At 64.5% G+C, this 229818-nt stretch carries 207 protein-coding genes (1 of these 207 only partly in view); 75 read left to right on the plus strand and 132 right to left on the minus strand.

Annotation, left to right across the window (positions count from 1 at the left end):
* Window positions 1-95: 95 nt before the first annotated feature.
* The 4 genes from QY049_RS31605 to QY049_RS31620 all read right to left on the minus strand — a co-directional run bounded on the left by QY049_RS31605 (window position 96) and on the right by QY049_RS31620 (window position 4601).
* Entirely contained in the window at window positions 96-1307 is a 1212-nt protein-coding gene (locus tag QY049_RS31605; protein ID WP_194476885.1) for an ABC transporter substrate-binding protein, read from the minus strand.
* A gap of 116 nt (window positions 1308-1423) precedes the next feature.
* The gene (locus tag QY049_RS31610; RefSeq protein WP_301270386.1) at window positions 1424-1999 is read right to left on the minus strand and encodes an HdeD family acid-resistance protein; all 576 of its coding nucleotides are present in this window, start codon (window positions 1997-1999) and stop codon (window positions 1424-1426) included.
* Between the two features lie 102 nt (window positions 2000-2101).
* A complete protein-coding gene (locus QY049_RS31615) occupies window positions 2102-3625 on the minus strand; it encodes an FAD-dependent oxidoreductase (protein ID WP_258762486.1) in 1524 nt (507 codons plus the stop codon).
* Between the two features lie 79 nt (window positions 3626-3704).
* Window positions 3705-4601, minus strand: coding sequence for an alpha/beta fold hydrolase (locus QY049_RS31620; protein WP_258762487.1), 897 nt, complete (start codon window positions 4599-4601; stop codon window positions 3705-3707).
* Between the two features lie 104 nt (window positions 4602-4705).
* On the opposite strand from QY049_RS31620, the gene QY049_RS31625 reads away from it, so the two are divergent.
* The 5 genes from QY049_RS31625 (at window position 4706) to QY049_RS31645 (ending at window position 7339) form a co-directional block, all read left to right on the plus strand.
* Window positions 4706-5038 carry a hypothetical protein gene (locus tag QY049_RS31625; protein WP_258762488.1) on the plus strand — a complete coding sequence of 111 codons (333 nt, stop codon included), beginning with the start codon at window positions 4706-4708 and terminating at the stop codon, window positions 5036-5038.
* Window positions 5039-5288: 250 nt separating this feature from the next.
* Window positions 5289-5828, plus strand: a complete 540-nt coding sequence (locus QY049_RS31630) for a sigma-70 family RNA polymerase sigma factor (RefSeq protein ID WP_301270387.1) — start codon at window positions 5289-5291, stop codon at window positions 5826-5828.
* A 1-nt stretch (window position 5829) separates the two neighbouring features.
* Window positions 5830-6483 (plus strand): ChrR family anti-sigma-E factor, encoded by a 654-nt coding sequence (locus QY049_RS31635; protein WP_258762490.1) that lies wholly within the window; start codon window positions 5830-5832, stop codon window positions 6481-6483.
* A 68-nt stretch (window positions 6484-6551) separates the two neighbouring features.
* Complete coding sequence (locus tag QY049_RS31640; protein ID WP_258762491.1) at window positions 6552-7154, plus strand: sigma-70 family RNA polymerase sigma factor; 603 nt, start codon at window positions 6552-6554, stop codon at window positions 7152-7154.
* A gap of 8 nt (window positions 7155-7162) precedes the next feature.
* Entirely contained in the window at window positions 7163-7339 is a 177-nt protein-coding gene (locus QY049_RS31645) for a hypothetical protein (protein ID WP_258762492.1), read from the plus strand.
* Here the strand turns inward: QY049_RS31645 and QY049_RS31650 are convergent.
* From QY049_RS31650 to hpaR, 10 genes are all read right to left on the minus strand, one after another.
* Window positions 7332-7787 (minus strand): TspO/MBR family protein, encoded by a 456-nt coding sequence (locus QY049_RS31650; RefSeq protein ID WP_194476893.1) that lies wholly within the window; start codon window positions 7785-7787, stop codon window positions 7332-7334. The two genes, QY049_RS31645 and QY049_RS31650, sit on opposite strands and share 8 nt — an antisense overlap.
* A gap of 70 nt (window positions 7788-7857) precedes the next feature.
* Window positions 7858-8685, minus strand: a complete 828-nt coding sequence (locus QY049_RS31655; RefSeq protein WP_194476894.1) for an HD domain-containing protein — start codon at window positions 8683-8685, stop codon at window positions 7858-7860.
* A 279-nt stretch (window positions 8686-8964) separates the two neighbouring features.
* A complete protein-coding gene (locus tag QY049_RS31660) occupies window positions 8965-10599 on the minus strand; it encodes a tetratricopeptide repeat protein (protein WP_258762493.1) in 1635 nt (544 codons plus the stop codon).
* The gene (locus tag QY049_RS31665) at window positions 10596-11024 is read right to left on the minus strand and encodes a hypothetical protein (protein WP_258762494.1); all 429 of its coding nucleotides are present in this window, start codon (window positions 11022-11024) and stop codon (window positions 10596-10598) included. Before QY049_RS31665 ends, QY049_RS31660 begins: the two co-directional genes overlap by 4 nt.
* Before the next feature lie 160 nt (window positions 11025-11184).
* Complete coding sequence (locus tag QY049_RS31670; RefSeq protein ID WP_258762495.1) at window positions 11185-12063, minus strand: transglutaminase family protein; 879 nt, start codon at window positions 12061-12063, stop codon at window positions 11185-11187.
* On the minus strand, window positions 12060-14585 hold the full coding sequence (locus tag QY049_RS31675) for a circularly permuted type 2 ATP-grasp protein (RefSeq protein WP_258762496.1): 2526 nt from the start codon (window positions 14583-14585) through the stop codon (window positions 12060-12062). Before QY049_RS31675 ends, QY049_RS31670 begins: the two co-directional genes overlap by 4 nt.
* Before the next feature lie 27 nt (window positions 14586-14612).
* Window positions 14613-17882 carry a DUF2126 domain-containing protein gene (locus QY049_RS31680; protein WP_258762497.1) on the minus strand — a complete coding sequence of 1090 codons (3270 nt, stop codon included), beginning with the start codon at window positions 17880-17882 and terminating at the stop codon, window positions 14613-14615.
* A 105-nt stretch (window positions 17883-17987) separates the two neighbouring features.
* Window positions 17988-19511 (minus strand): UxaA family hydrolase, encoded by a 1524-nt coding sequence (locus tag QY049_RS31685; RefSeq protein WP_258762498.1) that lies wholly within the window; start codon window positions 19509-19511, stop codon window positions 17988-17990.
* A 93-nt stretch (window positions 19512-19604) separates the two neighbouring features.
* Window positions 19605-20381, minus strand: coding sequence for an HpcH/HpaI aldolase/citrate lyase family protein (locus tag QY049_RS31690; RefSeq protein ID WP_258762499.1), 777 nt, complete (start codon window positions 20379-20381; stop codon window positions 19605-19607).
* A 181-nt stretch (window positions 20382-20562) separates the two neighbouring features.
* Complete coding sequence (gene hpaR / locus QY049_RS31695; RefSeq protein WP_258762500.1) at window positions 20563-21081, minus strand: homoprotocatechuate degradation operon regulator HpaR; 519 nt, start codon at window positions 21079-21081, stop codon at window positions 20563-20565.
* A gap of 111 nt (window positions 21082-21192) precedes the next feature.
* Here hpaR and hpaH point away from each other — a divergent pair, with 111 nt between their 5' ends.
* From hpaH to QY049_RS31725, 6 genes are read left to right on the plus strand one after another with little or no spacing between them, the layout of a single operon-like run.
* Entirely contained in the window at window positions 21193-21999 is an 807-nt protein-coding gene (gene hpaH / locus QY049_RS31700) for a 2-oxo-hept-4-ene-1,7-dioate hydratase (RefSeq protein WP_194476903.1), read from the plus strand.
* A gap of 28 nt (window positions 22000-22027) precedes the next feature.
* Window positions 22028-22426 (plus strand): 5-carboxymethyl-2-hydroxymuconate Delta-isomerase, encoded by a 399-nt coding sequence (locus QY049_RS31705; RefSeq protein ID WP_194476904.1) that lies wholly within the window; start codon window positions 22028-22030, stop codon window positions 22424-22426.
* Window positions 22419-23957: a 5-carboxymethyl-2-hydroxymuconate semialdehyde dehydrogenase gene (hpaE, locus tag QY049_RS31710; RefSeq protein ID WP_258762501.1), complete on the plus strand. Its 1539-nt coding sequence runs from the start codon at window positions 22419-22421 to the stop codon at window positions 23955-23957. The genes QY049_RS31705 and hpaE overlap by 8 nt, the downstream gene beginning before the upstream one ends.
* Window positions 23958-23984: 27 nt before the next feature.
* Window positions 23985-24968, plus strand: coding sequence for a 3,4-dihydroxyphenylacetate 2,3-dioxygenase (gene hpaD / locus QY049_RS31715; RefSeq protein WP_258762502.1), 984 nt, complete (start codon window positions 23985-23987; stop codon window positions 24966-24968).
* 3 nt (window positions 24969-24971) lie between these two features.
* Window positions 24972-25841: a fumarylacetoacetate hydrolase family protein gene (locus QY049_RS31720; RefSeq protein WP_258762503.1), complete on the plus strand. Its 870-nt coding sequence runs from the start codon at window positions 24972-24974 to the stop codon at window positions 25839-25841.
* A gap of 26 nt (window positions 25842-25867) precedes the next feature.
* Window positions 25868-27493 (plus strand): thiamine pyrophosphate-dependent enzyme, encoded by a 1626-nt coding sequence (locus tag QY049_RS31725; protein ID WP_258762504.1) that lies wholly within the window; start codon window positions 25868-25870, stop codon window positions 27491-27493.
* A 112-nt stretch (window positions 27494-27605) separates the two neighbouring features.
* Here QY049_RS31725 and alkB read toward each other — a convergent pair whose 3' ends face one another.
* From alkB to QY049_RS31745, 4 genes are all read right to left on the minus strand, one after another.
* Window positions 27606-28259: a DNA oxidative demethylase AlkB gene (gene alkB, locus QY049_RS31730; protein ID WP_258762505.1), complete on the minus strand. Its 654-nt coding sequence runs from the start codon at window positions 28257-28259 to the stop codon at window positions 27606-27608.
* A gap of 9 nt (window positions 28260-28268) precedes the next feature.
* Complete coding sequence (locus tag QY049_RS31735; protein ID WP_258767010.1) at window positions 28269-29012, minus strand: 2OG-Fe(II) oxygenase; 744 nt, start codon at window positions 29010-29012, stop codon at window positions 28269-28271.
* Between the two features lie 187 nt (window positions 29013-29199).
* On the minus strand, window positions 29200-29886 hold the full coding sequence (locus QY049_RS31740; protein ID WP_258762506.1) for a DUF2848 domain-containing protein: 687 nt from the start codon (window positions 29884-29886) through the stop codon (window positions 29200-29202).
* Window positions 29879-31228: an amidase gene (locus tag QY049_RS31745; RefSeq protein ID WP_258762507.1), complete on the minus strand. Its 1350-nt coding sequence runs from the start codon at window positions 31226-31228 to the stop codon at window positions 29879-29881. Before QY049_RS31745 ends, QY049_RS31740 begins: the two co-directional genes overlap by 8 nt.
* 191 nt (window positions 31229-31419) lie before the next feature.
* On the opposite strand from QY049_RS31745, the gene QY049_RS31750 reads away from it, so the two are divergent.
* From QY049_RS31750 to QY049_RS31760, 3 genes are read left to right on the plus strand one after another with little or no spacing between them, the layout of a single operon-like run.
* Window positions 31420-31833 carry a Zn-ribbon domain-containing OB-fold protein gene (locus QY049_RS31750; protein ID WP_128917044.1) on the plus strand — a complete coding sequence of 138 codons (414 nt, stop codon included), beginning with the start codon at window positions 31420-31422 and terminating at the stop codon, window positions 31831-31833.
* Window positions 31834-31836: 3 nt separating this feature from the next.
* Window positions 31837-32976, plus strand: coding sequence for a thiolase (locus QY049_RS31755; RefSeq protein WP_258762508.1), 1140 nt, complete (start codon window positions 31837-31839; stop codon window positions 32974-32976).
* A gap of 5 nt (window positions 32977-32981) precedes the next feature.
* A complete protein-coding gene (locus tag QY049_RS31760; protein WP_194476914.1) occupies window positions 32982-33896 on the plus strand; it encodes an SDR family oxidoreductase in 915 nt (304 codons plus the stop codon).
* Between the two features lie 41 nt (window positions 33897-33937).
* Here QY049_RS31760 and ppc read toward each other — a convergent pair whose 3' ends face one another.
* The 7 genes from ppc to QY049_RS31795 all read right to left on the minus strand — a co-directional run bounded on the left by ppc (window position 33938) and on the right by QY049_RS31795 (window position 44122).
* Window positions 33938-36727, minus strand: a complete 2790-nt coding sequence (ppc, locus tag QY049_RS31765; RefSeq protein WP_258762509.1) for a phosphoenolpyruvate carboxylase — start codon at window positions 36725-36727, stop codon at window positions 33938-33940.
* Window positions 36728-37031: 304 nt separating this feature from the next.
* A complete protein-coding gene (gene arsA / locus QY049_RS31770) occupies window positions 37032-38786 on the minus strand; it encodes an arsenical pump-driving ATPase (RefSeq protein WP_258762510.1) in 1755 nt (584 codons plus the stop codon).
* A gap of 69 nt (window positions 38787-38855) precedes the next feature.
* The gene (locus tag QY049_RS31775; protein WP_258762511.1) at window positions 38856-40043 is read right to left on the minus strand and encodes an acetyl-CoA C-acyltransferase; all 1188 of its coding nucleotides are present in this window, start codon (window positions 40041-40043) and stop codon (window positions 38856-38858) included.
* Window positions 40044-40307: 264 nt separating this feature from the next.
* Complete coding sequence (locus tag QY049_RS31780) at window positions 40308-40712, minus strand: YccF domain-containing protein (RefSeq protein WP_194476918.1); 405 nt, start codon at window positions 40710-40712, stop codon at window positions 40308-40310.
* Window positions 40713-40799: 87 nt separating this feature from the next.
* Window positions 40800-41594 (minus strand): enoyl-CoA hydratase/isomerase family protein, encoded by a 795-nt coding sequence (locus tag QY049_RS31785; RefSeq protein WP_194476919.1) that lies wholly within the window; start codon window positions 41592-41594, stop codon window positions 40800-40802.
* A gap of 18 nt (window positions 41595-41612) precedes the next feature.
* The gene (locus QY049_RS31790) at window positions 41613-43157 is read right to left on the minus strand and encodes an acyl-CoA synthetase (protein WP_258762512.1); all 1545 of its coding nucleotides are present in this window, start codon (window positions 43155-43157) and stop codon (window positions 41613-41615) included.
* A 155-nt stretch (window positions 43158-43312) separates the two neighbouring features.
* On the minus strand, window positions 43313-44122 hold the full coding sequence (locus QY049_RS31795) for a crotonase/enoyl-CoA hydratase family protein (protein ID WP_194476921.1): 810 nt from the start codon (window positions 44120-44122) through the stop codon (window positions 43313-43315).
* A gap of 105 nt (window positions 44123-44227) precedes the next feature.
* Between QY049_RS31795 and QY049_RS31800 the strand changes: the two genes are divergently transcribed.
* On the plus strand, window positions 44228-45100 hold the full coding sequence (locus tag QY049_RS31800) for an SDR family oxidoreductase (protein ID WP_258762513.1): 873 nt from the start codon (window positions 44228-44230) through the stop codon (window positions 45098-45100).
* 138 nt (window positions 45101-45238) lie between these two features.
* A complete protein-coding gene (locus QY049_RS31805) occupies window positions 45239-46816 on the plus strand; it encodes a fatty acid--CoA ligase (RefSeq protein ID WP_258762514.1) in 1578 nt (525 codons plus the stop codon).
* 146 nt (window positions 46817-46962) lie between these two features.
* Here the strand turns inward: QY049_RS31805 and QY049_RS31810 are convergent, their stop codons facing one another.
* Window positions 46963-48237, minus strand: coding sequence for an acyl-CoA dehydrogenase family protein (locus tag QY049_RS31810; RefSeq protein ID WP_194476924.1), 1275 nt, complete (start codon window positions 48235-48237; stop codon window positions 46963-46965).
* 210 nt (window positions 48238-48447) lie between these two features.
* Here QY049_RS31810 and QY049_RS31815 point away from each other — a divergent pair, with 210 nt between their 5' ends.
* A complete protein-coding gene (locus QY049_RS31815) occupies window positions 48448-49227 on the plus strand; it encodes an enoyl-CoA hydratase-related protein (RefSeq protein WP_258762515.1) in 780 nt (259 codons plus the stop codon).
* 112 nt (window positions 49228-49339) lie between these two features.
* Here QY049_RS31815 and QY049_RS31820 read toward each other — a convergent pair whose 3' ends face one another.
* Genes QY049_RS31820 through QY049_RS31830 form a run of 3 tightly spaced genes read right to left on the minus strand, consistent with a single transcriptional unit; the run spans window position 49340 to window position 51491 of the window.
* Window positions 49340-49717 (minus strand): DUF6285 domain-containing protein, encoded by a 378-nt coding sequence (locus QY049_RS31820; protein WP_258762517.1) that lies wholly within the window; start codon window positions 49715-49717, stop codon window positions 49340-49342.
* Window positions 49718-49719: 2 nt separating this feature from the next.
* On the minus strand, window positions 49720-50706 hold the full coding sequence (locus tag QY049_RS31825) for a phosphotransferase family protein (RefSeq protein ID WP_258762518.1): 987 nt from the start codon (window positions 50704-50706) through the stop codon (window positions 49720-49722).
* Window positions 50703-51491: an enoyl-CoA hydratase/isomerase gene (locus QY049_RS31830; RefSeq protein WP_258762519.1), complete on the minus strand. Its 789-nt coding sequence runs from the start codon at window positions 51489-51491 to the stop codon at window positions 50703-50705. Before QY049_RS31830 ends, QY049_RS31825 begins: the two co-directional genes overlap by 4 nt.
* Window positions 51492-51671: 180 nt before the next feature.
* On the opposite strand from QY049_RS31830, the gene QY049_RS31835 reads away from it, so the two are divergent.
* The 4 genes from QY049_RS31835 (at window position 51672) to QY049_RS39150 (ending at window position 55250) form a co-directional block, all read left to right on the plus strand.
* Entirely contained in the window at window positions 51672-52451 is a 780-nt protein-coding gene (locus QY049_RS31835) for an SDR family NAD(P)-dependent oxidoreductase (protein WP_301270388.1), read from the plus strand.
* Window positions 52452-52558: 107 nt separating this feature from the next.
* Window positions 52559-52939, plus strand: coding sequence for a VOC family protein (locus QY049_RS31840; RefSeq protein ID WP_258762521.1), 381 nt, complete (start codon window positions 52559-52561; stop codon window positions 52937-52939).
* Window positions 52940-53149: 210 nt separating this feature from the next.
* Window positions 53150-54427: an acyl-CoA dehydrogenase family protein gene (locus QY049_RS31845; RefSeq protein ID WP_258762522.1), complete on the plus strand. Its 1278-nt coding sequence runs from the start codon at window positions 53150-53152 to the stop codon at window positions 54425-54427.
* 97 nt (window positions 54428-54524) lie between these two features.
* Window positions 54525-55250 (plus strand): N-acetyltransferase, encoded by a 726-nt coding sequence (locus QY049_RS39150; protein WP_309493925.1) that lies wholly within the window; start codon window positions 54525-54527, stop codon window positions 55248-55250.
* A gap of 48 nt (window positions 55251-55298) precedes the next feature.
* On the opposite strand, the gene yghU is transcribed toward QY049_RS39150, so the two are convergent.
* Window positions 55299-56171, minus strand: coding sequence for a glutathione-dependent disulfide-bond oxidoreductase (gene yghU / locus QY049_RS31860; RefSeq protein ID WP_258762523.1), 873 nt, complete (start codon window positions 56169-56171; stop codon window positions 55299-55301).
* Between the two features lie 91 nt (window positions 56172-56262).
* Window positions 56263-57945 (minus strand): NAD(P)/FAD-dependent oxidoreductase, encoded by a 1683-nt coding sequence (locus QY049_RS31865; RefSeq protein WP_301270389.1) that lies wholly within the window; start codon window positions 57943-57945, stop codon window positions 56263-56265.
* Window positions 57946-58157: 212 nt separating this feature from the next.
* On the opposite strand from QY049_RS31865, the gene QY049_RS31870 reads away from it, so the two are divergent.
* Entirely contained in the window at window positions 58158-59291 is a 1134-nt protein-coding gene (locus QY049_RS31870) for a nitronate monooxygenase (protein WP_258762524.1), read from the plus strand.
* A gap of 117 nt (window positions 59292-59408) precedes the next feature.
* Window positions 59409-60926 (plus strand): acetyl-CoA acetyltransferase, encoded by a 1518-nt coding sequence (locus QY049_RS31875; protein WP_258762525.1) that lies wholly within the window; start codon window positions 59409-59411, stop codon window positions 60924-60926.
* On the opposite strand, the gene QY049_RS31880 is transcribed toward QY049_RS31875, so the two are convergent.
* The 7 genes from QY049_RS31880 to ltnD form a co-directional block, all read right to left on the minus strand.
* Window positions 60923-62119 carry an efflux RND transporter periplasmic adaptor subunit gene (locus QY049_RS31880; protein WP_258762526.1) on the minus strand — a complete coding sequence of 399 codons (1197 nt, stop codon included), beginning with the start codon at window positions 62117-62119 and terminating at the stop codon, window positions 60923-60925. The genes QY049_RS31875 and QY049_RS31880 overlap by 4 nt on opposite strands.
* Entirely contained in the window at window positions 62106-65285 is a 3180-nt protein-coding gene (locus tag QY049_RS31885) for an efflux RND transporter permease subunit (RefSeq protein WP_258762527.1), read from the minus strand. The genes QY049_RS31880 and QY049_RS31885 overlap by 14 nt, the downstream gene beginning before the upstream one ends.
* A 242-nt stretch (window positions 65286-65527) precedes the next feature.
* Window positions 65528-67222, minus strand: a complete 1695-nt coding sequence (locus QY049_RS31890) for a methyl-accepting chemotaxis protein (protein ID WP_258762528.1) — start codon at window positions 67220-67222, stop codon at window positions 65528-65530.
* A 234-nt stretch (window positions 67223-67456) separates the two neighbouring features.
* A complete protein-coding gene (locus QY049_RS31895) occupies window positions 67457-69148 on the minus strand; it encodes a methyl-accepting chemotaxis protein (protein ID WP_258762529.1) in 1692 nt (563 codons plus the stop codon).
* 165 nt (window positions 69149-69313) lie between these two features.
* Window positions 69314-70591, minus strand: coding sequence for a 3-oxo-tetronate kinase (otnK, locus tag QY049_RS31900; RefSeq protein WP_258762530.1), 1278 nt, complete (start codon window positions 70589-70591; stop codon window positions 69314-69316).
* Window positions 70588-71370 carry a 2-oxo-tetronate isomerase gene (gene otnI / locus QY049_RS31905; protein ID WP_194476941.1) on the minus strand — a complete coding sequence of 261 codons (783 nt, stop codon included), beginning with the start codon at window positions 71368-71370 and terminating at the stop codon, window positions 70588-70590. The genes otnK and otnI overlap by 4 nt, the downstream gene beginning before the upstream one ends.
* Window positions 71371-71383: 13 nt before the next feature.
* Window positions 71384-72301: an L-threonate dehydrogenase gene (ltnD, locus tag QY049_RS31910; RefSeq protein ID WP_258762531.1), complete on the minus strand. Its 918-nt coding sequence runs from the start codon at window positions 72299-72301 to the stop codon at window positions 71384-71386.
* A 118-nt stretch (window positions 72302-72419) separates the two neighbouring features.
* Here ltnD and QY049_RS31915 point away from each other — a divergent pair, with 118 nt between their 5' ends.
* Window positions 72420-73106: an aldolase gene (locus tag QY049_RS31915; protein WP_258762532.1), complete on the plus strand. Its 687-nt coding sequence runs from the start codon at window positions 72420-72422 to the stop codon at window positions 73104-73106.
* Between the two features lie 184 nt (window positions 73107-73290).
* Here the strand turns inward: QY049_RS31915 and QY049_RS31920 are convergent, their stop codons facing one another.
* The 6 genes from QY049_RS31920 to QY049_RS31945 all read right to left on the minus strand — a co-directional run bounded on the left by QY049_RS31920 (window position 73291) and on the right by QY049_RS31945 (window position 78873).
* A complete protein-coding gene (locus QY049_RS31920; RefSeq protein WP_194476944.1) occupies window positions 73291-73995 on the minus strand; it encodes an ABC transporter ATP-binding protein in 705 nt (234 codons plus the stop codon).
* Window positions 73979-74710, minus strand: a complete 732-nt coding sequence (locus tag QY049_RS31925) for an ABC transporter ATP-binding protein (protein WP_258762533.1) — start codon at window positions 74708-74710, stop codon at window positions 73979-73981. Before QY049_RS31925 ends, QY049_RS31920 begins: the two co-directional genes overlap by 17 nt.
* Window positions 74707-75690 (minus strand): branched-chain amino acid ABC transporter permease, encoded by a 984-nt coding sequence (locus tag QY049_RS31930; protein ID WP_258762534.1) that lies wholly within the window; start codon window positions 75688-75690, stop codon window positions 74707-74709. Before QY049_RS31930 ends, QY049_RS31925 begins: the two co-directional genes overlap by 4 nt.
* A complete protein-coding gene (locus QY049_RS31935; protein WP_194482796.1) occupies window positions 75690-76568 on the minus strand; it encodes a branched-chain amino acid ABC transporter permease in 879 nt (292 codons plus the stop codon). The genes QY049_RS31930 and QY049_RS31935 overlap by 1 nt, the downstream gene beginning before the upstream one ends.
* 149 nt (window positions 76569-76717) lie before the next feature.
* Window positions 76718-77965, minus strand: a complete 1248-nt coding sequence (locus QY049_RS31940) for an ABC transporter substrate-binding protein (protein ID WP_194476947.1) — start codon at window positions 77963-77965, stop codon at window positions 76718-76720.
* 92 nt (window positions 77966-78057) lie between these two features.
* Window positions 78058-78873: a putative hydro-lyase gene (locus QY049_RS31945; protein WP_194476948.1), complete on the minus strand. Its 816-nt coding sequence runs from the start codon at window positions 78871-78873 to the stop codon at window positions 78058-78060.
* Between the two features lie 119 nt (window positions 78874-78992).
* Here QY049_RS31945 and QY049_RS31950 point away from each other — a divergent pair, with 119 nt between their 5' ends.
* Genes QY049_RS31950 through QY049_RS31965 form a run of 4 tightly spaced genes read left to right on the plus strand, consistent with a single transcriptional unit; the run spans window position 78993 to window position 83203 of the window.
* Window positions 78993-79910: a LysR family transcriptional regulator gene (locus QY049_RS31950; protein WP_194476949.1), complete on the plus strand. Its 918-nt coding sequence runs from the start codon at window positions 78993-78995 to the stop codon at window positions 79908-79910.
* Window positions 79911-79943: 33 nt separating this feature from the next.
* Complete coding sequence (locus QY049_RS31955; protein WP_258762535.1) at window positions 79944-81194, plus strand: Zn-dependent hydrolase; 1251 nt, start codon at window positions 79944-79946, stop codon at window positions 81192-81194.
* 12 nt (window positions 81195-81206) lie between these two features.
* Window positions 81207-82118, plus strand: coding sequence for an NAD(P)-dependent oxidoreductase (locus QY049_RS31960; protein ID WP_258762536.1), 912 nt, complete (start codon window positions 81207-81209; stop codon window positions 82116-82118).
* 11 nt (window positions 82119-82129) lie between these two features.
* On the plus strand, window positions 82130-83203 hold the full coding sequence (locus QY049_RS31965) for a malate/lactate/ureidoglycolate dehydrogenase (RefSeq protein ID WP_194476952.1): 1074 nt from the start codon (window positions 82130-82132) through the stop codon (window positions 83201-83203).
* Between the two features lie 57 nt (window positions 83204-83260).
* On the opposite strand, the gene QY049_RS31970 is transcribed toward QY049_RS31965, so the two are convergent.
* A complete protein-coding gene (locus tag QY049_RS31970; protein ID WP_194476953.1) occupies window positions 83261-84334 on the minus strand; it encodes a tartrate dehydrogenase in 1074 nt (357 codons plus the stop codon).
* A 156-nt stretch (window positions 84335-84490) separates the two neighbouring features.
* Between QY049_RS31970 and QY049_RS31975 the strand changes: the two genes are divergently transcribed.
* Complete coding sequence (locus QY049_RS31975; protein ID WP_258762537.1) at window positions 84491-85267, plus strand: SDR family oxidoreductase; 777 nt, start codon at window positions 84491-84493, stop codon at window positions 85265-85267.
* 46 nt (window positions 85268-85313) lie between these two features.
* Complete coding sequence (locus QY049_RS31980) at window positions 85314-86732, plus strand: amidase (protein ID WP_258762538.1); 1419 nt, start codon at window positions 85314-85316, stop codon at window positions 86730-86732.
* Window positions 86733-86775: 43 nt separating this feature from the next.
* Here QY049_RS31980 and QY049_RS31985 read toward each other — a convergent pair whose 3' ends face one another.
* Window positions 86776-87882 carry an amino acid ABC transporter permease gene (locus QY049_RS31985; protein WP_258762539.1) on the minus strand — a complete coding sequence of 369 codons (1107 nt, stop codon included), beginning with the start codon at window positions 87880-87882 and terminating at the stop codon, window positions 86776-86778.
* Window positions 87883-87884: 2 nt separating this feature from the next.
* On the minus strand, window positions 87885-89072 hold the full coding sequence (locus QY049_RS31990) for an amino acid ABC transporter permease (RefSeq protein WP_258762540.1): 1188 nt from the start codon (window positions 89070-89072) through the stop codon (window positions 87885-87887).
* A gap of 87 nt (window positions 89073-89159) precedes the next feature.
* On the opposite strand from QY049_RS31990, the gene QY049_RS31995 reads away from it, so the two are divergent.
* From QY049_RS31995 to QY049_RS32010, 4 genes are all read left to right on the plus strand, one after another.
* Window positions 89160-90032 carry a MurR/RpiR family transcriptional regulator gene (locus tag QY049_RS31995; RefSeq protein WP_258762541.1) on the plus strand — a complete coding sequence of 291 codons (873 nt, stop codon included), beginning with the start codon at window positions 89160-89162 and terminating at the stop codon, window positions 90030-90032.
* Between the two features lie 3 nt (window positions 90033-90035).
* On the plus strand, window positions 90036-91385 hold the full coding sequence (locus QY049_RS32000; RefSeq protein ID WP_258762542.1) for an aspartate aminotransferase family protein: 1350 nt from the start codon (window positions 90036-90038) through the stop codon (window positions 91383-91385).
* 12 nt (window positions 91386-91397) lie between these two features.
* Complete coding sequence (locus QY049_RS32005) at window positions 91398-92411, plus strand: amino acid ABC transporter substrate-binding protein (RefSeq protein WP_194476960.1); 1014 nt, start codon at window positions 91398-91400, stop codon at window positions 92409-92411.
* A gap of 126 nt (window positions 92412-92537) precedes the next feature.
* A complete protein-coding gene (locus QY049_RS32010) occupies window positions 92538-93176 on the plus strand; it encodes an aspartate/glutamate racemase family protein (protein ID WP_258762543.1) in 639 nt (212 codons plus the stop codon).
* Here the strand turns inward: QY049_RS32010 and QY049_RS32015 are convergent.
* A complete protein-coding gene (locus QY049_RS32015) occupies window positions 93173-93820 on the minus strand; it encodes a TetR/AcrR family transcriptional regulator (protein ID WP_258767012.1) in 648 nt (215 codons plus the stop codon). The genes QY049_RS32010 and QY049_RS32015 overlap by 4 nt on opposite strands.
* Window positions 93821-93975: 155 nt before the next feature.
* Between QY049_RS32015 and QY049_RS32020 the strand changes: the two genes are divergently transcribed.
* The 5 genes from QY049_RS32020 to QY049_RS32040 all read left to right on the plus strand — a co-directional run bounded on the left by QY049_RS32020 (window position 93976) and on the right by QY049_RS32040 (window position 98753).
* Complete coding sequence (locus QY049_RS32020) at window positions 93976-94185, plus strand: ferredoxin (RefSeq protein WP_194476963.1); 210 nt, start codon at window positions 93976-93978, stop codon at window positions 94183-94185.
* A 64-nt stretch (window positions 94186-94249) separates the two neighbouring features.
* Window positions 94250-95470 (plus strand): cytochrome P450, encoded by a 1221-nt coding sequence (locus QY049_RS32025; protein WP_258762544.1) that lies wholly within the window; start codon window positions 94250-94252, stop codon window positions 95468-95470.
* Between the two features lie 33 nt (window positions 95471-95503).
* Window positions 95504-96826, plus strand: coding sequence for an MFS transporter (locus QY049_RS32030; RefSeq protein ID WP_258762545.1), 1323 nt, complete (start codon window positions 95504-95506; stop codon window positions 96824-96826).
* A gap of 18 nt (window positions 96827-96844) precedes the next feature.
* Window positions 96845-97504 carry a sulfite oxidase-like oxidoreductase gene (locus tag QY049_RS32035; RefSeq protein WP_258762546.1) on the plus strand — a complete coding sequence of 220 codons (660 nt, stop codon included), beginning with the start codon at window positions 96845-96847 and terminating at the stop codon, window positions 97502-97504.
* Between the two features lie 25 nt (window positions 97505-97529).
* Entirely contained in the window at window positions 97530-98753 is a 1224-nt protein-coding gene (locus QY049_RS32040) for a bifunctional alpha/beta hydrolase/OsmC family protein (protein ID WP_258762547.1), read from the plus strand.
* On the opposite strand, the gene QY049_RS32045 is transcribed toward QY049_RS32040, so the two are convergent.
* Window positions 98750-100189, minus strand: coding sequence for a PLP-dependent aminotransferase family protein (locus QY049_RS32045; RefSeq protein ID WP_258767013.1), 1440 nt, complete (start codon window positions 100187-100189; stop codon window positions 98750-98752). The two genes, QY049_RS32040 and QY049_RS32045, sit on opposite strands and share 4 nt — an antisense overlap.
* A gap of 101 nt (window positions 100190-100290) precedes the next feature.
* Here QY049_RS32045 and QY049_RS32050 point away from each other — a divergent pair, with 101 nt between their 5' ends.
* Entirely contained in the window at window positions 100291-101208 is a 918-nt protein-coding gene (locus tag QY049_RS32050; protein ID WP_258762548.1) for a DMT family transporter, read from the plus strand.
* Here the strand turns inward: QY049_RS32050 and QY049_RS32055 are convergent.
* From QY049_RS32055 to QY049_RS32130, 16 genes are all read right to left on the minus strand, one after another.
* Entirely contained in the window at window positions 101187-102242 is a 1056-nt protein-coding gene (locus QY049_RS32055; RefSeq protein ID WP_258762549.1) for a YeeE/YedE family protein, read from the minus strand. The genes QY049_RS32050 and QY049_RS32055 overlap by 22 nt on opposite strands.
* A 2-nt stretch (window positions 102243-102244) precedes the next feature.
* Window positions 102245-103249: a zinc-binding alcohol dehydrogenase family protein gene (locus QY049_RS32060; RefSeq protein ID WP_258767014.1), complete on the minus strand. Its 1005-nt coding sequence runs from the start codon at window positions 103247-103249 to the stop codon at window positions 102245-102247.
* Window positions 103250-103349: 100 nt separating this feature from the next.
* On the minus strand, window positions 103350-104681 hold the full coding sequence (gene paaK, locus QY049_RS32065) for a phenylacetate--CoA ligase PaaK (protein WP_194476970.1): 1332 nt from the start codon (window positions 104679-104681) through the stop codon (window positions 103350-103352).
* A 32-nt stretch (window positions 104682-104713) separates the two neighbouring features.
* A complete protein-coding gene (gene paaI, locus QY049_RS32070) occupies window positions 104714-105163 on the minus strand; it encodes a hydroxyphenylacetyl-CoA thioesterase PaaI (protein ID WP_194476971.1) in 450 nt (149 codons plus the stop codon).
* A gap of 101 nt (window positions 105164-105264) precedes the next feature.
* Window positions 105265-106347 carry a 1,2-phenylacetyl-CoA epoxidase subunit PaaE gene (gene paaE, locus QY049_RS32075; protein WP_258762550.1) on the minus strand — a complete coding sequence of 361 codons (1083 nt, stop codon included), beginning with the start codon at window positions 106345-106347 and terminating at the stop codon, window positions 105265-105267.
* Between the two features lie 2 nt (window positions 106348-106349).
* Window positions 106350-106853: a 1,2-phenylacetyl-CoA epoxidase subunit PaaD gene (paaD, locus tag QY049_RS32080; protein WP_194476973.1), complete on the minus strand. Its 504-nt coding sequence runs from the start codon at window positions 106851-106853 to the stop codon at window positions 106350-106352.
* Entirely contained in the window at window positions 106847-107623 is a 777-nt protein-coding gene (paaC, locus tag QY049_RS32085; RefSeq protein WP_258762551.1) for a 1,2-phenylacetyl-CoA epoxidase subunit PaaC, read from the minus strand. The genes paaD and paaC overlap by 7 nt, the downstream gene beginning before the upstream one ends.
* The gene (gene paaB / locus QY049_RS32090; protein WP_194476975.1) at window positions 107623-107910 is read right to left on the minus strand and encodes a 1,2-phenylacetyl-CoA epoxidase subunit PaaB; all 288 of its coding nucleotides are present in this window, start codon (window positions 107908-107910) and stop codon (window positions 107623-107625) included. Before paaB ends, paaC begins: the two co-directional genes overlap by 1 nt.
* A gap of 11 nt (window positions 107911-107921) precedes the next feature.
* Window positions 107922-108914 (minus strand): 1,2-phenylacetyl-CoA epoxidase subunit PaaA, encoded by a 993-nt coding sequence (paaA, locus tag QY049_RS32095; protein ID WP_258762552.1) that lies wholly within the window; start codon window positions 108912-108914, stop codon window positions 107922-107924.
* A gap of 76 nt (window positions 108915-108990) precedes the next feature.
* On the minus strand, window positions 108991-109857 hold the full coding sequence (paaX, locus tag QY049_RS32100) for a phenylacetic acid degradation operon negative regulatory protein PaaX (RefSeq protein ID WP_258762553.1): 867 nt from the start codon (window positions 109855-109857) through the stop codon (window positions 108991-108993).
* Between the two features lie 212 nt (window positions 109858-110069).
* A complete protein-coding gene (locus QY049_RS32105; protein ID WP_194476978.1) occupies window positions 110070-110840 on the minus strand; it encodes a triacylglycerol lipase in 771 nt (256 codons plus the stop codon).
* Window positions 110841-111027: 187 nt separating this feature from the next.
* Window positions 111028-112314, minus strand: coding sequence for a DUF445 domain-containing protein (locus tag QY049_RS32110; protein WP_258762554.1), 1287 nt, complete (start codon window positions 112312-112314; stop codon window positions 111028-111030).
* A gap of 196 nt (window positions 112315-112510) precedes the next feature.
* On the minus strand, window positions 112511-112966 hold the full coding sequence (locus QY049_RS32115; protein WP_258762555.1) for a phasin: 456 nt from the start codon (window positions 112964-112966) through the stop codon (window positions 112511-112513).
* A 286-nt stretch (window positions 112967-113252) separates the two neighbouring features.
* Window positions 113253-113846, minus strand: coding sequence for a GNAT family N-acetyltransferase (locus QY049_RS32120; RefSeq protein WP_194476981.1), 594 nt, complete (start codon window positions 113844-113846; stop codon window positions 113253-113255).
* A complete protein-coding gene (locus tag QY049_RS32125) occupies window positions 113843-114925 on the minus strand; it encodes an alpha/beta fold hydrolase (RefSeq protein ID WP_258762556.1) in 1083 nt (360 codons plus the stop codon). Before QY049_RS32125 ends, QY049_RS32120 begins: the two co-directional genes overlap by 4 nt.
* Window positions 114922-115302: a hypothetical protein gene (locus QY049_RS32130; RefSeq protein ID WP_258762557.1), complete on the minus strand. Its 381-nt coding sequence runs from the start codon at window positions 115300-115302 to the stop codon at window positions 114922-114924. Before QY049_RS32130 ends, QY049_RS32125 begins: the two co-directional genes overlap by 4 nt.
* Window positions 115303-115473: 171 nt before the next feature.
* On the opposite strand from QY049_RS32130, the gene QY049_RS32135 reads away from it, so the two are divergent.
* Window positions 115474-116394, plus strand: coding sequence for an alpha/beta fold hydrolase (locus tag QY049_RS32135; RefSeq protein ID WP_258762558.1), 921 nt, complete (start codon window positions 115474-115476; stop codon window positions 116392-116394).
* Here QY049_RS32135 and QY049_RS32140 read toward each other — a convergent pair.
* Genes QY049_RS32140 through QY049_RS32165 form a run of 6 tightly spaced genes read right to left on the minus strand, consistent with a single transcriptional unit; the run spans window position 116391 to window position 124033 of the window.
* Window positions 116391-117065: a spermidine synthase gene (locus QY049_RS32140; RefSeq protein ID WP_258762559.1), complete on the minus strand. Its 675-nt coding sequence runs from the start codon at window positions 117063-117065 to the stop codon at window positions 116391-116393. The two genes, QY049_RS32135 and QY049_RS32140, sit on opposite strands and share 4 nt — an antisense overlap.
* A gap of 30 nt (window positions 117066-117095) precedes the next feature.
* Complete coding sequence (locus QY049_RS32145) at window positions 117096-120332, minus strand: bifunctional cytochrome P450/NADPH--P450 reductase (protein WP_301270390.1); 3237 nt, start codon at window positions 120330-120332, stop codon at window positions 117096-117098.
* Between the two features lie 30 nt (window positions 120333-120362).
* Window positions 120363-121358: an alpha/beta fold hydrolase gene (locus QY049_RS32150; protein ID WP_258762561.1), complete on the minus strand. Its 996-nt coding sequence runs from the start codon at window positions 121356-121358 to the stop codon at window positions 120363-120365.
* Between the two features lie 21 nt (window positions 121359-121379).
* Entirely contained in the window at window positions 121380-122930 is a 1551-nt protein-coding gene (locus tag QY049_RS32155) for a wax ester/triacylglycerol synthase family O-acyltransferase (RefSeq protein ID WP_258762562.1), read from the minus strand.
* Between the two features lie 45 nt (window positions 122931-122975).
* Window positions 122976-123776, minus strand: coding sequence for a triacylglycerol lipase (locus QY049_RS32160; protein WP_301270391.1), 801 nt, complete (start codon window positions 123774-123776; stop codon window positions 122976-122978).
* Window positions 123776-124033: a DUF6489 family protein gene (locus tag QY049_RS32165; protein WP_194476990.1), complete on the minus strand. Its 258-nt coding sequence runs from the start codon at window positions 124031-124033 to the stop codon at window positions 123776-123778. Before QY049_RS32165 ends, QY049_RS32160 begins: the two co-directional genes overlap by 1 nt.
* A gap of 373 nt (window positions 124034-124406) precedes the next feature.
* On the opposite strand from QY049_RS32165, the gene QY049_RS32170 reads away from it, so the two are divergent.
* The 12 genes from QY049_RS32170 to QY049_RS32225 all read left to right on the plus strand — a co-directional run bounded on the left by QY049_RS32170 (window position 124407) and on the right by QY049_RS32225 (window position 138112).
* Window positions 124407-126008, plus strand: a complete 1602-nt coding sequence (locus tag QY049_RS32170; RefSeq protein ID WP_258762564.1) for an ABC transporter substrate-binding protein — start codon at window positions 124407-124409, stop codon at window positions 126006-126008.
* Between the two features lie 101 nt (window positions 126009-126109).
* Window positions 126110-127090, plus strand: coding sequence for an ABC transporter permease (locus tag QY049_RS32175; protein ID WP_194476992.1), 981 nt, complete (start codon window positions 126110-126112; stop codon window positions 127088-127090).
* A gap of 1 nt (window position 127091) precedes the next feature.
* Window positions 127092-128054, plus strand: a complete 963-nt coding sequence (locus tag QY049_RS32180; protein ID WP_194476993.1) for an ABC transporter permease — start codon at window positions 127092-127094, stop codon at window positions 128052-128054.
* A gap of 13 nt (window positions 128055-128067) precedes the next feature.
* Entirely contained in the window at window positions 128068-129054 is a 987-nt protein-coding gene (locus tag QY049_RS32185; protein WP_194476994.1) for an ABC transporter ATP-binding protein, read from the plus strand.
* Complete coding sequence (locus QY049_RS32190; protein WP_194476995.1) at window positions 129051-130040, plus strand: ABC transporter ATP-binding protein; 990 nt, start codon at window positions 129051-129053, stop codon at window positions 130038-130040. The genes QY049_RS32185 and QY049_RS32190 overlap by 4 nt, the downstream gene beginning before the upstream one ends.
* A gap of 82 nt (window positions 130041-130122) precedes the next feature.
* Complete coding sequence (locus tag QY049_RS32195; protein ID WP_258762565.1) at window positions 130123-131928, plus strand: gamma-glutamyltransferase family protein; 1806 nt, start codon at window positions 130123-130125, stop codon at window positions 131926-131928.
* Between the two features lie 9 nt (window positions 131929-131937).
* Entirely contained in the window at window positions 131938-132648 is a 711-nt protein-coding gene (locus QY049_RS32200; RefSeq protein WP_301270392.1) for a DUF1028 domain-containing protein, read from the plus strand.
* Window positions 132645-133634: an ABC transporter ATP-binding protein gene (locus QY049_RS32205; protein WP_194476998.1), complete on the plus strand. Its 990-nt coding sequence runs from the start codon at window positions 132645-132647 to the stop codon at window positions 133632-133634. Before QY049_RS32200 ends, QY049_RS32205 begins: the two co-directional genes overlap by 4 nt.
* Window positions 133634-134740, plus strand: a complete 1107-nt coding sequence (locus QY049_RS32210) for an ABC transporter ATP-binding protein (protein ID WP_258762567.1) — start codon at window positions 133634-133636, stop codon at window positions 134738-134740. The genes QY049_RS32205 and QY049_RS32210 overlap by 1 nt, the downstream gene beginning before the upstream one ends.
* 22 nt (window positions 134741-134762) lie before the next feature.
* Window positions 134763-136271, plus strand: a complete 1509-nt coding sequence (locus QY049_RS32215; RefSeq protein ID WP_258762568.1) for an ABC transporter substrate-binding protein — start codon at window positions 134763-134765, stop codon at window positions 136269-136271.
* A 10-nt stretch (window positions 136272-136281) separates the two neighbouring features.
* On the plus strand, window positions 136282-137223 hold the full coding sequence (locus QY049_RS32220) for an ABC transporter permease (RefSeq protein WP_258762569.1): 942 nt from the start codon (window positions 136282-136284) through the stop codon (window positions 137221-137223).
* Between the two features lie 4 nt (window positions 137224-137227).
* The gene (locus QY049_RS32225; RefSeq protein WP_194477002.1) at window positions 137228-138112 is read left to right on the plus strand and encodes an ABC transporter permease; all 885 of its coding nucleotides are present in this window, start codon (window positions 137228-137230) and stop codon (window positions 138110-138112) included.
* Here QY049_RS32225 and QY049_RS32230 read toward each other — a convergent pair.
* The 10 genes from QY049_RS32230 to QY049_RS32275 form a co-directional block, all read right to left on the minus strand.
* Window positions 138109-138855: a hypothetical protein gene (locus tag QY049_RS32230; protein WP_258762570.1), complete on the minus strand. Its 747-nt coding sequence runs from the start codon at window positions 138853-138855 to the stop codon at window positions 138109-138111. The two genes, QY049_RS32225 and QY049_RS32230, sit on opposite strands and share 4 nt — an antisense overlap.
* 9 nt (window positions 138856-138864) lie before the next feature.
* The gene (locus tag QY049_RS32235) at window positions 138865-140115 is read right to left on the minus strand and encodes an adenylate/guanylate cyclase domain-containing protein (RefSeq protein ID WP_258762571.1); all 1251 of its coding nucleotides are present in this window, start codon (window positions 140113-140115) and stop codon (window positions 138865-138867) included.
* A complete protein-coding gene (locus QY049_RS32240) occupies window positions 140112-140501 on the minus strand; it encodes a response regulator (RefSeq protein ID WP_194477005.1) in 390 nt (129 codons plus the stop codon). Before QY049_RS32240 ends, QY049_RS32235 begins: the two co-directional genes overlap by 4 nt.
* Window positions 140498-143077 carry a cache domain-containing protein gene (locus tag QY049_RS32245; protein WP_301270393.1) on the minus strand — a complete coding sequence of 860 codons (2580 nt, stop codon included), beginning with the start codon at window positions 143075-143077 and terminating at the stop codon, window positions 140498-140500. Before QY049_RS32245 ends, QY049_RS32240 begins: the two co-directional genes overlap by 4 nt.
* A 54-nt stretch (window positions 143078-143131) precedes the next feature.
* On the minus strand, window positions 143132-144115 hold the full coding sequence (locus tag QY049_RS32250; RefSeq protein ID WP_258762574.1) for an ABC transporter substrate-binding protein: 984 nt from the start codon (window positions 144113-144115) through the stop codon (window positions 143132-143134).
* A 119-nt stretch (window positions 144116-144234) separates the two neighbouring features.
* Window positions 144235-147330 carry a MexW/MexI family multidrug efflux RND transporter permease subunit gene (locus tag QY049_RS32255; protein ID WP_258762575.1) on the minus strand — a complete coding sequence of 1032 codons (3096 nt, stop codon included), beginning with the start codon at window positions 147328-147330 and terminating at the stop codon, window positions 144235-144237.
* Between the two features lie 68 nt (window positions 147331-147398).
* Window positions 147399-148592 (minus strand): efflux RND transporter periplasmic adaptor subunit, encoded by a 1194-nt coding sequence (locus tag QY049_RS32260; RefSeq protein ID WP_194482799.1) that lies wholly within the window; start codon window positions 148590-148592, stop codon window positions 147399-147401.
* A 2-nt stretch (window positions 148593-148594) separates the two neighbouring features.
* Window positions 148595-149296 (minus strand): TetR/AcrR family transcriptional regulator, encoded by a 702-nt coding sequence (locus QY049_RS32265; RefSeq protein ID WP_258762576.1) that lies wholly within the window; start codon window positions 149294-149296, stop codon window positions 148595-148597.
* A 143-nt stretch (window positions 149297-149439) separates the two neighbouring features.
* Window positions 149440-150030, minus strand: a complete 591-nt coding sequence (locus QY049_RS32270; RefSeq protein ID WP_258762577.1) for a thiamine pyrophosphate-dependent enzyme — start codon at window positions 150028-150030, stop codon at window positions 149440-149442.
* Window positions 150027-150569: a phosphonopyruvate decarboxylase gene (locus QY049_RS32275; protein ID WP_258762578.1), complete on the minus strand. Its 543-nt coding sequence runs from the start codon at window positions 150567-150569 to the stop codon at window positions 150027-150029. Before QY049_RS32275 ends, QY049_RS32270 begins: the two co-directional genes overlap by 4 nt.
* Window positions 150570-150675: 106 nt before the next feature.
* Here QY049_RS32275 and QY049_RS32280 point away from each other — a divergent pair, with 106 nt between their 5' ends.
* Together QY049_RS32280 and QY049_RS32285 are read left to right on the plus strand one after the other, a co-directional pair.
* On the plus strand, window positions 150676-151896 hold the full coding sequence (locus tag QY049_RS32280) for a cytochrome P450 (protein ID WP_258762579.1): 1221 nt from the start codon (window positions 150676-150678) through the stop codon (window positions 151894-151896).
* Window positions 151897-151902: 6 nt separating this feature from the next.
* The gene (locus tag QY049_RS32285) at window positions 151903-152580 is read left to right on the plus strand and encodes a potassium channel family protein (RefSeq protein ID WP_258762580.1); all 678 of its coding nucleotides are present in this window, start codon (window positions 151903-151905) and stop codon (window positions 152578-152580) included.
* A gap of 118 nt (window positions 152581-152698) precedes the next feature.
* Here QY049_RS32285 and QY049_RS32290 read toward each other — a convergent pair whose 3' ends face one another.
* From QY049_RS32290 to QY049_RS32330, 9 genes are all read right to left on the minus strand, one after another.
* A complete protein-coding gene (locus QY049_RS32290) occupies window positions 152699-153562 on the minus strand; it encodes a sugar phosphate isomerase/epimerase (protein ID WP_258762581.1) in 864 nt (287 codons plus the stop codon).
* The gene (locus tag QY049_RS32295) at window positions 153562-154752 is read right to left on the minus strand and encodes a dihydrodipicolinate synthase family protein (protein WP_258762582.1); all 1191 of its coding nucleotides are present in this window, start codon (window positions 154750-154752) and stop codon (window positions 153562-153564) included. Before QY049_RS32295 ends, QY049_RS32290 begins: the two co-directional genes overlap by 1 nt.
* A 10-nt stretch (window positions 154753-154762) precedes the next feature.
* The gene (locus QY049_RS32300; RefSeq protein WP_258762583.1) at window positions 154763-155914 is read right to left on the minus strand and encodes a Gfo/Idh/MocA family protein; all 1152 of its coding nucleotides are present in this window, start codon (window positions 155912-155914) and stop codon (window positions 154763-154765) included.
* A complete protein-coding gene (locus QY049_RS32305) occupies window positions 155911-157308 on the minus strand; it encodes a hypothetical protein (protein WP_258762584.1) in 1398 nt (465 codons plus the stop codon). The genes QY049_RS32300 and QY049_RS32305 overlap by 4 nt, the downstream gene beginning before the upstream one ends.
* 129 nt (window positions 157309-157437) lie before the next feature.
* Entirely contained in the window at window positions 157438-158286 is an 849-nt protein-coding gene (locus tag QY049_RS32310) for an ABC transporter ATP-binding protein (RefSeq protein ID WP_194477018.1), read from the minus strand.
* Entirely contained in the window at window positions 158283-159275 is a 993-nt protein-coding gene (locus QY049_RS32315) for an ABC transporter substrate-binding protein (RefSeq protein WP_258762585.1), read from the minus strand. The genes QY049_RS32310 and QY049_RS32315 overlap by 4 nt, the downstream gene beginning before the upstream one ends.
* Window positions 159276-159326: 51 nt before the next feature.
* The gene (locus QY049_RS32320) at window positions 159327-160136 is read right to left on the minus strand and encodes an ABC transporter permease (RefSeq protein WP_258762586.1); all 810 of its coding nucleotides are present in this window, start codon (window positions 160134-160136) and stop codon (window positions 159327-159329) included.
* A gap of 324 nt (window positions 160137-160460) precedes the next feature.
* Window positions 160461-161117 (minus strand): TetR/AcrR family transcriptional regulator, encoded by a 657-nt coding sequence (locus QY049_RS32325; RefSeq protein WP_258767015.1) that lies wholly within the window; start codon window positions 161115-161117, stop codon window positions 160461-160463.
* Window positions 161118-161273: 156 nt separating this feature from the next.
* Window positions 161274-162122: a VOC family protein gene (locus tag QY049_RS32330; RefSeq protein WP_258762587.1), complete on the minus strand. Its 849-nt coding sequence runs from the start codon at window positions 162120-162122 to the stop codon at window positions 161274-161276.
* Window positions 162123-162329: 207 nt separating this feature from the next.
* Here QY049_RS32330 and QY049_RS32335 point away from each other — a divergent pair, with 207 nt between their 5' ends.
* Window positions 162330-163223: a sugar kinase gene (locus QY049_RS32335; protein WP_194477022.1), complete on the plus strand. Its 894-nt coding sequence runs from the start codon at window positions 162330-162332 to the stop codon at window positions 163221-163223.
* An 18-nt stretch (window positions 163224-163241) separates the two neighbouring features.
* Window positions 163242-164156 (plus strand): ribokinase, encoded by a 915-nt coding sequence (locus QY049_RS32340; protein WP_258762588.1) that lies wholly within the window; start codon window positions 163242-163244, stop codon window positions 164154-164156.
* Here the strand turns inward: QY049_RS32340 and QY049_RS32345 are convergent, their stop codons facing one another.
* Complete coding sequence (locus tag QY049_RS32345) at window positions 164157-165377, minus strand: NAD(P)/FAD-dependent oxidoreductase (RefSeq protein WP_258762589.1); 1221 nt, start codon at window positions 165375-165377, stop codon at window positions 164157-164159.
* 226 nt (window positions 165378-165603) lie between these two features.
* Here QY049_RS32345 and QY049_RS32350 point away from each other — a divergent pair, with 226 nt between their 5' ends.
* A complete protein-coding gene (locus tag QY049_RS32350; protein ID WP_258762590.1) occupies window positions 165604-166398 on the plus strand; it encodes an enoyl-CoA hydratase/isomerase family protein in 795 nt (264 codons plus the stop codon).
* A 3-nt stretch (window positions 166399-166401) separates the two neighbouring features.
* Here the strand turns inward: QY049_RS32350 and QY049_RS32355 are convergent, their stop codons facing one another.
* The 4 genes from QY049_RS32355 to QY049_RS32370 form a co-directional block, all read right to left on the minus strand.
* A complete protein-coding gene (locus QY049_RS32355) occupies window positions 166402-167742 on the minus strand; it encodes a TRAP transporter large permease (RefSeq protein WP_258762591.1) in 1341 nt (446 codons plus the stop codon).
* Window positions 167739-168305, minus strand: coding sequence for a TRAP transporter small permease (locus tag QY049_RS32360; RefSeq protein ID WP_194477027.1), 567 nt, complete (start codon window positions 168303-168305; stop codon window positions 167739-167741). Before QY049_RS32360 ends, QY049_RS32355 begins: the two co-directional genes overlap by 4 nt.
* A 147-nt stretch (window positions 168306-168452) precedes the next feature.
* Window positions 168453-169448 carry a TRAP transporter substrate-binding protein gene (locus tag QY049_RS32365; protein ID WP_301270394.1) on the minus strand — a complete coding sequence of 332 codons (996 nt, stop codon included), beginning with the start codon at window positions 169446-169448 and terminating at the stop codon, window positions 168453-168455.
* Between the two features lie 63 nt (window positions 169449-169511).
* Window positions 169512-171230, minus strand: coding sequence for an IlvD/Edd family dehydratase (locus QY049_RS32370; RefSeq protein ID WP_258762592.1), 1719 nt, complete (start codon window positions 171228-171230; stop codon window positions 169512-169514).
* Between the two features lie 175 nt (window positions 171231-171405).
* Here QY049_RS32370 and QY049_RS32375 point away from each other — a divergent pair, with 175 nt between their 5' ends.
* Window positions 171406-172086, plus strand: a complete 681-nt coding sequence (locus QY049_RS32375) for a GntR family transcriptional regulator (protein ID WP_258762593.1) — start codon at window positions 171406-171408, stop codon at window positions 172084-172086.
* Between the two features lie 161 nt (window positions 172087-172247).
* Window positions 172248-172931, plus strand: coding sequence for a nitroreductase (locus QY049_RS32380; RefSeq protein ID WP_258762594.1), 684 nt, complete (start codon window positions 172248-172250; stop codon window positions 172929-172931).
* Window positions 172932-172965: 34 nt separating this feature from the next.
* Here the strand turns inward: QY049_RS32380 and QY049_RS32385 are convergent, their stop codons facing one another.
* Window positions 172966-173379, minus strand: coding sequence for a hypothetical protein (locus tag QY049_RS32385; protein ID WP_258762595.1), 414 nt, complete (start codon window positions 173377-173379; stop codon window positions 172966-172968).
* A gap of 109 nt (window positions 173380-173488) precedes the next feature.
* Window positions 173489-174313: an NAD(P)-dependent oxidoreductase gene (locus QY049_RS32390; RefSeq protein ID WP_258762596.1), complete on the minus strand. Its 825-nt coding sequence runs from the start codon at window positions 174311-174313 to the stop codon at window positions 173489-173491.
* An 89-nt stretch (window positions 174314-174402) separates the two neighbouring features.
* Here QY049_RS32390 and QY049_RS32395 point away from each other — a divergent pair, with 89 nt between their 5' ends.
* Window positions 174403-175380 (plus strand): SMP-30/gluconolactonase/LRE family protein, encoded by a 978-nt coding sequence (locus QY049_RS32395; RefSeq protein ID WP_237863632.1) that lies wholly within the window; start codon window positions 174403-174405, stop codon window positions 175378-175380.
* A gap of 90 nt (window positions 175381-175470) precedes the next feature.
* On the opposite strand, the gene QY049_RS32400 is transcribed toward QY049_RS32395, so the two are convergent.
* Window positions 175471-176901 (minus strand): aldehyde dehydrogenase family protein, encoded by a 1431-nt coding sequence (locus QY049_RS32400; RefSeq protein WP_258762597.1) that lies wholly within the window; start codon window positions 176899-176901, stop codon window positions 175471-175473.
* 270 nt (window positions 176902-177171) lie between these two features.
* Entirely contained in the window at window positions 177172-179535 is a 2364-nt protein-coding gene (locus QY049_RS32405) for a transketolase (RefSeq protein ID WP_258762598.1), read from the minus strand.
* 137 nt (window positions 179536-179672) lie between these two features.
* Between QY049_RS32405 and QY049_RS32410 the strand changes: the two genes are divergently transcribed.
* Complete coding sequence (locus QY049_RS32410) at window positions 179673-180134, plus strand: Lrp/AsnC family transcriptional regulator (protein WP_258762599.1); 462 nt, start codon at window positions 179673-179675, stop codon at window positions 180132-180134.
* Window positions 180135-180138: 4 nt separating this feature from the next.
* On the opposite strand, the gene QY049_RS32415 is transcribed toward QY049_RS32410, so the two are convergent.
* The 9 genes from QY049_RS32415 to QY049_RS32455 form a co-directional block, all read right to left on the minus strand.
* On the minus strand, window positions 180139-181173 hold the full coding sequence (locus QY049_RS32415) for a zinc-binding dehydrogenase (RefSeq protein ID WP_301270395.1): 1035 nt from the start codon (window positions 181171-181173) through the stop codon (window positions 180139-180141).
* Between the two features lie 105 nt (window positions 181174-181278).
* Window positions 181279-182220 carry a DMT family transporter gene (locus tag QY049_RS32420; RefSeq protein ID WP_194477041.1) on the minus strand — a complete coding sequence of 314 codons (942 nt, stop codon included), beginning with the start codon at window positions 182218-182220 and terminating at the stop codon, window positions 181279-181281.
* Between the two features lie 188 nt (window positions 182221-182408).
* The gene (locus QY049_RS32425) at window positions 182409-183248 is read right to left on the minus strand and encodes an aldo/keto reductase (protein WP_258762601.1); all 840 of its coding nucleotides are present in this window, start codon (window positions 183246-183248) and stop codon (window positions 182409-182411) included.
* A gap of 46 nt (window positions 183249-183294) precedes the next feature.
* Window positions 183295-184197: an SMP-30/gluconolactonase/LRE family protein gene (locus QY049_RS32430; protein ID WP_258762602.1), complete on the minus strand. Its 903-nt coding sequence runs from the start codon at window positions 184195-184197 to the stop codon at window positions 183295-183297.
* A gap of 238 nt (window positions 184198-184435) precedes the next feature.
* Window positions 184436-187141, minus strand: coding sequence for a nitrate reductase (locus tag QY049_RS32435; RefSeq protein ID WP_258762603.1), 2706 nt, complete (start codon window positions 187139-187141; stop codon window positions 184436-184438).
* 15 nt (window positions 187142-187156) lie between these two features.
* Complete coding sequence (locus tag QY049_RS32440; protein ID WP_258762604.1) at window positions 187157-188374, minus strand: NAD(P)/FAD-dependent oxidoreductase; 1218 nt, start codon at window positions 188372-188374, stop codon at window positions 187157-187159.
* A gap of 10 nt (window positions 188375-188384) precedes the next feature.
* Window positions 188385-188813, minus strand: coding sequence for a globin family protein (locus QY049_RS32445; protein ID WP_258762605.1), 429 nt, complete (start codon window positions 188811-188813; stop codon window positions 188385-188387).
* Between the two features lie 122 nt (window positions 188814-188935).
* Window positions 188936-190318 carry an MFS transporter gene (locus tag QY049_RS32450; RefSeq protein WP_194477047.1) on the minus strand — a complete coding sequence of 461 codons (1383 nt, stop codon included), beginning with the start codon at window positions 190316-190318 and terminating at the stop codon, window positions 188936-188938.
* A gap of 190 nt (window positions 190319-190508) precedes the next feature.
* Window positions 190509-190721, minus strand: coding sequence for a hypothetical protein (locus QY049_RS32455; RefSeq protein ID WP_258762606.1), 213 nt, complete (start codon window positions 190719-190721; stop codon window positions 190509-190511).
* 283 nt (window positions 190722-191004) lie between these two features.
* Here QY049_RS32455 and QY049_RS32460 point away from each other — a divergent pair, with 283 nt between their 5' ends.
* Entirely contained in the window at window positions 191005-191844 is an 840-nt protein-coding gene (locus QY049_RS32460) for a formate/nitrite transporter family protein (RefSeq protein WP_194477049.1), read from the plus strand.
* Between the two features lie 69 nt (window positions 191845-191913).
* On the plus strand, window positions 191914-193647 hold the full coding sequence (locus QY049_RS32465; protein WP_258762607.1) for a bifunctional protein-serine/threonine kinase/phosphatase: 1734 nt from the start codon (window positions 191914-191916) through the stop codon (window positions 193645-193647).
* A gap of 19 nt (window positions 193648-193666) precedes the next feature.
* On the opposite strand, the gene QY049_RS32470 is transcribed toward QY049_RS32465, so the two are convergent.
* Window positions 193667-194584, minus strand: a complete 918-nt coding sequence (locus QY049_RS32470; protein WP_301270396.1) for an intradiol ring-cleavage dioxygenase — start codon at window positions 194582-194584, stop codon at window positions 193667-193669.
* Window positions 194585-194752: 168 nt separating this feature from the next.
* On the opposite strand from QY049_RS32470, the gene QY049_RS32475 reads away from it, so the two are divergent.
* Window positions 194753-196027 (plus strand): serine hydrolase, encoded by a 1275-nt coding sequence (locus tag QY049_RS32475; RefSeq protein WP_258762610.1) that lies wholly within the window; start codon window positions 194753-194755, stop codon window positions 196025-196027.
* A gap of 153 nt (window positions 196028-196180) precedes the next feature.
* Here the strand turns inward: QY049_RS32475 and QY049_RS32480 are convergent, their stop codons facing one another.
* Window positions 196181-196414, minus strand: a complete 234-nt coding sequence (locus QY049_RS32480; RefSeq protein WP_258762611.1) for a hypothetical protein — start codon at window positions 196412-196414, stop codon at window positions 196181-196183.
* 138 nt (window positions 196415-196552) lie between these two features.
* Here QY049_RS32480 and QY049_RS32485 point away from each other — a divergent pair, with 138 nt between their 5' ends.
* From QY049_RS32485 to QY049_RS32495, 3 genes are all read left to right on the plus strand, one after another.
* The gene (locus QY049_RS32485) at window positions 196553-196891 is read left to right on the plus strand and encodes a DUF1236 domain-containing protein (protein WP_258762612.1); all 339 of its coding nucleotides are present in this window, start codon (window positions 196553-196555) and stop codon (window positions 196889-196891) included.
* A gap of 353 nt (window positions 196892-197244) precedes the next feature.
* Window positions 197245-198702, plus strand: coding sequence for a sensor histidine kinase (locus QY049_RS32490; protein WP_258767016.1), 1458 nt, complete (start codon window positions 197245-197247; stop codon window positions 198700-198702).
* A gap of 16 nt (window positions 198703-198718) precedes the next feature.
* Window positions 198719-199894: a mandelate racemase/muconate lactonizing enzyme family protein gene (locus QY049_RS32495; protein ID WP_258762613.1), complete on the plus strand. Its 1176-nt coding sequence runs from the start codon at window positions 198719-198721 to the stop codon at window positions 199892-199894.
* On the opposite strand, the gene QY049_RS32500 is transcribed toward QY049_RS32495, so the two are convergent.
* Window positions 199845-200576: a cytochrome c biogenesis CcdA family protein gene (locus QY049_RS32500; protein ID WP_194477056.1), complete on the minus strand. Its 732-nt coding sequence runs from the start codon at window positions 200574-200576 to the stop codon at window positions 199845-199847. The two genes, QY049_RS32495 and QY049_RS32500, sit on opposite strands and share 50 nt — an antisense overlap.
* 208 nt (window positions 200577-200784) lie before the next feature.
* Window positions 200785-201051, minus strand: coding sequence for a hypothetical protein (locus QY049_RS32505; RefSeq protein WP_194477057.1), 267 nt, complete (start codon window positions 201049-201051; stop codon window positions 200785-200787).
* Window positions 201052-201522: 471 nt separating this feature from the next.
* Here QY049_RS32505 and QY049_RS32510 point away from each other — a divergent pair, with 471 nt between their 5' ends.
* From QY049_RS32510 to QY049_RS32530, 5 genes are all read left to right on the plus strand, one after another.
* Window positions 201523-202572, plus strand: a complete 1050-nt coding sequence (locus tag QY049_RS32510) for a LysR family transcriptional regulator (RefSeq protein ID WP_194477058.1) — start codon at window positions 201523-201525, stop codon at window positions 202570-202572.
* Window positions 202573-202601: 29 nt separating this feature from the next.
* Window positions 202602-202973 (plus strand): helix-turn-helix domain-containing protein, encoded by a 372-nt coding sequence (locus tag QY049_RS32515; RefSeq protein ID WP_020608151.1) that lies wholly within the window; start codon window positions 202602-202604, stop codon window positions 202971-202973.
* 405 nt (window positions 202974-203378) lie between these two features.
* Window positions 203379-204725, plus strand: coding sequence for a murein L,D-transpeptidase (locus tag QY049_RS32520; protein ID WP_258762614.1), 1347 nt, complete (start codon window positions 203379-203381; stop codon window positions 204723-204725).
* Window positions 204726-204846: 121 nt separating this feature from the next.
* On the plus strand, window positions 204847-205662 hold the full coding sequence (locus tag QY049_RS32525; protein WP_258762615.1) for an enoyl-CoA hydratase: 816 nt from the start codon (window positions 204847-204849) through the stop codon (window positions 205660-205662).
* A 231-nt stretch (window positions 205663-205893) separates the two neighbouring features.
* Window positions 205894-206181, plus strand: a complete 288-nt coding sequence (locus tag QY049_RS32530) for a hypothetical protein (RefSeq protein WP_194477061.1) — start codon at window positions 205894-205896, stop codon at window positions 206179-206181.
* A gap of 43 nt (window positions 206182-206224) precedes the next feature.
* Here QY049_RS32530 and QY049_RS32535 read toward each other — a convergent pair whose 3' ends face one another.
* The 8 genes from QY049_RS32535 to QY049_RS32570 form a co-directional block, all read right to left on the minus strand.
* Entirely contained in the window at window positions 206225-207304 is a 1080-nt protein-coding gene (locus tag QY049_RS32535; protein WP_258762616.1) for an isocitrate/isopropylmalate dehydrogenase family protein, read from the minus strand.
* A 126-nt stretch (window positions 207305-207430) separates the two neighbouring features.
* Entirely contained in the window at window positions 207431-208498 is a 1068-nt protein-coding gene (locus QY049_RS32540; protein ID WP_194477063.1) for an alcohol dehydrogenase, read from the minus strand.
* Between the two features lie 80 nt (window positions 208499-208578).
* A complete protein-coding gene (locus tag QY049_RS32545) occupies window positions 208579-209550 on the minus strand; it encodes an ABC transporter ATP-binding protein (protein ID WP_309493926.1) in 972 nt (323 codons plus the stop codon).
* Window positions 209547-210539, minus strand: coding sequence for an ABC transporter ATP-binding protein (locus QY049_RS32550; RefSeq protein ID WP_258762617.1), 993 nt, complete (start codon window positions 210537-210539; stop codon window positions 209547-209549). Before QY049_RS32550 ends, QY049_RS32545 begins: the two co-directional genes overlap by 4 nt.
* Window positions 210536-211408: an ABC transporter permease gene (locus QY049_RS32555; RefSeq protein ID WP_258762618.1), complete on the minus strand. Its 873-nt coding sequence runs from the start codon at window positions 211406-211408 to the stop codon at window positions 210536-210538. The genes QY049_RS32550 and QY049_RS32555 overlap by 4 nt, the downstream gene beginning before the upstream one ends.
* Window positions 211395-212345 carry an ABC transporter permease gene (locus tag QY049_RS32560; protein WP_194477067.1) on the minus strand — a complete coding sequence of 317 codons (951 nt, stop codon included), beginning with the start codon at window positions 212343-212345 and terminating at the stop codon, window positions 211395-211397. Before QY049_RS32560 ends, QY049_RS32555 begins: the two co-directional genes overlap by 14 nt.
* A 7-nt stretch (window positions 212346-212352) precedes the next feature.
* Window positions 212353-213897, minus strand: a complete 1545-nt coding sequence (locus QY049_RS32565) for an ABC transporter substrate-binding protein (protein WP_258762619.1) — start codon at window positions 213895-213897, stop codon at window positions 212353-212355.
* Between the two features lie 139 nt (window positions 213898-214036).
* Complete coding sequence (locus QY049_RS32570; protein ID WP_258762620.1) at window positions 214037-215221, minus strand: CaiB/BaiF CoA-transferase family protein; 1185 nt, start codon at window positions 215219-215221, stop codon at window positions 214037-214039.
* A gap of 183 nt (window positions 215222-215404) precedes the next feature.
* On the opposite strand from QY049_RS32570, the gene glgA reads away from it, so the two are divergent.
* Window positions 215405-216820 carry a glycogen synthase GlgA gene (gene glgA, locus QY049_RS32575; RefSeq protein ID WP_258762621.1) on the plus strand — a complete coding sequence of 472 codons (1416 nt, stop codon included), beginning with the start codon at window positions 215405-215407 and terminating at the stop codon, window positions 216818-216820.
* Window positions 216821-216982: 162 nt separating this feature from the next.
* Here the strand turns inward: glgA and QY049_RS32580 are convergent, their stop codons facing one another.
* From QY049_RS32580 to QY049_RS32635, 12 genes are all read right to left on the minus strand, one after another.
* Window positions 216983-217933, minus strand: coding sequence for an oxygenase MpaB family protein (locus QY049_RS32580; RefSeq protein WP_258762622.1), 951 nt, complete (start codon window positions 217931-217933; stop codon window positions 216983-216985).
* A 71-nt stretch (window positions 217934-218004) separates the two neighbouring features.
* On the minus strand, window positions 218005-219147 hold the full coding sequence (locus QY049_RS32585) for a patatin-like phospholipase family protein (protein ID WP_258762623.1): 1143 nt from the start codon (window positions 219145-219147) through the stop codon (window positions 218005-218007).
* A gap of 128 nt (window positions 219148-219275) precedes the next feature.
* Window positions 219276-219446 (minus strand): cbb3-type cytochrome oxidase assembly protein CcoS, encoded by a 171-nt coding sequence (gene ccoS, locus QY049_RS32590; RefSeq protein ID WP_258762624.1) that lies wholly within the window; start codon window positions 219444-219446, stop codon window positions 219276-219278.
* Window positions 219446-221635 (minus strand): cation-translocating P-type ATPase, encoded by a 2190-nt coding sequence (locus tag QY049_RS32595; RefSeq protein WP_258762626.1) that lies wholly within the window; start codon window positions 221633-221635, stop codon window positions 219446-219448. The genes ccoS and QY049_RS32595 overlap by 1 nt, the downstream gene beginning before the upstream one ends.
* A 9-nt stretch (window positions 221636-221644) precedes the next feature.
* Window positions 221645-222127 (minus strand): FixH family protein, encoded by a 483-nt coding sequence (locus QY049_RS32600; RefSeq protein WP_258762627.1) that lies wholly within the window; start codon window positions 222125-222127, stop codon window positions 221645-221647.
* A 15-nt stretch (window positions 222128-222142) separates the two neighbouring features.
* Complete coding sequence (gene ccoG, locus QY049_RS32605) at window positions 222143-223609, minus strand: cytochrome c oxidase accessory protein CcoG (RefSeq protein ID WP_258762628.1); 1467 nt, start codon at window positions 223607-223609, stop codon at window positions 222143-222145.
* Window positions 223610-223730: 121 nt separating this feature from the next.
* Complete coding sequence (ccoP, locus tag QY049_RS32610; protein ID WP_258762629.1) at window positions 223731-224603, minus strand: cytochrome-c oxidase, cbb3-type subunit III; 873 nt, start codon at window positions 224601-224603, stop codon at window positions 223731-223733.
* 6 nt (window positions 224604-224609) lie between these two features.
* A complete protein-coding gene (locus QY049_RS32615; protein WP_027528922.1) occupies window positions 224610-224774 on the minus strand; it encodes a CcoQ/FixQ family Cbb3-type cytochrome c oxidase assembly chaperone in 165 nt (54 codons plus the stop codon).
* A 14-nt stretch (window positions 224775-224788) separates the two neighbouring features.
* Window positions 224789-225523, minus strand: a complete 735-nt coding sequence (ccoO, locus tag QY049_RS32620) for a cytochrome-c oxidase, cbb3-type subunit II (protein WP_258762630.1) — start codon at window positions 225521-225523, stop codon at window positions 224789-224791.
* Window positions 225524-225533: 10 nt separating this feature from the next.
* The gene (gene ccoN, locus QY049_RS32625; RefSeq protein ID WP_258762631.1) at window positions 225534-227183 is read right to left on the minus strand and encodes a cytochrome-c oxidase, cbb3-type subunit I; all 1650 of its coding nucleotides are present in this window, start codon (window positions 227181-227183) and stop codon (window positions 225534-225536) included.
* Window positions 227184-227395: 212 nt separating this feature from the next.
* Window positions 227396-227821, minus strand: coding sequence for an HPP family protein (locus QY049_RS32630; protein WP_194477079.1), 426 nt, complete (start codon window positions 227819-227821; stop codon window positions 227396-227398).
* A 38-nt stretch (window positions 227822-227859) separates the two neighbouring features.
* Window positions 227860-228690: a universal stress protein gene (locus tag QY049_RS32635; protein WP_258762632.1), complete on the minus strand. Its 831-nt coding sequence runs from the start codon at window positions 228688-228690 to the stop codon at window positions 227860-227862.
* 199 nt (window positions 228691-228889) lie between these two features.
* Here QY049_RS32635 and fixL point away from each other — a divergent pair, with 199 nt between their 5' ends.
* On the plus strand, window positions 228890-229818 hold the 5' portion of the coding sequence (gene fixL, locus QY049_RS32640) for a sensor protein FixL (RefSeq protein WP_258762633.1). It continues 589 nt past the right edge of the window; 929 of the gene's 1518 nt are visible here — the first part of the coding sequence; the start codon lies at window positions 228890-228892; its stop codon lies off the right edge, out of view.

Genomic DNA, 229818 nt, shown 5'->3' on the forward strand with positions numbered 1-229818 from the left:
TGAACGAAACGAGAATTGTGTTACCCATGTCGTCGGTTTGATCTGTTACCTATGTCGCCGGTTGCTCAACCGTCTCTGTGGCCGCTCTTCGCCCCTCACGTCCCGCGCAGCAGCTCGCTCGCCACCACCCAGTCGTTGCCGTCGAACTGGAGCATGTAGCCGTCCTTGATCGGGCGGAAATCCTGCGGCGTGGTGTTGAGGGTGATGCCGGGCAGCAGCAGCGACAGCGGCACCTTCTTCAGGTTGGAAGCCTGCGCCATGATGTTCTCGCGCGTCAGATTGTCCTTGCACTGTTTCAGCACGACCACCAGCGCCTCGGCGACCGTATAGCCGTAGAGCGCGGCGACGTTGTTGACGTCGGCATTGGGCAGGCGGCGCTTCATGAAGTCGATATAGGCCGACATCGCCGGATCGTCCTTCGGCTCGGCCGTGAACGGCTTGAGCGAGCCGAGCGACAGCACGCCCTTGCCGGCATCGAGGCCGGCCGGCGCCATCACGGTCGCCTTGTTGGCGCAGCCGGAGGCGAGGAAGCGCGTCGGCTGCCAGCCGACCTCATGGGCCTTGCGGATCGCCTGCGCGCAGGCGCGCGGCGTCACCGAGTAGATCATGAAGACGTCGGCCTTGGTGTTGGCCAGCGTCAGCACCTGGGAATCGACGGTGGGATCGGCGACCTCGAAGCTCGAGGCCATCGCGATCGCCTTGTCCGCGTCGGCACCGAGAGCTTCCTTCACACCGCGGAGATATTCCTTGCCGGCGTCGTCGTTCTGATAGAGCACGGCGAAACGCGCGTTGGGATTCTTGGCGCGGGCATAGGCGACGTCGATCGCGGCCTCGCTGGTGTAGTTCGGCGCCCAGGGCAGCGCCATCGACCACGGCATGTTGGCCGGATCGTTCCACTTCGAGGCCGAGCTGATCAGGAACAGCTGCGGCACCTTGTTGCTGTTGAGATATTTTGCGATCGCCGAGCTCGGCGCGGTTCCCATGGTCGCGAAGATGAAGGCGACGCCGTCGCCCTCGACCAGCCGCCGCGCCGCTTCCATGGTCTTGGGCGGCGAGAAGGCGTCGTCGAGCGAGAGCAGATTGAGCTTGCGGCCGTTGACGCCGCCCTTCTCGTTGATCTCCTCGAAATAGGCCGAGAGCACCCGCCCGGTGATGCCGAGCGGCGAGGCCGGCCCGCTATAGGGCATGGTGTTGCCGATCTTGATCTCGGTGTCGGTGACGCCGGGACCGTAAGTTTTTTGTGCGGAAGCAGGCGCGGACAGACAGGCGGCAGCCAGCGCTGCGGCCAGGGCCAAAGCGGCTTTCATGGTTTCTCCCCGATGATGATCGTCCGCGCGAGGCGACCGCACGGCGTGCTGCCTTTTGCCAGCACGTCAGCTCAGCGGAGTTCCGCAAGATGGTCTTGCGTCGAGTTGCTGATGGATCAGCTGCGCCGCTTCAAGCTCAAGCCGAGACTGATCCAGCCGGCGCCGGCCATGACCAGGTCGATGCCGAGGAACGGGCCGAGAATATAGACACTGTTGACCGGCCAGCGCGCCACGATCAACAGGCCGAGCAGCAGCGTGATGGCGCCCGACAGCGCCACCCACACCCACGGGCTCTCGCGCTTCATGCTGAAGGCGAGAAACAGCCTGACGGCGCCGGACGCGATCAGCGATGCGCCCAGGAACAGCGTCAGCAGCACTGCCGCGAACAGGGGATTGTCGAAGGTCAGGAAGCCGGCGATGACATAGAGCACGCCCAGCAGCATCCAGATCAGGAACCTGCCCCAGCTCTTCATCTGGAACGCGCCGATGATCTCGGCCGCGCCGGCGACGATCATCATCGCGCCGACCACGAGCACGCTCGCCACCGTCGCCATCACCATGCTGCCGAGCGCGACGAAGCCGGCGATGAGGTAGACGACGCCGAGGGCAACGATCCAGCCCCATTTGGCATGCAGCGCTGCGATGCCGGAGCCGAGACCGAGATGGGGAGAGGTATCCGAAGCGGATGTCATGACGCACCTCCTGCATGTGATGCCCCGGAGCACGTCTCAGGATAGCACGGCGCCGGACCACAGCCAGCAGAGCAGCCCGGCGACCGCCGGCGTTGACGCAGATCAAGGGCGCGACCGCTCCATCTCGAGCTCGGCCTTGAGATTGTCGAGATCGCGATAAATCGAGGCAACCGCGCGGACGCGGCCGTCCTTGCGGTATTTCAGCAGGCAGTCCCTGTCCTTGATGCTGCCGTCGACCGTGATGTCGTCGAAGCTTTCGGCGTGGCCGACATAGTTGATCGGCACGTCGTAATGCTGGCTCCAGAAGAACGGCACGGCGTCGAAGCGCTCGCGCTTGCCGAGCATGTTGCGGGCCGCGGTCTGGCCCTGCCGCTCCGCGACCACCCAATGCTCGACGCGGATGGTCTGCCGCGCATGGGGGTCGGGCCAGCGCGCGATGTCGCCGGCCGCGAAGATTCCGGCGACGCTGGTCTCCAGGAATTCGCTGACGCTGACGCCGCGATCGGCCGCAAGCCCGGCGTGCTCGGCGAGCGCGAGGCGCGGCCTGACGCCGATGCCGACCACGACGAGGTCGGCGTCGATCACGGCTCCGCTCTTCAGCATCGCGCGCGTGCCTTCCAGCTTCTCGACGGTGCCCCCGAGATGGAAGTTGACGCCGTTCTCCTCGTGCAGCGCGCGAATGAAGTCGCCCATGTCAGGGCCGAGCACTTTCTGCAACGGCCGCTCTTCCGGCGCGACAACATGGACCTCGATCTTGCGCGCGCGCAAGGACGCCGCCACTTCCAGGCCGATGAAGCTGGCGCCGATCACCAGCGCACGCCTGGCGCCGGCCGCCGCCTTGATGATGGCGCGACTGTCGGCAACGGAGCGCAGGGTATGGACGTGCGGCTGGTCGGCGCCTGATATCTGGAGCTTGACCGGCTCCGCGCCGGTCGCGAGCAGCAGGCGGTCGAACGGCAGCTTGTCGCCGTTGCCGAGCGTCACGCTGCGCGTCTTCGGATCGACCGCCGCAACGTTCGTGTTCAGGCGGAGATCGATGCCGGCATCCCGATAGTAGTCCTCGCCGCGCAGCGGCAGCCAGTCTTCCGGCGCATTGCCGGCGAGATAGTCCTTGGAAAGATTGGGCCGGTCGACCGGCATCGCGCCATCATCGCTGAGCATGGTGATGGCACCGGCAAAGCCCTCGCGGCGCAACGTCTCGGCCGCCGCGAAGCCGGCCGCGCCGCCGCCGACGATGACGAACTTTTCGCCCGTCGGCGCGCTGCGATGAGCCATCGACGGCTTCGGTGCCTCGCGCTTGCGCGCAACGGTGATCCTGTCGCGATCGCGCGTGACGTCCCACACCGCCAGCGCGTTCAGGGCCGGCGGTCGCGTCGCTTCGCCCGTGCGCATGGCGAAGCAGGCGTGATGCCAGGGGCAGCGGATGGTGTCGCCGACCACGAGACCCTCTGCGAGCGGGCCATGGTAGTGGCTGCAAAGCGGCTCGATCGCAAAGATCTCGCTGCCGGCCAGCACCAGCAGGACGTCCTCCTCGCCGACATGACCGAGCAGCTTGCCGTCCTTGAACTCGGCGAGTGCGACGCCCTTGGTCAGGTCGGGTCCGCTCGGCTTCTTGTCCTCGGTCATGGTCGTCTCCCTCGCAGCTCAACGTGCAACTCAGGATCTGGACGGCGCCGGCGACGAAAAGTTCCTGTGATCGCGAAAATCAGGGCTTTGCGGCCGCCTTGCGCACGTCGAGCACCGCCTGCGCCCATTCGGCCGGCCGTTCCTGCGGGAGGTTGTGGCCGGCGCCGGTGAAGACACGCCGCTCGAAGAAGCCTTCGAACTTGCGCGCGTGATGGGCAGTGCCGGGGTTGACGCCGTCGCTGTCGCCGTCGATCGCGATCGTGGGGACGCGGACCGGCGGCTGCGCGGCCAGCTTGGCCTCGATCGCCGCATAGGCGGGATCGCCTTCGACCAGCGCGTAGCGGTGGCGATAGGAGTGGATCACGACATCGACGAAATCGGGGTTGTCGAACGACACCGCGCTTCGATCGAAGGTGACGTCGTCGAATCGCCATGTCGGCGACCACATGGCCCAGAGCTGGCGGGCAAAGCCGCGGCGGTTGCGCTCCAGCGCGCTGCGGCCGCGTTCGTTGTGAAAGAGATACTGATACCAGAGCGCGGCCTCCTCCGGCGGCGAAGCCGGCTCCATGGAGCGGGCGATGTTCTGGATGTTGTAGGAATTGCCGGAGACGAGAGCGACGACGCGCTCGGGGTGCAGCACCGAGACGACGCAGGCCGCGCGCCCGCCCCAATCATAGCCGCCGACGATTGCGCGATCGATCTCGAGCGCATCCATGAAGGCCAGCAGGTCGGCGCCCAGCGCCGCCTGCTCGCCGGAGCGCAACGTCGAAGCTGAACGAAACCGCGTCGGCCCGTAGCCGCGCAACCACGGCACCAGCACCCGCGCGCCCGCCTGCGCCAGGATCTGCGCGGCCTCGGCATAGGCGTTCACGTCATACGGAAAACCATGGCCCATGATGCAGGGCCAGCCGTCCGGCGCGCCGTAGTCGAGATAGGCGATGTCGAGGACATCAGTCGTGACGGATTTGTGTTGCATGCCGCGCACCTCGCTGCCGGCGCCAGCGTAAATCGAACGTCTCCGGCAATCCATCCCCTCGCGCGGCTCGTTTCGCATGAAGCGCAACCGATCGAGGGGCCAACATGGCATATGTCTCAATGACCGGGTTTCGCCCGAAGGGCATCGCGCGGCTGCCGATGTTCTGGTGGCGGACGGTCCGTTCTTTCATGCAGGCGCGGCGCGCGCCGGGAAATCTGTTGACGACGGGCAGGATCGTCGGCGGCGTCCATCACACGATGACGGCGTGGTCGGACCTCGCCAGCATGCGAGGATTCGTGGCGAGCGGCGCCCACCTGGCGGCCATGAAGAACTTTCGGAAGCTTGGAACCGGGACGGTCTTCGGCTATTCCTGCGACGAAATTCCGGACTGGGACACAGTCTATGCGCTATGGAAGCTGCATGGCCGCGAGGTTTGACCCGGCAGTCCGGCCGGCCATGCGGCTCAAAATACCGCCGCTTGTCGCGCCTGGGCTGGGCCCCTAAAACAAAGCGATCGTGGAGTGATCCGGATGGCCGCGCCCGTCGTTATGGTCAGGACATCTCGACAGAGGCTCCATGACGACCGGTCTTCGCGCTGTGAGCAGGCCCTTGTGGCGCAGCAAGCCTGCGGCGGCTCCCCGGCGGGATCGGCCTCGAAGATCTTCAGGCGAAAGGCCCAAGGCGACCGTGGAATGGGCTGACTTGATCGGACGCGTCGCGGCCCATGGCGATCGGGACGCGTTCAGGCTGTTGTTCGAGCATTTTGCTCCGCGCGTGAAGGGATTCCTGGTCAAGGCCGGGATGACCGCCGACGCCGCGGAGGAAATCGCGCAGGCCACGCTGCTGACGGTATGGCGGAAGGCGGCCCAGTTCGACCCGGCGTCCGCAGGTGCGGCGGCATGGATCTTCACCATCGCGCGCAATCTGCGGATCGATTCCGCAAGGCAGGCGGCGCGGCGAGCCAGGACTGCGGAGAGCGCACAACGGGACGAGACGCCCGAGGTCGCGGATTCGCCGGAGACCATGATGGCGCGGAGCGACGACGTCTCGCGCGTGGAGGCAGCGCTGCAGCGATTGTCCGAGGAGCAATCCACGGTGATCCGGATGTCGTTTATCGAGGAGCAGCCGCACGGCGAGATCGCCGAACGGCTCGGACTTCCGCTCGGAACGGTGAAGTCTCGCATCAGGCTTGCCATGGTGCGGCTGAGGGATCTCTTGGACGACTGACATGACCATCAACCATCACCCACCTGAAGATCTCCTGGCCGATTTTGCCGCCGGCCGGCTCGACGAGGCCGATCGCCTCGTCATCGGCGTCCATGCCGCACAATGCCCGCGCTGCCGGCGTTTCATCGCCGCGATCGAGCAGCTTGCGGGTGCCGCGCTGGAACGGACCGCGCCGGTCGCCATGGCAGACGACGCGTTCGCGACCATCATGGCTGCGATCGACGCGCCGGAGGCGGCGACCGCGCCGGCGCAGGCCGGGTCGCAACCGGTGCCGCTGCTCGACGACGACCTGCCGGAAATCCTGCTGCGTTGCCGGTTCGGCAAGAGCCGGCGCGTGGCGCCGGGCGTCAAGATGCAACCGATCGTCCTGCCCGGTGCGGACAAGTCGCGCGCGTTCCTGCTGTGGTCGGCACCCGGCACGCGCATGCTGGAACATTCGCACACCGGGACCGAGCTGACCCTGGTGCTCAAGGGCAGCTTCAGCCATCAGGGCGGCGATTTCAGGCCGGGCGATTTCGATTTCGGCGACGGCGAGGTCGATCATCAGCCGATCGTCGGCGGCGACATGCCGTGCCTGTGCCTTGTCGCCATGAGCGGGGATTTGCAGATGCACGGCTGGCTCGGCCGGTTGATCTCGCCTTTCGTGCGGCTCTGAGCGTCCTGATGTGATCCAGTCGCGACGCGCAGTCGTTCTCCTGGCAAGCAATGCTGGAGGACGAGGCAATGAGCTGCGGCAGACTGACGGCCCGGGACCCGATGATCGAACGTTTGAGCGATCTTCTCGCCCGGGTCGGGCACGGCGACCAGCGCGCCTTCGCCGAGCTTTTCGCTGCGACGCGCAGCAAGCTGCGCAAGACCGCGCGTCCGATCGCGCCGGTCAGCGCCGATCTCGATGACCTGCTCCAGGACGCCTATCTGAAGATCTGGAAGCACGCCGCCAGCTTCGACCCGGCCCGCTCCTCACCGATCACCTGGATGTGCGCGATCGTGCGCAACACCGCGATCGATGCTGTCAGGCTCAAGCAGATGCCGCTGGCGGATTTCGACGAAGCGCTGTCAGTCGCTGAAATCTCCGAGTCCGAGGACGCGTTCGACTACGATTTCGTTCGACCGATCGCGGCCCGCGCCATCCAGCGGCTTCCCGATCAACGGCGGCAATTGCTGTCGCGGGCCTATCTCGATGGCGAAAGCCGGTCGATGCTTGCGCAGCGCTTCGGCGTCCCGGTCGGCACGATCAAGACCTGGCTGCGAAGGACGGTTGTCTCGCTGCGCGAGGAATGCCTGGCATGTACCCCGGGCGTGGTGGCCCCGCAGCCTCATCGGTGAACCGGCGCATGGGCCGGTCCGGCGAGCCGGAGCAAGAGGCCGGGAACCGCAAGCGCTTCGCCGGCAACGGCGGAATGAAGAACCAATACATCAATCCAGACCGCAAGGATGCGGTCGAGATGCGTGCGATGAGCAGCAGGCAGGGAGGATCGCGGAAGCCGCGACTCGGCCGCCCGTTCAATTGAGCATGACGATGCTGGCATTGAGCAAGGTGGCGAATGCGACCCAGGCAAGATAGGGCACGAACAGCCATGCCGCCGTCCGGTCCGTCAGCCAGCATTCGACGATGAAGCCGATGATCGCCAGCAGCATCGCGACGATGATGCCGAGTGCGAGGCCGGTACGATGCCACGTGAAGAAGACCGGCGACCAGGCGAAGTTGAGCAGCATCTGCGCAGCCCAGAGCAGCATGGCTACGCCGTACGGAGACTGCCCCCAGGTTCGCGCGCCGGCGAGCGCGATCAGCAGGTAGACGACCGACCACACCGGCGCGAAAACCCAGTTCGGCGGGTTGAACGGCGGCTTGATCAGCCCGGCATACCAGGGGCCAGGCAGGTTCGTGCTTCCGATCGCGAAGCCGGCTCCGAGCACGATGAGAACGAAAATGACGTGGGTCGTGAAGGATGTCCGCATGCCGGCTTCGCCGCGATGAGAGGGGCCCCTCACCCCTCAACGCGGCATCGTCAGGTTTGGATCACATGGATTATTTTTGCGGTCCGGACAGCGAGATGTCGCGCTCGGCGCGGAAGACGTTGCTGTAGAGATTGGCAATCCACTGCCGGCCGATCTCGGTCTTGTTGAGATAGCTGATCTCGGTCTGGATGTGCGGTGCGACGCTGTTCCAGTAGAATTGCGGATAGCGGTTCACAATGTCGGCGGGCGAGTCGTAGCCGAGTTGGCGGTTCATGCCGACCTCCTCGAACTCGTAGTAAAGCGCATTGGCCTTGCGCAGATAGTTGGGATCGCCGAGCTGGCCGATGAAGTCGGCGGCGCGCAGGATCGAGGCCTCGTCGTCATATTCCTGGCCCTGGCGGGCCGGGAAGCGCGTTCCCTCGATGGCCCTCGCGACGCGCTCAGAGTCCACGCCGCGGATCGGCGGCAGCCGGCGCCGCACGAAAAGCTTCGACCGGTCAACGTGATACATCATCAGACTGGCATCGGATGCGCCGCGCGGCAGCGACACCTTGGTGCCGGCATCGTCAATCAGGAAGCCGTCTTCGTCGTCCTCCTCGAACAGGCCGCGGACATAGCCGATGTCGTGTGCGAGACAGGCGATGAGGACGTGGAGGTAGTCGTCCGCCGCAAGGTGGGTGTGAAGATTCCGGCCCATCAGGATCGCCTGGGCCGCCAGCGTCACCAGCATCGTATGCTCGATGTTGTGGTAGAGCGCATCGCTGTTGCCGATGCATTCCAGCGCCGTGCGCGTCGATCCTTCCAGCACCCGGGCATAGGACTCGTCGAACCGCCGACGCATGAACGAGCCCAGCATCTTCTCCAGGGTCTCAGCGGCCAGTCGCGGTAACGTCATCATGGATGCAGCCCCGTCTGTCGGTGGTGTCCCACGGTAACTCCCGACGCCTCATTCTCGTCCTTGACGCAGGCTCAGCATAGCTCAATCTGGGGCGACTGACCAAATCCCGAAACAAAAATACGTAAATGTGTAACCCTGCCGCCCCGCAGCATCACGGTTGCGGTCACGGTTCGGCGCACCTTGTGATCAGCCTCTACGAGAGCTTCGCCAGCCGGCCAGTGGGACGTACGTGTGAGCGGACCGGGCCAGGACGCCTGCACCGCGCTGCGGACGGTGGCGTCAATTCCCTCGCGCGAAGCGCGCGAGCATCCCGTCGAACGCGAGCTTGATCCGGTTTACATACGGGTCCTTGTAAGGAAATTCCGGATTCTGGTCGTGCACCAGCATGGAGGCGTTGACCTCGAACACGACGAGACGGCCGTCTGGATCGAGGGAGCAATCGATGCCGAAATAGTCGAGACCAATGCGATCGCGAATGACTCGCAACGCCTGGGAATGGGCTGCGCCGAACACCTCTCCGGGCGCGCGCAGGAAACGCTCCTCCTCGTCCTGCATCCAGGCGTGTTGCGCCATATCGGTCGCGTCGCGATGGAGCTTCCAGTCGGCTCCAATGGCGAGATGATAGGGCAGGATCTCCTCGCCGACGAACAAGAACCGGTATTTTCGGAAGAAGCCATCGGCGGAGCGATAGTCGATATAGTCGATCACATAGCGATCATGGCCTTCATGTGCCGCAAGGAAGGCAGTCAGCGCCGCGGCATCGTCGAGCTTCTCGAAGACGTCGCCGCCATGCATGCCGGCCTGGCGCGCCAGCACCGGAAAAGCAAGATCGAGGCCGTCAGGGAGCCCCTTGCCGGTCGCGATGCGGATCGTGCGCGGCACACGGCAGCCCGCGACGTCGGCGAGTGCCAGAGCCGTGGCGTCGCGCGTGGTGTTCCGGATCCTTGCGGGATCGTTGACGACGGGCTTGCCGAGGCTTCGTGCGATGGCCATGGCGAGCGGAAGCACGTCCGCGCCCTCATCCGCGTCGGAGACAAGGTTGACGACGACATCGGCCTCGTGCGCCAGCAGGGCGATATCCGGCCGGCTGCCCGGCAGCAGCGACAGGATGCTGGTCTGGTAGGCGCAATCCTTGAAGAGAAATTCGACCGGCGTGTTGCCGACGAAGGGCGCAAACAGCGCCAGCGCACGAAACACCGGCGGCGATTGGGTCGCGGGCCTGCGCAGGATCGGATGCACTCGTGCGGCATGGGCGTAGGCGGCCTGCGCCGCCTCGAGCTCGCCGCGCGCCTGGCGGATCGCACCGACCCAGTAGAAGTTCTCGGCCTGTTCGGGCGCGCGCATCACGGCCTGCTCGAACTGCGCGACCGCATCTTCCGTTTCGCCGAGCTCGAAGCAGACCTTGCCGAGCCGGCTGCGGAGCTCGGCGTCTTCGGGCGTCTCCTCGAGCAATTCCAGCAGCAGCGTCCGCGCGATCGCGAACTGCCGCGTCGCTACCAGCGCCTGCACCAAATTCGTGCGCGAGGGCCGATGGCCTGGATTGCGCCGGAGCGCCTCGAGGTAGAGCGAAATTGCGTCCTGCATCTTGCCGCTGCGCTGGTGAACGATGCCGAGATTGCACCAGCAGGCGGCGAGATGCGGCGCGATGCGCAAGGCCGCCCTGTAGTTCTCGCCTGCAGAGCCGATGTCGTCGCACAGCATGAAGGCATTGGCGAGGGCCGCGTGCAGATCGGCGACGCCGTCGACCGCAACACCGATCGACATCGTAGCCGCGAGCGCGAGCCCGGCCTGAAACACCGCAATCGCCGGCCTGATCTCGCCGCGCCGGTAGTGCTCGCGCCCTGTGCGCAGCATGTCGGCAATGCCTGGCGTGTCACCGGAAGGCTGCGCGAGGGCCATCGATGAGGACGTCATGTATTCTCCGGAGGTGACGCCGTGAAGGTGACACCGTGCAGCTGCGGCGGGTATTGCTGCGGCCGCTCCAGGACAGCGCACAGCGCGGCGTCAGCGACGGCTCGCGCGCGCTCGGCCATGGCGTGAACGGTCACGCCGAAGCTGTCCGCGCGGTCATAGAGTGCGAAATGGGCCGGCGCCCAGCCTGGATAGGCCGGCGGACCCGGATGAAAATTGGAGGCGCCGCGGCCGAAGCGCGCGAGCAGATCGGGCGGCACGATGACGCCGGAGGCGAAGGCGACCGGACGAGACGCGGGCTCGATGTTGCCAGGCTCTTCCATATCGACCACCGGCCAGATCACGAGATCCGGCCTGAAACTTCGCAAGATCCGCAACAAGGCCACCTGCTCGGCGGCCTCCGTCAGCAATGCAAGTCCCTCGACCATCGGTTCGGCTTCGGCAGCGTTGATAGCGAGCCACTGTGTCGCGGGGTAGCGTTAACAGCGTGTTAATGAACGGACGCCTGGCACATCCGGGAAACACGGTGAAACAAATCTCCCGCACATGGACGCATTCGCTCACACAAGGGGAGCGGTGAAACCACGGTCACTCCACCAGCAGCACGTCCACGGCGACGCCGAGCTTCTGCTTCGGCGAGCCGACAATGATGCCGTCGATGGGGGACACATCGGAGAAGTCGCGGCCGACCGCCAGCGTGATGTGGTCATTGGCGACCAGCAGATCGTTGGTCGGATCGAAATCGATCCAGCCGAGCTCCGCCCCGCACCACAGCGATACCCAGGCATGGGTCGCGTCGGCGCCTTGCAAGCGCGGTTGGCCCGGCGGCGGAATGGTGCGCAGGTAACCGCTGACATAGGCCGCCGGCAGGCCGAGCCCGCGAAGGCCGGCGATCATCACGTGGGCGAAGTCCTGGCAGACGCCGTGGCGGTTGTCGAAGACCTCGTTGAGCGGCGTCGAGATCACCGTGGCCTTGGGGTCGTAGCGAAACTCGGTACGGATGCGATGCATGAGATCGACCGCACCGGCGAGAATGCCCGCGCCGCGCGCGAAGCTTGCCGCCGCGTAGGCGCTCACGGGGCGCAGCACCGGCACGAGCGGGCTCGCAAAGACATAGCCGACCGGCGAGGACGGCCCGAGGCTGGTCGCTTCGAAGGCGACGTCGCGGATGCTCTCCCAGGACGGGCTGGCGGCATCGCGCGCCGGCGGCTTCCGCTCCACGGCGACGCGCGAGCGCGAGTCGATGCGCAAATTACGATGCGCGGCTTCGATCACGACGCTTTCGGTCAGCGTGCCGAAGAAGTCGCGGCGGACATGGCGCTCGGACGGGCGCGGACGGATCTCGACCTTGTGCGAAATCAATTCCTGGCCGTTGCCGTCCTTCGGCTCGAGCCGCAGCGTGCAGCGGGCGAAGCTGACCGGGCTTTCGTATTCGTAGGTCGTGACGTGCCTGATGTCGTAGATCACGCCAGCCCCGTCAGCTTTTCCGGCCGGCTCGCATTGGGGCCGTGCGGGAAGTAGTGCAGGCCGATCGCCTCGGCGAGATTGAGCAGGTCCTGCTCCAGCGCGAACAGCGACTTGACCTCGAGCTTCTCGGCTTCGGCAGTCGCCAGCATCGCCTGCACCGCCACCGCGAGCCGCTGCGGCTTCTCGATCAGGCCGTGCTCCTTCAGGCTCGGCAATGCCGCGATATGCTCGTTCAAGGTCGCCACCTGGAACGCGACCGAGCGCGGGTTGTAGCTGTCGAGCACCGCCAGGTCGCGCACCGGCGCCAGGATCGGCGCCAGCAGATAGCGCGAGCGATAGGTGATCTGGGAATCCACCAGCGTCAGCAGGATATCGAGATCCTCGTCGCCGGCATCGTCATACGCAAACTGTCGAGCGAAACGTGTCGTGTTGATGGCGCGCTCGGTGCGGCGACCGATATCGAGAAAGCGCCAGCCGGCGGCGCGGTTCATGTTCTCCTGCGCAAGGCCCGCGAAACTCGCAAGCTCCTGCAAGGTCAGCTCGGCCGCGCTCAGCACGCTGTCGTCGTCCTCGACCTCGTAGGAGAGGCGCTCGGCCATCTCGGTGATGACCTGCCAGGCGTCAGGCGACAGCCGCTCGCGCAACGAGGTGGCCGTGCGCAGGGCTGAGCGCACCAGCGACAGCGCCGAGCCGAAACGCGCCTCGCTCTGCAAAGCTTCGGCGACGATGCGCCCCGGCGCGGCGCGCGAGGTCTGCGAGATCGCACCCCAGGTCACCAGCAGACGCTGGATCCGCTCGGCAGATTGCAGCGAGGCCGCGGTGCCCTTGTTGGGTCCGCTCGGCGAGCCCAGCGCGCGCACCAGCCGCAGCGTCGCTTCGGCGCGTTCGAGGTAGCGGCCGAGCCAGAACAGATTGTCCGCGGCGCGGCTCGGCAGCACGCCGGCGATGCGACGGATGCGAACCTTGTCGGTCGCCGGCAACAGCGACGCGGTCGAGACCTTCTTCTCCGAGACCACCCAGACGTCGGCGGCACGGGCGCCGTCGCCCATCGACACCGCGCGCGCGTCCGGCTGCTCGGCGATGCGGCAGAAGCCGCCGGGCATGATGGCCCAGCCATCCGGCGTTGCCGCCGCAAACACGCGCAGCACGAAAGGACGGGGCGTGAGCTGGCCCTGCTCCCACACCGGCATGGTGGACAGACGCACCACCTCCTGGCCGACATAGTCCATGCCGCGCGCGCTGATGGCATCGATCAGGCGCTGACGGCCGGCCGCGTCCAGCTCACTCGCCAGCACCGGGCCATTGCTGTCGAAGCCGGGTACGCCGCGCTGGTACGCACCTTCGATCGCGACCTCGTCGAGCCGCGACAGCACCTCGTCACGCGCCGATTTCTGGCCGCACCACCAGGTCGCGATGTGCGGCATCTTCAGCTCTTCGCCGAGCAGGCGGCGGCTGAGCGCCGGCAGGAAGCCGAGCAGCGCCCTCGCCTCCAGCACGCCCGAGCCCGGCATGTTGGCGACGACGACGCCGTCCTTACGCAGCACATCGATCAGGCCGGGCACACCGAGATGCGAGGACGCATCGAGCTCGAGCGGATCGAGCGAGTTGGAATCGACACGCCGCAGCAGCACATCGAGCCGCTTCAATCCTGCGACGGTGCGGATATGGATGCGATTGTCGCTGACGGCGAGATCGTCGCCCTCGACCAGGAGGAAGCCGAGATAACGCGCCAAGGTCGCGTGCTCGAAATAGGTTTCGCTGAAGCTGCCGGGCGAGAGCACGCCGATGCGCGGTTCGTCGCGATCGGCGCGCGCGCGAAGACTGTCGCGAAACGCCTCGAAGAACGGCGCGACGCGCGGCACGTTCATCGACTTGTAGAGATCGGAGAAGGCGCGCGAGAGCACCAGGCGGTTCTCCAGCGCATAGCCCGCGCCCGACGGCGCCTGGGTGCGGTCGCCGAGCACCCACCAGCGGCCGTCGGGGCCGCGACCGACATCGGCGGCATAGAGCGAGAGATAGCGGCCGCCCGGCGGCGGCACGCCGCAGACCGGGCGGAGATATTCGGGGCTGCCGGCGATTGCGCCAGCGGGCAGCGCGCCTTCCGCGACCAGCCGCCCCTCGCCATAGATGTCGCGCAGCACGAGCTCCAAGAGCTCGGCGCGCTGGGTGATGCCGGCGGAGAGCTGCTTCCAGTCGGCTTCATCGATCAGCAGCGGCAGATGGCTGAGCATCCAGGGCCGGTCGGCGCTGTCGCCAGGTGCGCGGTAGGTGACGCCGGCCTCGCGGAGGTGGCGGTCAGCCATGCCGAAGCGGCGCTCGACCTCGTCAGGCGCGAGCGCCCCGAAGGCATCGAAGAAGCGGCTCCAGACCGCGCGCGGGGCGCCGTCGGGCCCCAGGAATTCGTCAGGGATGCCGGGCAGCCGGCGATAATCGCGGACCCATTGCGCGAGGCGGCGCTGGCCGTCCCGCTGTCCTTGCGCCTTACCTGCCGTCCTGTCCTCTTCGGCTGCGCCCTCGCCCATGCGCCTCTCCCTGCCCCACCCTCATACTCATTGCAGGAGCGGGGTCCGCAAGTCGAGGGTCAGCGGAAATTCATTTGTGCGTTCCTCGGGCGGCGGCTGCATCGGCCCCGGCGTATGGCCGTGGTCCTGGAAGCGCGCCAGCCGCCGCGCCTCGGCCTCGTAGGTGTTGACGGGCTTGGTGTCGTAGTTGCGCCCGCCGGGATGGGCGACATGGTAGACGCAGCCGCCCAGCGAGCGGCCGTTCCAGCTATCTATGAGGTCGAAGGTCAGCGGCGCGTGGACCGGAATGGTCGGGTGCAGGCCGGAGGCCGGCTGCCAGGCCTTGAAGCGGACGCCGGCCACGGCTTCGGCCGAGCGGCCGGTCGATGTCATCGGCAGGCGGCGGCCGTTGCAGGTGATGATATGGCGACCCTCGACGAAGCCCTCGGCCTTGACCTGGAGCCGCTCGACCGAGCTGTCGACATAGCGCACAGTGCCGCCGGCCGAGCCTTCTTCGCCCAGGACGTGCCAGGGCTCCAGCGCCTGCCGCAGCTCCATCGTCACGCCGCCATGATGGATGCGGCCAAAGGCGGGGAAGCGGAATTCGAGCTGGGCCAGATACCATTCCGGCTCGAACGGATAGCCTGAGCTTTTCAGCTCGGACAGCACGTCCTGGAAATCTTCCCAGATGAAATGCGGCAGCATGAAGCGATCATGCAGCGCAGTGCCCCAGCGCACGAACTTGCCGCTTTGCGGCTCGCGCCAGAACTTTGCGATCAGCGCGCGGATCAGCAGCTGCTGCGCCAGCGACATGCGCGGATCCGGCGGCATTTCGAGCGCGCGAAATTCGACGAGGCCGAGCCGGCCGGTGGGACCGTCAGGCGAATAGAGCTTGTCGATACAGATTTCCGAGCGATGGGTGTTGCCGGTGATGTCGACCAGCAGATGCCTGAAGAAGCGGTCCACCAGCCACAGTGGCGTCTGGTAGCCCGGCGGCGGCACGTGCGAGAGCGCGATCTCCAGCTCGTAGATGCTGTCATGGCGCGCTTCGTCGATGCGCGGCGCCTGGCTGGTCGGGCCGATGAACAGGCCCGAGAAGAAATAGGACAGCGAGGGATGCCGCTGCCAGTACAGCACGAGACTCTTCAAGAGATCAGGCCGGCGCAGGAACGGCGAATCCTGCGGGCTCGAGCCACCGATCACGACGTGATTGCCGCCGCCGGTGCCAGTGTGGCGGCCATCGAGCAGAAAACGATTGGCGCCGAGACGCACCTTGCCGGCGTCCTCGTAGAGACCCGAGGTGATCTCGACCGCATCGCGCCAGCTCTGCGCCGGCTGGATGTTCACCTCGATGACGCCGGGGTCGGGCGTGACCTTGATGACCTCGATGCGGGGATCGAACGGCGGCGCATAGCCCTCGACATGGACCTGGAGCTGCATCTCTTCGGCCGTGGCTTCGACCGCCGCAACCAGTTCGAGATAATCCTCGATGCGCTCGACCGGCGGCATGAACGCGCAGATCACGCCGTCGCGGACTTCGATCGACAGCGCAGTCCGGACGGGGATGGACGTGTTGAGATATTCAGGCGCGACGCGCGGCGGTGTTTTCGGCCGCGCCGGCGGCGTGAACACCGGCAGCTTGTCGCGCATCTCCATCGGATCCTGCTCGACGATGTAGGGATATTGATTTGGCGGCACATAGCCGAGCGAGCCGATCGGCAGGCGCAGGCCGAGCGGTGAATCGCCCGGCGACAGGAACAGATGGCCGCGCCGGAGCTGCCAGCGCTCGCTGCGCCAGCGCGGCGGCGCATTCCAGCGCTGCACCGGCAGCACGAAGCCGCGCGGCGCGCGGAGGCCCTGATTGAAGACCCGCGCCATCCGCGCGCGCGCCTCGGGATCGGACAATTGCGAGTTGGAGGGATCGACGTTGATCGGAAGCTCGGCTTCCTTCTGCAGCCAGTAGACGGTATCCTCATAGGCCGGGATGATGTAGCCGGGATCGAGCCCGAGCCGCGCCGCCGTGCCCTCCATGAAGTCTTCGGCGTCCTCGGTCTGGGCACGCCTGGGATTCTCGATTTTTGCGATGAGATCGGCGTTCTTCCAGATCGGCACGCCGTCCTTGCGCCAGTACAAGCCGAAGGCCCAGCGCGGCAGGCTCTCGCCCGGATACCATTTTCCCTGGCCGTAATGCAGCAGACCGCCCGGGGCAAAGCGCGTCCGCAGGCGGCGGATCAGATCATCGCCGAGCGCGCGCTTGGTCGGACCGACGGCTTCCGTATTCCACTCCGCGGCCTCGAGATCATCCACGGACACGAAGGTCGGCTCGCCGCCCATGGTGAGCCGCACGTCCTGGCTTAGGAGATCACCGTCGACCTGCTCGCCGAGATCGTTGAGCCGTCCCCAGGACTCGTCGGAGAACGGCTTTGTGATACGCGGCGCTTCGCGAATCCGCCGCACGCTCATGTCGAAGGCGAATTCGACCTCGGCAAAGCCGGCGCCGCCTGAGATTGGAGCTGCCGAGCGATAATGCGGCGTGGCCGCCACGGGGATGTGCCCCTCGCCCGCGAGCATTCCGGACGTCGCATCGAAACCGATCCAGCCGGCGCCGGGCAGATAGACCTCGGCCCAGGCGTGCAGATCGGTAAAGTCGTTCTCGACCTCGGGTGGTCCCTCGATCGGATCGATGTCGGGACGAATCTGGATCAAATAGCCGGAGACGAAGCGCGCGGCGAGGCCGAGATGGCGGAAGGTCTGGATCAGGAGCCACGCGGAGTCGCGGCACGATCCCGCGCAGGAGGCCAGCGTCTCCTCCGGCGTCTGCACGCCGGGCTCCATGCGGATGATGTAGCTAATCTTCTTCTGCAGCTCGCGATTGAGATCGACCAGATAGTTGACCGTGTTCGGCGCCTCGCGCGGGATCGAGGCCAGATATTTTGCGAATTCGCGATCGGGCTTGATGGTCTCGAGATACGGCGCCAGCTCGGTCTTGAGATCTTTCGGATACTCGAACGGAAAGCTGTCGGCATAGGGCTCGACGAAGAAGTCGAACGGATTGACCGTCGTCATCTGCGCAGTGAAGTCGACCTCGAATTTCAGCTCGGTCGTCTTCTCCGGGAAGACGTAGCGGGCGAGCCAGTTGCCCTGCGGGTCCTGCTGCCAGTTCACGAAGTGGTTGGCCGGCGTGACCTTGAGCGAATAGCTCAGGATCGGCGTTCGCGTGTGCGGCGCCGGCCGCAGGCGGATGGTCTGCGGTCCCAGATCGATCGGGCGGTCGTATTTGTAGTGCGTGACGTGATGCAGTGCGACGTAGATCGACACGGGGTGCGGTGCTCCAGCAGCTTTTTTGAGCAGAACACCTGACGTGAATGCGATCAAGCACTAACAACGGGCAGCCCGTGCCTACGGCACGGGCTGCACGGTCGATCACATCGTCGCGCCAAGCACCCAGGGCGCGAACTCGGCACCGCCGAAATCGAAGCTCTCGCTTTTGGTGGGCTGGCCGGAGGCGGTCTTCAGGATGAGATCGAAGATGCGCTGGCCGCACTCCTGGACACTCTCCTCACCCTCGAGGATGGTGCCGCAATTGACGTCCATGTCCTCTTCCATGCGCTTGTACATGGGCGTGTTGGTGGCGAGCTTGATCGAGGGCGCGGGCTTGCAGCCGAACACGCTGCCGCGTCCCGTGGTGAAGCAGACGAGGTTGGCGCCGCCGGCGACCTGGCCGGTGGCCGCGACCGGGTCGTAGCCGGGCGTGTCCATGAAGACGAAGCCCTTCTTGGTCACGGGCTCGGCGTAGCGCAAAACATCGACGAGATTGGTGGTGCCGGCCTTGGCCATCGCGCCGAGCGATTTTTCCAGAATGGTGGTGAGACCGCCGGCCTTGTTGCCGGGGCTCGGATTGGCATTCATCTCGGCGCCTTCGCGCGTCGTGTATTCGTCCCACCAGCGCATGAGATCGACGAGCTTCTCGCCGACCTCGCGGCTGACGGCGCGGCGCGTGAGGAGATGCTCGGCGCCGTAGGTCTCCGGCGTCTCCGACAGAATGACAGTGCCGCCGTGGCGCACGATGAGATCGCTGGCAGCACCAAGCGCCGGATTCGCCGACACGCCGGAATAGCCGTCGGAGCCGCCGCATTGCAGCGCGACGGTGAGCTCGCTCGCGGGCACGGACTCGCGCTTGACCTTGTTGGAGTCAGTGAGCGCCTCGCGCACGAAGGCGATGCCGGCTTCCACCGTCTTGCGGGTGCCGCCGACCTCCTGGATGTCCATCGCGCGCAGGCGACCGGCGAGCTTCTGCTCTTCCATGAGCCCGCCGATCTGGTTCACCTCGCAGCCGAGGCCGAGCACGATGACATGAGAGAAGTTGACGTGACGCGCATAGCCGCCGAGCGTGCGGCGAAGCAGCGCGAGCGGCTCGTTCTGCGTCATGCCGCAACCGGTCTTGTGGGTCAGCGCGACCACGCCGTCGACATTGGGAAATTCGGCCAGCGGATTGTCGCCGGTGAACGGGTTCTTCTTGAAGACGTCGGCGACGAGGCTTGCGACATGCGCGCTGCAATTCACCGAGGTGAGGATGCCGATATAGTTGCGCGTGGCGACGCGGCCGTCGGGGCGGCGAATGCCTTCGAACGTCGCCGGCAGGTCGAAATTCGGTGTCGGCTTGACGTCGGCGCAATAGGCGTAGTCCTTGGCAAAGTCACCCATGCCGATGTTCTGCACGTGCACGTGCTGGCCCGGCGCGATGGCCTGCGTCGCAAAGCCGATGATCTGGCCGTAGCGGATCACGGGCTCGCCCACCGCGAACGGCTTGATCGCAACCTTGTGGCCGGAGGGAATGCGCTCGACCGTCGTCACGCCGTCGGCCACCACCGTCCCCGGCGGCAGGCTCGCGCGCGCGATCAGCACGCCATCATCGGGATGCAGGCGGATGACGAGGCTGATGGTCATGAGTATCTCCAAAAGCGAATAGTGAGTAGCGAGTTCCGAATGGAAAAGGGGAGCAGCATCGTTCGCCACTCCCCATTCGCCATTCGCGAGTTCTTAAGCCTTGCCGCCGGAATCCTTGCGGGTCGCGTTGACCTGCATCTTGGCGTAGGTGGTCATCAGGCCGACCTCGTTCGAGAGCGTCACCAGCTTGAAGCCCATGTTGATGGCGCGCGCCGCACCTTCGGCGCCGCTGCAATGGATGCCCGGGTTGAGGCCGCGCTTGCCGCATTCCTTGATGATCTTGTCGTAGATCGCGAGGATCTCGGGTTCGGAGCGATCGAGCTTCGGCTCGAGGCCGTAGGAGAAGCCGAGATCGGACGGACCGATATAGACGCCGTCGATGCCCTCGACGTCGAGGATCGCTTCCATGTTCTCGACCGCGGTCCTGGTCTCCATCATCGGCAGCAGGATGGTGTCGACATTCGCGGTCTTCTGGTAGGAGCCGGCGGTGCCGTACATGCCGGCGCGGATCGGCCCGTTGGAACGGACGCCCTGCGGCGGATATTTGGAGTAGGAGACGAGGTTCCTGGCCTCCTGCGCCGTATTGACCATCGGGCAGATCACGCCATAGGCGCCGCCATCGAGCACCTTGCCGATGATGCCGGGTTCGTTCCAGGGCACGCGGACCATCGGGGTGACCGGGTGCTTGTCCATGGCCTGGAAGCACTGCACCATCGACAGATAGTCCTGCACGCCGTGCTGCATGTCGACGGTGACGCTGTCGAAGCCGCATTGCGCGATCATCTCAGCCGAGAAGCCGGACGGAATGGCCAGCCACGCGTTGACCACGGCCTTGCCCGACTTCCAGATTTCCTTGACCTTGTTCGCCACGTTGCCTTCCTTCTTTGTTGTTTAGACCGTGTTGTCTGGACCTTCGTCGCCATGACGAGCGCCGCGACAGCGCGCTTCTGGTTTCCAGTGCCGATTTGGACGGATCAGCTTGGGCGGCACTTTGAGCGAAAAAACGCAGCAATGTCCATGGCTCTCGCCGCATCCAAGCGCATATCTGGTTTCACTCTCCTGCACTTGCCTCGTCGCCGGCGCCGAGCGCCGCAAGGCACGTCTCCAACTCTCCGAGCATCTCCTGCAACTCGGCAAGCTTGCGCGCGCCGAAGCGCTGCGTGATCTCGGCATAGATCGCCTCCGAGGACGGCGCGACCAGGGCCATCAGCTTCACGCCCTCCCTGGAGATCGAGACCATGCTGCGGCGCTGATCCATCTTCGCGGTCTTGCGCTCGATCAGATTGCGCGCCTCGAGATCGCGCAGGATGCGCGACAGGCTTGGTCCGAGGAGAAACGCAGTGCGCGCGAGTTCCGTAACCTCTGCAGCTTCGATGGCGGCGAGCGCGCGCAGGATGCGCCATTGCTGCTCGGTCAGGCCGTGTTCGCGCAGATTGGGACGAAATTGCCGCATCACCGCCTCTCGCGCCCGCAAGAGCGACATCGGCAGCGAGCGCGAGAAGTCCCGCATCGGCACCTGCCGCGCGGCAGGCGGGCTTGCGCTGGTCGGATCAGCCGGTCTTTTCGCCATGATACCCTTTCAGACCGCTAGCCGTTTGCAGTGCAGCAAACCCGAATTGTGTTTGACGCATTCACTTAACATGTTAAGTATCTCCGGGCACCACGATTTGTAAGCTCTCAGATGCCGCTATCCAAAGACGATATCCAGGCTTGCGCGAGCCGTCTGCACCGGGCGGAGAAGACCCGCGTGCAGATCCGGCAATTGTCGCAGGATTTCCCCGACATCACCATCGCCCATGCCTATGCGATTCAGAAGGCGTGGGTCGACATCAAGATCGCCGAGGGGCGGATCGTCAAAGGCCACAAGATCGGCCTGACCTCGAAGGCGATGCAGAGCGCGCTCAACATCGACGAGCCCGACTCCGGGGTGCTGCTCGACGACATGTTCTTCGCCGACGGCGGGATCATTCCGACCGAGCGCTTCATCGCGACGCGCGTCGAGGCCGAGCTTGCCTTCGTCATGAACAAGCGCCTGTCGGGGCCGGACTGTACGATGTTCGACGTGCTCAACGCCACCGACTTCGTCGTGCCGGCGCTGGAGATTCTGGATACGCGCATCGAGCGCGTCGATCCCGAGACCAAGGCCACACGAAAGATCTACGACACCATCGCCGACAACGCGGCGAATGCCGGCATCGTGCTCGGCGGACGGCCGATCCGTCCGCTAGAGGCGGACCTGCGCTGGATCGGCGCGCTGTGCTTCAAGAACGGCCAACTGGAAGAGACCGGCCTTGCCGCCGGCGTGCTCAATCATCCGGCCACCGCCGTCGCGTGGCTTGCCAACAAGATCGCGCCGCTCGGGCTTGCGCTCGAGCCCGGCCAGGTGGTGCTCGCCGGCTCCTTCATCCGTCCGATCGAGACCCGCAAGGGCGACACAATTCAGGCCGATTATGGCGCCTACGGCTCGGTGAGCTGCTACTTCGCCTGACCCATAAAATACAGGGAGTGAAACCGCCATGCCGCATTTCACGATCGAATATTCGGCCAATCTCGATGGCCGCCTCGACATCGGCACTGTGTGCGAGGTGGTGCGGAAAGCGGCGGTCGAGACCGGCATCTTCCCGCTCGGCGGCATCCGCGTGCGCGCTATCAGGTGCGAGCACTACGCGATCGCCGATGCGCGCAACGATTACGGTTTCCTCGACATGGTGCTACGCATCGGCGAGGGCCGCGACCTTCCGACGCGCCAGAAGGCCGGTGAGCATGTCTTTCAGGCGCTCTCAAAACACCTCGATCCCGTCTTCGCTGGCAGCAAGTTCGCTTTGTCATTCGATATGCAGATCAACGACAAGGACACCAGCTGGAAGCGCAACAACATCCACGACGCATTGAAAGTGGTCGCCGCCCATGGATAAGCCCACACCCAAAACCGACGCCTTCCAGACCAACCGCGACCGCGTCGCGGCGCTGCTGAAGAAGCTGAACGTCGACGGCATCGGCCATATGATCGACGGCAAGATCGTGCCGTCGATCTCGGGCCAGACCTTCGAGACCAAGTCTCCCGTCGATGGGGCAACACTCGCAAGCGTCGCGCGCGGCAACGCCGAAGACATCGACGCGGCAGCGACAGCCGCTGCCCTCGCCTTCAAGTCCTGGCGCGACATGGGTCCGGCGATGCGGAAGAAGCTGCTGCATCGGGTGGCCGACGCGATCGAGGACAACGCCGAAGACATCGCCGTGCTCGAATGCATCGACACCGGCCAGGCCTATCGCTTCATGGCCAAGGCCGCGATCCGCGCCGCCGAGAACTTCCGCTTCTTCGCCGACAAATGCGCCGAGGCGCGCGACGGCCTCAATACGCCAAGCGACGAGCACTGGAACGTTTCCACCCGCGTGCCGATCGGCCCCGTCGGCGTGATCACGCCGTGGAACACGCCGTTCATGCTGTCGACCTGGAAGATCGCGCCGGCGCTGGCCGCGGGCTGCACCGTCGTGCACAAGCCGGCCGAGTGGTCGCCGGTGACGGCCGCCATTCTGGCGAAGCTCGTCAAGGAAGCCGGCGTGCCCGACGGCGTGCTCAACACTGTGCACGGTTTCGGCGAAGAGGCCGGCAAGGCGCTGACCGAGCATCCCGCCATCAAGGCGATCGGCTTCGTCGGCGAGAGCGCGACGGGCTCGGCCATCATGGTCCAGGGCGCGCCGACCCTGAAGCGCGTGCATTTCGAGCTCGGCGGCAAGAATCCCGTGATCGTGTTCGACGATGCCGATCTCGAACGCGCGCTCGATGCCGTCGTGTTCATGATCTACTCGCTCAACGGCGAGCGCTGCACCTCGTCGAGCCGCCTGTTGATCCAGCAGAGCATCGCCGAGAAGTTCGTCGAGAAGCTGACCGCGCGCGTGAAGGCGCTGAAGGTCGGTCACCCGCTCGATCCCGCCACCGAGATCGGGCCGCTGATTCACGAGCGGCATCTGGCGAAGGTATGCTCCTATTTCGACGTCGCGCGGCAGGACGGCGCGACCATCGCGGTCGGCGGCAAGGCCTATGACGGCCCGGGTGGCGGACATTACGTCGAGCCGACGCTGGTGACGGGCGCGAGCGGCAAGATGCGCGTTGCGCAGGAGGAGGTGTTCGGCCCCTTCCTCACTGTGCTGCCGTTCAAGGACGAGGCCGACGCGATCGAGATCGCCAACGACATCCGCTACGGCCTGACCGGCTATGTCTGGACCAACGACGTCGGCCGAGCCTTGCGGGTTGCCGACGCGTTGGAGGCCGGCATGATCTGGCTGAACTCCGAAAACGTCCGCCATCTGCCGACGCCGTTCGGCGGCATGAAGGCCTCGGGCATCGGCCGCGACGGCGGCGACTACTCGTTCGACTTCTACATGGAAACCAAGCACGTCTCGCTGGCGCGGGGCACGCACAAGATCCAGAAACTGGGACTCTGACGCTCGCCATTCCCTGGGGAAACGCCAATGCCGGTACCGCAACACACCTTCGAGCCGCCGTTCAACATCATCCGCTCCAGCCACGTCGTGCTCGACGTGACCGATCTGAAGTTGAGCCGCGAGTTCTACGAGACCACCGTCGGACTGCATGTCGAGGATGCCGACGACAATGTCGTGTACTTGCGCGCCGCCGAAGAGCACCAGCATCACTCGCTGGTGCTGCGCAAGGCGGCAATGCCGGCCTGTAACAGGCTCGGCTTCAAGGTCGGCAATGACGGCGATCTCGACAAGGCCGCAAAGTTTCTCTCCGAGAATGGCCTTGGCTATGCGTTTTCCCATCAGCCCTTCCAGGGCCGGACGCTGCAATTCACCGACCCCTTCGGCTTCCAGATCGAGCTCTACGCTTCGATGGAGCGGCGGCCGCATCTGCTCCGCCGCTATGATCTCTACCGGGGGTGCCACCCGCAGCGGCTCGACCATTTCAACGTCTTCGCGGCCGAGGTGCAGGACACCGTCGACTTCTATGCGCGGCTCGGCTTCCGCCTCACCGAGTACGCCGAAGAGGACGGGCCGAATGGACGCATCGCTGCGGCCTGGATGCATCGCAAGGGCAACGTCCATGATTTCGCGATCACCAACGGCAAGGGCCCTCGCCTGCATCATTTCGCCTACTGGACGCCGACGGCGATGAATATCATCCATCTCTGCGACGTCATGGCCTCGCAGGGCTTTGTGAAGAACATCGAGCGCGGCCCCGGACGCCACGGCATCTCGAACGCGTTCTTCCTCTATGTCCGCGACCCCGATGGACATCGCCTCGAGCTCTACACCAGCGATTATTTCACGGGCGACCACGACCATGAGCCGCTGCGCTGGTCGCTGCGCGATCCCCGCCGCCAGACGCTGTGGGGCGCGCCGGCGCCGCGCTCCTGGTTCGAGCAAGGCTCGCCCTTCACGGGCCAGGCCGTGCGCGAGCCGAAGTTCGTGGCCGACGTGCTGGTGGCGGATTAAGCCATGAAGCTCCCTCGCCTCGCCACCTATTCCCTCAAGGGTGAAACCCGTTACGGCGCCGTCCTCGAAGGCGGCATCGTCGATCTCTCTGCGCGCCATGCCAAGGACTACCCGACATTGCGCGAGGCGATCGCGGCCGGGAAGCTCGTAAGCCTTGCCGAAGAAGCCGCCGGCCGCACGCCGGTTCACGCGCTCGGCGAGATCACATGGTTGCCGCCGGTGCCCGCGCCGGAAAAGATCATCTGCATCGGCGTCAACTATCCCGACCGCAATGCCGAATACAAGGACGGCCAGGATGCTCCGAAATATCCGAGCATGTTCATGCGCTCGCCCCGCTCCTTCGTCGGCCACGACACGCCGCTGGTGCGCCCGCGCGCATCCGCGCAGCTCGATTATGAAGGCGAGATCGTGCTGGTGATCGGCAAGCCCGGCCGGCACATCAAGGAGAGCGCCGCACTCGATCACATCGCAGCGCTGACGCTCTGCAACGAGGGCTCCGTGCGCGACTGGCTGCGCCACGCCAAGTTCAACGTCACTCAGGGCAAGAACTTCGATTCCAGCGGCAGTCTCGGGCCATGGCTCGTGCCCTACACGAAGGAAGCGCAGATCGCCGACATCAGGCTTACGACGCATGTCAACGGTGAGCTCAGGCAGGACGACCGCACCAGCCGGCTGATGTTTCCGTTCCGCTACCTCATCAGCTATATCTCGACTTTCGCGACGCTCGTGCCCGGCGATGTCATCGTCACGGGCACGCCGACCGGCGCTGGGGCGCGGTTCGATCCGCCGCGCTATCTGAAACCCGGTGACGTCATCGAGGTCGCCGCCGAGGGCATCGGCACTTTGCGCAACGGCGTCGTCGACGAAGCCTGAACAACAACGCGAAATGGAATGATGCAATGACCACCCTCACCGGCGGCGAAGCGATCGTAAGCGGGCTCGTCGCCCATGGCGTCGACACGGTGTTCGGCCTGCCCGGCGCGCAGGTCTACGGCCTGTTCGACGCCTTCCACCAGGCCCAGCTCAAGGTGATCGGCGCGCGGCACGAGCAGGCCTGCGGCTACATGGCGTTCGGCTATGCGCGCGCGAGCGGCAGGCCGGGCGTGTTCAGCGTCGTGCCCGGCCCCGGCGTCCTCAATGCCAGCGCAGCGCTGCTCACCGCCTTCGGCTGCAACGAGCCGGTGCTGTGCGTCACCGGCCAGGTGCCGACGCAGTTTCTCGGCAAGGGCCGCGGCCATCTGCACGAGATGCCGGACCAGCTCGCAACGCTTCGCACCTATGTGAAGTGGGCGGACCGCGTCGAGCATCCCGGCAATGCACCGACCACCATCGCGCGCGCCTTCCAGGAGATGACCTCAGGTCGACGCGGTCCCGCCTCGGTGGAGATGCCCTGGGACATCTTTACGCAGCGCGCGGATACGGCCGCTGCGCAGGTGCTGGAGCCCCTGCCTGCACCGCAACCCGATCCAGACATGTTCAAGCAGGCCGCCGCGCTGATCAAGGCCAGCAAGACGCCGATGATCTTCGTCGGCAGCGGCGCGATCCACGCGCGCGAGGAGATCCTCGAGCTCGCCGAGATGATCGACGCGCCCGTGGTCGCCTTCCGCAGCGGCCGCGGCATCGTCTCCAATGCACACGAACTCGGCTTGACCATGGCCGCGGCCTACAAGCTGTGGGCCAAGACTGATCTGATGATCGGCATCGGCACGCGGCTGGAATTGCCGACCATGTCGCGCTGGCCGTATCGCCCCGACGGACTGAAGAGCATCCGCATCGACATCGATCCGGTCGAGATGAGGCGATTCATTTCTGACACGGCGATCGTCGCCGACGCCAAGGCAGCGACTGCCGATCTCGCTGCTGCTGTGAGCAAGACCGGCTACAGCAAGACCGCCGGCCGCCGCGCCGCGATCCGCGAAGCCACCACGACGGCACAGCAGGAGATCCAGCGCATCCAGCCGCAGATGGCGTATCTCAACATCCTGCGCGAGGTGCTGCCGGCGAACGCGATCGTCACCGACGAGCTGTCGCAGTTCGGCTTTGCGTCCTGGTACGGCTTTCCGATCTACGAGCCGCGCACCTTCATCACCTCGGGCTATCAGGGCACGCTCGGCTCCGGTTTCCCGACTGCGCTCGGTGCCAAGGTCGCCAATCCCGACAAGCCTGTCGTCGCGATCACCGGCGACGGCGGCTTCATGTTCGGCGTGCAGGAGCTGGCCACCGCCGTGCAGTTCAACATCGGCGTGGTGACGCTGGTGTTCAACAACAACGCCTACGGCAATGTCCGCCGTGACCAGCGCGAGCGCTTTGACGGCCGCGTGGTGGCCTCCGATCTGGTCAATCCTGATTTCGTCAAGCTCGCCGAATCCTTCGGCGTTGCCTCCGCGCGCGTCACCGCTCCGGATCAGTTCAAGGCGGCGATGGAAAAGGCGCTCGCGCATGGAGGGCCGTATCTGATCTCGGTCGAGGTGACCCGGGATTCGGAAGTGAGCCCGTGGGCCTTCATTCACCCGCCGAAGCCGTAGTTTTCGTCATTCCGGGGCGCGCAAGAGCGCGAACCCGGAATCTCGAGGTTCTCAGGTGCACAATTGCGCACCATCGTTCGATGCTTCGCATCGTCCCGGAACGACCGCTCCTTCACCGCGTCCTTCGAAACGTCAGATTGATCCGCTTTCGCCCCAGCAGGGCATGCTCGCCGTCGGCGAGCGGCGCGACGCCGTGATAGGCGAGCCTGTTAGTTCCGCCCCAGACCACGACGTCGCCGTGGACGAGCCGGAAGCGGCGCGGCTTGTCGCTGCGTGCGAGACCACCGAAGAGGAAGGTCGCGGGCAGGCCGAGCGAGACCGAGACGATCGGCGCGGAATAGTCCAGCTCGTCCTTGTCTTGATGCAGCGACAGTCGCGTGCCGGGCTCGTAGCGGTTGACCAGGCACGCATCGGGCGCGAAATCTTGGAAACCGCCCTGCTCCGCCGCGTGGCGCGCCAGATCGCGCAGCACCGGCGGCATCGCCGGCCATGGCGCACCGGTCTTGGGGTCGATCGGATCATAGCGATAGCCGGTGTGATCGGTGATCCAGCCGCGCTTGCCGCAGTTTGTCATGGCCACCGACATCAAATGACCGCCCGGCGTGGTCATGCGGCGAAACGGCGACCGCGCGACGATGGCGCGCACCGATGCGATCAGCTCGCTCTCGATCGGCCTGACGAATCCACGCAGCAGCACGGCGCCATCGGCGATCTCCTCGCGCGGCGGCTGCGCTTCAGCGACGCTGTCGAACAAATCAGCCATCAATCGCACTGCTCATTTGGCATCGTGAAAGATCACACCCAGCGTGTGGCGCTGGCCGGACCTGATCCGGCTGACGCCATGGCGCAGGTTAACGCGGTAAGTGCCGCGTGTCCCTTGCACCGGGCGGTGATGCACAGCGAAAGCGACGGCATCGCCCTGCATCAGCGGAACCACTTCGGCGCGGGACTGCATACGCGGGCGCTGCTCGGTCAGCACGAATTCACCGCCGGTGAAGTCGCGCCCAGGTTCGGACAGGAGGACCGCGACCTGGAGGGGGAACACGTGCTCGCCATAGAGATCCTGGTGCAGGCAGTTGAAGTCACCAACCTCATATTGCAGCAGCAGCGGCGTCGGTCGCGCCTGCCCTGCTTCCTGGCAGCGCTTGAGAAACGCCGCATGCCCTGCGGGATAGCGAATGTCGATCCCCATCGCCTCGTTCCAGCTGTTGGCGATGCCTTGCAGGTGCGCGTAGAGCGCCGGACGCAACTGCGCGATGATATCAGGCAGCGGATAGGAAAAGTATTTGTACTCGCCGCGGCCAAAACCGTGGCGGCCCATGACGATGCGGCTGCGGAAGTGCGCGTCATCCGGGTAGAGGGCTGCAATGGCCTGGCACTGGTCCGGCGTGAGCAGGCCCTTCAGGACCGCGCAGCCCTGGGCGTCCAGCTCGGCGGTGATTTGAGGCCAGTCGAGGCTATCGACGTGGGAGGCAAGGTCGGTGGCGGTTGAGGCTGATTTTCGTGCGGTCATTGTCATACCAATCACCTTCGCAAAGCTCGCCCATCCGCCGCCACCCGATTTCCGACGACTATCCCCCGTCATTGCGAGCGAAGCGAAGCAATCCAGAGATCCCTCCGCAAAACCAATCTGGTTTGCTTCGTCGCAAGAGTGCAAAACTGCTTCGCAGTTTGTCGCGGGCTCCTCGCAATGACGCGGAGAGAGATCAGCCCCGCACCGGCAGCATCACCACATCGTAGCCGTGCCTGATCGTCCGCTTCAGCACGGGATCCTCAAGCTCGAAATCGAAGCGTTCCGCCGGGCGGATGCCGCCCTTGGCCGCGAAGGTGCCGCCGAACATGGCGCAACCGTCGGGGAATTTTCCGCCTTCGAAACCGCGCGCGATCAAATCAGCGACCGGCAGCATCGCGTCCAGCGTGCCCTCCTGGTAGAGCACGCGCTCACCCTTGATCGTGGCGTAGGAGCGCAGGATCATCTTGTCCCAATGGCCGATGACGTCCTCGAGCTCCCACAGCGTGGAAGCGATCGGCTTGTCGCACATCTGCTTGGAAACCGTGACGCTGTAGGCCTCGACCTTGCGATCGGTGTGGTCGGAGCCGCAGCCGACGAAGATGCGGCCCTGCCAGCCGATCAGCACGAACTCGACCTCACCGGAGGAGTCTCCGCCGGTGCATTCGATGCTGTCTTCCTGTGTCAGCCGCCGCGCCGCGCCGCGATAGTAGATCGGTGTCGAGGCCGGCGGGGCGATGCCCATCTCCTGCAGCTCGGCGATGTGCTTGTCGCGCGCGACGGGATCGCGGCCGGTCCAGCCGGCGATCACCATGTGGTCGATCGCCAGTGTCAGCGGCGTGGTGGTGTCCTGGGCGTCGACGGTGAAAGTCAGGTCAAACACGAATCACGGCCTCCATGCCAGCAGCAAGCTCGAAGATACGGCGATCGGAGCCGCCCGCCCCTGCCAGCATCAGGCCGACGGGAATGTCGCCCTCGCGATGCGCCGGCAGCGAGATGGCGCAGCCGTCGATCATGTTGATCAGGGTGCAGTTGCGCAGCGCGCGCAGGTTCTGCGTGGTGAATGCCTTGTCGTCGGCGAGATCTGCGATCTTCGGCGGCGTGTTGGCGGTGGTCGGCAACACCAAGGCGTCATAGGGCGCGATATGCGCATTGACGCGGGCGATCAGCGAGCGGCGCTCGTTGAGGAGATCGATGTAATCGGCCGCGCTCTGCGCCTCGCCGCGCATGATGCGGACGGAGACGCGGGGGTCGTAGACATCTCCCTTTGAGCTGATGAGATAGCGATGCCAGGCGTAGCTCTCGGACGCGGCAAAGCCGCCCTTGGCGTTCATCGGACCGATGTCGTGGAATTCAGCCATCTCGATACGCTCGATGATGGCACCATGATCGGCGAGCGACTTCAGTGCGCGCTCGAAAGTCGCAGACACCTCTGCATCGAGGTCGTCGAGCGCGATCGTGGTCGGCACGGCGAGCCGCATGCCCTTCACGGGACGCGGCTTGAGTGCGGCGATCGGCTCGTTGGCGAGTACCGCATCGAGAATGGCACAACAGCTGACCGATCGCGCCAAGGGGCCGATACTGTCGAGCGAGAACGACAGCGGCACGGAGCCATCGAGCGGCACGCGGCGCTGCGTCGGCTTGTAGCCGACGATGCCATTGAACGCTGCGGGAATGCGGCAGGAACCGCCGGTGTCGGTGCCGAGCGCGCCATGCGCCATGCCGTCGAGCACGGAAACTGCAGCGCCCGAGGACGAGCCGCCGGGCACGTGGCCCTCGGCCCGGTTCCAAACCCCCTTCGGCGTGCCGTAGTGCGGATTGATGCCGATGCCGGAATAGGCGAACTCGGTCATGTTGGTGCGCCCGATCACGACAAAGCCTGCCTTGCGCAGCCGCGCCACCGCGGCCGCATCCTGCTCGGCCGGCGAGGAGTCGTCGAGCGCGCGCGAGCCGGCGCGCGTCACCTGGCCCTTGATGTCGAACAGATCCTTGATCGAGATCGGGATACCGGCATAGCGCGATGGCGCGGCCTTGGCCTTGCGCAAGGCGTCCATCGCGTCGGCCGCCACAAGCGCGGCGTCCTTGTCGACATGGATAAAGGCGCGCTGGCCCTCGCCCGCGGGATCGGCAATCCTGGCGATGCACGCCTCGACCAGCTTTCGGGAGGTGGTGCGACCGCTTTCGAGGTCCTCGGCGAGCTTCGCCAGTGTCGGAAAATCGGGCATGTCTGTCTCACGGAATATTGGCGCGCGCAATCTATAGCGCCGCCTCAGTTCGACACAAGCATTGTGCGCATGATGGCATGCATGTGCATTGCTGGACCGTTGACGCGTCATGGTTGATTGTCGCATCAAGATCGAAACAGGCGGGCGCTAAACCTGCCCCAAGGCAAATAAATCTGGGAGGACTTTCCGAGATGGCCGAACCGCAGCGCGCGCGACCGAAACCGACGCCGGAAACCCAGCATTTCTGGGACGGCACCAAAGCCGGCGAACTCCGCCTGCAGCGCTGCGACGCCTGCGCGCATGTCTACTTCCCGCCGCGCCCGTTCTGCCCGTCCTGCGCCTCGCGCAAGGTCTCGGTGTTCAAGGCGAGCGGCAAGGGTTTCCTCTACAGCTATGTGATCAACCACCGCCCCGCCGCGCCCGGCTTCACGCCGCCTTACGCGATCGCCGTGGTCGAGCTCGCCGAAGGGCCGCGGATGATGAGCAACATCATCGACTGTCCACAGACGCCGGAGGCGCTCGAGCTCGACATGAAGCTGGAGGTCGCGTTCCAGGCGCTCGACGACAAGATCACCCTCCCCGTCTTCCGTCCGGCGAAGGGGTAAGCCATGCGCAAGAACCAGGTTGCCGTCGTCGGCGCCGCCGAGACCACCGAGCTCGGCGTCATTCCCAACGCCTCGCAGCTCCAGCTTCACGCGGACGCGGCGCTCAATGCCATCGCGGACGCCGGGCTGAAGCTGTCCGACATCGACGGCTTTGCCACCGCGGTCGAGACGCCGCAGCAGGTCTGCCACTATCTCGGCATCAAGCCGACCTGGGTGGACGGCACCTCGGTCGGCGGTTGCTCGTTCATGCTGCATGTTCGCCATGCCGCGGCAGCGATCGAGGCCGGCCTGTGCAAGACCGTGCTGATCACCCATGCCGAAAGCGGCAAGTCGATGATCGGCAAGCAGCCGCGCTTCACCGCGGCGGACAGCCTCAACGGCCAGTTCGAGGCGCCCTACGGCGTCTACGGTCCGCCCAGCATGTTCCCGATCCCCGTGCTGCGCTTCATGAAGACCTACGGCATCACGCATGAGCAGCTCGCCTCGGTTGCCGTCGTGCAGCGCGAATGGGCCGCAAAGAATCCGCGTGCGATGATGAAGGACCCGATCACGGTTGCCGACGTGCTCAACTCGCGCATGATCGCCTATCCGTTTCGCCTGCTGCAGTGCTGCCTCGTCACCGACGGCGGCGGCGCGCTGATCCTGACCTCGGCCGACCGCGCCAAGGACTTTCCGCGCAAGCCCGTCTACATCATGGGCACCGGCGAGAGCGTGGAAACGCCGATGGTCAGCCAGATGGAGACGTTCAACTCCTCGCGCGCGTTCAAGACTGCGGGGCCGCTCGCCTTCAAGGAGGCCGGCATCGCGCACGGGGACGTCGACCATCTCATGATCTACGATGCCTTTGCGCATCTGCCGCTGTTCGGGCTCGGCGATCTCGGCTTCATGCCGTACGAGGAGACCGGCAAGTTCATCGCCGACGGCAACACGCGGCCCGGGGGAAAACTGCCGCTCAACACCAATGGCGGCGGCCTCTCCTACATGCATTCGGGCATGTACGGCATGTACGCGCTCCAGGAGAGCGTGCGCCAGATGCGCGGAATCGCACCGGCACAGGTACCGAATGCGAAGATTTCCGTGTGCCACGGCGTCGGCGGCATGTTCGCCGCATCGGGCACGATCGTGTTTACGAACGAGAGGTAATCCACATGAGCAAGTCACTGCAGGACAAGGTCATCATCGTCACCGGCGCAGGCCGCGGCATCGGGCGCGAGATCGCACTGCTTTGCGCCGCGGAAGGCGCCAAGGTCGTCGTCAACGACCCCGGAGGAGCGGCCGACGGCGCCGGCTCGAGCGCCACGCCTGCCGAGGAGGTCGTGGAGGAGATCAAGAAGCGTGGCGGCACGGCGGTTGCCAATTTCGAGTCGGTCGCCGAAGCGATTCCTGCCAGCAGGATCGTGAAGACCGCGACCGATCATTTCGGCCGCCTCGACGGCGTCGTCAACAATGCCGGCATTTTGCGCGACATGATCTTCCACAAGATGAGCGTGGAGGCGTTCGAGGCCGTCATCAAGGTGCATCTGATGGGCTCGTTCTATGTCAGCCACGCCGCCGCGCGCATTTTCCGCGAGCAGGAGAGCGGCTCCTTCGTGCACTTTACCTCGACCTCGGGCCTGATCGGCAATTTCGGCCAGGCCAACTACGCCGCCGCCAAGCTCGGCATCGTCGGCCTGTCGAAATCGATTGCGCTCGACATGGGCCGCTTCAACGTTCGCTCGAACTGCGTCTCGCCGTTCGCCTGGACCCGCATGATCGGCACCATCCCGACCGAGACCGAAGCCGAGAAGGCGCGCGTCGAGAAGATCAAGCAGATGGGCCCGGAGAAGATCGCGCCGATCTGCGCTTATCTGCTCTCCGATGCCGCCAAGGATGTCTCCGGCCAGATCTTCGGCGCTCGCATGAACGAGCTGTTCCTGTTCAGCCAGAACCGCCCGCTGCGCTCGGTCCATCGCAGCGAAGGCTGGACGCCGCAGTCGATCGCGGAACACGGCATGCCGGCGCTGAAGGGTTCGTTCTACAAGCTCGACCGCTCCGCCGACATCTTCCCTTGGGATCCGGTGTGACCTGACTTCACCTCTCCCCGCCTGCGGGCGAGGGAGAGGACCTACCCCGTATTCCGCAAGCCCGCCGAGATGCCGTTGATGGTGAGCTGAATCCCGCGCAGCACCTGCTCGTCGGGGTTCTGCGCGCGGTGCTCCCGCAAGAGCTCGACCTGCACATGGTTGAGCGGGTCGAGATAGGGGAAGCGGTGACGCACGGAGCGCTCCAGCAGCGGGTTGCCTTGCAGCAGGCGGTCCTGGCCCATGATGTCGAGCAGCGTCTCGATGCAGGAATGCCATTCGCGGCGGATGCGCCCAAAAATCTTCTCGCGCAGCGCCTCGTCTGGTACCAGTTCGGCATAGCGCGAGGCGATCGCGATCGAACTTTTCGCCAGCACCATGTCCATGTTCGACAGCAGCATGCGGAAGAACGGCCATTCCTTGTAAAGCTCTTTCAGGAACGGCATGCCCTGTTGCGGATGCGCCGCGATCCATTGCTCGACCGCGCTACCAAAGCCATACCAGCCCGGCAGCATCAGGCGGCATTGCGCCCAGGAGAACACCCAGGGGATCGCGCGCAAATCCTCGATGGCGCGGGTCTTCTTGCGCGAGGCCGGACGGCTGCCGATGTTCAGCGTCGCGATCTCGTTGATCACGGTCGAGGACCAGAAATAATCGACAAAGCCGTCGGTCTCGTAGACCAGGCCGCGATAGGCCTTGAAGGCGAGATTTGAAAGCTCGTCCATCGCGGTCAGGTATTCGCGGCGCGGCGCACTCTGGCTCGGCTGCAGCAGGCTCGCATCCAGCGTCGCAGCCGCCAGGATCTCGAGATTGTTGCGGCCGACTTCGGCGTTGGAATATTTCGACGAGATGATCTCGCCCTGCTCGGTGATGCGGATCTGGCCGTTCACGGCCCCGCCGGGCTGGGCGACGATGGCGTCATAGCTCGGTCCGCCACCGCGACCGACCGAGCCGCCGCGGCCGTGGAACAGGCGCAGGCGCACGTGATGGCGCTCGAACACCTCGACGAGGCAGATCTCGGCCTTGTAGAGCTCCCAGCCCGAAGTGACGAAGCCGCCGTCCTTGTTCGAGTCGGAATAGCCGAGCATGACCTCCTGGACGCTGCCGCGGCTGTCGACGAGGCGGCGGTAATCGTGCAACGACAGCATGCGGTCCATGATGCCGGATGAGGCCTGCAAATCCTCGATGGTCTCGAACAGCGGCACGATGTTGACGGCGCTCCGCCCGGAGGGATGGACGAGGCCGACCTCCTTCAGCAGTACCGCGACCTCGAGCATGTCCGACATTCCCTTGCACATCGAGATGATGCATTGGGGAATCGAATCCGAGCCGAACTTCGCGTGCGCTTCCGCCGCGGCATGGAAAACGTTGAGTTCGCCCATGGTCTCGTCGCTGTACTTGACGAAAGGCGACACCAGCGCGCGCGTCGAGCGCAGTTCGTTGGTCAGGAGCGAGATGCGCGCCTCCTCGCCGAGCGCGAGATAGGACATGCCGGGGTTGGCGGCATCCATCAGCTCGGCAATGGTGCGTTCGTGAACGGCAGAGTTCTGGCGGATGTCGAGCCGCGCCAGGTGGAAGCCGAAGCAATCGACGGCGCGGCGCAATAGCCGTAGCCGACCGCGCGCGATGACGCGGGCATTGTTGGAGATCAGCGAGCGGTGCAGCACGTCGAGATCGGCCTGCAGCTCCTTGACGCTCTCGTAAGGCGCCCCCTTGCCGACCGGCCGGCGGGTGATTTCGACCTCGAGCTTCTCGGCGGTCGCAGTCAGGCGGGCATAGATGCCGGAGACCGCGAGGCGATAGGGCTCGCCGCTCCGGTGCGGCGAGGTGTCGGGCGAGCGCTCCGCGAGGTTCCGCAACTCCTCGGACACGTCGGCGAGATGCGCCGCGATCGACAATTCCGAGCCGAGCACGTGCAGCTCGTTCAGGTAAAACTGCATCACCCGGCTGGACTGGAGCCGCAGCGTGCCGCGCATCACGTCGGCGGTGACGAAGGGATTGCCATCGCGGTCGCCGCCGATCCAGCTGCCCATGCGCAGGAACGAGGCGAGCTCGCTGGCGGCCTGCTCGCCGCCCTCCTCGAGCCGGTCCTCCAGCGCATTGACCAGCCGCGGCACCTCGCGCAGGAAGGTGTAATCGTAGAACGACAGGCCGTTGGCGACCTCGTCGAGCACGGTGAGCTTGGTGCGGCGGAGCAGATTGGTCTGCCACAGCGTCAGCACCTCGCGCCGAAGCTGCTCGTCACTGGCAGCGGCCTCGTCCGCAGTCAAAGCAACCCGTTCGCGGCGGTCGAGCAGCGCAGCGACCTCCATCTCGCGATCCATGGTGCTCTTGCGGCGGACTTCGGTCGGATGGGCGGTCAGCACCGGGCTGACGAGCGCGCTCTTGAAGAAGCTGCGCAGCGCGTCGGTGCCGATACCAGCGGCCTTGGCCTTGGCGAGCGTCTCCGCCAACACGCCGGAGCCGCCATTCTTTCCGGCACGCATCTGGCGGATGTTGTTCTGGTCCTCGGCAATGTTGGCGAGGTGGGAAAAATAGCTGAAGGCGCGGACGATCCGCACCGTCTCGGATGTCGGCATGCTGTCGAGGATCTGTTCGAGCTCGCGGCGGGCAAGGCGGTCCTCGTCGCGGTGGAACCGGATCGAGGTCTGGCGGATGCGCTCGACCAGGTCGAACAATTCAGCCCCCTCCTGGTCGCGCACGGTGTCGCCCAGGATGCGCCCGAGCAGGCGGATATCGTCGCGCAGCCGCGCGTCCGCCTCGAGCGCCTGGACGTCCTCGGGACGGTTCGGGCGAAGATCGGCAGAGTCGGATGGTATGGTCTGGAGGGACATGGCTCGCTCCCCTTGTAGAGCTCCCTATGGCTCCCCGGCCTGCCGAGTGTGCGATATTTTTCTGCCGCAGTGCAAGATGAAGTTGGCGGCGGCGCGGCAACGGCGCCGATCTTGGGGGATATTCTCGGACTCGCGACGCATTCGCCCGAAGTTTTGCTGTCCGTTTCGCCCTTTATCGAGAACTAAAGGGCACAGGTCGGCACCCACGGCCCGCGCGCGAAAGACGCATGCTGGTGACCTCTAGTCTAGCCGGGCTGTTCGAACTGGGTCCAACCAAGACGTAAGCCAGCGCGAAAGAGCAAGTTCATGAGAGCATCCGAAGCTCTTCCACACCGACCGGCGGCCTGGCTCTCCAGCCGATCAGAAAAGCGCGTTTTGCGAGACCGTTCTGAACGCGAGCTATTTGCGTCCGTTCTTTATCAAGCCGAAGCCGCAGCAGAGAATCGCGGACTCCGGAGACAGCAAAGCTCTTGTTGATGACCCAGCCGTACGGTTCGATGTTCGCCCGCCGCAAATCTTGCTGAAGGGAAGCCGCCTCGGAAACCGGAGTCGTTTCCGGTAAGGTCACCAGGATCACCTTGGTGTGAGCCGGATCTTGGAGCCTCATCAGCGGAGTGACGATTCGTCCAGCAGCCGTCGGTGCAAGTTGGCTCGTCATCTGGCGATGATAGGCGCCGGTCGCGTCCAGCAATAGGAGTGTGTGGCCCGTCGGCGCCGTATCGAGGACAACGAAGGCGCTCCTGGCCTCCGCAACGACGTGCGAGAAGGCGTGGAACACGGCGACCTCCTCGGTGCATGGGGAAGCGAGGTCTTCGAGCAGCAGAGCCTTACCTTGCTCGTCCAGGTCCCGGCCCCGGCTCGCGAGGATCTTCGCGACATACCGCTCCGTCTCGACCCGCGGGTCGATCCGGTCGACCGTCAAGCCGGGCATGGCGCCATCGACGACGAAAGCTACGTGAGCTGCAGGATCGGTCGTGCTGAGATGGACGGCATGCCCCCGCTTGGCCAATCCCACCGCGATGGCAGCCGCAATCGTCGTCTTTCCGACGCCTCCTTTGCCCATCACCATGATGAGACCGTGCTTGTCCCGCGCGATGTCATCGACCAACCGTTCCAGGCCCGGCAGGTCGACCGGTTCTGCGCTTGACTGGCCCGAAACTGCTGACGGCTGATTGGCGGGCGCCAGCACTGCCCTTAGAGCCGTGAGCCCCACGATGTCGAACCCAAGCAAAGGGATTTCGTCTCGCGGCAGTCTTGCGAGCGACGCGGGCATTGCGGCCAAGGCCTCGTCCTGATCCCGTTCAAGCGCAACCGCGACGGCGTCGGTGAGATCGGTCGCGTGGAACCGTCCGTTGACCACCAGGAGTTGGTTCGAGAGATTGAGCACATCAAGCTCGCCCGATGTCCTGGTCGCTTCACGGATAGCGCCGTGATCCGGGCGGGTGACGAGGATAATGGTCGTCCGCCTGGAATCGCCCAGGGCCCGGAGCGCCTTTTGAAAGCGGTCCTCCTGCATCTTCAAGCCGGAATGCGGCCCGAGGCAGGATGCTCCCCGATCATTGCCCTTGAGAAAGCCGGTCCAAGCCTTTGGCAGGCTCAGGAGCCTTAGCGTGTGGCCGGTCGGGGCCGTATCGAATACAATGTGGTCGAACCCACCCATATCGCCGTCCAGCAATCCGACGAACTCGTCGAAGGCGGCGATTTCCGTTGTGCAAGCGCCGGAGAGTTGCTCGCGCACGGTCAATCGCTCGCCGGCGGTAACGTCTGGTCCGAGTCGTTCAAGGACACGGGCGCGATAACTCTCGGCGGCAGCCTCCGGATCGATATTCATTGCCGAAAGTCTGGTGACGTTTGGCACCGGGGTCGGGCGGTCGGTCAGAGTAACCTCGAGCATTTCGTCGAGGTTCGACGCAGGATCGGTACTCACAAGAAGCACACGCAGTCCGCGGTCGGCCAGGCCCACGGCCGTGGCGCACGCAAGAGATGTCTTACCCACGCCGCCCTTTCCAGTAAAAAACAGAAACGAGGTCGGAGCGGTCAGCGCGCGAAAGTGAAGCATTAGCTGTCTCGGGATTGGCCAATATCGTCCGGCACGCCGCCGCGCGCCGAAGGGCTCGCGCGGACGGGCTCAAATCATCGATTCAAGCGCAAGGGCAATTCCCTGACCGCCGCCGATGCAAAGAGTGACGATGCCTTTCTCGACACCGTCGCGCTTCATCGAGTGCAGCAATCGAGTGGTAAGCACTGCTCCCGAGGCGCCGATCGGATGACCGTGCGCGATCGCGCCGCCTTCCACGTTGACGATACTCGAGTCGAGACCGAGGTCGTTCGCGACCGCAATTGCGATCGCAGCGAAGGCCTCGTTGATCTCGATCCGTTGGATGTCTGAGGTTTTCCAGCCGGCCCGTTCGAGGGCCTGGTTGACGGCCGGAACCGGTCCCAATCCGAACATACCTGGTTCGACTGCGCCGATTCCGTAGGCGACCAGGCGTGCCATGGGCGTCAGGCCCTTCTTGTCGGCCCACGCGCGCTCCGCCACGATCATTGCCGACGCGCCGGTATTGAGTCCGGGCGCGTTGCCCGCCGTGATCGTACCCTCCTTGCGGAAAGCCGGTTTGAGCTTTGCAAGGCTTTCGATGGTGGTGTCTGGACGGTTGTGCTCGTCCTTGTCGAATTTTGCCGGACCCTTCCGGGAGGCAATTTCGACCGCCGCGATTTCCGAGGCGAACTTGCCGGAAGCCTGCGCCTCGGAAAAGCGCTTTTGCGAGCGTTCGGCCCAGCGGTCCTGTTCGTCACGGGTGATCTGATGCGAGGCCGCGAGATCCTCAGTGTGCCAACCGGAATGCTGACCGGAGAAGGCGTCGTTTAGACCGTCCATCAGCATCGCATCAAAAATCTTCGCGTCACCCATGCGATAGCCCCACCGTCCGGAGCCCATGAGATACGGTGCACGGTCCATGTTCTCCATGCCGCCGGCGACCGCGCTGTCAATGAACCCGAGCATCACCTCCTGAGCGGCGCTCGCGATCGCCTGCGCACCCGAGCCACAGACGCGGTTGACCGTCAGGGCCGGAACAGCGACGGGGACGCCGGCATTGATGGCAGCTTGCCGGGCCGGATTCATCTTGTTGCCAGCTTGGATCACGTTGCCCATGACGACGCTGCCGACATCATCGGGCGACAATTTCGCACGTTCGATCGATGCGCGGATTGCCACGGTACCGAGATCGACCGCGGGCAGATCCTTCAGCGTTCCGCCATAAGTGCCGATAGCGGTGCGTACAGGTGAACAGATCACGACTTGCCTGTTGGCCATCGGTCATCTCCGTTTCTCTCAGTTCCATCGACTTCCATTCGGATGTCTTCAGAAACTTGGTAATGCTGACCGCACGGAATTTCTTGCGATGGATCAAGGGACGCCCCTTGTCAGGAAATGAAATAGGCACGCCGAGGGTGCGGCATATGCCGCTCAACCCGAGAAGCCTGCTCCACGGCAGCTATGCGCCACAAGCTGCCAACTGCGAACAAAACCCGTGACTTCTGCTCTGCCGTCGGAAGCCGAAATTTATGGGTCCGCGCCCTAAGCCGGCACGATCACCTTGCCGATCGGCCAGAGCGCGATGCCCGCGAGCTTCAGATGGGCCCATGCGAAGGGAATGCCGATGATGGTGATGGCGTAGATCACGGCCGTCAGGACATGGCCGAGCGCCAGCCACCAGCCGGCCAGCACGAGCCAGATGATGTTGCCGATCACCCCAAGGGCGCCCGTGCCAATATCGCCCATGCCGGTGACCTCGTCGCGGCTGACCGCGCGCGAGCCGAACGGCAGCAGCGTGTAAATGGCGATGTTGAACGCCGCCCGCGCCCAGGGCAGGCCGATGATGGTGATCGCCATGATGACGGATGCCACCAGCCAGCCGAATGCCATCCAGGCACCGCCGATGAGTATCCAGATGATGTTGAGCAGGATCGAAACGGGGGCCATGGGACTACCCTGTGTAAATGACCCCAGCTGTATAGGCCCGAAAGCTGTCGTTGCGAAGACAGCTCCTATGCGCGGATTTCAGGCAGCCTACCGTCCCTCGAACTTGGGTTCGCGCTTCTCCATGAAGGCCTTCATGCCTTCGGCCATGTCCTGTGTCTTGAACAGCGGCAGCAGCTGGAGATAGACGTGATGGACGTGGTCGTGGAAGTTTTCGTTCAGGCCCATCCGCATCATGCGCTTGGAGGCTTGCACGGCGAGCGGCGCGTTCGCGGCGATTTCGCGGGCGATGGCGGTGGCGCGGTTCATTAGTTCTGCATCGGGCACGACTTCATTGGCGAGGCCCCAGTCGAGACATTCGCGCGCGCTGAGCGTGCGGCCGGTAAAGATCAGCTCGGAGGCCTTGGCCCAGCCGAGCATGCGCGGCAGCAGCCAGGTGCCGCCGGATTCCGGCACGACGCCGCGCTTGACGAAGGCAGCCGCGAGCTTCGAGGACTCCGCCATGATCCGAATGTCGCAGCCGAGGGCTGTGTCCATGCCATAACCGGCCGCGCCGCCGTTGACGGCGCAGATGGTCGGCTTGTCCATGGCTTGCAAAACCGTCGGCGGCGTGTTGCGGAGGTTGATCGTGGTCGGCGAGGATGCGGCACTGAGACCGTTTCCGTCACGCTCCTTGCGCAGATCGAGACCGGCGCAGAACGCCCTGCCCTTGCCGGTGAGGATCACGACGCGGACGTTCTTGTCCTCATTGGCTTCGGTCAGCAGCCGCGCCAGATCGTTCAGCATCGGGCCAGAGATCGTGTTCATGCGCTCCGGCGCGTTCAGAGTGATGGTCGCGATGTGGTCGGTGACCTCGTAGAGGACTTCCTTCGCCGCGTCGGTCATGTGTCGCTCCTCGAATTGTCAGATTTTTCGACCGGCCTGCTCCCAATAGGGGTCGCGCAGCCGGCGCTTGAAGATTTTCCCGGAGTCTTCGCGCGGCAGTCCGGTGCGGATCTCGATATGCTTCGGCACCTTGTAATCGGCGAGTGAGGTCTTCAGCCTTGAGCGCACATCGGCGGCATCGAGCGTGACGCCCGGCTGCGGCTCGACCACGGCCATCAAGGCCTCGCCGAACTCGGCATCGGGGATGCCGAACACCGCGCAATCATGCACGCCCGGAACGGCGTGCAGCACGGATTCAATCTCGGCAGGATAGATGTTGACGCCGCCTGATATCACCATGTCGCGCTTGCGGTCGCAGATGAAGACGTAGCCGTCCTCGTCGATATAGCCGACGTCGCCCGACGTGATGAAGCCGTCCCGGTCGATCTCGGCGCGTTTCTCCGGCTTGTTGTGGTAAGTAAAGTCCGCCATCTCCGGCATGCGGGAATAGATCTCGCCGATCTCGCCGACGCCGAGCACGCGGCCGTCATCGCCGATGAAGCGCAGCTCGGCGCCGGGCGAGATCTTGCCGACCGTGCCGGGCTTTTTCAGCGCATCCTCCGAGGTCGCGAAGGTGACGGCGCTGGATTCTGTCGAGCCGTAGAATTCGTAGATCACCGGCCCCCACCATTCGATCATGGCACGCTTGACGTCGGCCGGACATGGCGCGGCAGCGTGGATGATGTGGCGCAGCGAGGACACGTCGTATTTCTTGCGGATCGCCTCCGGCAGCTTCATCAGGCGGATGAACATGGTCGGCACCATGAAGATGGTGTCGATCCTGTAGCGCTCGATCAGCTCGAGAAACTCTTCCGCCTCGAAGCGTGGCATCAGAACCAGCGCGCCGCCGAGCTTGCCCGCGCGGATGCCGAACGAATTCGGCGCGGAATGATAGAGTGGACCCGGCAGGATCGCACGGGCGCCGGGCTTGAGGCCATAGATCATCGCGCGCATGCGCTCGCCCGCTGCTTGCTGATCCGGCGTCGGCGCATTGCGACGCACGCCCTTGGGATGGCCTGTCGTGCCCGAGGTGTAGATCATGTTCATCGGCTGCGGCACGACCGGGCCGTCATAGGGCTGGAATTGGGCGAGCCAGGATTCGAAATCGATGGCGAAGTCGGGTGTCTTCAAATGATTCGGATCGATCTTGTAATTCTTCAGGATCTCCGGCGGCGTCGGCACGCTGAGCACGATGACACCAGCGGGAATGGCATCACGCAGGGCGTACAGCATGTCCGTATGCCCGATCAGCACGGACGTGCCGGTATCGTTGAGGATGTAGTTGATCTCCTCCGGCTTGAAGTGCCAGTTGATCGGGACGCCATAGGCGCCCAGCCGCATCGCAGCGTAGGCAGCCTCGAGGAAGGCGATGTCGTTGCGCATCAGCATGCAGACGCAATCGCCTCGCTTGACACCGATCCTGGCGAGGCCGGATGCGATGCGGTCGGCACGATTGGCAACCTCAGCATGGGAACGACGGCGATCGCCGGAGACGATGCCGAGGAATGGGGACGTTTCGTTCATTTTTGTTGTCCGATCTTTCGTCGGGTTGAACACCATGGCCACAATCTCACTCGTCATTCCGGGATTCGCCGAAGGCGCAGGCCTGGAATCCATACTCCCGATCGTGGTTATGGATTCCGGGCTCGATGCTTCGCATCGCCCCGGAATGACGGTGGCTAATCCGCATACTTCGCCGCGCGCTTCTCCAGATTGGAGCGCACGGCTTCGGTCTGGTTCGGACTACCGATCAGCTTCTGCTGCTCGACTGATTCAGCCAGCAGTGCCGGCCCCGGATCGACCGAGAGATTGTTGAGCAGTCGCTTCGCCGCGCGGATCGCATCGGGACTCTTGCCGGCGATCTCGCGTGCGACTTCGAGCGCGGCGGCGCGCGGATCGTCACAGATGCGCGTAGCGAGGCCATACGTCATCGCCTCCTGCGCGGAGAAGATGCGGCCGGTGTAGGTGAGGTCGCGCAGGATGTCGTCGCGCACCAGCGAGGCCAGGATCGGCGTGCCCGCCATGTCAGGCACGAGCCCCCATTTGATTTCCATGATCGACATGCGCGCATCTGAGCTGAGAAAGCGCATGTCGGCGCCGAGCGAGAGCTGGAAGCCGCCACCGAAGGCGACGCCGTGCACCGCCGCGATCACAGGAACCGGAAGCTGGCGCCATCCCCATACCGCCTGTTGCGGGAAGTTCGCCTGCCCGTGAGTCCGCTTGGTGAGATCGCGATTTTCGCCACCCGGAATTCCGTTGCCGCCCTTCTCCTTCATGGCGGCAAAACGCCCCATGTCGAGGCCGGCGCAGAAGGCGCGGCCTTCGCCCGACAGCACGACAACGCGCACGCCCTTTTCCTTCGAAAGCCGCTCGGTTGCCGCGACGAGGGCCTCGAACATGGCCTGATCGAGCGCATTCATCTTGTCCGCGCGCACCAGGCGCACGTCGGCGACGCCTTCCGAGATCGAGATCGAGACGCGCTCTTCCATGGATGAATTCTCCCCTGTTCTTGTTCGGTGCCGCTTTACAGAAAGCCGACGGCCGGATTTAGTCAATCGACCAATTAACTGACGATACGTACGGGAGAAACAGCCATGTTCAAGGAAAATCTTCTGGCTGGGCGGCGCATTCTCGTGACCGGCGGAGGCACCGGCCTCGGCAAGTCGATGGCGGCGCGCTTCCTCCAGCTCGGCGCCGAGGTGCACATCTGCGGCCGGCGCAAGATCGTCTGCGACGAAACCGCGACCGAGCTGATGGATCAGTATGGCGGCCGCGTCACCAGCCACGGCGTCGATATCCGCAATTCGCTCGCGGTCGAAGAAATGGTCGAGAACATTTTTCGCGATGCGCCGCTGACCGATCTCATCAACAACGCCGCCGGCAATTTCATCTCGCGCACGGAAGAGCTCTCGCCGCGCGGCTTCGATGCCGTCGCCAACATCGTCATGCACGGCACGTTCTACGTGACGCATGCGGTCGGCAAGCGCTGGATCGCGTTGAAGCAACCCGGCAACGTCGTGTCGATCACCGTGACCTGGGTACGCAACGGCTCGCCTTACGTGGTGCCGTCGGCGATGAGCAAGTCGGCGATTCACGCGATGACGATGTCGCTCGCCACCGAATGGGGCCGCTATGGCATCCGCCTCAACACGATCGCACCGGGCGAGATCCCGACCGAAGGCATGAGCAAGCGCATCAAGCCCGGTGACGAAGCCGGTGCGCGCACCAAGGCGATGAACCCGATGGGCCGCGTTGGCACCATGGAGGAGCTGCAGAACCTCGCGGTATTCCTCATCTCCGGCGGCTGCAACTGGATCACCGGCGAGACCATCGCCATGGACGGCGCACAGGCGCTCGCCATGGGCGGCAACTTCTACCAGCTCCGCGACTGGAGCGACGACGACTGGAAGACCGCGCGGGAGAGCATCATGGCGCAAAACGAGAAGGACCGGGCGAAGCGGGGGTAGTTGCGCTCTCCGCAGTCGTCCTGGCTTTCGCCAGGATGACAGTGTTGAAGTAGCGACGCTTCAAGCACATCCACCTTGTCTTCAATCGCGGATGACGCCACACTCCGCGGCATAAAAGCAGAGCGCCAAGGGAGAAACATGTCCACACAGCCATTGGCTGACCTCGCCGACATGGTGCGCGAGCGCGCGGCGAGCCGCGGCAACGCCATCGCATACGAGTTCGAGGGCCGCGTCACCAGCTTCGCCGAGTTCGATACCAGGACCAACAAGGTCGCCAACGCGTTGATCGCGATGGGCGTGAAGAAGGGCGATCGCATCGCCTATCTCGGCAAGAACAGTGATTTCTATTTCGAGCTGTTGATGGGCGCGATGAAGGCCGGCGTGGTGATGGCGCCGGTGAACTGGCGGCTCGCTGGACCCGAGGTCGCGTTCATCGTTGCCGATTGCAAGGCCCCGGTGCTGTTCGTCGGGCCGGAGTTCATCACCCAGGTGCGCCAGATCAAGCATCAGCTCCCGGGCGTGCGCACCATCATCACGACCGAAGGCGGCGCGCCGGAATGGCAGGATTTTGCCGCGTGGCGCGATGCACAGAGCGGCGACGATCCGAAGGTACCCATTGATACGAAAGACATCGCGATCCAGCTCTACACGTCGGGCACGACGGGCAAGCCGAAGGGCGCGATGCTGAGCCACGCGAACTTCCTCAACCTCGTTCAGACAGGCAATGCCGAGGACAAGCCGGAATGGAACCGTTGGTCGACCGACGACGTGTCGCTGGTCGCGATGCCGATCTTCCATATCGGCGGCTCCGGCTGGGGCGTGATGGGGCTCTATCACGGCGCCCGCGGCGTGATCGCGCGCGAATTCGATCCGACCAGGGTCCTCGATTTCTTCGAGCAGTCCGGCATCACGAAACTCTTCATGGTGCCGGCGGCGATGCAGTTCGTGGTGCGGCAGCCACGCGCGAAGACGGTCGACTTCTCGCGGCTGAAATACATGCTGTACGGCGCCTCCCCCATTCCAGCGGCCCTGCTGAAGGAATGCATCGAGGTCTTCAAATGCGGTTTCGTGCAGATGTACGGCATGACCGAGACGACCGGCACGATCGTCGCGCTGCCGCCGGAGGATCACGTCGAGGGCCTGGAGCGGATGCGCTCGGCCGGCAAGGCCCTGCCCGGCGTGGAGATCGCGATCCTCGATGCCGATGGCAAACCCTTGCCGCCGCGTCAGGTCGGCGAGATCGCGACGCGCTCGGGTTCGAACATGGCAGGCTACTGGAACCTGCCGGAAGCGACCGCTTCGACGCTGCGCGGCGACGGCTGGCTGCGCACGGGCGATGCCGGCTACATGGACGAGGACGGCTATCTCTACATCCACGATCGTATCAAGGACATGATCATCTCCGGCGGCGAGAACATCTACCCCGCCGAGGTCGAGAGCGCGCTGTGCGATCATCCTGATGTCGCAGAGGCCGCCGTAATCGGCGTGCCCGACGACAAATGGGGCGAGGCGGTGAAAGCCGTCGTGGTGATGAAGCCGGGCAAAGAGGCGACCGCCACCGACATCATCAACTTCACCCGCGAGCGCATCGCCGGGTTCAAGACGCCGAAGAGCGTGGAGTTTTTGCCCGCCCTGCCGAGGAACCCGTCAGGCAAGATCTTGCGGCGGCAGTTGCGTGAGCCGTATTGGGCGGGGAAGGATCGGCGGGTGAATTGAATTTCGCCGTCGTCCTGGACAAGCGAAGCGCAGATCCAGGACCCCATCACCACTGGATTGAGTTTGGCGAAGACCGGTGATTACCGGTACGCCTCAAACTCCTTCTTGGGGTAATGGGTCCTGGCTTTCGCCAGGACGACATTGGGTCAATGCTTCCCCGGCCCCATATACCCGAACAGGAATCCCGCCACTTTCCGCATCTGGATCTCCTCGCTGCCTTCGGTGATGCGATACCGACGGTGGTGGCGGTAGATGTGCTCGAACGGCTTGTGGCGTGAGTAGCCCATGCCACCATGGACCTGCATGGCGCGGTCGGCGGATTCGCAGCAGAGGCGATTTGCCCAGTAGTTGCACATGGAGACGCGGTCGGAGAGCGTGCGCTCGATCTGCTCCTCGTTAAGCTGGTCCATCTCCCACGCGGTCTTGCGGATCAACAGGCGCAGCATCTCGGCCTGCGTGGCAAGCTCGACCAGCGGGAACTGGATCGCCTGGTTCTCGGCGAGTGCCTTGCCGAACGGCTTTCGCTCACGCGCGTACTTCACGCTCTCGTTGATGCAGTAGACCGCAGCGCCGAGCGAGCTTGCAGCCTGGCGGATGCGGTTCTGGTGCACGAAGCATTGCGCCAGCGACAGGCCGCGGCCGACCTCGCCGAACTGCGCATCCTCGGGCACGAACACATCCGTAAAGCTCACGCGCGGATGATCGGTCGGCATGTTGAAGGTCCACATGTATTCTTCGACCTTCACGCCGTGGCTCTTGGCCGGCACCAGGAAGCAGGTGATGCCGCGGGCATCGCCGTCATTGCCGCTGGTGCGCGCGAACAGCGCGCAATGTGTGGCGACGTGCATGCCGGTCGTCCACATCTTCTCGCCGTTGATGATCCAGCCCTTGACGTTGTCTCTGACAGCAGGCACCGCGCGCGTCTCCATGTGCGTCGCGTCCGAACCGTGATGCGGCTCCGTCAAACCAAAAGTGATGCGGTACTTGCCCTTGATCGAGCCGTCGATCATCGCCTTCTGGTCGTCGCGTCCGTAGCGGTCGAGCATGGTGACCACGGGAAAGTTGCCGACGATCGAATGCTCGTTCTGGAGGTCGTTGTGCAGGCCGAGGCCCTTCGCGGCAAAGTGCTCGCGGATCACGGCCATCCAGAGGTTGGAGCCGTCCTTGCCGCCATATTGCTTCGGCACCGGAAAGCGCAGATGGCCGGCGGCGTCGGCGAGATCCTTCGCCTTGCGCAGAAGCTGCTCCCATTCATGCCGCGGCAAGCCGCCATTCTCGAAATCGGTGCGGGCCCATTCGCGGCGATGATCGAAGAAGCGGATGTTGTCGTCGGCCTCCTCCAGCGGCTTGATCTCGCGCTCGATGAAACGGTCGAGCTCTCCGAGATAGGCGACGAGATCGGCAGGCAATGAGAAATCCACAGGTTCTCTCCCGGATGATTCTTCGTTTTGCGTTAAGGCGCTAGGCGCTTTTTGCTTCGCACGATTAAGGTGAGAAGAGCGCGCGCAAGTCAAGCAAGCCGAGGCGTGTAGGAAGCGCAAGCCGCACCCGCGCAATTTGGTGCTGCTCGTGCACGGGCGCGCGGTAGTATGACGCCAATATTCCAAGGGAAGAAAATGCGGGAGTGCGCGATGGATCTGAAATTCTCAAAGGTGGAACGCAAGGGGCCGATCACGATCGTCACGCTGTCGCGGCCCGAGGTTTACAACGCGCTGCACATCGACGCGCATTTCGAGCTCAACAAAGTGTTTGACGATTTCGCGGCCGATCCCGAACAGTGGGTCGCCGTCGTCACTGGCGCCGGCGACAAGGCGTTCTGCGCCGGGAACGATCTGAAGTGGCAGGCGGCGGGCGGCAAGCGCGGCTGGGACAAGGGCGGCTTCGCCGGCCTCACCGCGCGCTTCGACTGCGACAAGCCGGTCATCGCTGCGGTCAACGGCGTCGCCATGGGCGGCGGTTTCGAGATTGCACTCGCCTGCGACCTCATCATCGCCTCGGAGAATGCGACCTTCGCCCTGCCCGAGCCGCGCGTCGGCCTCGCCGCGCTCGCTGGCGGCCTGCACCGCCTGCCGCGCCAGATCGGCCTCAAGCGCGCCATGGGCATGATCCTCACCGCACGCCACGTCAGCGCCAAGGAGGGCCATGAACTCGGCTTCGTCAACGAAGTGGTGCCGCAAGGCGAAGCGCTTGCGGGCGCGCTGCGCTGGGCCGAGATGATCACCAAGAACTCGCCGATGTCGATCCGGGCATCGAAGCAGACCATCCGGAAGGGCCTCGCCGTCTCGCTGGAGCAGGCGATCGAGGAGCAACGCGAATATCCCGCGGTGAAGGCGATGGTGGCCTCGCAGGACTACATCGAAGGCCCGAAGGCGTTCTCGGAGAAGCGACCACCGAAATGGGTGGGGAAGTAGCGGGTCTCTCCGTCCGCCATTACGAGCGAAGCGAAGCTATCCAGATTGCCTCTGTGGATGCAGTCTGGATTGCTTACAAGGGCTCCTCGCAATGACAGAGATAGAGCGCCACCTACCCGCCTCGCGACAACTCGCGCTTGTACGACGCATAATTCGGCTGATCAACGGCGAGCTTGTCCATCGTCGTCTGCCAGAGATGCTCGGCGAGGCCCGGCGTTGCCAAATCAACCTCGCCCTTGGCGATACGCTCGGCGAGCACGCGGTTTAGATCAGTCACCGACCCGTCCATACCAAGCAGCGCGCGCAGACGCTCGACTTCCCTCGCATCGCTCCCTTCCTCCTGCGTAAGCTGTCGCGTCACAAGATCGAGAATGTTGATGGCGACCCGCAGCTTGAAAGCCTGATGGCCGGAGATCAGCGGGATGATGTCGTTACGGAGGAAATCGGAAACCGCTTTGGTCAACTCGATCGGTATCGGTTCGTCCTGCATGCCTAACCTCCCCGCGGCGCAAGCAGCCGTAGCAGATCGATCTCGGTCTCCGAGGCACGGCGGCCGATCATGGCACGTTCCATGGAATGATCCGGCCCTTCTCGGAACCGCTGCATCATGCCGCCGCACATGATGCCCCAGCGCAGCGTACCCATCACTTCCCAGAATTTCACCCGAGCCGGATCGCATTTGCGGCCCGCAGCCTCGTAGCCTGCGAACAGTTCCTCGCGCGAGCCGAACCCACCGACGGGCTTGTCGATCTCGCCAAACCGCCATGAGTTGACGCAGACCCAGCCGAGATCTTCCATGGGATCGCCGAGATGGGCGAGCTCCCAGTCGAGAACGGCGCGGACGCCGTCCGAACCGATGATGAGATTGCCGTTGCGGAAGTCACCATGAACCAGTGTCGTCTCGGCCGACGGACCGGGATCGTGGTCGCGCAGCCAGCGCAGCGCCAGCTCGAACACGGGCTTCGGCCAATCGAGGCTGCGATAGTCGCGATCGAACTCGGAGATCTCCTGCGTCGCCGATCTGCTGCGCAGCGCGGGCAGTCTGTCCCGCGGCAACCTGTGCAGGCCCGCGAGCACGCCGCCAATCTGCCGCGCCAGCAGTGGGCGCGCTGCCGCGAACTCGTCGTCGCGAAGAATCTTGCGGGCGATGGTCTCGCCCTCGACCCGCTGCATGATGAAGCCGGTGCCGAGATCCTCATCCGGCGTCAGCACATGCATCACGCGCGGCGACGGCACGCCGGCCTCATAGGCGAGCTGCATCAGTTGCGCTTCCGCAGCGAGTCCCGCTGCGCGCGTTGGCGCGGCGCCGTAGCCCTTCGGCGAGCGGCGCAGGATCGCGCCGATCGGTCCATCGGGATGCACGATGTCGAAGCGCCAGGTCTCCTGACTGGCGCCGCCGGACAGCTTTGCAGCACCGGTGACGCCGGTCGCGCCGCGACACCAGCGCTGGACGCTGCGAAAAAGCTCGGCCTCGATCATTTGCCTTTGAACTGCGCGGGCCGCTTCTCCAGGAAGGCACCGACGCCCTCGCGGAAATCCTGCGTATCGCCGGCGCGCAGCTGGCACTGGAATTCGAGGTTGAGCTGCTCCTCGAAAGAGTTTTCCGGGCTGTCCCAATAGAGCTTGCGGATCAGCGACAGCGCGATCGTCGGGCCACTGGCGAGATCGCGCGCGAGCTTCATCGCTTCCTCCATCAGCGCGCCGTCGTCGTAGACGCGGTTGACGAGGCCCCATTCCAGCGCCTTCTCGGCCGGCAGGCGCTCACCCATCAACGACAATTCGACCGAGCGCGCCTTGCCGATCAGGCGCGGCAAGAGCCAGGTCGAACCGCAATCCGGCACGAGGCCGATGCGGCGGAAGGCCTGCAGGAAATAGGACGAGCGGGCGCACAGGATCATGTCGCCGAGCAGCGCGAAGCTCATGCCGGCGCCGGCGGCCGGGCCGTTGACCGCGGTGACGATCGGACAGTGCAGGTTGCGGATGCGGCGCAAGAACGGATGAAAACCGGTTTCGAGCGTCAGGCCGGCCTTGGTTTTCCTCGACTGGTTGTTGCGCCCCTGCAGATTCGCACCGGTGCAGAACGCGCGGCCGGCGCCGGTCAACACGACGCAGCGCACCTCGTCCCTTTTCTCTTCGATCGTATCGAGCGCATCGGAAAGGCCGCCCAGCATGTCCACGGAGACGGCGTTCATCACCTCCTGATGATCGAGCCGGAGAATCGCGACCGAACCATCGAATTCGAGCGTGACGTGTTCGAACTGCATCGTTTCCTCGTCAGTTGCCGCCTGCGTCAGTTTCGCAGACCGGAATTACTTCTTGCCAGGCCACATATTTGATTTTTGGCGCGGTCTTGTCCATGGTGGCGAAAGCATACCCCACCGTCATATCGCATGATCTTGCGCGCACAGGCTGACGCGCGTCGTGACAAAAACAGGAAACGCGCCATGAACCTTTTCGATCTCACCGGCCGCGTCGCCGTGATCACCGGCGGCAATGGCGGTATCGGGCTCGGCATTGCACAAGCACTCGCTGGCCAGGGCTGCAACGTCTCGATCTGGGGCCGCAATCCTGACAAGAACAAGGTTGCTGCCGCGAGCATGGCGGGTCTGTCAGGCAAGATCGATGCCCGCGTCTGCGACGTCACCGATCCGAATTCCGTCAATGCCGCGATGAAGGCGACGCTCGACATTTTCGGCCGGGTCGACGGCTGCTTCGCCAATGCCGGCATCGGCGGCGGTGGCCGCAGGTCCTTCATCGAGCGCACCGAAGAGGAATGGCGCACGATGTTCGCGACCAATCTCGACGGAGTGTTCCACGCGTTCCAGGCGGCGGCAAGGCACATGACCGACCGCGCCAATGCGGGCGACCCCTTCGGCCGGCTGGTCGCGACCTCGAGCCTCGCCTCGATCTTCGGCACCGCGCGAAACGAGCATTATGCGGCGACCAAGGCCGCGATCAACGCGCTGGTCCGCGCCCTCGGCGTCGAGCTCGCCCGCCATGGCGTCACCGCGAATGCGATCCTGCCCGGCTGGATCAAAAGCGACATGACCGCGGGCATCATGGCCAACGAAAAGTTCGTCGCCAACGTGATGCCGCGGATTCCGATGCGTCGCTTCGGCGAGGCATCTGATTTCGGCGGCATCGCCGTGTATCTGATGAGCAAGGCCTCGTCGTATCACACCGCGGATACGTTCGTGATCGACGGCGGCTATACGGCGTTCTGAGTCTCGTAGCCCGGATGGAGCGAAGCGCAATCCGGGATGACCAAAAGCAAGACCCGGATTTCGCCAAGCTCCATCCGGGCTAAAATCGTAGTGAGGGGAACGGGCAAATGTTTTCACACATCATGATCGGCACCAACGACCTCGACAAAGCCAAGGCGTTCTATGACACGCTGCTTGGCACGCTCGAGGTGCGACCCGCGCGGGTCGACGGGCATCGCATCTTCTACATCACCAAGACCGGCGTGTTCTCGGTGACCAAGCCGATCAACGGCGAGCCGGCGACCTGTGCGAACGGCGGCACCATCGGCTTTGCTGCCAACTCGCCGGAACAGGTCGACAAGTGGCACGCCGCCGGCGTTGCCGCCGGCGGAACGCCGATCGAAAATCCGCCCGGCATCCGCGAGGGCGCGGGGAACAAGCTGTATCTCGCCTATCTGCGCGATCTCGACGGCAACAAGATCTGCGCGATGCATCGGATACCGAGCTGATCAAGCCGCAGCCGCCACTGTCATGCCCCGGCTTGACCGGGGCATGACGGGGCGCCGCGAACCAGCAGCCCCATTCAAACAACATTTCAAACGCTCCCTGCGAAATTCCATCGCATGGCATGGCTCGCGCGAGAAAATACGCGCTCGCACTTTCGCGGCGCTGCGACTATTCTCCCGGCCAACACGATCTCAGCGCCCCCGGGAGGAACAATGACAAAGCACGCCTACATTCCCCGCACCACCAACTACACCCTCAACCCCGGCGACGAGCTCAACGACCTCAGAATGTCGGATCAGGTCCGGCCGCTCTACGACCACGTCAAGAAGTTCATCCGCGAGACGGTCGAGCCGATGTCGATCGAATTCGCCAAGGCCGGCGAAGGCAAGGAAGACCGCTGGAGCTTCACCCCGAAGCAGCTCGAAGTGCTCGAGGTCGCCAAGAACAGGGCGAAGAAGGAAGGCCTCTGGAACTTCTTCCTGCCCGATGACGAGACCGGCCAGGGCCTGAAGAATCTCGACTACGCTTACATCGCTTCCGAGCTCGGCAAGAGCCCGCTGGCCTCCGAGACCATGAACTGCTCGGCGCCCGACACCGGCAACATGGAGGTGCTGGAGCGCGTCGGTACCAAGGAGCAGAAGGAGAAGTGGCTGAAGCCGTTGATGAACGGCGAGATCCGCTCGGCCTATGTCATGACCGAGCCGAACGTCGCCTCCTCCGACGCCAAGAACATTTCGACCACCGCCAAGCTCGTCGGCGACGAATGGGTCATCAACGGCGAGAAGTACTACATCTCCGGCCTCGGCGATCCCCGCTGCAAGATCCTCATCGTGATGGTCAAGACCAATCCGGACGCGGCGCCGAGCAAGCAGCAGTCGCAGATCCTGGTGCCGCGCGACACGCCCGGCGTCGAGGTGCTCGGCCCCATGTATGTGTTCGGCCAGGACCACGCGCCGCGCGGCCATATGCACATGCGCTTCAACAATGTCCGCGTGCCGAAGGAGAACATGCTGCTCGGCGAAGGCCGCGGCTTCGAGATCTCGCAGCTTCGCCTCGGGCCAGGCCGCATCCATCACTGCATGCGCACCATCGGCAAGGCCGAGAAGGCGCTCGATCTGATGGTGCAGCGTGGCCTCACCCGCGAAGCCTTCGGCAAGAAGATCGCCCATCTCGGCGGCAACATGCAGATCATCGCGCAGGCCCGCTGCGAGATCGAGGCGATGCGGCTGATGGTGCTGAAGGCGGCGAAGGCCATGGACGTGCTCGGCAACAAGGAGGCCCGCGTCTGGGTCTCCATGGTCAAGGCCATGGTGCCCGAGCGCGCCTGCAAGATCATCGACCAGTCGATCCAGATGCACGGCGCCACCGGCATCTCGCACTGGACCCCGCTGGCCGAGATGTACCAGGACGTCCGTCACCTGCGCTTTGCCGATGGTCCGGACGAGGTGCACTGGATGGTGGTCGGCCGTCACGAACTGAGCATGGCGTGATCCCTCTCGAATGCTGCAGGGCGGGTTCGCGATAGCGTAACCCGCCTCCGGCGGCCGAAGGCACCATGGGAAAATAGCCGACGCAGGGAACGAGAAGATGCCGGAAGCCTTTCGCGACAATGAGGAGCGCAGCCGGTTCGAGCTCGAGGCCGACGGGCCCGTTGCCTTCGTCACCTACCGCAAAAGCGACGGCGCGATCACGCTGGTGCACACCGAGGTGCCGCCTGAGCTAGGCGGCCGCGGCGTCGGCTCCAGGCTCGGCCGCGCCACGCTGCAGGCGGTGCGTGCACAGGGACGCAGGCTCTCCGTCGAGTGCGACTTCATCCGTAATTTCATGAGCAAGAATCCCGGCTACGACGATCTTCTAGCCGAGAGCGAAGACGCGCATCCGCAGCCCGTGGCAAACTACCGTGCGGGCTGCTTCTGCGGCGCCGTCGAGGTCGAGGTCACGGGCAAGCCGGTCTTCGCCGGCTATTGCCACTGCGTCGATTGTCAGGCCTGGTCGGCCGCACCGATCAATGCCTTCAGCCTGTGGAAGTCGGACGGCGTGCGCGTCACCAAGGGCGAAGCGGAGCTTGGGACCTTCAACAAGACCGAGCACTCCTATCGCAAGTTCTGCAGGCGCTGCGGTGGTCATGTCATGACCGAGCATCCGCGCATGCGGCTGATCGACGTCTACGCCAATCTTTTGAAGGGCTACGAGCACCAGCCGACACTGCATGCGAACTACGCGAGCAAGATGGTGTCGGTGAGGGATGGCCTGCCGAAATATGCCGATCTGCCGGCGGAGCTTGGTGGATCCGGGGCGATGTTGCCGGATTGATCGTGCGCCGTCGCCCCGCTTGCGGGGCGAGGCGAAGGAAGAGACCTGCTACGTCGCGGGCGCGAGCTTGTCCTGCGTCTTGGTCTCGAAATCGCTGGCGTCGTGGCGCTCGTGGAGCTGGCTGGCGGGATCGCCGGAGACACGGTTGACCATGCGGCCGCGCTTGACGGCGGGGCGCTTGGCGATCTCATCGGTCCAGCGCTGCACGTTCTTGTAGTCCTGCACCGACAGGAAATCGCCGGCGCCGTAGACCAGCCCCTTGGCGAGCGCGCCGTACCAGGGCCACACGGCCATGTCGGCAATCGTGTACTCCTTGCCGGCGAGATATTCGTTGTCGGCAAGGCGCCGGTCGAGCACGTCGAGCTGGCGCTTGACCTCCATCGCGAAGCGATCGATGGCGTATTCGATCTTGAACGGCGCATAAGCGTAGAAATGGCCGAAGCCACCGCCGAGATAGGGCGCGCTGCCCATCTGCCAGAACAGCCAGGACATCGCCTCGGTGCGGGCCTTGATGTCCTTCGGCAGAAAGGCGCCGAATTTCTCGGCGAGATAGAACAGGATCGAGCCTGATTCGAAGATCCGGATCGGCTCGGGGCCGGAGCGGTCCATCAACGCCGGGATTTTCGAGTTCGGATTGATGTCGACAAAGCCGCTGCCGAACTGGTCGCCGTTACCGATCTTGATCAGCCAGGCGTCGTATTCGGCGCCCTTATGACCGAGCGCCAGAAGCTCCTCCAGCATCACGGTGACCTTCACGCCGTTCGGGGTCGCCAGCGAATAGAGCTGCAACGGATGCTTGCCGACCGGCAGTTCCTTGTCGTGGGTGGGGCCGGCGATCGGCCGGTTGATGCTGGCGAACTGTCCGCCATTCTCTTTGTTCCAGGTCCAGACTTTGGGCGGCACGTAGGGGGCGTCGGTCATGCGAAGGGCTCCGGCAGAAAGATGCGCCTGCATTAATTAGCCCGCGAACCGCCGATGACAAGCCCTTCCGGCCCTGCGTCCGGCGCGGGCCTCAGGCCCGCGTCATGCGTTCGCCCCAGCCCGTCACCGCCCCACGCGGCCGAGCCTCGGCCTCCATCACAAATCCCTCATATCCCTTCGCGGCGACGTCATCGCAGATCCGGCGATAGACGCCGACGCCGCCGATATAGGGCATGAAGATGCGCGGCTTGCCGGGGATGTTGGCGCCCATGTACCAGGAATTGGCCTGCGGATAGAGCGTGCCGTGCGCGACTTCGTTGACGTGGGCAACCCACCTCTCCTCGGCATCCCCTCTCGCTTCCATCGTGGCGAGACCTTGCTTGCGTATGTGGGCGAGGCAATCGGCAATCCAGTCGACATGCTGCTCGATCGACACGATCATGTTCGAGAGGACCGACGGGCTGCCGGGGCCGGTGATGACGAAGAGGTTCGGAAAGCCCGCGCTCATCAAGCCGAGATAGGTTTTCGGCCCCTCCGCCCATTTCTGGTTCAGCGTCTGCCCGCCCCGGCCGCTGATATCGATCTTGGCGACCGATCCGGTCATGGCGTCGAAGCCCGTCGCCATCACCAGCGCGTCGACCTCGTGGTCCCGACCCGCGACGCGCACGGCATTAGGCGTGATCTCCTCGATCGGATCGGTCTTGATGTCGACCAGCGTGACATTGGGCCGGTTGAAGGTCGCGAAATAATCAGTGTCGATGCAGATGCGCTTGGTGCCGATGGGATGGCTGTTCGGCTGGAGCAGCTTTGCGGTCTCGGGGTCCTTCACGATCTCGGCGATCTTGCCGCGGACGAAATCGGCAGCCGTATCGTTGGCGGCTCGATCGAGACCGAGATTGTTGTAGACGTACATGAAGGTCAGCCCGCCGCGCTCCCAGCGGGAGGCGTATTTGCTGTTCCTGGCTTCATCGCTGTCGTCCAGCGCACCCCGATCGGGTTGCTCCGCATAGATTCCGTTGCGCGCGACCTCGCGGGCGAACTTGCGTATCTCAGGATATTTCTTCCGGAACGTATCGCGCTCCTCGCCGGTCAGCAGGGCATTGCGGGCGGGAATCGAGAAATTCGCCGTACGCTGGAATACAGTGAGATGTTTGGCCTGCGCGGCAATGATCGGCGCCGACTGTATGCCAGATGATCCGGTGCCGATCAGGCCGACGCGCAAGCCGGCAAAATCGACGTCTTCGTGCGGCCAGTTGCCGGTGTGATAGACGGGGCCCTTGAAGTTTTCGAGGCCCTTGATGTCCGGCTTGCGCGCGTTCGAGAGACAGCCGGTGGCGAGGACGACGAATTGCGCCTGAAAGGTCTTGCCGTCAGACGTCGTCACCGCCCAGCGTTGCGCGCGTTCGTCGAACACGGCGCCTTCGACGCGCGTATCGAACTGGATGTCGCGGCGCAGATCAAAGCGGTCGGCGACGTGGTTGGCGTATTTCAGAATCTCTGCTTGCGGCGCGTAGTGCTCGCTCCAGTCCCATTCCTGCTGGAGCTCTTCCGAGAACGAGTAGGAATATTGCATGCTCTCGACGTCGCAGCGCGCGCCGGGATAGCGATTCCAGTACCAGGTGCCGCCGACGCCGCCGCCCTGCTCAAGGACCCGCGCCGAGAAGCCGAGCCCGCGCAAGCGATGCAGCATGTACATGCCGGCAAAACCGGCGCCGACGACGACCACGTCGTAGGCCTCGGTAGCTTGAGCCTGGCTCGCTTGCGCTGGCGACATCAGATGGCGCTCCCTGATCTGTTTTCTGTTGTTGTAAGCCAGCATTCTCTGGCGGCCACCAAAGCGCAAGAGGCATGTCTGCGCCCTAATTTTGCGCGACGGAATGGCTCGACACTCTGCATGACGCCTGCACGCAAGATACGCGCGGGAATCCGGCATGGCATCGCCAATGACGATGGGCTAGCTTCGTCGAAGGCCGCCGGGAGAACACCATGAAATCGCCGATCTGCGACATGCTGGGAATCGAGTTCCCGCTGCTCGCCTTCAGCCATTGCCGCGATGTGGTTGCCGCCGTGAGCCGTGCCGGCGGTTTCGGCGTGCTGGGTGCCACCGTGCATACGCCTGATACGCTCGAACGCGAGCTGAAATGGATCGACGATCACGTCGACGGCAAGCCCTATGGTATCGACGTGTTGATCCCGGAAAACATCTCGACATCAGGCGAGAAGGACGTCACCTGGAAGAGCCTGGAAGCGCGCGTGCCGCAGGAGCACCGTAGATACACCAGAGATCTCCTGAAGAAATACGATATCGAGCTGACCACGACCGAGGTGGCCGCCAATCAGCCGCAGCCTTTCGACGCCGAGACTGCGCTGGAACTGCTCAGAGTCTCCTTCAACCATCCGATCCGGCTGATCGCCAACGCACTGGGCGTGCCGCCCAGGGCGATGATCGAGATGGGCAAGAAACACAACGTGCCGGTCGCCGCGCTGGTCGGCGCCAAGGAGCACGCGCTCCGCCAGGTCGCAGCCGGTGTCGACATCCTCGTGGTGCAGGGCACCGAGGCCGGCGGCCATTGCGGCGAGGTTTCGACCATGGTTCTGGTGCCTGAAGTGATCAAGGCGATCAAGCCGATCCGCGACGTACCGGTGCTCGCGGCGGGCGGCATCATGACAGGACGGCAGATGGCGGCCTGCATGGCCATGGGCGCGGCCGGCGCCTGGACCGGCTCGGTGTGGCTGGCAACGGTCGAGTCCGAGACCAGCGAAATCTTCCGCGAGAAAATGATCGCCGCTTCGTCCCGCGACGCGGTTCGCTCGAAGGGCCGCACCGGCAAGCCGGCGCGACAGCTCCGCTCGGTCTGGACCGATGCCTGGGACCGCGCGCCGGACAGTCCGGGCGCCCTGCCGATGCCGCTGCAGAGCATCATCAGCCGCGACGCCTTCAACTCCATCGACCGCGCCGCAGCCGCCGGCAACGCCAGGGCGCGCGATCTCGTCAGCTACTTTGTCGGCCAGGGTGTCGGCTTGATCGACAGCGTGAAGTCCGCCGGCGCCGTGGTGCAGGAGTTCAAGGAAGAGTTCGCCGAAGCCGTCGAGCACATGAATGCGCTGGTCGCGGAGTAGCTCCCACACCGTCATTGCGAGCGAAGCAAAGCAATCCAGACGGTCTCCGTGGATGCAGATCTGGATTGCTTTGCTTCGCTCGCAATGACGAAACAACTTAGATCGTGAATCGAGATTATGACTGACAAGACCACTATCCCCGAAGACCGTATCCCCGTCATCGTCGGCATCGGCGAGGTCGTCGACCGCCCCAGGGAGATCACCGAAGGGCTCGAGCCGCTCGATCTGCTTGAAAAGGCCTTGCGGCGCGCCGAAGCGGACTCCGGCGCAACGCTGCTCGGCGAGGTGCAGTCGCTCGACGTCGTCAACTTCCTGAGCTGGCGCTACCGTGATCCGGAGCAGTTGCTCGCGCAGCGCCTCGGCGTCACGCCTGCGCATTGCCATTACGGTCCGGTCGGCGGCGAGAGCCCGATCCGTTACATCCACGAGGCGGCCAAGCGCATCGCGCGCGGCGAATGCACCGTGGCGGCGGTCTGCGGCGCGGAGGCGCAGTCGACCGCGACCAAGGCGGAGCGGGCGGGCACCAAGCTGCCGTGGACGCCGTTTGCGCATGATGTCGAGGAGCCCAAGCGTGGCGCGGCGTTTCAGAAGCCGCTCGCCGTGAAGCTCGGCGTGTTCCGGCCGGTCACGGTCTATCCGTTCTACGAGGCCGCCTCCTCCGCCCATTGGGGCCAGACGCCGCGCGAGGCGATGGCGGAATCGGGCACACTGTGGTCGCGCTATTCCGAAGCCGCCGCGCAAAATCCAAACGCCTGGCTGAAGCGGCGTTATGCGCCGGAGGAAATCACGACGCCGACGGCGGACAACCGGCTCATCGCCTGGCCCTACAACAAGCTGATGGTCGCCAACCCCAGCGTCAACATGGGCGGCGCGCTGCTGCTCACCAGCCTTGCCAAGGCGCGTGCCCTCGGGATCGCCGAGGACAAGCTGGTCTATCCGCTCGGCGGCGTGTCAGCCGAGGAGCCGCGCGATTATCTATTGCGCGACCAGTTTTTCGAAAGCCATCCCCAGAATGCGGTGCTGAAGGCGGTGATGAACCTTGCCGGCGGCAACGGCAAGAAGTTCGACGCGATCGAGCTCTATAGCTGCTTTCCCTGCGTACCCAAGATGGCGCGGCGGACGCTGGGCTTGGGCGCCGACGTGCAGCCCACCGTGACCGGCGGGCTCACCTTCTTCGGCGCACCCCTCAACACCTATATGACGCATGCAGCTTGCGCGATGGTGCGGCGGTTGCGCGGTGGCGACAAGCTCGGCCTGCTCTATGGACAGGGCGGATTCGTGACCAAGCATCATGCGCTGGTGGTTTCGAAGACAGCGCCGCGCGAGGCGCTGGCGCAGGAGACGAGCGTGCAAGGCGAGGCTGACCGCAACAAGCGTGCGGTTCCGGAGTTCGTCGATCAAGCCAGCGGCAAGGGTAAGGTGGAGAGCTTTACCGTGCTCTATGGCCGTGGCGGCGACGTCGAGCACGGCGTGGTGATGCTGCGCACTGCGGATGACCGGCGCACGCTGGCGCGGATTCCGGCGGATGATGGTCCGACGCTGGCACACCTCTTGAACATGGATCATACGCCGGTAGGCTCGCACGGCGAGATCACGATGGCCGCCGATAGCGTGCCGGAGTGGCGCGTAGCCTAGCTCTTCGGTGCCTGCTTCTCCGACGCCGTCGCCGGCTTGCCGCCGGCACCAACCACGCGCACCTGGTCGCCGTTGGACAGGCCGTCCGGCGGCGCGGTGATGACGCGGTCGTCGGGCGCAATTCCCGAAGCGAGCTCGATCTCCTTGCCGAGATCTCGGGCGATGGTCACGGTCTTGAACTGAACTTTGTCCTCAGCACCGACGGTCGCAACGCGCAGGCCGCTGCCGTTGAAGATCAGGGCGCTGGCGGGAATGCTGAGCGGCGCGGAATCGCGCTGGAGGCTCAGCTTTACGCTGGCATAGCCGCCGGGCATCAGTTCGCCCGAGGAATTGTCGAGACCGAGCTGCATGCGCGTGGTGCCCGAGGCGACGTCGACGGCCTGCGAGGATGCTTCCACCGTCGCCTGGAAGGTCCGGTTCGGATATTCCGGCAGCGAGATGGTGGCCTTGGCGCCGATCTTGATCGCCGGTACGTAGTTCTGGGGCACGTTGACGTAGACGCGCAGCTTGGTGATGTCGGAGACCACGAACATTGCCGGCCCCGAGCCCCCGCCGGCGTTGATCAGTGCACCGACATCGGTGTCACGCGAGGTCACCACACCATCGAACGGCACCGTGATCTTCTTGTAGCCGGCGAGCGCTTCGAGCCGCTCGACATTGGCCTGGCCGGATTTGACTGCCGCGTTCTTGTTGGAGAGATCGGCGGTACGCTCGTCGATCTCCTGCGCGGAGACGAAATTCGAGGCGACCAGCGTCTTGCGCCGGTTGAGCGTTGCTTCCGACAGTCTCGCGCTGGCCTGCTGGCTGGCAAGGTCGGCGCGGGCCTGCAACAGCTGCTGGTCGAGGTCGGGGGCCTCGATTTCGGCGATCACCTGGCCGGCCTTGACGCGGGCACCGATGTCCACGCTCCAGCTTTTCAGATAGCCTGAGACGCGCGCGAAAATCGGAGCGCGGTAATAGGCCTCGAGCCGGCCCGGCAGGTCGATCGTGGAACTGAGCGCCTTGGCGTTGGGGAGCGTCACCGCAACACTCGGAATGGCCTGATCGTCCGTCCACTCCTTCAGCTTGGAGCCCTGGTCCTCGCGAGCCCGGATGCCCGAGCCGACCACGAGGCCTGCCGCAATCAGCGCCACCACGCTGAAAATGCCCAGTTTCCGGTGCGACACCGGCGAGCGGGGTTCAGTGGGCGACATGCGGGGTCTCCAATGGGGCGGCGGCCTTGGCGCCTTGTTTCTTGTGTACCATACTGAACACCACGGGAACAAACATCAGCGTGGCGAAAGTCGCAAAGATCAGGCCGCCTATGACGGCGCGGCCTAGTGGCGCATTCTGCTCGCCACCCTCGCCGAGTCCCAGGGCCATCGGCGCCATGCCGATGATCATGGCGAGCGCGGTCATCAGCACCGGCCGGAACCGGACGAAGCCGGCTTCCAGCGCCGCGGCGATGGGGTCACCGAGTTCCTCGTAGCGCTCGCGGGCAAACGAAATCACGAGCACGCTGTTGGCGGTGGCGACGCCCATGCACATGATGGCGCCGGTCAGCGCCGGCACCGACAGCGTGGTCTGGGTCGTGAACAGCATCCAGACGATGCCCGCGAGCGCCGCGGGCAGCGCAGTGATGATGACGAACGGATCGGACCAGGACTGGAAGTTCACCACGATGAGGAAGTAGATCAGCACGACGGCCCCCAACAGGCCGAACAAGAGACCCGTGAAAGCGCTGTTCATGGTCTGCACCTGGCCGAGCAACACCACGGACGAGCCCTTCGGCACCTCCTTGGCGGTGTCGGCGATTGCCTGGCGGATATCGTTGGACACCGCGCCGAGATCGCGGCCAGACGTGGTCGCGAAAATCTGCACCATCGACTGGATGTCGTATTGCGACACCACCGCGCTCGATACCGAGCGCTTGATGTCGGCGATGCCGCCGAGAATCGGCGACTGCGAATTGCCGGCCGCGGTGATCGGCAGCGTCTGGAGCGCGCTGAGGGAATCGATCTGGTATTGGGGCGTCTGCATCACGATCGAATAGGACACGCCGTTCTCGGGGTTGAGATAGTAGGTCGGCGCGACCTGCGAGGAGCCGGCGAGATTGACCACCAGGCTGTTGGTGACGTCGCGCTCCGTCAGGCCGACATATTGCGCGCGGGTGCGATCGACGTCGATGTTGAAGGTCGGGTTGCTCGGCGATTGCTGGATGCGCGCATCGGCAACCCCGGGAATCCGGCGGACCCTGGCCAGCAGATTGTTGGCATACGCGAAGTTCGCGCTGAGATTGGCGCCGCGGATCTGCAGGTCGATCGGCGCCGGCGCGCCGAAGTTCAGGATCTGGCTGACGATGTCGGCCGGCAGAAACGCGAAGCTGACGCCCGGGAACAGCCGCGGCAACTGCTCGCGCAACACCTTCACGTGCTCCTCGGTCGGCTTGTGGCCCTCCCTGAGCTTGATCTGGATGTCGCCGTCCTGCGGGCCGATAACCCCGGTGTTGTTGTAGGTCATGTTGATGCCGGAGATCGGCATGCCGATGTTGTCGGTCATGGTCTCGATCTCGCCAGGGATCAGCTTGCGGACCGCCTTCTGCACGTCGGCGAGCTGGTTGGCGGTCTCCTCGACGCGGGTGCCGACCTGAGTGCGGACATGCATCAGGATGTTACCGGCATCGACCGCGGGGAAGAAGTTGCGACCCAGGAACGGCACCAGCGCAAAGGACGCGCCGACCACACAGAGGAAGCCAGCGACGAACACCAGGCGATGCGCCAGCGCGAGGCCCAGGAGATCGTGATAGCCGCCGCGAATGCGCTCGAACCTGACCTCGAAACCACGCTGGAACCAGACGAACGGATTACGCGATTTCGGCGGCTTCCCCTCGTGATGGACATGCGCTTGCAGCAGATAATTCGCCATGGTCGGCACCAGCGTGCGCGACAGGATGAACGACCAGATCATCGCGAACATCACGGCTTCCGCCATCGGCACGAACAGGAAGCGCGCGACGCCGGTGAGGAAGAACATCGGCACGAACACGATGCAGATGCAGAGCAGCGAGACGAAGGCCGGCGTCACGATCTGGTTGGCGCCGTCGAGGATCGACTGCTCGACCGGCTTGCCCTGCTCGAGATGGTAATTGATGTTCTCGATGGTCACCGTGGCGTCGTCGACGAGGATGCCTACCGCGAGCGCAAGACCGCCGAGCGTCATGATATTCAGCGTCTCGCCGATCGCCGACAGCATGACGATGGCACCAAGCACCGACAGCGGGATCGAGACCGCGATGATGATGGTCGAGCGCCAACTGCCGAGGAACAGCAGGATCATGACGCTGGTGAGCAGCGCGGCGATCACGCCTTCGAAGGCGACGCCCTCGATCGCACCGCGAACGAATACCGACTGGTCTCCGATGAACCCGATCTTCAGAGCATCCGGCAGCTGATCCTTTACGTCGATGACTTTCTGCTTGATGCCGGCGATGATATCGAGCGTCGAAGTCGCGCCCGCCTTCAGCACCATCATCAACACCGAGCGGTTGCCGTCGACATGGACGATGTTGGTCTGCGGCGGATTGCCGTCGCGCACGGTCGCGACGTCGCGCACATAGACCATCGCACCGTTGATGGTCCTGATGGGCAGATTGCCGAGCTCGTCGATCTTGAGTGGCGAGTTGTTCAGCTGGATGTTGTATTCGAAGGTGCCGATCTTCTGGGTGCCGACCGGCGTGATCAGGTTTTGCGCGGCGAGCGCATTGGCGACGTCCTGGCCCGACAGGCCCCGGGCTTGAAGCGCAGTCGGGTCGAGGTCGATCTGGACCTGGCGCAGCTTGCCGCCGAACGGATACGGGATCGCCGCGCCGGGCACGGTAACCAGCGGGGTGCGAAGCTGGTTGATGCCGATGTCGGCGAGATTCTGTTCGGTCAGCCCATCGCCCGACAGCGCCACCTGGATGATCGGTACGGTCGAGGCGGAGTAATTCAGGATCAGGGGCGGCGTCGCGCCCGGCGGCATCTGCTTGATCAGCGTCTGCGAAATCGCCGTCACCTGCGCATTGGCGGTGCGGATGTCGACATTGGGCTGGAAGAATATCTTGATGATGCCGAAGCCGTTGTAGGAATTGGCGGTGATGTGCTCGATGTCGTTGACGGTCGTCGTCAGCGCCCGCTGGAACGGCGTGGTGATGCGGCCGGACATCTGGTCCGGCGGCAGGCCGGTGTACTGCCAGACCACGCCGATCACGGGGATTCTGATGTCCGGAAAGATATCGGTCGGCGTCCGCAGCGCCGCCAACGGTCCGATGATCAGAAGCAGGAGCGCCAGCACGACAAACGTGTACGGCCGGCTCAGGGCAATACGGACCAGAGCAATCATTCGTCAGGTAATTCCAAAAGGGGGATAGGGAACACGCCCCCACGGTTCCTATCGCTCATTTACCCGAACACCGCCGAAATGGCCAACGACTGCGGCTCACGCGCGGTCACTTCCCTGCTATCGCACAGCGAAATCGCATTTCAGATATGCAGGCTCGGCGCGGAAAATGGCGGGGCTGGCCTTGAGCCACGTAAAAAGCGGCGCCCGGAGGCGCCGCTTTGAAACTGGCATCGTCTCCGGACTTACGCCGCGCGGACCGAGCCCAGGAACTTGCCGACCTCGAGCTTGAGCCGGCTCGAATCGCGCGACAGCATCTGCGCCGCCGACAGCACCTGGGACGACGCCGAGCCGGTCTCCGTGGCGCCGCGCTGGACGTCACCGACATTGGACGAGACCTGCTCGGTGCCCTGGGCTGCTTGCTGCACGTTGCGCGCGATTTCCTGGGTCGCTGCTCCCTGCTGCTCCACGGCCGCGGCTATCGCGGAAGATATCTCCGACAGGCGCGCGATGGTGCCGCTGATTTCGCCGATGGCAGCGACCGACTCATGAGTCGCTGCCTGGATGCCGCCGACCTGCTGGCCGATCTCGCCGGTGGCCTTGGCCGTCTGCTCGGCCAGCGCCTTCACTTCGGACGCGACCACTGCGAAGCCGCGGCCGGCCTCGCCGGCTCGCGCGGCCTCGATCGTCGCGTTTAACGCCAGCAAGTTGGTCTGGCCAGCGATGGCATTGATGAGTTCGACAACGTCGCCGATCCGTGATGCGGCCCGCGACAGTTCACTGACGCGGTCAGTGGTCGCCTGAGCCTGACTGACCGCTTCGCCGGCGATCCTGGAGGAGTCCTGTACTTGCCGGCTGATCTCACGCACGGAGGACGACATCTCCTCTGCGGCTGACGCCACTGAATGAACATTGGCAGATGCCTCTTCGGAGCCTGCAGCAACGGCGACTGACAATTCCTGCGCCCGGCCCGCGGTCGAGGACAGTGTCGATGCCGAAGCTTCGAGCTCAGTCGCCGCCGAGGACACAGTCTCGACGATCTCGCCGATCGCGGCCTCGAAGCCGTCGGCAAGCTTGGTCATCTCGACCTTGCGCTGCGCTTCTGCGCGGCGCTGCACCGCCTGCACCTCGTCGCGGCTGAAACGGATGATGGTCTGCACGGTCTGCAGGTTGCGCAGTGCCTCGCCGATCTCGTCGTCGCGCTCGATCAGGATACGGTTGTCGAGCTTGTCCTGCACGAGATTGAGCATGGTGTCGTTGAGATGCCGCATCGGCTCGCCGATCGCGCGCTTGGTTGCAAGGCCTACGAAGCCGCCGATCGCCGCGCCGACGACAGCCAGCAGCGACAGTATCACGCTCGCCGAGCCCGCGGAGGACATCGCGCCGCCGATGCCCAGCGCCAGCATGAAAAGCGTCTGGACCGACATCATCGTCGTCAGCCGGGCCCCCAGCGTCCGCGTGAAGACGTTGAAATGATCGAGCAGCGAACGACGGCGGATGATACCGGCGTCGATGCGATAGCCGTGCGGCTTCTTCTCGCGGATTGCGGCGTAGACCTCTTCGGCCAGCTTGCGCTGGTCGGCCGGGAGCCTGGTGCGGATCGAGGTGAAGCCCGTGACCTGGCCGTTCGCGCGGATCGGCGAGGCCGTCGCCAGCACCCAGTAGAAATCGCCGTTCTTGCGGCGGTTCTTCACCGCACCAAGCCATGGCTTGCCGGCCTTCAGCGTATCCCAGAGGTTCTGAAAGGCCTCCGGCGGCATATCTGGATGACGGACGATATTGTGCGGTTGCCCCATCAACTCGCCGGACGTGAAGCCCGCAGCGGCGATGAAGTCCTCGTTGAAGTAGGTGAGCTTGCCCTTGAGATCGGTCCGCGAGACGATCAACGTCTCATCGCTTACGGGGTATTCAGTCTCAGTGACAGGAAAATTCTTGCGCATCGCGGGCTCCCGGCCAATCTCCTCAGGCGTTCATTTTCGGCGAAGGCGTCTCGCGGGGGCGCCGTCCTCACAATCCTCGAAAGCCGAATTTAACCACCGATAAAACCAGCCCCCCGTATGATTACGGGTAGTTCCCCATGATGCTACCTATGCGCGCCATCATGCTACCGGCGGTAGAAAAAAGGGCGGCGCTTGCGGCGCCGCCCCTTCGTCGATCGCTGGTCTGCGCGAAACTCAGGCCGCGCGGACGTTTGTCAGGAACTTGCTGACTTCGGTCTTCAACCGGCTCGAGTCGTTGGACAGCATCTGGGCCGCCGAGAGCACCTGCGAGGAGGCCGTTCCGGTCTCGGTCGCGCCGCGCTGCACGTCGGTGATGTTGGAGGAGACCTGCTGGGTGCCCTGGGCCGCCTGCTGCACGTTGCGGGCGATTTCCTGGGTTGCAGCGCCCTGCTCTTCCACCGCGGCCGCGATGGCCGAGGATATTTCCGAGAGCCGCTCGATGGTCGAGGAGATTTCCTTGATCGCGCCGACCGAGTCGTTGGTAGCCGCCTGGATGCCGGAGATCTGCTGGCCGATCTCACCGGTCGCCTTGGCGGTCTGTTCGGCGAGCGCCTTCACCTCGGAGGCGACCACCGCGAAGCCGCGGCCGGCTTCACCGGCGCGCGCCGCCTCGATGGTTGCGTTCAGCGCCAAGAGGTTGGTCTGGCCGGCAATGGTGTTGATCAGCTCGACGACGTCGCCGATGCGGGAGGCCGCCTTCGACAGCTCGCTGACGCGCTCGGTGGTGGCACGGGCCTGGCCGACGGCGTCGCCCGCCATCCGCGCCGATTCTTGCACCTGACGGCTGATCTCGCCGACCGAGGAGGCCATCTCTTCGGTCGCGGATGCCACCGACTGCACGTTGGTGGAGGCTTCTTCCGAGGCCGCGGCGACCGTGGTTGCCATCCGCTGCGAGCGATCGGCGGTCGAGGTCAGCGTCGAGGCGGACGCCTCTAACTGGGTCGAGGCCGACGACACGGTCTGGACGATCTCGCCGATCATCGTCTCGAACTCGCGGGTGATGTTGTCGACGCGACGTCCGCGCTCGATCTTGGCCTCGGCGTCGGCCGCAGCGGTCTCGTCGGCCGCCTTCTTGGCGATCAGCGCCTCCTTGAAGATCTGAAGTACGTCCGCCATCGCACCGATCTCGGTCTTCTCGCCGCGGTGCGGGACATCAGCGGAGAGGTCGCCGCGACCCAACGCCTGCATTGGCTGGATGATCGAGTTGATGCCGGCGGACACGTCCTGAACCAGGTAGAAGCCGACGCCGATGCCGGCAATGACGGCAGCGCCGAGAATGATCGCGACCAGCATGAAGGCGTAATAGAAAGTGTCGGCGGCGTCCGCGGCAGCCTGATCACCGCCCTTGGTGTTGAGCTCGATGTCCCTGGTCAGGATCTCATCCGCAGCCAGACCGATCTTGTTCACCTTGGTCGTGTTCAGCTCCTGCGCCTCGTGCGGCACCTTGCCGGCTTCCTTGCGCGACAGCGTGAAGACGTCCTCGGTGCCCTTCTTGTAATCGTCCCAAAGCTTGGACCAATCACCGTACAGCTTCTGCTCCTCCGCAGAGGTGATCATCGTCTCGTACTTCTTGCGCGATTTGGCCAGCGCTTCGAGCACGGTCGCCGCGACCTTCTCGGTCGCAAGCTTGTCCTCGAGGCTTTCGGCCAGCATGTGCTGGCGGACGACGTTGCGGTAGGTGATGACGGCGGCGCGCAAATCGCCGATCACGCGCACGCTCGGCATCCAGTTCGTGGTGATGTCGACGGTGTTGGCGTTGATCGTCCGCATCTTCATGACGGCGAGCAGACCCATGCCCGCCATTGCGACCAGCAGGAACGACACGACACTGATGATCTTGGCGCGAATGGAAATCTTGGCGAACATAGAGGTCTCTTTGCGTTGGCGCGGCGGCGCGTCCTGGAATTACGGATCAACCAAAAGCAGCGGCGCCGGCACCAACAACAAAGCGACCTGGGCAGTTGTCAACTACGACTCCGTACGAGTACGGAACCTCAAAGAAGTGAATGAGGAACTAAAAATGCTCTGCGCTCAGCGCATGAGCCTCATCGCGTCCGAGAAGAATTCCGCGCCACCGAAATTTCCCGACTTCAACGCAAGCAGCATGTCGCCGCCTGCGTATCCCACAGTGCGCAAGACCGGAACGCCCGCAGCAATCTCTGCGCCCACCAAAAATCCGGGAATCTCCAGTCGATCAACGACAGCGCCAGAGGTCTCGCCACCTGCGACTATCAGGCGCTGCACGCCTGATTTCACGAGACTTTCAGCGATATCCGCCATTGTCTGCTCGATGGCATGGCCGGCTGCGTCACGGCCGTGACGCGCCTGGAGAGCCGCGACGTCAGCCGGAGTCGCGCTCGATGCAATCAGCACGGGACCATCTGCCAGTCGCGGTCTTGCCCAGTCGAGCGCACGCTGCGCCTCACCCGTCCCCGTAAGAATACGCTGGGTGTCGAGATGTAACACCGGCATGACGCGTTCGGCGTTGGCGATCTGCTGAAGAGTGGCCTGCGAGCAGCTTCCGGCAAGGCATGCGACCTGTCCGCCGACGGCGGCGCCCTGCTCGCTGCTTGCCGCGGCAGGCTTGACCCTGCCGGTCGACACCAGCGCTCGCGCCAGCCCAAGGCCAATGCCGGAGGCGCCGACCGACAATCGATGACCGGCCGCGACGAGGCCGATGGTCTCGAGGTCGCGGTCGAACACGGCGTCGATGATCGCGGCGCCGATGCCCTTACCGGATAGGTCAGCAAGCCGGGCCCGCACGGCGTCAGCCCCGCGCGCGAGGGTCGCAAGGTCGACGAGTCCGATCTGGGTGTTGCTCTGGCGCGCGAGTACACGCACCAGGTTGGAATCGTGCATCGGGTTGAGCGGATGGTCCTTCAGCGGGCTCTCGTTCAGCGGCACGGCGCCGACGAACAGATTGCCCTGGTAGACGGTGCGGCCGGTCTCCGGGAACGCCGGCGTCACCAGCACGATCGCCTCGCCGCAATCGGCGCGCAGCGCGTCCATTACCGGGCCGATGTTGCCGGCATCGGTGGAATCGAAGGTCGAGCAGATCTTGAACAGCACGTGGCTCGCGCCGCGGCCGCGCAGCCATTTCTCGGCCGCGCGTGAACGCGACACCGCGAGCCCGGCCTCGATCGAACGGCTCTTCAGCGACACCACGACGGCGTCGACGTCGGGCAACTTCAGATCGTCGGCCGGCACGCCGATCGTCTGCACGGTGCGCAAGCCTGCACGCGTCAGGGTGTTGGCGAGATCGGAGGCGCCGGTGTAGTCGTCGGCGATGCAGCCCAGCGCGAGGGTCACGACTTCACTCCCGCATAGGGCTTGAACCAGGCGAGGCCGTCGGTGGTCTTGCCGCGCGGATTGTATTCGCAGCCGACGAAGCCGGCATAGCCGAGCCGATCGAGCTCTTCGAACAGGAACGGATAGTTCAGCTCCTCGCCATCGGGCTCGTTGCGCGACGGAATGCTGGCGATCTGGATGTGACCGATGATCGGCATCATCTCGCGCAGCCGCATCGTGACGTCGCCGTGGATGATCTGGCAGTGATAGATGTCGAACTGGAGCTTCAGGTTCGGAAGCCGCAACTCCTGGATCAGATCGCGCGCAAAGCCGAAATCATTGAGGAAGTAGCCGGGCACGTTGCGCGCATTGATCGGCTCGAGCACGATGTCGATGCCGTGGGCTGCGAAGAATTCGGCGGCCCACGCCACCGATTTGTAGAACGCCTCGATCGCAACGCGCTCGCCGCGATTGGCGATGCCGGCCATCAGATGCAGCCGCTTGACACCGGTGGCCTTGGCGTAAGGCAGCGCCGTCTCGAGGCTCGCCTTGAGATCGTCGAACCGCGAGGGGAGCGCCGCAAAACCCTTCTCGCCGGCGTTCCAGTCGCCCGGCGGCAGGTTGAACAATGCCTGCGTCAGGCCGTTGCGCTTGAGCCGCTCGCCGACTGCTTCCACCGGGTGGTCGTAAGGGAAGAGAAATTCGACGGCGGTGAAGCCGGCCTGCGCGGCGGCGTCGAAGCGGTCGAGGAACGGTACCTCGGTGAACATCATCGAGAGGTTGGCGGCGAAACGGGGCATCGGAGATCCTCTTTTACTTGTCGCCGGGAAGTTTGACGCCGGTGACTTGCGCATACATCCGCGCCACCGAGGCATCGTCGTCGCGACCCATGCCGGCGGCCGACGTCATCAGGAACATCTGGAGCGCGGCAGCGGAGACCGGCACCGGGAATCTGGCGGTGCGCGCCATGTCCTGGATGATGCCGAGGTCCTTGACGAATATCTCGACCGCACTGCGCGGCGTGTAATCTCCGTCGAGCACGTGCGGCATGCGGTTCTCGAACATCCAGGAATTGCCGGCGGAGGCTGTGATCACCTCATAGACCTTGCGGATGTCGAGGCCCTGCTTGGCCGCGAACGCCATCGCTTCCGATGCGGCCGCAATGTGCACGCCGGCGAGTAGCTGGTTGATCATCTTGAACGCGGCGCCCTGACCCGCGGCATCGCCGAGCTCGTAGAGCTTTGCCGCCATGGCATCGAGCGCAGGCCGCGCCTTGGCGAAAGCAGCCGGGCTGCCGGAGGCGAGGATCGTCAGCTCGCCCTGCGCGGCGCGCTGGGCGCCGCCGGAGATCGGCGCGTCGAGATAATGCCGGCCGGTTGCCTCGAGCTGCTTTGCCAGACGCCGCGCCACGTCAGGGTCCATGGTGGCGGAGGAGATGAAGACGCCGTCCTTCGGCAGGGTCTCGGCGACGCCGTCCTTGCCGAACAGGATCGTCTCGGTCTGGGCGGCATTGACGACCACGCTGACGACGGTATCGGCGCCCTTGGCCGCCTCGGCCGGCGTTGTTGCGCCGGCGCCGCCGTCCTTGACGAAGCGCGCGACCGCGTCGGCTGAAACGTCGCAGCCGGTCACGGTATGGCCCGCCCGCTTCAACGAGGTCGCCATGCCATATCCCATCGAGCCAAGCCCGATGACGGCGATGCGCTGGTTTTGAGACGTGGAGGCGGACATGCAACTGAACCCTTCAACTTATTCTTGCGAACGTTTCCTGGACGGCCGGCCTTCGCGACGGCTCACGATCTCGAATAACACGGCTTGGCCGCGCTGCCAAAGCGTGAGACAAGCGGGCATGACGGCCAAGAGCACTGAAACCAGCAATGAAACAAGGCTGCGCGAGGATATCTGCCGCTTCGGACGGTCCTTGTTCGAGCGCGGGCTGACGCCGGGCTCTTCGGGCAATATCAGCGTCCGCCTGGACGGCGGCGGGTGGCTGGTGACGCCGACCAATGCTTCGCTCGGTTTCCTCGATCCCGCAAAGCTGTCGCGGCTGGACGAGCATGGCCACCTGGTTTCGGGCGATGCGCCGACCAAGGAAGTTCCGCTGCACACGGCGCTCTACGACACGCGCGGCAGTGCCCGCGCGATTGTGCACCTGCACTCGACGCATTCGGTCGCGCTCTCGATGCTCCCCGAGATCGATCCGCGCGCAGCGCTGCCGGCTATGACGGCCTATTATCTCATGAAATGCGGCGCCACCGCGCTCGTGCCCTATTTCCGCCCCGGCGATCCCGCGGTCGCCGATGCGATCAAGGGGCTGGCGGGGAAATATTCGTCCGTGCTGCTCGCCAATCACGGCCCGGTCGTTGCCGGCGACACGCTGGAAGCGGCCGTATTCGCGACGGAGGAGCTGGAGGAGACGGCGAAGCTGTATCTGCTGCTGCGCGGGATGAACCCGCGATATCTGTCGCCGGAGCAAGTCGCAGATTTGGTGAAAGTGTTCGGGGTGACGTTGCCGGAGCATGGGCACGAGCATTAGCATCATGCTGTCATAGGCGGACAAACGCCGCCTCACCCACCACTGTCATTCCCCCGTGAAAGCGGGGAATCGAGTACGCCGCGGCTTATCCGTATTTCTCTGACGTCTCGGCGTACCGGATCGCCCGATCAAGTCGGGCGATGACACCGAATATGTGGGGCGAGCTTACTCCCACACTTCACGCCTACAGTCCCAGATACGCCTTCCGCACGTCCGGATTGCCCCTGATCTCCGCCGCCGGGCCCTGCATCAGCACGCGGCCGGTCTGCAGGATGTAGGCGCGGTCGGCGATCTCCAGACACTCGGCCATGCGCTGCTCGACGATCAGCACCGTCATGCCGGAGTCTCGGATGAGCTTCACCGCCTGAAAAATCTCATCGACCAGCTTGGGCATGATGCCCTGCGAAGGCTCGTCCAGCATCAATAGCCGGGGACGCGTCATCAGCGCGCGGCCGATGGCGAGCATCTGCTGCTCGCCGCCGGACAGCGTCTCGGCGCGCTGCTCGAGGCGCTCGGAGAGGCGCGGAAACAGCTTGAAGACGAGATCGAGCGGCCCCTCGCGATCCGCCTGTCCTCGATAGAGATAGCTGCCGAGGCGGAGATTGTCACGCACGGACAGGCGCGGAAACAGGCGGCGGTTTTCCGGCACATAGGCGATGCCGGCCGCCGTGATGTGGTGCTGCGCCATGCCGTTGAGCCTCTTGCCGTCGAAAGTCACAGTGCCCGAGCGCGGACGCTCGGCACCTGCGATCGACTTCAGCAGCGTCGACTTGCCCGCGCCGTTGGCGCCGGCGACACATACTATCTCGCCCTTGGTGACCTCTATACTGATCGCGGAGATCGCGACCAGGCCCTGATAGGCGGTCGTGACTTCATGCACCGACAGCATGACGATCTCCCAGATATGCCTTGATTACCTTGGCATCGCGGACGACGTCCGCGGGCTTGCCTTCGACCAGCACCTTGCCGAGGTCGAGCACGATGGCGCGATCGACCAGCGGCATCACGATTTCCATGACATGCTCGACCATCAGCACGGTAATGCCGGCATCGCGCACCTTGCGCACCAGCGCAACGCCGGTCTGCGCCTCGGTCGGCGTGAGGCCGGTGAGGACTTCGTCGAGCAGAAGCAGCTTCGGTTCGGTCGCGAGCGCACGCGCGACTTCGAGGCGGCGTTTCTCGGCCGGCACGAGATCGCTTGCGAGCACGTCGGCGCGCGCAGCGAGGCCGGTGAACTCCAGCACCTCATACGCCTTGCGGCGTGCCACGCGCATCACGGTGTTGCGGACGAGAGCACCGACGATGACGTTGTCGATGACAGTCATGGTCTCGAAGCTCTTGACGACCTGGAAGGTGCGCCCGACACCGCGCTGGCAGCGCTCGGCGGCCGGCAGGTTGGTGACATCCTCACCGTCGAACCAGATCGAGCCTTGCGTCGGCGGCAACACGCCGGCGATCAGATTGAACAGCGTCGACTTGCCGGCGCCGTTCGGACCGATCAGGCCGACGATCTCGCCGCGGCCGACCGAGATCGAGACGTCGCTGTTGGCGACGAGACCGCCGAACCGCTGCCAGACGCCGCGGGTTTCAAGGAGCGCGGTCATCGCGTGGCTCCCTTCGCTTTGGAGCGGGAGAACAGGCTGACCAGGCCCTGCGGCAAGGCCAGCGAGATCAAGACGATCAGCGTGCCGTAGACGATGAGATCGACGCCGCGACCGGAGCCACCGATATAGGAGCGCGTCAGTTCCGTCATCGGGATGAGGATGGTCGCACCTAACACTGGCCCCCAGAGAGTCCCGATACCGCCTAGCACCGCCGGGAGCGCCATCAGCAGCGAGAACTGGAAGCCCATCACGCTTTCAGGATCGATATAGGCGAGGAACTGCGCATAGAAGGCACCGCCGACGGCAACGAGAAACGCAGAGACCGCTGCCGCCCCCATCTTGGAATTGAACACGACGACGCCCAGGCTCTCGGCGGCTTCCGGATTGTCCTTCACCGCGCGCCACCAAAAGCCCCATTTGGAATCCTCCAGCCACCAGGTGACGAACCAGGCGAGGCAGCACAGCGCCAGCGCGAAATAGAAATACGGGAGCTTGCTGCGCATGAACTGGAATTTCAGCCAGCTGTCGCCGCGGACGGGTATGGTGATCCCCATCGCGGCTCCCGCCCAATCCCAATTCTGGAACAGCAGCAAGCCGATCTCGGCGATGACGATGGTCGCGATCACGAAGTAATGGCCGCGCAGGCGGAAGAAGGGATAGCCGAGCCCCATCGCGATGAGTGCCGCGATCCCGCCGCCGGCGAGCATCCCGAACCAGGGCAATACGCCGAACTTCGTGAACAGAAGCTCGGTGGTGTAGGCACCGATGCCGAAATAGAGCGCGTGGCCCAGCGAGATCTGTCCGCAATAACCGGAGAGGATGTTCCAGCTCTGCGACAGCGCTGCATACATCAGGGTCAGGACCAGGATGTTCTGGATGTAGACGTTCTTGACGAACAGCGGCGCGAGGGCGGCAAGCACGGCCAGCACTGCGGCGACGATGAGATCGCGGCGACGCCGCGCGGCAAAATTCTTGTCCATCACATCGACCCGAACAGGCCACGCGGCCGAATGAAGACGACGAGCAAGTACACCGCATAAATGCCGACCGACTTCAGCGAGGGCGGCAGCATCAGGGCTGTGACCGCTTCAACCAGGCCGACGATGATGCCGCCGGCAAAGGCGCCGAACACGCTGCCGAACCCGCCGAGCGCCACCGTGACATAGGCAATCAGCGCAAAGGACGCACCAACGTCGGGGTAGATGTAGAAGAACACCGCCATGATCGCGCCGGCGAGACCGACGAGCGCGGCGCCAAGGCCCCAGCCGAACGCGAACACGCGGTTCTTGTCGATGCCGACCAGCGCGACCGCACCGGGATCTTCACGGGTGGCTTCGAGCGCACGGCCGAAATCGGTGCGGTGGATGAAGAAGTAGAGGCCGACGAAGGCGGCGATCGAGACCAGCGCACCGACCAGCTGTGGCTCCGGCAGGAAGATGCCTGCAATCGAGACGGTCTTGCCGCCGAGCCAGGACTGCGGAATGCTGCGATAGTCCGGCGTGAAGAACAGCTGGGCGAGGCCCCGCATGACGATGGCGAGGCCAAAGGTCGAGAAGATCTGCACCATGCCGGCGTTGGCCTTGGCCCTCATCGCGAAGCGCACAATCAGCAGATAGACGATCGCACCGAACACGAACAGCGCCGCCGCGACCAACGGCGCCGATAGCAAGGGGTCGATGGCGAAGAACGTGAACAGGAAGAAGGACGCGTACATCGCGATCATCAGGAATTCGCCATGGGCGAAGTTCGTGACGTCCATCAGGCCGAAGATCAGCGCGAGGCCGACGGCGATCAGTCCGTAGAGCAGGCCCATCAGCAGGCCGCTCGCGAGACTTTGGACAATTGTTTCGACTGTCAGCAACTTGTCCCCCAGAAAAAACCCTCGTCCCGAGGGGCGTCATCGAGCATGCATCGCAAAGGGAGAGCCCGCCCTCGTCTTTCCCGACGTGGCCCTCCGCCTTGATCCGCAGCATCAGGATCGGGAGCCCCGAGCTCCCGAACCCGTCCTCACTTCATCGGCCAGACAGCTTCGGCCACCGCCGCCTGCGCCGGGAAGATGGTGACGAACTTGCCGCCGATATATTGCAGCAGCACTGGATCGGCGTCGTTGTTCTGGCCCATTTCGTCGAACTTGACCCGCCTCCAGGGCATGATGGTCTGCTCGCCCGGAATGTCGGTTGCGGCCATCGCGTCGCGGATCTTCTCGCCGTCGGTCGACTTGGCGCGGTTGATGGCGTCCGCGATCACGATCATCGCCATGAACTGGCGCGAGGTGTTGTCGTTGAGGTCCTTGCCCGACTTCGCCTTGAACAGATCGTTGATCTTGCCGACCATCGGCCGCTTGGCGGCGAGATCGAGCGAGAAGCTGCCGCGGGTAATCGCGCCTTCGAGCTTGTCGCCGACGGCGTCGTAAAGCGCCTTTTCGGAGAAGCCGGCTGCCTGGGCCAGGATCGCGTTCGGCTTGTAGCCGAGCTCAGCCATGGTCTTGACCAGCAGGATGCCGTCCGTGGTGTAGCTCGAGGGCATCAGCACGTCCGCATTGGCGGCCTTGAGCTGCTGGACTTCGGCCGACAAGGACGGCGAGTTGGCGCGGTACTTGATGTCGGAGACGATCTTGTAGCCGCGCTCGGTCGCGAGCTTGGTCTGGGCGTTGGCGGAGTCGGTGCCGAAGATCGTATCTTCGTGGAACAGCGCCAGCGTATCGGCCTTGACGCCCTTCTTCTTCTTCATCGCGTCGAGGAAATCGAACATCGCGGTGGAAAACATCTCGTCATGCGGCGAAGCGCGGAAATAGTACTTCAGTCCGCGGCGGTGCAGGCTGGGCGAGGAATTGTCCGCCGACAGGAACGGGACCTGGTAACGCTCGCAGATCTGGCTGACCGTGACCGCGACCGCGCTCTGATAGGAGCCGAGCACGGCGCAGACCTTCTCCTGGGTGATCAGCCGCTCGGCTTCGGCGCGCCCCTTCTGCGGATCGCCCTGGTGGTCGGCGTACACCATGCGAATCTTGGCACCACCGAGACCGGGGAGGCCGACGCCCTTCGCCAGCGGAAGATCGAAGTCCTGATCATTGTTGATGATGTCGACCGCGGTCTCGAACGCGCGCTGCGCATCGACGCCGACCTGGGCGCCGGCACCCGACAGGGGATAGGTCGCACCGATCACGACCTCGGAAGTTTGGGCGCGTGCGGCTAGCGGCAGCAGCGCAGCGGCGGCGGTGGCTCCGAGTAGAACGTCGCGGCGAGTGATCGTCATTGGCAAAGTCCCCTGTTATTCGAATTTTGCGCGTATCGAATGAAACGATTGGCAAACTGCGTAAAGCCCGAAGAAGCAGCAAACGCTGCCTACTAAATCACGGCCATGTTCCTGTTCTTCAGATCCGTCACCAGCATCAGGCCAGGCGAATGCGTGATTGCGAACGGCACCTTGGCGGCGTTGATCACCGATTGCGGCGTCACGCCGCAGGCCCAGAACACCGGGATCTCGTCGTCGGCGACAGATACGGGATCACCATAGTCAGGCTTGGCGATGTCCTTGATGCCGATCAGATGGGGATGGCCCAGATGCACGGGCGCGCCGTGCACGGCCGGATAGCGCGAGGTGATCTGCACCGCGCGGATCGCGTCAGCCGGCTTGAACGGACGCATCGAGACGACCATCGGCCCCGCGAACGGACCTGACACGCCGCAAGCAATATTGGTGCGATACATCGGCACGCGCACATTCTCCTCGATGTGACGGATCGGCATGCCCTCGTCGAGCAGCGCCTCCTCGAACGAGAACGAGCAGCCGAGCACGAAGGTCACGAGATCGTCGCGCCAGTAGCCGGTGACGTCGGTCGGCTCGTCCACGACTTCGCCGTCGCGCCAGACACGGTAGCGCGGCACGTCCGTACGGATGTCGAGATCGGCGCCGAGCGCAGGGATGTGCGGGCTGCCGACGTCGGACATGCCGATGATCGGACACGGCTTTGGATTGAGCTGGCAGAATCGGTGGAAGGCGCCGGCATATTCGGCCGGCAGGATCGCCAGATTACCCTGGACGAAGCCGGGGGCGATCCCCGCGGTCGAGCCGACCTCACCACCGCGATAAGCGAGCCGCGCCTGGAGGCTCGGAAGCGTGTCGGGCGTTTCAGTTTGCTGCGCTGCCACCAAAACAGTCATGCGATCGACCTGCCTATAAACTCGACAAAGACAGCCAACACCAAGCGTGCTATAAAGTCTAATCTTCCTTTCTAATCGATATCGATAAATCTGATTTATCGTTTGGGAAAATCCTTCCAATGCTGGACTTCAGGTCGATCGAAACCTTCCTCTGGGTTGTGAAGCTCGGCAGCTTCCGGGGGGCTGCGGCACGGCTCAATACGACCCAGCCAGCGATCTCCCAGCGCATCGCCCAGCTCGAACGTGAGATGGGCGTGAAGCTCCTGAACCGCGATCATCGCGTGGCCTCGCCGACCCCGAGCGGGCGGCAGATGATGGTCTACGCCGAGAAGCTGATTGGCCTGCGGGCCCAGATGATGGCCGAGATCGGCGACCGCTCCGCAATGCGCGGCGTAATGCGGCTCGGCGTCGCCGAGACCATCGTGCACACCTGGCTCCCGCGGTTGGTGAAGAGCGTCAACGAGATCTATCCGAATCTGTCGCTGGAGATCGAGGTCGACATCACACCGAATCTCACCGCGCGCCTGCTCGCACAGGAGATCGAGCTTGCATTCGTGGTCGGACCGCTGTCGGCCTCGGGCGTGCACAACCGCAAGCTCGCCGACTATCCAATCGGCTTTCTCGCAAGTCCATCACTCGGGCTCGGTCATGGCCCGGTGACTTCAGCCGATATCGCGCGGTTTCCGATCATCACCTTCCCACGCAAGACCAGGCCCTACGAGGTTGTGCGCGAAGTGTTCGACCGGCCGGAGCTGCCGCCGATCCGCCTCCATGCGTCGGCTTCGCTCGCGACCGTCATCCACATGGCAATCGAAGGCCTCGGCATCGCCGTGATTCCCGACGCCATCGTCGAGAACGAGCTCGCCGACGGCCGGCTGCAATTGCTCGACACTGATCTGGCGATCGCACCGCTGACATTCACGGCGAGCTGGCTCGCCTCGCCCGACGTCGTCGCGGTGCAGCGCGTCGCCGAGCTTGCCTGCCAGATTGCGCAGTGCAGCCTCGCGGTTGACGCGCCCGTCCCGGCGCGTCATTGAAAAAGGCGCCGGACAACACGAGAGACTGAACGCATGAGCCGAGCCGCGACCAACCTGCAAATCGACTCCGCCCGCCTCTGGGGATCCATCCACGAGACCGCGAAATTCGGCGGGACAGCCAAAGGCGGTGTGCGGCGGCTGACGCTGAGCAGCGAAGACAAGCAGGTGCGCGACTGGTTCCGGAAAGCCTGTGAGGACGCCGGGCTCGAGGTTCACACCGATGCGCTCGGCTCGCAGTTCGGGCTGCGCAAGGGCCGCGACATGTCGAAGCTGCCCGTCGGCATCGGCTCGCATCTCGACACCCAGCCGACCGGCGGCAAGTATGACGGCATTCTGGGAACGCTCGGCGCGCTGGAAGTCATCCGCACGCTGAACGACGCCGGCATCGAGACCGAGGCGCCGATCTGCGTCGTCAACTGGACCAACGAGGAAGGCTCGCGTTTTGCGCCGGCCATGATGGCGTCCGCCGCCTACGTCGGCGATTTCACCACCGACGACATTCTCTCACGCAAGGACATCGACGGGACCACGGTCGGCCAGGCGCTCGACAGCATCGGCTATCGCGGCGACAAGCCGGTCGGCTTTCAGAAGCTCGGCTGCTTCGTCGAGCTGCACATCGAGCAGGGCCCGATCCTCGAAGCTGAAGGCAAAACCATCGGCGTGGTCGATTCCGGCCAGGGCGTGCTGTGGTACGACGGAAAGATTTCCGGTTTCGAGAGCCATGCGGGCTCGACGCCGATGCCGCTGCGGCGCGATGCGCTGGCGGCGCTCTCCGAGATCGTGCTGGCGATGGAGGCCATCGCGAAGAAACACGGGCCGAACGCGGTCGGCACCATCGGCGAGGCCGTGATCGCCAATCCCTCGCGCAACGTCATTCCCGGCGAGATCGCCTTCACCATGGATTGCCGCAGCGCCGATGGCGCCATCATGGATGCGCTGGATCGTGATTTGCGCGCCGCGATTAGCGAGATCGCGGCCCGTCGCAAGGTCGATGTGAAAATTGACCTCGTCTGGCGCAAGCCGCCAACGCATTTCGATCCCAAGCTGATCGCAGCCGTCGAGAATGCCGCGAAGACGCTCGGTTATTCCTCGCGTCGCATCACCTCCGGCGCCGGTCACGACGCCTGCAACCTCAACACGGTCATGCCCGCGGCGATGGTGTTCGTGCCCTGCAAGGACGGCATCAGCCATAACGAGCTGGAAGATGCGACGCAACCCGACTGCGCTGCAGGCACCAACGTGCTGATGCACACCGTGCTGGCGATCGCCGGCGTCGCTTCCTGATCGGAGACAGACATGCGTGGAGTATTCGTCGACGCCAACGAGGCGCTTGCCCTGATCATGGAGCGGCTGGAAAAGGCCGGCGATCCCAAGGTACGGATCCACAGGGATCCTGACATCAAGCCCGAGCAATATCCTGAAATCCTCGACGGCGCGGAGATCGCCATCGTCGACCACACGGCGCTTCCGACCGAAGTGGCGAAGAAGTGCGGAGGATTGAAGCACGTCGTGTTCCTCGGCACGGGCGCGCGGAGCTACATGAACCCGGAGGAACTCGCCGAACTCGGCATTTCCGTGCATCTGATCAAGGGCTATGGCGACACCGCAGTGGCAGAGTCGGCGATCGCGCTGATGTGGGCCTCGGCCCGCGTCATAGCGATGATGGACCGCGAGATGCGCGCCGGTAACTGGCTGCGCGAGGATGGCATGCAACTCACCGGCAAGACCCTCGGCCTGATCGGATTCGGCGGCATAGCCGCGGAGGTCGCGCGCATCGCGTCCGGCAGCGGCATGAAGGTGATCGCCTGGAACCGCTCGCCGAAGAGCCGTCCGGGCGTTGAATTCACCGATCTCGATACGCTGCTGGCGAAGAGCGATGTCGTATCGCTGCACCTGCTGCTCAACGACGAAACGCGCGGCATGATCACGCGCGAGAAGATCGGCCGGATGAAACCGGGCGTCGTCCTCATCAACACCGCGCGCGGCGCCATCGTCGACGAGCAGGCCATGATCGATGCGCTGAAGTCGGGCCATATCCGTCATGCCGGCCTCGACGTCTTCAACATCGAGCCGCTGCCGGCGGACCATCCGCTGACCAGGATTCCGAACGTGACGCTGTCGGCGCATTCCGCCTTCCGTACGCCGGAAGCCAGTGAAAACCTGATTGAGGCGGCATGGGTCCATTGCCGCCGGATCGTGAAAGGATAAGAGCAACAACAATGGCCGACTATCGCAACATCAAGGCAGAGCCGCTCACCAACGCCATCCGCGCCATCGTCAGGGCCGGCGGCTCCTCGGACCGAGAGGCAGAGCTCGTGTCCACCAATCTCGTCGAGGCCAATCTCAAAGGGCATGACTCCCACGGAGTCGGCATGATCCCGCGCTATGTCCAGAGCGTCATCAACGGCGGCCTCGCCGTGAACGCGCACGTCAAGACCGTGCTCGACACCGGCCCGCTTCTGACCCTCGACGGCCTCACCGGCTACGGCCAGGTGATTGGCCATGAAGCGATGGAGCTTGCGGCAGCGCGCGCCAAGCAAAACGGCGTTTGCCTCGTCGGTCTCTCCAACGCGCACCACATCGGCCGCATCGGCCACTGGGCCGAGCAGTGCATCGACCACGGGCTGGTCTCGATCCACTTCGTCAACGTGATCTCGCGCCCGATCGTGGCGCCCTGGGGCGGCAGCGATGCGCGTCACGGCACCAACCCGTTCTGCGTCGGCATTCCGCGCCGGGGCAAGGACCCCATCGTGCTCGACTTCGCCACCAGCAGGATCGCGCAGGGCAAGACCCGCGTCGCCCACAACAAAGGCGTCCAGCTCGAACCCGGCACCATCATCGACAACGAGGGCAAGCCGACCACCAACCCTCGCTACACCGTGATCCCGCCGCACGGCGCCATCCTGCCGTTCGGCGAGCACAAGGGTTCGGGGCTCGCCCTGGTATGCGAGATCCTCGGCGGCGCGCTGTCCGGCGGACAAGTGGTCAAGGGCCCGTCGGACGGCAAGTACAACGTCCTCAACGGCATGCTCTCGATCGTCATCGATCCAGGCAAGCTCGGCACCGGCGAAAACCTGGCGCGCGAAGTCGAAAGCTTCGTCGCCTGGCACACCGGCTCGCCGCCCGCTCCCGGCGTCGACAAGGTGAAGATCGCCGGCGAGCCCGAGCGCGAGACCAAGAAGAAACGTCTCGCCGAAGGCATTCCGGTCGATCCGACCACCTGGCAGGAAATTGTCGAGGCCGGGAAGAAGTTCGGGCTGGATCAGGCGACGATCGAGCAGATCGTCGGATAAGCCGTCATCACGTCGTCCCGGCGAAGACCGGGACGACGTCTTCTGTAGAAGATCGCCTTAGTCCACCATATCCGCGACGGCCTTGCCGCAAGCCGTCGTGTCGGCGTTGCCGCCGAGATCCTTGGTGCGCAGCGTGCGCTCGGCCAGCGTACGCTCGATCGCATCGACGATCGACTTGCCTGCGACCTTCTCGCCGAGATGATCGAGCATCATCGCGCCCGACCAGATCGCACCGATCGGGTTGGCTATGCCCTGCCCCGCGATGTCGGGTGCCGAACCATGCACGGGCTCGAACACCGAGGGGAAGTCGCCCTCAGGATTGATGTTGCCCGACGGCGCAATGCCGATCGTGCCGGTGCAGGCCGGACCGAGGTCGGACAGGATGTCACCGAACAGGTTGGAGCCGACGACGACGTCGAACCAGTCCGGATGCAGCACGAAGTTCGCGGTGAGAATGTCGATGTGGTACTTGTCCCACTTCACGCCCGGGAACTTCCTGGCCATCGCCTCCACGCGCTCGTCCCAATAAGGCATGGTGATGGAGATGCCGTTCGACTTTGTCGCCGACGTCAGATGCTTCTTCGGCCGCGACTGGGCGAGTTCGAAAGCGAACTTCAGGATGCGGTCGACACCGGTGCGGGTCATCACCGTCTGCTGGGTGACGAACTCGCGGTCGGTGTCCGGGAACATGCGGCCGCCGACGGAGGAATATTCGCCTTCGGTGTTCTCGCGCACCACCCAGAAATCGATATCGCCGGGCTTGCGATTGGCGAGCGGCGACGGCACGCCGGGCATCAGGCGCACCGGGCGCAAATTCACATATTGATCGAACTCGCGGCGGAATTTGATCAGCGAGCCCCACAGCGAGACGTGATCCGGAATTTTTGCCGGCCAGCCGACCGCGCCGAAATAGATCGCGTCGTGCTTGCCGATCTTCTCCTTCCAGTCGTCCGGCATCATCTGGCCGTGCTTCTCGTAATAGTCCCAGGACGAGAAGTCGAAATGATCGAAATGCAGGGACACGCCGTGCTTCTTCGCGGCGGCCTCCAGAACGCGCAGGCCTTCGGGCATCACTTCCTTGCCGATGCCGTCGCCGGGAATGACTGCGATCCGGTATTGTTTCTTGCTCATCGAGAACGTCCTTGGTTGGTCCGGCAGCCGCCGTCTTTTTGACCGCACTGCAATGGACCAAAGTCGGCGGCAGTGCAACGCTGCACTGCAATGTTGACCATGGCGCAGCCGGGCGCCTACTGATTTCATTCCGTTCCCATCCTGCGAGTACCTCTCATGGATCTGCATCTGCGTGGCAAGCGCGTCCTGATCACGGGCGCGTCCAAGGGCATTGGCGCCGCCGCCGCCGAGGCGTTTGCCGAGGAAGGCGCAAACCTCCTGCTCGCCGCCCGCAGCGGCGATCAGCTCAAGGCGCTGGCCGACCGCCTGCGCTCGGCACACCAGATCGATGCCGCGACGAGCATCGTCGACCTACGCAAGGCGGAGGACATCGCGCGGCTCGCGAAGGAAGCCGCCGACATCGACGTGCTCGTGAACAATGCCGGCGATATCCCCGGCGGCTCGATCGACAAGATCGACGAAGCGACCTGGCGCCACGCCTGGGAACTGAAGGTGTTCGGCTATATCAACCTCACGCGGCAGATCTATGCGCAGATGAAAGCCAAAGGCGGCGGCGTTATCGTCAACGACATCGGCGCGGCCGGCGAGAAATTCGACGCCAATTACATCTGCGGCAGCGCCGGCAATGCCGCACTGATGGCTTTCACCCGCGCGCTCGGCGGAAAAAGCCTCGCCGACAACATCCGCGTGGTCGGCATCAATCCCGGCCCCGTCGGCACCGATCGTCACGTCACGCTGCTGAAGACGCGGGCAAAGCACCAGTTCGGCGACGAGAGCCGCTACAAGGAATTCCAGAAAGGCCTGCCGCTCGGCCGCCCCGCGCATGCGCGCGAGATCGGCGACCTCATGGCATTCCTGGCGTCCGATCGCGCCGGCTATACGTCTGGCGTGATCTACACGGTGGATGGCGGTATCAGCGCCGGGTGGGCTTAGATTTTTTCTATCAGAGCGAACCAAGCCTAGCTTAGGAGTAAGATAGTTGTCTCAAGAGTTGATCCGCGAAACCGCCTGCACCGTCGTCGACAAGCTGCGCTCCGGCGACGTTTCTCCGCTTGAACTGCTCGATGTGGTGGAGAAGCGCGTCAGGGAGGTCGACGGCAAGGTCAACGCGCTGCCGACGCTGTGCTTCGATCGCGCGCGAACCCATGCAAAGGCCCTGATGCAGAAGCCTGCTGGTGCGCGCGGGCTGCTGGCGGGCTTGCCGCTGCCGATCAAGGATCTCACTGACGTCGCCGGCGTGCTGAACACGCAGGGCTCGCCAATTTTCAAAGACAACATTTCCGCGACGTCCGACCTCATGGTCGAGAACCTCGAAGCCAACGGCGCGGTCGTCTATGCAAAATCCAACACGCCGGAATTCGGCGCCGGCGCCAACACCTTCAACGAAGTCTTCGGCGCGACGCTCAATCCCTGGGATACGTCCAAATCGGCCGCGGGTTCATCGGGCGGTGCTGCGGTCGCGCTCGCAACGGGCATGGCATGGCTCGCTCAGGGGTCCGACATGGGTGGATCGCTGCGCAGCCCCGCGGCCTTCTGCGGCGTCGTCGGCATGCGGCCGAGCATCGGACGCGTCGCGCACACGCCCAAATCGGGCATCGACCGCAATCTCGGCGTCGTCGGCCCGATGGCCCGCAACGTCGAGGATCTCGCGCTGCTGCTCGATGCCATGAGCGGCGACTATGCCGACGATCCGCTGTCGTTGCCGGCGCCGACAACCTCGTTCCTTTCTGCTGCTCAATCGGGCAAGAAGCCGAAGCGAGTTGCCTATTCGCCCGATCTCGGCATCACGCCCGTCGATCCCGAGGTCAAGGCGATCACGCGCAAGGCCGCCGAACGTTTCGCCGAGGCCGGCGCCATCGTCGAGGACGCGCATCCCGACTGGCGCGAGGCGCATGAATGCTTCCACGTGCTGCGCGCCTTCGACTTTGCGATCACCAAGGCCAATCTTCTCCGCACCAAGCGCGACCTTCTCAAGCCGGAGGTGATCTGGAACATCGAGGAGGGTCTCAAGCTCACCGTCGAGCAGCTCGCGCGCGCCGAGGCGCAGCGCGTCGGCATGACCGCGCGCGCGATCGAGTTCTTCAAGACGTATGATCTGCTGCTGACGCCAACGACGATCGTACCGCCCTTCCCGATCGAGCACCGCTACGTCGCGGAATGCGCCGGCAAGAGATTCGAGAACTACGTCGAATGGCTCGGCATCGTCTACGCCATCACCCTCGCCTGCTGCCCGTCGCTGTCGTTGCCCTGCGGCTTCACGGCGTCGGGCCTGCCGGTCGGCGTGCAGGTCGTCGGCGCGCCCCGCGCGGATGCGCAGGTGATCGCCGGCGCGAAGGTGCTGGAGGATATTCTGGGCCTGCGCGGGCGGACGCCGATTGATCCCAAGGTGAAGAACTAAGGCTTCTGGTGTCCCGGACGCGGCGCGTCCGGGACTTGGGCCCTCACCTTCCGCCCGTCGCCTCCAGGCTCCGGCTGTAGCGCGACATGGCGAAGCAGAAGACGAAATAGATCGCGGCAACGAAGATATAGACCTCGACCGAAAATTGCTGCCACGCGGGATCGATGATCGCGGTCTTGGCCGTCGTCAGCAGGTCGAAGATACCGATGATCAGCACCAGGCTGGTGTCCTTGAAAAAGGCAATGAAGGTGTTGACCAGCGGCGGGATGACGTGGCGGATCGCCTGCGGCAAAACGACCAGCCGGTGCTTGCGCCAGTACGACAGCCCCAGCGCATCGGCGGCCTCATATTGGCCGCGCGGCACGGCCTGGAGGCCGCCGCGGATCACTTCGGCCAGATAAGCGCCCGCGAACAGGATGATCGCGATCTGCGCCCGCAGCAGCTTGTCGATGTTGAATCCGGCAGGCATGAACAGCGGAAACATCACGCTCGCCATGAACAGGAGGCTGACCAGCGGCACGCCGCGGATCAGTTCGACATAGAACACCGAGAGCGAGCGGATCGCCGGCAGCTTCGAGCGCCGGCCGAGGGCGACCAGAATTCCGAGCGGGAAACCGAACGCCAGTCCGAACGTCGCCAGGATCAGCGTCACCGGCAGGCCTCCCCAACGGTCTTGCGAGACGAAGGACAACCCGAACACGCCACCCCACATCAGCACGCTGATCAGCGCCAGCGCGCCGATCCAGAGGAAAGCAAGTTCGCGCCGCCATAGCGCACGGCGCGTGGAGAGGAAGAACAGCGCGATGAACAGCACGACCGACAGCGCCGGCCGCCACTGCTCGTCGAACGGATAGGTGCCGAACAGGATGAACCGGTACTTTTCGGGAATGATGGCCCAACAGGCGCCCAGGCCGCGCATTGCCTTGCAGGCGCTGGAATCGTTGGCCGGTGTGAGCCAGACCGCGTTGGCAATGCCCCACTGCACGAAACTGAATACGCCTTTCCCCAGCACCGCCAGCAGAACGACCGTGAGGATGCCGTTGGGAATCGACGAGAACAGATTGGTGCGCAACCAGCGCAGCACCGGGTTGCCGATTTGCGGGCGGCGGGCGGCACGCGGCAGGTCGGGCATGTCGGTGATCGCAGTCATGCTCAGCGCTCCGCCAGCGCGATGCGTGCATTGTACCAGTTCATGAAGAAGCTGATGCCAAGGCTGATTGTGAGGAAGACGGCCATGATCAGTGCGATCGCCTCGATCGCCTGCCCGGTCTGGTTCAGCGTGGTGTTGGCGATCGAGACCACGTCCTGGTAGCCGATCGCCACCGCGAGCGAGGAATTCTTGGTCAAGTTGAGATACTGACTCGTCATCGGCGGCACGATCACGCGCAGCGCCTGCGGAAGGATGATCTGGCGCAGCATGAAGCTGCGTCGCAGGCCGAGTGCACTGGCGGCATCCCACTGGCCGCGCGGCACCGACTGGATGCCGCTACGCACGATCTCGGCGATGAAGGCCGACGTATACGTGACGAGCGCGATCAGCAGCGCGAAATATTCCGGTGCGAGCGTCAGCCCGCCGACGAAATTGAAGCCGCGCAGCTCCGGCCATTCGATCTTCCAGGACACACCAAGCAGCAGCGATACCGCCGCCGGCAGCACGACAATGAGGCCGAGCGCAAAGGGCCAGGCCGGCCGTGGCTTGCCGTCACGCATCTGCTGCGCGAGCAGCCAGCGCTGAATGACAAAGAATGCAGCGCAGCCCAGCAGGGCCGCGCCGAGCACCCGGAGTTGCGGCGCCCCGATCGGGATCGCCGGCAGGATCAGACCGCGATTGGAGAGGAACACGCCCTCGACCGGCCGCCACGCGGCGCGGGCAGCAGGAAGAGCCTGCATCAATACGTACCAAAACAAGAGCTGGAGCAGCAACGGGATGTCGCGCAGGACTTCGACATAGACTGCCGCGAGTCGCGACAACAGCCAGTTCGCCGACAGCCGCGAGATTCCGATCAGCGTGCCCAGGATGGTCGCGAGCACGATGCCGATCACGGCGACGCGCAACGTGTTGGCGACACCGACGACGAAAGCCCAGAGGTAGCTGTCTCTCGGATTGTAGGCGAGCAGGCTGTCGGCGATCGGCATTCCGGCCTCTCGACCGAGAAAGGCAAAGCCGGTGGTGATGCGGCGGGCCGAGAGGTTGGTCACGGTGTTGGACCAGAGGAAGGCGACAACGGCGACGGCAACGCCGACCACCAGCACCTGCCAGAACACGCCCTTCAACTCGTTTGGTCCGAGCGCTCCGAAGAAGCTGCGGCGCGGCGGCGGCCTGGGATCATCTGACGTCACAGCACAAAAATCCTTCTCGAAAACAGCGATTTCCGGCGGCGCGCATCAACTGTTGCACCAAAATCTTATCTATGCAACAAATGTTTCATGGCCGAGCCCGCGAAATCCTCGCCGCTGAGCGAACTGCGCATTGCGTTGCCATCGCTCCCCCTGCGCCTGCAGGAGGTCGGTCGTTTTGTCGCGGCCAACGACTACGACGCCACCACCCGTTCGATGCGCGATCTCGCAGCGGAGGCCGGCGCCGATCCCGCCGCGTTCACGCGGCTTGCCAAGGCGATCGGCTATTCCGGCTGGGACGAATTGCGCGCCGCGCTCACGGAGGCACGGCGGCCGTCGCCGACGTCGCCCTTCTCCGGCCGCGCCAAGAGCCGACGCCACGGGCCGAATGCCGATGTCGCGCTCGTCACCGACAAGCTTGAAGCCGAAGCCGCGGGGCTGCCGCGCATTTCGGCCCACGCGATCGCCGATGCGGCCCGTGCGCTGCACGATGCAACGCGGATCTGGATCACCGGCTACCGCAGCTGTCGTAGCGTTGCGGAATTGCTCAATTACGAGCTCAGGCTTTTCCGGCCCGAACAGGTCCAGATCGTCGGCGCCTCCGGCCCCGACGATCTCGATCTCTGCGCGTTCCGCCCCGGTGAGGCCGTGATCGTGATCGGCTTCGTGCCCTACACCAACGCCAGTGTCCGCGTTGCACAGGCCGCTTATCACGCCGGCGCGACGCTGATCGCAATCGCGGACAGCGTGGCTGCGCCGATGGCCGAAGGCGCCGACCATGTCTTGCTGTTCGAAGCGGCCTCCTCGCCGGGCTTCTTCCCGAGCCTGACCGGCGCGCTTGCGATTGCGCAATCGCTGGCGGCAGTGACGTTCTCGCTCGGCGGCACGGCGGCAAAGAAGCGCCTTCAGGATACCGAAGCGCGGCTCGCTGCGGCCTCCACCTATGTCTCAGAGAAAGGTTGACCCATGAGCACCCGCACCAGCCGCGTGCTGCATCGCTCATTGCGCGAGACGCCGCCCAAGGCGATCGGCGGCGAGGGCGTCTATCTGTTTGCCGAGGACGGGCGGCGCGTGATCGACGCTTCGGGTGGCGCGGCGGTCTCCTGCCTCGGCCACCAGCATCCGCGCGTGATCGCAGCCATGGCGAAGCAGGCTTCGACCCTTGCCTATGCGCACACCGCCTTCTTCACCTCCGAGCCGGCCGAGGCACTCGCCGAGACGCTCGTCGGCCACGAGCCCGGCGGTCTCGCCTACGCTTATTTCGTCAGTGGCGGATCGGAAGCGATCGAAGCCAGCATCAAGCTGGCGCGACAGTATTTCATCGAGCGCGGCGAGCCGCAGCGGCAGCATTTCATCGCACGGCGGCAGAGCTACCATGGCAATACGCTCGGCGCGCTGGCCGCGGGCGGCAATGCCTGGCGCCGCGCCCCCTATGCGCCGCTGCTCTCGGCCGCCTTCAGCCATGTGACGCCGGCCTTTGCCTATCACGAGAAGCATGACGGCGAGACGGAGGCCCAGTTCGTTGCGCGCCTGGCCGCCGAGCTTGAAACGGAATTCCAGCGGCTCGGTCCCAACAGCGTTGCCGCGTTCCTCGCCGAACCCGTCGTCGGGGCCACTGCCGGCGCGGTGACGGCGCCAGACGGCTACTTCAAAGCGGTGCGCGAGATCTGCGATCGGCATGGCGCCCTGCTCATCCTCGATGAGGTCATGTGCGGCATGGGCCGCACCGGCACTACGCATGCCTGGCAGCAGGAAGGCGTCGCGCCCGATATCCAGGCGATCGCAAAGGGCCTCGGCGGCGGCTACCAGCCGATCGGCGCCATGCTCGCGAGCGGCAAGATCATCGACACCATCCGCTCCCGCTCCGGCGCGTTCCAGCACGGCCATACCTACCTCGCGCACCCCCTCGCTTGCGCCGCTGCGCTCGCGGTGCAGGACGTGATCCGGGAAGACAATCTGCTTGAACGAGTGAAGCAGCGTGGCAAGCAGCTCGAGCAGCGGCTGACCGAGCGTTTCGGCAATCACCGCCATGTCGGCGACATCAGGGGCCGCGGCCTGTTCTGGGCGATCGAGCTCGTCGCTGATCGCGCCAGCCGCACTTCGTTCGATCCGGCGCTCAAACTCAATCAGAAGATCAAGGCGGAGGCCTTTGCCAACGGGCTCGGCTGTTATCCCGGCGGTGGCACCGTGGACGGCGTCCGCGGCGACCACGTGCTGCTGGCGCCGCCCTACATCGCGTCCACCGACGAGATCGATCAGATCGTCGACAAGCTTGGCACGGCCGTCGACGATGTGTTGCGTAGTGTCAATCACTGAGGGGAGAGTAGCATGATGAGGAAAGTGGTTATCGCGGCGAGCATGCTCGCCGCATCGGCGGTGGTCGCCCAGGCGGCGACGCTCGACACGGTCAAAAGCCGCGGCACCTTGGTGTGCGGCGTCAGCGCCGGTTTTGCCGGCTTCTCGGCGCCGGACTCGCAAGGCAACTACAAGGGTCTCGACGTCGATTATTGCCGCGCGCTTGCGGCCGGTGTGCTTGGCGACCCCAACAAGGTGCGCTACGTCGCGCTGACCGCGCAGAACCGCTTCACGGCGCTGCAGTCCGGCGAGATCGACGTACTCTACCGCAACTCGACCGAGACTTATTTGCGCGGCGTCACGCTCGGCCTCCGCCAGGGTCCGATCAACTTCTACGACGGCCAGGGCTTCGTCGTGAAAAAGGACCTCGGCGTGAAGGAGCTGAAGGACCTCAAGGGCGCCACCGTTTGCGTCGCGCAGGGCACCACCCATGAGGTCACGCTCGGCGATTACGGCCGCGCCAACGGCATCGACTGGAAGCCGCTGGTGTTCGACCGCGTCGACACCATGTACCAGACCTTCTTCGGCGGTCGCTGCGATGCCATGACCCAGGACGCTTCCGCGCTCGCGGGTGCGGTCACGACGGCCGCGCCGAACCCGGCCGACTACGTCGTGCTGCCGCAGACCATCAGCAAGGAGCCGCTCGGCCCCTTCACCCGCAACGGCGACGAGGTCTGGAGCGACATCATCACCTGGCTGCATTACGGCCTGATCGAGGCCGAGGAACTCGGCGTGACGCAGGCCAATGTCGAAGAGATGACGAAGTCGCAGACGCCGGCGATCCAGCGCCTGCTCGGCGCCTCCGGCGACCTCGGCTCGCGCCTCGGACTCGACAACAAATGGCTGGTCACGGCACTCAAGGCCACCGGCAATTACGGCGAGATCTATGAGCGCAATGTCGGCAAGGCGAGCCCGCTCAAGCTCGAGCGCGGCCTCAATGGCCTCTGGACCAAGGGCGGCTTGATGTACGCGGTACCGTTCAAGTAAACGGTGCCTCACCTCTCCCGCTTGCGATCCCGCAAGCGGGAGAGGGAGACGACTGCCGATGCCGCGGCGTCGTGCACACAATATGCGATTGCCCTGCCGCAAGGCGGCGAGGGAGAAGAGACACCCATGCGCATCGCACTGATCCACGCCCTCAAGCACTCCATTACCCCGATCGAGGCGGCGTTCGCCAAGGCGTGGCCGGAAGCGCGGCTGATGAATTTGCTCGACGACAGCCTGTCGGCGGATCTCGCACGCGACGGCAAGCTCAACGAAGCCATGACCGATCGCTTCCTCGCGCTCGGCGACTACGCGGTTGCGACCGGGGCGAACGCCATCCTGTTCACCTGCTCGGCCTTCGGCCCCTGCATCGAAGCCGTTGCGCGGGCACATGCGCCGATGCCGGTCCTGAAGCCGAACGAGGCGATGATCGAACGCGCCGTGACCATGGGTAAGCGCATCGGCCTGCTGTCGACCTTCCCGCCAACGCTGGTGTCGATGCCGCCGGAGTTTCCGGCCTCGGCCCAGGTCGTGCCGAAACTGGCCGAGGGAGCGCTGGCGGCACTCGACCGCGGCGATCGCGCCACGCATGACCGGTTGATCGTCGAGGCATCGAAGGGCCTGCGCGACTGCGACGTCGTTGCCCTGGCGCAATTCAGCATCGCTTCAACCGCACCGCTGGTCGCGGAAGCGACCGGCCGTCCGGTCGTGACGACGCCGGACAGCGCGGTCGAGAAGCTGATGCGGCTGCTGAAAGCGAAGGCCTAAGCGCCGGCCTTTTTCTGACGCTGCGCTTCCTTGATCGCGACCGCGAGCGCGGCCTTGGTTTCGTTGACAAAGTCCTCCACCAGTTCCTCGCGCGTGGCATGCGCAGCCTCGCCGGTGAACAGGCCCTGCTCGGCCAGCATCACGACCCCATGCAGCGCCGCCCAGATCTTGAGGGCCTGCCGCTCGCGCAGATAGCCGACCGCCGGCGCTTCCAGCGCTTCGATCACGAGCTCGAACGTCTCCCGCGTCGCCTCATGTAGTTCGCTATCTTTTGCCGCGCAGGAAACGGTGCGTGATGCAAACATCAGGCGATAGATGCCGTTGCGCCGCAGGCCGAAATCGAGCGTCGCCTGCGCCAGTCGCGACAATTTTGATTGCCTCGATGGCTTCGCCATCGCCTCGCGCAACATCGCGCTGAACTGCCGGAACGCCTCAGCCGTGACCGCGGCAAGCAACGCCTCACGATCGGCGAAATGGCGGTACGGCGCCGGCTGCGAGACCCCGAGTTGCTTTGCCAGCGCCTTGATGCTGATCGCCTCGGCTCCCCCTTGTTCCGCCTCGCGCAACGCGGCCTTGATCAAGGCGTCGCGGAGATCGCCATGGTGGTAGGTGTTTCCGGGCTTCCGAGCGAGTTGTGAACGCATGTTACGGCGAAGCCTATAAGTTTGCGCTTGACAGGGGAAGCCTGCCGCGAATGTAATAGCATATAACTTAGAACAAGCGGCAAATGCCGCGGACAAGATCGACATGAGGAACGCGCCGCCCTTCGGGCCACGCGCATACGACCGAGGGAGCCGCAATGGCAGAACGACTGAAAGTTCACGTCGATCCCGACAAATGTCAGGGCCACGCGCGCTGCAAGGCGCTGGCGCCGGAGCTGTTCGAGCTCGACGAATACGGCAACGCCCACGCGGCCGGCGACGGCACGGTTCCGCCGGGCCTCGAAGACAAGGCCTGGCTTGCCAAATCCAACTGCCCTGAAATCGCGATCGATGTGATCGAGGAGTAGCGCGGCCCCTGCCCGCGCACCTTGCCTGCCTTCAGCGAACACGAGCCCCAAGGGATTTCTAGAGATGTCCGACGTCAGCCAGCCTGCCGCCCATCCGCCCGTGACCGACTGGGTCAACGATTTCGACCACACGGACCCGCAATGGACTGATGACCCCTTCCCGATCTGGGAGGAGCTACGCGCCGCGAGCCCGGTCGTGCATACCGAGCGCTTCCTCGGCTGCTACATGCCGACGACCTATGAAGCGGTGCGCGAAATCGCCAACGACACCGAGCATTTTTCGTCGCGCCGCATCATCGTTCGCGACGTCCGCCCCGAGATCGCCAGGAACGCGGCCCCGCCGATCACGTCCGATCCGCCCGTGCACAAGCCGGCCAAGCAATTGCTGCTGCCGCCGTTCACGCCGGACGCGATGAAGAAGCTCGAGCCGCGCATGCGTGCGATCTGCAACGAGCTGATCGACGGCTTCATCGCCGACGGCAAGGTCGACGCAGCCGCGCGCTACAGCAAATATATCCCGGTTCAAGCCGTCGCGCACATGCTCGGCATTCCCGAGAGCGACAGCGATCTCTTCATCAACTGGATCCACATGATCCTGGAGCTCGGTATCAAGGACGAGAGCAAGCTGCTCCAGGCCGTGCAGGAGATGAGCGACTATTTCAGGGCGCATATCGAGGAGCGAAGATCGAAGCCGACTGACGACCTGATCTCCTATCTGATGAATGCCAAGGACAAGGAAGGTCAACCGCTGGAGGAATCCCACGTGCTGGGCTCGCTGCGGCTGCTCCTGATCGCCGGTATCGACACGACCTGGAGCGCGATCGGGTCCTCGCTCTGGCATCTTGCCAGGACGCCGGCCGACCGTGAACGTCTGATCGCCGAGCCATCACTGATCCCGACCGCCGTGGAGGAACTGCTGCGTGCCTATTCGCCGGTGACGATGGCGCGCGAGGTTGTCAAAGAGACCACGATCTCGGGCTGCCCGGTCAAGACGGGCAACATGGTGCTGCTGTCCTTCCCGGCAGCCAATCGCGACCCGAAGATGTTTCCGGACGCTGACAAAGTCGTGATCGACCGCCGGGAGAATCGCCACGCTGCCTTTGGCCTCGGCATCCACCGCTGTGTCGGCTCCAACCTTGCGCGGATGGAGATGCAGGTTGCGCTGGAGGAATGGCTGAAGCGAATTCCGGACTTCGTCCTCGATCCTGCCGGGACCGTGACCTGGTCGCAGGGTACGGTGAGAGGCCCCCGGCAGTTGCCAATTCTGTTTGGAAGGGCGATGTAACCTCCCAGGCAGCGGATTTCTGGGAGGCCGGACGTGACAGAGCAATCAATCCAACCGGCCTCCGACCATTTCGACATCGCCGACGCCGAGCGGCGGATCAAGGCAATCTTCATCGGCTCCGTCGGCAATCTCGTCGAGTGGTACGATTTCTACGCCTATACCGCGTTCGCGCTCTATTTCGCCCCGGCCTTCTTTCCCGGCAGCGATCCCGTGGTGCAGCAATTGAACGCCGCAGTGGTGTTCGCTGCGACCTTCCTGATGCGCCCGCTGGGCGGCTGGTTTTTCGGCTACCTGGCCGACCATTTCGGTCGCCGCATTTCGCTGACCCTGTCGGTCGTGTTCATGTGCTTCGGCTCGCTGATCATCGCGCTGACGCCGACCTATGCCACGATCGGATTCGCCGCGCCGGTGATCCTGGCGCTGGCCCGCGTCATCGAGGGCCTGAGTCTCGGCGGCGAATATGGCGCCAGCGCCACGTATCTAAGCGAGGTCGCCGATCCCAAACACCGCGGCTTTTATTCGAGCTTTCAATACGTCACGCTGATCGGCGGCCAGCTCACCGCGATCATCGTGCTGCTGCTCCTGCAAAAGGTGTTCCTCACGCCCGACCAGCTCAAGGCCTGGGGCTGGCGCATTCCGTTTGCGATCGGCGCGGCGCTCGCGATCTTCGCCGCTGTGATGCGGCGCGGCCTGCATGAGACCGAGGCGTTCGAGGAAGCCAAGAAGAAAGTTCAGCCGACCGGCTCACTGACCAACCTGCTGCGCTATCCGCGCGAGCTGTTGCTGGTCGTCGGCCTGACCGCCGGCGGCACCGCGGCGTTCTACACCTTCACCACCTACATGCAGACCTTCGTCAAGCTTTCGGTCGGGCTGACCGAGGATCAGACCACCTTCGTGATCTTCGGCACGCTGATCTTCGCGACCATCCTCCAGCCGATCTATGGCGCCATCTCCGACAAGATCGGGCGCAAACCGCTCTTGATCTTCTTCGGCGTCGCCGGCACGCTCGCCACCGTACCGCTGCTGATGACGTTGAAGGAGACCAAGTCGCCGTTCATGGCGTTCGTCCTGATCTGCTGCGCCTGGCTGTTCGTTGCCGGCTACACCTCTATCAACGCGGTGGTGAAAGCCGAGCTGTTCCCGACCAATGTCCGCGCGCTCGGCGTCGGCCTGCCCTACGCCATCACGGTCTCGATCTTCGGCGGCACCGCGCCGGCGATCGCGCTCTATTTCAAGACCATCGGGCACGAGCAGTGGTTCTACTACTATCTCGCCGGCGTCATCTTCCTGTCGCTGATCATCTATTCCACCATGCGCGATACCAAGCACACCTCCGCGATGCACCGTCACGAGTAGCCCATTCACGAGTAGCCCATGGCCGACGAGACGCCATCCGACAGCAAGCTGACGCGCACCAAGGAGAGATGGGCGCGTGAGGGCCGCTTTCTCACGGGCAAGGTGACGCGTCCGGAGGACCAGCGGCTGCCGCCGGGCCAGCATCTGACCCAGGACTGGCCGGTGCTCGATCTCGGTGTCGTGCCTCCGGTGTCGCGCGAGCGCTGGCGACTTGACGTCTATGGCGCCATCGAGAAACCGGTGTTCTGGACTTTTGCGGAGTTCATCGCGCAGAAGCAGGACCGGTTCACGTCCGACATCCACTGCGTGACGACCTGGTCGCGGTACGACAACGAGTGGGAAGGGCTTGCGACCCGCGAACTGCTCGCGGCCTGCCAGCCGCGCGAGGATGCGCGGTTCGTCGTGCTGCATTCCCATGATGGATACACCACCAATCTCGCGCTGGACGACTTCGCCGCCGAAGACGCCCTGCTCGCCCATAGCTGGTCGGGCCAGCCGCTGTCGGACGAGCATGGCGGCCCGGTGCGGCTGGTCGTGCCGCATCTGTATTTCTGGAAGAGCGCCAAATGGCTCCAGGCCATCGAATTCACGACCGAAGATGCGCCGGGTTTCTGGGAAGTCCGCGGCTACCATAACCGTGGCGATCCCTGGGCCGAACAGCGCTATTCAGGCGATTAGGGTCAAGCAAACACGGGGAAAGCTCATGCCGACGGAACGCTTTCAATTCACCGGGGAAGGCGACCATCAGCTCGCAGCCGCGCTGGAGCTGCCCGACGGCGAGCCCGCGGCCTACGCGCTGTTCGCGCATTGTTTTACTTGCGGCAAGGACACGCTGGCCGCGAAGCGCATCTCGGTTGCGCTCGCCGCCAAGGGCATCGCCGTGCTGCGCTTCGACTTCACCGGGCTCGGCTCCAGCGAAGGCGATTTCGCCAATTCGACGTTCTCCTCGAACGTCGCCGATCTCGTGCACGCAGCGGATCACCTGCGCGCGACCCGCAAGGCGCCGTCGATCCTGATCGGCCACAGCCTGGGCGGCGCGGCGATCCTGGCCGCCGCCGGCAAGATTCCCGAGGCCAAGGCTGTCGCGACCATCGCGGCGCCGTCCGACCCGGCCCATGTCACCGGTCTTTTCAAGGAACATATCGACGGCATCCGCGCTCAGGGTGCGGTCGAAGTCTCGCTCGCGGGCCGCCCGTTCCGGATCAAGCGCGAATTCCTCGATGATATCGTCGAGCACGAGTTGATGAAGGACGTGACCGGCCTGCACAAGGCGCTGCTGGTGATGCAGTCGCCGGTCGACGATACCGTCGGCATCGACAATGCGACCAAGATCTTCGTTGCAGCAAGGCACCCCAAGAGCTTCGTCTCGCTCGACCACGCCGATCACCTGCTGACCAAGCCGGCCGACGCGCTCTATGCGGCCGATGTGATCGCCGCCTGGGCAAGCCGCTACATCGACACGCCAGAGCCGGCGAAAACGATCGATCTAGCCGAGGAACCGCGCAGGGTCGTGGTGCAGGAGACCCGGAAGAGCAAGTTCAACCAGCTCGTCACCGTCGGGCCGCATCATCTGGTGGCGGACGAGCCGAAAGCTGCCGGCGGCGAGGATGCCGGCCCCGGTCCCTACGATTTCCTCCTCGCCGGTCTCGGCGCCTGCACCTCCATGACCATGCGCCTCTATGCCGACCGCAAGTCGCTGCCGCTCGACCGCGTCACCGTCACGCTGAAACACTCCAAGATCTACGCGAAGGACTGCGCGGAATGCGAGACGCGCGACGGCATGCTCGACCAGATCGAGCGCGACATCTCAATGGACGGCACGCTCGACACCGAACAGCGCAAGAAGCTGATGGAGATCGCCGACAAGTGTCCGGTGCACCGGACGCTGACCTCGGAGATCCGCATCGTGACCAAGGCTGTCGACTAGCCGCGCGAGAAGCACGACGCCATTGTCCGCACTGCAGCGCTGATCTCGCTCTCGCGCCAGGCCGCAAAGCCGAGCAGCAGGCCGTGATCGCGCGGCTTGCCGAGCGCCAGGCTCGACAAGGCGCGCGTTTCGACGCCTGCCTCGACCAGCCGCTTCACCGCCGCCTGATCGGCGTGACCTCGTTTGAGACGGGCGACCAGCTGGATGCCGCCCGAGGGCACTTCGACCGAGAGTACCTCGCCAAGACGACGCTCCAGTCCTTCGACGAGGTGATCGCGCCTGAGGTGATAGAGCCGGCGCATCCGGCGCAGATGCGCAAGGAAATGCCCTTCGGCGATGAACTCGGCGAGTGCTTCCTGGATGTGGCTCGACGCGATCAAGCCGATGTGCCGCTGCGCGATCTCGAATGTGCCGATCAGTGCCGGCGGCACGACGAGATAGCCGAGCCGGATATCCGACGTCATCGCCTTCGAGAAGGTGCCGACATAGAGCACACGACCGTGGACATCGAGGCCTTGCAGGGCAGGCACCGGTCGGCTGTCATAGTGGAACTCGCCGTCGTAATCGTCCTCCACGATCCAGGTCCTGCCTGACATGCTCCACCTGAGAAACTCGGTGCGGCGGGCGAGCGACATCAGCCGTCCGGTGGGATGCTGGTGCGACGGCGTCATGAAGATGAGCTTCGGCGCGGCCATTCCCGGCATCCGCTGCATGCCCTGCTGGTCCAGTCCCATGCCGGTCACGCGCGCGCCGGATGCACGGAAAGCCGCCGCGGCGCCGGGATAGCCGGGATCCTCGACCCGGACGTCGTCGCCGGGTGTCGTCAGGACAGCCGCGATCAGGGTCAGCGCGGCCTGCGCACTCGGCAGGATCATGATCTGGTCCGTCGTGGCGCGAACGCCTCTGCTTGTCGCCAGATAATGTGCCAGCGCCTCACGCAGGCGCGTGCGGTTGACCGGACCAGGCTCGCGCCTGGCGGCGCGCACGGCGCTGCGGCGCAAGCAGCGTGCCCAGATCTCGTTCGGAAACTCGCGCGCATCTCCATGTCCCGGACGCAACGGTTTCAGCAAGGCCTGATAAGACATCGGCCAATCCGTCCGCTTGAGCTTCGACGCCCAAGGCGAGAGCCGCGGCTTGGCAGACGGCGCGTTAGATGCGGCGGCACCCGACCCTTCGAAACGCTCACCGCCGTCGACCGTCACCACGGGACGACGTCCGTGCGACGCCGCGAGGTATCCTTCGGCGGCGAGTTGCTCGAATGCATAGGTGACGGTGTTGCGGGAGACGCCGAGATCGCTCGCAAGCTGGCGGCTCGACGGCAGCGTGCGGCCTTTGGCGAGCCGGCCAACCGCGATCAGGCTTCGGAGCTGGCTCGTCAGCTGCGCAACCAAGCCCTCATCGCCGGCCCGATCGAGGTCGATCAGCGCGGAGATCATGCTTTCTAAAACTGGCACTCCACTTCACTCCAATCTGGCACTTTTTAAGGTACCAGAGCGGATGCTATCCACGAGATCGGACTGCTTCAAGGTACTTTGCAATGAACACTTCCCTCTCGTCTCGCGCGGCCGTCGGCCTGTTCCTCATCGTCGTGCTGGCCTGGGGCGTGAACTGGTCGGTGACGAAGCAGCTCGTTCAGTTCCTGCCGCCGCTATGGGCGTCGGCGATCCGGAGCTGGATCGCGCTGGCTGGACTATTCGTGATCCTCGGACTGAGCAACAATCTGGTGATCCCGGAGCGACGTGACATTCCGGTCGTCCTCAGCGTCGCGCTGCTGCACATGACGATATTCTCCGTCCTGGTTGCAGCCGGTGTGCGCTTCCTGCCTGCGAGCAAGGCCATCGTGCTCGGATACACCACACCGCTCTGGGTCGCGATCGCCGCGCCCTTGCTCGGGAAGGATAAGCTCACCGCGCCAAAGCTCGCCGGCGCCCTGCTCGGCCTGGTCGGGCTTGCCGTGATCCTGAATCCAACGTCGATCGACTGGACCAACACGAACGCCCTGCTCGGCGCCGGCATGGTGATCCTGGCCGCGATCTCCTGGGCCGCGAACATCATCTATATCCGCGCGCATCGCTGGATCGCTTCGCCGCTCCAGCTCCTGATCTGGCAGGTGCTGGTGGCGACCCTGATTCTGACTGCCTCGGCGGCGGTTACCGACGGCCTGCCGCATGCGCAATGGTCGTGGAAGCTCGTCCTGCTGTTTCTGTATTCCGGCCTGATCGGGACGGCACTGGCCTATTGGGCGATGTCGATGGTCAACAGGAGCATCTCGGCGCTCACGACCTCGCTGGGCACCACCGGGACTCCGCTCGTCGGCATCGCCGCCGCCGCGGTCCTGCTGGGTGAGCCAATTGACAGAAGCCTTGTCATCGCGGCGGCGCTCATCGTGACCGGCATCGGCCTTGCGACTCTGGGCGACCGGCTGCTGCGCCGTCAGGCCACCGCGAGCGGCTGAACCCGCAACGCGCCGCACAGGCCCGCCGTCGTGCCGAGCAGGATGCCGGCGACCGCAACGAACGAACCAAGCGCGAGCGTCGACAGGCCAGTCAGCCCCTGCCCGATCGAGCAGCCGAACGCCATCACGCCGCCGATGCCCATCAGCGCCGCGCCGCCGGCCGAGCGCAGCATATGGCGTGGCGAGGAATAGCCTTCGAGGTGGAATCGGCCCGTGACGAGCGCAGTGATCAAGCTGCCGGCGAAAACTCCACCAACGGTCGCGACGCCGAAGTTCAGCGTCAGGCCGGTCGAGAGCATCGCGTATTGCAGGCTATCGGCGATCGGCGCGATGAAGGTGAGCGAGGTCACCGGGACTGGATTGAAATCGTCGGCGCCGAGATAGCCGGTGACATACCAGCCACCTGCGACGAGAAGGCCGACGACGACGCCCGCCGCGATCTGGCCCGGCGAGCGGCGAAACGGCGAGTGCGCGAAGGCGAACAGGAGCAGTGCAACGACGATTGCGGCGGCGGCAAGCGCGCGCGAAACTGCGTCGGCGACACCGAGCGTCGTCAGCATCAACGGCAGCGAGCTCGCATTGACAGTCGTCTGCGACGCCTGAACCAGCGCAATGCGCGCCGGTGCAATCAGGCCCTTCAGCGTCATCTGCGCGGCAATGGCGAGCACGATCACGACGACGAAAGAGCGCAGATTGCCGCGCCCAAGCAGCACCAGCGCGCGTGAGCCGCAGCCGTTCGACAACACCATGCCGTAACCGAACAGCAGGCCGCCGAAGAACAGGGTCGGCACCGAGAAGGTCGGTTGCAGGTAGATCGACTTGCCGAGATCGACCATGCCCTTGCCGGCGAGGAGCTGGCTCGCGGCGATCGCGACCGCAATAGCCAGCGCATAGGACCGCACCAGCCGGCCGTCCCCCTCCGCCAGCCACCCGCGCATGCTGCTCATCAGGCAGAAGCCGCTGAGCAGGCCGACGGAGCCGTAAACCAGGCCGATGATGAGGCCGACGAGGATGACGAGTTGGGTGGATTCCATGGTTACGGCCGCAGGATCACACGGTCGCGCGACGAGCCCGCAACGGCGAGATACGCCTCCTTCGCACGCTCCAGCGGATAGACCGCATTCGCCTTGATCGGGAACGGCTTGAGATGACCACTCGCAAAGCCCGGACCGAGATCGCACAGCACCGCGCCTGTGGCCGCCGACGACAGGCCGAGCGTGTCGATACCGACATAGGTGTGCTGTCCACGATAGAATTCCAGAATGTTGAACTGCACGATACGATCGATCGCCGCGATCAGGATCTGGCGGCCGCGCAGCGCGAGCGATTTGTGCGCAGCTTGAAAGTAGGGATCGCCGACCGTGTTGAAGACGATGTCAGCGCCCTTGCCGCCAGTCAGCTCGCGCACGCGCGCGGCGACGTCGGTCGTGGACGCGTCGATGACTTCGATCGGTGCGTTGCTGTGGCCTTCATAGGCTTCCGCCTTGCGCACAACACCGATGACGCGCGCGCCCTGCCAGGTCGCGATCTGCACCGCAGCCTGGCCGACCTTGCCGTTGACGCCGAGCACCAGCACCGTCTCGCCTTGCTTTGGAAGGCCGGCACGGCGAAACCCTTCCATCGCGGTCACGAAGGGCACGCCGATTCCGGCGGCCTCCTCCCACGACACCGTCGTTGGCTTCTCCACCACGGCGTCGACTTCGACCACGAGATGGCTTGCGTGCGTGCCGTCGCGGCGGATGCCGAGATCGCCGGAGGAGCCGAACACTTCGCGGCCGACCGTGCCGGCCGGTCCGTCGATCACCACGCCGGCGTAGTCGCGGCCCGGCGTGCGCGGGAACACGGCATAGGGCATCAGCCCCGTCGCAGCCTTGACGTCGGACGGGTTGACGGCAGCAGCCTTGACCTCGATCAGGAGGTCGTTCGGGCCGCGCGCGAGCACATGACGCTCGACGCTGGGCGCAACCACAGCGGCGTTGTCCGCCTTGGCATTGAGGCGGACGCAACGCGCCTCGACGGTTTTGGTATCGGCTGGCGACATCAGAAAGACCCGCGATTTCTCGCGGGCCTTGTCGCCTTTGGGGGCAGCCAAGTCAATCCGTCAAGTCAATCCGTCAAGTCAGTCCTTGGTCAGTCCTTGATCAATCCTTGGGCCGCTTGTCGTAGAGCCGCTTGGCCTTGCCGAGCGAGCGTTCCAGCGTGGCCGGCGCGACGACTTGCACCCGCGAGCTGACGCCGATGGTGTTCTTGATATGGGTCGAGATCCGGTCGGCATGGTCGACCAGCCCCCTGCCGTCCCAGCTTTCAGGCCGTGCCTCGGCGATGATGGTCAGTTCGTCCATCCGGCCCTCGCGGGTCAGCTCCAGGATGAAGTGGCCGCCGCACCAATCGGTCGCAAGCAGCACCTCCTCGATCTGGGTCGGGAACAGGTTGACGCCGCGCAGGATGATCATGTCGTCCGATCGCCCCGTCACTTTCTCCATGCGACGCATGCCCGGCCGCGCCGTGCCCGGCAGCAGCCGGGTCAGGTCGCGGGTGCGATAGCGGATCACCGGGAAGGCTTCCTTGGTGAGCGAGGTGAACACCAACTCGCCCTTCTCGCCATCGGGCAGCACGGCGCCGGTCTGCGGGTCGATCACCTCAGGATAGAAATGGTCTTCCCAGATATGCAGCCCGTCCTTGGTCTCGATGCACTCCTGCGCGACGCCAGGGCCGATCACCTCGGAGAGGCCATAGATGTCGGTCGCATCCATGTCGAAGGCGTCCTCGATCTCGCTGCGCATCGCATTGGTCCAGGGCTCGGCGCCGAAGATGCCGACCTTGAGCGAGCACTGGCGCGGATCGAGCTTCTGGCGCTTGAACTCGTCGAGGATCGCCAGCATGTAGCTCGGCGTCACCGTGATGATGTCGGGCCGGAAGTCGTTGATGAGCTGCACCTGCCGCTCGGTCATGCCGCCTGAAATCGGCACCACCGTGCAGCCGAGCTTTTCGGCACCGTAGTGCACGCCAAGTCCGCCGGTGAAGAGGCCATAACCATAGGCGTTATGAATGATCATGCCGGTGCGCCCACCGGCAGCGCGGATCGAGCGGGCCATGACGTCCGACCAGGTGTCGATATCGGCTTGCGTATAGCCGACAACGATCGGCTTGCCCGTCGTGCCGGAGGAGGCATGCACGCGCACCAGTTTCTCGCGGGGTACGGCGAACATGTTGAAGGGATAGTTGTCGCGAAGATCCGTCTTCACCGTGAACGGAAATTTTGCGAGATCGGAGAGTTCGCGAAAGTCGGATGGATGCACGCCGGCCTCGTCGAAGGCCTTGCGATAATGCGCGACGTTGTCGTAGGCGTGCTTCAGCGACCAGGCCAGCCGCTGCTTCTGCAGCGCCATGATCTCGTCGCGTGACGCGCGCTCATGCGCATCCAGCTCGGCGCTATAGGCGTGGCCGCCTGCCTTCAGCTTCGTCGAAGCCATACTCGTTTCCCCACATCGATGTGTTCTTGTATTTATTGATCTTGCGTCGGCAGCCACGTGCCGGGAATGACACGCGAATGCCCACGGAATTCGGCAATGACGGTGTCGCCGGCGGTAACCCGCACGTCATAAATGCCGGAGCGTCCGCCACGAGTGACTTCTCGCGCCTTCGCGACGAGGCGGTCACCGAGCTTGCCCGGCTTGATGAACGTGATCTGGCCTTGCGCCGCCACAACGCGATCGTTGTGCGAGTTGCAGGCAAAAGCGAAGGCGGAATCGGCGAGCGTGAAGATGAAACCGCCATGGGCGATGCGCTGGCCGTTGACCATGTCCGGCCGCACCGTCATCGCCAGCGTCGCAAAGCCCGGACCGGCCTCAATGATCTCCATGCCGAGCCCCTTGGAGGCATCGTCCTCCGCCCACATGGCGTCGGCGCAGGCGCGGGCAACATCCTCAGGCGACAGGGCGGCTTTGACGTTCACGCGCTTCTCCCGGCGAAATGCTTTTTCATGATGTTCTGCTGGTTGGCCTGAGCTGTCAAACAATGCGACGCATTTGCATCATCGGGGTCTGATCCGCCGGATCAGACATGGTCGTAATCGACCACGACCCGCTCCGACGACGGCTTGGCCTGACAGGTCAGAACGAACCCGGCTTTCAGCTCCCAGGGTTCCAGCGAATAATTGAGGTCCATCGGCGCCTCGCCCTCGACCAGCTTGGCGCGGCAGGTCGAGCACATGCCCCCCTTGCAGGCGAAGGGCAGGTCGACGCCGGCGCGCAACGCGGCATCGAGGATGGCTTCATCCTCGGCGACCGGCACATCGCGGCGCTTGCCGTCGATGATCAGCGACGCGATCGCCTTCGGCGGCGCGTCGGGCGCAACGACCTTCTTCGGCCGCGGCTTGCCGCCGAACTCGGAGACGAAGCGCTCGACATGAATGCGATCATCGGCGATGCCGATGTCACGGCAGGTCGCCTCGATCTCCTCGCTCATGCCCGACGGACCGCAGATGAAGACATGATCGACACTTTCGGCCGGCACCAGCGAGCGCAACAACACCCTCACCTTGTCGCCGTCGAGCCGGCCATGCAGGATCGGGATGTCCTGCTCCTCGCCGGAGATGACGTGGAAGATCGAGAGGCGATCGATGAAGCGGTCCTTCAGCTCCTCGAGCGCCTCCAGGAACATGATGTTGTCGGTCGCCCGGTTGCCATAGAACAGGAAGAAGCGACTGTCCGGCTCGCGCGCGAGGATGCCTTTTACGATCGACAGGATCGGCGTGATGCCGGAGCCTGCGGCAAAGCCGACATGGATGCGCCCAGATTCAGCCGGCTCAATCACGCCAAAGCGTCCGGTCGGCGTCATCACGTCGAGCTCGTCGCCACGCTTCAACTCGTCGGCGGCCCAGCTCGAGAACGCGCCGCCATCGACCTTCTTCACGGCAATGCGGATCTCGCCGTCGTCGGGGCCGGAGCAGATCGAATAGGAGCGACGCACCTCTTCGCCATCGAGCATGGCGCGGAGCGTGAGATATTGGCCAGGGCTGAAGGCATAGTCGTCCGCGAGCTCGCGCGGGATGGCAAAGGTCATCGAAACGGCGTCGGACGCCTCGCGGCGGAGATCGTTGACGGCCAGGCGATGGAAGCGCGGTGCGGCTGCTGACATGGTCAATGACACTTGAAATAATCGAAGGGTTCGCGGCAGGTCTTGCAGCGCCACAGCGCCTTGCAGGAGGTCGAGCCGAATTCAGACAAGAGCTCGGTCTTGTCGGAGCCGCATTGCGGGCACGCGACGGCCTGCTCGCCGAACAGCGCGCGGCGTGAGTGAGAGGCTTGCGGCGGTGCGATGCCGTAGGCCGTCAGCTTCCGGCGCCCCTCCTCGCTCATCCAGTCGGTGGTCCAGGCCGGCGACAGCACCGTTCGCACCTTCGGGCGATGGAAGCCGGCGCGTTCCAGCGCGATCTCGATTTCGAGTGCGATCATGTTCATCGCCGGGCAGCCCGAATAGGTCGGCGTGATCGCGACCTCGACCTGGTCGCCGTCGAGAACGACATCACGGAGCACGCCGAGATCGGCGATGGTCAGCACCGGGATCTCCGGATCGACCACGCCCGCCGCAGCGTCCCAGGCACGCTGGCGGAGCTCGCTGTCGCGATCGAGCACCGTCACCATGCCTGCCCCGGAAACGTGCGCTGCATCGATTGCAGCTCGGACAGGAGATGGCCGAGATGCTCGCTGTGGCGGCCGGCGCGGCCGCCCTGCTGCATCCAGTCGTTCTGCGGCAACGTGAGCGTTGCTTCGCTGACGACATCTGAGAGCGTCGCCAGCCAGCGGCCACGCAAGGTGCCGGGATCGATGGCGATGCCCGCGTGGATCAGGGCACGTTCTCCGTCGTCAACGGTGAACATCTCGCCGGTGAAAGCCCAGAGGTGGTCGATCGCGGATTGCGCGCGCGCGTGGCTTTCGTCAGTGCCGTCGCCGAGCCGGATGATCCATTCCGAGGCGTGACGCAAATGGTAGGCGCTCTCCTTCTCAGACTTCGCGGCGACAGCGGCGAGAGTCGTATCGCACGAGGCCATCATTGCGCGCCAGTAGAGGTCGGCGAAGGCGGAATAAAAGAACTGTCGCACCAGGGTCTGGGCGAAGTCGCCGTTCGGCTGCTCGACCAGCAGCAGGTTGCGGTACTGCCTGACGTCGCGCAGATAAGCGAGCTTGTCCTCGTCGTTGTCCTTGCCCTCGGCCTTGGCGGCATAGGTGTAGAGCTCGCGCGCCTGGCCGATCAGGTCGAGCGCGATGTTGGAGAGCGCCATGTCCTCCTCCAGCATCGGCGCATGTCCGCACCATTCCGACAGCCTGTGACCGAGGATCAGCGCGTCGTCGGCACGGCGCAGCGCGTAGAGCACCAGCGGCGTTTCGGAGACCAGAATGTTGGCAGCGGGCATCACATGTGCCCCACTTCTTCGGGCACCTCGTAGAACGTCGGATGCCGGTAGATCTTCGATTCGGCCGGTTCGAACATCATGCCCTTCTCGGCGGGATCGCTCGCGGTGATCGCGGTCGACGGCACCACCCAGATCGACAGGCCTTCACCGCGGCGGGTGTAGATGTCGCGGGCGGCCTGCAGGGCCATCGTCGCATCGCTCGCGTGCAGCGAGCCCACATGCTTGTGCGCGAGCCCGTTGCGGCTGCGAATGAAAACTTCCCACAGCGGCGTGTTCGGCGTGCTCATCTTTAGTCTCCCTATTCCGCGGCTTGCGCGGTCTGGCGCCGTGCGCGCTTGGCGGCAAACACGGTGGCTGCCTCGCGCACCCAGGCGCCTTCATCGTGCGCCTTGCGGCGCGCGGCCATGCGGTCGCGATTGCAGGGGCCGTTGCCGGCGAGCACCTGCTTGAACTCGGTCCAGTCGATCTCGCTGTAGCGCCAATGCCCGTCGGCATCCTGCGTCATGCCGGGATCCGGAATGGTGAGGCCGAGATATTGCGCCTGCGGCACGGTGGCGTCGACGAATTTCTGGCGCAGCTCGTCATTGGAGAAGCGCTTGATCTTCCACTTCGTCGAGGTGTCGCTGTGCTGGCTCGTCGCATCCGGCGGGCCGAACATCATCAGCACCGGCCACCACCACCTGTTCAGCGCATCCTGCGCCATCGCCTTCTGCTCGTCCGAGCCGCGGCACAGCGTCAGCATGATCTCGTAGCCCTGGCGCTGGTGGAAGGACTCTTCCTTGCAGACGCGGATCATCGCGCGCGCATAGGGGCCATAGGAGCAGCGGCACAACGGGATCTGGTTCATGATCGCGGCGCCATCGACCAGCCAGCCGATGGTGCCGATGTCGGCCCAGGTTAGCGTCGGATAGTTGAAGATGGAGGAATATTTGGCCTTGCCCGCGAGCATGGCGTCGACCAGCTCTTCCCGCGAACTGCCGAGCGTCTCGGCCGCCGCATAGAGATAGAGCCCGTGGCCGCACTCGTCCTGCACCTTGGCGAGCAGCGCGGCCTTGCGTCGCAAGGTCGGCGCGCGCGTGATCCAGTTGCCTTCCGGCAGCATGCCGACGATTTCGGAATGGGCGTGCTGGGAGATCTGGCGGGTGAGCGTCTTGCGATAGGCCGCGGGCATCCAGTCGTTCGGCTCGATGCGCTCCTCGGCATCGATGCGGGCCTGGAACTGCGCAGCCTTTGCGGCGTCCTCCAGACCGCGATCGTCGGTCTCGGCCGTGTTCAGCGCCTGGGTGTACATGCGCGTTCCTCCCGTTTATTGGGAGACAACATATAACAAAAATTAGATCATGCAAGATATTTCTGTAACATATTAATCAGGCGCCAAACCTCCTTTCCAGCAGCTTTCGCGCGGGCGGCAATGGCCCCTTCTCGTTGGTTCCATGGCCATCAAGCCATTGTTCTGACGCAGCAAGCAGCGCGCGATAAATCTCGCCGCAGAGCTCACGGGCTGCCCTGCCCGGCCAATCCGCCGGGAGCAGGCTCTCGGGAAGCAGCGGATCGCGCAGCACGACGCGGCGGTAGTAGTGGATCAGCAGGATGCGCGCCGTGAAGGCGTCGGCGTCGGACAGATCCGTGCCGCGCGCGAGCGCAGCGCGCAGCGGCTCGAACGTCTTCATGAATTTCAGATAGGCATCCGCAGTTCGCTCCAGCGGCCAGCTCGCGCTGAGCAGACGACGCCCGCTGTCGTCCTCGGCCGAGACTTCGAGGCGGATCGCGCCCGCAGCCTCCTCCGGCACCGGCACACCTGACGGCGCGACCCACACGCCCGGCAAGGGACTGCCGAAGCCGGCATTGCGCAGCGCCTCGCGCGAGGCGTCGCGATCCCAGCCATTGCCGATCAGCAACAGCTCGAAGCGGCCGGTCCAGTCGGACGGCGGCGGATCGTAGATGTGACGTGTCGCGGCTTCGAACGTCTCACGGCCCTTCTCGGCCAGACGATAGAAGCTGTTACGGCCCACCTTCTCGCGCGTCAGCCAGCCATCTGCAGCGAGCCGCGACATCGCCGTGCGCACCACACTGCCATCGATGTCGAGACCCTCGAAGAATTCCAGCAGCGTCCCGAGCCACACAGAACCGCCGCGTGGCACGATGGCATCGCCGAACATGGTGATGACGATAGAGCCCGTGCGTGACGGCTCTCGCTTGAGCTGATCGATGATGCGGGAAAGCGGATGCGCCATGCGCGAGGCATAGCGCGTTTGGTGCGGGCGGGACAATGGATGGGAGCGACGGTCGCCTCTTCTCCTTCTCCCCGCTTGCGGGGGGAAGGTCGGGATGAGGGGGAGTCTCCGCGAATTCGGTGAGAGCTGGAATCGCGGAGAGTCCCCCTCACCCGGAATCTTCTATTCGCAAATTCCGGCCTCTCCCCGCAGGCGGGGAGAGGCGAAGAAACCTACCGATGCGGATCGGGATAGGCCAGGCTGCGCCAGCCGCTGCGGTCGAACGGGCGCCACTGGCCTTCCTTCTGTGCGAGGCGGTCGGCCACCGCATAGACGACGGCGGGATGGTGGCCCATGCCGCAATGGCTGCTCTCGACCTCGATGCTCTCGGTCTGCGCGCCTGATTTCTCCATGCAGCCCTGCCAGGCGCAGACGCCGTCGGTGCGGCTGAAGATGGCGGTGGTCGGCACCGGCGGCGGCACGGCGAGTTCGCCACCGAACTCCGGATCGACCTCGTCGGACTTCCGTCCGCTCGCCCATTCATAGACGCGCCAGGCATTGGTCGAGCGGGGATCGCCGGCGAAGGGGCTGCCGAGCGTGATCACCTGGCGGACACGCGCGGGCATCATCTTGGCGAGCTGGCGCGCATAGAGGCCGCCGAGGCTCCAGCCGACCAGGCTGATCTTGCGGCCATGCTTGTCGCTGAGCTCCTCGACCAGATCGACCATCGCATGCTGGACCCCGTCGCGCAGGCCGTAATTGCGGCCCTGGCGCCAGCCGCTGACCGCGTAGCCCTTGCCGGTCAGAAAAGTTCGCAGCGCGCGCGTGGAGACGTCCGAAGCCACAAGGCCGGGCAGCACCAGCACCGGATGCCCGTCGCCGCGCGGTGCGAGGCTCAGCAGCGGCAGCGCGCCGAGAAATGCGCCGAACTCGTGGATCGCGCGCCCTTCCAGAAACATCAGGGTACGGGACGGCGGACGCAGCGTCTGGGCAGTAGCGGTCATCAATGGATCCCCTCGGGAGGCGCCGGTCGCGATGCCGGCAATGGGCATGAATTCCAATACGCCGGCTTCTTGAACGTTCCGCAGCGCAACATGAATCAGCTAGGCGGCCGGTTCCACACATTCAAGCGGGAGAGACGCGAGGCGACAATAGGCCCGCGCGTTAATGCTAATGGCCGTGATGGAAAAGTCACAGCAATCGAAGCAGGAATTCTACGGAGTAGAGCACAAGGCCGGCGAGCCCGCCGATCAGCGAGCCGTTGAAGCGTATGTATTGCAGGTCGCGCCCGATGTTGATTTCGATCAGCGAAATCAGCTGCGCCATGTCCCAGGCCTTGACCTGGTCGGAGATGAAGGTCGAGACCCCGCTCTTCTGGTCGGCCACGAAGCTGCGCAGCACCGTCACCAGGCCCTTGTTGATCTCGCCGCGCAGCTCGGCATCGCCGGCGAGCGCCTCGCCCGCCGAAACGAACATGCCGGCGAGATGATGCTGAAGCACCTGCGTCTCGCCGCTCGCACTGCGCTCGATGAATGACCGCATATTGGCCCAGACGGTGCGGGCGAGATCGGCAAGCTCCGGCCTTGCGAGGAGATCGCGCTTCAAGCCGTCGATGCGGTCGATATAGGCCTGGTCGGTGCCGAGCCGGTCGACGAAGCTCAGCACCATGCGATCGAACTCGCCGCGGAACGGATGCTTGGGATCGCTGCGCACCTCGTTGAAGAACGCGGTGGCGGACGCGACGATCTTGTTCACCAGAAACTTGTCGGCACGATAGAGATTGAGCAGGCTCGGCAATTCCGCGCGCACCTTCTCGCGGATCATCGCCATGGTCTCTTTCTGGTTCAGCGTCTCGTGCATCACGCGCAAGAGATCGTCGAACAGGATCTGGTGCCGCCCCTCCGCCACGAAGCCGCGCAGCGTGCCGGCCGCGAGCGGCGCAAGATCGATCGCTTGAATCTGCGAGGACATGCGGCGGATGATGAAGGTCATCAGACCCGAGCTTTCCGTCGCAGACACGGCCTCCGGCAAAAGACGCAGCGCGAAGCGCGCGAGATCGTCGCTGCGCTTGCGGTCGCGCAGCCAATCGGCAACGAACGAGCCGAAATCGATCTCGTTCAGCTTGGCCTCGACCGGGCCGGCCTCGAGGAAATGCACCTGGATGAACTCGCCGAGCTTGTCGGCGATGCGGGCCTGATTGCTCTGGATGATCGCAGTGTGCGGGATCGGCAGGCCCAGTGGCCGCTTGAACAGCGCAACGACCGCATACCAGTCGGCGAGCCCGCCGATGGTCGCGGCCTCCGCGAAGGCGGCAATGAAGCCAAACAGGGGATGCACCGGCAGCAGCCATTTCGCCACGACGAACAGCAGAAGCGTCGAGACCAGCACCAGCGTCGCCAGCGCCTTGACGCGGCGAAGGTCCGCCGCGCGTTCGGCATCGGCAGGCGTGTCGAAGGAGAAGGTGGCGGGTGCGTTCATGGCGAATGGGAGACTACGTCATTCCGGAGCGATGCGAAGCATCGAACTATGGTGCGCAATTGCGCGCCCGAGAATCTCGAGATTCCGCGCTCGCCCTTCGGGCGCCCCGGAATGACAAGTGGTGGTGACCGGGGCAAAAAAACAAAAGGCCCGCCGAAGCGGGCCTCAAATTTCAGTTTTTACTCGGGGCGCCGGATCAGGCGGTCTTGTTGTAGACCTTGGCGAAGTTGTCCTGAGCGGACTTGGCACCGTTGGCGGCGAGCTTGCCGAGATAGTCGGCGGTCGCCTTGGTGCGCGAGACGAACGCTTCGCCACGGGCGCGGAGCAGGCTCGACTGGATCTCGACGGCTTCGCTGAACGACTTGGCAGACGCGAGCTGGTCGATACCGGCGAAGAACGCCTGGGCGTCGTCATAGATCGCCTGCTGGATGTTGCGGCTGATCTTGCCGGCTTCAGTGACGGACTCGGTCACCGCGTTCTCGACGGCGGCGGTCACGCGCTCGGAGCCAGCGAACACCTCGGCAGCACGGTCCTTGGCGGTGTTGGCGGTCTTCTTGACGAATTCGCGGGCAGCCTCGGGAACTTCCAGGTTCTGGATGTTCTTGAAAGCGTCTTTGAAGCCCTCGAAGGCGGTGTTGGTTTCGGTGGTCATGGGGTTCTCTCCATCCTCATTGGGTTGAGCTATGGGCTCACCCCGTCCGTGATGGCCCGGGGCACGGCTTATATGGCACGGTTAATTGTGCGATGCAATATCCATGTTGCATCGCGATATCACGAAATCGTGAACAGCCTTAACGGGAGGCAACCTGCTGCATTCCTGGCCGGTTACCTACTGTGCATGGGGTTGTTTTCCAGTTTTTGGTACCCGGGATGGCACCCCAGTGCCGGGCGGCGCTTTTCAATGCTGGACGGCGCCTTTTAATGCTGGACGGCGCCTTTTAATGCTGAACGGCGCCTGGCAGCCCGTAGGCCTCCATCTGGGCCTGGACCTGCGCGATGTTGTGACCGAGCACGACGATGTCGTGGGTCTTGCCACCGACATCCCGGACATGGTCCCGGAGCAGGGCCTCGGCCTTGAAGCCGAGGCTCTCGAACAGCGCGATCGCCGCCTGCTGGTCGACCGTCATCTGGACCGAGAGCTTCTCCAGCCCCGCCCCCAGCGCGAGCGCAAAGGTCTCCTGCGAGAGCGCCTTCCCGACCCCCTTCCCGCGGACCTCAAGCGACACCACCATGCGGAGCTCGCCGACATGGGGCGACCAGGAATGCGGATCGCGCACCAGGGTGCCGCAGCCGACGACCTTGCCGTCCTTCACCGCGAGCAGGCTCTGGATCGCGCCGCGCTCGATCTCCTTGACCCAGGCGGACAGCACCTTCGGCTCGCTGATGTTGCGCGGCAGGAACAGCAGGTCATGGGTCGGCAGGCCCCTGCCGAAGGCCAGCACGGCGGCTTCATCCGCAGGCGACATCAGGCGGATCTCGATATCGCCCGCGTCGGTCCTGACGTGACGCGGATAGGAACGCTGCTCACTCATGTCGATCTTGTCCCCAGCCAGGAATCCAGTTTCGGCCACAGCCGCTTCACTGCGTTGGCGCCGGCGACCAACGAGACGTGACCGCCTTTCAGCATCACCTCTTCCTTGTCCGCGGAGCCGATCTTCGCGATCAGATGTTTGGCCGCGTCATAGGGCACGATGTGATCGTGCTCGGCGACCGCGTGCAGGAGCGGTACCTTGATGTTCTCGAGCTTCGCGGCGCGCCCACCAACCGACATGGTATCGTTGAACAGCTTGTTGTCCCACATCAGGTCCTTGGTGATGGCACGGAAATATTCGCCCGCCAGCGGCAGCGTGTCGGTCGCCCAGCGGTCGAACATCCGGTACGACTTCACGAACTCGTCGTTCCAGATGTTTTCCCAGAGCTGGATCTGGCTCACCGTGCGCGAGGCCGGACGCAGCATCTCGAACGAGGACAGGATCATCTCCGGCGGCACGTTGCCGACGCTGTCGACGAGACGGTCGACGTCGAAATAGCGGCGGTCGGAGAAATTCGAGAACAGCTTCATCTCGCGGAAGTCGATCGGCGTGGTGAAGCAGATCAAATTCTTCATCGGCCCGTCCGGAAAGATCGAGCCGTAGAGCAGCGACAGCACCCCGCCGAAGCAATAGCCGATGACGGAGACGTCCTGCTCGCCGGAATCCGCCTGCACGCGGCGGACGCAGTCCGGGATGAAGTCGAGGACATAGTCCTCCATGCGCAGGCTTCTCTCCTCGGGCCGCGGTGCACTCCAGTCCAGCATGTAGACGTCGTAGCCGCGCCGCAGCAGGAACTCGATGAAGCTCTGGCCGGGCACGAGGTCGAGGATATAGCCGCGATTGGTGGTCGCCATCACGATCAGCACCGGCACGCGGTAGATCTCGTCCGACATCGGCCGATAGTGATAGAGGCTCATCGTGCCGCGCGAATGCAGCACGTCTTTCGAGGTCGATCCGAGTGTCGGGCCGGAGGTCGAGAAATATTCGACGCCCTTGATGCTGCGCTGTATGGCGCGTTGCACCTCGGCCTGGATACGCTCCGGGATGGCGGCGAAATCAAGTCCCGTCGGCGCGTTCATTTTGGCGCTCCACCTTCGGATGGCGGACGTTTTGTGCGCGGCGGCCGCGGTGCGGCATCGATCGGCGATCCGCCTGATGCCGCAGACATCTGGTTCAGCATCGACCTGATCTCGCCGATCTGACCCTCGATGGCTTGCAGACGCTCGGCGATGCCGGTCATCTGTTCGCGGCTCGGCAGGTTCATCGAGAGAAGATATTTCTCCATGAGATCGCCGAACTGCTTCTGAGCACCTGCAGCAGCGCCGCCGGCCCGGTTCATGGCCTGCGAGAATTCGGGCGTCTCCATCGCCTTGGTGGCGAACGAGTTGAAGCCCTTCTCCATCTCGCCAACCATCTTCTGCCACAGGGCGACAGGGTCGGTGATCTTGTCGGTCATCGGCGTCCTCCAGGTCACGAGGGCTTCTTGCGCCCTTCTTTTGTCGCCATACCACACCGTTGCGACGGGCCGGTCAACGGCTAAGCGACAGGGCGATGTCGCACGCACGGCTTCTTTGCGACGGCAAACCGTGCGATACATTTCCTGCCTCGAAGCCAAGGGAACACACCGGTGAACGCCTCCACGCATCAACCGCCGCAGACCGTCCGCGCCAACGGCATCGACATCTGCTACGAGATTTTCGGTAACGACCATGCGGAGCCGCTGCTGCTGATCATGGGGCTCGGGGCGCAGATGATCCACTGGGACGATGCGTTCTGCGAGCAGCTCGCCGCACATGGCTTTCGCGTGATCCGGTTCGACAATCGCGACATCGGCAAGTCGAGCCATCTTACCGGCGGCAAGCGCCTGACGCCGCTCGAGCTGCTGAAGCTGCGCTTCCTCAGGATTCCAGTCGCCGCGACGTACAAGCTGATCGACATGGCAAAGGACACCGTCGGCCTGATGGATGCGCTCGGCATCAAGTCGGCGCACCTGGTCGGGGCCTCGATGGGCGGCATGATCGCACAGGAAGTCACACTGTCATTTCCGCAGCGCGTGCGCTCACTGACCTCGATCATGTCGACGACAGGCAATCCGCGCGTGCCGCCGCCGACGCGGGAGGCTGCCGCGATGCTGATGGCGCCGCCGCCGCGCAGCAAGGAAGAGTACGTCGTCCGCTTCGGCGAGACTTGGAAAGTCTTGCGCGGCGGCTCGTTTCCGGAGGAAGAAGCGCTCGACCCAGGCCGCGCGGAACGCGTCTTCGCCCGTGGGCTCAATCCGGCGGGGGTCGGGCGACAGCTCCGCGCCGTGCTGGCATCCGGCAGCCGCAAGGAGCGGCTGCATCACGTGAAGACGCCGACGCTGGTTATTCACGGCACGGTTGATCCACTGGTACGCCCCGAAGGCGGCAAGGACACCGCAGAGTCAATTCCAGGCGCAAAGCTGTTGATGATCGAAGGCATGGGCCACGCGCTGCCGGCGCGGTTCTGGCCCGAGATCATCGGCGCCATCGACAAGCACGCCCATGGCGCCGCGGCACGGGCGGCCTAAGCCTTCTTCGCAATCCAGATCACGTGGCGCGCGCCCCCACCTCGGCCGGTGGCGCGGACAGCGACTTCATTGACGTCGAAGCCGGCGCGGGCGAGGCGCTTCGTAAACGCGGGATTGGGTCCGGACGACCAGACCGCAAGCACGCCTCCGGCCCGAAGTGCCGCCTTTGCCGCCGTCAGCCCGCCGGCGCTGTAGAGCGCATCGTTGCCCTTGCGGGTTAGGCCTTCCGGCCCGTTGTCGACGTCGAGCAGAATCGCGTCGAAGGCCGAGCTCTTCGCCCGGATAATTTCGCCAACATCGGTCTCCCGGATGCTCACCCTGGCATCGTCGAGGCTGTCGCCGAAGACCTCCGCCATCGGCCCGCGCGCCCAGGTGACAACCGCAGGCACGAGCTCGCAGACCACGATCTTCGCCTTGGCTCCGAGCACAGCGAGTGCCGCGCGCAACGTAAAGCCCATGCCGAGGCCGCCGATCAGAACGGCCGGCTTTGCGACCTTCTCGATCTGCTTCGCTGCAAGCGTTGCAAGTGCGGCCTCGGAGCCCGAGAGACGGTTGTTCATCAGCTCGTTGGTGCCGAGCTTGATCGAAAACTCCCTGCCCCGCCGCATCAGGCGGAGTTCCTCGTCGGAGCCGGGGATTTTGGCGGTGTCGAGTTTTTCCCAGGGAATCATGCCTGACGTTTAGCACGATTGGGCTGGCGGTCACCCGCCGGCCCAGACGTCCAGCACGTAACGATTCTTCGCACCCATCTCCTCGATCCAGCGGGCGCCCGCAGTCGCATCGCTGCCGCTCTTCTCGCGATAGATCGCAACCAGCGCCGCCTTCACGTCGGGCTCCATCCTGCTGCCGTCGCCGCAGACATAGATGATCGCGCCCTGCTCGATCAGCGGCCAGACCTTGTCTTTCTCCGCGGCGAGGACGTGCTGGACATAGGTCTTAGGTCCATCCGCGCGCGAGAATGCGGTGAAGAGCTCGGTGATGCCACTGCCAGCCAGTGCCTGCAGCTCATCCGCGTAGAGAAAATCCTGATCGGGATGGCGGCAGCCGAAGAACAACATGGAGGGACCGAGGCCGGCGCCCTTCGCCTTGCGCGCGGCGCGTTCCTGGAGGAAACCGCGGAACGGCGCCAATCCAGTGCCAGGGCCGATCATGATGATCGGCACCGATGGATCGTCGGGTAGCCGGAATCCGGCCTTGGTTTCGCGCACGGTCGCGTAGATCGTGTCGCCTGCGCGGCGGTTGGCGAGATAGTTGGAGCAGATGCCCTTGTAGGTGCCGCGCCCCGACGCTGCCGGCCCTTCGACCACACCGACCGTGACGCTACAGAGCGTTGGATCGACCGACGGCGAAGACGAGATCGAGTAGTAGCGCGGTGCCAGCAGTGAGAGCATTTCCAGATAGACGTGGAACGGCAATTCACAAGCGGGATATTCGAGCAGCAGATCGAACACTGACTTGCGCTTCGCCAGAATCTCGCCGCGATAGCGCTCGAGCGTTTCAGGCTCCTCGCCGACGAACGCGAGCAGCTTCGGCTTGGTGACGGGACACCGAGTGTGCTCGGTCATGGTCTGGATCTGTTTGCGCGTTGCCACTTGCTGCAACTCGACGAACTCGCTGAGCAGGCGTCCGACCGATACGGCATTGCCGACCGGCAATTGCGCGCGCCGGCCCTCAGCGACCTGAAGCCGGATCTGGTCGGCTGGCAGGAAACCGAAGCGACGGGCGACGGAATCCACCAGCGTCGGATCGTTGCGCGGAACGACGCTCAAATGATCGCCGACGCGATAGGTGATGTTGGACGGAAGTTGCACCTCGATATGGCGCGTCGAGCGCTCCGACGGAATCGCGCCGGACTTGTTCTGGAGCTCGTCATTGACCAGCACCTTCATCGCGACGGCGCCACCCTGGGCGACGATGGTGTTGACCGTGGTCACCGCGACCGGCTCGATCGCATAGAGCGGGTCGTCTTCCGCGGTACGGGTGAAATTCCAGTCGATGCCGAATTCCTTGGTCGCGACCTGGGCCGCGGCCGGGAACCATTTCTGGAACTGGCCGTCGAGATCGCTGCGCGCATCGCCCTCACCGCGCGGATAGACCGCGCGCGCGCCGTGCCTGGACAATTGCTCGTCAATGAAGCGCGGCACGGATTGATAGGTCGCGGCCCAGTCGCTGTTGCCGCAGCCGAACACGGCGTAACGCACATTGGCGAAGGCATCCTTCGGCAGATCCTCGCCGAGCCATTTGACGAACTGCGTCGCATTGTCGGGCGGCGCGCCGTTGTAGGAGGCGCAGATGATCAGCACGCCGCCATCCTGCGGCAGCTTGCCGACGTAGTCGTCGAGCGGGCCGAGATGCACGGCAAAGCCGTTGATCTCCGCGAGATCGGCCATGCGCGTCGCGAGCTCCTCGGCGGTACCAAGGTTCGAGCCGTAAAGAACCAGCATCGGCGTGTTATGGCCCGGGCGCGTTGTCGGCTGACGCGGCGCTCTCGGCGCGGAGACCGCAGCCGCGACAGGCCCGCCATAGGCACCGCGCTCGCGATCGGCGCGCGGACGCACCTTGATCTTGAAGCCTTCCGGCTTCATCGTCAGCGTTTCCTTCAGATGCATTTGGTAGCGCTGATGGTCGATCAGCTTGAAGCGCTGCAGGATCATGCCGAGCGCGAGCGCGGCCTCGTGCATGGCGAAGCCACGGCCGATGCAGGCGCGCTGGCCGTTGCCGAACGGCTTCCAGGCATTGATCGGCCGCTTGGCCTCGGCTTCCTTGCTGAAATTCTCGGGATCGAACGCATCCGGGTTCGGGCCCCAGACCGAGGGATCGCGATGCAGCGCGGTCACCAGGATCGTGGTGAAGGTGCCCTTGCGGAGCTTGTATTTGCCGCCGCCGATGGTTTCGTCGTTCAGCGGCGAGATGCCGTAGGCCGGCGCCGGCGGCCACAGTCGCAGCGCTTCCTTCAGAATCTGCGTGATGTAGGCGAGCTGGGTCACCTGCTGGTAGGTCGGCTTGGCGTTGACGTCGGGGCCGAAGACGCGGTCGACCTCATCATAGGCCTTCTTGAGAACGTCCGGGTGCTTGAGCAGCGCATAGAGCGTGTAGGACAAGAGACCGCTGGTGGTCTCGTGGCCCGCGATCAGGAAGGTATTGATCTGGTAGCGGATGTTGACGTCGTCGAGCTGCTCGCCGGTCGAGCGGTCGACACCGGTCATCATTGCCGCGAGCATGTCCTTCTTGTCGTCGATGCCTTCCGCGCTCTTGCGGCGCTCGGCAATGATCTCGTCGACCATCTTGTTCATGAAGGCGACGTCTTCTGCCAGCGTCTTTCGCCGCTTCTGCATCCAGAGCTGCTCGAACGGCAGGCCGCGCGTCATCATGATGGTTTCGAGCGAGCGCACCAGCGACTCGACGAAGGGATGGTAGTCGCGCCGGTAGAACGAATTGAAGCGGTAGTCGAAGCCACACAACCCGATCGTGTCGAGCGTCAGCGCCGTCATGTCGTGGACCACGTCGATTTCGTCGTCGGCGTTGAGCCGCTCCCATTTCTGGACGAGCTGCTCGGCGATGTCGACCATGCTCGGATGATAGGACTGCATGGCGCGGTTGCCGAAGGGTTGCAGCAGGATGTTGTGCGCCTTGCTCCAGTTCGGCTCCTTGGTGTCCGCCGTGAACAGGCCGTCGCCACCGACCGCGCGCACCCGCCGCAGCGCACCGCGCACCGTCTTGTCGAAGCGCTTTTCGTCGGAGAGCTCGTCGACGAGATCATGGCCTGACACGACGACGATCGGCGAGCCCATCATGTCGAGCCAGAAGATCGGGCCGAGCTCCTTGGTAAGCCGCGTCAAGTGTTGCACGGGCGCGGCCGAGTCGAGCGACAGCATGTTGCCGACCACCGGCTTGGTCGGCGGATGCGGAATCGGCTCCAGGCGGTTCTTGGATGACATTGCTACGTTTCCCCCGCTCGCAATGACGAGCTAACCAAACCGTCTTCTACGCCATTCGATCAAGATGGAGCTGACCTCTTCCGGCTTCTCCTGCTGCGTCCAATGGCCGCTGTCCTTCACCAGATATTTCTCGAGGTCAGCCACCAGTCTCTCCATGCCGTCGGCCGCGGACGGCGGCAGCACGGCGTCGTTCTCTGCCATGATCATCAACGATGGCACGCCGATGTGATGGTCGAGCCCCTTCGAGCGCTCCCAGTTGCGAGTGAAATTGCGGTACCAGTTGATGCCACCGGTGAAGCCGGTTGTCGTAAAGGTGTCAACGAAGACCTTCTTCTCGTCCGGCGACAGGATCGGCGTGCGCGGATCGACCTTGGCATCATAGGCCGCGATCATCTGCGGAAACGCCAGATTGGTCTTCGACGAAGCGCCGACGCCTGCGATCGGCGCCTCTCCTGATTTCTCCGCCGGCCGTAGCAGCGGCTTACGCATGAACGCGTCAAACGTCTGCTCGACGCGGCTGGCAAAGATCCTGTCCGGCTCGCGCGCGGGATCCTGGAACTGGACGATATACATCTGGTCGCCAAAGCGCTGGCGGAACAGTGCGATCGGGTCCATCGGCGCGCGGTCCCAATGCGGCGTGTTGACACCGACCACACCGGCGACGCGTGTGGGGTGCCGCAGCGGCATCTGCCAGACCACGAAGCCACCCCAGTCGTGGCCGACGAAGATCGCCTTCTCGATGTCGAGATGATCGAGCAGCCCGACGAGATCGCCGGTCAAATGCTCCATGTCATAGGCCTCGACCGGCTCAGGCCGGTCGGTTGCCCCATAGCCGCGCTGGTCCGGCGCGATCACGCGGATGCCGGCCTCGCTGAGAGCCTTGATCTGATGGCGCCAGGAGAAGGCGAGCTCCGGCCAGCCATGGCACAGCACCACCGGCGGCTTGTCGGTGACAGGGCCCGCCTCGTAATAGCCCATGCGGATTCCGTTCGTCTGCGCGAACTTGAGCGGAGGCATTTCGATCATAGCAAATGTCCTGAAAATTTCTTATTCGGCCGCGCCCTTGATGTCGGACGCAGGCGGCGCGTAGGCCGCTTCGAGCGCGGCAAACTCCTCCGGCAGCATGTCGCACATCACTTGCACATGCGGAATGATGTTGGCGCCGACGATGAAGCCGAAATCGAGCTGGTCGCGGTAGCTCTGCACGGTGATGTTCAGTGCCTGCCCATGAGTAGAGATCGACACCGGGAAGATATGCAGCAGCTCGGCGCCTGCCGCATAGAGCGTCTGCCGCGGTCCCGGCACGTTGGAGACGGTGATGTTGGCCGCCGGCGGCAACACGTCCGACAGGTCCGAGCGGCTGTAGAGCAGCGCCAGGATCTGCACGATGATCGGGGCACCCAGCATCGAGATGTTGGACACCTGCGGCATCAAGGCCCGCAGTGGATGCGACATCTCCTTGGACTTGGTCGACTGCGCGATGATGGCCTCGAGCCGCGCCTTGGGATCCGCGATATTTGTCGCAATCGAGCAGATCATGCCGAAGACCTGGTTGTTGGCTTCGGTGTTGCCTTCCTCGCGCAGCGAGATCGGCACGGCGGCGGTCAGCGATTTCGCCGGCAGTGTGCCATATTGCAGGAGATAGCGCCGGACCACGCCGGAGGCGAGCGCCAGCACGACGTCGTTGAGCTTGCCGCCGGCCAGCTTGGCCAGCGCCTTCGATCGTGACAGCGAGATCGACACGCCAGCAAAGCTCCGCTCAGACGAGATCGTCTTGTTGAGCATGGTCGGCGGCGACACCATGCTGGCGAGGCTCTCGCGCGACTTCGGATCGGAGATCTTGCCGAGCACGTCGGAGACGCTTTTGACCATGGTCGGGATGTTGCCGGCAAAGCGCACCGCGCTCTCGATCTGGTACATCGCGTTGTCGAACAGGATCGACCCGATGTCGCTCTTGCCGGTCCGCGGCAGTTGCAGATTCTTCGCGGCCGCCGAGGCTTCGAGCGGCTGGCTGAAAAGCTGCTGATAGGAATCGAGCAGGTTTGCCGCGATGTCGCGCGGCTCCTGCCCGGGCTTTGTCCCGCCCGTCGGCGGCTCGACCTTCCGCGGGATCGGCGAGATATCGTAGATCATGTTGGTCAGGGCCGCACCGGCGCCGCCGTCGATTGCGGCATGGTGCATCTTGGAATAGAGCCCGACCTCGTTGTCCTTCATGCCCTCGAACACGTAGAATTCCCAGAGCGGGCGAGCCCGGTTCAGGAGCTTGGCATGCATCCAGCCGACGATGCGCTCGAGCGTGGCGCGATCGCGCGGCGCCGGCAGGCTGGCGCGGAAGATGTGACGGTCGATGTCGAACTGGTCGTCCTCAACCCAGGTCGGATGATCGATGTCGAGCGGCGCCTTCTCCAGGCGCGCCTTCAGGATCGGCGCGATGTGCAGCCGAGAGACGATCATCGCCTTGAAGTCTTCGAAGAAGTCGCCCTTGTAGTCGTCGGGCAGGCGAAAGATCGCCATGCTGCCGACATGCATCGGCATCTCAGGTGTTTCCAGATAGAGAAACGACGCATCCAGCGACGACAGCTTCTTACCGTCAGCCATAGTTCCCTCCGCTTGTATTTGACGGGCGTCTTTTGGCGCTTCTCGTCAGGCCGATACTGCCCGCTCCGGCGGGGCATATGCAATGGCAAACGGCCCGCCCCGGTCAAATGGCCAGAACTCTCCCTCCGGTTGCGCGAGGCGATCCGCCACGGCCCACAGCGCAGCCGGGTTCACCCCGAGCCCGATATGGCTTGCCAAATGTACCTCGATATTCTCGGCGCGGTCATTGGGGCGCAGCAGGCAGGTCCGCCAGTTCACGACGCCGTCCGAGCGCGAATAGATCGACGTCGCAGGCACCTTGAGGTCGCCGGCGATCGCCTCGCGCACTTCGGCAAAATCCTCGACCTTCTCACCGGACAGCGCCTCGTAGAGGGCCGTCGCATTGGTCGCCCGTACATCGTTGGCGAAGGGGCTGCCGAGCGTAATGACATAGCGGACCATCTCGGGCGCCTGGAGCGCGAGATCGCGGGCATAGACACCGCCGAGGCTCCATCCGACCAGGCTGACCTTGCGACCGCTTGCGGCGTGGATTTCGGCCAGACGGGCGCGCAGGGCCTCCCTCATCCGCGCCAGGCCGCCGAGATTGCGGCCCATCCGCCAGGCATGCGCCTCATGGCCGAGCTCGCCGAGATAGCGCCGCATCGGTACCATCGAGAGATCGCTGGCGAGAAAGCCCGGCAACGCCAGCACCGGATGGCCGTCGCCTTTGGGCGCGCGCATCAGCAGCGGTGATAGCAGGACACTGGCGTTGAGCTCGAACAGGCCGCGCGCCTCCGCGAGCAGCAGGCCGAGGGCCGGCGGACGAAGGCGGCCCGAGCCCGACGCTCCGTCGCGCGCTTCAGGCATTACTTCTTCTTGTCGCCGCTACGCGGGCTGCCGAGACCTGCCATGGTCACGAACATGTCCTGAAACCGCTCCGCGATCTTTGGATCGAAGGTGAACCAGCTCTGGATCAACGATTCCGGCGAGACTTTCTCGATGTTGCTCAGGACCTGCTGCTGGAGCTTGTCCATCACCGCCGTCTGCATCGGCGCCACGTCAGGCAATCCGAAGAACTGGCGGGCCTCGAGAGGGGTGCAGTCGATTTCGATATTAACTTTCATGTCCCCTCCGGATGAGATTCGAGCGGCGTCACACAGTATCGCCGCGACATGGTGTGCGACGCAAGCGACCTGAGCCGGGGGCCGGGCGCCGGCGTTCGCAATCGGCGGATATGGTCAATCAACTTGTCGGCGCAAACGGGCACCGGCCGACCGCTTCCGCGGTCATTTCGAGGCCTCACCGGCCGAAAGTCCAATGTCGCCAGCACGCCTTTCGCCCATAAATTGTTGGTCAGCATTGCTGCACAGCGGTGCAACTTGGCGCGTTCCTTGCTGGAATGGCGCTTGCACGGGTCGAGAACTCTGGGCAACATGGATCGATCAGCCCCGCCGAACAATCAAAAATCACGGCGCGGGCGAGTGGAGAGGGTCAAGAATGTCAGTCGGACGAAGTCTGTTTGCGGCGACGCTCGCCGGTGCGCTCGCGTTGGCGGTGTCGCCGGCGTCGAGCCAGACGCTGCGCTATGCCAACCAGGGTGAGCTGAAATCGCTCGACCCCTATACGCTGAACGAGTCGACCACCAGTGCGCATCTCGGTCATGTCTATGAGGGCCTGGTTGCCCGCGACAAGAACCTGAAGATCATCCCGGCGCTCGCCGAGAGCTGGGAGACCCCGGAGCCGACACGCTGGCGCTTTCACCTGCGCAAGGGCGTCAAATTCCACAACGGCGACCCCTTCACCGCCGACGACGTCGTGTTCTCGGCCGACCGCGTGCGAGCGAAAGGTTCGAATTTTCAGAGCCGCATTCCCGCCGATGCAAAGGTCGTCAAGATCGACGATTACACCGTCGATTTCGTCCTGACCTCGCCCAATCCCATCCTGACCGCGCTGTGGGCGACCTGGTACATCATGGACAAGAAATGGGCAGAGGCGAACGATGCGGTGGCACCGACGCCGGCCGCGGCCACGACCCCGAGCTACGCCTCTCTCCATGAAAACGGCACCGGCCCCTTCACGATCGAGAGCCATCAGCCGGGCGTGAAGACCGTCTTCAAAGCCTATCCGAATTGGTGGCGCAAGCCGGAACATAATCTGAAGGAGATCATCTTTACGCCGATTGCCAACCCCGCCACGCGTGTTGCGGCGCTGTTGTCCGGCGAGGTCGACGTGATCGAGCCGGTTCCGGTCCAGGACATCGAGCGCGTCAAAGCAAGCCCCAACGCCACCGTGCTGACGGGACCTGAACTCCGCACCATCTTTGTCGGCATGGACCAGGCGCGTGACGAGCTCTTGTACTCCAACGTCAAGGGCAAGAACCCGTTCAAGGACGTGCGCGTCCGCGAAGCGGTCTACCGGGCGATCGATGTCGACCTGATCAAGAACCGCGTCATGCGCGGACTGTCCACGCCGTCCGCGTTGATGGTCGCACCTGAGATCTTTCCGCTGTCGAAAGACTTCACCCGGCCGAAGTTCGATCCCGACACCTCCAAGAAGCTCCTGGCGGACGCCGGTTACCCCGACGGTTTCGAGGTGACCATGGATTGCCCGAACGATCGCTACGTCAACGACGCGGCGATCTGTCAAGCCGTCGTCGGCATGCTCGCCCGCATCAACATCAAGGTGGATCTGCTGGCACAGCCAAAGGCCCAGTATTTCGCCAAGGTGCTGAAGCCCGGCGGCTACAAGACTTCGCTGTTCTTGCTGGGCTGGACACCGGATACGCTCGACTCCCACAACGTGCTCCACGACATCATGGGCTGCCGGGACGATCCCAAGGATCCCAACCGCGGCGAAGCTAATCTCGCCGGTTATTGCAACAAGCAGTTCGACGAACTCGCGGACAAGGTTCTTCTGGAGCCCGACCCGACCAAGCGTGATCAACTGATCAAGCAGGCATTCGAGCTCTCGATGAAGGACTGGGCCTATATCCCGCTGCATCAGCAGGCCCTCGCCTGGGGCGTGTCGAAGAAGGTGAAGCTGACCCAGCGCGCGGACAACCAGGTCCTGCTCTACTGGGCGACCAAGCAGGACGAATAGGTGTCGACATCTTGTGAAGTCCCGGAAGCTCTGGCTTCCGGGACTTGCCGTTTCGGGCTAACGCAATGATGCGTGCTGCTGAAGAGATGTGAAAGGAACAGATGCTCGCTTTCACACTGCGCCGGGCCATCCAGGCCATCGGTGTCATGATCGCCGTCGGCGTCATCGCGTTCTCGATGTTTCGCTTCGCCGGCGATCCCGTGAACCAGATGGTCGGGATGGATACCTCGGGCGCCGAACGCGCCGCGATCCGCAAATCGCTCGGGCTCGACGATCCCGTGATCGTGCAATTCGGCCGCTACGTCGGCAACGCCGCGCAATTCAAGTTCGGCGTGTCCTACCAATTCCGCCTGCCGGTCACGAACCTGCTGATGGAGCGGATGCCCGCAACGCTGGAGCTTGCGATCTGCGCCACCATCTTCGCGATGATCAGCGGCATCCTGATGGGGGTCTATTCGGCGCTGCGCCGTGACAGCTGGCTCGCGCACATCTTCCAGGCCGTCTCGCTGATCGGCATTTCGCTGCCGACCTTCCTGATCGGCATTCTCATGATCTACCTGTTCTCGGTGACGCTCGGCTGGCTGCCCTCGTTCGGCCGCGGCGACGTCGTGCATATCGGCTGGTGGACGACGGGGCTCCTGACGCTGTCCGGCCTGAAGGCGCTGATCATGCCGTCGATCACGCTTGGCCTGTTCCAGATGACGCTGATCATGCGCCTGGTCCGCGCGGAGATGCTGGAGGTGTTGCGCACCGACTACATCCGCTTCGCCCGCGCGCGTGGGCTCACCACACGGGCAATTCATTTCGGCCATGCCCTGCGCAACACGCTGGTTCCCGTCATCACCGTGGCCGGTCTGCAATTTGGCTCGGTCATTGCTTTCGCGATCATCACCGAGACCGTGTTCCAATGGCCGGGCATGGGGCTCCTGTTCGTTCAGGCCGTTCAGAACGTCGATATCCCGATCATGGCGGCCTATTTGATGATGGTGTCCCTGATCTTCGTCACCATCAATCTCGTGGTTGATATTCTCTACACCATCGTCGATCCGCGGCTGCGCTCGACGGTCAGCCGGGCGCACTGACATGAGCGAGGCCGTCGTTCCCCACACCACCGAGAAGCGTCCCGCGACAGCACCTGGCTGGTTCAAGCGCGCGCTCGACAGCGACGTGTTTTATTCGTTTCGCCGCTCCAAGATCACCATGATCGCGGCGGGTGTGACGCTGCTGTTCTTTCTGATCGCGATTTTTGCCTCCGTGCTGTCGGTGCAAAATCCGTTCGACCCGGCACAGCTCCAGTTGATGAATTCGCGCATCCCGCCGCTCTGGACCGCAGACGGACAGAGCCCGTTCCTGCTCGGCACCGACGAACAGGGGCGCGACGTGCTGTCCGCTATCCTCTACGGCCTGCGCATCTCGCTGCTCGTCGGCGTCCTCGGCGTCGTCCTCTCCGGCGCGATCGGTATCCTGCTCGGGCTGACGGCTGGCTATTTCGGCGGCGCCGTCGATGGGCTGATCATGCGCATCGCCGACGTGCAGCTCTCGTTTCCGGCCATCCTGATTGCACTGCTGATCAACGGCATCGCCAAATCGGTCTTTGGCAACAAGCTCGACGAGATGAGCATGCTGGCGGTGCTGGTCTTTGCGATCGGCCTGAGCTTCTGGGTGCAATACGCGCGCACGGTGCGTGGCTCGGTCCTGGTCGAGAAGAACAAGGACTATGTTGCAGCCGCGCAATTGATCGGCCTACCCGCCCCCGTCATCATGCTGCGCCATGTGCTGCCGAACACCACCGGGCCGATCCTCGTGATCGCCACCATCAACCTCGCACTCGCCATCATCACCGAGGCAACGCTGTCGTTCCTCGGCTCGGGCATGCCCGAGACCATGCCGTCGCTCGGCACGTTGATCCGCATCGGCAACGGCTATCTGTTCGCAGGCGAATGGTGGATCGTCGCCTTCCCCGGGATTGCGCTCGCAGCGCTGATCCTGTCGATCAATCTGCTCGGCGACTGGCTGCGCGACGCGCTCAACCCCAAACTCCGATGAGTATGCAGCGTTCATGACCGAACCCGTTCTCTCCGTCCGCAATCTCCGGGTCGAGTTCGCCTCCCGTCGCGGCACGTTGCGCGCCATCGATGGCGTCTCCTTCGACATCGCCAAGGGCGAAGTGCTAGGCGTCGTCGGCGAATCCGGCGCCGGCAAGTCCGTCACGGGGCTTTCGGTGATCGGCCTGATCGATCCGCCCGGCCGCATCGCCGGCGGTGAGATCCGTCTCGCCGGCACGCGTATCGACAATCTGCCGCCGGAGGAAATGCGCCGTATCCGGGGAAAGCGCATCGGCATGATCTTCCAGGATCCGCTGACTTCGCTCAATCCGCTGTACAAGGTCGGCGACCAGATCGTCGAGACGATCCGGACCCATCTCAATCTCTCCGAACAGGCCGCGCGCCGCCGCGCCATCGACCTGCTTGCCGAAGTCGGCATTCCCGCTCCGGAAAAGCGCATCGACGGCTATCCCCACGAATTCTCGGGCGGCATGCGCCAGCGTGTGGTGATTGCGCTTGCGATCTGCGCCGAGCCGGAACTGATCATCGCGGACGAGCCAACCACCGCGCTCGACGTCTCCGTGCAGGCGCAGATCATCTCGCTGATCAAGCGGCTCGGCCGCGACCACGGCACCGCCGTGATGCTGGTGACCCACGACATGGGCGTGATCGCCGAGACTTCAGACCGCGTCGCGGTGATGTATGCCGGCCGCGTCGCCGAAATCGGCCCGGTGCAGGACGTCGTCAGGAACCCGCTGCATCCCTATGCCAAGGGCCTGATGGGTGCGATCCCGACGCTTGCCGGCGATGACAAGCGTCTGGTGCAGATTCCAGGCTCGATGCCCCGCCTGTCGGCGATCCCGCCCGGCTGCTCATTCAATCCGCGCTGCGCTTCCGCGTTCGACCGCTGCCGGGTTGAACGGCCGGAACCGCTGTCCCACGGTGCGCAATCCGTCGCCTGCCATCTCTATGACACCGCGCCGGCGGAGACCGCGGCATGAGCGTCCCCTTCGTCCAGGCCACAAATCTGCGCCGCGTCTTCGATGTCTCGAAGCCCTGGCTCAACCGCGTGCTCGAGGGTGGCCATCTCGAATATCTCAAGGCTGTCGACGGTGTCACCTTCGACATCAAGAAGGGCGAGACCTTTGCGCTGGTCGGCGAGTCCGGCTCCGGCAAGACCACGGTGGCCCGGATGGTGGTCGGCCTGTTGCCGCCGAGCTCCGGCGATGTCCTGATCGACGGCGTCTCGATGACCGATCCGCGGCAAGGCCAGGCGCGACGAAAGCTGCGCCGCCGTATCCAGATGATTTTCCAGGATCCCTATGCGAGCCTGAACCCGCGCTTCCGGGTCGATGCCATCATCTCTGAGCCGATCCGCGCCTTCGACCTGATCCAGGGCGAGCGCGACATCCAGGCCCGCGTCGGTGAGTTGCTCAGCCTCGTCGGCCTGCATCCCGACGATCGGCTGAAGTTCCCGCATGAATTTTCCGGCGGCCAGCGCCAGCGCATCGCAATCGCGCGGGCGCTCGCCTCCGACGCCGAGTTCATCGTCTGCGACGAGCCGACCTCTGCGCTCGACGTCTCCGTGCAGGCGCAAATCCTGAATCTGATGCGCGATCTCCAGGACAAGTTCGGCCTGACCTACATGTTCATCAGCCACAACCTCGCCGTGGTCCGCCACATGGCGAGCCGGGTCGGCGTAATGTATCTCGGCCGCATCGTCGAGATCGCGGAAGGGCGCGAATTGTTTGCCAGCCCGCGCATGCCCTACACCAAGATGCTGCTGGGCGCCGTGCCTGATCTTGCCATGAGCGGCCGCCAGCGCATTCCGGTGAAGGGCGAGATCCCGAACCCGATCAATCCGCCGCCCGGCTGCGCCTTCAACCCGCGCTGCCCGCTGGCGTTCGACCTCTGCCGCAAGGAAGCTCCAAAACTGATTGACGGCGTCGCCTGCCATGCCGTTAACACCGCGCCGGTCCCGGCATAACGCGCGCGTGCCATGCGGCCTGTGCATTTGGCATTCCAGCACCTGATGTGATCAATTGCGCGCGCCGTAAATGAGGTAGTCCATGGCCAGCAACGTCAATCCGGATCCGTTCACGACGCGTCCCGAGATCGAGGGCACATTCGGGGTCGTTGCCACCACGCACTGGATCGCAACCGCGGTCGGCATGGCCATCCTGGAAAAGGGTGGCAACGCGTTTGATGCCGGCGTCGCCACCGCCTTCACGCTCCAGGTTGTCGAGCCGCATCTGAATGGTCCTGGCGGCGATGTGCCCGTCATCGTGCATGACGTGAAGCGCGGACGCACCGAAGTGATCTGCGGCCAGGGCCCAGCCCCGGCGCGCGCGACCATCGCACATTACAAGAGCGAGGGCCTCGACATGGTGCCTGGCACGGGCCTGCTCGCGGCCTGCGTTCCCGGCACGTTCGAATCCTGGATGATGTTGCTGCGCGACTACGGCACGATGCGTGTCCGTGACGTACTGGAGCCGGCGATCTCCTATGCCCGTGACGGCTATCCGCTGGTCGAGCGCGCTTGCGCCACGATCCAGACCGTCGAGCAATTGTTCCGCAAGCACTGGCCGACCTCGGCCGCGGTGTATCTTCCGAACGGCGAGGTGCCGAAACCCGGCACGATCTTCACCAACAAGACGCTGGCCGCGACCTACACGCGCATTCTCAGCGAGGCCGAGAGCGGCGGCGGTGGTCGCGACGCCGAGATCGAGCGCGCACGCAAAGCCTGGTCGCAAGGCTTCGTTGCGGAAGCCATCGACAAGTTCTGCCGCACACAAGAAGTCATGGACGTCAGCGGCTCGCCGCATCGCGGCGTTCTTTCCGCTGACGACATGGCGCGCTGGCAGCCGACGGTCGAGGCGCCCCTGACTTACGATTACGGCCGCTACACCGTTTGCAAGGCCGGCGTCTGGAGCCAGGGCCCGGTAACGCTGCAGCAGCTCGCACTGCTGAAAGGTTTTGCACTCGACGGCCTCGATCCGACCGGACCTGAGTTCATCCATCTCCAGATCGAATGCGCCAAGCTTGCCTTCGCCGACCGCGAAAAGTTCTACGGCGACCCGAAGTTCTCCGAGATTCCGATCTCGACACTGTTGTCAGATGCCTATAACGACCAGCGCCGCAAGCTCGTCACCGAGAAGGCATCGCTCGATTTCGTGCCCGGCACCGTCGAAGGCTTCGGCGGCGTGGTCAAGCTGCGCCGTGCCGAGGGCCAGCGCGAGGCGGTCGGTGCGCTCGGCGCCGGCGAGCCGACGGTAGGACGCTTCGGCGAGGTGCGCGGCGACACCGTGCATTTCGACATCATCGACAAGGCCGGCAACATGGTGTCCTCGACACCGTCGGGTGGCTGGCTGCAATCCTCGCCTGTCATTCCCGAGCTTGGCTTCTGCCTCGGCAGCCGCGCCCAGATGTTCTGGCTGGAGGAAAACCATCCTGGCTCGCTCGCACCGGGCAAGCGACCCCGCACCACGCTGTCGCCGACCATGGCGCTGCGCGACGGTGAGCCGTATCTTGCCTGGGGCTCGCCCGGCGGCGACCAGCAGGACCAATGGATCACCCAGTTCTTCCTGCGCCACGTCCATTGCAACCTCAATCTCCAGGAAGCGATCGATGCGCCGGCCTGGCACTCCGAGCACTTCCCGATCTCGTTCTGGCCGCGCACCGCGCGCCCCGGTGTGCTCGTGGTCGAGAACCGCGTGCCGAAGGCGACGATCGAGAACCTTCGCGAGCGCGGACATATCGTCGAGGTCGGCCCCGACTGGTCGGAAGGCCGCCTCACCGCGGCCTCGCGCGTCGGCGTGCGTCGGCGCGCCGCCGCCAATCCGCGCGGCATGCAGGGTTACGCCGCGGGACGGTAAAGGCAACACATGACCTGGTCGATCATCGCGCGAGATCCAGCCACCGGCCAGTTCGGTATCGCGGTTGCGACCCGCTTCTTCGCCGTCGGCGCCCGCGTGCCCTACATTTCGGCCGGCCTCGGCGCCATTGCGACCCAGGCTTTCGTCAATCCCTATTACGGGATCGACGGCGTCAAGCTGCTCCGGGAAGGCCTCAACGTCCATGACATCCTCGCCACGCTGCTCGCGGCCGATGATGGCCGCGAGAGCCGCCAGGTCCACATCATGGATGCGAGCGGCGCGATCGCCGCGCATACCGGACGCGATTGCATCGACTGGTGCGGACATATTGCCGGCAGCGGCTTTTCGATCGCAGGCAACATGCTGGCGGGCGCCGACGTCCTTGCCGAGACCGCGAAGACCTATATCGCCAATGACAGCCTGCCCTTCCCGCGCCGGCTGCTTGCCGCGATGCGCGCAGGCGAAGCCGCCGGCGGCGACAAGCGCGGCAAGCAATCGGCGGCGCTGCTGATCCACGGCGAGGAGGAATGGCCGGCGCTGGATATCCGCGCGGACGACCATCCTGATCCGCTCGACGAGCTCGATCGGCTCGAACGCGTCAGCCACGAGCTCTGGGTCCACTTCCGCCCGTCCATGCCGACCCGGCAGAACCCGGCCGGCAACACCGATCGCAGCGTCATCGACGCCAGCATCAAAGCGGCGCAGGCAAGGCAAGCATGAGCGCGAGCCCTCTCATCGAGATCAGGGACCTGCGCATCCGTTTTCACGGCGACGACGGCCGCATCACCCACGCGGTCGACAGCGTCGATCTCAGTGTCGCCAATGGCGCCACGCTGGGACTCGTCGGCGAGTCCGGCTGCGGCAAGAGCGTGACCTCGCTTGCGATCATGGGGCTGCTGCCGAAGCAGACAACGGAGATATCAGGCGCGATTCGCTTCGACGGTTTCGACCTGCTGAAGACCGCGGATCAGACGTTGCGCGACCTGCGCGGCAACCGGCTCGCGATGATCTTCCAGGAGCCGATGACGTCGCTCAATCCGAGTTTTACGATCGGCGACCAGATCATCGAGACCATCTTGCGTCACCGTGGCGTTTCACGGAAGACCGCGCGCGAACGGGCAGTCGAGCTCTTGCGTCGCGTCCACATCCCCTCGCCCGAGCGGCGGATCGACGAATATCCGCACAAGCTTTCCGGCGGCATGCGCCAGCGCGTGATGATCGCGATGGCGCTGGCCTGCGATCCGCAGCTCCTGATCGCGGACGAGCCGACCACCGCGCTCGACGTCACGCTGCAGGCGCAGATCCTGGAGCTGATGCGCGAGCTGAAGGCCGCAAGCGGCGCCGCCATCATTCTGATCACCCACGATCTCGGCGTCGTGGCAGAGGTCTGCGACGAGGTCGCGGTGATGTATGCCGGCGAGATCGTCGAGCGCGCGCCGGTCGATGAATTGTTCTCAACGCCACAGCATCCCTACACGGTCGGCCTGCTCGGCTCCATCCCGCGGCTCGACCATCGCGCCGAGCAACTGGCGACGATCGAAGGCATGGTGCCGAACATGGCGCAGCCACCGGCCGGCTGCCGTTTCGCCGCGCGCTGTCCGTTCGTGCTGGAGGCCTGCAGCAAGGCGCCGCCGCCGCTGGTGGACGTCAGCCCCGGCCATGCCTCGCGCTGCATCCGCGCGCCGCTCGAACGTCTGGTGTCGTGATGGCGCTGCTCGAGGTCGAAGGCCTGGTCAAGCATTTCGTCGCCAAGCGATCGCTGTTCGGCCAGGCGCGCGCGCATGTCAAAGCCGTCGATGGCGTATCCTTTTCGCTCGAAGCCGGCAAGACGCTCGCGTTGGTCGGCGAATCCGGTTGCGGCAAATCCACCGTCAGCCGCCTGGTGCTGCGGCTGATCGAGCCCGATGCAGGCAGCGTACGCTTCGACGGCCGCGACCTCCTCTCTCTCGATGCCGATGCGCTGCGAAAATTCCGGCGCGAGGCGCAGATCATCTTCCAGGACCCCTACGCTTCGCTCAATCCGCGCATGACCGTGGGCCAGATCCTGACCGAGCCGCTCTCGCTGCACGATCTCGTACCACCTGCGCAGCGGCGCGAGCGCGTCGCTGAGATCCTGCGGCTGGTCGGCCTCGAGCCGCGGCTGGCGCGGCGCTATCCGCACGAGTTCTCCGGCGGCCAGCGCCAGCGCATCGCCATCGCGCGTGCGCTCGCGGTCGAGCCGAAACTGATCATCTGCGACGAGCCCGTCTCGGCGCTCGACGTCTCGATCCGCTCGCAGATCCTCAACTTGCTGCGCGAGTTGCAGGACCGGCTCGGCCTTGCTTATATCTTCGTCTCGCACGACCTCGCCGTGGTCAAGCACATCGCCGACCGCGTCGCGGTGATGAACCTCGGCCAGATCGTCGAAGAGGCTGATGCGGACGAGTTGTTCGCCCGTCCCCGCCATCCCTACAGCCGCGCGTTGCTGTCAGCGATCCCCTTGCCGCAGCCGCACGCCAAGCGCGCGAAGGTCGTGCTGCAAGGCGACATCCCGAGCGCACTCAATCCGCCGGCCGGCTGTCGCTTCCATACCCGCTGCCCCTTCGTGATCGACCGCTGCCGCACTGAGGCGCCAGCCCTGGTGGATAACGGTGCAAGCCACGCCACCGCCTGCCATCGCGTCAACGATCTGCCCCCGGCCGACACGATTCTGCCCGCAGCGGCCGGATTTTCGCCGGCACTGGCGAAATTAGTCGCGGCATTCAGCCGAAAGACGGAAGGCGCGAGCCAGCCCGGTGTTGGTATACTGAGTGCAAGGTCTACGACGACGTAGCCTGAGCAATGGGGACTGTCCGATGAAGATACTTCGCCTGGCCGCAGCGGCGGCCGCGTTCCTGCTATCGCTTGGAGCCGCCCAGGCCCAGACCACGCTGCGCATTGGCCTTGCCGAGGATCCCGATATCCTCGATCCCACGATGGCGCGGACCTATGTCGGCCGCATCGTGTTCGCCGCGTTCTGCGACAAGCTGTTCGACATCGACGAGAAGCTCAACATCGTGCCGCAACTCGCGCTGTCGAGCGAGACGGTCGACGACGGCAAGGGCCTCATCATAAAGCTGCGTCCCGGTGTGAAATTTCACGATGGCGAACCGTTCGATGCGGAAGCCGCAAAATTCTCGCTGGAGCGCCACCTGACGCTGCCTGGCTCCTTCCGCAAGCCGGAGCTCGCCTCGGTCGACCACATCGAAGTCGTCGCCCCCCTCACCATCAAGCTGGTGTTGAAGTCGCCGTTCTCGCCGCTGCTCGCCCAGCTCACCGATCGCGCCGGCATGATGGTTTCGCCGAAGGCGGCAAAGGAAGAAGGCGACAAGTTCGGCCTGCACCCGGTCTGCGCCGGCCCCTACAAGTTCGTCGAGCGCGTGCAGCAGGACCGCATCGTGTTCGAGAAGTTCGCCGACTATTGGAATAAGGACAACGTCTTCATCGACAAGATCGTGTTCCAGCCCATCGTCGATGCCACCGTGCGGCTGGCAAATCTGAAATCGGGCGGCCTCGATCTGATCGAGCGCGTGCTCGCCACCGATCTCAAGGAGGTGCGTGGCGATTCACGGCTGAAGGTCGCGACCGCCATCGAACTCGGCTATCAAGGCATCACGCTCAACATCGGCAAGGACAAGGCCAAGGGCCCGCTCAGCCAATCCGCCAAGGTGCGGCAGGCGCTCGACCTTGCCATCGACCGCGAAGCGATCAACCAGGTCGTATTCAACGGCGAGTTCCAGGTCGGCAATCAATGGGTCAATCCCGATCATCCCTACTACCAGAAGAGCCTTCCAGTCCGCGCCCGCAATGTCGAGAGGGCCAAGGCCCTGCTGAAGGAAGCCGGTGTGAAGCTGCCGGTCAGCGTCGATTTCCTGGTGCCAAAGGGCGCGGAGACGGAGACACCGGCGCAGGTGATCCAGGCGATGGCAGCGGAAGCCGGCTTCGACATGAAGATCCGCGTCACCGAATTCGCGACTGGACTGAAGCAGGCCGAGGCCGGCGACTACCAGGCCTTCATGCTCGCCTGGAGCGGCCGGGTCGATCCCGACGGCAACAGCTTCATCTTCCTGCACAGCAACGCGCCTCAGAATTACGGCGACTGGAACAATCCGCAGGCCGACAAGGCACTGGAAGACGCGCGGCTCATGACCGACCCCGCCAAACGCAAGGCCAGCTATGAAACTCTCGCCAAACTGGTCCAGGAAGAGGAGCCGATCCTTTATCTCTATCACCGCCGTATCATCATCGCGCACACCACCAAGCTCGAAGGCTACAAGCAGATGCCCGACGGCCTCGTCCGTGTCGTCGGCCTCAAGCTGAAGTGACGAATAGGGGATGCTGAACTTCCTCGCCCGCCGGCTTGCTCAGATCGTACCGACACTTTTCTTCGTGTCGGTGCTGATCTTCTCGCTGCAGCAATTGCTGCCGGGCGATCCCGCGCTGGTGATGGCGGGCGAGGAGCGCGATCCGGCCGTGATCGAGCAGATCCGGCACCAGTATCGGCTCGATCAGCCCGTCCCCGTGCAGTACGCCTACTGGATCAAGGGGGTCCTCGTCGGTGACTTCGGCGAGTCCTTGCGCAACAAGATGCCGGTGCGCGAGCTGATCGCGCAGAAACTGCCGGTGACGCTGCAGCTCGGTGCGATGGCGATCATCATCGCCTTCCTGATCGGCATTCCCGCCGGGATCGTCGCGGCCGTGAAGAAGGGAACGGCGTGGGACTACGGCGCCAATTTCTTCGCGCTGTGGGGCATCTCGACGCCGAATTTCTGGCTCGGAATCATGCTGATCTTCCTGTTCTCGATCGAGCTCGGCTGGCTGCCCGCCTCGGGCTATGTGCCGCTGACCGAGAACTGGCGCGCGAGCCTGGCCGCCACCATCATGCCGGCCTTCGTGCTCGGCAATGCCATTGCTGCGATCCTGATGCGGCATACGCGCAGCGCCATGCTCCAGGTGCTGGAAAGCGACTATGTCCGCACCGCGCGCGCCAAGGGCTTGTCCGAGCGCTCGGTGATCCTCAAACATGCCATGCGCAACGCGCTGACGCCCATCATCACGCTCGGTGCGCTCGAGCTTGGCACGCTGCTCTCAGGCGCCGTGCTGACCGAGCAGATCTTCTCCATCCCCGGCTTCGGCAAGCTGATCGTGGACGCCGTCTTCAACCGCGACTACGCCGTCGTGCAGGGCGTCGTACTGGTGACGGCGACGGTCTACATCACACTCAATCTGATTGCCGACGTCGCCTATATTCTCGTGAATCCAAGGCTGCGGGGCTAATGCCATGACCGACGCCGCCTTGCCCGCCTCCCTTGTGCAAGCCGACGAGCTGGACAGCCCGGCGCGCCGGGCGCGGCGCCGCCTTTTCAAGCGCAAGGCGGCGGTGTTTGGGCTGATCGTGCTCATGATGTTCATCATTGTCGCAGTCCTGGCGCCGCTCATCGTGCCCTATGATCCCATCGCGACGAGCTGGAGCCTGGTGCGCAAGCCGCCCACGGCCGCGCACTGGTTCGGCACGGATGAACTCGGCCGCGATATCCTGAGCCGCGTCATTTACGGCGCGCGGGCATCGCTGCTCGCCGGCCTGATCTCGGTTGCGATCGCGCTTGGCATCGGGGTGCCGCTCGGCCTTCTCGCCGGCTATCGCGGCGGATTTGTCGACGCGCTGATCAGCCGGATCACGGATGCGATGCTGGCCTGCCCGTTCCTGATCCTGGCGATTGCACTGGCGGCGTTCCTCGGTCCAAGCCTCGGCAATGCCATGATCGCGATCGGCATCTCGGCCACACCGGTCTTCATTCGCCTCACCCGCGGCCAAGTGCTGAGCGTCAAGGCCGAAGACTATGTCGAGGCGGCGCGCGCGCTCGGCAATCCGCCCTGGCGGATCGCGGTTTCGCACATCCTGCCGAACATCCTGCCTGCCCTGCTGGTGCAGGCGACGCTGTCGATCGCCGCGGCCATCATCGCCGAGGCAGCGCTGTCGTTCCTCGGCCTCGGCCAGCAACCGCCGTCGCCGTCATGGGGCAGCATGCTCAACGCGGCGCAACGTTTCCTGACCCAGGCGCCGTGGATGGCGATCTGGCCGGGGCTGGCGATTTTCCTGGTGGTGCTGTCGCTGAACCTGCTCGGCGACGGTCTGCGCGATGCGCTCGACCCGCGGCAGCGTTAGATGACGATCTCGCGCATCACGCGGCGGCAATCCATCTCGTATTCGAGATCGACCACCGGTGGCCGCGCAAAATGCCAGGTGAGCCCCGAGCGCAATGCGCCACGCCGAACCAGCTCATCGACCAGCGCGTGATGAAAATCGTGCACGGAATAGGCCTGCACGCCGGTCGTGTCCTTCCAGCCGAATCCGAACGCGGTCATCCGGTTTTCCATCTGCGACGTCGTGGTAAACCGTACCTTCTCGCGCAGGCCTTCCGGGCTGAGATCGCGGTAACGCACGGTGCGCTCGACATAGGTGCCGCTGCCTTCGCGCGCCTCGGCGCCGCCGGCAATCACGAAGGACGGCGCCTTCGATGTCGTCGGCCGCGTAAATGAGAACGCGTAGAACGACGGCTCCGACGGCGGATCGATCTCCGGACAGACATTGCTCCGGGCGACCGGATTGGTCGTTCCGTCGAAGATGCCCCATTCGGACAGCGTTTTGACGTAATGCAGGTTGAACGCGCGAAAGCCCTCTTCGCTGAACGCGGCCGGCGAGCGCAGCTCGCAGGCGCAGAAGGCCGTCAACGGACGCTCTTGCGCCTGGATGTACTTTGCCGCCAGTCCGAACCCTTCCGCCAGCGGCACCAGGCGATCGAACCTGACGCGCTCGATCTCATAGCCGTCGTCGGCAGCAGCACCAGCCGAATACTGGAATACGGAGGGAATGAACCGGTAATTTCCGGCAGAAAATTCGCGCGTCATGTCGAGCCCTTAATCCAGTTGGATGCGAATGCCCTTGGCGCCGTTGAGCAGGCGCCTCAAGTGAAAGCCGGCCAGCGGATCGTCGGCATGCATCCCGACCAGCGCGGCAAAGGCCGGCATCGCCGCGGCGTCGTCGGCCTCCACCTTGGCAAACGCCTCGGCATATTGTGCTGTCGCTGGTGCATCAAATTTGTCCTGCGGCAGCGGCTCGAATGCGCGCAGCGGCTCGCTGCGACCGCGCAGCATCAGATCGCCCACGGGACGTCCCTGAAAATTCGCCGCGGCCTCGGCGACACTGGAGCTGACGCAGATGCGGGTCCCCAGCTGCTTGTTCGCGGCCTCTAGCCGCGCCGCGATGTTGATCGTGTCGCCATAGGCGGTGTAGTCGAAGAAACGGTTGCCGCCGAAATTGCCGACCAGTGCGGAGCCGGCGTGAATGCCTATGCGGGTAGTGCCGAACTTCACTCCCTTGGCCTTCTGGCGCGCGCAAAAATCCTGCGCCCACGCGTCCATGTCATGGGCGCAAGCGACCGCACGCGTCGCATAGTCCAGCTGATCGCCGGGCGCGTTGAACAGCACCTGGATCGCATCACCGATGATCTTGGCAACGGTCCCGTCATGCGCGAAGACGACCTCGGTCATTCCGCCGACATATTCATTGAGGAGCGCGCCCAGCGTCTCGGGAGGCGCGCTTTCGACCAGTGAGGTGAAGCCGGTGATATCAGTGAAGATGACGGCGACATCGCGCCACTGGACCTCGATCCCCTCACCGCCGCTGCCTTCCGCCAGACGCTTGGCGAGCTCGGGCGAGAAATGCCGCGACAGCGCGGCGTGGGCACGTTCGGCCTCCGCCTGGCGGCGCCGCACTTCACGCAGCATCTCGATGTGGCGAAGCGTCTTCTCGATCGTGGTTTCGAGATCGGCGAAGTCGATCGGTTTGGTCAGAAAATCGAACGCCCCGCGGTTCATGGCGGTCCGGATGTTGCTCATGTCGCCATACGCCGAGACGATGATGGTCGACTTCTTGTCCTCGGCTTCCTGCAGCTTTTGCAATAGCGACAGCCCGTCCATTCGCGGCATGTTGATGTCCGAGACCACCATGTCGACATGCGGATTCTGCTCGAGCGACTCCAGCGCCTCGAGGCCATCCCGTGCGAACATGATGGCAACGAGCCCGTCGCGGATCTGCCTGCGGAATTTTTGCAGGATCAGCGCTTCCAGATCCGGCTCGTCGTCGACGAAGAGGATGGTCGGAATCATGCCGCCTGCTCGAGCCTGGTATCGATCTCATGGCGCAACAGCGCAAAGTCGATCGGCTTGGTGAGGAGCCCCGTGGCGCCACCTTCGATCGCCTTCCGGCGCGTCTCGACGTCGCCATAGGCCGTGATCATGATGACGGGGACATGCGGATGGTCGGCACGCACCTTCGGCAGCATGTCGAGCCCGCTCATGCCGGGCATGTTGATATCCGACAGGATCAGGATCAGCGAGGGATCTCGCACCTCCGCCGCGCGCTTGATCGCGTCGGGCGCCGAGAGCGCGAACTCCATATGGAAGCGGCCTGCGCGCAAATCGCGCCGGAAGTGCTGCCGGAACAGCGCCTCGACGTCAGGCTCGTCATCGACGACCAGAATGTAAACGTTCAAATCTTGCCTCCGGACGTACTGTCTGCCGCCATCACGCGCGGCAAGATGATGATGAATTCGGTGAAAAGACCGGACGTGATGTTCACATCGATCAAGCCGCCGTGCTGTTTCACGACGATGTCATGGCTCATGGACAGACCAAGCCCGGTGCCCTCGCCGGCCGGCTTGGTGGTGAAGAAGGGATTGAACATCTTCTCCTTCACTTCCTGCGGAATACCCGTGCCGTTGTCGCGGATCCGGATCTCCACCCTATTGCCAAGATCTTTCGTCGCTGCACTCAAGGTCGGCTCGAAGCCCTCGGCGGCGCTCTCCTTGTGCTTGGTCGCCGCATAGAAGCCGTTCGAGATCAGATTGAGGAAGACACGGGTGATTTCCTGCGGGTAAACATCGACCATCCCGGCCGCCGGATCGAAGTCGCGATTGAGCGTGACGTTGAAGTTGGGCTTCTCGGCACGCGCACCGTGATAGGCCAGATTGAGGCTCTCCTCCACGATCCCGTTGATGTCGGCGGGGCGATGCTCGCCGGAACCTTCGCGCGAATGCAACAGCATGTTCCTGACGATGGAATCGGCTCGCTTGCCATGCTGCACCACTTTCTCGAGATTGCCCCGCAGCATCGCGGTCAGCTCGTCCACCTCGTTCTTCGTCTTGTCGTCGAGAGAGGCAGTCTGCAAGATCTCGTTGAGTTCGTCGATCAGCTCGGTCGAGATCGAGGAGAAGTTATTGACGAAATTGAGCGGGTTCTTGATCTCGTGAGCGATACCCGCCGTGAGCTGGCCGAGCGACGCCAGCTTCTCGGTCTGGATCAGGCGACCCTGGGCAGCACGTAGATCGTCGAGGGATTGCGACAGGTCCCTGGTGCGCTCCTGGACCTGCTCGAACAAGCGGACATTCTCAATCGCAATGAGGGCCTGATCTGCGAATGTCGTGGCGAGTTCGATCTGCTTCTCGCTGAAGGGGCGCACGACATGCCGGGTCAAGACGAACACCCCGATGGGTGTTCCCTCTCGAAGCAGAGGGACACCCAGCATCGTACGCACGTTGGAGCGTCTTCGCGCAGACGAAGGTGCATAGTCCGGATCAGCCTGCACGTCCGGAACGTGAACTGTCCTGCAATCGAGCAAGGTGCGTCCAACGACGCTTCCCCGCTCCGGCACGGAAGCGAACGTCTGGAGCTTGTTCTCCTGTTCCGCATCGAGGCCGCAGCTCGCGGCCAGATAGAAGGCGCCGTCGCGGGGGCGGAAGATCGTTCCTTCATCCGCGTCGCACAATCGGGCCGCCGATCCGACCAGCGTGTCGAGCACGGTCTGCAGATCGAACGTCGAGCGGCTGATCACCTTCAGCACATCGGCGGTTGCCGTTTGCTGTTGCAGTGATTCTCGCAATTCGGCGGTGCGCTGCTCGACCTTGCTTTCGAGGTCGGCATAGGATTCCTGCAGGCGCTCGCCCATGTGATTGAACTGGTCCGCGAGCCCTTCGAGCTCGTCGCCGGTCTTGATCGAGATCCGCTGGGCGAAATCACCACCGCCGATGCGCTCGGCGCCGATGCGCAGCGCCTGGATCGGGCCGACCATGCGGCGTGCCAGGAATATCCCGGCGAGTACGGCGAAGACCGAGGCCGCGAGCAGCACGATCGCAAGGCGCTCCAGCGAGGCGTAGAGCGCCGCATAGGCCTCCTCGACCGGCAGCTCGACGAACATGGTCCAGCCCAGCGGGCTGATCGGCGCGGATGCCGTCAGAACCTTCTGCCCCTGGATGTTGGTCGCCTCCTGCAAGGCATCAGGCATTGCACCGCCGCCGGCGAGCGCCGCGCGCACCTGCGCCAGCCCCGACAGGTCGGTATTGCGCAAGACCAGGCTGATATCGGGATGCGCGATCAGGCGCCCCTCGGGACCGACGACGAAGGCATGGCCGTGCTCGCCGACCTTGATCTGGGACACGATGTCCCAGATCAGCTTGAGATTGACTTCCGCGATGCTGACGCCGGCATCCTTGCGCGCACCGGCCTGCGCCAGCGTCATGTAAGGCTCGGAATCCCTGCGGAAATAGACCGGGCCATAAAAGACCTTGTGGGCGACGGCCTGGGTGAATTTGGGATCGTCCGAGAGGTCGATGCCGCTGTCGATCACGTCCATCGCCAGACGCGAGACGCGCAGGCGCTCCCTGCCGGTCGAATCCACCTGGGCGAGCTCGGTGATGGCGGGCACCTGACGCAGCAGCCGCAACGCGTCGAACCGGCGCGGCTCGATCGAGCCTGCCGACCACGGCAGTTGCGTGGTCCAGCCGAGCTGGCTCTCGATTTCCTTGATGAACTGGCTGATCTTGGCGGCAGCCGCCTCGGCCTGCTCGTGCTGGACCCGGATCAGCGCGGCCTTGTGCTCCCGATAGTAGAACAAGACCTCGAACAGCCCGTTGGCCAGCAGGGCGACGGCCACCACCGCCACGAACAGCGCGACATATTTGGTGAACAGCCGGGTCCTGATCCCCGGTTCCGCCTCGCCCGACGCGACGCTGCCTTCCGCCGCGCGCGGCAGCGGCCCGGTTTGCGGGGTGTCGGGATGGACGGAAATGCTCATTCCCCCAAGCCTAGCAAGAAGGCCTGACCTTGTCTCTCGTTGCAGCGCACAAGGCTATTCAATGACCTCGTCGGCAAGTGCCAGCAATGTCGGCGGAATTTCAAGCCCTGTCGCCTTGGCCGTCTTGAGATTGATCACCAGAGGATAACGGGTCGGCAGCTCGAACGGCAGGTCGCCGGGATTGGCGCCATTGAAGATGCGGGCGACCAGCGCGGCCGCCCGCTCGAAGGATTCCGCGGAATCCGCGCCGTAGGACATCAGGCCGCCATCGCGGGCGAATTCGTCGAATTCATAGATCGCCGGCAACCTTCGGACAGCGGCAAACTCGAACACGCGCTCGCGGTTGAGAATGGTCAACGCGTCCGCCACCATCAGAATGCCGTCGGGCAAATCGCCGCTCATCACTGAGAAGGCTTCGTCGAAATCGTCGGGCTCGCGCACGCCGAGCGCCTGCACGGTCAGTCCAAGCGCCTGGGCCGCCTTCGCGGACGCTTGATAGCGCATGGTCATGCCAAGGTCGTCCTTGTTCCAGAGCATCGCGACCTTGCTCAGCTTCGGCGATACCTCCTTGAGCAGCGACAGCCGCTTGGCGCTGAGCGTCGCTGCGACGTCAGAAATTCCCGTGATCTTGCCACCCGGATGCGCCAGGCTCTCGATCAGCCTGGTTTCGACGGGATCACCGACGCCGCTGGCCGCGACAGTGGCGATGCCGGCCGCCTTGGCGGCCATCGCCGTCGGGTAGCCGATGATCACGATGACATCGACGCTCTTTGCCTTCAGCTCTGCGATCAGAGCGGGCAGCATGGTGACGTCGCCGAGCGCGCCCCGCGCTTCGAAGGCCAGGTTCTGGCCGAGCCTGAAACCGCGCTCTTCAAGCACTTTGATCAAAATCTTGCCGCCCCGGCTCTCCGCAGTGACGGGCGCGATCGGCGTTACCGTGCCGACCCGATAGAGGCGACCGGGTGTATCGGCCGTCGCCATGCCCGGCCGCGACAGCGCCGCCCCGCCAAGCACCGCAAGAAATTCACGTCTCTTCATCCAACGACCCGTCCAAGCGCATCGACGCTTCAGTCGTCACAATACGGGATAATGCACGACAAAAAAAAGCGGCAACAGCGATGGCTGTTGCCGCTTCGCACGCAAATTGCGCTCTCGCGTCAGGTCGTCCGCAGCGCCTTGGCGTCGAGGTCGATCTCGTTCACCTGCTTGTTCCGCTCTGAATCGGCGGCTGCGCGATGGTCGGTCGCCAGCACGACGTAAACCGCCGGCAGCACGAACAGGGTGAACAGCGTGCCGATCGACATGCCGGCGACGACCACGAGGCCGATCGAGAAGCGGCTGGCCGCACCGGCGCCGGTTGCCGTCAGCAGCGGGATCAGGCCGGTGACCATCGCAGCCGTCGTCATCAGGATCGGCCGCAGACGGATGCGGGCCGACATCTCGATGGCCGAGCGGCGGTCGAGCCGTTCGTTGACCTGGAGCTCGTTGGCGAACTCCACCATGAGGATGCCGTGCTTGGTGATGAGGCCGACCAGGGTGAGCAGACCGACCTGGGTGTAGATGTTCATGGTCGCCACGCCGAAGAACAGCGGGATCAACGCGCCGACGATCGCCATCGGCACCGAGATCATGATCACGAACGGATCACGCAAGCTTTCGAACTGCGCGGCCAGCACCAGGAAGATGATGATCAGCGCGAACCCGAAGGTGATCGCGAGCTGGTTGCCTTCCTGCACGTACTGCCTGGAATCTGCGAGATAGTCGTGGCTGAAGCCCTGCGGCAGCTTCTTGGCCTCGCCCTCGAGGAAGTCGACCGCGGCGCCGACGGTCACGCCGGGCATCGGCACGGCCGAGAAAGTCGCCGAGTTGAGCTGATTGTAGTGCGTCAGCGAGTTCGGATCGGTCTTGGTCTTGATCGAGACCACGGTCGACAGCGGGAGCTGCTGTCCGGTGTTGGTCGTCACGTAATAGCCGCCGAGCGATTCCGGCGAGAGGCGCTCGCCGCGCGGCACCTGCGGAATCACCTGGTACGAACGGCCCTGGAGATTGAAGCGGTTGATGTAGTTGCCGCCGAGCAGGACCGCGAGCGTGGAGCCGAGGTTCTGCATGTTGACGCCGAGATCCTGCGCCTTGGTGCGGTCGATCGTGACCTCGACGTTCGGCTGGTTATAGGCGAGGTCGCTGTCGGAGACGATGAACATGCCGCTCTTGCGCGCGGCGTCCTTCAGCTTCTCCATCTGCTCATAGACGGTCTGAAAGCCCGCGGTGGAGCTGATGACCATCTGCACCGGCAGACCGCCCGGTCCGCCCGGCAGCGGCGGCAGGTTGAATGCGAACGCCTGCACGCCCTCGATCTTGGAAAGCTCGGCCTGGACCAGCGGCTTCAGCGCGATCGACGAGCGCTTGCGCTCGTCCCACGGCTTGAGCAGCATGCCGGCGATGCCGCCCTGGGGACCGTTGATGCCGTTCAGCACGAAACGCAGATCAGTCTCGGGGAATTTCTGGAATTTCTTGTCGAGCTTGTCGCCGTAGAAATCGACATAGTCGATGTTGGCGTATTTCGGCGCCTTGGTCACCGCGAACACGATGCCCTGGTCTTCCTCCGGTGCCAGCTCTTTCGACGTGTGCATATAGAGGAAGCCGACCAGTCCGAGGATCGTCACGGCGAAGAGGCCGGTGATGGCCTTGTAGTCGAGCGAGCGGTCGAGCCTGCGGCCGTACCAGCGCGTCAGCGCGCCGAACACCCTGTTGACGAGCTTGGCGAAGCGGCCCTCCTCGGTGTTCTTGAGGAGCACCGAGCACATCATCGGCGACAGCGTCAGCGCGATCACGCCCGACACGATCACCGAACCCGCGAGCGTGAAGGCAAATTCGCGGAACAGCGAGCCGGTAAGGCCGCCGAGGAAGCCTATCGGGGCATACACCGCCGCGAGCGTGATGGTCATCGACACGACCGGACCGACGATCTCGCGCGCGCCTTGCAGCGACGCCTGGACCGGTGTCTTCCCCTCCTCCAGATGGCGGTGGATGTTCTCCACCACCACGATGGCGTCGTCGACCACGAGGCCGATGGCGAGCACCATCGCGAGCAGGGTCAGCAAGTTGAAGCTGAAGCCCAACGCCAGCATCAGGGTACAGACGCCGATCATCGACAGCGGAATGGTGACGACAGGAATGACGACCGAACGAAGCGAGGCCAGGAACAGGAAGATCACCACGATCACGATGATCACCGCTTCGCCCAGCGTCTTCTCCACCTCGTCGATCGAGGATTGGATGAACTTGGTCGAATCGTAAGCGACCTTCATCTTCATCGACGGCGGCAGATTGCGCTCGAGCTCGGGGAACAGCGCGCGCACGCCCTTGACCAGCGTCAGTGGGTTGCCCTGCGGCGTTGCCTGCACACCGATGAAGATCGCGTGCTCGCCGTTGAAGGCCACGCTCGCATCCGTGCTCTGCGCGGCAAGCTCGACGGTGGCGATGTCCTCCATGCGCACGAAGCCGCCGTCCTTGGCCTTGACGATCATCTTCTTGAACTGGTTGACGTCGGTCAGGCCCGTATTCGTCGAAACGTTCGAGACGATGAGATAGCCCTTGGTCTGGCCTGCCGCAGACTGGAAGTTGTTGGCCTGGATCGCGGCGGCGACGTCGGCCGGCGAGACGTTGCGGCCGGCCATCTTCACCGGATCAAGCCACAGCCGCATCGCGAAGGTCTGGCCGCCCAGGATGTCGGCCGACGCGACGCCGTCGACGGTCGACAACACCGGCTGCACCACGCGCGTCAGATAGTCCGAGATCGCCGAGCCCGACAGCTCCTCGGACGAGAAGCCGAGATACATCACGGCCGTGGTCTGCCCCGTGGTCTTGGTGACGATCGGGTCGTTGGACTCCTTCGGGATCAGGTATTTGACCGAGTTCGTCTTGGCCAGCACCTCGGTGAGCGCCTGGTTCGGATCGAAGTTCAGCTTGATGTAGACCTGAATCGTCGAGGTGCCGAGCACCGAAGACGAGGTGATGTAGTCCACACCCTCGGCGGAAGCGACCGCCTGCTCGATCGGCGTCGTGATGAAGCCCTGGATCAGGTCCGCCGATGCGCCGGGATAGACGGTCGTGATGTTGATGACCGTGTTCGACAGCTTCGGATATTGCCGGATCGGCAGCACCATCGCCGCGCGCAGGCCGATCAGCAGGATCAGCAGGCTGACAACGACCGACAAAACCGGGCGCTTGATGAAAATATCAGTAAAGGCCATCGCGGCGATCTCGATTTCTTTGTCTCAAGAAACGTGACCCGGCCAAGCCGCATCACGTGAGTGTCTTGTCAGTAGCGTGGCGGCTGCGCAGGGATCTGCGGAGCGGGGTCGGTCGAGATCGCGACAGCAGCGCCCGACTGCAGCTTGAGCTGGCCGACGGCGACGACCTTGTCGCCCACCTTCAAGCCCTTGATGATCTCGACGCGGCCATTGACCCGGTTGCCGGTCTGCACGAACGTGCGCACCGCGTTCAGGCTGGTCTTGCCGTCCTCTCCCTGCTTCTCGGTGATCACGAACACGGAGTCGCCGTACAGCGTGTAGTCGACGGCCGTCTCCGGAACGGTGATCACGGCCGGCTTGTCCGGCAGCACCACCGTGGTGGTCACGAACATGCCCGGCTTCAGGATCTTCTCGGGGTTGGCAATCGTTGCCTGCACGCGAATGTTGCGCGTGTCGGCGGCGATCTGCGGCTCGATCGTGGTGATCTTGCCGTCGAAGGTACGGCCCGGATAGGCGTCGACCTTCAGCCGGACCGACTGGCCGACCTTGAGGCTGGCCGAATCCTTCTCCGTCACCGTGAAGTTCGCCCATAGCTGCGACAGATCGGTCAGCGAGACGATCGCCGTGCCGGCCGTCAGATACTGGCCAACCTCGACCTTGCGGACGCCGAGGTCGCCGGAGAACGGCGCGCGGACGAGCTTCTGCGAAATCAGCGCTTCGGTCTTGGCGATGCCGGCCAGCGCCTGGTCGTAGGCGGCCTGCGCGGAATCGACGGTCGCCTGCGGACCGAACTGGCGCGAGGCCAGTTGCTTGGCGCGATCCAGCGACAGCTGCGCGACTGTTGCCTGCGCCTTGTAGTTGGCGAGATCGCCCTGATCCGGCGCGTCGAACAGCTGCACCAGCGGCGTGCCGGCTTCGACATGGGTGCCGGGCTCGAACTTGATCTCGGTGACGCGGCCGTTGACGTCGGCGGTGACGTCGACCTGGTGCACGGCGGCGAGGCCACCGACCGCGGTCAGCAGGTTCGGCACCACCTCGGATTTCGCCTCGGCCGCACTGACCAGGGTCGGCGGCGGCTTGTTGTTGGCGAAGAACTGCTTGATCATCTGGCCACGGAAATAATTGAACCAGACGAGGCCACCGACCAACGCGGCCAGGAGCGTGCCGACGATGATGAACCAGAGCACCGGGCGGACCGGACGCTTGGGGGCCTTGCTGTCGATCGGTTCGCCCGAAATCTTGTGTTCGGCTACGATGTTCATTGTCATGCGCTTTCTGCAATCGCCGTCTTGCCCGCATCCGCGGCCTGATCGCGGCCCAAATGCGAAGCAATTGCGGCGTCGTTAAGTCCGATACCCCTCAGGAGAAACTCACAAAGCTGCCGCTCCAGATCGTTCGCCCTGCCGTAGGCAAGACAGGGCACGGAGGGTAGCCTGGTCAGCGCGGCGGTCATCACCGTATGATGCGCAAACCAGAACAGGTTGAGCGGTTCACTGCCACAGGCCCGCGCATCGCCGGCGGCGACCGCGCGTTCGAGCGAGGCGACGAAGACCGCTCCGATCAGAGTCTCGATCTTGGCATATAGCAAACGAGCGAATTCGCCATCATCCAGATGACTAGTGGCCATCAGTCGCAGGCGCTGGGCCTCTTCCTGGTCGGGCCCGTCGGCGATCAGCAGGAAATGCTGGACCATGCCACGGATCAGTTCGACCAGGGTGGCCGTCGACGGCTCGCGCTCGAGCAGTTCGGTCAGCGCCGGGTCCGCCTCGCACTCGTCGCTGAGGATTTCGGCATAGAGCGCCGCCTTGGACGGGAAATGCTTGAACAGCAGCGCCTCGGAAATGGCAGCGGCGGCCGCCACGCTCTTGGTCGTGGTGCCGTTATAGCCGTGTCGGGCAAAGCAGCGTTTCGCGGCTCCGAGGATCAATTGACGCCTCAGGTCGCTCGTCATACGCAATGAGCTCATGTTAGTGAGTAAGCACTCACCCACGCCAAAGTCAAGCAGAATGCTGCATCGCAACCTAAGTACGTGAGAAACCGTTGGAAATTGGTCACAGTTTACCGCGGCGGGGCGAACGCCGCCCGCAGGGAGGCAGATCGAGGTCGGCGTCAGATCGGCTGGAAGCCGAGGTCGCCGCGGATCCGGTTGACGATGTAGGTTCCATCCCGGCTGGGCAGGATCCGGTCGACGCTGGCGCTGTCGATCTTCACATTGGCAAACCGGGGCCCCGCCGAGAGGTCGTGGACGGCTTTGGCAAAGGCTTCCACCTCGCCCATGGTCGAGATCGCCCGGCTGTCGGCGATGCCGCAGGCTCTGGCAACGCCGACGAGGTCGGCAGCAGCCGAGGTGTGGCTGGTCTGACCGCCGGTTTCGCCATAGGCCTCGTTGTCGAGCACTGCGATCGAGAGGTTGGATGGCTTCTGCAAGCCGATGGTGGCAAGGCTGCCCATGCCCATCAGCATCTCGCCATCGCCGGTGATGACCAGCACCGGGAGCTTGGGCTGCGCCAGCGCCAGGCCCAGGCCGATCATCGCAGCCCCGCCCATCCCGCCCCAGAGGTAAAAGTTGCGGGCATGATCGCCGGCGGCAGTGATGTCGTTGGTCGAGGCACCGAGGCCACCGATCGCGACGACGTCCTCGCGGTCCGCAAGCAGCGCGGAGACCACCTGGCGGCGGTCGAGGAGATTGGCCTTGCTCATTTGGTGAAAACCTTGGCGCCGATCAGGCGCTGCGACAGCAGGACGGCGGTGGGCGTGAGCGCGTTGTAGGCCTGCGCCGCGGCGGCTTCGAGCACAGCCGGCACCTCCGCCGCGTTCGAGGCGCGCAGCACCTTGATGCCGGAGAGCTCGAGCACGCCCTGCGCGGTCGAGCCCATCGGCACCTGCCACGGATTGAACTCGCCCCATTCGCCGCGCATGGTCACGAGCGTGAGGAACGGAAAGCGCAGGATCGGGATCAGCGACAACATGTTGATGCAATTGCCGACGCCGCTCGACTGCATCAGAAGCACGCCGCGCTGGCCGCCGGTCCAGGCGCCGGCGAGCAGCGCCACGCCCTCCTCCTCCGTCGTCAGCGGAATGCCGCGCATGGTGGAGGAGCCCAGCACGCGCTGGATCAGCTTCGAATGGCCGGCATCGGGCACGTAAGCTACCTGCCGGACGTCGAAGCGTTGCAAGGTCGCGAAAATATCGTCGGGCCAGCTCGGGGCCGTGTCGGCAGCGTCAGCGCGGGCGTGCATTTTCCTGTCCGGTCGGCTTGCAAATCACGGCATGACTGTAGACGGTGACGTGCAACGCTCGAAAGAGCGAAAACGGCATATCGGGCTTAACCGGCGAGTATGGCGGATGAACGCAAGTGCGAAAGAATTGGCGGCCAGCTTCGATCTGGCGAAGCTGACGAGCGAATTCTACGACGATCCCTACCCGACTTATCGTGCACTGCGGGAGAACGAGCCGGTCAAGCGGCTCGCGAGCGGCACCGTATTCCTGACACGCTACGACGACCTCGTCGCCACCTACAAGAACACGAAGTCGTTCAGCTCCGACAAGAAGCGCGAGTTCGCGCCGAAATACGGCGACACGCCGCTCTACGAGCATCACACAACCAGCCTCGTCTTCAATGATCCGCCGGCGCACACTCGGGTGCGGCGCCTGATCATGGGCGCGCTGTCGCCGCGCGCGATCGCCGGCATGGAGGGCGACATCGTCAAGCTGGTCGACGGTCTGCTCGACGCCATCGCCGCCAAGGGGCATTGCGAGTTGATCGAGGATTTCGCCGCCTCGATCCCCATCGAGGTGATTGGCAATCTGCTCGACGTGCCGCACGAGGAGCGCGCGCCGCTGCGCGACTGGTCGCTGGCGATCCTTGGCGCGCTCGAGCCGGTCGTGTCGCCCGAGGCGGCCGCGCGCGGCAACAAGGCGGTGACGGATTTCCTGGCCTATCTCGAAACGCTGGTCGCGCGCCGGCGGCAGAAGCCGGGCAATCCCGATCGTGACGTGCTGACCCGCCTGATCCAGGGCGAAGAGAACGGCGAGCGGCTGACCGAGAAGGAGCTGCTGCACAACTGCATCTTCCTGCTCAATGCCGGGCACGAGACGACCACCAATCTGATCGGCAACGGCCTCGTGGCGCTGGATCGGAATCCGGAGCAGAAGCAGCGGCTGATCGACAACCCTGATCTGATCAAGACCGCAGTGGAGGAGATCCTTCGCTACGAAAGCTCGAACCAGCTCGGCAACCGCATGACGACCGAGCCGGTCGAGCTCGGCGGCGTGATGCTCGAAGCGGGCACGTCGGTGACGCTGTGCATCGGCGCTGCCAACCGCGACCCCGCGCAGTTTCCCGATCCCGAGCGCTTCGACGTCGCGCGCACGCCCAACCGACATCTCGCCTTTGCCACCGGTGCGCATCAATGCGCCGGCATGGCGCTGGCGCGGCTCGAAGGCGCGATTGCGATCTCGCGCTTCCTGGCGCGCTTCCCGGACTATGCCGTCAGCGGCCCGCCGGTGCGCGGAGGGCGCGTGAGGTTTCGCGGCTTCCTGAGCGTCCCCTGCTCGATCGGCTGAGGCGTGATGAAGATCGATCAATTGCGCAAACGCTGGGCCGATCCGGCCCTGACGGTGCTGACGGTGCTGCTGGTGATCATGATGTTCGTGATCTCGCCGCTGCAGGCGCTGGGGCTGTTTGCATTCCAGGTGTCCGAGCTCGTGCTGGCGCTGCTGCTGGTCTGCGGCATCTTCGTGATATCGGGCAGCCCGGTCGCGGTCGTCGCGATGCTGATCGCACTTGCGATGATCGTGACAGGCGCGATCCTGCGGATCAGATCGCCATCCATTCTCGACCTCAACCTGTTCGCCGGCTCGTGGTTCATCGTGGGAACGACGATGGCCTGGGCCGTGGCGCGCCAGACCTTCGCACCCGGCCGCGTGACCTATCATCGCGTCATCGGCGCCGTGCTGCTCTATCTGACGGTCGCGGTGATCTTCTCCGCCCTTTACGTCTTCATCGGCTCGCTGGATCCGGTTGCGTTCGTCAGCATGAAGGTGACGGACAGTCCCAAGCTTGCGAGCGACGTCATCTATTTCAGCTTCGCCACGATGACCACGACCGGCTATGGCGACGTCGCGCCGCTGCACCCCGTTGCGCGCAGCCTGTGCAACATGGAGGCGATCTTCGGTCAGCTCTATCCGGCGACGCTGCTGGCGCGGCTGGTGACGCTCGAGATCGAGCACCGCAATCAGGACTCCTGAAGTCAAAAGTCGAAAACAACCCCATGCACAGTAGAGCGTGGGGCGGCGGAACTTGGCTAGTGGATCCGCCGAAGCATCTGACTTGCCGCACAAATCTGCGCGGCACGCGCGAGAACCGCTAAACCACCGTCCGGTGACGCTCGATGCAGGTGCGCAGCACCTCGTCCATGGGCTTGGCCCACCACTCGTTCGAGAAAATCTCGATCTCCGAATAGCCGGCAAAGCCCTGCGCCTCGACGGCAGCACGAGCGGATTTGATGTCGATGACGCCGTCGCCCATCATGCCGCGGTCGTTGAGGATGTCCCTGGTCGGCACCAGCCAGTCGCAGACGTGGAACGCGAGCAGGCGATCCTCGCCGGCGCGGGCAATCTGGCCCATCAGCTCGGGATCCCACCAGATGTGATAGACGTCGAGCGCGACGCCGAGCATGCCGGTACGATCAGGGTCGAGCCGATCGCAGATGTCGAGCGCCTGCTTCGTCGTGTTCACGCAGGCGCGATCGGCGGCATAGGCCGGATGCAATGGCTCGATCGCCAGCGGCAGCTTTGCCTGCCTGGCATAGTCGAGCATGTCGGCGAGCGCTTCCTCGACCTGCCCGCGTGCCGCAGCGATATCCTTCGAGGGTTCGCTGCCCGGCCGCGAATATTGCGGCAGGCCGCCGACGACGAGAACGATGCAGGGTGCACCCAGCGCCTTGGCCTCATCGACACAGCGCCTATTATCGTCACGCACCTCGCCGCGGCGCGAGGTATCAGAGGTGAACATGCCGCCGCGGCAATAGCCTGATAGTTCGAGGCCCGCATCGCGCACGGCGCGCACAGCACGATCGAGGCCGACTGAAGCGACCTGGTCGCGCCAGGGATCTATGGCGCGGATGCCGTGGCTGGCGCAGGCATTGACGATCTGGATGAGATCACCCTGCTTGCGGACGGTCGCGGTGTTCAGCGACAGCCAGCGGTGGTCGGACGAGAAATCGCGCATCAGGCGTCCAGTCCATGCGAGGCCAGCACGGTCCTCATCCGCCGCGTCGCCAATTCAGGGTTGGCGAGCAGGCCGGCCTGGTCGGCGAGGCGGAACAGCTCGGCCAGATGCAGCATCGAGCGCGCGCTTTCCTGTCCCCCGACCATGGTGAAATGATCCTGGTGGCCGTTGAGATAAGCCATGAAGACGACGCCCGTCTTGTAGAAGCGCGTCGGCGCCTTGAAGATGTGGCGCGACAGCGGTACCGTCGGCCCCAGCACGTCATGGAAACCGGCCTCGTCGCCGGCCGCGAGTCGCGACAACGCGTAGGACGCCGCCGGCGCGATGGCATCGAAGATGCCGAGCAGCGCATGCGAAAAGCCCTGTTCGTCCCCGGCGATCAGCTCGGCATAATTGAAGTCGTCGCCGGTGTACATCCTGATGCGCTTGTCCAGGCGTCGGCGCATGTCGATCTCGCGCTGCTTGTCGAGCAGCGAGACCTTGACGCCGTCGACCTTGGCGGCGTTGCCGTTGATGATGGCGACGGCCGTGTCCATCGCCTTGTCGAGATCCTTTGTGCCCCAATACCCCGTCAGCGCAGGATCGAACATATCACCGAGCCAGTGGATGATGACGGGCTCGCGGACCTGCGACAGCACGCGATCGTAGACCCTGGCGTAGTCGTCGGCGTTGCGGCCGAGCTTTGCCAGCGCGCGCGACGCCATCAGGATGATGCGGCCTCCGACCTTTTCGACGGCGGAGATCTGTTCCTCATAGGCGCGGACCACGTCGTCGAGACTCCTGGCATCCTCGACCGCGAGATGGTCGGTGCCGGCGCCCGAGAACACCAGCGCATTGCGACGCTTGGCTGCGCCGACCGAACGCGTGATCAGCTCCAGCGACGTCGGCCAGTCCAGTCCCATGCCGCGCTGCGCGGTGTCCATGGCCTCGGCGACGCCGAGCCCGAGGTCCCAGACGTGCTCGCGGAAGGCGATGGTCTTGTCCCAGTCGACGGCCACCGAGAGCCAGGGATCGTTGTCCGCGAAGGGATCGGCCACCGTGTGCACGGCCGAGAAGGCAATGCGGTTCAGGGGCCCTTCGAGCTTTGCGGGGAACGTGCGCGAGGCGGCGAGCCGATAGGTCTCGACCGAACGATCGGCCTTCGGCAGCTTCAGCGACAAGGACGATATTGGCTGGACGGGCTTGTTCATCTGTCCTTCCTCAGGCCTTGATCGGGGCGACGTCGATCCAGCGCCGCTCCTTCCAGCTCTTCAGCGCGCATTCGGCGAGCTGCACGCCCTTGGCGCCTTCGAGCAGCGTGAACTTGTAGGGCGCATCCTCGTAGACGTGGCGGATGAACATCTCCCACTGCTCCTTGAAGCCGTTGTCGTAGGTGACGTTGTCCGGCAGCTTCTGCCAGTCGCCGTAGAAATCGTGCAGCCGCTTCTCGTCGGGATTCCACACCGGCCTCGGGGTAGCCTGCCGCGCCTGGATCATGCAGTCGGTGAGGCCCGCGACCGCCGATCCGTGGCTGCCATCGACCTGGAAGGTGACGAGGTCGTCGCGATAGACCCGCGTCACCCAGGACATGTTGATGTGGGCGATGACACCGCCTTCGAGCTGGAAGGTCGCGTAGGCGGAATCGTCCGCGGTCGCTTTGTACGCCTTGCCCTGCTCGTCAAAACGCTCGGGGATATCGGTGTTGCCGATGCAGACCACGCTCTGGACGTTGCCGAAGAGATTGTCGAGCACGTAGCGCCAGTGGCAGACCATGTCGAGGATGATGCCGCCGCCGTCCTCCTCGCGGTAGTTCCAGGACGGCCGCTGCGCTTCCTGCCAGCCGCCCTCGAACACCCAATAGCCGAACTCGCCGCGCACCGAGAGGATGCGGCCGAAGAAACCGGAATCGCGCAGGAAGGCGATCTTCTTCAGGCCGGGCAGAAACAGCTTGTCCTGAACCGTGCCGTGCTTGACGCCCTTGGCATTGGCGAGCTTGACGACTTCGAGCGCCTCTTCAAAGTTGGTCGCGATCGGCTTCTCGCAATAGACGTGCTTGCCGGCATTGATGGCCTGGGTCAGCAGACCGGGCCGCGCCTGCGTCGTCGCGGCATCGAAGAACATGGTGTCGTTCTTGTCGGCGAGCGCGGCGTCGAGGTCCGTGGTCCAGCGCGTGACGTTGTAGCGCTTCGCAAGCGCCTCGACCTTCTCGGCGCTGCGGCCGACCAGGATTGGATCGGGCATGACGCGGTCGCCGTTCTTCAGGCGGACACCGCCCTGGTCGCGGATCGCGACGATCGAGCGGATCAGATGCTGGTTGAGCCCCATGCGGCCGGTGACGCCGTTCATGATGAGGCCGAGGCGTTGCGTGGTCATGCCAGATGCTCCTGTAGCGATTTTGGCTGTTCGAGCGGACGAAGCGCCGACCAGTCCGGATGGACCGACGTCGCAAAGCCCGCTCCATGAAGCGATCCCGTCAGGAGATCGCCGTCGTGAATGGAAAGGCGGATGCCCCGCCCGGCATCGGCATAGAGATCGGGATGCGCGGCCGCGAAGGCCGCAGCTTCGGCCGCCGGCGTCTCGCCAAAGCCGTCGACATAGTGATGGCCGTTGCGCTCGGCATGGGCGACACCGATGAAGGCGCCGAGCGCGAGGTCCTGTTGCACGGCAAGACCTGCCTGGCAGGTCAGATCCTCGCCGGTGACGAAGAATTTTTCGCCGCTCGCGCTCCATTTCGCCGCGCGCGCTGCGTTGACGATGGACTTGTAGAGACCCTTGCAGGACTTCGAGGAAATGCCGCGATAGCCAAGTGCCCGCGCCGCCGGGAAAGCATCGTAGGAGTCGTCGGCCTCGTCGATGATGAAGCCGCGCGCGGCGAGCGATCCGAGCGGCGTTCGCCTTGTGATGTCGCGCGGCATCGGCTGTTCGATATAGAGCAGTCTCGATGACATCGACCGCAGCGCGGGCTCGCGATCGAGCCGGTCGATCAGTGCATGCAGCGCGGCAAGGTCGGCATATTGCTCGTTGGCATCGAGCGTCACCCTGTAGTCGCGGCCGAGCGTGTCGAGCTCCCCAGAGATCCGCACCAGCCGTGCCGCGTCAGCCGCTGGATCGCCCGACAATTTGAGCTTGAAGTGACCAGCGCCGGCGTTCTCGTGTGCATCGGCGACACCACCCCTACCTTCGACAGTGTCGTCGAGGCCGACAGTATGCCTAATCGCAACGTGCGGTAGCGGTTTGCGACCGGCGAGAAACGTCGTGAGGTCGGCGTCCTTCAGGTCGGGCGAGAGCCTCGCATCGATGCCGGCAATATTGCCATTCATCCCGTCGAAGAAGTTGGTCGCGGTGGCACGCAGCAGCGCATCGAGGATCGCCTTGTCGATCTCCGCCGGGCCGTAGGCGGCGGCAAGCGCTGGAATGTTCTTCTTCGCACAGGTCGCGATCTGCGCCCCAATGCACGAGGCATGCAGATCGAACGCCGCCTGAAATCCGGTCCGGGCAAGATAAAGCCCGCGCGCGATCTCCAGCGAGCGCCGCAAGCCGTCGACCGTCTGCGCCGGCGACAGTTCCGGCCGCTTGTCGAACCATTTGGGGACCAGCAACTCGGCGCTCGCGCCGACGGCGACGCCCTTCCCTTCGACCTCGATCTCGACTCTCACGAACAGCTGGGGCGTCGCGTTGATCGTGATCGCGCCAAAGCGGAACGGCCGCGCGAAATGCACGGGACGTTCGAAGAAGGCGATATCTCGCAGCTTCAGGCGCACGGACATGATCCTATGAAGGTCGTCATGCCCGGGCTTGTCCCGGGCATCCACCTTCTTTGTCGCGCGGGGCAAGACGTGGATGGCCGGGTCAAGCCCGGCCATGACGCTCTGAAAGTTCGAGCTGCTCCCATCGCCCTAATCCAACGTCCCTTGCGAGAAGAAATGCTTGCGGATGCGTTGCACGAGTTCGGTGAAAACAGGGTCCGCCATCACGTCGAGCGAGCGTGGGCGCGGCAGCGGCACGTCGTAGATTGCTGCGATCGCACCGGGCCGTTCGGTCATGACCAGCACGCGGTCGGCGAGGAACACGGCCTCCGGAATCGAATGCGTGATCAGCAAAACCGTTTTCCTGGTCTCGCGCTGGATCCGCATCAGTTCGACATTCATGCGCTCGCGCGTCAGCGCATCGAGGGCGCCGAACGGCTCGTCCATCAGCATGATCCTGGGATCGTGCACCAGCGCGCGGCAGATCGAGGCGCGCTGCTGCATGCCGCCGGAGAGCTGCCAAGGCAGCTTCTTCTCGAACCCTTCGAGCCCAACGAGCTTCAACAGCGCCTTTGCGCGCGCGAGATATTCGTCCCGCGGCAGCCGCTTCATGTCGATCGGCAGCATCACGTTGGAGAGGATGTTGCGCCAGGGCAGCAGCAGCGCGTTCTGGAAGACGATGCCGACATTGCCGTGCGGCTTCGTCACCTTCTCGCCCTCGACCAAAACCTCGCCCGTCGTCGGCGGCAGCAGGCCCGAGATCAGCTTGAGCAGCGTGGACTTGCCGCAGCCGGATGGGCCGACCACGACGAAGAACTCACCGTCGTTGATGTGGAAGTCGAGCGGCCGCAGCGACGGCACATCGCCGTCGCGCGTCCGGTAGGTCTTGGACACGCCGGACAGATGAATGCCCGACGCATCGCCGGCAGCCCGGTCGCTCACCAATCGGAGATGGGCGGCGGGCTGCACGGTTTCATTCGATACAGTCGCTGGTTTCACGAGCCACTCTTCGGCAGATAATCGTTGGTGTAGAAGGCCTTTGGGTTCTCCTTTGCCTTTGCATCGAGCCCGCCATATTCGACCATCAGGTTGACGCTATCGGTCATGTTCTGGTCGGTGACCTGGAACGGCCGCTTGCTCTTGGTCTCCGCGGTCCGGTAGAGCGGAATGGTCAGCTCAAAGCCCTGCGTCAGCGTATCGATCTTGCCGCCCTTGGGGTTGGCATCGAGGATCGACTGAGCAGCAGCCCTAGGCTCCTTCTCGGCAGCTTCCACCGCCTTGGTCGTCGCCGACATGAAGCGGCGGACGAGATCGGCATGGGCCTTAACGTAGTCCGTGTTCGCGATGATGCCTGACGAGACCATGTTGATGCCGTAGTCGGCGAACTTGATCGGGAACACGTCCTTCCCCGTCGCGTCCTTGATCTTCATCGACTGGTCCATGACGTAGCCGAGCAAGAGATCGGCCTGGCCGTTGATGACGGCGTTGAGCTTGGTCTGGCCGTCGCCGGCAACCGTCTGGAAATCGCTTTCCTTCAGGCCCGTCTTCTTCAGGAACAGCGGCCAGATCTGGGTCATGGAATCGGCCGGCGTGATCGCTACCGTCTTGCCCTTGATGTCTTCGGGCTTCCGGATGTTCTTGTCGGCAAACCCCATCGCGGACATCGGTGAGGTCTGCAGCAGCACGCCGGTCGCAATCACGGGTGCGCCCTTGATCGCGGCACGCATCATGGTGGGCACGTCGACATAGCCGAAATCGGCGGTCTTGGCGGCGACGGCCTGCGTGGTCGCGGCCGAACCGCGACCTTCCTGGATCTCGAGGTCGATGCCTTCGGCGGCGTAAATGCCCTTGGCCTTGCCGTAATAGAACGGCGCGTGCTCGCCATAGACGTACCAGTTCAGCATCAGCACGACCTTGTCGGCCGCCTGCGCCGGCGAAACTGCAAACGTCATCAGCGCCACGGATGCAGCTCCAATCCACCGCTTCATCGTCACTCTCCCTTGTCTTTATGTTCGGCCGTTGCTGGCCGTTGCTTGAAGTTAAGAAGCGAAAATCACGTCCTCCCGCTGGCTGACATGCCAGGGAATGATCAGCTTCTCGATCCGGTCGACGATCCAGAACAGGATGACGCCGAGCAGTGCGAGGATGACGAGGGCTGCAAACATCGTCGGCAGGTCGAACGTGCCGATCGAGCGCTGCATCACATAGCCGATACCGGAATTGGAGCCGACGAACTCGCCGACGACGGCGCCGACGACGGCGAGCGTCACCGAGACCTTCAGGCCGGAGAAGATCGCGGGCAGCGCATGCGGCAGGTTCACCGCGCAAAACACCTGAAAGCGGCTGCCCTGCATGGCGCGGGCGAGATCGACCATGTCGGGATCGACCGACTTGAAGCCCTGCACCGCCGAGACCACGACGGGGAAAAAGCCGAGCAGGAACGCCGAGATCACCTTGGGGATGATGCCGAAACCGAACCACACCACGAACAGCGGCGCGATCGCGATCTTCGGCACGGATTGGGAGAACACCAAGAGCGGATAGACGTAGCTTTCGACCGTTTTCGAGCCCGCGATCAGCATGGCTACGGGAATGCCGAACAGCGCCGACAGCAGGAAGCCGCAGACGGTCGCATAGGTCGTCGGCCAGCACTGGCGCAGCAGTTCCGGCCAGTCGGAGCGGAGCACCGCGACGACGTCGGCCGGCGACGGGATCTGGTAGGCAGGGATCTTGAACAGCCGGATCGCGAGATCCCAGGCCACGACGATGAAAACCAGAAACAGAAACGGCCGCACCCAGGCCGCATTCAGCATCTTGGACACCGCACCCTGCGGCTTCAGTTCAGCCACGCTTCACTCCCGGTCGTCTTCTTCGTTCGGGGAGAAATTAACCCGTTGGATAAATACTGTCCAGAGGTTTCCCTGTGACGTTTTGCGGCGGGTTCCGGTGGGTTTGGCGGCATTTGGAATTGATGGCAGCGCCAAATCCCCGGTGTCGTCCTGGCGAAGGCCAGGACCCATTACCCCAGGGAGGAATTTGGCGAAGGCCGGTAGGGCCTAGCACCGCACGCCATCGATAGATCACGAGATATGGGTTCTGGCTTTCGCCAGGACGACGATGGGGAAGGATATCGCGCAACAAACTCAGCGGCGCGGGGAGCGAAGCTGCAAGCCTTAAACCGTCTGCTCCACCGTCGCGCGCGACTTCGGCGCGGCAACCTCGAACAGTGCGGCCGACCGGCCCGTCAGCGCGGCCAGCACCAGGCCGACCATGTGCGCAAGGCGCTCGTCCTTTGCGTCCTTGGCCATCAAGTCACGACCAAAGATCACGCTGAGCGTTGCCGAGTTGGAGAGATAGAAGAAGCTGAGCGCCGCGATCGAGATGTAGAGCTGCACCGGGTCGACCGCGACCTGGAAATCGCCGCTGTGGACGCCGCGCCGCACCACGGTGCCGATCATCTCGACGAAGGGCGAGTGCATCGACTTGACCTTGGTCGAGCGCTTCAGATGTTTTGCGCGCGCAAGGTTTTCGGTCTGGAGCAGCGACAGGAATTCCGGATTGCGCAGGAAGTAGCCCCAGGTGAATTCGATCAGCCGCCTGATCGCCTCGGGCGGATCGAGATGTTCGAGATCCAGCCCCCGCTCCTCGCTGCGGATCTTGTCATAGGCGCCTTCGAGCACCGCGAGGTAGAGGTCGTCCTTGTTGCCGACATGGTAGTACAGCATGCGCTTGTTGGCGCCGGCCTTGGCCGCGATGCGGTCGACACGCGCGCCGGCGAGCCCGTGAGCGGAAAACTCCTGCTTGGCCGCCTCGAGAATGCGCAGCCGCATCCCCTCGGGGTCGCGCTGCCATTTCAGGGTTCGCTTTGCCGTTGCCTTCGCCAAACCGGGTGCTCGCTGGGTGCTTACGGCACGTGATGTACCACGCTCCCGCCATCATTGCGAGGAGCCCTTGCGACGAAGCAACGACGAGGAAAGAGCGGCGCCCTACTCCACCGGCTTCGGCGAGCGCTCCAGCAGCACGGTCTGGATCCCGCAGGTGCCGCTGCGCACCGTCATGATCCGCGTGCCCGGCTTGCGTCCGTTGCGCACTTCGGAGACGTCGAGGCCGGCGGCGATCAGGCGGGCGCGGGTGGCGTCGATGTCGGCGACGCGCCAGCTCAGGCCCCAGAGCCGGTCATGCTGGGAGTCCCCGCCCGCCACGGGGCGGCGCACCACCTCGACGATCAGGTCGCCGCAGCGGAAGAACATCAGCTGCCCCCAGTCATGGTGCGAGCGGTCGAGCGCGAGGTCGAGCCCGAGCCGCGCGCCGTAGAGCGCAGCGGCGCGATCGGAATCCTCCGTCGTGATGACGACGTGATCGAGCCCGTCGATCGGCGCGAAGTCTGAAGCCACCGACTTCGGACGCTCCTCGGCGAGTTCGAGGAAGAACATGCGGACGCCCCGCGTCAGTTCGGTCGCGGCCCGCGTGCGCTTCCAGTGCAGGGACGCACCCGATACATCGTCGCTGCTCTCGACCTCGGCAATCGGGTCAGGCTTCAGCGCCACACGGTCCAGCCGCCGGTGCATCCTGCCCATGTCAGCGACGCGAAAGCACAGGCTGGCGAGCACGCCCTCCTGGTCGTCGAGCAGCGCTCGCATCCGGTCGGCCGTCGCGGTAAAGCCGCTCGGCGCCATCAATTCGATGGTCATGTTATCGAGGGTGAACAGCACGCGGTCGGCGCCCTCGCCGGAATTCTGCCAGGCCGGCGCGCGGGCGAGCAGCGTCTGATAGGCCGCCTTGGCCGCACCGATATCCTTGACGAGAACAACGATGTGATCGAGGCCGGTGATCATGCTTGTCCCTTTTGATCGACCTGGAACCATGCCCGGACAACGGCAAATGTCAGGGCTTGGCACGGGCCTGACATGGTCGTATTCCGGCGCCATGCCGACCTCAAGCGCTTCAGGGCGGTTTTGCGAATAATTTCCGCGTTCTCCGCGCGGAACCGGTGCTAGAGTAACCGCGCCGGCCGGGACCACCCAGCGCATCACGGACAAGCAATGCAGGCTCTCTTTATCGGACAGACCTATATCGACGTCGTCTTCATCACCGACCACATGCCGACCGGCGACGAAAAGCACGTGGCAACGGACTATGCGGTTTCCTTCGGCGGCAATGCGGTCACGGCGGCGTTCTGCTGCGCCAAGCTCGGCATCGTGCCGGATCTGATCGCCACCGCGGCCAATGACTGGCTGGGCCGCATGTTCCAGGACATGTGCGCGAAATACGCGATCTCGCTGCACGGGCGGAAGGTGAACCAGTCCTCGCTGTCCTTCATCATGCCGAAGGACGGCAAGCGCGCCATCGTCCGCTGCCGCGACGACGAGCACATCCACCCCTTCCCGATGCTCAATCTCGGCGGCTGCCGCGCGCTGCATGTCGACGGCCATCAGCCCGATGCGGCGATTCACTATGCAAAAGTCTGCCGCGAGGCCGGCATCCTGACCTCGCTCGACGGCGGCGGCCTGCGCACCAACACGCATGAGCTGCTGGAATACATCGACGTCGCCATCGTCGCCGAACGTCTCTGCGAACAGATGGACCTGACGCCGGAGAAGATGCTCGACTACCTCAAGGGCCGCGGCTGCAAGATCGGCGGCGTCACCATGGGCGAGAAGGGCCTGCTCTGGTACGACGAAACCGGGACGGTGCAAGTGATGCCGGCGATGCCGATCCCGCGCGAGCGCGTGATCGACACCAACGGCGCGGGCGATGTCTTCCACGGCGCCTATGTCTATTCCTATCTGGCCCACCCGGGCAAAAGCTGGCGAGAGCATTTTGATTTCGCCCGGGCCGCCTCGACCTTCAAGATCCAGCGTCTCGGCAACGAGGCGGGTCTACCGACCCTTGTGGACATCGCCAAAGTCAGGCACGAGTTCGAAGTTCGAGTCTAAGCTTCGCAAGGGTGGGTCATGGGGCGCGTCTTCGTTGCCGGCAGCATCAACATGGATGTGGTGGCGACCGCCGATCGCCATCCAAAAGTCGGCGAGACCGTCGCAGGCCGCGAGGTGCTGTATTTCCCGGGCGGCAAGGGCGCAAACCAGGCTGTCGCGGCGTCCAGGCTCGGCGCGAAGACGACGCTGATCGGGCGGCTGGGCAGGGACGCGTTCGGGGCCGAGCTTCGGGCGTTTCTCGGCGCGCAGGGCGTCGATCTCGGCTCCGTGCGCGAGGCCAACACGCATAGCGGCACCGCGATCATCACGGTCGCGGCCTCCGACAACACCATCGTCGTCATTCCCGGCAGCAATGCGCTGGTCGGCGCGGACGACGTCGCGGACGTGCCGCTGACGAAGGGCGATGTCGCGGTCAGCCAGTTCGAGATCCCGCTGCCGACGATTGCGGCGTTCTTTCAACGGGCGCGCGCGGCCGGGGCGACGACGGTGCTCAATCCGGCTCCCGCGCAAAAGATGTCCGGAGAGCTGCTCGCACTGGTCGACATTCTCGTGCTGAACGAGACCGAGCTTGGTTACCTCGCGGGCGCCGAACTCAGCGACGGCGACGAGGCCGCGAAGATCTTTGCGGTGGCGCGACAGCTTCAGGCGCGCGCGGACCAGACCATCTGCATCACGCTGGGCAAACGCGGCGTGCTCGCGCTCGCGGCCAGTGAGGAATTCGCCGTGCCCGGCCGCGCGGTGAAGGCGGTCGACACGACGGGCGCCGGCGATTGCTTCGTCGGCGCGCTCGCATCGCAACTCGCTGACGGCGTGCCCTTGCGCGCAGCCCTCGCCTTCGCCAACGCCGCCGCCTCGATCAGCGTGCAGCGCATGGGCGCAGGTCCCTCGATGCCGACCGCCGCGGAAGTGGCCGCAGTGCTCGGCGCCGGCTGATCAGGCCAGCGCGCTCTTCAGGTCGAAGCTTTCATCCGCGGCCTGCTCCGGCGTGATCGAGCGGTCCATCGCCTGCAAGCGGCGGCCGAACATGTGATCGCCGGCGCGGTTGACGGACTCGATGCCGAGCAATCTATCGCCGTGATAGCAGAACGCCGAAAACGCCTTCCTGGCGGGATCGCCGCGCAGCACGACGCGGTCGTAGCCGGTGGTGAGGCCCGCGATCTGGAGCTTGTCGTCGCCCTGGTCGCTCCAGAACCAGGGATGGCCGTCGTAGGCCTTCCTGTCGCCGGTCAGCCGCGCCGCGAGGCAGCGGGCGTGGTCGGTGGCGTTCTGCACGGACTCCAGCCGCAGCGAGCCGCCGAAGCGGGGGCTCGCGAACAGCGCGCAATCGCCGATCGCAGAGATGTCGGGATCGGCCGTCGACAGATACTCATCGACGATGATGCCGGCGGCAACGGGAAGCCCCGCCTCGGCCGCAAGCTCGATGTTCGGCAGCACGCCGACGCCGACCACGACGAGGTCGGCGGGCAGATGCCGTCCGTCGCTCAAGGAGACGCCGGTGACCTTGCCGTTCTCGGCCTCGATCGACGTTGCCTGCACGCCGAGGTGAATGCGGATGCCGGCCTCGCGGTGCCGGGCCTGGAAATATTCCGAGACCTCCGCCGTCACCGCGCGCGCCATCACGCGGGGGGCGAGCTCGAGCACGTCGACCTCGAGGCCCTTGATCCGCGCGGTGGCGGCGAATTCGAGGCCGATGAAGCCGGCGCCGATGATCACGGCGCGCGTCTTCGACGGCATGATTTGCCTGAGCGACTCGCTCTCGTCGAGGATGCGCAAATATTTCACGTCAGGCAGATTGGCGTTGGGCAGATCGAGCAGCCGGTTGCGCGCGCCGGTCGCCAGCACGAGATGGCCGTAGGGCAGCGTCTCGCCGGAGGCGAGCAGAACTTTTCGCGCCGCGCGATCGATCGACACGGCGCGACCCGAGATCAGCTCGATCTTCTGGTCCTGGTAGAATTTTTCGGGGCGGAACATCAGGCTCTCCGGCCCCGCCGAGCCCTTGATGTAGGCCTTGGACAGAGGCGGCCGCTGATAGGGCAGATGCGCCTCGTCGTTGATCAGGCAGATGCGATCCGCAAAACCCGCCTGCCGCAGGGATGCAGCGACCTGGTAGCCGCCATGGCCGGCACCGACAATGATGACAGGACCTTCCGTCATTGGACAGCCCATTTCCGCAAGACACGAGCATCACCCATGTCGTCTCCTCTCTCTGATCTGGCTTGGCTAGCCTAGGAGGAGCCGGCGCTCGTGTCCGTCCCTAAACGAAGGCGGCCCCATTTGAGCCGATCATTCCGCCGCGCGCAAGGGGCGGCACCTGGGGATTGTCTCCTCCGCCCTTCTGCGATTTAGTTGCAGCAACAGACCTCATGCCGGGGATATTCCGATGCCAGCTCCCGTCTCCAAGCCCGACGACCCCGCGCTGCTGCGGATCGACGGCCCGATCGCGACCATCACGCTCAACCGCCCTGCCGCGTTCAACTCGATCAACCTTGCGATCGCGCAGAAGCTGGAACAGCTCGCTTCATATATCGAGGGCGACGACGCCATCAAGGTGTTGGTGATCGAGGGCGAGGGCCGCGCGTTTTCGGCCGGCGGAGATCTGCAGACGATCGGTGCAGCGGCCGAGGCCAACAACGTGACGCCGGTCGTCGGCGAGCTGCTCAAGCACTATCATGCTTTCATCGAGATCATCAGGCGCATGCCGAAGATCTCGCTGTCGAGCGTGCACGGCTCTGCGGCCGGCGCCGGGATGGGCCTCGCCTTCGTCACCGACCTCTGCATCGCTGCCGATGATGCCAAGTTCACGCCGGCCTACGCCAAGATCGGCGTGTCGCCGGATGGCGGCTCGACGGTCGGGATCGTCGGCACGGTCGGCTCGCGCCGCGCGCTGCAGATCTTCCTGGCCGAGGACAATTTTACCGCGCAGCAGGCCCATGAATGGGGCCTCGTCGCCAAGACCGTTCCCGCTGCCGAACTGAAGGCGGCGACGCGGCAGTTCGCCGAACGGCTGGCACAGAACCCGGCGGCTGCGATATCAGGCACCAAATCGCTGGTCTATGCGGCTGCCACCACGCCGGTGAAGCAGCAGCTCGATGCCGAGGAGCACAAGATCATCATGGCGATGAACACGGAGGAGTTTCGCGTCGCCGTGAAGAAGTTCACGAGCAAGGGCAAGTGACATCTACTTCGGACAGATGTAGCCGGTGCCCGCCGGCGACTTGAAGCAGCCGACCGATTCCGGCAACACTTTCTGCGGCAGCCACAGCACCACGCTGGGGAAATAGATCGCGAACGCGATGGTGGCGAAGAACACCACATAGATCGGCAGCGCCGCGCGCAGCGCTTTCGCAAAGCTGACGCCGACGAATTTCGAGGCCATCAGCAGCACCAAACCGTAAGGCGGCGTGATCAGCCCGAAGGCGAGCGTCGCGATCAGCACGACGCCCATGTGGACGCCGTTGATGTCGCCGGCTTCCGTCAGCGTGTTGACCAGCGGCATGAAGATGATGATGGTCGGCACCGGCTCGATGAAGTCGCCGACCACGGTGAACAGCAGCACCATCAGCAGCATGATCAGATGCGGATCGTGGCCCGCGATCGAGGTGATCATCTCGGCGATGTAGCTCGCGCCGCGCAGATAGGCGAGCATCCAGCCGAAGGCGTTGGCCGCGCCGATGGTGATCAGCGGCAGCGAGAAGATCAGGCCGGCCAAACAAAAGTCGTAGGGGATTTTCCTGAAATGCCCGCGGTTGAGCGCGGGGATCACCACCAGGATGATCCAGACCACGGCGACGACGCCGGCCTCCGTCGGCGTGAACCAGCCGGTCAGGATGCCGCCCAGCAGGATCACGGGGATCATCAGCGGCAGGGCCGCGTCGCCGGCCGCGAACACGACCTGCCGCAGCGGCGCGCGCGGCTTGCGCAGGCCTGATGGCCCGAAGAAATAGCAGTAGATCATCAGCCCGAAGCCGATCATCAGGCCCGGCACCACGCCCGCCATGAACAGGCCGGCGATCGAGACGTTGCCCACCGCGCCATAAACCACGGCCGTGATGCTCGGCGGCACCAGCGCCGCAATGGTCGAGGCGGACGCGATGATCGCGGCAATGAAGGCGGGCTCGTAGCCCTCGCGCTTCATCGGGCCACCGAGCGCGCGGCTCATCACGGCGACGTCGGCCGTGGTCGAGCCCGACATTTCCGAGAAGAACATGCTGAAGACGACGACGACCTGCGACAGCCCGCCCCTGATATGCCCGACCAGCGACACCGAGAGGTTGGCTATTCGCACCACCACGTTGGCCGAGCTCATGAGCTCGCCGACCAGCAGGAAGAACGGGATCGCCAGCAGCGCCTCGGAATCGACGCCGTCGAAAATCTTCTGGATGATTGCGGCGAGCGAGACGTCGGACAGGACAGCGCCGATGAACACGCCGGCCATCAGCGAGAACGGCACGGGCACGCCGAGATAGCCGAACGACAGGAAGCAGATCGACATCAACGCCAGGACGACAGGTGCGCTCACGGCTGCGCCCTCGCCTGCGTTTCGGTGGCGTCCTCGTCCGGAGCTTCGGGATGATCAAAGCCGTTGCGCAGGCCGTTGACGAGCTGCTCGATGGTGAACAGGCCGACCAGGATGCCGGACAATGGGATAATTGCGTAAAGCGAGGCGATCGGCGTGCCCGAGGGCAAACGAAAACTGCCGAAGCCGCGAAGATAGTTCTGGTAGCCATACCAGATCAGGCAGAAGGCGACGCCGAGCACGATGAGGCGGATGATGACCTCGACGATGACCCTGGGCGCGCCATGCATCGCCTCGGAAATCGCGGTGAGGTAGAGGTGATCGTTGCGCCGCGTCGCCACCGCGGTGCCGACGAAGATCGCGTAGATGAACAGCGTCGAGGTGACTTCCTGCAGCCACAGCCAGGGATGGCCGATGGTGCGGGTGACGATGTCGGCGGTCACCGACAACGAGAAGCCGAAGCACAGCACGCCGCAGAGGATCATGAGTGTCAGCTCGAGCCAGTCGAGCCAGCGCCATTTCAGATGGCGCTGGCGTCGCAATACGAGCTTGTCGGCGATGGGCATCCGTGTCGTCCCGGCGAAGGCCGGGACCCATAGCCCCAGGCCGTTATGATGAAAGCAAGCTGGCAGCCACCGTGCCCTAAGCACCGCTGCGGAATATGGGTCCCGGCTTTCGCCGGGACGACGCATGGAGGTAACGGAGACCGCGGCCTAGTTAATCGACCGGATCAAGTTCTTGATCTTCTCGGCATGCGGGCCGAGCTCCTTGGCGAGCTTGTCGAGATAGGGATCGGCGATCGCCGTGAAGCTCTTCTTGTCGACGTTGTCGACGATCTTGACGCCCATCTTCTTCAGCTTCTCGGCCGCGCTCCGCTCGAGGTCGAATGCCTTCGCCGGCTCCTTGGTGCTGATCTCGTTGGCCGCGGTCTGCACCCAGCCCTTCTGCTCGGCCGAGAGGCTTTGCCAGAGCTTGTCGGAGACGAACACCAGCGCGTTGTTGGCCTCGTGCTCGGTGATATTCAGCACCGGCGCGACCTCGTAGTGCTTGTTGACGAGGTAGACGTTGATGCTGTTCTCGGCGACGTCGACCACGCCTGTTTGCAACGACGTGTAGACGCTGCCGAACGGCATGTGCACGGTCTGGGCGCCATAGGCCGGGAACATGGTGTCCTCGGTCGCCGTCGCCTGCACGCGCACCTTCAGGCCCTTGATGTCGCCGACATTGTGGATCTCCTTCTTGGAGTACATGTGGCGCACGCCCTGCGAGCCCGTTCCGATGAGGTGCAAGCCCTGCGAGGTCTCCTCGATCATGGCCTTGAGCGCTTCGAACACGCGGGGATCGGCCAGCCCCTTGATCACGTGCTGCTCGTCGCGGAACAGATAGTGCAGCGACATCACGCCGGCCTGCGGCGAGATCGTCGCGGTGTTGGCCGAGGAGACGATGGAGAATTCGACGTCGCCGGATTTCACGAGCTGGAGCACCTGCGGCTCCTGGCCGAGTTGCGCGCCCGGATACTGGTCGATGATCATGGTGCCTTTGCTCAATTCCTTGAGCTTGTCGGCAAAGAGGTCGCCGGCGATGGAATAGCCGGTGTTGCGGGGCTGGTCATAGGCGAAGCGATAGTGCTTCACCTCCTGTGCCCCGGCTCCCGTGACGAACAGAACGGCGGCCGCAGCCACCAGCCCACGCATGGATCGTGCAATCATCGTCTCCCCCTGTGTTTTATCGCCCGCCGCTTCTGCGGTCTGGGCGTGCGTTCAAGTCGTTAATCAGCCCTTCTCAGTCTTCTTCCCAGTCCTCTGCATGAAGTCGAAGTCGCAGCCCTCGTCGGCCTGCATGATGGTCTCGTTGAACAGCCAGGCATAGCCGCGGCGGGCTTCATCGGGCGCTGCGGCCGGCTTCACGGCCGCGCGCCGGCGTTCCAGCTCCGCGGCATCGACCAGTAGCTCGATGCTGCGCCTGGCCACATCCAGGCTGATCATGTCGCCGTTCTTCACCAGCGCCAGCGGCCCGCCGACGGCAGATTCCGGCGTGATGTGGAGCACGATGGTGCCGAACGCGGTGCCGCTCATGCGCGCATCGGAAATCCGCACCATGTCCTTGGTGCCGGCACGCGCGAGCTTCTTCGGGATTGGCAAATAGCCGGCCTCGGGCATGCCAGGCGCGCCCTTGGGGCCGGCATTGCGCAGCACCAGCACGTCGTCGGCGGTGACGTCGAGCTCGGGATCGTCAACCCGCAAGGTCATGTCCTCGACGGATTCGAACACCACTGCGCGCCCGGTGTGCTTCAACAGCTTCGGGCTCGCCGCCGACTGCTTGATGACGGCGCCGCGCGGCGCGAGGTTACCGTGCAGGACGGCAAGGCCGCCTTCCTTCTTGATCGGATTGTCGCGCGACCGGATCGCGTCCTGGCCGGGCACGTCTTCCGCATTGACGACGACGTCGCGCAGCGTATGGCCGGAGATCGTCCTGGCGTCGAGATCGACGAGATCGCCGAGCTGCTTCAGCAGTTTCGGCACGCCGCCGGCGTGGTGGAAATGCTCCATGTAGTGCTCGCCCGACGGCTTGAGATCGACCAGAACAGGCACTTCCCGGCCGATCTGGTCGAAGACCTCGAGATCGAGCCGGTGCGGCGAGCGATGCGCCATCGCGGTCAGATGGATCAGGCCGTTGGTCGAGCCGCCGATCGCCTGCAACACGACTTGCGCATTCCTGAACGAGGCCGGCGTCAGGAATTCGCTCGGCTTCGGCCCCTTGGTCTTGGCCATCTCGGCGGCGACCCGGCCGCTCGCCTCGGCGAGACGGAAACGCTCGGCGTGCGGCGCCGGAATTGTGGCGCTCATCGGCAGCGACAGGCCCATCGCTTCGATCATGCAGGCCATGGTCGAGGCCGTGCCCATCACCATGCAGGTGCCGACCGACGGCGCGAGGCGGCCGTTCACGGCTTCGATCTCGGCATCGTCGATGTCGCCAGCGCGGTAGTTGCCCCACAACCTGCGGCAGTCCGTGCAGGCGCCGAGCACCTCGCCCTTGTGATGGCCGACCACCATGGGACCGACGGGAATGACCACGGTTGGCAGATCGGCGCTGATCGCCGCCATCACCTGCGCCGGCAAGGTCTTGTCGCAGCCACCGATCACGATCACCGAATCCATCGGCTGGGCCCGGATCATCTCCTCGGTATCCATCGCCATCAGGTTGCGCAGATACATCGAGGTCGGATGCGCAAAGCTCTCGGCGATCGAGATGGTCGGGAACACGAACGGCATCGCGCCCGACAGCATCACGCCGCGCTTGGCGGCTTCGATGATCTGGGGGACGTTGCCGTGGCAGGGATTGTAATCGCTATAGGTGTTGGTGATGCCGACGATCGGGCGCTCCAGCGCATCGTCGGAATAGCCCATCGCCTTGATGAACGCCTTGCGCAGGAACAGCGAGAAGCCGGCATCGCCGTAGCTCGTCAGACCCTTGCGCAAACCACTCGTCATCATACCGCTCCTTCTTGCTTCCCATTGTGCTACAGCCTGCCCCATGATTGTCAATAAGATTGGGCTGGATTGCCGCGATTTCTGGTTCCTGGCACCGCCGACAGACACAATTATTGACAATCTGGCACCGCCCTGCTCCACAGAGCGGACCGGCGAGGGGCCGGAGGCCGAGGGCATGTCCGACATCCGCACCGCAGACGCCATGCCTGTCAGGCGCGACGATCCTGATGACGTCGTCGCGCGGCTGGAGGAGGACATCATCTTCGGCCGCCTGCCGCCGGGCGCGCGCCTGACCGAGGACGCGCTGATGTCGCGCTACGGCACCTCGCGCCATTTCGTGCGCCAGGCCTTGGTGGACGCCGAGCGCCGCGGCATCGTCCGCCGCGAGAAGAATGTCGGCGCCACCGTGCGGTTCTATTCGGCCGAGGAAGTCCGGCAGATCTACGAGGTCAGGGAGATGCTGACGCGGCAGGCCGCGCTGATGATCCCCCTGCCCGCGGCGCAAGGCCTGATCGACGAACTCACCGCGCTGCAACGCGACTATTGCGCAAAGGCTGATATCCGCGACCTGCGCGGCATCCACGAGGCCAACGACGCCTTCCACGTCGCGCTGTTCTCAGCCTGCGGCAATCCCTATCTGGTCCGCTCGCTCCAGGACTACATGAACCTGACGCTGCCGATGCGCGCCAAGAACCTCGCCGACCGCGAAGGGCTCGCGCAGTCGCGCCGCCAGCACGAGCTGATGATCCAGCTGCTGAAGGGACGCGACAGCTGGGCACTGGCACAGCTCTGTGTGGATCACATGCAGTTCAGCAAAGAGGATTATCTGGCGAGGATTGCGGTCGAGGATCACTAGCGATCGCGCTCGCTGGACCGGAATGTGTCCTCGCAAATCCTGCACGTCCGTGAGGTTGGCAAACAGGAAGAGGCCGAACTCTTTGCTCGTCAGAAAGCAATGGACATGACCAGAACTGTGAGGGAGAACGCGACATCACGCCAATTTCAGGATGCCGTAAAATGGAATTTGATGATGTCATTCTCGGCCGGCGAAGCATTCGCGGTTACAAGCCCGACCCTGTCCCGCCGGAATTGATCAAGGAAATCCTGGCGCTGGCCATGCGCGCGCCATCGTCGATGAATACCCAGCCGTGGAATTTCTACGTCATCACCGGAGCGCCGCTGGATCGTATCCGTCAGGGCAACACCGAGCGCAATCTGGCGGGCGTGCCGCACTCGCGCGAATTTCGAACCGGCCAGGCATTCGAGGGCGTGCATCGCGAACGCCAGATTGGCGTTGCCAAGCAGCTGTTCAGCGCCATGGGAATCGCGCGGGATGACAAGCAGCAGCGGCAAGACTGGGTCCTGCGCGGCTTTCGCCAGTTCGACGCGCCGGTGTGCGTGATCATCACATATGATCGCGAGCTGGCCTCCAGCGACGATACGGCCTTTGACTGCGGCGCGGTGGCGACCGCGCTCGTCAACGCGGCCTGGTCGCGGGGGCTTGGCGCCGTGATCAACAGCCAGGGGATCATGCAATCCCCCGTCGTGCGCGAGCATGCCGGGATTGCGGATGATCAGGTGATCATGAAAAGCATCGCGCTCGGCTGGCCTGATCACAGCTTTCCAGCCAATGCCGTCGTTTCCGAGCGCAAGTCGGTCGATGAGGCCACGACGTTCGTTGGATTTGCGAGCGGAGCCTAGAAGCAGCCGCCGTCAATCGAAGCTTGTCTCCCGTTCAGTACCGTCGAAGCAGCCCACGATCCACGCCGGCATCGCCGTAGCCGGCGCAGGCCGCTTTCGGGTCCTTGATCAGATCCGCCCGGACGCGCCTGAATCGCTTGCCCGCCGCGTCCGAGACCTCGGGGCGGAATTTGGCGGGATCATAGCTCTCGCCGTCGCGCGCCTTGATGGCTGCCGAATACGCGTCGATCATCGCCATCGCGGCATTGGGACTGCCGAGCAGCCGCGCACCGAGCCGAACGCCGCCCGAACCGTCGGCCTCGTAGCCGACGCATCGTTGTTCGAGCACCGCGGATGCCGTGACGAGCTGATCGAGAAATATCGCCTCGGCGTCGCTGAGTGGTGCGGCCTGCGCTGGTGCCGACGCGATCAGCGCGAGCGGTGCGATGAAGGACAATTTGAATTTCATTGTCGTGACTCCCGAATTGCGACCGCACAAATCGAGAGCCAGACGATGCCCGCAGTGACGTTGATCTAAATCAAGCGCTCCGGGACGACCCCGACCATGACGACAAAGATCAGCGCTTATTCCAATCGATGATCCGGCTCTCATCGCCGTCGAATTCGTTGCTGCAGAAGGCGCCGCCCTGGAAGTGATCGCCGACCGGATCGGGCTTCAGCTTGGCCTGCTCGGCCATGGCGTGCGCGACGTGATCCTCGGAGCGGCCGATCGGGCGATAGCCGAACTCGTAGGCGCGATGGTTGTCCCACCAGGCGCGCTCGTTCAGCGACACGCCGTAGAAGATCTCGAAATGAATGTCGGGATGCTCCAGGCCGATCCGGCAGAGTTGCACCAGGTCTTCCGGCATCAGCCACATGGCGATACGGCGATGGTCGAGCGGGCGCTCGTCGCAATTGCCGATGCGGATGCAGGTGACCTTCAGCCCGTGCTTGTCGGCATAGAGCGCGCCGACAGCTTCGCCGAACACCTTGCTGACGCCGTAGCGGCCGTCCGGGCGCACGGTGACGTTGGTGTCGATCCTGCGGTGGCGCGGATAGAAGCCGACCGTGTGGTTCGACGAGGCGAACACCACGCGCTTGACGCCCTTGCGATACGCCGCCTCGAACAGATTGTAGCCACCGATGATGTTGGCCTGGAGAATGTCGTTCCAGGGGCCCTCGACCGAATAGCCGCCGAAATGGATGATGCCGTCGACGCCCTCGCAAATCGCCTCGCACTGTGCGAGGTCCGACAGGTCCGCCGCCTTGAACTGCTCGTTGGGCCCGAGATCCTTCGGCGCGCGGATGTCGCTGAGCAGGAGCTCCGGATAGATCGGCGGCAGCAATTTGCGCAGGCGCGTTCCGATCCCGCCCGAAGCTCCCGTCATCAAGATGCGCGGCATGTCTTTCCTCGTCTTTGGTGACCGATTTGCCGTCACGTGTCTCTAATGATAGCAGGATTGTCCAGAGGGAACGAAACGAGAGAACCGGCATGAATGAGGCATCGTCCCACAATCAGGAGCGGTCAGGCTGGCGGCCGGCGAGCTACTATCCCGATCCGGCCATTCACGCGCTCGATCCCCGCTTCGAGAAATACTGGTTGAAACTCTCGGCGGTGGAACGGCTGGCGACCGGCCTGCGTTGGGCCGAGGGTCCGGTGTGGTTCGGCGACGGGCGCTATCTGCTTTGCAGCGATATCCCGAACCAGCGCATCATCAAATGGGAGGAAGAGACCGGCGCGGTCTCGAACTTCCGTAAGCCCTCCAATTTCGCCAATGGCAACACCAGGGATCGCCAGGGCCGCTTGGTGACTTGCGAGCACGGCGGCCGTCGCGTGACCCGCACGGAGCATGACGGCGAGATCACCGTGCTGATGGATCAATTCAATGGCAAGCGGCTGAATTCGCCGAACGATGTCGTTGTTAAATCGGACGGCTCGATCTGGTTCACCGATCCGATCTTCGGCATCCTCGGCAATTACGAGGGCTACAAGTCCGAGCCCGAGATCGACATGAACGTCTACAGGCTCGACCCGGAGACCCGCAAGGCCACCGTCGTGGCCGAGGGTGTGCTCGGGCCGAACGGGCTCGCCTTCTCACCGGACGAGAAAATCCTCTACCTCATCGAGTCCCGCGGCGTGCCGACCCGCAAAATTCTCGCCTATGACGTCTCGCCTTCCGGCGACAAGCTTTCGAACAAGCGCGTCTTCGTCGATGCTGGCCCCGGCACGCCGGACGGTTTCCGCGTCGACATCGACGGCAATCTCTGGTGCGGCTGGGGCATGGGCGATCCCGAGCTCGACGGCGTCGTGGTGTTCGCACCCGACGGCGTCATGATCGGCCGCATCGCGCTGCCCGAGCGCTGCGCCAATCTCTGCTTCGGCGGCGTCAAGCGCAACCGCCTGTTCATGGCGGCAAGCCAGTCGATCTACGCGCTGTATGTGAATACGCAGGGCGCGGTGGGGGGATAGGCACGCGACCTGAGCCTCGCGCGCAAGGATCAAACGAAAAACGCCGGAGCGGTTTCCCGCCCCGGCGTCGTTCTGTTCGCGCTCTAACGCTTACGCTGCGTTGAAGCCGGCCACCGCCTTCACTTCGAGGAAGTCCTCGAGGCCGTACTTGCCCCACTCGCGGCCGTTGCCCGACTGCTTGTAGCCACCGAACGGCGCGGTGCGGTCGTTGGGCACGCCCTGAAGGTTGACGTTGCCGGCGCGGATCTGGCGACCGACGCGCTTGGCGTCCTCGACCGACGCGCCGGAGACGTAACCAGCGAGGCCATAGGGCGTGTCGTTGGCGATGTGCACGGCGTCGGCTTCGTCCTTGGCGCCGAGGATGGTCAGCACCGGTCCGAAGATTTCTTCGCGGGCGATCGTCATCTCGGGGGTGACGTCGGCGAAGATGGTCGGGCGGACATAGAAGCCCTTGTTGACGCCTTCGGGCAGGCCCGGGCCGCCGGCGACGAGCGTTGCGCCCTCGTCGATGCCCTTCTTGATCAGCGCCTGGATCTTGTCCCACTGGCCGCGGTTGACCACGGGGCCGATCGTCGTGCCTTCCGCGCGCGGATCGCCCGCCTTGGTCTTGTCGGCGACGGCCTTCGCGATCGCGGCGACTTCCTTCATCTTCGACAGCGGCACGATCATGCGCGAAGGCGCGTTGCAGGACTGGCCGGAGTTGTTGAACATGTGCATCACGCCGCCGGTCACCGCCTTGGTGAGGTCGGCACCTTCGAGGATGACGTTGGGCGACTTGCCACCCAGCTCCTGGCTGACGCGCTTCACGGTCGGCGCCGCGCGCTTGGCGACGTCGATGCCGGCGCGGGTCGAGCCGGTGAAGGAGATCATGTCGATGTCGGGGTGCTCGCTCATGGCGGCGCCGACCTCGGGGCCGAGGCCGTTGACGAGGTTGAACACGCCCTTCGGCACGCCGGCTTCATGGAGGATTTCCGCAAAAATCAAAGCCGAGGTCGGGGTGAACTCGCTGGGCTTCAGGATCATGGTGCAGCCGGCCGCGAGCGCGGGTGCGACCTTGCAGGCGATCTGGTTGAGCGGCCAGTTCCAGGGCGTGATCATGCCGACCACGCCGATCGGCTCGCGCAGCACCATGGCGGTGCCGACCGGCTCCTCGAAATGATAGTTCTTGAGCACATCGAGCGTGGTCATGAGATGGCCAAGGCCGGCGCCGGCCTGCAGCTTCTCGGCCATCGGCAGCGGCGCGCCCATCTCGTCGGAAACGGCGGCGCCGATCTCCTTGAGACGGCCTTTGTAGATCTCGATCACCTTGGTGAGCAGCGCGACGCGCTCTTCACGGCTGGTCTGGGAGAAAGTCACGAAGGCGCGCTTGGCGGCGGCAACCGCCTTGTCCACATCGGCCTTGGATCCGAGCGCAACCTCGTACATCGCCTCTTCCGTCGCGGGGTTCACCACGGCGGTGGACTTCTTGACGGCGGGATCGACCCAGGCGCCGTCGATGTAGAATTGCATGCGATTGACCATCGTTAACCTCTTCTTGGGGGCTTGGAGGGGGCGTTTCGGCAGGCATCCTTGCACGAAAGCGCCAGCAATTGAACCCGCCATATGCGGGGCCAGCGTTGCGGCGGACGGAGGTTATATGAGCCGATGGCGGGAACGTGGCAAGGCTCTCTCGGATGTCATTCCGGGACGCGCCCCTTTGGCGCGGGCCCGGAATCCATACTCCCGATCGTGGTTATGGATTCCGGGCTCGACGCTACGCGTCGCCCCGGAACGACGAGGAGGTTACTTCCACTACACAGCCATCTTCCGATGCAGCACCGGCGCACCGGCGGTGAGACTTTCCGCCGCATCGATGATTGCATTGGCGTCGATGCCGTAGTGGCGGTAGAGGTCGGCGATGGTGCCGGTCTGGCCGAACTGCTCGACGCCAAGCGCCTCGACGCGGTGGCCACGGACGCTGCCGAGCCAGCCGAGCGCGGAGGGATGGCCGTCGATCACGGTCACGATGCCGCAGTCGCGCGGCAGCGGCGCCAGCAGCTTTTCGATGTGGCTGAGATGCTGCACGCCGCGCCTGTCGCGCCGCATTTTCCGTGCGGCGGTCCATCCCGCATGCAGCCGATCGGCCGAGGTAATCGCGAGCAGGCCGATGTCGCGCCTGTTCTCACCGATGAAGCCGGTCGCCTCGATCGCTTCCGGCGCAACCGCACCGGTATAGGCGATCACGAGTTCGGCATTGGGGCCGGGCTTGCGCAGCCAATAGGCGCCGTCGGTGATGCCCTGTTGCAGCTCCGGTGTCATGATGCGCTGAGCCTGCTCGATCGACCGCGTCGAGAGCCGCAAGTACACCGAACCGCCCTCGCCCGGATCGCGCTGCATGTGCTCGAAGCCCCATCCCATGATCACGGCGAGCTCGTCGACGAAAGCAGGCTCGAACGAGGCGAGCCCGTCCTGCGCCATCCCGATCAGCGGTGTTGCGATCGACTGGTGCGCACCACCTTCGGGCGCGAGCGTGATGCCTGACGGCGTCGCCGCCACCATGAAGCGCGCATCCTGGTAGCAGGCGTAGTTCAGCGCATCGAGGCCGCGCTCGATGAAGGGATCGTAGAGCGTGCCGACCGGCAAGAGGCGCGCGCCGTTGATCTGGTGCGACAGGCCGAGCGCCGAGAGCATGATGAACAGGTTCATCTCGGCAATGCCGAGCTCGAGATGCTGGCCCTTCGGCGAGAACTCCCAGTTGAAGGTGGACGGAATTTTCTCGCTGCGGAATAAGTCCGCTTTCTCGCCGCGCGCGAACAGGCCGCGCCGGTTCACCCACGGGCCGAGATTGGTCGAAACCGTGACGTCGGGCGACGTCGTGACGATGCGTTTTGCCAGTTCGCTGTCGCCGCGCGCGATCTCGTTCAGCACGAGGCCGAAGCCCTGCTGCGTGGACATCTGCGGCGACGGCTTGAACGCGAGTTGGGCGGGCACCTCGACGACGGGCGCAGTCAGCCGGCGGCCATCCCGGTTGAACGGCACGCCCGCCAGGAAAGCGTCGAGCTCGGCGGCGTCTTGCGTCAGGCCTTCATACTTGTCCCATTCATGGCCGGAACGGATGTTCTGGCTCTCGCGATATTTCTCCATCTGCGCGACCGTCATCAGGCCGGCATGGTTGTCCTTGTGGCCCTGGAACGGCAGGCCGACGCCCTTGATGGTGTAGGCGATGAAGCAGACCGGGCGGTCATGGTCGATGGACTCGAACGCCTCGACCATGCTCGCCATGTCGTGGCCGCCGAGATTCGACATCAGCGCGAGCAGCTCCTCGTCGCTGCGCTTGTCGATCAATTTCGTGATCGGGCCCTGGTCGCCGATCTCGTCATGCAGATGCTTGCGGAAGGCGGCGCCGCCCTGGAAGCACAGCGCGGCGTAGAGCGCGTTCGGGCAATTGTCGATCCAGCGCTTCAGCGCCTCGCCGCCGGACTCGGCAAAAGCCTCGCGCATCAGGCGGCCGTATTTCACGATGACGACGTCCCAGCCGAAATTGCGGAACATCGTCTCGAACTTTTCCCAGAGACCTTCGCGCACGACGGCGTCGAGCGATTGCCTGTTGTAGTCGACCACCCACCAGGTGTTGCGCAGGCCGTGCTTCCACCCCTCCGCGAGGGCCTCGAAAATGTTGCCCTCGTCCATCTCCGCATCGCCGACGAGGGCGATCATCCGCCCCTCGCGGCGATCCTTCATCCAGCCGTGCGCCTTGACGTAGTCCTGCACCAGCGAGGCGAACAACGTCTGCGCCACGCCGAGGCCGACCGAACCGGTCGAGAAATCGACGTCGTCGACATCCTTGGTGCGCGAGGGATAGGACTGCGCGCCCTTGAAGCCGCGAAAGTTCTCCAGCTTCTCGCGGCTCTGCCGGCCAAACAAGTATTGGATGGCGTGGAATACCGGGCTCGCATGCGGCTTCACCGCGACGCGATCCTCGGGCCGCAGCACATGGAAATACAGCGCGGACATGATGGTCGCGAGCGAGGCTGACGAAGCCTGGTGGCCGCCGACCTTGAGGCCATCGGTGTTGGGGCGGATGTGGTTGGCGTGATGGATGGTCCATGACGACAGCCACAGCGCCTTGCGGGCCAGTGCAGTCAGCGTGTCGAGGCGGGCGGAATCAACGGGCATGGCAATGTGCTCCCGGAAAACAGGTTGCGACGATGATACGCCTGCGGCGGGCGCCAAACTTCTCAATTTTTCGCGCCATACCCCCGAATATTGGGATACTTTACCAAGACAGAACGCTAGAAGCAGGTTTCATCCCAATGCCCGAGCTCGACGCCATCGACCGCAAGATTCTCGGCCACCTCCAGACCGACAGCCGGCTGACCATGCAGGAACTCGCCGACAAGGTCGGGCTCTCGGTCTCGCCCTGCCATCGCCGGGTGAAACTGCTCGAGGAGCGCGGCGTGATCTCGCGCTACATCGCCACCGTTGACCAGAAGGCGCTGGGTCTGCATGTCAGCGTCTTCATCTCGATCAAGCTGGCGCGGCAGAAGGAGGAGGACCTCAACCGCTTCGCCCGCGCCATCTCGAAATGGGACGAGGTGCTGGAGTGCTATCTGATGACCGGCAACCGCGATTATCTGCTCCGCGTCGTCGCCGCCGACCTCGCCTCCTACGAGACCTTCCTGAAGACCAAGCTGACGCGGCTCGACGGCATCGCCTCGATCGAGTCCAGCTTTGCGCTCAGCCAGGTCAAATATTCGATCGCGCTGCCGGTGTGAGGCCTCACCGCCACGGCTGCACGATGATCTTGGTGTGCGCCTCGGGATTTGCGAGATCGGCGAACGCCTTTGCGACACCGTCGATGCCCACTTCCGCCGTCACCATCGCTGCGGCATCCACCTGCCCTTCGGCGATCAGGCGCAGCGACGCTGCAAACTCATCCGGCGTGTAGCCGAGCACGTACTGGACGTTGAGCTCCTTCATGATGCCGAGCATGGGCTCGTTTTTGTCGCTCTCCATGCAGACGCCGACCACGACGACCTTCGCATCGCGCGGCGCGCCCTCGAACACCTGCTGCAACAGGCCCGGAACGCCGACGCATTCGAAGATGATTGCCGGCTTCAGCGCGGGCAGCATGGCCTGGAACAGCGGTCGCGCCGCCTTCTCCGCCTCCGACATCTGCGCGTGCTCGGCCCAGGTTGCGTAGGGCTGCGACACCTTGGGATCGACGACGATGTCGGCGCCGAGCTTGGTGGCGAGCGCGCGGCGCGCCGGCGAATAGTCGGCCGCGACGATCGGATGCAGGCCCTTGATCCTGAGCGCGGCGATCACGGCGAGCCCGACCGGGCCGCATCCAATCACCAGCGGCACCTCACCTCCACGGATATCGGCTTTTTCGACCGCGTGAACGCCGACGGCGAGCGGCTCGGTCAGCGCGGCGTGTTCGGGCGCAAGGCCGTTCGGCACTTCCAGCAGCAGCGGCTCACTGAGCAACATCTGTTCCGCATAGCCACCGACGAAGTCGTTGGAGTAGCCGATGCCCTTGATGCCCTCGGGCGTCAGCAGCGCCGGCAGCGAGCACACATGCGTGCCCGGCTTGAGCTTGCGTACGGTGCCGGGGCCGTAGTCGACAATCTCGCAGCAGAACTCGTGGCCGAACACGACGTCGCGCGACAGATCCATCGCCGGTCGCCCGGTCTTCTTCGCCATTTCCACCATTCGTGGGGCATGCTGGCGCGCGTGCAGATCGGAACCGCAGATGCCGCAGGCGAGCGTCTTGACCAGCACCTGGCCGGGGCCGGGCTTCGGTTCGGCCATATGACCGACGACAATCTCACCGTTCCTAAAAATCGCAGCGCGCATCCGGCTCCTCCCCATTCGTTGGAACCGTTGATAGCACGAAGCGGGACGCGTGGACTTGCGTCAGGGGTTCGGAGAACGCGCCGCCTGCACCAGAAGCTGGGCGCGGCGGACGCGCTCGCGATGGGCGATGTAGAGACCGCTGGCGACGATGAAGGCCGCGCCCGTGACGGTCCAGATGTCGGGTACTTCACCGAACAGGAAGAAGCCCAGGATGCTGACCCACAGCAATTGCGTGTAGGAGAACGGGGCCAGCACCGAGGCATCGCCGTAGCGATAGGCGAGCACGATGATCCACTGGCCGATGGTGGAGGCAAGGCCGATCACGATGCCGAGGCCGATGCCGGTCCAGGTCGGCGTCACCCAGACGAACGGCACCATGATGCTGAGGATCGCAACGCCGGTCAGCGCCGAATACGCCATCGTGGTGAGCACGGCCTCGCGGCCGCTCATCAGGCGCGTCATGATCAGCGCGGCAGCCCAGCAGAACGCCGAGACGATCGGGAAGAACGCGGCGGCGTGGAACGCGCTCGAACCGGGCCGCAGGATGATCATCACACCCACGAGGCCGACCGCTGTCGCGATCCAGCGGCGCATGCCCACCTTCTCGCTCAGGAAGATGATCGAGAGCGCGGTGACGAACAGCGGCGAGACGAAGCCGGTGGCGGAGGCTTCCGCGATGGGAAGGAAACGCAGGCCCGTGATGAAGAACAGCGAGGATCCCAGCAGCGCGACGCCACGCATCAATTGCAGCCCGAGACGCTCGGTGCGCATCGCGTGCAGCGGCGAGCCCGGCAGCATCACCGGGGTGAACATCAGCGCGAAGGTGACGAAGCGGATCCAGGTGATCTCGATCGACGGCAGGCTGGTCGAAAGATATTTCGCGGTGACGTCCGAGCAGCCGAGAAACACCGTCGACAGCAGCACCAGCGCGATGCCTTTGAAGGGATGATCGACGCGCGCAGGCGCGCGGCGAGCCTCCTGCTTCTTCTGAGGCATGGGCATGGGAATACTGTCGAGCCTTGCGGCTGCGGCGGGCGGCGGTGTCACTGTGGGAACCCGGCAAGAATGCGATTCGAGAACCGCCCATAAAAACGACAAATGCGCCGCTTTCACAACTTCCGAAAACAGGATGCCGATATGCGCTCAGGTCCGCGCGCGTCAATACTCCATTAATAATAGGAGTTTGTGCGCTACAGCATGGGCAGGCCGCGCGGCTTCGGACCGCGCGGAAACACCGCATCCAGCGCCGAAATCTCCTCCTTCGTCAGCACGAGATCGCCCGCGGCCGCATTTTCGCCGGCATGATCCGCGGACGAAGCCTTCGGGATCGCGAACACCGTAGTCGCACGGGTGAGGAAGCTCAGCGCGACCTGACGCGGCGTCGCACGACGCGCCTCCGCGATGCGCGCGAGCACGGCGCCGCCCTTGCTGCGTTCATCGGGGAAATCATCGTGCCCGAACGGCGAGTAGGCCACGACCGCAACGCCGTGCCGCTCGCACCACGGGATCACCGCATGCTCGATCGCGCGCTCCTTGAGATGATAGAGCACTTGATTGCAGGCGATCTTGCCTTGGCCCGAGACCTCCAGCATTTCGTCGAGATCGTCGGCGTCGAAATTGGAGACGCCCCACGATTTGATCTTGCCTGATGTCACCAGCTCCTCGAACGCGGCGACGGTGTCTTCGAGATCATAGGAGCCGCGCCAGTGCAGCAGATAGCAATCGAGGCTGTCGGTCTTCAGCCGCTTGAGCGAGCGTTCGCAAGCCGTGATGGTGCCGCGCCGCGAGGCATTGCTCGGCAGCACCTTCGAGACCAGAAAGACCTCGTCGCGGCGGCCGGCGATCGCATCGGCGATAACGAGCTCGGCATCGCCATACATCTCGGCGGTGTCGATATGGGTCATGCCGAGATCGAGCGCGCGCTGAAGCGCCGCGATCGCGCGCTTGCGATCGCCGTGGTCGAGATACCAGGTGCCCTGCCCGATGACGGAGACGTTGGCGCCGGTCCTGCCGAAGGATTTCGTGTTCATGTTCGCTCCGAAGCCGCTCTTCGAGTGAGGCAAACTGCCATCGCGCTCAAGAGTTCAATCCGCTGATGTCCGCGACCAGCACGCTGCCTGTCGCCGACTCCGTGATATAGAGCCGATCTTTCTTCGGGCCGCCGATGGCGACGTTGGTGCAGTTCGGCCCGGCGCAAGACTTGATCCGCGCGATCAATTCGCCGTTCGGCGCGAACACGAAGACGTGGCCGAGCGAGGCGTGGCCGACGAACAGCCGGCCGCTTGCGTCCATGGTCATGCCATCAGGACCCGATGTACCGAACAGCGTGCAGAACCGACCGACCTTCGAGACGCTGCCGTCCGTCATGAACGGCAGCCGCCACACTGCATTGTCGCGCGTCATGGCAACGAACAGCACGCGTTCGCCGGGATCGAGCACGAGCCCGTTCGGGCTGATGCCGGTGTCGATGAGGCAATCGAGCCGGCCGCTTGCGGTCAGGCGATAGACGCGGCCACTGGGATCGTGCAGGCCGGTCTGGCCCTGGTCGGTGAAGAAGATGTCGCCGTTGGAAGCGAGATGCAGATCGTTGCAGCCGCGGAACGATTCCGAATTACGCGACGTCAGGATCGGCTTGATGCGCCCGGCCTTTGCGTCGAGCTCCATGATCCCGTGCATGTAGTCGGCCACGAAGATGCGACCGTCGGCCGCGATCTTCAGCCCGTTCGGCCATCCCTCATATTCGATCACGAGCGACCACGCGCCATCAGGCGCGATACGGAAGATGCGGCCGAAGGGAATGTCGACGATGTAGAGATTACCGTCCTTGTCGAAGGATGGACCTTCGATGAAGCTATCTGTCGACACACCAGGTCGGTTGGCGTCGGCCCAATCCGTCCGCACGCCCTTGCGGCGGAACGTGTCGGGCATGACTGAGAAGATTTTGGTTTCGAACAGGCGCGGCGGCGTTTCCAGGTACATGATTGTTTTCAAAGGCGCTGAGGGGAGGCCGCGGCACCATAAGGCACAATCGCGGGCGCGTCGATTGGCGCGGGGGATAGCCCAGCCTCACAGTTTTCCCCGCGAAAGCGGGGATTCCAGTACGCCGCAGCTTCTCGGCGAGTCACTGATGTTTCGGCGTACTGGATCGCCCGGTCAAGTGATCTGTCCGGGCCAAGCATCAAGCCGGGCGATGACGGCGGAGGTTGAGGCGCCGATCCTACCCCGCCGCTCCGGCCAGCTTCGCCTCTTTCACTGCCACCGCCTCCGTCGTCGCGATCAGGCGCTTCAACTCGGGGATGCAGGAGCCGCAATTGGTGCCGGCCTTGAGTTTTGCGCCGATCTCGGCGGCGGTGCGCGCACCGGCCGCGATGCTGTCGCGGATGGTGCCGCGGCCGACGCCGAAGCAGGCGCAGACGATCGGGCCGGTCGAGGCGGCGCCCTCGCTGGACTTGCCCGACAGCAGCATGCGGCGCTGATCCTCGGTGACGCGATCGGCTGCGAACACGCCCTTCACCACCTCCCAGTCGCCGGCATCGTGCGCGGGGCCGACGAACAGGCACGTCTCGATGCGATCTCCAGCGAACGAGGCCGCGCGATAAACGCCGCCGCCGAAATCGCGATAGTCGGCGACGTCCTCGCCGGCGAGGCCGTCGAGCCAGGCCGGCCAGCGCGACAGATCCGCATTGTCGGCGAAGAGATAGCCGAACCCGCCGGAGACAGTGACGCGGGTCCACAACAGGTTAGCCGGCAGATCGAGCTGCTTTCGCGACAACGCGAAACCGCGGAAGACGAATTCATAAAGCGCGATCGCCGCAGGCGTCGCCTTCGATTCCGGCTGCCCCGAGAACGGATCGGTGAAGGACTGCACCAGCGCGCCAACGCGGCCGTGCGAGGCGTTCATCGCACTCCAGTGGATCGGCACGAACAGCGTGCCGCGCTGCTGGCCCTCACTGACGACGACCTTCAGAATGCACTGGCCGAAATCGGTGGTGATGCGGGCATAGCCGTCATGGACGATGCCGTATTTGCCGGCATCATCAGGGTGAATCTCGACGAACGGCTCAGGCAGATGCGCGCCGAGCCGCTTGCTCAGGCCCGTGCGCGTCATGGTGTGCCACTGGTCGCGGATACGCCCGGTGTTGAGGCGCAGGGGCCGCGACGGACCGGTCTCGCTGCGCAGCGCCGGCACCTCCGGCGCGACGAAGCGACCCTTGCCGTCATTGGTGAAGAAGCCACCGCTCGCGAAGAAGCGCTCGCCCGGCGCCCGGCCTTCGCGTGCGGGCCATTGCACCGGCGTCAAGGCATCGAACGCCTCGTCGGACAACGAGGTGAGCGCGCCGATATCGAAATCGCGGCTACCGTTGTTCTCGAACGCCGAAAGCGCGGCATGCTCGCGAAATATCTCGGCGGCCGATTTGTAATTGAAGCTGTCGCCGAAGCCGAGACGTTTTGCGGTTTCGCTCAGAATCCACCAGTCCGGCCGCGCTTCGCCGGGCGCCGGCAGGAACGATCGCTGGCGCGAGATGCGACGTTCAGAATTGGTCACCGTGCCCGACTTCTCGCCCCAGGCCAGCGCCGGCAGCAGAACATGCGGCCCGGCTTCGACCGTGTCGTTGGAGAATACGTTCTCGGACACGACGAACAGCTCGAGCTTCTTCAGCGCCTCGCGCACGAAATCCGCGTCAGGCAGCGACACCGCGGGGTTGGTGCCCATCACCCACAGCGCCTTGACCTCGCCGCGGTTGATCGCCTCGAACAGCTGCACCGCCTTCAGCCCTTCGTGGGTGGCGATATGCGGCGCCCTCCAGAAGCGCCTGACACGGTCGATGTCCGGCGGCGTGAAGCTCATGTGCGCCGCGAGCATGTTGGCGAGGCCGCCGACCTCGCGGCCGCCCATCGCGTTGGGCTGCCCGGTGAGCGAGAACGGCGAAGCGCCCGGCTTGCCGATGCGCCCGGTGGCGAGATGGCAGTTCAGGATCGCATTGACCTTGTCGGTGCCCTGCGCCGACTGGTTGACGCCCTGCGAGTAGAGCGTGACGACGCGCTCGGTGTCGCGGAACATCCTGAAGAAGGTCGCGACGTCCTGCTCGGAGAGGCCCGTCGCCAGCGCCGTCGCCGTGACGTTGCCGGCGATGCTGCGCGCACGCGCCAGCGCATCGTCGAATCCGCCGGTGTTCTGCGCGATGTAATCGCGATCGAGCGTACCGTGGTCGGCGAGATGGACGAACAGTCCGGAGAACAGCGCGGTGTCGGTGCCGGGCTTCAGGCCGAGGAATAGATCGACATCGCTCGCGGTATCGGTGCGGCGCGGATCGATCACGACCATCCGGGCACCACGCTCCCCTCGGTTCTTCAGCATGCGCTGGAACAGCACGGGATGGCACCAGGCCGCGTTCGAGCCCACGAAGACGAGCAGATCGGCCTGGTCGAGATCCTCATAGCAGCCGGGCACCGTATCGCTGCCGAAGGCACGGCGATGGCCGGCGACCGAGGACGACATGCAGAGCCGGGAATTGGTGTCGACGTTGGCGGTGCCGACAAAGCCCTTCATCAGCTTGTTGGCGACGTAATAATCCTCGGTCAGAAGCTGGCCCGAGAGATAGAACGCGACCGCGTCGGCGCCGTCGCGCGCCACGATGTGCTGCATGCGGTGGGCCACGTGATCCAGCGCATCGCTCCAGGCGACGCGCTCGAGCACACCCTTGCAGCGGATCATCGGATAGAGCAACCGGCCCTCGAGTCCGACAGTCTCGCCAAGCGCAGAGCCCTTCGAGCACAGCCGGCCGAAATTGGCGGGATGGTCCGGGTCGCCCGCGATCGCGGCGCCACCCGCGCCGTCAGGCGTTGCGAGCACGCCACAGCCGACGCCGCAATAAGGACAAGTCGTCTTGGTGGTGCGGAGCGTCGTATCGATCGCCGTCATCTCAGGCAGCCTCCGTCACGCCGCTTTGGAGGGAATCGCGAGCGCACGGCCAAACATCATGTCGGCGCGGATCCCGGCGATCTTCTCGCGGGTGCGGATCAGCTCGAGATACCAGAGCGCATCCGCGGTCTCGCCGATCAGCACCGCGCCGGCGAGGCATCCGCCTGAAATCACGAGCTTCTTGTAGGTGCCGCGCCGGCGATCGGTCAGGACCAGGCTCTCGCTGCCCTCCCCGCCCATGAAGTCGCCGGCGGAGAACACGCTGACGCCGGACACTTTCAGATTGGTCGAGACCACGCTGCCCCGATAGGCGGCGGGACGGCCGCCGAGATGCCGCGCCAGCACGCGCGCCTGCTCATAGGCCGGCTCGACCAGGCCGTAACAGGTGCCGCGATGCTCGGCGCATTCACCGAGCGCGTAGATGTCGGGCGATGCGGTCTGCATCACGTCGTCGACGACGATGCCGCGATTGACCGCGATGCCGGCTTCGCTGGCCAGCGCAACGTTGGGCCTGATGCCGGCGGCGAAGATCACCGCATCCGCCTCGATGCGGCTGCCGTCGGCAAGCTCGACGGCTTCGACATTTCGCTCGCCATGGATGCGCGCGGTCGAGGCATTGAGCAGGATGCGGATGCCCTTGCGCTCCACCAGCGTCTTGAGCAGATCGGCGGCCGGCCCATCGAGCTGGCGCTCCATCAGCCGGTCCATCAGATGCAGCAGCGTCACCGGCGCGCCGGCTTTCGCCAGGCCATAGGCCGCCTCGAGCCCGAGCAGGCCGCCGCCGACCACGACGACGCGCTTCTTCGCCGCCGCCAGCGTCAACAGCAAATCGACATCACGCGTATCGCGAAAAGTATGCACGCCGGCGAGATCGGCGCCTGACACGTTGAGGCGCAGCGGCGTCGATCCGGTTGCGAGCACGAGCTTGGAATACTCCATGCTCTCTTCGCCTGCGATCTTGAGCTCGCGGCGACCGGTGTCGATCTCGGTGACGCGATAGCCGTAGCGCACGGTGACGCCGCGATGGCGCCACCAGTCGGCGGGCCTGAGCTCGATCTCGTGCGAGCCGGTCTCGCCGGCCAGCACGGATGAGAGCAACACTCTGTTGTAAGCGAGCCGCGGCTCCTCGCCGATCACAGCGACCGCGTAGCGGCCGAGCGCGGTCTTGGCGAGCTCGTCGACGAGACGAGCTGCGGCCATACCGTTACCGACGATGACGAGCGGCTCACTCACAAGGCATCTCCTATTCGGCGGCCTGCGCTCTAGCGCCATAGGCCTCGGAAATCATGTAGCCGGACAGCACGCCGTAGGCGTCCGTCCAGGCGGTGGCGAGCTCGGGCGTCCATGCATCGCCGAGGCCCTTTTCCAGGGTCCACAGCAAGGTCGCGCCGACCACGGGATAGTGCTCGGCCTTGGCGCCGTAAGCGACGTGGCGCTTGGCGAGCGCGGAGGCCGCGGGAAGAATCGCCTCGAGATTCGACAGGCCGCCGACGACAGCGGCGAGCATGCCCATCAGCTTCTTGCGCTGTTCGGTCATGTCCTCGGGAAACATTGCGCGCACGGAGGGAGCGACTTCGAACAAGCGGTCGTAGAACAGCTGCGAAGCTGCTTCTGAAATCGGTGCGACCTTGGAAAAGCTCTGCTGCACGAGGGCGATCTGCTGTGGCGTCATGATGGTTTCCTGTCTGTTTCGGTCTGCCTTTGTCCGCGCCGTTGCGGAAAAAGTTCATGGGTCAAACGTCATCAGAGAGTCTTCTCCCCGCGTACGGGGAGAAGCGTGTTTCATGCCTAGCGTCACACTCTTGCTTCGGCGAGGCTTGGCGCGCCTTCAGCCTGCGCGCTGCGACGCAGGTAGAACCACCAGGTCAAAGCGAGGCAGCAGGCGTAGAATGCGAGGAAGATGGCAAGCGCGAGCTGCGGACCTCCGGTTGCCGCAATCGACTTGCCGAAGCTGCTCGGGATCAGATAACCGCCGACAGCACCGACCGCGCCTATGAAGCCGACAGCCGCACCGCTCTCGATGCTCGCGGTCTTCAGCGCCAGCGCGCGCGCCGCATCGCCCTTGCCGCGCACCTTGAACAGGTTTTCCTCCCGGAAGATCGAGGGGATCATGCGGTAGGTCGAACCGTTGCCGATGCCCGTCGTCAGGAATAGGACCAGGAACATCGACAGGAAGCCGGTGAAGTCCTTCTGCCCGACGAAATACAACACGCCGATCGTGGCCGCCGCCATCGCGATGAAATTCCAGAAGGTGATGATGGAGCCGCCGACCTTGTCGGCAAGCCAGCCGCCGAACGGACGTGACAGCGAGCCGACCAGCGGACCCAGGAATGCGATCGAGATCGTGACCGTGGGAAACTGGGTCTTGATCAGCAGCGGAAACGCGGCGGAGTATCCGATGAAGGAGCCGAACGTTCCGATGTAGATGAAAGCCATGATCCAGGTGTGCTTGCGCTTGACGATGGCAAGCTGGTTCTTGATCGACGACTTGGCCGAAGTCAGGTTGTTCATGAAGAACACCGCGCCGAACACCGCGATCGCGATCGGCAGCACCCACATCAGGCCGGCGTTCTGGAGATAGACGCCGCCGACCGGCGTTGCCTGGAACAGATTGATGACGGCGAGCGTCATCAGGATCGGCGTCAGGAGCTGCACGCTGGAGACGCCGATGTTGCCGCCGGCGGCGTTCAGGCCAAGCGCCCATCCCTTCATCCTGTCCGGGAAGAAGAAGGAGATGTTGGTCATGCTGGACGCGAAATTGCCGCCACCGAGGCCCGCGGTCGACGCAACCATCAGCATCAGCCAGAACGGCGTTTCGGGCTGGCCGACGAAGTACGCAAGCGCGAGCGTCGGGATGAACAGCACGGCTGCGCTGAAGATGGTCCAGTTGCGGCCGCCGAAGGTGGTCACTGCGAAAGTGTAGGGGAAGCGCATCAAGGCGCCGATCAGTCCCGGCACCGCCACGAGTTGGAACAGCTCGTCGGTCGAGTAGTGGAAGCCCGCCTGCGGCAGCTTGGTCGCGACGATGCTCCAGATCAGCCAGACGGAGAAGCCGATGTGTTCGGCGACGATCGACCAGATCAGGTTACGCCGGGCGACGGCTTTGCCGCCCGCATTCCAGAACGCCTCATCTTCGGGGCGCCAGTCAGAAATCCACGTCGGATTGCCTTCCTTCATTGGAAAAAGTCCCTTTCGCTAGGAAGCGGGACACCGACGGACGCGGAGGCGCAAAGATGCACGCTCGGGGAGGCCCCCGTTTTCGGCGGTGTCACGATTTGAATGATTGCTCGTTGACGGCGTCGATGGCGTCGAAACCCCTAATTCAAGCTCCGTGCCAAATTGGCAGATGATAGAAATGTCACTTCTTTCAATTGGTTACCTGAATTGATGAAAAAATAATCACGCCTACAATTGCATCAAAAACTTGCGACACGCTCATTTCTTGAATGCAGATTCGCCCGTTGATTGTGCGTCGCACAAGCCTTGGGCATGAGCCCGTTTTTACGCCAGCGATCGCCTCAGGGGCCGATGCGACCTGCCCAAACAGGGGCGATCCTGCTTCCAGCGCGGTCAGGTCCACGCTCGAAACGCATCCGCTCCGGGCCGGATCGTCTGGCACATCGATTGCTTCAGTTTGTCCTAGTCAACGATGACTGACAGTGAGCCGGAGCGTTCAGCCCTGGAAGCCACTGGGAAGCCTGTTCGCTGGTCCGCCAAGGCGCGGTCATCGTGACGCTCTCCCTTTGTGCATGGGCCTTCTACGGTACGCACACCGTCTACGGGAGGCGAAAGCTCACTGGTCTGACAGAACGTCGATCCGGCACTCGCCGGCTCGATCGATCACATGAGCAAGGGAGCTGTTGATGTCGTATCTCGCGCCTTCGGAATTCGTCACCAAGATGGTGGACGCGGGCGAATCCAAGATATTCATGTCCACCCGGGATACGGTGATCCGCGCCTATATGGCCGGCGCGATCCTGGCACTCGCGGCCTGGTTCGCCGTCACGATCAACGTCAACACCGGCCAGCCGATCATCGGGGCGCTGCTGTTTCCGGTCGGGTTCTCCATGCTCTATCTGCTTGGGTTCGACCTTCTGACCGGCGTCTTCGTACTCGCGCCGCTCGCGCTGATCGACAAACGACCGGGCGTGACGCTTGGCGGCGTACTGCGCAACTGGGGTCTCGTCTTCATCGGCAATTTCGGCGGCGCGCTCACCGTGGCCTTCATGATGGCTTTCGTGACGACCTTCGGTTTCACCCAGGATCCCGACAAGGTCGGCACGGCCATCGGCAATATAGGCGAAGGCCGAACGCTCGGCTACGCGGCGCATGGCGCCGCCGGCATGGCGACACTGTTCATTCGCGGCATGCTGTGCAACTGGATGGTCTCGACCGGCGTCGTCGGCGCGATGATCTCCACCACGGTTCCGGGCAAGGTGATCGCGATGTGGATGCCGATCCTTGTGTTCTTCTACATGGTGTTCGAGCATTCGGTCGTGAACATGTTTCTGTTCCCGTCCGGCCTGATGCTCCACGCCAAGTTCTCGATCCTGGACTATTTCATCTGGAACGAGATCCCGACCGTGCTGGGTAATCTGGTGGGCGGCCTCGCCTTCACGGGCCTGACGCTCTACACGACGCACGTGCTGACCAAGCCGAAGCGCCAGCCGGCCGCCAATTCGTCGACCCGCGCTGCGGCTTGATCGATTTGGTTCGAGCAACAAGGGAGCTTTGCCTGATAGGGTGAGGCTCCCTTTGCGTTGGTGGCGAGGATGGGCCGGGGCTTGCAAATCTCGATCGGACAGCACTCCGACAAGGGGCGCAAGCCGGTCAACCAGGACTTTCACGGCGCCCTGATCCCGACGGAGCCGCTGTTGAGCCTGAAGGGGATCGCCGTCGTCCTGGCCGACGGCATCTCGAGCAGCGCGGTCAGCCAGGAGGCGAGCGAGTCGGCGGTCAAGAGCTTCCTGACCGACTATTACTGCACCTCCGAATCCTGGACGGTGAAGAATTCGGCGCGGCGCGTGCTGGAAGCGACCAACTCGTGGCTGCACGCGGAAACGCGGCGGAGCCAGTACGCTTACGATCGCGACAAGGGTTACGTCTGTACCTTCACCGCAATGGTCGTGAAATCGACCACGGCCCACGTCTTCCACGTCGGCGACTGCCGGATCTATCGCGTCGCCGGCAAGGCCCTCGAACAGCTCACCGACGATCACCGCATCATGGTCTCGTCCGAGCAGACCTATCTCGGCCGCGCGCTCGGAATCAACCCGCAGATCGAAATCGACTACCAGGCGCTTCAGGTCGAAAAAGGCGACATCTTCCTGCTGGCGACCGACGGTGCCTACGAGTTCGTCGATCATCGCTTCGTCGCGAGCACGCTGGATGCCTGTGCCGGCGACCTGGACCGCGCAGCGAAGAGCATCGTCGAGGAGGCCTATCGGCGCGGCAGCGACGACAACATCACCGTTCAGATTCTGCGCATCGACGAGGTGCCGCAAGCTGGCTCATCCGATATTTTCGGCGGCACCGCCGAGTTGCCGCTGCCGCCGCTCCCTGAACCACGGGCTTTGTTCGATGGCTATCGCATCGTGCGCGAAGTGCATGCCAGCAGCCGCAGCCATATCTATCTGGCGGTCGACACCGAGACCGACGAGACGATCGCCCTGAAAATTCCCTCGATCGATCTCCGCGACGACCCCGCCTATTTGAAACGCTTCCTGATGGAGGAGTGGATTGCGCGGCGGATCGACAGCCCGCATGTCCTCAAGCCGCGCTCGCGATCCAGGCGACGCAACTACCTCTACGTTGCGACCGAATTCATCGAGGGGCAGACGCTGCGACAATGGATGCTGGACAATCCGCGCCCCGACATCGAAACCGTCCGTGGCATCGTCGACCAGATCGCGACGGGCCTGCGCGCCTTCCACCGCATGGAAATGCTGCATCAGGACCTGAGACCCGACAACGTCCTGATCGACAAGACCGGCACCGCAAAAATCATCGATTTCGGGGCGGTGAAGGTGGCCGGCGTCGTCGAGGCGGCACCGACTTCGACCGACTCCGACATTCTGGGTACGGTGCAATACACCGCCCCGGAATACTTCCTCGGCGAAGGCGGCTCGCCGCGCTCGGACATGTTCTCGCTGGCGACGATCTGCTACCAGATGCTGACGGGAAGCCTGCCTTATGGCACCCAGGTCTCCCGTATCAGGGGCCGATCGGATGCCTGGAAGCTGAGATACCGTCCGGCCAGCTGCGACGACCGGGCCGTTCCTGTCTGGATCGACGGCGCCCTTCGAAAGGCGCTGCATCCCGACCCGAACAAGCGCCACGAGGACCTGTCCGAATTCACCTACGAACTCCGGAACCCCAATCCGGCCTATCTCGGCACGCCGACGACGCCCTTGATCGAGCGCAATCCGCTGCTGTTCTGGAAGTTGACGACGGTGTTGCTGGCCTGCGCCGTGATAGCCCTGCTCGCCCTGCTGCACGCGCGCTAAGCGGCGCCAGTCACGCTCCTCAGGCCGGCTCAGCCGCCTTCGTCCCCAGCGGCCTCGGCGCAATACCGCCCCCCGGCTTGAGGTGGAATTCATAGGTCATCAAGTGCCATTGCCCGTTCGCCTTGGTGCCGTCGGGCATCGCAGGGTCGTTGCGCGGCTCGACCTTGGCGATGAGGTCGTCCTTGACCCCGAACACCACGTCGGAATCGAGATATTTGTCGCCGTCCATGAAGACGTGGGTGATCAGCGGTTCATAGCCCTTCGCGTTGACCAGGAAGTGCACATGCGCCGGGCGCATCGGGTGGCGCCTGGTCTGCACGATCATCTCGCCGACCGGCCCGTCGGTCGGGATCGGGTAGCTGCACGGCAGGATCGTGCGGAAGAAGAAGCGGCCGTCACCGTCGGTGATGAAGCGCGCGCGCGCCGAGGCGCCGACCTCGTCGTAATTCGCCTTCTGGGAATCGTAGAAGCCGTCATCGTCGGCGTGCCAGACGTCGACAGGGACGCCCGCGAGCGGCTTGCCCTTGAGATCGGTGACGCGGCTCAGCACGAACATCCGCTCGCCGGTGAGATTGTTCGGCGAGATGTCGGTGCCGTGGGCGGTGACCTTGTGCTCGCCGACGTAGAACGGGCCGAGCACGGTGGTCTGGGTCGCGCCGTCGCGGTCACGATGGTTGACCGCGTCGACCAGCATGGAGACGCCGAGCACGTCGGAGAGCAGGATGAACTCCTGGCGGGTGTCGGTGCATTTCTGGCCGGTGCGGGTGAGGAAATCGATGGTGTATTCCCACTCCTCGAAGGTGAGACCGGTCTTGCTCACGTAATCGTGCAGGGACTTCACCAATTCCTGGAGCAGGAATTTCGCGCGCGGATCCGGCGTGTTGTCGAAGCTTCTGACGACGGCCTCGGTGAGTTCGATCTCGTTGAACTGGGTCATGGTGCGTTTGCCCTTGCGTTTTTCTCGTTGGCCCCGTTGAGGGGGCTCCTTGGAGGCATTCCAGGCCGGAGCCTACACCATCCGGCGACCTCGCGTTAAGCGCGACCCGCTTGGAATGAGGCCGCCATTTCGGCTATCAACGATTGACAAAATTGCCCGGAGGAACTGATGCTCGCCCCTACCCCCGCCTCGCCCGAATCCGTGGGCATGTCCAAGGCCGCGCTCGACCGCGTCGATGCCCACCTGAAGGCCAGATACATCGATGCCGGCCGTTTCCCGGGCACGCATCTGCTGGTCTATCGCCGCGGCAAGATCGCCCACAGCTCGGTGCAGGGCCTTGCCGATGTCGAGCGCAAGGTGCCGGTCAAGGACGACACCATCTACCGCATCTATTCCATGACCAAGCCGCTCACCAGCGTCGCCTTCATGATGCTGGTCGAGGAAGGGCTGGTCGCGATCGACGAGCCCGTCGCAAAATACATTCCCGAATGGAAGAATCTCGGCGTCTTCGTCGCCGGCACCTGGCCCAACTTCCTGACCCGGCCGCCGTCCCGGCCGATGCTGATCGTCGACCTGCTGCGCCACACGTCGGGGCTGACCTACGGCTTCCAGCAGCGCTCCAATGTCGATGCCGCCTATCGCGCGGAGAAGATCGGCGAGGTCGAGAAGTCGGGCACGCTCGAAGGCATGATCGAGAGCCTTGCCAAGATCCCGCTGGAATTCTCGCCGGGCGATTCCTGGAACTACTCTGTCGCGACCGACGTGCTCGGCTATCTCGTCGGCAAGATCTCGGGCGTGCCGTTCGAGCAGTTTCTGAAACAACGCATCCTCGATCCGCTCGGCATGACCGACACCGATTTCCACGTCCCGGCCTCGAAGGCGCACCGCTTCGCCGCCTGCTACAACGCCGATCCCGGCGGCGGATTCACCATGCATGCCGGCCAGCGCCGCGAGGGGCTGACGCTCCAGGACGACCCGGCCAAGAGCTCGTTCCTGGCACCACCCTCTCTCGTCTCCGGCGGCGGCGGGCTCTGCTCGACCATGGCCGACTATCTCACCTTCTGCCGCGCGCTGCTCAACGGCGGCGAGCTCGGTGGTATCCGCCTGATCGGACCGAAGACGCTGGCGCTGATGGCGACCAACCACATTCCGGGCGGACAGGCGCTGCCGGAGGTGTCGCGCTCGCTGTTCTCCGAGGCGACCTACAACGGCATCGGCTTCGGTCTCGGATTTGCAGTGACGATGCGCCCCGCGGAGACGCTGATCGCCGGCAGCCCCGGTGAATACAATTGGGGCGGCGCGGCCACGACCTCGTTCTGGATCGATCCCGCCGAGGAACTGATCACGATCTTCATGACCCAGGTGCTGCCGTCGAGCGCCTATCCGATCCGGCGCGAGCTGCGCAGCATGGTCTACGCCGCGATCACCGAGAGCAATCTCTGACGTTCCTGACATTTGTCGCAACGGGCTTCGCGAGCGAGCGCAAAGCCCGTTGCCGTTCGTTCAATGGAAATGGCCGATCAGATAAATGCCGCCACCCACAACCAGCACGGCCGGCACGGCCCACAAGATCAAGACTGGCATCTGTCGTCCTCCTCAGTTTGACGTGCAGACCTTGACGGTCTTCATGCCGCTCTCGGCCTCGGTGCGCGATTTGTAGATCATGCCCGACGGGCTGACGACGGTCATGCTCGTGTCCGTCGGTTTCTTGTCGACCACGGTGCACTTCCTGGTCTTGACGTCCTGCACGACGTAGAACTCGTCGGCCGCGAACGCCGGCAGGGAAAACGCAGCAATCATCACCGCCGCGGTTGCGATCCTCAGCTTCATACTCTCCTCCTCCAATTGCCGGGGCGTTCCACGCCCGGTCGTTCTGCAAACGGGAAAAAGTAGTATTTTGTTCCTATCGGTCGGGAACGTCGCCAGCGGCGGGATGTTGGTGCGGCGCTTGTCATCGAGGAGGACAATATGAAGAAGCTATTCCTGCTTTCCACCGCAGCGCTGATGATCTCGACCGGAGCATTCGCGCAATCGACCGTGGTGACCACGACCGGAACCGGTCACGCCGCTGCGATTCAGATCGAGCCGCAATACCGGACGCGGATCAAATCCTACGTCACCGAACATCATCTGCGACCGGTGAAGGAAAAGATCATCGTCGGCGCGACGGTTCCGGCCGGCGTCGAGCTCGAGGCGGTCCCGGCCGATTGGGGTCCGTCGCTCACGCGATATCGCTACGTCTATTCCGGCGAACGCGTGATGCTGGTCGATCCAGGCACGCGGACGGTCGTGCAGGAAATCGACTAGGACGTAACGGACGGGCGGTCGCCTCGAACGGCGGCCGCCCTCTCGGAGTTGATCACATGACACCGCATCGAGAAGCCCGCATCGCCGGGCTCAGCTTGGCGGCCGTTTACGCCGTGTGCCTGTTGCTCACCGCAATCAGCATGAGCTGAAGCGTCGGCATCGGCGTCCGCGACTGCGCTGCAAAAATCCCGTTCGGCCTGCTCGCCCGACACGAAAATCGTGGCGCCGCGCAGGTCCTGCCCGTATGGTTACCGCCAAAATCATAATCCGGCGCAAATGCGCTGGAATCGGGACGCCCGCGTTTGTCAAAGCTCACCCTGCCGGTCCGGCTCGCTCTCCTGGTCACGGGAACGATGTTGCCGTTGATCGTCTTCGCGGTCGGCCTTGCTTATTCCAACTATCGCCAGGACCGCAGCGACGCGACGCGACGTGTGCTCGAGACGGTGCGGAGCATGCGTCTCGTGCTCGATTCGGAAGTGCAGCGGATGACGGGCGGCCTCCAGGTGCTCGCGCTCAGCGAGTCGCTGCGCCGGGGCGACTTCGAGAGTTTCCGGCGCTCGGCCGCCGGGTTCATCAGCCAATATGGCCAGGACAGCGTCCTGCTGCTGGCCGACAAGTCCGGGCACCAGCTGTTCTCGACGGTCACGACCGAAACGGCGAGCCTGCCACTGCGCAACAATCACGAGATCATCGAACGCGTCTTCGCGACGAAGACGCCGCAATTCTCCGATCTGTTCACCGGGTCGACCAAGAAGCGCCCGATCGTCACGGTCGAAGTCCCGGTGCTGCGCGACGGCGAGGTCGTCTACACGCTCTCCTTCAGCCCGCCGATCGACACTTTCCAGCATCTGGTCGAGCGACAGCGCCCCGACGACCAGTGGACCGTATCGCTGCTGGACAGCAAGGGAATCGTGTTCGCGCGTGCCCCAAACCCGAGCGAGACGTTCGGCAAGCAGGCTTCGCCCTCGCTGTTTGAAGCGATGTTTCGCTCGCCCGAGGCGACGCTGTCGAGCGTCTCACTCGACGGTGTGGCCCTCGCTTCGGCCTATGCGCGCTCGCGGCTGACGGGCTGGACCGTCGCCGCCGGCGTCACCGAAAGCTCGCTGATCGCACCGCTCTGGCGCAACATCGCGATCACCAGCCTGATCGGCGGCGTGCTGCTGCTGGTCGGCCTTACCTTCGCAGTCAGGATGGCAACCACGATCGCGCGCGGCGAGATGCTGCACAATCTCCTGATCGAGGAGCTCAACCACCGCGTCAAGAACACGCTGGCCTTGATGCAGGCGATCGCAGTGCAGACCTTTCGCAGCGCCAGCCGCGACGAGCGGAGCAAGTTCGAGGGGCGCCTCGGCGCGCTGGCCGAGGCGCACAATCTGCTCAGTCAGGAAAAATGGGCAGGCTCGGAGCTGCGGGACGTGATCGCACGCGTCCTCCAGCCGTTCCTGCTTGCAAATCCGGATCGTATCCGCATGGCCGGCCCCGCGGTGCCGCTGTCGCCGCGGCTTGCCGTCGTGCTGTCGATGATCGTGCATGAGATCGCGACCAACGCGGCGAAATATGGCGCGCTGTCGAACGAGACCGGCCGTGTGACGCTGGACTGGGAGGTCATCGCCGACGCGCCGAAGCCGCGGCTGCGGCTGATCTGGACCGAGGCCGGCGGCCCGCCGGTGACGGCACCGGTGCAGCGCGGCTTCGGTTCGCGGCTGATCGAGCGCAGCGCGCGCGACCAGCTCGGCGGCGAGGCAACGGTGGACTTCCTGCCGCGCGGGGTGGTCTGCACGGTCATTTGCGCACTGGATGACAAACGGTGAACCGGGAGCGACGGCCATGAAGATCACGCGGGTTCGCACCCACATCCTGGAAGCAAAGCTCTCGCAGCCCTTCGCCTATTCACGCGCCTGGTACGATACACGCACCGCGATGCTGGTCGAGATCGAGACCGACGTAGGCCTGACCGGGTGGGGCGAATGCTACGGGCCGGCGCGGATGACGGCTGCGGTGGTCAACAACATCGCGCCGTGGCTGGTCGGCGAGGATCCGCTGCGCACCGACGTGCTGTGGCACACGATCTACGCGCGCTTGCGCGATCACGGCCAGAAAGGCGTCGTGATCCAGGGCCTGAGCGGCATCGACATCGCGCTGTGGGACATCAAGGGCAAGCATTTCGACGTGCCGGCGCATCAGTTGCTCGGCGGCGCCGCCCGCACGGAGGTGCCGGCCTATGCCACCGGGCTCTACCGGCGCAAATCCGGCGATCCGCTGAAATACCTACCGGAGGAAGCGGCCTCTTACGCCGCCGAAGGGTTTCGCGCCGTGAAGCTGAAGGTCGGCTTCGGCATCGCGGAAGACGCCGCCGTCACGCGCGCGGTGCGCGAGGCGATCGGCCCCGACGTCGCACTGATGGTCGACGCCAACCACGCTTATGACGCGGTCGCCGCGATCCGGCTCGGACGACTGATCGAGGTCCACGACATCGGATGGTTCGAGGAGCCGGTGCCGCCGGAAGACGTCGCCGGCTATTGCGCGGTGAAAGGCGCGCTGACGATTCCGATCGCCGGCGGCGAGTGCGAGTTCACGCGCTTCGGCTTCCGCGATCTGTTTGCCTCGCACGCGCTCGACATCGCCCAGCCCGACACCTGCGCGGCCGGCGGCCTCACCGAATGCAAGAAGATCGCGGACATGAGCGAAGCCTTCGGCATCCGCTACAATCCGCATGTCTGGGGCACCGGGATCGCGATCGCGGCCTCGCTTCAGCTCCTCGCCGTGCTGCCCTCGCACACGCCGCATTCGCTGGCGCCGCTCGAGCCGCTGCTCGAATTCGACCGCACCGAACATCCGATCCGGCAGGCGATCCTGAAACAGCCGATCGAGCACGTGAACGGAATCGTTCGCGTGCCCGATGGTCCCGGGCTCGGCATCGAGATCGACCGAGAGGCGCTGGCGCGGTTTGCGGTTAGCCGATCGTCTGCAGCGCCGGGAACGTCTCCAGTAGCCAGATGCTGACATTGGAGACCGCGCCGGTGAGGAAGCCGATGCCGGTGATCACCATCAGCACGCCCATGGCGCGCTCGACGTTGACGAGGTGGCCCTTCATGCGCGCGAACAGCTTCGTGAACTGCTCGATCATCAGCGCCGCGATCAGGAAAGGAATGCCGAGACCGGCGGAATAGACCGCAAGGAGCCCCGCCCCCTTCGTCACCGTCGCTTCAGCCGCGGCGATCGACAGGATCGCGGCGAGGATCGGGCCGATGCACGGGGTCCAGCCGAACGCGAAGGCGAGCCCCATGATGTAGGCGCCCCAGAGCCCGACGGGCTTGGGGATGGGAAGCCGCCCCTCGCGCATCAACAGGCCGATGCGCGTCAGCCCGAGGAAGTGCAGACCCATGATGATGATGACGATGCCGGCCAGGATCGACAGCTCGGCCGACCAGGCGCGGATCAGCCCGCCGATCAGCGAGGCGCTGGCGCCGAGTGCCACGAACACCGTGGAGAAGCCGAGCACGAACAGCACTGCCGACATCATGATCGCGCGCTTGGAGGCCGTGTCAGGCTCATCGCTCTCGACATGCTCGATCGTGGCGCCGGTGAGATAGATCAGGTAGGGCGGAACCAGAGGTAGCACGCAGGGCGAAAGGAAGCTGACGAGACCGGCAATCAGCGCCGCCGTAATCGAAACATTTTGCATGATGCAGTCGAAGCCATCCCAGGCCCTCGGGCTGCACGCGGGGACTGCGCGCGGGACCGGAGCCGAACCGGCTCTGGTGTAGCCGATGCCGGGGAATGCGCAACAGAGGCGCGATCAAACCAGGGCTCCTCCCGATGCCGTCTGCGATCACAGATGCGGCATCGGGACGCGCACAAATCTCGCCAAAAAGCGAGATCAGGCGGCGCGGCTACTTCACCACGCGGAGCAGCGGACGCCGGGGCTGGTCCTGCGTCTGCTTGGAGGGGGGCAGCGGTTCGCTGGCAGCGCTCCGCAGCATTTCGTCGCACAGCGCCTTGAGGTCGGCACCGTCAATTCCTTTGAGCTTCATCCTGACGTCGAGGATGACGATCGAGAGCAGCTCGGCCGATTCGCGGCTGTTGCTCTCGTTGAGAACCTTGCGGCACTCCTCGAGCGTCTCGAGCACCGACTGCAATTGTTCGTCTGTATGCGACACCGGCGTTCTTTCCGTTATTTCGGGCTGCGAGGCGTGCTTGAAACGATGCTCCCGGCCCCAAGAGAAAACCAAGAATAGCACGAGGAATCCGAGCCCTCGAAGACGATTTGAATATGCTTCTGCCTCGAAATTCCGGTTCCAGACGACGTCGCACCGCTGCGCAAGTCCGAACCGTCACAGGTGAAACGCTTGAACCAGCGCGATCGATCCATCGCACGCGAGCGCGCAACAAATCGCACGCCACTTTCCGGTCCACTTAGACTCGGCAATCCCGCAGCCATTTCAAGGCTCGTAACGGAACGCACGTCGACCCCTCTTCCGGGCTCAAATTAGCCCGATTCCCAGCTCCGGACACACTCCAATACCATCTCGGGCGCGGTAAGTATGGCGTTCAAAACTCACCGCTCCCCAACCCGTCGTGGTTGTGGTTTGCGCTAGATTCTGCCAGTTTAGCGACCCGAAGGGACTTGTATGCACTCCTTGGCGGAAAGGGGCGTTCCACTGGAGGAACGCCTAAAGACAAACATCAGCGGCCTCTCCGATTGGGACGCGGCCCGCATTTTTCTGGAAGTCGTTCGATGCGGCAGTTTCCGCTCGGCGGCCGAACGCCTGTCGTTGTCGATCAACGCCGTCCGCCGCCGCATCGACGATTTCGAGCGCCAGACCGGCACCACCCTGTTCACGCGCGACGTCCACGGCACCCATCTCACCGATGAAGGCGCGCTGGTGGTGTCGGCCGTCGAGCGGATGGAGGCGGCGGCCTTCGACGTGCTGCGCACCAGCGATTCCACCGCCAATGCCCTCACCGGCGAGGTTCGCGTCGCCGTGACGGAGGGATTGGGGACGTTCTGGCTTGCGCCCCGGCTGGTCGAATTCCAGCAGGCCTATCCGAAAGTCCTGGTCGATTTGCATTGCGCGATGCGCTCGGCAGACGTCTCCCGCCACGAGGCGGACGTTGCCATCCATCTGTCGCGTCCCTCGGCGCTTGACGTCAAGCTGGTGCGGCTCGGCCGCATGCACCTGATGTTCTGGGCCTCCAGGAGTTACATCGAGAAATATGGCGCGCCGCGCTCGGCAATGGAATTGATCAAGCACCGCCTGGTGCTGCAATTCGCCGATCAGATCGCCGCCAAGGAAACCTTCGAGAGCTTCTTCCCGGGCGTTCCGGAACGTGACCTCCTGGTCATGAAGACCAACGTCTCGAGCGCCAACTATTGGGCGGTCGCGAACGGCGCCGGCATCGGCGTCTTCCCGAGCTACGCCATTGCGCTTGGCGGGAAGTTGATTCCACTCGAGGTCGAGTTGAACCGACCGCTGGATATCTGGTTGTCCTACCATCCCGGTAGCGGCCGGATTCCCCGCGTGCGGCACATGATTGACTGGCTGATCGAGGCTTTCAATCCAGCTCGCTTCCCGTGGTTTAAGGAAGAATTCGTGCACCCGCATGAATTCAAGGACTCGTATATGGGCGAACCCCTGACCCAGCTCTTCGGGGGATTTTCAACCGAAGAACAAAGGTGAAAACAAAGATGAAAGCAGCGGCGAAGAGAATGAAGCAGCGCAGCGCTGGCAAGCCGGACATCGAGCTTGGCAAGCGGATCCGTCTGCGGCGCGTCGAGATGAAGATCTCGCAGGCTGAGCTCGGCGAAAAGCTCGGCGTGAGCTTCCAGCAGGTCCAGAAATACGAGAAGGGCGTCAACCGCGTCGGCGCGGCTCGGCTTCAGCAGATCGCCTCCGCCCTCGACGTGCCCGTGACCTTCTTCTACGACGGCGACAACAAGGCCCGCGAAGTCGAAAGCCTCCTGTTCCTGGACTCGGCTTTCAGCCTCCGCCTGCTGCGCGCCTACAGCAAGATCAAGGATCAGACGGTGCAGCGTCAGCTCGTCTCGCTGATGGAATCGATCGCGGCGAACGAAAGCTGAGCCGGTCGACGGTCCGGGCTTCACGGCCGATGTTCAATCCGCCGCGTCGCGGGGGCGCGGCCGGATTGGCGAGAGCTGGCGAATCCGGACGGACGAGATCAGATTGGACTGCGCGCGATCACGCGCGCGGTCACGGCTTTTCGGGGCGGCCTGGCCGCCCCTTTTTCTTTGCGTTTCTGCTGGCATCTGGGCGGCGATTGGTCGTCGATGTCGCGAACCTGTTCCAACCTTGCTGCGACCTAACCCAGAGCCCGCCGGGGCGCGATGTGCCGCGCTGAATGGGCCGCAACCCTGGTGCGCTGGCGGCCCGCCGATTTCAGCGAATCGGCCGGATGCATGGGCTGCCGAAAATTGCCGATGCGAGCGCCCGTTACGGGCCTCGCCCTCATGGGGAAGAACAGACAAATGTCGAAACGCCATGCCGCGATCATTGCCGTCGGCCTTCTCGCCAGCGCCTCCGCGCTCGCGCAGACCGAGACTACCGGTCAGGCCGGCCCCAAGCCCGCTGCCCCGTCCGGCACGGTGCCCACAGCCGCCAACCCGGCTCACACCGCCGCCCCCAAAACAGCTGGCGCGCCGGCATCCACCGCCGAGAGTCGCTCCGCAGCAGCACTCGCGCTGACGCATGAGCCGACCTTCGACGAGGGCACCGCCCAGCGGATCAAGGACGCAGCACTGAGCTATTCCGATCTCGCGGTACGCGGCGGCTGGCCGACCATCCCCGCTGACGCCAGGTTCGCGCTCGGCGTCCAGGGCGTCAATGACGACCTGTTGCGCAAGCGGCTGATCCTCTCCGGCGATCTCGCCGCCGACAAGACGAGCGGCGCGTTCGACCAGAATCTCGCCGACGCCGTGAAGCGCTTTCAGGCGCGCCACGGTCTTGCGCCGACCGGCATCATGACGCCGCGCACACTCGCCGCGATGAACGTGCCGGTGCAGAAGCGCATCCGGCAGCTCGAAGCCTCGCTGGAGCGGCTCGAGAACATCAATTTCAGTTTCGGCCAGCGCTACGTCGTGGTCAACATCCCCGCCGCCTTCGCGGAAGCGGTCGAGAACGACGTTGTGGTGCGCCGCTATCGCGTCATCGTCGGCAAGACCGAAAAACCCTCGCCGACATTGACCGCCCAGATCACCGGCGTCGTGCTCAATCCGACCTGGACGGTGCCGTCCTCGATCGCCAAGACCGAGATCTCCGCGCACATGCGCAAGGACCCGACTTACCTGGCGCGCATGCACATGGAGGTGCTCGACGCCCACGACAATCCGATCGATCCGCATTCGGTCGACTGGTCGGGCACGCACACGCCGAACTTCACCGTGCGCCAGCAGAACGGCACCTTCAACGCGCTCGGCGCGGTCAAGATCGACATGCCGAACTCCTATTCGGTCTACATGCACGACACCAACCAGCGAAATCTCTTCAGCGACGATTACCGCTTCGATTCCCACGGCTGCTCCCGCGTCGACAATGTGCGCGACCTCGCCGCCTGGCTGCTCAAGGACCAGCCGAAATGGAGCCGCGCCGCGATCGATGCGGAGATCGCCACCGGTCAGCACCTGGAGGTCGCCATGGCCAGGAAAGTGCCGGTGGCCTGGATCTATCTCACGGCCTGGATGACCAAGGACCAGACCATCCAGTTCCGCAACGACGTCTATAACCAGGACGAGCAGCTGCTGGAGGCGACGGCCGAAGAAGCGGCGTTCTTCGGCAATGCCGGCAACCATCCGCTGACCGCGCACATGGCGCAGTAGGATGGCGCGGTAGGCATGCAATCGCGGCACGGGCGGATGCAAAGCCGCATCACCTGTCGCGGTTGACCGCGGCCTTGCGCCGGCCGCACATTGCGTCTCGCCAACGACCAGCGAGCGCGCGATGCCTGATCTGTCCCAACAAACTCCCTACGCCGACGGAAAGATCCTCAAGCAAATCACCGACGGCGTCGGCGTGATCACCTTCAACAATCCCGACAAGCGCAACGCGATGTCGCTGGAGATGTGGGAGGGATTTGGCGAGGCGCTGACAGCCCTGCGCGACGACGAGACGGTGCGCGTCGTGATCATGCGCGGCGCCGGCGGCAAGGCGTTCGTGTCAGGCGCCGACATCAGCCAGTTCGAGAAGACCCGCCATAACGCAGCCGCGTCCGAGGAATACGGCAAGCGCAGCGCCGCCCAGCGTGCGCTGCTCGCCGATTACCCCAAGCCGACCATCGCCTGCATCCAGGGCTTCTGTCTCGGCGGCGGCATGCAGGTCGCGATGCTCGCCGACATCAGGATCGCCGCGCATGACAGCCAATTCGGCATTCCCGCGGCCAAGCTCGGCATTGCCTATGGCTATGTTGGCTTGAAGCATTTGGTGTCGCTGGTCGGGCCGTCCTGGGCGCGGCTTCTGATGTACACGGGCATGCGCATCGATTCCACGGAAGCGTTGCGCATCGGTCTCGTCGAGCGCGTGATCCCGGATGACCAGCTCTGGGGCGAGACCATGGCGATCGCCGTTGCGATCTCGCAGAACGCGCCGCTCGCGATCAAGGCCGCCAAGATCACCATCGCAGAAGTGCTGAAAGACGAAAGCGCCCGCGACATGGGCGCGATCAAGGCGATCGGCACCGCCTGCATGGACAGCGCCGATTTCCGCGAGGGCCGGCAGGCCTTCATGGAAAAGCGCAAGCCGCAGTTCAGGGGGAAGTGAGTCCCCGTCAGCCACTCCAATTGCAAGCGCTCCTCTCTCGCCATTGCAAGCAAAGCGAAGCAATGACGATGCCGAGAGATCACGCGCGACCTCCAGACCCGAATTTGGAACTCCGTAGATCAGCCCACCTGAACCTTCATTCACGAAGATTAAATTCCTCGCCGGTTTGCGCCGCGATAGCAACCAATTGATCTGTCCCAGGTTCTCCCGGCACCAACGAGGGAGATTGCGATGAAACTCAAATTGGCTGTTCTTGGTCTGGCTGCCCTCGGCAGCGCGGCGCTGGCGTCGGGACAAGCGCTCGCAGCGATGCCCAACGGCATTCCGCAAGCCGACAAGGTCGCAAGCGGCCCGGCCGCGAATGTCGATCGGGTGCGGATGGTCTGCAACGCCTGGGGCCGCTGCTGGTGGCGCCCGAACTACTACGGCGCCTATGGCTATTATGGCGGCCCGCGACGCTTCTACGGTTACGGCCCGCGTCGGTGGGGCTGGGGCCATCGCCACTGGCACCGCTGGTAAGTGTTGAAGGGGCCGCGCGGCCCCTTTTTCTTGGCCCGACGAGCTACAGCGCCGCGAGCACCGCCTTGGTGATATCGGCCGTGCCGTTGCTGCCGCCGAATTCGATCGGCTTGAGGCCGCCAGCGTAGATCTGGTCGACCGCGCGCTCGATCCGCTCGCCGGCTTCCGCCGCGCTCTCGACGCCATGCTTGTCGGCGAGCCAGTCCAGCATCATCGCGGCAGACAGGATCATGCCGGTGGGATTGGCCTTGCCCTGCCCCATGATATCAGGCGCCGTGCCGTGGCACGGCTGGAACACGGCGTATTTGTCGCCGACGTCGGCCGATGGGGCCATGCCGAGGCCGCCGATCAGGCTCGCGGTGATGTCGGAGACGATGTCGCCGAACATGTTCTCCATCACCATCACGTCGAAATCCCAGGGGCGCTTGACCAGCATTGCCGAGCAGGCGTCGACATAAAGGCGATCGGTCTTCACGTCGGGATGCTTCCTGGCGATCTCGTCGAAGATGCCGCGGAAGAACGCAAAGGCCTTGAACACGTTGGCCTTGTCGACGCAGGCGAGCGCGCCGGGCTTGCCGCGCGCCTTGCGCCGCTCGGCGAGGCGGAACGAGAATTCGAACAGCCGTTCGGATGTCTTGCGCGTGATCACCATGGTCTCGCGCGCGTCGTCATGTGTGACCACGCCCTTGCCCATCGAGGCGAACAGGCCCTCGGTGGATTCGCGAATCACGACGAGATCGATCCCGCGCTTGTCGGCACCGACGATCGGGCTCGGCACGCCCGGAATGAGGCGCGCCGGCCGCACGCCCGCATAGAGATCGAAGATGAAGCGCAGCTCGATCTGCGGCGCGATCTCGGTATTGTCGGGGTAACGCACCGACGGCAGGCCGCAGGCCCCGAGCAGGATCGCGTCCGCCTCTTCGCAGAGCTTGATCGTGCTGTCAGGCATCGACTTGCCCGTCGCGAGATAATTGTTGGCACCAGCCGGTGCCTCGGTGAAGCGGAAGCTCAGGGCCGACTTCGTCTCGATCTTGCGCAGCACTTCGAGCGCGGGCGCCATGACTTCGGGACCGATGCCGTCACCGGCGAGCACGGCAATGTGGAAGGCGTTGTTTGCGGACATGAGGATTCCTAGAAAGGTGTAACCCGTCAGTGCGAGGAGCGAAGCGAGAAAGCAATCCAGACTGTGTCCGCTGAGGGATTCCGCATTGCTTCGCTCCGCTCGCGATGACGGAGGAAGGAGTGGAAACTACGGCGTCAGCACCGTGCGCCCGACCACCGCGCCCTGCTGCAACTGCACCAGCGCGTCGTTGGCCTTGTGGAGCGGCGCCCTCGTCACCGGGATCGGGGGCACGTTCTTGGCGCGGACGAGGTCGAGCAGCTCCTGCGTCTCGCGCAAATTGCCGACGTAGCTTCCCTGGATCGTCACCGCCTTGATCGGGATCAGCGGCAAGGCCCAGGTCGCGCCGCCACCGAACAGGCCGACGATGACGAGCTTGCCGCCCTTGGTCAGGCAGTCGAAGCCGAGTTGCGTCGTCGCAGCATTGCCGACGAGGTCGATCACGGCACGGATCGGACCGCCCGCTTTCTTCGCGAGCTGCTCCAGCGCATCCGGCGCCTTGGGATCGACGGTCGCGAGCGCTCCGGCCTTCTCGGCGGCTTCACGCTTCCTGGCGTCGATGTCGACCATGATCGCACCCTTGCCGCCCATCGCCTTCAAAAGCGACAGCGCCATCAGGCCGAGACCGCCGGCGCCGAACATCACGATCGGCGTATCAAAATACTGCTCCACCTTCTTCAGTGCACTGTAGGTGGTGACGCCCGAGCAGGCGTATGGCGCTGCCGAAGCCGGATCGAGGCCCTTCAGATTGAGCAGATAACGCGGATGCGGCACCAGCATGTGATCGGAATAGCCGCCGTCGCAATAGACGCCGAGCGAGCGCGGCGTCAGGCACATGTTCTCGTCACCGCCGAGGCACGTCGCGCATTTGCCGCAGCCGATCCAGGGATAGACCAGGCCGACGTCGCCGAGCTTGAGATCGGCCTGATCGGCCGGTTTCACGTCGGGTCCGAACGCCACCACCTCGCCGACGGTCTCGTGGCCCATGGTCAGCGGCAGATTGATGCCGCGGTCCTTCAGCGACAGCGGCTTGCGGCCGTGGCCGAGATCATAACCGCCCTCCCATATGTGGAGATCGCTGTGGCAGACGCCGGCGGCCTTCACCTTGATCAGCACCTGCGTGCCCGTGGGCTGCGGCGTCGCCTCGTCGAATTCCTGCAGCGGCGCCTTGAAATCGGCGACCTTGAAACTCTTCATCGGACTCCTCCCGGCATACTCTTCGACTTGCCACCATGCCACGGGTGGCATGGCGAGACAAACCAGGGAGCGGTCTTAGTTCAGGGCAGCGGATGGTGGCAAGCCACGAACTGACCGGGCGCGACCTCACGCAACTCCGGCATCTCCGCGCTGCATCGCTGATCGGCACGCGGGCAGCGGGTGCGGAATCGGCAGCCGGAGGGCGGCGCAATCGGCGATGGCGGCTCGCCGGTCGCCACGCTTTCGGCCGGACGCACGTCCGGATCGGGGACCGGGATCGCCTGCAACAGCAGCCTGGTATAGGGATGCGCGGGCTTTGCGAACAATTGCTCCGACGGCCCGACCTCGCAGAGCCGGCCGAGATACATCACCGCGACGCGATCGCTGACCGCCTTGACCACGGCAAGGTCATGCGCGATGAACAGCAGCGTCAGGCCGAAGCGCGCCTTCATCTCCTCCAGCAGATTGAGGATTTGCGCGCGGATGGAAACGTCGAGCGCCGAGACCGGCTCGTCGCAGACGATGAATTCGGGGTTGAGCACCAGCGAGCGGGCGATACAGATGCGCTGGCACTGGCCGCCGGAGAATTCGTGCGGCAGCCGGCCCGCCACGAGATCAGGATCGAGCCCGACCGCAGCGAGCACCTCGTGCACGCGCCGCTTGCGCTCGGCGGCATCCTTGACACCGGCGATGATCAGCGGCTCGGCGACGATGTCCCCAATGCGCCGGCGCGGATTGAGCGAGGCGATCGGATCCTGGAAGATCAGCTGCACGCGGCGGCGCGTCTTGCGCAGCGCCTCGCCTTCCATTGCCGTCAGGTCTTCGCCGTCGAACAGCACGCGGCCGGACTTGGCGCGGCGCAATTGCAGCACCGCCCGCCCCAGCGTCGACTTGCCGCAGCCGGATTCGCCGACCAGCCCCAGCGTCTCGCCGCGCGCGACGTGAAGGCTGACACCGGAGACGGCGTGCACGGTCTTGTTGCCGAGACCATATTCGACGACGAGATTGTCGACGTTCAACAGCGGCGCATCGTGCAAGGCCATCTGCATCACGCGCCGATCCCTTCCGCCATCTGGATCGGGTGGAAGCAGGCATAGAGATGCCCTGATAACTCGGCGCTCTTCAACTCCGGCTTGGCGTCGTGACAGCAGCCTGCGACATAGCGGCAACGCGGCGCGAAGGAGCAGCCTTTCAACGGCCGCGTCGGATCGGGCGGACGGCCGGATATGGCGGGCAACGGCGTATGCGGCGCCGTCTCCAGCTTCGGGATCGCCGCCAGCAGCGCCTCGGTGTAGGGCATGTGCATGCGCTTGAACAGCGCCTGCGTCGGCGCGCGTTCGACCACCCTGCCCGCATACATCACCGCAACCTCGTCGGCACGGCCGGCGACGACGCCGAGATCGTGGGTGATGATGATCATCGCCATGTGGCGGCGGCGCTGCTCGCGCGCGAGCAGGTCGAGGATCTGCGCCTGGATGGTGACGTCGAGCGCGGTGGTCGGCTCGTCCGCGATCAGCAGTTTTGGTTCGCAGGACAGCGCGATCGCAATCGCGATGCGCTGGCGCATGCCGCCGGAACATTGATGCGGATATTGTGCGAGCCGTTGCTCCGGCGCGGGAATGCCGACGGCCGCCAGCAGCTCGATGCTGCGCTGCTTCGCGGCGGACGTGTCGAGCTCGAGATGCTCCTGGATCGTCTCCATCAACTGGGTGCCGATGGTGAGCACCGGGTTGAGAGATGTCATGGGATCCTGGAACACGACCGCGAGGTCGCGCGCCCGCAGGCGCCGCAGGCTTTCGGGCGCGAGCCGGACCAGATCCTGGCCGTCGAACATCACGCGCCCCGTCAGTCTCGCCTTCCTCGGCAGCAACTGAAGGATGGCGCGCGACAGCATGGTCTTGCCGCAGCCGGATTCGCCGACGATGCCGAGCGTGCGGCCCGCTGCCAGCGACAGATCGACACGATCGACGGCGCGCAAATTGCCGCGCGGGGTCGGCAGCTCCACCGCGACGTCCTCGATGGTCAGTAGCGGCGTACTCACAGCGCCCCCTGACGCGGGTCGGTCAGCGCCCGCATGGTGTCGCCGACGAGGTTGAAGGCCAGCACGGTCAGGAACAGCCCCGCCGCGGGCAGGAAGGCCAGCCGCGGCGCGACGTCGAGGCTGTCGCGCCCCTCGCCGATCATGCTGCCCCAGCTCGCCATCGGCGGCGGCACGCCGAGCCCGAGGAAGGACAGCGCGCCCTCGACCACGATGGTGACCGCGACGCCGAGCAGTAAGAACGCCAGCAACGGCAGGATCACGTTCGGCAGCAGCTCGCGCAGCAGGATGCGCGCATGGCTGGCGCCGAGCGCCTCGGCCGCGATCACGAACTCGCGCCGCGCCAGCGACAGCGTCGCCGCGCGCGCCACCCGCATGAAGGCGGGAATGCCGAGCACGCCGAGGATCACGGTGAGATTGGGAATGGACTGGCCGAGATAGGCCGTTACCGCGAGCGCAAAGATCAACGGCGGAAAGGCCAGCAGCACATCCATGCTGCCGACCACCAGCGTCTCGAACCGGCCGCGGAAATAGCCGGCAAGCAGGCCCAGCGCGCCACCGATGCCGAGGCCGATCATCGGCGCGATCAGCCCGACCGTCAGCGAGACCCGCGCGCCATAGACGAGGCGTGCGAGCTCGTCGCGGCCGAACCCGTCGGTGCCGAACCAATGCTCGGCCGAGAACGGCGCGCGGCGCTCCAGCATGTCCATGTCGGTCGGGCTCGGCAGCGGCAACATCGGCGCCAGGATTGCAAGCGCCAGAATGAGGCCGAGCCAGCCGATCGCGATCCAGAACAACAGGCCGAGCCGTCGCCTCCGGCGCACGGTCGCAGGGACTGCCTCCTCGGGAAGCGAGAGCTCAAGCGTGGCCATGGCGAATCCTGGGGTCGAGGACGGCGTAGAGCATGTCGACGACGAAGTTCACGATCACGAAACCGCAGGCGACCAGCAGCACCACGCCCTGGAGGATGATGAGGTCGCGGGTGTAGATCGCGCCGACCAGGAGCCGGCCGATGCCCGGCAGCGCGAAAATCGACTCGACGATCAGCGTACCGCCGATCAGGCGACCGATATTGATGCCGGTCACCGTCACCAGCGTCAGCGACGATGGCTTGAGCGCATGCACGAACAGGATGCGCGAGGGTTTCAAGCCCTTGGCCTTGGCGAGCGCGATATAGTCCTCCTGCAAGGTCGCGATCATGTCGGAGCGCAGGACGCGCATGATGCCGGGCCATTCGGCGAGCCCCAAGGTCAGCGCCGGCAGCACGAAGAAGCGCAAATTCGCCAGCGGCTCCTCGGTGAACGGCACATAGCCGGTCGCCGGCAGCCAGCGCAGCTCGACCGCGAAGAAATAGATCAGCAGGATTGCGGCGAGAAACGATGGCACCGACAAGGCGGCGAACGCAGTGCCGGTCATGAGGCGGTCGAACGCGCCGCCGGCGCGCGCCGCGCAGGCGATCGCGAGCGGAACGCCGATCGCAAGCCCGATAAGCTCGGCGAACAGCATCAGCTCGATCGAGACCGGCACGCGCTCGGCCACCGCCTGCAGTACCGTCTGCCCGGTGCGGAACGAGCGGCCGAAGTCACCCTGGATGACGTGGCCGAGCCAGCTCAGATAACGCCACCAGATCGGCTGGTCGAGGCCCATATCGTGACGAAGCGCCTCGACCTTCTCGGGCGTCGCCTGGTCGCCGAGGATGACATAGGCGAGGTCGCCCGGCAGCAGCGAGGCGATCAGGAAGGTGAGCAGCGAGACCGCGAGCAATACCGGCACGACATAGAGGAGGCGGCGCGCAACGAAGACGGCCATGCGCGGGCTATTCCTTCCAGACGCGGGACACGTCGATCATGCCGCTGTACATCTTGGGCAACCCTCTGAGCTTCGCGCTCGAAACCGCGTAGTAGGTGTTCTGGAAGGTCCAGAACCAGATCGCTTCCTTGTTGATCAGGCGCGTGGCCGCGCAATAGTCCTCAATGCGCTTGTCGACCTCGGCGGTCACACGGGCGTGCTCCAGGAGCTTGTCGAGCTCCGGATTGGAGTAGTTCGCCAGCGCGACCGGACTGCCGGTGTGGAAATTGGCGTACATCTGCGGATCGGGATCGGCGAGGTCGACGATGCGCCAGGGCGTTAGCTGGAATTGCCGCATGAAGGCGCGCGGCGGAATGGTGGCCTGGTCGACCTGGTCGAGCTCCATGCGGGCACCGACATTCTTCCAGAATTGCTGCAACACCTGGCCGACGGCGCGACCGCGCGGCGTCGCCGTGACGATCGTCTTAAACTCGACCGGCTTTCCGTATTCCTGGATCAGTGCCTTGGCCTTGGCGACGTCGAACGGCAGCGCACCGTCGTCCTTGCACTTGACCCAGGAACCTTCGCCGTAGGGATTGCTCGCGGGCTTGGCGAGCCCGTTGGTGATCGCCAGCGACATCTTCTTGCGATCGATCGCCATCACCAGCGCCTGACGCACGCGGACGTCGTCGAACGGCGGCGTCTTGGTGTTGAACGCGTAGACCTGCGCGCCGGAGCCCGTGTAAGCGTGCACGGTCAGATTCTGATCCTTCTGCGCCCTCTGGATGTTGTCGGCGTCATATTCGTCGTCCCAGACGAGATCGGCCTCGCCCGACTGCAGGCTCGCAAAGCGCGACTGCGCATCCGGCAGCGGCTTCAGCACGATGCGGTCGAGATAGATCTTGTCCTTGTCCCAATAGTCGGGGTTCTTCTCCAGAACCATGCGGTCGCCGGCGGTCCACGACTTCAGGATGTAAGGCCCTGTGCCGACGGGATTGCGATTATAATCGTCGCCCTTGGTCTTCCAGGCAGTCGGCGAATGCACCGCCGCGTTCTGGTTGGGGTAGGATACCAGCGTCGGATAATTCACCGAGGGATCGTTCAGATTGACGACGACCGTCAGCTCGTCGGGCGCCTGAACGCTGTTGACTGCAGCGATGTAGAACGCGCACCGGCACTTGTTGGCGGGATCCTTCTGCCGGTCGAAATTGGCCTTGTAAGCCTCGGCGTTGAACGGCGTGCCATCGTGGAACTTGACGCCGGGGCGCAGTTTGAACGTCCAGGTCTTGAAGTCGTCCGAATGCGTCCAGGACAGCGCAAGCTTGGGCTGCGCCTCACCCTTGTCGTCGAGATAGGTCAGCGTGTCGAAGATGGCGGCTGCCGGGGTGAGCGCGGCCGCGTCGTACACGCCGACCTTCAGCGGATCAAATCCGGGAACGTCGAGCTCCAGCCCCACGGTGATGCTACCGCCCTGCTTCTGCGCCTGCGCGGGCTCAGCGAGCGGAAGGAGCGCAAATGCCGCAACAAGGAAAATGGGCGCGCGCTTGCACGCCGCAGCAGCAATGTTCGTCATGGTTCCTCCCGGGATCCTCGTCCGATGTTTCGGATCGCTGATGACACCGGCGAGATTGGCGAGAATCGCGCGCCTCGGCAAGAGGAACACGCGAGGTTCGATGCCGCATGTGCGCAGCGCAACGAGCTCAGTTCGTCGCTTATGTTTTGCCTGACGGAATTGGCGCAACGTCGCCGAGGCCGATCTCCTCGCGCAGTCCGCGCGTGTGCTCGCCAAGCGCGGCCATGGTCTCGCCTGGCGAGGTGTCGGCGCCGGTCATCCGGAACGGCAGATTGAGCACCCTGAACGAGCCGCCTCCATCTTCCACCGACGAGAGCGCCTGCCGGTGCGCGAGCTGCGGATCGGCGAGAGCCTCCTTGATGGTGCGATAGGCTGAGGCCGGCACGCCGGCGGTGCTCAAGGCGACCAGACATGCATCAGTCGTGAGCCGCTTCGACCACGCCTCGACGCCATCCATCATGTCGGCCCAGTTCTCGCGCCGCGGAGCGTAGGACGAGAAGCGTGCATCAGTGATCCACTCAGGGCGGCCGATCACACCCATCAAACCCTGAAAAGTCTTCTCGCTGGCGACCGTGATCATGACGAAGCCGTTGGCGGTCTCGGTCGGGCCGAACATCGGACGTGGCGGCGGCTTCACCGCAAATTGCGAGCTCTGCAACTCGATCACGGTCAGCGTCAGCATCGACTCCAGCATGGAGACGTCGATGTGCTGGCCGAGCCCGGTTACCGTGCGCTGATAGAGCGCGGATGCGATCGCGCCAAAGCCGTAGGTGCCGGTCACGACATCGGCATGGTAGATGCCGCAATAATCCGGCCTGTCGCGGCCGGGCTGATAGGCGAGATGCGCCATGTCGTAGCCGGACGCGGCATGGATCACCGGCGCATAGGCCGGCAACTCGGCCGAGGGACCGGTCTGGCCATAGCCCGATATCGAGCAGTAGATCAGTTTCGGATTGACCGGGCGGAGGCTGTCGTAGTCGAGCCGCAGCCGGCGCATCACGCCCGGCCGAAAATTCTCGACCAGAACGTCAGCAGTCGCGACCAACCGGCGGACCGCCTCCTTGCCGTCCTCGGACTTGAGGTCGAACACCGCGCTCTTCTTGCCGACATTGAGCTGGCCGAACACGGTGCTGCAGCCCTTGCGCAGCGGCGGCCGCGTACGCATCGTCTCACCGCCATCGCTCTCGATCTTGATGACTTCGGCGCCCATGTCGGCGAGCATCCGAGCGCAATGGGGGCCGGCGATGGTGGTCGAGAAATCCAGGACGCGCAGGCCGGCGAAGGGCTTTGTCGTCGTGTCTTCGTGCTTATCTGATAGCTGCATCCCTGGCCGCCCCGTAGGAACTATAGTTGTTCTCTCTTGTTGGTGCGCCGACCCTAGATGGCGGCGCCTGAGTAGGAAAGTCTTTACCGAACCGGCGCGTCTCGTGGGGGGCTCGAGATTTCCAGGGGCAACTGGACCCGATCTTGCATAGCAGCAATCGGGATCGGATGAGGGCAGCAGTTCTTGAGGGTCTTGTTCGTCACGACAGAGATGGACGACTTCGTCCGCGTCGGCGGACTTGGTGCCGTTTCTGCTGCCCTTCCCCGAGCGCTCCGCCCCCTCGCCGATATCCGGATCATGCTGCCCGGCTATCGCGACATCATCGAGCAACTCACGCATATTCAGATCGTTGGGCGCTGCCCCGCGTTCGCGGAAATGCCCGCCTGCTCGCTCGGCCGCGCCGCGACCAAGGACGGCCTGCCGGTCTACGTGCTGCTGTGCTCACAACTCTACGACCGGCCCGGCAACCCCTACGGCGACGAAGCCGGGCGCGACTGGCCCGACAACGATATCCGCTTCGCGCGCTTTGCCTCGGCGGCCGCTGAGCTTGCCATGGGCAAGCTGGACAAGAATTGGGCAGCAGACCTGATCCATGCCAACGATTGGCAAGCCTCTCTGGTGCCGGCCTACCTCGCCTGGCAAGGCGCCAGGCTGCCGTCGATCCTGACCATCCACAACCTCGCCTATCAGGGTCTCTTCCCGAAGGACTCGCTGCGGCGGATCGGCGTCCCCGAAAGCTCCTTCCACATCGACGGCGTCGAGTTCTACGACCAGCTCTCTTTCCTCAAAGCCGGCCTCGTCTATGCCTCGCATCTCACCACCGTCAGCGGCACCTATGCGCGCGAGATCACCACGGAAGAATTCGGTTGCGGCCTCGAAGGCCTGCTCCGCATCCGTTCCGATGCGTCCGAGCTGACCGGAATTCTCAACGGCATCGACGAGAGCTGGGACCCGCGCTCCTGCGCACAGCTCGCGCAGCAATTCGGCGCCGGCGATTGGGTCGGCAAGAAGGCTAATGCGGACTACGTCCGCAAGCAGTTTGGCCTCGCCGTCTCGCGCGGCCCGATGTTCGCGATCGTCGCACGCCTCGTGCACCAGAAGGGCATCGACCTCGTGCTGTCGGCCGCCGACGAGATCATCGATGCCGGCGGACAGATCGTGGTCACCGGCTCCGGCGAGCCCGCGCTCGAGCAGGCGCTGATCGACGCGCATCGCCGCCGCCCCGACGCCATCGGCGTCACCATTGGCTTCAACGAGGCCCAGGCCCGGCGGATCTTCGCCGGCAGCGATTTCACCTTGATGCCGTCGCGGTTCGAGCCCTGCGGGCTGAGCCAGATGTACGCCCAGCGCTTCGGCTCGCTGCCGATCGGCCACCAGACCGGCGGCCTTGCCGAGACCATCACCGACGGCGAGACCGGCTTCCTGTTCTCAAAACCCTCGCACGAGTCCTTCCTCGGCGGCGTCCGTCGCGCCTTCGCCGCCTTCATGGCCCATGACCAGCTCGACACCATGCGCCGCAGCGCCATGGGCCGGTCGTTCTCCTGGAGCATCTCGGCGGGAAGCTACAACGCACTGTACCGGAAGCTGGCGGCGGTGTGAGGCTGCGCATTCTCTCGTGCTCCGGACGCAGCGCAGCGTCTCTTCGACGGTGCGCTGCTGAGCCGGAGCCCGTCTCACACCGGAGTTCGCGGCTTCCCGGCTCTGCGCCGCAACGCTCACGCCTTGCAGCTTGTCCGGGACACACGGATGATGGATTTGCCCTCACCCTTTCCCGCGTACATCCATCTGCGACCGGCCGATCCAAAGCCGATTGAGACCACGCGTCATCCAATCGGGCTGCGGCTCGCCGCGCAGGCGCGCCTGCGCTTCCTGATAGGGGCCGACATAGCGCAGCCGATCGGGCAATTTCGGATAGATGCGCCGTATCCAACGGAGCGCGTTGTCGGCTGCCTCCTTGTCGCGCGCATCCAGCTCAAAACCAAAACCTTCGCGCAGGCGCTCCGGCAGCAGGCTCGCCGTGAGCGCGCGATACCATCGCGGCAGACGCAGCCATGGACGCGCGCCGCCAAAAATCTGCGCGGCGATCTCGCGCGCGGCCGGGCTGACGGTCAGCGTGTCGGACTGCGCCATCGCCGTCATATGCGCCGCAAAGCCGGACCAGTCGGCGGCCAGATCGTCCCCCGCCAGGCCGAACAACGCACCAAAGGTCCGGCTCTCGGCCCAGTAGCGTTCGCGCTCTTCAACAGAGAGCGGCGGCAGCACCAGATCGTGCGCCATCAGCGCGGTCTCGACCAGCGTGGCATGAACCCACCGCAGCGACGGGATGTCGTTGGCGCAGTAGCGCGAGCCGGCCGCGAAGGGTCCGACGGCAACAGGCATCTCGCCGACGATCATGCTGTGGCGCCGGTGCAGTTGCCGCGACGACAGCATGGCCCGGTCGAGCGAGCCGAACACCATTGCAAAGACGATGTCGAAGGTACGATGGAAGCGGCCGATCGGATCGGCAAGGGTCCTGGAGTGCTCGGCGATGGCGGCCGCGACCCAGGGATGCGCGAGCTGAAGCAGCAGCGCACGGCCGGCGCCGAGAAAGATCACGGCCTCCCGGTCGATCCGCCAGGTCACTGCATCAGGACCGAACACACCGGGAACCGGTCCCGCTGCACAAGCGCGGACGCGATCGAGAGCCAATTCCAGATCGGTTGCAGACACCACGTGCGGAGCCTTTCGACGGTAGACCGGAGCCGACGATCCGCAAGGCCCGTGGCAATTCGATGAAGCGGGCCCTATTCCGCAGCCAGCGGCATCTCGTCGATATGCTCGTGCAGCACCACGCCCGACAGCGGATCGAATTCGCCGATCCACGGCGCGCGCGCGAGCACCGACCTCGTATGCGCATAGCCGGCGTCCCAGCGCTGCATGATGCCGGACGGGCTGAAGTCGATGTCCTTGGTGTGGCTCTCGCGTTCGAGCTGCGGGGCCAGCAGGCGCACCACGTGCATGCGGGTCGAGCAGCCATAGCCGATCAACTCCCTCACCGCGGGATCGTCGCGCTCGCTCTCCGGCAATCGTGCCGCAAGCTGGTTGATGACGTGGCGCAAGCGATGGGCCTGCTGCTGGCGCTCGATCTGGCTCGCGATCCGGCTGGAATATTGCACGTCCTTGTGGCGGGTCAGGACCTCGCCCATCGTGGTCGGCTCGGCCCCGACGGGATTCCACAGATGCACGGAGAAGATCAGCGAGTTCCGGCGCGGATTATCGTCGAACACGGCTTCCGTCGGCGAATTCGAGAGAATGCCGCCATCCCAATAGAGCTCGCCCTCGATGCGCACCGCCGGAAAGGCCGGCGGCAGCGCCCCCGACGCCATGACGTGCTTCACCGTCAGCTCGCAGTCGCGGCTGTCGAAATAGCGCATCTGGCTCGAGCCGACATGCGCAGCACCGACCGTGAGGCGCGGCGCGCCGCAATTGGCGATGCTGAAATCGACGAGCTCGCGCAGCGTGCTCTCCAGCGGCGCGGTCGAATAATAGCCGGCCTGATCGGCGCCAAGCGGGAAGGATTCGCCGGCATGCGCCAGCGGATTGGGCTGGAAGAAGCCGGCAATGCCGTGGGTAACGGTCGACCAATAGCCGAGCATGTCGTCGAAGCCGGGAATACCCGTAAGCAGGGGCCAGGCAGGCTTCTGCTCCATCCGCTTCCAGAATTCCCGCAGGCGCGCGAGCCGGTTTTCCGGCGCATTGCCGGCGATCAGGCTCGCATTGATGGCGCCGATCGAGGTGCCGATCACCCAATCCGGCTCGATGCCGGCCTCGTGCAGGGCCTGGTAGACTCCCGCCTGATAGGCGCCGAGCGCACCGCCGCCTTGCAGCACCAGCACGATCTGTCCCGGCAGGTCCTTGGGCCTGCACACCCCGGCATTTCCCTGCATGCCCGTCGCACTCCTGCTCCAGAGAGCCTTACGCAAAATCCTCCGGCATTGTTACGCCCGACGACCATCGGCCGTCCAGCAAGCATCGTCCGGGAAGGGGTGCGGAAAGCCGCGGAACCGAGGATGCGTTAACGCTTTGCCGGCGCCTCTTGCGGCGGAGGATCGTCGTCGGCGATGGCGCGCCAGGCGGCGCCATCGAGGTCGTCATACTGGCCGCTGCGGAGCGACCAGAGGAAGGCGGCGAGGCCGGCGAGGCCGAGCAACAGCGCCAACGGCACAAGGATGACCAGGATCTCCATCACACGATCTCCCGCGAGGCGCTGCGGGCGCGCAGCGAGTTCAGCATCACCAAGATCGAGGACCCGCTCATGGCGGCTGCCGCAATCAGGGGCGTCACCACGCCGCTGATCGCAAGAGGCACAGCCAGCACGTTGTAGCCGATCGCAAGCCAGAGATTCTGCCGCATCAGATGCAGCGCCTTGCGCGCGGAATCGACGGCGGCGACGACCGGGGCCAGAGGCCGGCCGAGGAAGACGAGATCGGCGGTGGCCTGGCTCAGATGCGCGGCCGAGATCGGCGACATCGAGACAAGGGCCGCCGCGAGCGAGGGCGCATCGTTCATGCCGTCCCCGACCATCAGCACCTTTGCGCCGCGCCGTTTCAGCTCCTCGATGCGTGCGATCTTGTCCGCGGGCGTGACGCCGGCGCGCCATTCGGCGATGCCGAGCGCATGGGCCGCTGCGATCACCGCCGGCTCGCGGTCGCCGGACAGGATCTCGATGCCGATGTTGCGATCCTTCAGCGCCGCGATCACGGCCTGCGCATCCGGACGCAGACCCTGGCGCACCGACAGGATGAATTTTTCCTTGCCCTTGCCGAAGGCCACGACGGACGCTTCGGGATCAAGCGAGGCGCCGGCGACCAGCGCTTCTGCGCCGCAGAAGGACGGGCGGCCCAGGCGAAGCTCGACGCCATCGACCATTGCGCGAACGCCCTGCCCGGCCTCCTCGACGGCGCCCATGATCGGCACCTTTGCACCAGCGGCCTGCGCCACGGCGGCGGCGACGGGATGATGGCTCGACAGCGCGAGCCTGCCGGCGAGTTCAAGAATGTCGGCGGGGATATCGGCCGCATTGGTCACGTCGAGATCGGGCAGCGTCAGCGTACCCGTTTTGTCGAAGATGACGTGATCGGCTTCGGCGAGGCGCTCGATGGCATCGCCGGAATTGAGCAGCACACCGGCCTTGAACATCGCACCCGAGGACACCGTCTGCACGGTGGGGATCGCGAGTCCGAGCGCGCAGGGACAAGTGATGATCAGCACCGCGACACCGGTGACGACGGCATCATGCCAGCTCGCGCCGGCAACGACCCAGCCCAGAATCGTGATGAGCGCAGTCGCATGCACCACCGGCGCATAGAGCCGCGAGGCGCGATCGGCGAGCCGCATGTAGCGCGAGCGTGCCTGGAGCGCGTTGTCGAGCAACCGGGTGATCTCGGCCAGCAGCGTCGCCTCCGACGCTGCCGAGACCCGCACCCGCAGCGTGCCGGAGATGTTCATCGAGCCCGCGTAGACGGGCGTGCCCTGCTCCGCCGTGACGTACAAGGTTTCACCGGTGATCAGGCTCTGGTCGATCTCGGAACGCCCCTCGATCACGCTGCCGTCGACCGCGCAGCGCTCGCCGGGCCGCAGCAGCACGATGTCACCGGGATGGATCGCGGCAACCGGCACTTGCGAGATCTCGTCGGGCCCCACGAACTTCGCCGCCGTCTCGGCCTTCAGCGCGGCAAGATTGCCGGCAACCGCCCGGGTCCGCCGGCGCATGTTCTGGTCGAGGAAGCGGCCGACGAGCAGGAAGGTCAGCAGCATGATCGCCGCATCGAAATAGGCATGCTCGGCGTGATGGATGGTCTCGACCACGGACATGCCGAGCGCGAGGCACACGCCGATCGAGATCGGCACGTCCATGTTGGTGGTCTTGTTCGACAGCGCCCGCCAGGCGGAGCGGAAGAACGGCTGGCCGGCATAGGCCGCCGCCGGCAGCGCGATCAGCGCCGACAGCCAATGGAAGAAATCGCGCTGTTCGGGCAGCATGTCCGAGACGTTGCCCGACCACACCGGTATCGAGAGCATCATCACGTTCATGGTGGCGAACGCGGCGACGCCGAGGCAGCGCAGCAGGAAGCGCGATTCCGCGACCTCCGTCGCCTCGGCGCTCTCGGTCTCGTAAGGATAGGCCTTGTAGCCGAGCTCCTCGAGCCGATCGATGAAGCGGGCGGGATCCAGCGTGCCCTCCTTCCATTCCAGCGCAACACGCCGGTCGGTGAGGTTCACCCGCGCCAGCGTCACGTCGGGAATGGCGGACAGACCGCGCTCGATCTTGGCCATGCAGCCGGCGCAGTGGACGCCCTCGACCGCAAGATCGATATGCTTGAGCCCCGCGCCCGCGGCCCGGACATAGTGGGAGAAATCCCGTGACACCTGCATGGCGCGACCTCAGTTCAGGATCACGCGATTGCGCGACAGGAACACGCGCTCACCCTTCGCATCACCCTCGATGACGAGATCCCACTGACCCGGCGCGACGGAAGCGGCATTGCCGCGATAGATGCCGACGCCGGCCTCCGCGAGATCGACGTCGAGGTCGGCGCGCTTGTCGGTCGGCCGTTCCAGGCGGCCGCCAAATTTCAATCCGCTCAGCGGCCGTCCTGCCGCGTCGCGCGCCTCGACCTGAAGCACGGCATTGCCGTCGGCGCGCCGCTCGATATGCGCATTCACCTTCCATTTGCGCGCGGCCTGGTCGTGCGCTGCCGAGATCTCGCGGTCATAGGCGAGACCCGCCGCATAGGGGCTGTCGACATCGGTACCGGGCAACGTCGCGATCGCCAGCTTCATCATGGTGACGTTGACGCCGATCACGACGCCGAAGAAAGCGACCAGCATCAGGAACACCTTGGTTCCGGTCAGCGGCTTGGCCATTTGATTCTCCTGCTCTTACGGCGCGACGAAATTGTCGGTGGTGGAGGCGGCCTCGCCGAGCCCGATATCGGTGACGTGGAAGTGAACCGGGATCGACTTCTCCGGATTGCTCTCGGCGGGTGCGGTGACGAGCAGGCGCAGCTCACTGGTGGAGTCGCGCGGGATCACGATCATCGGCCTGTCCGGCGTCACGGAGTCGGCACCGACGACATGGATCGTCGCGTTCGCCGGGCCGTCGATATCGATCGCGATGACGCGGTCATGTCCGCTCTTGTTCAGAAGCCGGGCCGTATAGGCGTTGCGGATCGAGCCGTCACTGAGCTTGATCGCAACGGGATTGCGGTCGTGCAGCACGTTGATGTCGAGCAACGTGCGGGTCGCCAGCACGTAGATCATGATGCCGCCGACCGCGGCGATGATCGCGCTATAGGCAATTGTACGGGGGCGGACGATGCGATAGATCGGCGCCTTGCCTTCCTGGCGGCGCTGGATGTTGATGTCGTTGTCGTAGCCGATCAGCCGCTTCTGCCGGCCGATCTTGGCCATGACGTTGTCGCAGGCGTCGATGCAGAGCCCGCACTGGATGCATTCGAGCTGCGGCCCGTTGCGGATGTCGATGCCGGTCGGGCACACCGCGACGCACTGGTAGCAGTCGACGCAGTCGCCGACCTGCTCGCCGAGCGCGCGCAGCTCCGCGGCCTTCTTCACCGAAGTGCGTTTCTCGCCGCGATCGTAGCGATAGGTGACGTTGAGCGCCCATTCGTCGGTGAGCGCGGCCTGGATGCGCGGCCACGGGCACATATAGGTGCAGACCTGCTCGCGCATGTAGCCGGCCAGCACGTAAGTCGTTGCGGTGAGGATGCCGATCCAGACATAGGCGATCATCGGCGCCTGGAAGGTGACGAGCTCCTTCACCAGGGTCGGCGCGTCGTTGAAGTAGAGCACCCAGGCGCCGCCGGTCCACCAGGCGATCAGCAGCCAGATCGAATGCTTGAGCACGATCTCGGAGATGCGCTCGAGCTTCATCGGATCGGTCGACGCATCCTTCTTCATCCGCTCCCGCCGGTCGCCCTCGATCAGGCGCTCGACCGCATAGAACAGGTCTGTCCAGACCGTCTGCGGGCAGAGATAGCCGCACCAGATGCGGCCGCCGACCGAGTTCATCAGGAACAGCGCCACCGCGGCGACGATCAGAAGGCCGGTAAAGTAGTAGACTTCCTGCGGCCACAGCTCGATGAAGAAGAAATAGAAGCGGCTGTTGGGCAGATCGATCAGCACCGCCTGGCTGGGCGCACCGAGACCGCGATTCCACCGCACGAAGGGCAGGAAGTAGTAGACGCCGAGGCAGAACGCCATCAGGCCCCATTTGATCCGGCGGAAGGTGCCCTGGACGCTCTGGGGATAGACCTTCTTGCGAGCCGCGTAGAGCGGCCCAACGTCATCATCGGATGTGAGGTCTTTCGGGTTCACGGTCTTGTTCATCGCTCAGGTCGCCTCAGGAGGTGCGATTAAACCTAGACCCGACGCCGCTGGGCCAGTTGATCCAGCGCAAGCGGGGGCGAATTTGTTCGCCCCCGCCAGCCGCCGATCGACGCTTTTCCGGCTATTTTCCGCCGCCCAGCGAGTGGACGTACACCGCCATCGCCTTGATGGTCGACGGATCGAGTCGCCCCTCCCAGGCCGGCATGACGCCGGCGCGGCCCTGGCTGATGGTCTCGATCAGGGTCGCCTCGTCGGAGCCGTAGAGCCAGATCTTGTCGGTCAGGTTGGGCGCACCGAGTTCCTGGTTGCCCTTGCCGCCATCGCCGTGGCAGGCGACGCAATTGTCCGCGAAGATCTTCTCGCCCTTGGCGGGGTCATAGCCCTTCCGGGTGGAGAGCCCCGACAGCGAGCGCACGTAGTTGGCGACCGTGACGATCTCGTCCGGCTTCAGCACGCCGTCCTTGCCGAAGGCCAGCATCTGGCCCTCATGGGTCTTGGCGTGTCCGGATCGCGCGCCGAACTGGATCGTCTGCATGATCTGGTCGAGGGTACCGCCCCACAGCCAGTCGTCGTCGTTCAGGTTCGGAAAGCCCTTGGCACCGGCCGCGCCCGAGCCGTGGCACGGCGCGCAATTGTCGCCGAACACGGTCTTGCCCTTGGCACGGGCGAGCGCCAGCAAGGCCGGATCCTTCTCGATGTCGGCGAGCGAGGCCGCGCCCAGCGCGGCCATCTTGTCACCGCGGATCTTCTCGAGATTGGCGAGTTCGACCGCGACGTCGGCGCGCGAGGAATAGCCGAACAGGCCGGTGGTGTTGCTGGAGATCAGCGGCCAGGCCGGATAGACGACCCAGTAGCCGATCGACCAGACGATGGTGAGGTAGAAGCAGATCACCCACCAGCGCGGCAGCGGCGTGTTGAGCTCCTTGATGCCGTCCCACTCATGCCCGGTCGTGGCCCTGCCGGTGACGGAATCGATTTCGCTATGATCGGTCATGATCTCTCACTCCTCCCGCAGCGGCAGGCTCGCCGCTTCGTCGAACGCGGCCTTGTTGCGGGGCCAAAATGCGTAGGCGATGATCGCGAGAAAGATCGCGACGAAGACCGGCGTCCAGATCGTGGTCACGAGACCGGACGCGAGATTGTCGAGTGTCAGGATGGCTTTCATCGGTGGATGCCTTCTCAGCGAAGATTGGCTTTCTCGTTGTAGAGCTTGAAGTCGACCAGCGTGCCGAGCATCTGCAGGTACGCGATCAGCGCATCCATCTCCGTCGGCGTACCGGCCTTGCCGTCGAAATTGCGCACGACGGCCTTGGCGTAGCGCTTGGTGAAGGCGTCGGCGCCGGCATTGTCGGGATCGGCCTGGGCCTTCATGTCGGCGGCCGCGTTGGCGATCTGGTCGTCGGTGTAGGGAACGCCGACGGTCCGTAGCGTGCGCATATGGTCGGCGATCGTGTCCGGATCGACTTCCGTCCGAGCCAGGAAGGGATAGCCCGGCATCACCGATTGCGGCACGATCGCGCGCGGGTTGGTCAGATGGGTGACGTGCCAGTCGTCGGAATATTTGGCGCCGACGCGGGCAAGATCGGGACCGGTGCGTTTCGAGCCCCACTGGAACGGGTGGTCGAACATGCTCTCGGCGGCGAGCGAGAAGTGGCCGTAGCGCTCGACCTCGTCGCGCAGGGGACGGATCATCTGCGAATGGCAGAGATAGCAGCCTTCGCGGACGTAGATGTTGCGCCCCGCAAGCTCCAGCGGCGTGTAGGGCCTGACTCCGTCGACCACCTCGATCGTGCTCTTGAGGTAGAACAGCGGCGTGATCTCGACGAGACCGCCGATCGCGATCACCAGCAGGATGCCGACGACCAGAATGATCGAGTTCTTTTCGAAGACTTGGTGGCGTGTCCAGAACGACATGGGAAGCTCCTCATTCCGCCGGCTGAAGAGCGACGGGCATCTGGACTTCCTGCTCGCCGACGCGAACCGTCATCCAGAGATTGTAGGCCATGATCAGCGCGCCGATCAGGAACAGCGCGCCGCCAGCGGCACGAATGACGTAGAAGGGATGCATCGCCTCGACGGTCTCGATGAAGGAATATTCGAGGAAGCCGAGCGGGGTGTAGGCACGCCACATCAGGCCCTGGAGGATGCCGGACACCCACATCGCCGAGATGTAGAGAACGATGCCGAGCGTCGCGATCCAGAAGTGCCAGTTGACCAGCTTCAGGCTGTAGAGCCCCTTGCGATTCCACACCCACGGCACCAGGCAGTACAGCGCGCCGAAGGAGACGAAGCCGACCCAGCCGAGCGCGCCGGAATGCACGTGGCCGATGGTCCAGTCGGTGTAGTGGCTGAGCGAATTCACCACCTTGATCGACATCATCGGCCCTTCGAAGGTCGACATGCCGTAGAAGGCGACGGAAACGACCAGCATGCGCAGGACGGGGTCGGTGCGCAGCTTGTCCCAGGCGCCCGACAGCGTCATCAGGCCGTTGATCATGCCGCCCCAGGAGGGCATCCACAGCATGATCGAGAAGGTCATGCCGAGCGTCTGCGTCCAGTCGGGCAGCGCCGTGTAGTGCAGATGGTGCGGACCGGCCCAGATGTAGAGGAAGATCAGCGCCCAGAAGTGGATGATCGAGAGCCGGTAGGAATAGATCGGTCGCTCCGCGCGCTTCGGAATGAAGTAGTACATGATCGCGAGGAAGCCGGCGGTCAGGAAGAAGCCGACCGCGTTGTGGCCGTACCACCACTGGAACATTGCATCCTGGATGCCGCCCCAGGCGATGTAGGACTTCGAGCCGAAGACCGACACCGGCAGCGCGGGGTTGTTGCCGAGATGCAGAACCGCGATCGTCACGATGAAGGCGAGATAGAACCAGTTCGCAACGAAGATGTGCGGTTCCTTGCGCTTGAGAATCGTGCCCAGGAAGACGAGCAGATAGGTGACCCAGACGATGGTCAGCCAGAGGTCGGCGTACCATTCCGGCTCGGCATATTCCTTGGACTGGGTGACGCCGAGCAGATAGCCGGTGCCGGCGATCAGAATGAAATAGTTGTAGCCGAGCACGACGAACCAGGGCGCGAGATCGCCGGCCAGCCGCGCGCGGCAGGACTTCTGCACGACGTAGAAGGACGTGGCGATCAGCACATTGCCGCCGAAGGCAAAGATCACGGCCGAAGTGTGCAGCGGCCGCAGGCGGCCGAATTGAATCCAGGGCAGATCGAAATTCAATGCGGGCCAGGCCAGCTGCGAGGCGATGATGAGCCCGACCAGGAAGCCCGCGATGCCCCAGAACATCGCCATGAAGGAGGAGAACTTGATCGGACCCAAGTTGTAGTTGGGGCGACCATTGATCTCCGCGGGCGGCAGCGCCGCCGGACGATCGTAATAGCGGTTGATGATGAAGAACACCGCGGCCAGGCTCGCCGCTGCGCTCAGCCCGGCGTGGAAGGCGAACGGCGCATCGAGCGCCTTGGCCGAGGCCACCAGGCACAGGAAGGCGGTGACCGCGAATATGAGCGCCAGGCCGCTTTCGCCTGTCGTCATGGTTTTGGAGATCGAGGGCTGGGGCATCGCGGATTCTCTCTGAAAGAACACGCCGCCAGAAACCACATTCAACCTCGCGGGGAATTGATTGAAATCAAGAAAGATGGATTTCTGTCAATGTGCGGCTTTCGCTGATCGGAAAGCGATATCAACCGCTTGGGTACTTCGCCGAACACCAGGCGTGCCGCCGCCTCCGTGACATCACGGGGGTCGGAAGAGCGGGATTCAAGGACGGTTCGTCAATCGTTTGCGGTCGCCTTCAGCGCCGCGATGACGTCTTCGCGCGCGATGATCCCGACCAGCTTCTGGGCGCTGTCGAGCACGATGATGCTGCGGATGCGGTGCTCGACCATGATCTGGAGCACGCGCGTCAGCCGCGTATCGGGGCTGACATAGATGAACTCCGGCGTCATCACGTCGCCGACCTTGCGGCTCATCAGGTCGTGATAGCGCGGCAGCATCTGGCTCGGCGTGAAGGCAAAGCACTTCAGGATGTCGAACTTCGTGACGATGCCGACGACCTGGCCGTCGTCCGCGACCGGGTAGGAGTTGAAATCGTCCTGCTCGAACATCTCGCTGAGCGCGAGCATGTCGAGGTCGCGCGTCACCGTCCTGACGCCGCGTGTCATGTAGCCGTCGACGGTCTGCTCAAGGAATTTGTACACGGCGCGTCCTCATCAATTCGTTCTGTACCGGCCGAGCATCAGTGCGACAGCAGCACGCAGCGGGCGGTTTGCGTGACCAGATGTTGAGTAACGCCGCCAAGGATCAACTCGCGAAAGCGGGAGTGACCGTAGGCGCCCGCGACGATCAGACCGGCGCCGACGTCACCGGCGATCCTCTCCAGCTGGACGGCGGCGGCTTCGCTCCCCGCCTCCGGGACGCGCGCGGTCGCGGTGATACCGTGGCGGGCGAGCCAGGCCGCAACGTCGCTGACCTGCACCATCGCTGCCGAACGGTCATCGCCCTCTTCCGGAATCTCGACCACGACGACATCCCTGGCCTTGCGCAGCATCGGCAGCGCGTCAGCCACCGCGCGCCGGGCCTCGGGCGTGTCCTTCCAGGCCACCAGCACGCTGCGCAGATCGAGCCAGTTGATTCGGTCAGGGACGACCAGAAGCGGCCGGCCGGCCTGCATCACCAGATCCTTGGGGCTAACCAGCGAGAAGGCATCGGAGAAGGCCGGGCTCTCTCCGCCGCTGACAAGGATGTCGGCGCAGCGCGACTGCGCCAGCACGAACCGGCCGGGAAAATCCAGGGCGCTGCGCCATTCCGCACGCCCGCCGCGCGTCTTCGTCGCGGCGCGGAATTCCGCCTCCAGATCGGCAAGGCGCCGCCTGACCGAGGTCTCCTCCTGATCGATCAGTCGCTGGGCCTCGACGCCATCGGTGAAATAGAGCGGCGAGGCGAACTGCGCCGCGGCGATCCCGACGATGGCCGCCTCGAACCGCTCGGCGAGTTCGCCGGCGACCTGAAGGCGCGCATCATTGGGCTGGTCCAGCGCCAGGCTGACCATCACGGTCGCGTAAGTCATGAGAATCTCCGCTGCGATGAGCTTCCATTAAAGTCTAAGCCCGCAGCGGCGCGGCAGAATGAGATAGATCAAATCGCCCCGCGCCGCGAAGGGGGGAATCCGTCAACGAAAACAGAGATCGGAACTTGCCTCCGGAGCGGCCTTGGGCGAAATTACCGGCAGGTTCGCGGCGTCTCGCCGCCAGAATGGGAGCAAGCATTTGTCGCCGACCCGTGTAACGCATCCGCCGGACGATCATCGCGGCGAGCATTTCCGGGTCCGGATCGAAGGGTTCGGCGTCGGCACCTGGGATCTCGACCTCACGACGCGCGAGCTGGAATGGTCGGAGACCGCGCGGATGCTGCTCGGGATCGAGCGGGACCAGCCGGCCAGCTACGATCTCTTCCTGTCGCGTCTCGCGCCCGCGGACCGCGCGCGCGTCGAGGCTGCGATCAGCCAGGTCATCGCGCGCGGCGGCGGCTTCGACGTCTCTTTCAGGATTGCCGGAACGTCCGACCGCGGCAAATGGATCAGGGCCCGCGCCGGCTTGATCCGGGATGATGCCGGCCTCGCGCGGCATCTGAGCGGAATCTTCCTGGACATCGACGAAGAGAAGCAGGTCGAGGAAGCGCTGCGCACGCGCGAAACCCATCTCCGCTCCATCCTGCACACCATTCCCGACGCCATGATCGTCATCGACGGCCGCGGTATCATGCAGCTGTTCAGCACCGCTGCCGAGCGCCTGTTCGGCTGGTCCGAGCAGGAGGCGATCGGCCAGAACGTCAACATCCTGATGCCGGAGCCGGACCGCACCCGCCACGACAGCTACATCGCGCGCTATCGCTCGACCAACGATCCGCACATCATCGGCATCGGCCGTATCGTCACCGGCAAGCGCCGCGACGGCACGACATTCCCGATGCATCTGTCGATCGGCGAGATGCAGTCGGGCGGCGAGCCGTATTTCACCGGCTTCGTCCGCGATCTCACCGAGCATCAGAAGACCCAGGCGCGGCTCCAGGAGCTGCAGTCCGAGCTCGTCCATGTCTCGCGGCTGACGGCGATGGGCGAGATGGCTTCCGCGCTCGCCCACGAGATCAACCAGCCCTTGGCGGCGATCAGCAACTACATGAAGGGATCGCGACGGCT

The organism is Bradyrhizobium sp. WYCCWR 13022 (genome assembly GCF_030435535.1).
Classification (GTDB): domain Bacteria; phylum Pseudomonadota; class Alphaproteobacteria; order Rhizobiales; family Xanthobacteraceae; genus Bradyrhizobium.

What these genes read in the sequence shown, in the direction of transcription:
- QY049_RS32010 (WP_258762543.1), top strand. Translation starts at nt 92,538, where the DNA reads ATGCGCATCGCACTGATCCACGCCCTCAAGCACTCCATTACCCCGATC.
- QY049_RS32375 (WP_258762593.1), top strand. Translation starts at nt 171,406, where the DNA reads ATGTCCGACATCCGCACCGCAGACGCCATGCCTGTCAGGCGCGACGAT.
- QY049_RS32485 (WP_258762612.1), top strand. Translation starts at nt 196,553, where the DNA reads ATGAAGAAGCTATTCCTGCTTTCCACCGCAGCGCTGATGATCTCGACC.
- paaB (WP_194476975.1), bottom strand. Translation starts at nt 107,910, where the DNA reads ATGAGCACGCCGAACACGCCGCTGTGGGAAGTTTTCATTCGCAGCCGC.
- ccoG (WP_258762628.1), bottom strand. Translation starts at nt 223,609, where the DNA reads ATGAACAAGACCGTGAACCCGAAAGACCTCACATCCGATGATGACGTT.
- QY049_RS32190 (WP_194476995.1), top strand. Translation starts at nt 129,051, where the DNA reads ATGAGCGTCCCCTTCGTCCAGGCCACAAATCTGCGCCGCGTCTTCGAT.
- QY049_RS32560 (WP_194477067.1), bottom strand. Translation starts at nt 212,345, where the DNA reads ATGGCCGTCTTCGTTGCGCGCCGCCTCCTCTATGTCGTGCCGGTATTG.
- QY049_RS32535 (WP_258762616.1), bottom strand. Translation starts at nt 207,304, where the DNA reads ATGTCCGCAAACAACGCCTTCCACATTGCCGTGCTCGCCGGTGACGGC.
- QY049_RS31780 (WP_194476918.1), bottom strand. Translation starts at nt 40,712, where the DNA reads ATGGCCCCCGTTTCGATCCTGCTCAACATCATCTGGATACTCATCGGC.
- QY049_RS31750 (WP_128917044.1), top strand. Translation starts at nt 31,420, where the DNA reads ATGGCCGAACCGCAGCGCGCGCGACCGAAACCGACGCCGGAAACCCAG.
- QY049_RS31645 (WP_258762492.1), top strand. Translation starts at nt 7,163, where the DNA reads ATGGGCCGGTCCGGCGAGCCGGAGCAAGAGGCCGGGAACCGCAAGCGC.
- QY049_RS32525 (WP_258762615.1), top strand. Translation starts at nt 204,847, where the DNA reads ATGCCTGATCTGTCCCAACAAACTCCCTACGCCGACGGAAAGATCCTC.
- QY049_RS31620 (WP_258762487.1), bottom strand. Translation starts at nt 4,601, where the DNA reads ATGCAACACAAATCCGTCACGACTGATGTCCTCGACATCGCCTATCTC.
- QY049_RS32305 (WP_258762584.1), bottom strand. Translation starts at nt 157,308, where the DNA reads ATGTCCGTGCGCCTGAAGCTGCGAGATATCGCCTTCTTCGAACGTCCC.
- QY049_RS32480 (WP_258762611.1), bottom strand. Translation starts at nt 196,414, where the DNA reads ATGAAGCTGAGGATCGCAACCGCGGCGGTGATGATTGCTGCGTTTTCC.
- QY049_RS32615 (WP_027528922.1), bottom strand. Translation starts at nt 224,774, where the DNA reads ATGAAAGCCATCCTGACACTCGACAATCTCGCGTCCGGTCTCGTGACC.
- QY049_RS32465 (WP_258762607.1), top strand. Translation starts at nt 191,914, where the DNA reads ATGGGCCGGGGCTTGCAAATCTCGATCGGACAGCACTCCGACAAGGGG.
- QY049_RS32520 (WP_258762614.1), top strand. Translation starts at nt 203,379, where the DNA reads ATGTCGAAACGCCATGCCGCGATCATTGCCGTCGGCCTTCTCGCCAGC.
- QY049_RS31975 (WP_258762537.1), top strand. Translation starts at nt 84,491, where the DNA reads ATGGATCTGCATCTGCGTGGCAAGCGCGTCCTGATCACGGGCGCGTCC.
- paaA (WP_258762552.1), bottom strand. Translation starts at nt 108,914, where the DNA reads ATGTACACCCAGGCGCTGAACACGGCCGAGACCGACGATCGCGGTCTG.
- QY049_RS31960 (WP_258762536.1), top strand. Translation starts at nt 81,207, where the DNA reads ATGCGTGGAGTATTCGTCGACGCCAACGAGGCGCTTGCCCTGATCATG.
- QY049_RS31950 (WP_194476949.1), top strand. Translation starts at nt 78,993, where the DNA reads ATGCTGGACTTCAGGTCGATCGAAACCTTCCTCTGGGTTGTGAAGCTC.
- QY049_RS32120 (WP_194476981.1), bottom strand. Translation starts at nt 113,846, where the DNA reads ATGAGTGAGCAGCGTTCCTATCCGCGTCACGTCAGGACCGACGCGGGC.
- QY049_RS32330 (WP_258762587.1), bottom strand. Translation starts at nt 162,122, where the DNA reads ATGATCACCGGCCTCGATCACATCGTTGTTCTCGTCAAGGATATCGGT.
- QY049_RS32490 (WP_258767016.1), top strand. Translation starts at nt 197,245, where the DNA reads ATGTTGCCGTTGATCGTCTTCGCGGTCGGCCTTGCTTATTCCAACTAT.
- QY049_RS31760 (WP_194476914.1), top strand. Translation starts at nt 32,982, where the DNA reads ATGAGCAAGTCACTGCAGGACAAGGTCATCATCGTCACCGGCGCAGGC.
- ccoS (WP_258762624.1), bottom strand. Translation starts at nt 219,446, where the DNA reads ATGGAGATCCTGGTCATCCTTGTGCCGTTGGCGCTGTTGCTCGGCCTC.
- QY049_RS32410 (WP_258762599.1), top strand. Translation starts at nt 179,673, where the DNA reads ATGCCCGAGCTCGACGCCATCGACCGCAAGATTCTCGGCCACCTCCAG.
- QY049_RS32050 (WP_258762548.1), top strand. Translation starts at nt 100,291, where the DNA reads ATGAACACTTCCCTCTCGTCTCGCGCGGCCGTCGGCCTGTTCCTCATC.
- QY049_RS31785 (WP_194476919.1), bottom strand. Translation starts at nt 41,594, where the DNA reads ATGACCGACGCGGCGAAGGAAGTCCTCTACGAGGTCACCGACCACATC.
- QY049_RS32430 (WP_258762602.1), bottom strand. Translation starts at nt 184,197, where the DNA reads ATGTACCTGGAAACGCCGCCGCGCCTGTTCGAAACCAAAATCTTCTCA.
- QY049_RS32325 (WP_258767015.1), bottom strand. Translation starts at nt 161,117, where the DNA reads ATGCGGCTGCGCATTCTCGAGGCGGCCAAGCAGGAGTTTTCCGCTCAC.
- QY049_RS32105 (WP_194476978.1), bottom strand. Translation starts at nt 110,840, where the DNA reads ATGACCGCTACTGCCCAGACGCTGCGTCCGCCGTCCCGTACCCTGATG.
- QY049_RS32425 (WP_258762601.1), bottom strand. Translation starts at nt 183,248, where the DNA reads ATGAACACGAAATCCTTCGGCAGGACCGGCGCCAACGTCTCCGTCATC.
- QY049_RS31820 (WP_258762517.1), bottom strand. Translation starts at nt 49,717, where the DNA reads ATGCAGGACGAACCGATACCGATCGAGTTGACCAAAGCGGTTTCCGAT.
- QY049_RS31665 (WP_258762494.1), bottom strand. Translation starts at nt 11,024, where the DNA reads ATGGTCGAGGGACTTGCATTGCTGACGGAGGCCGCCGAGCAGGTGGCC.
- QY049_RS32260 (WP_194482799.1), bottom strand. Translation starts at nt 148,592, where the DNA reads ATGAACATCGTAGCCGAACACAAGATTTCGGGCGAACCGATCGACAGC.
- QY049_RS31870 (WP_258762524.1), top strand. Translation starts at nt 58,158, where the DNA reads ATGAAATCGCCGATCTGCGACATGCTGGGAATCGAGTTCCCGCTGCTC.
- QY049_RS32040 (WP_258762547.1), top strand. Translation starts at nt 97,530, where the DNA reads ATGCCGACGGAACGCTTTCAATTCACCGGGGAAGGCGACCATCAGCTC.
- QY049_RS32380 (WP_258762594.1), top strand. Translation starts at nt 172,248, where the DNA reads ATGGAATTTGATGATGTCATTCTCGGCCGGCGAAGCATTCGCGGTTAC.
- QY049_RS31825 (WP_258762518.1), bottom strand. Translation starts at nt 50,706, where the DNA reads ATGATCGAGGCCGAGCTTTTTCGCAGCGTCCAGCGCTGGTGTCGCGGC.
- QY049_RS32530 (WP_194477061.1), top strand. Translation starts at nt 205,894, where the DNA reads ATGAAACTCAAATTGGCTGTTCTTGGTCTGGCTGCCCTCGGCAGCGCG.
- QY049_RS31915 (WP_258762532.1), top strand. Translation starts at nt 72,420, where the DNA reads ATGACGGCCAAGAGCACTGAAACCAGCAATGAAACAAGGCTGCGCGAG.
- QY049_RS31925 (WP_258762533.1), bottom strand. Translation starts at nt 74,710, where the DNA reads ATGACCGCGCTCCTTGAAACCCGCGGCGTCTGGCAGCGGTTCGGCGGT.
- QY049_RS32460 (WP_194477049.1), top strand. Translation starts at nt 191,005, where the DNA reads ATGTCGTATCTCGCGCCTTCGGAATTCGTCACCAAGATGGTGGACGCG.
- ccoP (WP_258762629.1), bottom strand. Translation starts at nt 224,603, where the DNA reads ATGACCGATCATAGCGAAATCGATTCCGTCACCGGCAGGGCCACGACC.
- QY049_RS32405 (WP_258762598.1), bottom strand. Translation starts at nt 179,535, where the DNA reads ATGCCCGTTGATTCCGCCCGCCTCGACACGCTGACTGCACTGGCCCGC.
- QY049_RS32390 (WP_258762596.1), bottom strand. Translation starts at nt 174,313, where the DNA reads ATGCCGCGCATCTTGATGACGGGAGCTTCGGGCGGGATCGGAACGCGC.
- QY049_RS31880 (WP_258762526.1), bottom strand. Translation starts at nt 62,119, where the DNA reads ATGTCGCCCACTGAACCCCGCTCGCCGGTGTCGCACCGGAAACTGGGC.
- QY049_RS31725 (WP_258762504.1), top strand. Translation starts at nt 25,868, where the DNA reads ATGACCACCCTCACCGGCGGCGAAGCGATCGTAAGCGGGCTCGTCGCC.
- QY049_RS32370 (WP_258762592.1), bottom strand. Translation starts at nt 171,230, where the DNA reads ATGACGAGTGGTTTGCGCAAGGGTCTGACGAGCTACGGCGATGCCGGC.
- QY049_RS32470 (WP_301270396.1), bottom strand. Translation starts at nt 194,584, where the DNA reads ATGACCCAGTTCAACGAGATCGAACTCACCGAGGCCGTCGTCAGAAGC.
- QY049_RS32130 (WP_258762557.1), bottom strand. Translation starts at nt 115,302, where the DNA reads ATGACCGACAAGATCACCGACCCTGTCGCCCTGTGGCAGAAGATGGTT.
- QY049_RS31965 (WP_194476952.1), top strand. Translation starts at nt 82,130, where the DNA reads ATGGCCGACTATCGCAACATCAAGGCAGAGCCGCTCACCAACGCCATC.
- QY049_RS32265 (WP_258762576.1), bottom strand. Translation starts at nt 149,296, where the DNA reads ATGAGCTCATTGCGTATGACGAGCGACCTGAGGCGTCAATTGATCCTC.
- QY049_RS32280 (WP_258762579.1), top strand. Translation starts at nt 150,676, where the DNA reads ATGAACGCAAGTGCGAAAGAATTGGCGGCCAGCTTCGATCTGGCGAAG.
- QY049_RS32585 (WP_258762623.1), bottom strand. Translation starts at nt 219,147, where the DNA reads ATGCAGGGAAATGCCGGGGTGTGCAGGCCCAAGGACCTGCCGGGACAG.
- QY049_RS32125 (WP_258762556.1), bottom strand. Translation starts at nt 114,925, where the DNA reads ATGAACGCGCCGACGGGACTTGATTTCGCCGCCATCCCGGAGCGTATC.
- QY049_RS32015 (WP_258767012.1), bottom strand. Translation starts at nt 93,820, where the DNA reads ATGCGTTCACAACTCGCTCGGAAGCCCGGAAACACCTACCACCATGGC.
- QY049_RS31930 (WP_258762534.1), bottom strand. Translation starts at nt 75,690, where the DNA reads ATGGACAAGAATTTTGCCGCGCGGCGTCGCCGCGATCTCATCGTCGCC.
- ccoO (WP_258762630.1), bottom strand. Translation starts at nt 225,523, where the DNA reads ATGTCGTTCTGGACACGCCACCAAGTCTTCGAAAAGAACTCGATCATT.
- QY049_RS31625 (WP_258762488.1), top strand. Translation starts at nt 4,706, where the DNA reads ATGGCATATGTCTCAATGACCGGGTTTCGCCCGAAGGGCATCGCGCGG.
- QY049_RS32365 (WP_301270394.1), bottom strand. Translation starts at nt 169,448, where the DNA reads ATGATTGCACGATCCATGCGTGGGCTGGTGGCTGCGGCCGCCGTTCTG.
- QY049_RS32475 (WP_258762610.1), top strand. Translation starts at nt 194,753, where the DNA reads ATGCTCGCCCCTACCCCCGCCTCGCCCGAATCCGTGGGCATGTCCAAG.
- QY049_RS32245 (WP_301270393.1), bottom strand. Translation starts at nt 143,077, where the DNA reads ATGAGCATTTCCGTCCATCCCGACACCCCGCAAACCGGGCCGCTGCCG.
- QY049_RS32195 (WP_258762565.1), top strand. Translation starts at nt 130,123, where the DNA reads ATGGCCAGCAACGTCAATCCGGATCCGTTCACGACGCGTCCCGAGATC.
- QY049_RS32270 (WP_258762577.1), bottom strand. Translation starts at nt 150,030, where the DNA reads ATGAGCAAGGCCAATCTCCTCGACCGCCGCCAGGTGGTCTCCGCGCTG.
- QY049_RS32175 (WP_194476992.1), top strand. Translation starts at nt 126,110, where the DNA reads ATGCTCGCTTTCACACTGCGCCGGGCCATCCAGGCCATCGGTGTCATG.
- QY049_RS32435 (WP_258762603.1), bottom strand. Translation starts at nt 187,141, where the DNA reads ATGACGGCGATCGATACGACGCTCCGCACCACCAAGACGACTTGTCCT.
- QY049_RS32055 (WP_258762549.1), bottom strand. Translation starts at nt 102,242, where the DNA reads ATGGAATCCACCCAACTCGTCATCCTCGTCGGCCTCATCATCGGCCTG.
- QY049_RS32540 (WP_194477063.1), bottom strand. Translation starts at nt 208,498, where the DNA reads ATGAAGAGTTTCAAGGTCGCCGATTTCAAGGCGCCGCTGCAGGAATTC.
- QY049_RS31830 (WP_258762519.1), bottom strand. Translation starts at nt 51,491, where the DNA reads ATGCAGTTCGAACACGTCACGCTCGAATTCGATGGTTCGGTCGCGATT.
- QY049_RS32600 (WP_258762627.1), bottom strand. Translation starts at nt 222,127, where the DNA reads ATGGCCAAGCCGCTGACCGGAACCAAGGTGTTCCTGATGCTGGTCGCT.
- QY049_RS32060 (WP_258767014.1), bottom strand. Translation starts at nt 103,249, where the DNA reads ATGTCGCCAGCCGATACCAAAACCGTCGAGGCGCGTTGCGTCCGCCTC.
- QY049_RS32215 (WP_258762568.1), top strand. Translation starts at nt 134,763, where the DNA reads ATGAAGATACTTCGCCTGGCCGCAGCGGCGGCCGCGTTCCTGCTATCG.
- QY049_RS31985 (WP_258762539.1), bottom strand. Translation starts at nt 87,882, where the DNA reads ATGACTGCGATCACCGACATGCCCGACCTGCCGCGTGCCGCCCGCCGC.
- QY049_RS31755 (WP_258762508.1), top strand. Translation starts at nt 31,837, where the DNA reads ATGCGCAAGAACCAGGTTGCCGTCGTCGGCGCCGCCGAGACCACCGAG.
- QY049_RS32275 (WP_258762578.1), bottom strand. Translation starts at nt 150,569, where the DNA reads ATGCACGCCCGCGCTGACGCTGCCGACACGGCCCCGAGCTGGCCCGAC.
- paaC (WP_258762551.1), bottom strand. Translation starts at nt 107,623, where the DNA reads ATGCCCGCTGCCAACATTCTGGTCTCCGAAACGCCGCTGGTGCTCTAC.
- QY049_RS32340 (WP_258762588.1), top strand. Translation starts at nt 163,242, where the DNA reads ATGGGGCGCGTCTTCGTTGCCGGCAGCATCAACATGGATGTGGTGGCG.
- QY049_RS32140 (WP_258762559.1), bottom strand. Translation starts at nt 117,065, where the DNA reads ATGATTCCCTGGGAAAAACTCGACACCGCCAAAATCCCCGGCTCCGAC.
- QY049_RS31790 (WP_258762512.1), bottom strand. Translation starts at nt 43,157, where the DNA reads ATGAACGAAACGTCCCCATTCCTCGGCATCGTCTCCGGCGATCGCCGT.
- QY049_RS32205 (WP_194476998.1), top strand. Translation starts at nt 132,645, where the DNA reads ATGAGCGCGAGCCCTCTCATCGAGATCAGGGACCTGCGCATCCGTTTT.
- QY049_RS31945 (WP_194476948.1), bottom strand. Translation starts at nt 78,873, where the DNA reads ATGACTGTTTTGGTGGCAGCGCAGCAAACTGAAACGCCCGACACGCTT.
- QY049_RS31735 (WP_258767010.1), bottom strand. Translation starts at nt 29,012, where the DNA reads ATGACAATGACCGCACGAAAATCAGCCTCAACCGCCACCGACCTTGCC.
- QY049_RS39150 (WP_309493925.1), top strand. Translation starts at nt 54,525, where the DNA reads ATGCCGGAAGCCTTTCGCGACAATGAGGAGCGCAGCCGGTTCGAGCTC.
- QY049_RS32395 (WP_237863632.1), top strand. Translation starts at nt 174,403, where the DNA reads ATGAATGAGGCATCGTCCCACAATCAGGAGCGGTCAGGCTGGCGGCCG.
- QY049_RS32415 (WP_301270395.1), bottom strand. Translation starts at nt 181,173, where the DNA reads ATGGCCGAACCGAAGCCCGGCCCCGGCCAGGTGCTGGTCAAGACGCTC.
- QY049_RS31795 (WP_194476921.1), bottom strand. Translation starts at nt 44,122, where the DNA reads ATGGAAGAGCGCGTCTCGATCTCGATCTCGGAAGGCGTCGCCGACGTG.
- QY049_RS32035 (WP_258762546.1), top strand. Translation starts at nt 96,845, where the DNA reads ATGGCCGACGAGACGCCATCCGACAGCAAGCTGACGCGCACCAAGGAG.
- QY049_RS31835 (WP_301270388.1), top strand. Translation starts at nt 51,672, where the DNA reads ATGAACCTTTTCGATCTCACCGGCCGCGTCGCCGTGATCACCGGCGGC.
- QY049_RS32555 (WP_258762618.1), bottom strand. Translation starts at nt 211,408, where the DNA reads ATGGCCACGCTTGAGCTCTCGCTTCCCGAGGAGGCAGTCCCTGCGACC.
- QY049_RS32210 (WP_258762567.1), top strand. Translation starts at nt 133,634, where the DNA reads ATGGCGCTGCTCGAGGTCGAAGGCCTGGTCAAGCATTTCGTCGCCAAG.
- QY049_RS32315 (WP_258762585.1), bottom strand. Translation starts at nt 159,275, where the DNA reads ATGAAGCGGTGGATTGGAGCTGCATCCGTGGCGCTGATGACGTTTGCA.
- QY049_RS31890 (WP_258762528.1), bottom strand. Translation starts at nt 67,222, where the DNA reads ATGCGCAAGAATTTTCCTGTCACTGAGACTGAATACCCCGTAAGCGAT.
- QY049_RS32225 (WP_194477002.1), top strand. Translation starts at nt 137,228, where the DNA reads ATGACCGACGCCGCCTTGCCCGCCTCCCTTGTGCAAGCCGACGAGCTG.
- QY049_RS32000 (WP_258762542.1), top strand. Translation starts at nt 90,036, where the DNA reads ATGAGCACCCGCACCAGCCGCGTGCTGCATCGCTCATTGCGCGAGACG.
- paaX (WP_258762553.1), bottom strand. Translation starts at nt 109,857, where the DNA reads ATGGCGCATCCGCTTTCCCGCATCATCGATCAGCTCAAGCGAGAGCCG.
- QY049_RS31940 (WP_194476947.1), bottom strand. Translation starts at nt 77,965, where the DNA reads ATGACGATCACTCGCCGCGACGTTCTACTCGGAGCCACCGCCGCCGCT.
- QY049_RS32115 (WP_258762555.1), bottom strand. Translation starts at nt 112,966, where the DNA reads ATGACCACCGAAACCAACACCGCCTTCGAGGGCTTCAAAGACGCTTTC.
- QY049_RS31885 (WP_258762527.1), bottom strand. Translation starts at nt 65,285, where the DNA reads ATGATTGCTCTGGTCCGTATTGCCCTGAGCCGGCCGTACACGTTTGTC.
- QY049_RS32255 (WP_258762575.1), bottom strand. Translation starts at nt 147,330, where the DNA reads ATGGCCTTTACTGATATTTTCATCAAGCGCCCGGTTTTGTCGGTCGTT.
- QY049_RS32400 (WP_258762597.1), bottom strand. Translation starts at nt 176,901, where the DNA reads ATGGTCAATCGCATGCAATTCTACATCGACGGCGCCTGGGTCGATCCC.
- QY049_RS32595 (WP_258762626.1), bottom strand. Translation starts at nt 221,635, where the DNA reads ATGCAGGTGTCACGGGATTTCTCCCACTATGTCCGGGCCGCGGGCGCG.
- QY049_RS32145 (WP_301270390.1), bottom strand. Translation starts at nt 120,332, where the DNA reads ATGTCATCCAAGAACCGCCTGGAGCCGATTCCGCATCCGCCGACCAAG.
- ppc (WP_258762509.1), bottom strand. Translation starts at nt 36,727, where the DNA reads ATGTCCCTCCAGACCATACCATCCGACTCTGCCGATCTTCGCCCGAAC.
- QY049_RS31610 (WP_301270386.1), bottom strand. Translation starts at nt 1,999, where the DNA reads ATGACATCCGCTTCGGATACCTCTCCCCATCTCGGTCTCGGCTCCGGC.
- QY049_RS32295 (WP_258762582.1), bottom strand. Translation starts at nt 154,752, where the DNA reads ATGAACAAGCCCGTCCAGCCAATATCGTCCTTGTCGCTGAAGCTGCCG.
- QY049_RS31815 (WP_258762515.1), top strand. Translation starts at nt 48,448, where the DNA reads ATGGATCTGAAATTCTCAAAGGTGGAACGCAAGGGGCCGATCACGATC.
- QY049_RS31995 (WP_258762541.1), top strand. Translation starts at nt 89,160, where the DNA reads ATGGCCGAGCCCGCGAAATCCTCGCCGCTGAGCGAACTGCGCATTGCG.
- ccoN (WP_258762631.1), bottom strand. Translation starts at nt 227,183, where the DNA reads ATGCCCCAGCCCTCGATCTCCAAAACCATGACGACAGGCGAAAGCGGC.
- QY049_RS31955 (WP_258762535.1), top strand. Translation starts at nt 79,944, where the DNA reads ATGAGCCGAGCCGCGACCAACCTGCAAATCGACTCCGCCCGCCTCTGG.
- QY049_RS32005 (WP_194476960.1), top strand. Translation starts at nt 91,398, where the DNA reads ATGATGAGGAAAGTGGTTATCGCGGCGAGCATGCTCGCCGCATCGGCG.
- QY049_RS32635 (WP_258762632.1), bottom strand. Translation starts at nt 228,690, where the DNA reads ATGACTTACGCGACCGTGATGGTCAGCCTGGCGCTGGACCAGCCCAAT.
- QY049_RS31800 (WP_258762513.1), top strand. Translation starts at nt 44,228, where the DNA reads ATGTTCAAGGAAAATCTTCTGGCTGGGCGGCGCATTCTCGTGACCGGC.
- QY049_RS32515 (WP_020608151.1), top strand. Translation starts at nt 202,602, where the DNA reads ATGAAGCAGCGCAGCGCTGGCAAGCCGGACATCGAGCTTGGCAAGCGG.
- QY049_RS32230 (WP_258762570.1), bottom strand. Translation starts at nt 138,855, where the DNA reads ATGACGCGCGAATTTTCTGCCGGAAATTACCGGTTCATTCCCTCCGTA.
- QY049_RS32445 (WP_258762605.1), bottom strand. Translation starts at nt 188,813, where the DNA reads ATGACGCCACAGCAGATCGCCCTCGTGCAGCAGAGCTTTTCCAAGGTC.
- hpaE (WP_258762501.1), top strand. Translation starts at nt 22,419, where the DNA reads ATGGATAAGCCCACACCCAAAACCGACGCCTTCCAGACCAACCGCGAC.
- QY049_RS32235 (WP_258762571.1), bottom strand. Translation starts at nt 140,115, where the DNA reads ATGATTCCGACCATCCTCTTCGTCGACGACGAGCCGGATCTGGAAGCG.
- QY049_RS32025 (WP_258762544.1), top strand. Translation starts at nt 94,250, where the DNA reads ATGTCCGACGTCAGCCAGCCTGCCGCCCATCCGCCCGTGACCGACTGG.
- QY049_RS31920 (WP_194476944.1), bottom strand. Translation starts at nt 73,995, where the DNA reads ATGCTGTCGGTGCATGAAGTCACGACCGCCTATCAGGGCCTGGTCGCG.
- QY049_RS32290 (WP_258762581.1), bottom strand. Translation starts at nt 153,562, where the DNA reads ATGCGCGATTTCTCGTCCGACCACCGCTGGCTGTCGCTGAACACCGCG.
- QY049_RS32220 (WP_258762569.1), top strand. Translation starts at nt 136,282, where the DNA reads ATGCTGAACTTCCTCGCCCGCCGGCTTGCTCAGATCGTACCGACACTT.
- QY049_RS31650 (WP_194476893.1), bottom strand. Translation starts at nt 7,787, where the DNA reads ATGCGGACATCCTTCACGACCCACGTCATTTTCGTTCTCATCGTGCTC.
- QY049_RS32335 (WP_194477022.1), top strand. Translation starts at nt 162,330, where the DNA reads ATGCAGGCTCTCTTTATCGGACAGACCTATATCGACGTCGTCTTCATC.
- QY049_RS32200 (WP_301270392.1), top strand. Translation starts at nt 131,938, where the DNA reads ATGACCTGGTCGATCATCGCGCGAGATCCAGCCACCGGCCAGTTCGGT.
- QY049_RS31745 (WP_258762507.1), bottom strand. Translation starts at nt 31,228, where the DNA reads ATGCCCGATTTTCCGACACTGGCGAAGCTCGCCGAGGACCTCGAAAGC.
- otnI (WP_194476941.1), bottom strand. Translation starts at nt 71,370, where the DNA reads ATGCCCCGTTTCGCCGCCAACCTCTCGATGATGTTCACCGAGGTACCG.
- QY049_RS32300 (WP_258762583.1), bottom strand. Translation starts at nt 155,914, where the DNA reads ATGACCACGCAACGCCTCGGCCTCATCATGAACGGCGTCACCGGCCGC.
- QY049_RS32165 (WP_194476990.1), bottom strand. Translation starts at nt 124,033, where the DNA reads ATGAAAGTTAATATCGAAATCGACTGCACCCCTCTCGAGGCCCGCCAG.
- QY049_RS31875 (WP_258762525.1), top strand. Translation starts at nt 59,409, where the DNA reads ATGACTGACAAGACCACTATCCCCGAAGACCGTATCCCCGTCATCGTC.
- QY049_RS32155 (WP_258762562.1), bottom strand. Translation starts at nt 122,930, where the DNA reads ATGGCTGACGGTAAGAAGCTGTCGTCGCTGGATGCGTCGTTTCTCTAT.
- QY049_RS32045 (WP_258767013.1), bottom strand. Translation starts at nt 100,189, where the DNA reads ATGATCTCCGCGCTGATCGACCTCGATCGGGCCGGCGATGAGGGCTTG.
- QY049_RS32500 (WP_194477056.1), bottom strand. Translation starts at nt 200,576, where the DNA reads ATGCAAAATGTTTCGATTACGGCGGCGCTGATTGCCGGTCTCGTCAGC.
- QY049_RS31675 (WP_258762496.1), bottom strand. Translation starts at nt 14,585, where the DNA reads ATGGGCGAGGGCGCAGCCGAAGAGGACAGGACGGCAGGTAAGGCGCAA.
- QY049_RS31685 (WP_258762498.1), bottom strand. Translation starts at nt 19,511, where the DNA reads ATGACCATCAGCCTCGTCATCCGCCTGCATCCCGATGATGGCGTGCTG.
- QY049_RS31895 (WP_258762529.1), bottom strand. Translation starts at nt 69,148, where the DNA reads ATGTTCGCCAAGATTTCCATTCGCGCCAAGATCATCAGTGTCGTGTCG.
- paaK (WP_194476970.1), bottom strand. Translation starts at nt 104,681, where the DNA reads ATGGCTTCGACGAAGCTGAAGGCAGGCGGCCACGCCTATAGCGCCGAG.
- QY049_RS32420 (WP_194477041.1), bottom strand. Translation starts at nt 182,220, where the DNA reads ATGCCCATGCCTCAGAAGAAGCAGGAGGCTCGCCGCGCGCCTGCGCGC.
- QY049_RS32345 (WP_258762589.1), bottom strand. Translation starts at nt 165,377, where the DNA reads ATGACGGAAGGTCCTGTCATCATTGTCGGTGCCGGCCATGGCGGCTAC.
- paaE (WP_258762550.1), bottom strand. Translation starts at nt 106,347, where the DNA reads ATGTCAGCAGCCGCACCGCGCTTCCATCGCCTGGCCGTCAACGATCTC.
- QY049_RS31840 (WP_258762521.1), top strand. Translation starts at nt 52,559, where the DNA reads ATGTTTTCACACATCATGATCGGCACCAACGACCTCGACAAAGCCAAG.
- QY049_RS32170 (WP_258762564.1), top strand. Translation starts at nt 124,407, where the DNA reads ATGTCAGTCGGACGAAGTCTGTTTGCGGCGACGCTCGCCGGTGCGCTC.
- QY049_RS32160 (WP_301270391.1), bottom strand. Translation starts at nt 123,776, where the DNA reads ATGCCTGAAGCGCGCGACGGAGCGTCGGGCTCGGGCCGCCTTCGTCCG.
- QY049_RS31775 (WP_258762511.1), bottom strand. Translation starts at nt 40,043, where the DNA reads ATGGCCAACAGGCAAGTCGTGATCTGTTCACCTGTACGCACCGCTATC.
- hpaR (WP_258762500.1), bottom strand. Translation starts at nt 21,081, where the DNA reads ATGGCGAAAAGACCGGCTGATCCGACCAGCGCAAGCCCGCCTGCCGCG.
- QY049_RS31655 (WP_194476894.1), bottom strand. Translation starts at nt 8,685, where the DNA reads ATGATGACGTTACCGCGACTGGCCGCTGAGACCCTGGAGAAGATGCTG.
- QY049_RS31720 (WP_258762503.1), top strand. Translation starts at nt 24,972, where the DNA reads ATGAAGCTCCCTCGCCTCGCCACCTATTCCCTCAAGGGTGAAACCCGT.
- arsA (WP_258762510.1), bottom strand. Translation starts at nt 38,786, where the DNA reads ATGCTTCACTTTCGCGCGCTGACCGCTCCGACCTCGTTTCTGTTTTTT.
- QY049_RS31660 (WP_258762493.1), bottom strand. Translation starts at nt 10,599, where the DNA reads ATGACGTCCTCATCGATGGCCCTCGCGCAGCCTTCCGGTGACACGCCA.
- QY049_RS32510 (WP_194477058.1), top strand. Translation starts at nt 201,523, where the DNA reads ATGCACTCCTTGGCGGAAAGGGGCGTTCCACTGGAGGAACGCCTAAAG.
- QY049_RS32150 (WP_258762561.1), bottom strand. Translation starts at nt 121,358, where the DNA reads ATGATCGAAATGCCTCCGCTCAAGTTCGCGCAGACGAACGGAATCCGC.
- yghU (WP_258762523.1), bottom strand. Translation starts at nt 56,171, where the DNA reads ATGACCGACGCCCCCTACGTGCCGCCCAAAGTCTGGACCTGGAACAAA.
- QY049_RS32110 (WP_258762554.1), bottom strand. Translation starts at nt 112,314, where the DNA reads ATGAACGCACCCGCCACCTTCTCCTTCGACACGCCTGCCGATGCCGAA.
- QY049_RS31865 (WP_301270389.1), bottom strand. Translation starts at nt 57,945, where the DNA reads ATGTCGCCAGCGCAAGCGAGCCAGGCTCAAGCTACCGAGGCCTACGAC.
- QY049_RS32385 (WP_258762595.1), bottom strand. Translation starts at nt 173,379, where the DNA reads ATGAAATTCAAATTGTCCTTCATCGCACCGCTCGCGCTGATCGCGTCG.
- QY049_RS31615 (WP_258762486.1), bottom strand. Translation starts at nt 3,625, where the DNA reads ATGACCGAGGACAAGAAGCCGAGCGGACCCGACCTGACCAAGGGCGTC.
- QY049_RS32185 (WP_194476994.1), top strand. Translation starts at nt 128,068, where the DNA reads ATGACCGAACCCGTTCTCTCCGTCCGCAATCTCCGGGTCGAGTTCGCC.
- QY049_RS32285 (WP_258762580.1), top strand. Translation starts at nt 151,903, where the DNA reads ATGAAGATCGATCAATTGCGCAAACGCTGGGCCGATCCGGCCCTGACG.
- QY049_RS32020 (WP_194476963.1), top strand. Translation starts at nt 93,976, where the DNA reads ATGGCAGAACGACTGAAAGTTCACGTCGATCCCGACAAATGTCAGGGC.
- QY049_RS32570 (WP_258762620.1), bottom strand. Translation starts at nt 215,221, where the DNA reads ATGCAGCTATCAGATAAGCACGAAGACACGACGACAAAGCCCTTCGCC.
- QY049_RS31605 (WP_194476885.1), bottom strand. Translation starts at nt 1,307, where the DNA reads ATGAAAGCCGCTTTGGCCCTGGCCGCAGCGCTGGCTGCCGCCTGTCTG.
- QY049_RS32350 (WP_258762590.1), top strand. Translation starts at nt 165,604, where the DNA reads ATGCCAGCTCCCGTCTCCAAGCCCGACGACCCCGCGCTGCTGCGGATC.
- QY049_RS31805 (WP_258762514.1), top strand. Translation starts at nt 45,239, where the DNA reads ATGTCCACACAGCCATTGGCTGACCTCGCCGACATGGTGCGCGAGCGC.
- QY049_RS31705 (WP_194476904.1), top strand. Translation starts at nt 22,028, where the DNA reads ATGCCGCATTTCACGATCGAATATTCGGCCAATCTCGATGGCCGCCTC.
- ltnD (WP_258762531.1), bottom strand. Translation starts at nt 72,301, where the DNA reads ATGTCCGCCTCCACGTCTCAAAACCAGCGCATCGCCGTCATCGGGCTT.
- QY049_RS32495 (WP_258762613.1), top strand. Translation starts at nt 198,719, where the DNA reads ATGAAGATCACGCGGGTTCGCACCCACATCCTGGAAGCAAAGCTCTCG.
- QY049_RS32180 (WP_194476993.1), top strand. Translation starts at nt 127,092, where the DNA reads ATGAGCGAGGCCGTCGTTCCCCACACCACCGAGAAGCGTCCCGCGACA.
- QY049_RS31970 (WP_194476953.1), bottom strand. Translation starts at nt 84,334, where the DNA reads ATGAGCAAGAAACAATACCGGATCGCAGTCATTCCCGGCGACGGCATC.
- QY049_RS31635 (WP_258762490.1), top strand. Translation starts at nt 5,830, where the DNA reads ATGACCATCAACCATCACCCACCTGAAGATCTCCTGGCCGATTTTGCC.
- QY049_RS31845 (WP_258762522.1), top strand. Translation starts at nt 53,150, where the DNA reads ATGACAAAGCACGCCTACATTCCCCGCACCACCAACTACACCCTCAAC.
- QY049_RS32360 (WP_194477027.1), bottom strand. Translation starts at nt 168,305, where the DNA reads ATGCCCATCGCCGACAAGCTCGTATTGCGACGCCAGCGCCATCTGAAA.
- QY049_RS32565 (WP_258762619.1), bottom strand. Translation starts at nt 213,897, where the DNA reads ATGACGAACATTGCTGCTGCGGCGTGCAAGCGCGCGCCCATTTTCCTT.
- QY049_RS32250 (WP_258762574.1), bottom strand. Translation starts at nt 144,115, where the DNA reads ATGAAGAGACGTGAATTTCTTGCGGTGCTTGGCGGGGCGGCGCTGTCG.
- hpaH (WP_194476903.1), top strand. Translation starts at nt 21,193, where the DNA reads ATGCCGCTATCCAAAGACGATATCCAGGCTTGCGCGAGCCGTCTGCAC.
- QY049_RS31640 (WP_258762491.1), top strand. Translation starts at nt 6,552, where the DNA reads ATGAGCTGCGGCAGACTGACGGCCCGGGACCCGATGATCGAACGTTTG.
- hpaD (WP_258762502.1), top strand. Translation starts at nt 23,985, where the DNA reads ATGCCGGTACCGCAACACACCTTCGAGCCGCCGTTCAACATCATCCGC.
- QY049_RS32450 (WP_194477047.1), bottom strand. Translation starts at nt 190,318, where the DNA reads ATGAAGGAAGGCAATCCGACGTGGATTTCTGACTGGCGCCCCGAAGAT.
- paaD (WP_194476973.1), bottom strand. Translation starts at nt 106,853, where the DNA reads ATGGTGACGGTGCTCGATCGCGACAGCGAGCTCCGCCAGCGTGCCTGG.